The 230,686-nt window shown below is 45.6% G+C and carries 200 protein-coding genes, 2 tRNA genes, 19 pseudogenes, 1 CRISPR repeat array and 2 riboswitches (2 of these 224 running past the window's edge); of the genes and pseudogenes, 126 read left to right on the forward strand and 95 right to left on the reverse strand.

The window, feature by feature from the left end:
• Both ppsA and HFV01_RS07405 read left to right on the forward strand, forming a co-directional pair.
• Positions 1-2,378 carry the 3' portion of a phosphoenolpyruvate synthase gene (ppsA, locus tag HFV01_RS07400; RefSeq protein WP_006624489.1) on the forward strand. The gene continues 46 nt to the left of window position 1, outside the view, so only the last 2,378 of its 2,424 coding nucleotides appear in the window; its start codon lies beyond the left edge, outside the window; its stop codon occupies positions 2,376-2,378.
• A 351-nt stretch (positions 2,379-2,729) separates the two neighbouring features.
• Positions 2,730-3,002, forward strand: a complete 273-nt coding sequence (locus HFV01_RS07405; RefSeq protein ID WP_006623260.1) for a hypothetical protein — start codon at positions 2,730-2,732, stop codon at positions 3,000-3,002.
• A 21-nt stretch (positions 3,003-3,023) separates the two neighbouring features.
• On the opposite strand, the gene HFV01_RS07410 is transcribed toward HFV01_RS07405, so the two are convergent.
• From HFV01_RS07410 to HFV01_RS32285, 5 genes and pseudogenes are all read right to left on the reverse strand, one after another.
• Positions 3,024-3,900, reverse strand: a protein-coding gene (locus HFV01_RS07410; RefSeq protein ID WP_008050487.1) for an IS630-like element ISAtsp1 family transposase whose coding sequence is annotated in 2 segments (ribosomal slippage) — positions 3,024-3,569 and positions 3,571-3,900 — 876 coding nt in all. Because the reading frame shifts where the segments join, the coding sequence is not laid out codon by codon here.
• Between the two features lie 153 nt (positions 3,901-4,053).
• Positions 4,054-4,931, reverse strand: a pseudogene (locus tag HFV01_RS07415) (IS630-like element ISAtsp1 family transposase).
• Between the two features lie 197 nt (positions 4,932-5,128).
• A pseudogene (locus HFV01_RS07420) lies at positions 5,129-6,002 on the reverse strand (IS630 family transposase).
• Between the two features lie 157 nt (positions 6,003-6,159).
• Positions 6,160-6,570, reverse strand: coding sequence for a reverse transcriptase domain-containing protein (locus tag HFV01_RS32280; protein WP_498366157.1), 411 nt, complete (start codon positions 6,568-6,570; stop codon positions 6,160-6,162).
• A 21-nt stretch (positions 6,571-6,591) separates the two neighbouring features.
• Positions 6,592-6,813 carry a reverse transcriptase N-terminal domain-containing protein gene (locus HFV01_RS32285; protein ID WP_006624494.1) on the reverse strand — a complete coding sequence of 74 codons (222 nt, stop codon included), beginning with the start codon at positions 6,811-6,813 and terminating at the stop codon, positions 6,592-6,594.
• 753 nt (positions 6,814-7,566) lie between these two features.
• Here HFV01_RS32285 and petC point away from each other — a divergent pair.
• From petC to HFV01_RS07450, 4 genes are all read left to right on the forward strand, one after another.
• A complete protein-coding gene (gene petC, locus HFV01_RS07435) occupies positions 7,567-8,106 on the forward strand; it encodes a cytochrome b6-f complex iron-sulfur subunit (RefSeq protein WP_006624496.1) in 540 nt (179 codons plus the stop codon).
• 89 nt (positions 8,107-8,195) lie between these two features.
• Complete coding sequence (gene petA, locus HFV01_RS07440) at positions 8,196-9,185, forward strand: cytochrome f (RefSeq protein ID WP_006624497.1); 990 nt, start codon at positions 8,196-8,198, stop codon at positions 9,183-9,185.
• 134 nt (positions 9,186-9,319) lie between these two features.
• Positions 9,320-10,165: an alpha/beta fold hydrolase gene (locus tag HFV01_RS07445; RefSeq protein ID WP_006624498.1), complete on the forward strand. Its 846-nt coding sequence runs from the start codon at positions 9,320-9,322 to the stop codon at positions 10,163-10,165.
• A gap of 82 nt (positions 10,166-10,247) precedes the next feature.
• Positions 10,248-11,339 carry a RuBisCO accumulation factor 1 gene (locus HFV01_RS07450; protein WP_006624499.1) on the forward strand — a complete coding sequence of 364 codons (1,092 nt, stop codon included), beginning with the start codon at positions 10,248-10,250 and terminating at the stop codon, positions 11,337-11,339.
• Positions 11,340-11,412: 73 nt separating this feature from the next.
• Here the strand turns inward: HFV01_RS07450 and HFV01_RS07455 are convergent, their stop codons facing one another.
• The gene (locus tag HFV01_RS07455) at positions 11,413-12,165 is read right to left on the reverse strand and encodes a DUF3450 domain-containing protein (protein WP_223064838.1); all 753 of its coding nucleotides are present in this window, start codon (positions 12,163-12,165) and stop codon (positions 11,413-11,415) included.
• A 257-nt stretch (positions 12,166-12,422) separates the two neighbouring features.
• On the opposite strand from HFV01_RS07455, the pseudogene HFV01_RS07460 reads away from it, so the two are divergent.
• Positions 12,423-12,977, forward strand: a pseudogene (locus HFV01_RS07460) (IS630 transposase-related protein); the annotation flags it as partial.
• 17 nt (positions 12,978-12,994) lie between these two features.
• Here the strand turns inward: HFV01_RS07460 and HFV01_RS07465 are convergent.
• The 4 genes and pseudogenes from HFV01_RS07465 to HFV01_RS07475 all read right to left on the reverse strand — a co-directional run bounded on the left by HFV01_RS07465 (position 12,995) and on the right by HFV01_RS07475 (position 16,155).
• Positions 12,995-13,870 (reverse strand): IS630 family transposase, encoded by an 876-nt coding sequence (locus HFV01_RS07465; protein ID WP_006669732.1) that lies wholly within the window; start codon positions 13,868-13,870, stop codon positions 12,995-12,997.
• A 120-nt stretch (positions 13,871-13,990) separates the two neighbouring features.
• Positions 13,991-15,638, reverse strand: a pseudogene (locus HFV01_RS07470) (IS1634-like element ISAtsp2 family transposase).
• Between the two features lie 290 nt (positions 15,639-15,928).
• On the reverse strand, positions 15,929-16,123 hold the full coding sequence (locus HFV01_RS31980; protein ID WP_008052216.1) for a hypothetical protein: 195 nt from the start codon (positions 16,121-16,123) through the stop codon (positions 15,929-15,931).
• Positions 16,082-16,155 (reverse strand) — tRNA-Val (locus HFV01_RS07475). The genes HFV01_RS31980 and HFV01_RS07475 overlap by 42 nt, the downstream gene beginning before the upstream one ends.
• A gap of 36 nt (positions 16,156-16,191) precedes the next feature.
• Between HFV01_RS07475 and HFV01_RS07480 the strand changes: the two genes are divergently transcribed.
• Together HFV01_RS07480 and HFV01_RS30270 are read left to right on the forward strand one after the other, a co-directional pair.
• On the forward strand, positions 16,192-16,920 hold the full coding sequence (locus HFV01_RS07480) for a hypothetical protein (RefSeq protein WP_006624503.1): 729 nt from the start codon (positions 16,192-16,194) through the stop codon (positions 16,918-16,920).
• Between the two features lie 368 nt (positions 16,921-17,288).
• On the forward strand, positions 17,289-17,417 hold the full coding sequence (locus HFV01_RS30270) for a lysine N(6)-hydroxylase/L-ornithine N(5)-oxygenase family protein (protein ID WP_162097047.1): 129 nt from the start codon (positions 17,289-17,291) through the stop codon (positions 17,415-17,417).
• 535 nt (positions 17,418-17,952) lie between these two features.
• Here HFV01_RS30270 and HFV01_RS30275 read toward each other — a convergent pair.
• Positions 17,953-19,023, reverse strand: coding sequence for an IS1634 family transposase (locus HFV01_RS30275; protein WP_318286209.1), 1,071 nt, complete (start codon positions 19,021-19,023; stop codon positions 17,953-17,955).
• Positions 19,024-19,072: 49 nt separating this feature from the next.
• Positions 19,073-19,600, reverse strand: coding sequence for an IS1634 family transposase (locus tag HFV01_RS30280; protein ID WP_318286211.1), 528 nt, complete (start codon positions 19,598-19,600; stop codon positions 19,073-19,075).
• A gap of 266 nt (positions 19,601-19,866) precedes the next feature.
• On the opposite strand from HFV01_RS30280, the gene HFV01_RS07490 reads away from it, so the two are divergent.
• Positions 19,867-20,046 (forward strand): hypothetical protein, encoded by a 180-nt coding sequence (locus HFV01_RS07490; RefSeq protein ID WP_006625930.1) that lies wholly within the window; start codon positions 19,867-19,869, stop codon positions 20,044-20,046.
• Positions 20,047-20,502: 456 nt separating this feature from the next.
• Here HFV01_RS07490 and HFV01_RS07495 read toward each other — a convergent pair whose 3' ends face one another.
• Entirely contained in the window at positions 20,503-21,378 is an 876-nt protein-coding gene (locus tag HFV01_RS07495) for an IS630 family transposase (RefSeq protein WP_193520968.1), read from the reverse strand.
• A 728-nt stretch (positions 21,379-22,106) separates the two neighbouring features.
• Between HFV01_RS07495 and HFV01_RS07500 the strand changes: the two genes are divergently transcribed.
• Both HFV01_RS07500 and HFV01_RS07505 read left to right on the forward strand, forming a co-directional pair.
• Positions 22,107-22,253: a hypothetical protein gene (locus tag HFV01_RS07500; RefSeq protein WP_193521359.1), complete on the forward strand. Its 147-nt coding sequence runs from the start codon at positions 22,107-22,109 to the stop codon at positions 22,251-22,253.
• Positions 22,237-23,114, forward strand: a pseudogene (locus HFV01_RS07505) (IS630-like element ISAtsp1 family transposase). The gene HFV01_RS07500 and the pseudogene HFV01_RS07505 overlap by 17 nt, the downstream one beginning before the upstream one ends.
• Positions 23,115-23,279: 165 nt before the next feature.
• Here the strand turns inward: HFV01_RS07505 and HFV01_RS07510 are convergent.
• From HFV01_RS07510 to HFV01_RS07530, 5 genes and pseudogenes are all read right to left on the reverse strand, one after another.
• Positions 23,280-23,483 carry a hypothetical protein gene (locus HFV01_RS07510; protein ID WP_233497953.1) on the reverse strand — a complete coding sequence of 68 codons (204 nt, stop codon included), beginning with the start codon at positions 23,481-23,483 and terminating at the stop codon, positions 23,280-23,282.
• Between the two features lie 5 nt (positions 23,484-23,488).
• Positions 23,489-24,364: pseudogene (locus HFV01_RS07515) on the reverse strand (IS630 family transposase).
• A gap of 63 nt (positions 24,365-24,427) precedes the next feature.
• Positions 24,428-24,955, reverse strand: a pseudogene (gene lipB / locus HFV01_RS07520) (lipoyl(octanoyl) transferase LipB); the annotation flags it as partial.
• Positions 24,956-25,342: 387 nt separating this feature from the next.
• Positions 25,343-26,218: an IS630-like element ISAtsp1 family transposase gene (locus tag HFV01_RS07525; RefSeq protein WP_006670343.1), complete on the reverse strand. Its 876-nt coding sequence runs from the start codon at positions 26,216-26,218 to the stop codon at positions 25,343-25,345.
• 41 nt (positions 26,219-26,259) lie between these two features.
• Positions 26,260-26,443 (reverse strand): annotated as a pseudogene (locus tag HFV01_RS07530) (efflux RND transporter permease subunit); the annotation flags it as partial.
• Between the two features lie 72 nt (positions 26,444-26,515).
• Here HFV01_RS07530 and HFV01_RS07535 point away from each other — a divergent pair.
• Together HFV01_RS07535 and HFV01_RS07540 are read left to right on the forward strand one after the other, a co-directional pair.
• Positions 26,516-27,458: pseudogene (locus HFV01_RS07535) on the forward strand (IS630 family transposase).
• A gap of 150 nt (positions 27,459-27,608) precedes the next feature.
• Positions 27,609-28,484, forward strand: a complete 876-nt coding sequence (locus HFV01_RS07540) for an IS630 family transposase (RefSeq protein WP_193520969.1) — start codon at positions 27,609-27,611, stop codon at positions 28,482-28,484.
• Positions 28,485-28,498: 14 nt separating this feature from the next.
• On the opposite strand, the pseudogene HFV01_RS07545 reads toward HFV01_RS07540, so the two are convergent.
• A pseudogene (locus HFV01_RS07545) lies at positions 28,499-31,175 on the reverse strand (efflux RND transporter permease subunit); the annotation flags it as partial.
• A 71-nt stretch (positions 31,176-31,246) separates the two neighbouring features.
• On the opposite strand from HFV01_RS07545, the pseudogene HFV01_RS07550 reads away from it, so the two are divergent.
• Positions 31,247-32,189, forward strand: a pseudogene (locus HFV01_RS07550) (IS630-like element ISAtsp7 family transposase).
• Positions 32,190-32,217: 28 nt separating this feature from the next.
• On the opposite strand, the pseudogene HFV01_RS07555 reads toward HFV01_RS07550, so the two are convergent.
• Positions 32,218-32,861, reverse strand: a pseudogene (locus tag HFV01_RS07555) (IS630 family transposase); the annotation flags it as partial.
• A gap of 328 nt (positions 32,862-33,189) precedes the next feature.
• Between HFV01_RS07555 and HFV01_RS07560 the strand changes: the two are divergent.
• Together HFV01_RS07560 and HFV01_RS07565 are read left to right on the forward strand one after the other, a co-directional pair.
• Positions 33,190-33,594 carry a hypothetical protein gene (locus tag HFV01_RS07560; protein WP_006624507.1) on the forward strand — a complete coding sequence of 135 codons (405 nt, stop codon included), beginning with the start codon at positions 33,190-33,192 and terminating at the stop codon, positions 33,592-33,594.
• 4 nt (positions 33,595-33,598) lie between these two features.
• Positions 33,599-34,864, forward strand: a complete 1,266-nt coding sequence (locus HFV01_RS07565) for a glutamate-5-semialdehyde dehydrogenase (RefSeq protein WP_006624508.1) — start codon at positions 33,599-33,601, stop codon at positions 34,862-34,864.
• Positions 34,865-34,931: 67 nt separating this feature from the next.
• On the opposite strand, the gene HFV01_RS07570 is transcribed toward HFV01_RS07565, so the two are convergent.
• Complete coding sequence (locus HFV01_RS07570) at positions 34,932-35,744, reverse strand: acyl-CoA desaturase (protein ID WP_006624509.1); 813 nt, start codon at positions 35,742-35,744, stop codon at positions 34,932-34,934.
• 77 nt (positions 35,745-35,821) lie between these two features.
• On the opposite strand from HFV01_RS07570, the gene HFV01_RS07575 reads away from it, so the two are divergent.
• Entirely contained in the window at positions 35,822-37,063 is a 1,242-nt protein-coding gene (locus HFV01_RS07575; protein WP_006624510.1) for a methionine gamma-lyase family protein, read from the forward strand.
• A gap of 9 nt (positions 37,064-37,072) precedes the next feature.
• Here HFV01_RS07575 and HFV01_RS32290 read toward each other — a convergent pair whose 3' ends face one another.
• The 3 genes from HFV01_RS32290 to HFV01_RS07580 are packed head-to-tail and all read right to left on the reverse strand — an operon-like array spanning position 37,073 to position 38,225.
• Complete coding sequence (locus HFV01_RS32290; protein ID WP_006670349.1) at positions 37,073-37,396, reverse strand: hypothetical protein; 324 nt, start codon at positions 37,394-37,396, stop codon at positions 37,073-37,075.
• 25 nt (positions 37,397-37,421) lie between these two features.
• Positions 37,422-37,757 carry a transposase gene (locus tag HFV01_RS31655; protein WP_338085930.1) on the reverse strand — a complete coding sequence of 112 codons (336 nt, stop codon included), beginning with the start codon at positions 37,755-37,757 and terminating at the stop codon, positions 37,422-37,424.
• Positions 37,758-37,760: 3 nt separating this feature from the next.
• A complete protein-coding gene (locus tag HFV01_RS07580; protein ID WP_006670350.1) occupies positions 37,761-38,225 on the reverse strand; it encodes a transposase in 465 nt (154 codons plus the stop codon).
• A gap of 324 nt (positions 38,226-38,549) precedes the next feature.
• On the opposite strand from HFV01_RS07580, the gene HFV01_RS07585 reads away from it, so the two are divergent.
• Positions 38,550-38,858, forward strand: coding sequence for a DUF3067 family protein (locus HFV01_RS07585; RefSeq protein ID WP_006670351.1), 309 nt, complete (start codon positions 38,550-38,552; stop codon positions 38,856-38,858).
• Here HFV01_RS07585 and HFV01_RS07590 read toward each other — a convergent pair.
• Positions 38,855-40,186 (reverse strand): hybrid sensor histidine kinase/response regulator, encoded by a 1,332-nt coding sequence (locus HFV01_RS07590; protein WP_006624514.1) that lies wholly within the window; start codon positions 40,184-40,186, stop codon positions 38,855-38,857. The two genes, HFV01_RS07585 and HFV01_RS07590, sit on opposite strands and share 4 nt — an antisense overlap.
• A 337-nt stretch (positions 40,187-40,523) precedes the next feature.
• Between HFV01_RS07590 and HFV01_RS07595 the strand changes: the two genes are divergently transcribed.
• Positions 40,524-40,838: an ArsR/SmtB family transcription factor gene (locus tag HFV01_RS07595; protein ID WP_006617011.1), complete on the forward strand. Its 315-nt coding sequence runs from the start codon at positions 40,524-40,526 to the stop codon at positions 40,836-40,838.
• Between the two features lie 77 nt (positions 40,839-40,915).
• On the opposite strand, the gene HFV01_RS07600 is transcribed toward HFV01_RS07595, so the two are convergent.
• Positions 40,916-42,193, reverse strand: coding sequence for an NAD(P)/FAD-dependent oxidoreductase (locus tag HFV01_RS07600; protein WP_006624518.1), 1,278 nt, complete (start codon positions 42,191-42,193; stop codon positions 40,916-40,918).
• Between the two features lie 372 nt (positions 42,194-42,565).
• Here HFV01_RS07600 and HFV01_RS07605 point away from each other — a divergent pair, with 372 nt between their 5' ends.
• Together HFV01_RS07605 and HFV01_RS07610 are read left to right on the forward strand one after the other, a co-directional pair.
• Positions 42,566-42,970: a C6orf136 family protein gene (locus HFV01_RS07605; protein WP_006624519.1), complete on the forward strand. Its 405-nt coding sequence runs from the start codon at positions 42,566-42,568 to the stop codon at positions 42,968-42,970.
• 38 nt (positions 42,971-43,008) lie between these two features.
• Complete coding sequence (locus HFV01_RS07610; RefSeq protein ID WP_006617008.1) at positions 43,009-44,199, forward strand: TRC40/GET3/ArsA family transport-energizing ATPase; 1,191 nt, start codon at positions 43,009-43,011, stop codon at positions 44,197-44,199.
• 123 nt (positions 44,200-44,322) lie between these two features.
• Here HFV01_RS07610 and HFV01_RS07615 read toward each other — a convergent pair whose 3' ends face one another.
• Entirely contained in the window at positions 44,323-44,907 is a 585-nt protein-coding gene (locus HFV01_RS07615) for an IS630 family transposase (RefSeq protein WP_230428070.1), read from the reverse strand.
• The gene (locus tag HFV01_RS30285; RefSeq protein WP_006624522.1) at positions 44,871-45,104 is read right to left on the reverse strand and encodes a COG3415 family protein; all 234 of its coding nucleotides are present in this window, start codon (positions 45,102-45,104) and stop codon (positions 44,871-44,873) included. Before HFV01_RS30285 ends, HFV01_RS07615 begins: the two co-directional genes overlap by 37 nt.
• An 812-nt stretch (positions 45,105-45,916) precedes the next feature.
• Here HFV01_RS30285 and HFV01_RS31985 point away from each other — a divergent pair.
• On the forward strand, positions 45,917-46,282 hold the full coding sequence (locus tag HFV01_RS31985) for a transposase (RefSeq protein WP_071533577.1): 366 nt from the start codon (positions 45,917-45,919) through the stop codon (positions 46,280-46,282).
• Positions 46,283-46,526: 244 nt separating this feature from the next.
• A pseudogene (locus tag HFV01_RS07625) lies at positions 46,527-46,891 on the forward strand (IS630 transposase-related protein); the annotation flags it as partial.
• A 1,649-nt stretch (positions 46,892-48,540) separates the two neighbouring features.
• On the opposite strand, the gene HFV01_RS07630 reads toward HFV01_RS07625, so the two are convergent.
• The 6 genes from HFV01_RS07630 to HFV01_RS07655 form a co-directional block, all read right to left on the reverse strand.
• Positions 48,541-50,040 carry a hypothetical protein gene (locus HFV01_RS07630; RefSeq protein ID WP_193520970.1) on the reverse strand — a complete coding sequence of 500 codons (1,500 nt, stop codon included), beginning with the start codon at positions 50,038-50,040 and terminating at the stop codon, positions 48,541-48,543.
• Between the two features lie 9 nt (positions 50,041-50,049).
• Positions 50,050-50,445, reverse strand: a complete 396-nt coding sequence (locus tag HFV01_RS07635) for a hypothetical protein (RefSeq protein ID WP_193520971.1) — start codon at positions 50,443-50,445, stop codon at positions 50,050-50,052.
• Between the two features lie 189 nt (positions 50,446-50,634).
• Positions 50,635-50,922 (reverse strand): CHAT domain-containing protein, encoded by a 288-nt coding sequence (locus tag HFV01_RS07640; RefSeq protein WP_111893123.1) that lies wholly within the window; start codon positions 50,920-50,922, stop codon positions 50,635-50,637.
• Positions 50,919-51,071 (reverse strand): hypothetical protein, encoded by a 153-nt coding sequence (locus HFV01_RS07645; RefSeq protein ID WP_187758458.1) that lies wholly within the window; start codon positions 51,069-51,071, stop codon positions 50,919-50,921. The genes HFV01_RS07640 and HFV01_RS07645 overlap by 4 nt, the downstream gene beginning before the upstream one ends.
• 13 nt (positions 51,072-51,084) lie before the next feature.
• Positions 51,085-53,541, reverse strand: coding sequence for a tetratricopeptide repeat protein (locus tag HFV01_RS07650; RefSeq protein WP_193520972.1), 2,457 nt, complete (start codon positions 53,539-53,541; stop codon positions 51,085-51,087).
• Between the two features lie 275 nt (positions 53,542-53,816).
• Positions 53,817-54,098: a hypothetical protein gene (locus tag HFV01_RS07655; RefSeq protein WP_318286216.1), complete on the reverse strand. Its 282-nt coding sequence runs from the start codon at positions 54,096-54,098 to the stop codon at positions 53,817-53,819.
• A gap of 187 nt (positions 54,099-54,285) precedes the next feature.
• On the opposite strand from HFV01_RS07655, the gene HFV01_RS30290 reads away from it, so the two are divergent.
• Together HFV01_RS30290 and HFV01_RS30295 are read left to right on the forward strand one after the other, a co-directional pair.
• On the forward strand, positions 54,286-54,420 hold the full coding sequence (locus HFV01_RS30290) for a hypothetical protein (protein ID WP_280949148.1): 135 nt from the start codon (positions 54,286-54,288) through the stop codon (positions 54,418-54,420).
• 284 nt (positions 54,421-54,704) lie between these two features.
• Entirely contained in the window at positions 54,705-54,839 is a 135-nt protein-coding gene (locus tag HFV01_RS30295) for a hypothetical protein (protein WP_280949148.1), read from the forward strand.
• A 442-nt stretch (positions 54,840-55,281) separates the two neighbouring features.
• On the opposite strand, the gene HFV01_RS07660 is transcribed toward HFV01_RS30295, so the two are convergent.
• Both HFV01_RS07660 and HFV01_RS07665 read right to left on the reverse strand, forming a co-directional pair.
• The gene (locus HFV01_RS07660) at positions 55,282-55,563 is read right to left on the reverse strand and encodes a hypothetical protein (RefSeq protein ID WP_193520973.1); all 282 of its coding nucleotides are present in this window, start codon (positions 55,561-55,563) and stop codon (positions 55,282-55,284) included.
• 6 nt (positions 55,564-55,569) lie between these two features.
• Entirely contained in the window at positions 55,570-55,710 is a 141-nt protein-coding gene (locus tag HFV01_RS07665; protein WP_160162576.1) for a hypothetical protein, read from the reverse strand.
• A 650-nt stretch (positions 55,711-56,360) separates the two neighbouring features.
• On the opposite strand from HFV01_RS07665, the gene HFV01_RS07670 reads away from it, so the two are divergent.
• The 6 genes and pseudogenes from HFV01_RS07670 to gmk all read left to right on the forward strand — a co-directional run bounded on the left by HFV01_RS07670 (position 56,361) and on the right by gmk (position 60,923).
• A tRNA-Leu gene (locus tag HFV01_RS07670) sits at positions 56,361-56,443 on the forward strand.
• A 212-nt stretch (positions 56,444-56,655) separates the two neighbouring features.
• Complete coding sequence (gene cruG, locus HFV01_RS07675) at positions 56,656-57,882, forward strand: 2'-O-glycosyltransferase CruG (RefSeq protein ID WP_006670362.1); 1,227 nt, start codon at positions 56,656-56,658, stop codon at positions 57,880-57,882.
• Between the two features lie 508 nt (positions 57,883-58,390).
• Positions 58,391-58,796: pseudogene (locus HFV01_RS07680) on the forward strand (IS630 transposase-related protein); the annotation flags it as partial.
• A gap of 314 nt (positions 58,797-59,110) precedes the next feature.
• On the forward strand, positions 59,111-59,704 hold the full coding sequence (locus HFV01_RS07685) for a DUF4126 domain-containing protein (protein WP_006624536.1): 594 nt from the start codon (positions 59,111-59,113) through the stop codon (positions 59,702-59,704).
• A gap of 365 nt (positions 59,705-60,069) precedes the next feature.
• Entirely contained in the window at positions 60,070-60,336 is a 267-nt protein-coding gene (remA, locus tag HFV01_RS07690; RefSeq protein WP_006624537.1) for an extracellular matrix/biofilm regulator RemA, read from the forward strand.
• A gap of 32 nt (positions 60,337-60,368) precedes the next feature.
• Complete coding sequence (gene gmk / locus HFV01_RS07695; protein WP_006624538.1) at positions 60,369-60,923, forward strand: guanylate kinase; 555 nt, start codon at positions 60,369-60,371, stop codon at positions 60,921-60,923.
• Between the two features lie 314 nt (positions 60,924-61,237).
• On the opposite strand, the gene HFV01_RS07700 is transcribed toward gmk, so the two are convergent.
• The gene (locus tag HFV01_RS07700; RefSeq protein WP_006624539.1) at positions 61,238-62,482 is read right to left on the reverse strand and encodes a vWA domain-containing protein; all 1,245 of its coding nucleotides are present in this window, start codon (positions 62,480-62,482) and stop codon (positions 61,238-61,240) included.
• A gap of 134 nt (positions 62,483-62,616) precedes the next feature.
• On the opposite strand from HFV01_RS07700, the gene HFV01_RS07705 reads away from it, so the two are divergent.
• From HFV01_RS07705 to HFV01_RS07720, 4 genes are all read left to right on the forward strand, one after another.
• Positions 62,617-63,309 carry an ATP-dependent Clp protease proteolytic subunit gene (locus HFV01_RS07705; protein ID WP_006624540.1) on the forward strand — a complete coding sequence of 231 codons (693 nt, stop codon included), beginning with the start codon at positions 62,617-62,619 and terminating at the stop codon, positions 63,307-63,309.
• A 24-nt stretch (positions 63,310-63,333) separates the two neighbouring features.
• Complete coding sequence (locus HFV01_RS07710) at positions 63,334-63,978, forward strand: ATP-dependent Clp protease proteolytic subunit (protein WP_006624541.1); 645 nt, start codon at positions 63,334-63,336, stop codon at positions 63,976-63,978.
• Between the two features lie 186 nt (positions 63,979-64,164).
• On the forward strand, positions 64,165-64,761 hold the full coding sequence (clpP, locus tag HFV01_RS07715; RefSeq protein ID WP_006624542.1) for an ATP-dependent Clp endopeptidase proteolytic subunit ClpP: 597 nt from the start codon (positions 64,165-64,167) through the stop codon (positions 64,759-64,761).
• Between the two features lie 90 nt (positions 64,762-64,851).
• Positions 64,852-65,472 (forward strand): J domain-containing protein, encoded by a 621-nt coding sequence (locus HFV01_RS07720; RefSeq protein ID WP_006624543.1) that lies wholly within the window; start codon positions 64,852-64,854, stop codon positions 65,470-65,472.
• A gap of 355 nt (positions 65,473-65,827) precedes the next feature.
• Here the strand turns inward: HFV01_RS07720 and HFV01_RS07725 are convergent, their stop codons facing one another.
• Both HFV01_RS07725 and HFV01_RS07730 read right to left on the reverse strand, forming a co-directional pair.
• Positions 65,828-66,703 (reverse strand): IS630 family transposase, encoded by an 876-nt coding sequence (locus HFV01_RS07725; protein WP_193520974.1) that lies wholly within the window; start codon positions 66,701-66,703, stop codon positions 65,828-65,830.
• 63 nt (positions 66,704-66,766) lie between these two features.
• Positions 66,767-67,642: pseudogene (locus HFV01_RS07730) on the reverse strand (recombinase); the annotation flags it as partial.
• Positions 67,643-69,242: 1,600 nt separating this feature from the next.
• On the opposite strand from HFV01_RS07730, the gene HFV01_RS07735 reads away from it, so the two are divergent.
• The 3 genes from HFV01_RS07735 to HFV01_RS07745 all read left to right on the forward strand — a co-directional run bounded on the left by HFV01_RS07735 (position 69,243) and on the right by HFV01_RS07745 (position 71,245).
• Positions 69,243-69,407, forward strand: a complete 165-nt coding sequence (locus HFV01_RS07735; protein WP_193520975.1) for a hypothetical protein — start codon at positions 69,243-69,245, stop codon at positions 69,405-69,407.
• A 440-nt stretch (positions 69,408-69,847) separates the two neighbouring features.
• On the forward strand, positions 69,848-70,672 hold the full coding sequence (locus HFV01_RS07740) for an SDR family NAD(P)-dependent oxidoreductase (protein WP_006624548.1): 825 nt from the start codon (positions 69,848-69,850) through the stop codon (positions 70,670-70,672).
• A gap of 180 nt (positions 70,673-70,852) precedes the next feature.
• Entirely contained in the window at positions 70,853-71,245 is a 393-nt protein-coding gene (locus HFV01_RS07745; protein WP_006624549.1) for a DUF1622 domain-containing protein, read from the forward strand.
• 115 nt (positions 71,246-71,360) lie between these two features.
• Here the strand turns inward: HFV01_RS07745 and HFV01_RS07750 are convergent, their stop codons facing one another.
• The gene (locus tag HFV01_RS07750) at positions 71,361-71,501 is read right to left on the reverse strand and encodes a hypothetical protein (RefSeq protein WP_006624550.1); all 141 of its coding nucleotides are present in this window, start codon (positions 71,499-71,501) and stop codon (positions 71,361-71,363) included.
• Positions 71,502-71,794: 293 nt separating this feature from the next.
• Here HFV01_RS07750 and HFV01_RS07755 point away from each other — a divergent pair, with 293 nt between their 5' ends.
• Positions 71,795-73,606, forward strand: a complete 1,812-nt coding sequence (locus tag HFV01_RS07755) for an ABC transporter ATP-binding protein (protein WP_048895434.1) — start codon at positions 71,795-71,797, stop codon at positions 73,604-73,606.
• Positions 73,607-73,657: 51 nt separating this feature from the next.
• Here the strand turns inward: HFV01_RS07755 and HFV01_RS07760 are convergent, their stop codons facing one another.
• Entirely contained in the window at positions 73,658-74,140 is a 483-nt protein-coding gene (locus HFV01_RS07760) for a pentapeptide repeat-containing protein (RefSeq protein WP_006624552.1), read from the reverse strand.
• Between the two features lie 94 nt (positions 74,141-74,234).
• Complete coding sequence (locus HFV01_RS07765) at positions 74,235-74,519, reverse strand: hypothetical protein (RefSeq protein ID WP_006670730.1); 285 nt, start codon at positions 74,517-74,519, stop codon at positions 74,235-74,237.
• A gap of 103 nt (positions 74,520-74,622) precedes the next feature.
• Positions 74,623-74,784, reverse strand: a riboswitch (cyclic di-AMP (ydaO/yuaA leader).
• Positions 74,785-75,075: 291 nt separating this feature from the next.
• On the opposite strand from HFV01_RS07765, the gene bchD reads away from it, so the two are divergent.
• The 6 genes from bchD (at position 75,076) to HFV01_RS07795 (ending at position 83,957) form a co-directional block, all read left to right on the forward strand.
• The gene (gene bchD / locus HFV01_RS07770; protein ID WP_006624555.1) at positions 75,076-77,064 is read left to right on the forward strand and encodes a magnesium chelatase ATPase subunit D; all 1,989 of its coding nucleotides are present in this window, start codon (positions 75,076-75,078) and stop codon (positions 77,062-77,064) included.
• A gap of 255 nt (positions 77,065-77,319) precedes the next feature.
• Complete coding sequence (locus HFV01_RS07775) at positions 77,320-78,282, forward strand: Npun_R2479 family HD domain-containing metalloprotein (protein ID WP_174447142.1); 963 nt, start codon at positions 77,320-77,322, stop codon at positions 78,280-78,282.
• Positions 78,279-80,321 carry an NAD-dependent DNA ligase LigA gene (gene ligA / locus HFV01_RS07780; protein WP_006670732.1) on the forward strand — a complete coding sequence of 681 codons (2,043 nt, stop codon included), beginning with the start codon at positions 78,279-78,281 and terminating at the stop codon, positions 80,319-80,321. The genes HFV01_RS07775 and ligA overlap by 4 nt, the downstream gene beginning before the upstream one ends.
• Before the next feature lie 169 nt (positions 80,322-80,490).
• The gene (gene cax / locus HFV01_RS07785; protein ID WP_006670733.1) at positions 80,491-81,597 is read left to right on the forward strand and encodes a calcium/proton exchanger; all 1,107 of its coding nucleotides are present in this window, start codon (positions 80,491-80,493) and stop codon (positions 81,595-81,597) included.
• A 56-nt stretch (positions 81,598-81,653) separates the two neighbouring features.
• On the forward strand, positions 81,654-81,839 hold the full coding sequence (locus HFV01_RS07790) for a hypothetical protein (protein WP_006670734.1): 186 nt from the start codon (positions 81,654-81,656) through the stop codon (positions 81,837-81,839).
• Positions 81,840-81,917: 78 nt separating this feature from the next.
• Positions 81,918-83,957 (forward strand): serine/threonine-protein kinase, encoded by a 2,040-nt coding sequence (locus HFV01_RS07795; protein ID WP_006624561.1) that lies wholly within the window; start codon positions 81,918-81,920, stop codon positions 83,955-83,957.
• Between the two features lie 139 nt (positions 83,958-84,096).
• Here the strand turns inward: HFV01_RS07795 and HFV01_RS07800 are convergent, their stop codons facing one another.
• The 4 genes from HFV01_RS07800 to HFV01_RS07815 all read right to left on the reverse strand — a co-directional run bounded on the left by HFV01_RS07800 (position 84,097) and on the right by HFV01_RS07815 (position 89,681).
• Positions 84,097-85,950 (reverse strand): iron uptake porin, encoded by a 1,854-nt coding sequence (locus tag HFV01_RS07800; protein WP_193521269.1) that lies wholly within the window; start codon positions 85,948-85,950, stop codon positions 84,097-84,099.
• A 502-nt stretch (positions 85,951-86,452) separates the two neighbouring features.
• Positions 86,453-88,666, reverse strand: coding sequence for a PhoX family protein (locus HFV01_RS07805; protein WP_193520976.1), 2,214 nt, complete (start codon positions 88,664-88,666; stop codon positions 86,453-86,455).
• 32 nt (positions 88,667-88,698) lie between these two features.
• Positions 88,699-89,439, reverse strand: a complete 741-nt coding sequence (locus HFV01_RS07810) for a winged helix-turn-helix domain-containing protein (protein ID WP_006670364.1) — start codon at positions 89,437-89,439, stop codon at positions 88,699-88,701.
• A gap of 80 nt (positions 89,440-89,519) precedes the next feature.
• Entirely contained in the window at positions 89,520-89,681 is a 162-nt protein-coding gene (locus HFV01_RS07815; protein WP_006670365.1) for a hypothetical protein, read from the reverse strand.
• Between the two features lie 184 nt (positions 89,682-89,865).
• On the opposite strand from HFV01_RS07815, the gene HFV01_RS07820 reads away from it, so the two are divergent.
• Entirely contained in the window at positions 89,866-90,618 is a 753-nt protein-coding gene (locus tag HFV01_RS07820; protein ID WP_006624567.1) for a creatininase family protein, read from the forward strand.
• Between the two features lie 177 nt (positions 90,619-90,795).
• On the forward strand, positions 90,796-93,951 hold the full coding sequence (locus HFV01_RS07825) for a response regulator (RefSeq protein WP_193520977.1): 3,156 nt from the start codon (positions 90,796-90,798) through the stop codon (positions 93,949-93,951).
• On the opposite strand, the gene HFV01_RS07830 is transcribed toward HFV01_RS07825, so the two are convergent.
• The 3 genes from HFV01_RS07830 to psbN form a co-directional block, all read right to left on the reverse strand.
• On the reverse strand, positions 93,948-94,856 hold the full coding sequence (locus HFV01_RS07830) for an MBL fold metallo-hydrolase (RefSeq protein WP_006670367.1): 909 nt from the start codon (positions 94,854-94,856) through the stop codon (positions 93,948-93,950). The two genes, HFV01_RS07825 and HFV01_RS07830, sit on opposite strands and share 4 nt — an antisense overlap.
• A gap of 3 nt (positions 94,857-94,859) precedes the next feature.
• Positions 94,860-95,960, reverse strand: a complete 1,101-nt coding sequence (gene aroC / locus HFV01_RS07835; protein ID WP_193520978.1) for a chorismate synthase — start codon at positions 95,958-95,960, stop codon at positions 94,860-94,862.
• Positions 95,961-96,062: 102 nt separating this feature from the next.
• On the reverse strand, positions 96,063-96,194 hold the full coding sequence (gene psbN / locus HFV01_RS07840; RefSeq protein ID WP_006618392.1) for a photosystem II reaction center protein PsbN: 132 nt from the start codon (positions 96,192-96,194) through the stop codon (positions 96,063-96,065).
• A gap of 86 nt (positions 96,195-96,280) precedes the next feature.
• On the opposite strand from psbN, the gene psbH reads away from it, so the two are divergent.
• The 6 genes and pseudogenes from psbH (at position 96,281) to HFV01_RS07865 (ending at position 98,402) form a co-directional block, all read left to right on the forward strand.
• Positions 96,281-96,484: a photosystem II reaction center phosphoprotein PsbH gene (gene psbH, locus HFV01_RS07845; RefSeq protein ID WP_006618393.1), complete on the forward strand. Its 204-nt coding sequence runs from the start codon at positions 96,281-96,283 to the stop codon at positions 96,482-96,484.
• Between the two features lie 185 nt (positions 96,485-96,669).
• Positions 96,670-97,062 (forward strand): annotated as a pseudogene (locus HFV01_RS07850) (zinc ribbon domain-containing protein); the annotation flags it as partial.
• On the forward strand, positions 97,063-97,191 hold the full coding sequence (locus HFV01_RS30300) for a hypothetical protein (protein WP_006624571.1): 129 nt from the start codon (positions 97,063-97,065) through the stop codon (positions 97,189-97,191).
• A gap of 41 nt (positions 97,192-97,232) precedes the next feature.
• On the forward strand, positions 97,233-97,460 hold the full coding sequence (locus HFV01_RS07855; RefSeq protein WP_006618394.1) for a TatA/E family twin arginine-targeting protein translocase: 228 nt from the start codon (positions 97,233-97,235) through the stop codon (positions 97,458-97,460).
• A 20-nt stretch (positions 97,461-97,480) separates the two neighbouring features.
• On the forward strand, positions 97,481-98,086 hold the full coding sequence (gene pth, locus HFV01_RS07860) for an aminoacyl-tRNA hydrolase (protein ID WP_006624572.1): 606 nt from the start codon (positions 97,481-97,483) through the stop codon (positions 98,084-98,086).
• A 43-nt stretch (positions 98,087-98,129) separates the two neighbouring features.
• The gene (locus tag HFV01_RS07865) at positions 98,130-98,402 is read left to right on the forward strand and encodes a DUF3146 family protein (protein WP_006670369.1); all 273 of its coding nucleotides are present in this window, start codon (positions 98,130-98,132) and stop codon (positions 98,400-98,402) included.
• Between the two features lie 28 nt (positions 98,403-98,430).
• Here HFV01_RS07865 and HFV01_RS07870 read toward each other — a convergent pair whose 3' ends face one another.
• The gene (locus HFV01_RS07870) at positions 98,431-99,651 is read right to left on the reverse strand and encodes a CapA family protein (protein WP_006624574.1); all 1,221 of its coding nucleotides are present in this window, start codon (positions 99,649-99,651) and stop codon (positions 98,431-98,433) included.
• Positions 99,652-99,931: 280 nt separating this feature from the next.
• Here HFV01_RS07870 and HFV01_RS07875 point away from each other — a divergent pair, with 280 nt between their 5' ends.
• From HFV01_RS07875 to recQ, 4 genes are all read left to right on the forward strand, one after another.
• Positions 99,932-100,591, forward strand: coding sequence for a lysozyme inhibitor LprI family protein (locus HFV01_RS07875; protein WP_193520979.1), 660 nt, complete (start codon positions 99,932-99,934; stop codon positions 100,589-100,591).
• A 119-nt stretch (positions 100,592-100,710) separates the two neighbouring features.
• The gene (gene ccmP, locus HFV01_RS07880; protein WP_008051135.1) at positions 100,711-101,352 is read left to right on the forward strand and encodes a beta-carboxysome protein CcmP; all 642 of its coding nucleotides are present in this window, start codon (positions 100,711-100,713) and stop codon (positions 101,350-101,352) included.
• A 17-nt stretch (positions 101,353-101,369) separates the two neighbouring features.
• Positions 101,370-102,164: a pentapeptide repeat-containing protein gene (locus HFV01_RS07885; RefSeq protein ID WP_193520980.1), complete on the forward strand. Its 795-nt coding sequence runs from the start codon at positions 101,370-101,372 to the stop codon at positions 102,162-102,164.
• A gap of 156 nt (positions 102,165-102,320) precedes the next feature.
• Positions 102,321-104,540, forward strand: a complete 2,220-nt coding sequence (gene recQ / locus HFV01_RS07890) for a DNA helicase RecQ (RefSeq protein ID WP_193520981.1) — start codon at positions 102,321-102,323, stop codon at positions 104,538-104,540.
• A 1,480-nt stretch (positions 104,541-106,020) separates the two neighbouring features.
• Here the strand turns inward: recQ and HFV01_RS07895 are convergent.
• Genes HFV01_RS07895 through panB form a run of 4 tightly spaced genes read right to left on the reverse strand, consistent with a single transcriptional unit; the run spans position 106,021 to position 108,976 of the window.
• Positions 106,021-106,605: a shikimate kinase gene (locus HFV01_RS07895; RefSeq protein WP_006624579.1), complete on the reverse strand. Its 585-nt coding sequence runs from the start codon at positions 106,603-106,605 to the stop codon at positions 106,021-106,023.
• Between the two features lie 16 nt (positions 106,606-106,621).
• Positions 106,622-107,521: a LapA family protein gene (locus tag HFV01_RS07900; RefSeq protein WP_006624580.1), complete on the reverse strand. Its 900-nt coding sequence runs from the start codon at positions 107,519-107,521 to the stop codon at positions 106,622-106,624.
• A 55-nt stretch (positions 107,522-107,576) separates the two neighbouring features.
• Positions 107,577-108,200 carry a flavin prenyltransferase UbiX gene (locus HFV01_RS07905; protein WP_006624582.1) on the reverse strand — a complete coding sequence of 208 codons (624 nt, stop codon included), beginning with the start codon at positions 108,198-108,200 and terminating at the stop codon, positions 107,577-107,579.
• Positions 108,200-108,976, reverse strand: coding sequence for a 3-methyl-2-oxobutanoate hydroxymethyltransferase (gene panB, locus HFV01_RS07910; RefSeq protein ID WP_006624583.1), 777 nt, complete (start codon positions 108,974-108,976; stop codon positions 108,200-108,202). The genes HFV01_RS07905 and panB overlap by 1 nt, the downstream gene beginning before the upstream one ends.
• Positions 108,977-109,072: 96 nt before the next feature.
• Here panB and HFV01_RS07915 point away from each other — a divergent pair, with 96 nt between their 5' ends.
• Together HFV01_RS07915 and HFV01_RS07920 are read left to right on the forward strand one after the other, a co-directional pair.
• The gene (locus HFV01_RS07915) at positions 109,073-110,698 is read left to right on the forward strand and encodes an alpha/beta hydrolase (RefSeq protein ID WP_006670377.1); all 1,626 of its coding nucleotides are present in this window, start codon (positions 109,073-109,075) and stop codon (positions 110,696-110,698) included.
• 44 nt (positions 110,699-110,742) lie between these two features.
• A complete protein-coding gene (locus HFV01_RS07920; protein WP_193520982.1) occupies positions 110,743-110,898 on the forward strand; it encodes a hypothetical protein in 156 nt (51 codons plus the stop codon).
• Between the two features lie 381 nt (positions 110,899-111,279).
• Here the strand turns inward: HFV01_RS07920 and gyrA are convergent, their stop codons facing one another.
• A complete protein-coding gene (gene gyrA, locus HFV01_RS07925; protein ID WP_006670378.1) occupies positions 111,280-113,928 on the reverse strand; it encodes a DNA topoisomerase (ATP-hydrolyzing) subunit A in 2,649 nt (882 codons plus the stop codon).
• A 201-nt stretch (positions 113,929-114,129) separates the two neighbouring features.
• Here gyrA and HFV01_RS07930 point away from each other — a divergent pair, with 201 nt between their 5' ends.
• Both HFV01_RS07930 and uvrB read left to right on the forward strand, forming a co-directional pair.
• The gene (locus HFV01_RS07930; RefSeq protein ID WP_006624587.1) at positions 114,130-115,056 is read left to right on the forward strand and encodes a histone deacetylase family protein; all 927 of its coding nucleotides are present in this window, start codon (positions 114,130-114,132) and stop codon (positions 115,054-115,056) included.
• Positions 115,057-115,134: 78 nt separating this feature from the next.
• Entirely contained in the window at positions 115,135-117,132 is a 1,998-nt protein-coding gene (gene uvrB / locus HFV01_RS07935; RefSeq protein WP_046320906.1) for an excinuclease ABC subunit UvrB, read from the forward strand.
• Between the two features lie 245 nt (positions 117,133-117,377).
• On the opposite strand, the gene HFV01_RS07940 is transcribed toward uvrB, so the two are convergent.
• Complete coding sequence (locus HFV01_RS07940; protein ID WP_187757704.1) at positions 117,378-118,751, reverse strand: MATE family efflux transporter; 1,374 nt, start codon at positions 118,749-118,751, stop codon at positions 117,378-117,380.
• A 255-nt stretch (positions 118,752-119,006) separates the two neighbouring features.
• Here HFV01_RS07940 and HFV01_RS07945 point away from each other — a divergent pair, with 255 nt between their 5' ends.
• Both HFV01_RS07945 and HFV01_RS07950 read left to right on the forward strand, forming a co-directional pair.
• Positions 119,007-119,771 carry a phycobilisome rod-core linker polypeptide gene (locus tag HFV01_RS07945; RefSeq protein ID WP_006624590.1) on the forward strand — a complete coding sequence of 255 codons (765 nt, stop codon included), beginning with the start codon at positions 119,007-119,009 and terminating at the stop codon, positions 119,769-119,771.
• 165 nt (positions 119,772-119,936) lie between these two features.
• Positions 119,937-120,731 (forward strand): Uma2 family endonuclease, encoded by a 795-nt coding sequence (locus HFV01_RS07950; protein WP_006624591.1) that lies wholly within the window; start codon positions 119,937-119,939, stop codon positions 120,729-120,731.
• A gap of 50 nt (positions 120,732-120,781) precedes the next feature.
• On the opposite strand, the gene cutA is transcribed toward HFV01_RS07950, so the two are convergent.
• The gene (gene cutA, locus HFV01_RS07955) at positions 120,782-121,105 is read right to left on the reverse strand and encodes a divalent-cation tolerance protein CutA (protein ID WP_006624592.1); all 324 of its coding nucleotides are present in this window, start codon (positions 121,103-121,105) and stop codon (positions 120,782-120,784) included.
• 20 nt (positions 121,106-121,125) lie between these two features.
• Entirely contained in the window at positions 121,126-122,013 is an 888-nt protein-coding gene (locus tag HFV01_RS07960) for a pentapeptide repeat-containing protein (protein WP_006624593.1), read from the reverse strand.
• A gap of 242 nt (positions 122,014-122,255) precedes the next feature.
• On the opposite strand from HFV01_RS07960, the gene HFV01_RS07965 reads away from it, so the two are divergent.
• Positions 122,256-128,414 (forward strand): translocation/assembly module TamB domain-containing protein, encoded by a 6,159-nt coding sequence (locus tag HFV01_RS07965; protein WP_193520983.1) that lies wholly within the window; start codon positions 122,256-122,258, stop codon positions 128,412-128,414.
• Positions 128,415-128,496: 82 nt separating this feature from the next.
• Positions 128,497-128,985, forward strand: a complete 489-nt coding sequence (locus HFV01_RS07970; protein ID WP_035759361.1) for a hypothetical protein — start codon at positions 128,497-128,499, stop codon at positions 128,983-128,985.
• 301 nt (positions 128,986-129,286) lie between these two features.
• Here HFV01_RS07970 and HFV01_RS07975 read toward each other — a convergent pair whose 3' ends face one another.
• On the reverse strand, positions 129,287-129,475 hold the full coding sequence (locus HFV01_RS07975; protein ID WP_006624598.1) for a hypothetical protein: 189 nt from the start codon (positions 129,473-129,475) through the stop codon (positions 129,287-129,289).
• 14 nt (positions 129,476-129,489) lie between these two features.
• Between HFV01_RS07975 and HFV01_RS07980 the strand changes: the two genes are divergently transcribed.
• From HFV01_RS07980 to csx2, 12 genes are all read left to right on the forward strand, one after another.
• Positions 129,490-129,840 (forward strand): hypothetical protein, encoded by a 351-nt coding sequence (locus HFV01_RS07980; protein WP_006624599.1) that lies wholly within the window; start codon positions 129,490-129,492, stop codon positions 129,838-129,840.
• A 464-nt stretch (positions 129,841-130,304) separates the two neighbouring features.
• Complete coding sequence (locus tag HFV01_RS07985) at positions 130,305-130,850, forward strand: hypothetical protein (protein WP_035759363.1); 546 nt, start codon at positions 130,305-130,307, stop codon at positions 130,848-130,850.
• 30 nt (positions 130,851-130,880) lie between these two features.
• Positions 130,881-131,261: a hypothetical protein gene (locus HFV01_RS07990; RefSeq protein WP_006624601.1), complete on the forward strand. Its 381-nt coding sequence runs from the start codon at positions 130,881-130,883 to the stop codon at positions 131,259-131,261.
• Positions 131,262-131,306: 45 nt separating this feature from the next.
• A complete protein-coding gene (locus tag HFV01_RS07995; protein ID WP_006624602.1) occupies positions 131,307-131,786 on the forward strand; it encodes an HNH endonuclease in 480 nt (159 codons plus the stop codon).
• An 86-nt stretch (positions 131,787-131,872) separates the two neighbouring features.
• On the forward strand, positions 131,873-132,046 hold the full coding sequence (locus HFV01_RS08000; protein WP_006624604.1) for a hypothetical protein: 174 nt from the start codon (positions 131,873-131,875) through the stop codon (positions 132,044-132,046).
• A gap of 544 nt (positions 132,047-132,590) precedes the next feature.
• The gene (gene cas10 / locus HFV01_RS08005) at positions 132,591-134,903 is read left to right on the forward strand and encodes a type III-A CRISPR-associated protein Cas10/Csm1 (RefSeq protein WP_006624606.1); all 2,313 of its coding nucleotides are present in this window, start codon (positions 132,591-132,593) and stop codon (positions 134,901-134,903) included.
• 54 nt (positions 134,904-134,957) lie between these two features.
• A complete protein-coding gene (gene csm2 / locus HFV01_RS08010) occupies positions 134,958-135,434 on the forward strand; it encodes a type III-A CRISPR-associated protein Csm2 (RefSeq protein WP_228116368.1) in 477 nt (158 codons plus the stop codon).
• Complete coding sequence (gene csm3 / locus HFV01_RS08015; protein ID WP_046320904.1) at positions 135,434-136,378, forward strand: type III-A CRISPR-associated RAMP protein Csm3; 945 nt, start codon at positions 135,434-135,436, stop codon at positions 136,376-136,378. Before csm2 ends, csm3 begins: the two co-directional genes overlap by 1 nt.
• A 9-nt stretch (positions 136,379-136,387) precedes the next feature.
• Positions 136,388-137,428 carry a type III-A CRISPR-associated RAMP protein Csm4 gene (gene csm4 / locus HFV01_RS08020; RefSeq protein ID WP_006624609.1) on the forward strand — a complete coding sequence of 347 codons (1,041 nt, stop codon included), beginning with the start codon at positions 136,388-136,390 and terminating at the stop codon, positions 137,426-137,428.
• 11 nt (positions 137,429-137,439) lie between these two features.
• Positions 137,440-138,711, forward strand: coding sequence for a type III-A CRISPR-associated RAMP protein Csm5 (gene csm5 / locus HFV01_RS08025; RefSeq protein WP_006624610.1), 1,272 nt, complete (start codon positions 137,440-137,442; stop codon positions 138,709-138,711).
• A gap of 3 nt (positions 138,712-138,714) precedes the next feature.
• A complete protein-coding gene (gene cas6, locus HFV01_RS08030; protein WP_006670428.1) occupies positions 138,715-139,485 on the forward strand; it encodes a CRISPR system precrRNA processing endoribonuclease RAMP protein Cas6 in 771 nt (256 codons plus the stop codon).
• 2 nt (positions 139,486-139,487) lie between these two features.
• Positions 139,488-140,756, forward strand: coding sequence for a TIGR02221 family CRISPR-associated protein (gene csx2 / locus HFV01_RS08035; RefSeq protein ID WP_006624612.1), 1,269 nt, complete (start codon positions 139,488-139,490; stop codon positions 140,754-140,756).
• Positions 140,757-141,192: 436 nt separating this feature from the next.
• Here csx2 and HFV01_RS08040 read toward each other — a convergent pair whose 3' ends face one another.
• Entirely contained in the window at positions 141,193-141,357 is a 165-nt protein-coding gene (locus HFV01_RS08040; protein WP_162198542.1) for a hypothetical protein, read from the reverse strand.
• Between HFV01_RS08040 and HFV01_RS08045 the strand changes: the two genes are divergently transcribed.
• From HFV01_RS08045 to HFV01_RS08115, 15 genes are all read left to right on the forward strand, one after another.
• On the forward strand, positions 141,307-142,182 hold the full coding sequence (locus HFV01_RS08045) for a GTPase domain-containing protein (protein ID WP_081593260.1): 876 nt from the start codon (positions 141,307-141,309) through the stop codon (positions 142,180-142,182). The two genes, HFV01_RS08040 and HFV01_RS08045, sit on opposite strands and share 51 nt — an antisense overlap.
• An 11-nt stretch (positions 142,183-142,193) precedes the next feature.
• The gene (locus tag HFV01_RS08050; protein WP_006624615.1) at positions 142,194-143,009 is read left to right on the forward strand and encodes a hypothetical protein; all 816 of its coding nucleotides are present in this window, start codon (positions 142,194-142,196) and stop codon (positions 143,007-143,009) included.
• A 20-nt stretch (positions 143,010-143,029) separates the two neighbouring features.
• Positions 143,030-143,929, forward strand: a complete 900-nt coding sequence (locus tag HFV01_RS08055; RefSeq protein ID WP_006624616.1) for a hypothetical protein — start codon at positions 143,030-143,032, stop codon at positions 143,927-143,929.
• Positions 143,930-143,971: 42 nt separating this feature from the next.
• On the forward strand, positions 143,972-146,164 hold the full coding sequence (locus HFV01_RS08060; protein ID WP_193520984.1) for a hypothetical protein: 2,193 nt from the start codon (positions 143,972-143,974) through the stop codon (positions 146,162-146,164).
• Positions 146,165-146,235: 71 nt separating this feature from the next.
• Positions 146,236-147,789, forward strand: coding sequence for a hypothetical protein (locus HFV01_RS08065; protein ID WP_193520985.1), 1,554 nt, complete (start codon positions 146,236-146,238; stop codon positions 147,787-147,789).
• Between the two features lie 71 nt (positions 147,790-147,860).
• Positions 147,861-148,973: a hypothetical protein gene (locus HFV01_RS08070; protein WP_046320898.1), complete on the forward strand. Its 1,113-nt coding sequence runs from the start codon at positions 147,861-147,863 to the stop codon at positions 148,971-148,973.
• A 19-nt stretch (positions 148,974-148,992) separates the two neighbouring features.
• On the forward strand, positions 148,993-150,183 hold the full coding sequence (locus tag HFV01_RS08075) for a vWA domain-containing protein (RefSeq protein WP_046320897.1): 1,191 nt from the start codon (positions 148,993-148,995) through the stop codon (positions 150,181-150,183).
• Between the two features lie 48 nt (positions 150,184-150,231).
• On the forward strand, positions 150,232-151,185 hold the full coding sequence (locus tag HFV01_RS08080; protein WP_187757697.1) for a hypothetical protein: 954 nt from the start codon (positions 150,232-150,234) through the stop codon (positions 151,183-151,185).
• Positions 151,186-151,254: 69 nt separating this feature from the next.
• Entirely contained in the window at positions 151,255-152,382 is a 1,128-nt protein-coding gene (locus tag HFV01_RS08085) for an ARC6/PARC6 family protein (protein WP_318286218.1), read from the forward strand.
• Positions 152,383-152,461: 79 nt separating this feature from the next.
• Positions 152,462-153,928 (forward strand): vWA domain-containing protein, encoded by a 1,467-nt coding sequence (locus HFV01_RS08090; protein ID WP_006670437.1) that lies wholly within the window; start codon positions 152,462-152,464, stop codon positions 153,926-153,928.
• 30 nt (positions 153,929-153,958) lie between these two features.
• Entirely contained in the window at positions 153,959-154,348 is a 390-nt protein-coding gene (locus HFV01_RS08095) for a hypothetical protein (protein ID WP_006624626.1), read from the forward strand.
• 12 nt (positions 154,349-154,360) lie between these two features.
• Entirely contained in the window at positions 154,361-155,752 is a 1,392-nt protein-coding gene (locus HFV01_RS08100) for a vWA domain-containing protein (RefSeq protein ID WP_006624627.1), read from the forward strand.
• A gap of 50 nt (positions 155,753-155,802) precedes the next feature.
• Positions 155,803-156,354 carry a double zinc ribbon and FHA domain-containing protein gene (locus HFV01_RS08105; RefSeq protein ID WP_006624628.1) on the forward strand — a complete coding sequence of 184 codons (552 nt, stop codon included), beginning with the start codon at positions 155,803-155,805 and terminating at the stop codon, positions 156,352-156,354.
• A 78-nt stretch (positions 156,355-156,432) separates the two neighbouring features.
• Positions 156,433-158,358, forward strand: coding sequence for a protein phosphatase 2C domain-containing protein (locus HFV01_RS08110; RefSeq protein ID WP_231296351.1), 1,926 nt, complete (start codon positions 156,433-156,435; stop codon positions 158,356-158,358).
• A gap of 16 nt (positions 158,359-158,374) precedes the next feature.
• Positions 158,375-160,495, forward strand: a complete 2,121-nt coding sequence (locus tag HFV01_RS08115) for a protein kinase domain-containing protein (RefSeq protein ID WP_006624630.1) — start codon at positions 158,375-158,377, stop codon at positions 160,493-160,495.
• Positions 160,496-160,700: 205 nt separating this feature from the next.
• Here the strand turns inward: HFV01_RS08115 and HFV01_RS08120 are convergent, their stop codons facing one another.
• Positions 160,701-160,844: a hypothetical protein gene (locus HFV01_RS08120; protein WP_008051070.1), complete on the reverse strand. Its 144-nt coding sequence runs from the start codon at positions 160,842-160,844 to the stop codon at positions 160,701-160,703.
• 1,027 nt (positions 160,845-161,871) lie between these two features.
• On the opposite strand from HFV01_RS08120, the gene HFV01_RS08125 reads away from it, so the two are divergent.
• The 9 genes from HFV01_RS08125 to cas2 all read left to right on the forward strand — a co-directional run bounded on the left by HFV01_RS08125 (position 161,872) and on the right by cas2 (position 174,552).
• Entirely contained in the window at positions 161,872-163,599 is a 1,728-nt protein-coding gene (locus tag HFV01_RS08125; RefSeq protein WP_111890938.1) for a Cas10/Cmr2 second palm domain-containing protein, read from the forward strand.
• Between the two features lie 15 nt (positions 163,600-163,614).
• Complete coding sequence (locus HFV01_RS08130) at positions 163,615-166,050, forward strand: RAMP superfamily CRISPR-associated protein (RefSeq protein WP_193520987.1); 2,436 nt, start codon at positions 163,615-163,617, stop codon at positions 166,048-166,050.
• 3 nt (positions 166,051-166,053) lie between these two features.
• Complete coding sequence (locus tag HFV01_RS08135) at positions 166,054-167,601, forward strand: RAMP superfamily CRISPR-associated protein (RefSeq protein ID WP_193520988.1); 1,548 nt, start codon at positions 166,054-166,056, stop codon at positions 167,599-167,601.
• On the forward strand, positions 167,598-168,176 hold the full coding sequence (gene csx19, locus HFV01_RS08140; protein WP_187757910.1) for a type III-D CRISPR-associated protein Csx19: 579 nt from the start codon (positions 167,598-167,600) through the stop codon (positions 168,174-168,176). The genes HFV01_RS08135 and csx19 overlap by 4 nt, the downstream gene beginning before the upstream one ends.
• A complete protein-coding gene (locus tag HFV01_RS08145; RefSeq protein WP_193520989.1) occupies positions 168,173-170,626 on the forward strand; it encodes a TIGR03986 family type III CRISPR-associated RAMP protein in 2,454 nt (817 codons plus the stop codon). The genes csx19 and HFV01_RS08145 overlap by 4 nt, the downstream gene beginning before the upstream one ends.
• A 14-nt stretch (positions 170,627-170,640) precedes the next feature.
• Positions 170,641-171,765 (forward strand): putative CRISPR-associated protein, encoded by a 1,125-nt coding sequence (locus HFV01_RS08150; RefSeq protein ID WP_187757912.1) that lies wholly within the window; start codon positions 170,641-170,643, stop codon positions 171,763-171,765.
• Positions 171,766-171,786: 21 nt separating this feature from the next.
• Positions 171,787-172,887, forward strand: a complete 1,101-nt coding sequence (locus HFV01_RS08155; protein WP_006670767.1) for a putative CRISPR-associated protein — start codon at positions 171,787-171,789, stop codon at positions 172,885-172,887.
• A gap of 355 nt (positions 172,888-173,242) precedes the next feature.
• A complete protein-coding gene (gene cas1, locus HFV01_RS08160) occupies positions 173,243-174,217 on the forward strand; it encodes a CRISPR-associated endonuclease Cas1 (protein ID WP_006624640.1) in 975 nt (324 codons plus the stop codon).
• 50 nt (positions 174,218-174,267) lie between these two features.
• Complete coding sequence (cas2, locus tag HFV01_RS08165) at positions 174,268-174,552, forward strand: CRISPR-associated endonuclease Cas2 (RefSeq protein WP_006624641.1); 285 nt, start codon at positions 174,268-174,270, stop codon at positions 174,550-174,552.
• 331 nt (positions 174,553-174,883) lie between these two features.
• A CRISPR array of direct repeats spans positions 174,884-176,056; the repeat unit is 37 nt; unit sequence GTCCAACCCTACCAATTCCCCGTCAGGGGACGGAAAC.
• 109 nt (positions 176,057-176,165) lie between these two features.
• Here cas2 and HFV01_RS08170 read toward each other — a convergent pair.
• The 6 genes from HFV01_RS08170 to recN all read right to left on the reverse strand — a co-directional run bounded on the left by HFV01_RS08170 (position 176,166) and on the right by recN (position 185,221).
• Complete coding sequence (locus HFV01_RS08170; RefSeq protein WP_193520990.1) at positions 176,166-177,776, reverse strand: outer membrane protein assembly factor BamB family protein; 1,611 nt, start codon at positions 177,774-177,776, stop codon at positions 176,166-176,168.
• A gap of 37 nt (positions 177,777-177,813) precedes the next feature.
• On the reverse strand, positions 177,814-179,427 hold the full coding sequence (locus HFV01_RS08175) for an outer membrane protein assembly factor BamB family protein (RefSeq protein WP_318286219.1): 1,614 nt from the start codon (positions 179,425-179,427) through the stop codon (positions 177,814-177,816).
• A gap of 34 nt (positions 179,428-179,461) precedes the next feature.
• The gene (locus HFV01_RS08180; RefSeq protein ID WP_193520991.1) at positions 179,462-181,072 is read right to left on the reverse strand and encodes an outer membrane protein assembly factor BamB; all 1,611 of its coding nucleotides are present in this window, start codon (positions 181,070-181,072) and stop codon (positions 179,462-179,464) included.
• A gap of 30 nt (positions 181,073-181,102) precedes the next feature.
• A complete protein-coding gene (locus HFV01_RS08185) occupies positions 181,103-181,762 on the reverse strand; it encodes an FHA domain-containing protein (protein WP_193520992.1) in 660 nt (219 codons plus the stop codon).
• A gap of 752 nt (positions 181,763-182,514) precedes the next feature.
• Complete coding sequence (locus tag HFV01_RS08190; RefSeq protein ID WP_006670771.1) at positions 182,515-183,411, reverse strand: hypothetical protein; 897 nt, start codon at positions 183,409-183,411, stop codon at positions 182,515-182,517.
• A gap of 46 nt (positions 183,412-183,457) precedes the next feature.
• On the reverse strand, positions 183,458-185,221 hold the full coding sequence (gene recN, locus HFV01_RS08195) for a DNA repair protein RecN (protein WP_193520993.1): 1,764 nt from the start codon (positions 185,219-185,221) through the stop codon (positions 183,458-183,460).
• A gap of 1,019 nt (positions 185,222-186,240) precedes the next feature.
• Here recN and HFV01_RS08200 point away from each other — a divergent pair.
• The 3 genes from HFV01_RS08200 to HFV01_RS08210 all read left to right on the forward strand — a co-directional run bounded on the left by HFV01_RS08200 (position 186,241) and on the right by HFV01_RS08210 (position 189,702).
• Positions 186,241-187,407, forward strand: a complete 1,167-nt coding sequence (locus HFV01_RS08200; protein ID WP_193520994.1) for a quinone-dependent dihydroorotate dehydrogenase — start codon at positions 186,241-186,243, stop codon at positions 187,405-187,407.
• A 1,718-nt stretch (positions 187,408-189,125) separates the two neighbouring features.
• Positions 189,126-189,464 (forward strand): BrnT family toxin, encoded by a 339-nt coding sequence (locus HFV01_RS08205; protein WP_228116365.1) that lies wholly within the window; start codon positions 189,126-189,128, stop codon positions 189,462-189,464.
• A 19-nt stretch (positions 189,465-189,483) separates the two neighbouring features.
• Positions 189,484-189,702, forward strand: coding sequence for a BrnA antitoxin family protein (locus HFV01_RS08210; RefSeq protein ID WP_006624651.1), 219 nt, complete (start codon positions 189,484-189,486; stop codon positions 189,700-189,702).
• 218 nt (positions 189,703-189,920) lie between these two features.
• Here the strand turns inward: HFV01_RS08210 and aroB are convergent, their stop codons facing one another.
• Positions 189,921-191,018 (reverse strand): 3-dehydroquinate synthase, encoded by a 1,098-nt coding sequence (gene aroB, locus HFV01_RS08215; RefSeq protein ID WP_008050342.1) that lies wholly within the window; start codon positions 191,016-191,018, stop codon positions 189,921-189,923.
• A 107-nt stretch (positions 191,019-191,125) separates the two neighbouring features.
• Here aroB and petL point away from each other — a divergent pair, with 107 nt between their 5' ends.
• The gene (gene petL / locus HFV01_RS31990) at positions 191,126-191,227 is read left to right on the forward strand and encodes a cytochrome b6-f complex subunit PetL (RefSeq protein ID WP_431620630.1); all 102 of its coding nucleotides are present in this window, start codon (positions 191,126-191,128) and stop codon (positions 191,225-191,227) included.
• An 80-nt stretch (positions 191,228-191,307) separates the two neighbouring features.
• Here the strand turns inward: petL and HFV01_RS08220 are convergent, their stop codons facing one another.
• The 3 genes from HFV01_RS08220 to HFV01_RS30305 form a co-directional block, all read right to left on the reverse strand.
• A complete protein-coding gene (locus HFV01_RS08220) occupies positions 191,308-192,525 on the reverse strand; it encodes an amino acid ABC transporter permease (protein WP_006624655.1) in 1,218 nt (405 codons plus the stop codon).
• Positions 192,526-192,618: 93 nt separating this feature from the next.
• On the reverse strand, positions 192,619-193,791 hold the full coding sequence (locus HFV01_RS08225; protein WP_193520995.1) for an amino acid ABC transporter permease: 1,173 nt from the start codon (positions 193,789-193,791) through the stop codon (positions 192,619-192,621).
• Entirely contained in the window at positions 193,788-193,913 is a 126-nt protein-coding gene (locus HFV01_RS30305; RefSeq protein WP_006624657.1) for a hypothetical protein, read from the reverse strand. The genes HFV01_RS08225 and HFV01_RS30305 overlap by 4 nt, the downstream gene beginning before the upstream one ends.
• Before the next feature lie 387 nt (positions 193,914-194,300).
• Between HFV01_RS30305 and HFV01_RS08230 the strand changes: the two genes are divergently transcribed.
• Positions 194,301-195,425 (forward strand): ABC transporter ATP-binding protein, encoded by a 1,125-nt coding sequence (locus HFV01_RS08230; protein ID WP_006670584.1) that lies wholly within the window; start codon positions 194,301-194,303, stop codon positions 195,423-195,425.
• A 143-nt stretch (positions 195,426-195,568) separates the two neighbouring features.
• On the forward strand, positions 195,569-196,990 hold the full coding sequence (locus HFV01_RS08235) for a coiled-coil domain-containing protein (RefSeq protein ID WP_193520996.1): 1,422 nt from the start codon (positions 195,569-195,571) through the stop codon (positions 196,988-196,990).
• 114 nt (positions 196,991-197,104) lie between these two features.
• Here HFV01_RS08235 and HFV01_RS08240 read toward each other — a convergent pair whose 3' ends face one another.
• On the reverse strand, positions 197,105-198,211 hold the full coding sequence (locus tag HFV01_RS08240) for a fatty acid desaturase family protein (protein WP_006624662.1): 1,107 nt from the start codon (positions 198,209-198,211) through the stop codon (positions 197,105-197,107).
• A gap of 312 nt (positions 198,212-198,523) precedes the next feature.
• Between HFV01_RS08240 and HFV01_RS08245 the strand changes: the two genes are divergently transcribed.
• Positions 198,524-198,850: a DUF5132 domain-containing protein gene (locus HFV01_RS08245; protein WP_006624664.1), complete on the forward strand. Its 327-nt coding sequence runs from the start codon at positions 198,524-198,526 to the stop codon at positions 198,848-198,850.
• A 72-nt stretch (positions 198,851-198,922) separates the two neighbouring features.
• On the opposite strand, the gene HFV01_RS08250 is transcribed toward HFV01_RS08245, so the two are convergent.
• Positions 198,923-199,261, reverse strand: coding sequence for a hypothetical protein (locus tag HFV01_RS08250; RefSeq protein ID WP_006624665.1), 339 nt, complete (start codon positions 199,259-199,261; stop codon positions 198,923-198,925).
• A gap of 82 nt (positions 199,262-199,343) precedes the next feature.
• Between HFV01_RS08250 and HFV01_RS08255 the strand changes: the two genes are divergently transcribed.
• A complete protein-coding gene (locus HFV01_RS08255) occupies positions 199,344-199,847 on the forward strand; it encodes a hypothetical protein (RefSeq protein ID WP_193520997.1) in 504 nt (167 codons plus the stop codon).
• A 477-nt stretch (positions 199,848-200,324) separates the two neighbouring features.
• Here the strand turns inward: HFV01_RS08255 and HFV01_RS08260 are convergent, their stop codons facing one another.
• The 6 genes from HFV01_RS08260 to HFV01_RS08285 all read right to left on the reverse strand — a co-directional run bounded on the left by HFV01_RS08260 (position 200,325) and on the right by HFV01_RS08285 (position 207,119).
• On the reverse strand, positions 200,325-202,505 hold the full coding sequence (locus tag HFV01_RS08260) for a heavy metal translocating P-type ATPase (RefSeq protein ID WP_193520998.1): 2,181 nt from the start codon (positions 202,503-202,505) through the stop codon (positions 200,325-200,327).
• Entirely contained in the window at positions 202,502-203,113 is a 612-nt protein-coding gene (locus tag HFV01_RS08265; RefSeq protein WP_006624668.1) for an HMA2 domain-containing protein, read from the reverse strand. Before HFV01_RS08265 ends, HFV01_RS08260 begins: the two co-directional genes overlap by 4 nt.
• Before the next feature lie 57 nt (positions 203,114-203,170).
• Positions 203,171-203,668 carry a ferritin-like domain-containing protein gene (locus HFV01_RS08270; protein ID WP_006624669.1) on the reverse strand — a complete coding sequence of 166 codons (498 nt, stop codon included), beginning with the start codon at positions 203,666-203,668 and terminating at the stop codon, positions 203,171-203,173.
• Positions 203,669-203,697: 29 nt separating this feature from the next.
• Positions 203,698-203,916, reverse strand: a complete 219-nt coding sequence (locus tag HFV01_RS08275) for a FeoC-like transcriptional regulator (RefSeq protein ID WP_006624670.1) — start codon at positions 203,914-203,916, stop codon at positions 203,698-203,700.
• A 149-nt stretch (positions 203,917-204,065) separates the two neighbouring features.
• Positions 204,066-206,423, reverse strand: a complete 2,358-nt coding sequence (feoB, locus tag HFV01_RS08280; protein WP_006624671.1) for a Fe(2+) transporter permease subunit FeoB — start codon at positions 206,421-206,423, stop codon at positions 204,066-204,068.
• A 27-nt stretch (positions 206,424-206,450) separates the two neighbouring features.
• Complete coding sequence (locus HFV01_RS08285; protein WP_006670587.1) at positions 206,451-207,119, reverse strand: ferrous iron transport protein A; 669 nt, start codon at positions 207,117-207,119, stop codon at positions 206,451-206,453.
• A gap of 214 nt (positions 207,120-207,333) precedes the next feature.
• On the opposite strand from HFV01_RS08285, the gene HFV01_RS08290 reads away from it, so the two are divergent.
• The 5 genes from HFV01_RS08290 (at position 207,334) to dcm (ending at position 211,875) form a co-directional block, all read left to right on the forward strand.
• Positions 207,334-207,543, forward strand: coding sequence for a CAB/ELIP/HLIP family chlorophyll-binding protein (locus HFV01_RS08290; RefSeq protein WP_006624673.1), 210 nt, complete (start codon positions 207,334-207,336; stop codon positions 207,541-207,543).
• 48 nt (positions 207,544-207,591) lie between these two features.
• A complete protein-coding gene (locus tag HFV01_RS08295) occupies positions 207,592-207,834 on the forward strand; it encodes a hypothetical protein (RefSeq protein WP_006624674.1) in 243 nt (80 codons plus the stop codon).
• 106 nt (positions 207,835-207,940) lie between these two features.
• Positions 207,941-208,086: riboswitch (cobalamin riboswitch) on the forward strand.
• A gap of 142 nt (positions 208,087-208,228) precedes the next feature.
• Positions 208,229-209,281 (forward strand): cobalamin biosynthesis protein CobW, encoded by a 1,053-nt coding sequence (cobW, locus tag HFV01_RS08300; RefSeq protein WP_006624675.1) that lies wholly within the window; start codon positions 208,229-208,231, stop codon positions 209,279-209,281.
• Between the two features lie 334 nt (positions 209,282-209,615).
• Positions 209,616-210,599 (forward strand): DpnII family type II restriction endonuclease, encoded by a 984-nt coding sequence (locus tag HFV01_RS08305; RefSeq protein WP_006670590.1) that lies wholly within the window; start codon positions 209,616-209,618, stop codon positions 210,597-210,599.
• Positions 210,586-211,875, forward strand: a complete 1,290-nt coding sequence (gene dcm, locus HFV01_RS08310; RefSeq protein WP_006624677.1) for a DNA (cytosine-5-)-methyltransferase — start codon at positions 210,586-210,588, stop codon at positions 211,873-211,875. Before HFV01_RS08305 ends, dcm begins: the two co-directional genes overlap by 14 nt.
• A 70-nt stretch (positions 211,876-211,945) precedes the next feature.
• Here dcm and HFV01_RS08315 read toward each other — a convergent pair whose 3' ends face one another.
• The 4 genes from HFV01_RS08315 to HFV01_RS08330 form a co-directional block, all read right to left on the reverse strand.
• A complete protein-coding gene (locus HFV01_RS08315) occupies positions 211,946-212,818 on the reverse strand; it encodes a hypothetical protein (protein ID WP_006670591.1) in 873 nt (290 codons plus the stop codon).
• Positions 212,819-213,057: 239 nt separating this feature from the next.
• Positions 213,058-213,891 (reverse strand): Uma2 family endonuclease, encoded by an 834-nt coding sequence (locus tag HFV01_RS08320; RefSeq protein WP_006624679.1) that lies wholly within the window; start codon positions 213,889-213,891, stop codon positions 213,058-213,060.
• An 83-nt stretch (positions 213,892-213,974) separates the two neighbouring features.
• Positions 213,975-214,202, reverse strand: a complete 228-nt coding sequence (locus HFV01_RS08325) for a hypothetical protein (protein WP_006624680.1) — start codon at positions 214,200-214,202, stop codon at positions 213,975-213,977.
• On the reverse strand, positions 214,199-214,402 hold the full coding sequence (locus tag HFV01_RS08330) for a RelB antitoxin-like protein (RefSeq protein ID WP_006624681.1): 204 nt from the start codon (positions 214,400-214,402) through the stop codon (positions 214,199-214,201). Before HFV01_RS08330 ends, HFV01_RS08325 begins: the two co-directional genes overlap by 4 nt.
• Before the next feature lie 337 nt (positions 214,403-214,739).
• Between HFV01_RS08330 and HFV01_RS08335 the strand changes: the two genes are divergently transcribed.
• Positions 214,740-215,051 carry a hypothetical protein gene (locus HFV01_RS08335; protein ID WP_046320866.1) on the forward strand — a complete coding sequence of 104 codons (312 nt, stop codon included), beginning with the start codon at positions 214,740-214,742 and terminating at the stop codon, positions 215,049-215,051.
• A 209-nt stretch (positions 215,052-215,260) separates the two neighbouring features.
• Here the strand turns inward: HFV01_RS08335 and HFV01_RS08340 are convergent, their stop codons facing one another.
• Positions 215,261-215,713 carry an SH3 domain-containing protein gene (locus tag HFV01_RS08340; protein ID WP_006624683.1) on the reverse strand — a complete coding sequence of 151 codons (453 nt, stop codon included), beginning with the start codon at positions 215,711-215,713 and terminating at the stop codon, positions 215,261-215,263.
• Positions 215,714-215,824: 111 nt separating this feature from the next.
• On the opposite strand from HFV01_RS08340, the pseudogene HFV01_RS08345 reads away from it, so the two are divergent.
• A pseudogene (locus HFV01_RS08345) lies at positions 215,825-216,733 on the forward strand (amino acid--tRNA ligase-related protein); the annotation flags it as partial.
• 268 nt (positions 216,734-217,001) lie between these two features.
• Here the strand turns inward: HFV01_RS08345 and HFV01_RS08350 are convergent.
• The 5 genes and pseudogenes from HFV01_RS08350 to HFV01_RS31995 form a co-directional block, all read right to left on the reverse strand.
• Positions 217,002-217,202, reverse strand: coding sequence for a hypothetical protein (locus HFV01_RS08350; protein WP_006624686.1), 201 nt, complete (start codon positions 217,200-217,202; stop codon positions 217,002-217,004).
• Between the two features lie 100 nt (positions 217,203-217,302).
• A pseudogene (locus HFV01_RS08355) lies at positions 217,303-217,407 on the reverse strand (NACHT C-terminal alpha/beta 1 domain-containing protein); the annotation flags it as partial.
• A 22-nt stretch (positions 217,408-217,429) separates the two neighbouring features.
• The gene (locus HFV01_RS08360) at positions 217,430-217,846 is read right to left on the reverse strand and encodes a type II toxin-antitoxin system VapC family toxin (RefSeq protein WP_008050006.1); all 417 of its coding nucleotides are present in this window, start codon (positions 217,844-217,846) and stop codon (positions 217,430-217,432) included.
• Positions 217,843-218,094 (reverse strand): hypothetical protein, encoded by a 252-nt coding sequence (locus HFV01_RS08365; protein ID WP_006624689.1) that lies wholly within the window; start codon positions 218,092-218,094, stop codon positions 217,843-217,845. The genes HFV01_RS08360 and HFV01_RS08365 overlap by 4 nt, the downstream gene beginning before the upstream one ends.
• Positions 218,095-218,152: 58 nt before the next feature.
• Positions 218,153-218,329 carry an NACHT C-terminal alpha/beta 1 domain-containing protein gene (locus HFV01_RS31995; RefSeq protein ID WP_396442652.1) on the reverse strand — a complete coding sequence of 59 codons (177 nt, stop codon included), beginning with the start codon at positions 218,327-218,329 and terminating at the stop codon, positions 218,153-218,155.
• On the opposite strand from HFV01_RS31995, the gene HFV01_RS08370 reads away from it, so the two are divergent.
• The 3 genes from HFV01_RS08370 (at position 218,244) to HFV01_RS08380 (ending at position 219,133) form a co-directional block, all read left to right on the forward strand.
• Positions 218,244-218,504, forward strand: a complete 261-nt coding sequence (locus HFV01_RS08370; protein ID WP_160162569.1) for a hypothetical protein — start codon at positions 218,244-218,246, stop codon at positions 218,502-218,504. The genes HFV01_RS31995 and HFV01_RS08370 overlap by 86 nt on opposite strands.
• A 150-nt stretch (positions 218,505-218,654) precedes the next feature.
• Positions 218,655-218,864, forward strand: a complete 210-nt coding sequence (locus HFV01_RS08375) for a hypothetical protein (RefSeq protein WP_006624691.1) — start codon at positions 218,655-218,657, stop codon at positions 218,862-218,864.
• A 2-nt stretch (positions 218,865-218,866) separates the two neighbouring features.
• On the forward strand, positions 218,867-219,133 hold the full coding sequence (locus HFV01_RS08380) for a type II toxin-antitoxin system RelE/ParE family toxin (protein ID WP_006624692.1): 267 nt from the start codon (positions 218,867-218,869) through the stop codon (positions 219,131-219,133).
• A gap of 69 nt (positions 219,134-219,202) precedes the next feature.
• Here HFV01_RS08380 and HFV01_RS32000 read toward each other — a convergent pair whose 3' ends face one another.
• The 4 genes from HFV01_RS32000 to HFV01_RS32005 all read right to left on the reverse strand — a co-directional run bounded on the left by HFV01_RS32000 (position 219,203) and on the right by HFV01_RS32005 (position 220,421).
• Positions 219,203-219,301, reverse strand: a complete 99-nt coding sequence (locus HFV01_RS32000; RefSeq protein WP_006669964.1) for an NACHT C-terminal alpha/beta 1 domain-containing protein — start codon at positions 219,299-219,301, stop codon at positions 219,203-219,205.
• A gap of 104 nt (positions 219,302-219,405) precedes the next feature.
• Complete coding sequence (locus HFV01_RS08385) at positions 219,406-219,828, reverse strand: type II toxin-antitoxin system VapC family toxin (protein WP_006624694.1); 423 nt, start codon at positions 219,826-219,828, stop codon at positions 219,406-219,408.
• The gene (locus HFV01_RS08390; RefSeq protein ID WP_008050001.1) at positions 219,825-220,070 is read right to left on the reverse strand and encodes a DUF2281 domain-containing protein; all 246 of its coding nucleotides are present in this window, start codon (positions 220,068-220,070) and stop codon (positions 219,825-219,827) included. Before HFV01_RS08390 ends, HFV01_RS08385 begins: the two co-directional genes overlap by 4 nt.
• Positions 220,071-220,259: 189 nt before the next feature.
• Entirely contained in the window at positions 220,260-220,421 is a 162-nt protein-coding gene (locus HFV01_RS32005) for an NACHT C-terminal alpha/beta 1 domain-containing protein (protein WP_438861265.1), read from the reverse strand.
• Here HFV01_RS32005 and HFV01_RS08395 point away from each other — a divergent pair.
• Positions 220,351-220,527: a hypothetical protein gene (locus tag HFV01_RS08395; protein ID WP_318286220.1), complete on the forward strand. Its 177-nt coding sequence runs from the start codon at positions 220,351-220,353 to the stop codon at positions 220,525-220,527. The genes HFV01_RS32005 and HFV01_RS08395 overlap by 71 nt on opposite strands.
• A 50-nt stretch (positions 220,528-220,577) precedes the next feature.
• Here HFV01_RS08395 and HFV01_RS08400 read toward each other — a convergent pair whose 3' ends face one another.
• A complete protein-coding gene (locus HFV01_RS08400; protein ID WP_006624696.1) occupies positions 220,578-220,769 on the reverse strand; it encodes a hypothetical protein in 192 nt (63 codons plus the stop codon).
• 66 nt (positions 220,770-220,835) lie between these two features.
• Positions 220,836-225,254: a HEAT repeat domain-containing protein gene (locus tag HFV01_RS08405; RefSeq protein ID WP_193520999.1), complete on the reverse strand. Its 4,419-nt coding sequence runs from the start codon at positions 225,252-225,254 to the stop codon at positions 220,836-220,838.
• A 170-nt stretch (positions 225,255-225,424) separates the two neighbouring features.
• Between HFV01_RS08405 and HFV01_RS08410 the strand changes: the two genes are divergently transcribed.
• The 5 genes and pseudogenes from HFV01_RS08410 to HFV01_RS08425 all read left to right on the forward strand — a co-directional run.
• Positions 225,425-225,640: a hypothetical protein gene (locus HFV01_RS08410; RefSeq protein ID WP_006624704.1), complete on the forward strand. Its 216-nt coding sequence runs from the start codon at positions 225,425-225,427 to the stop codon at positions 225,638-225,640.
• A 477-nt stretch (positions 225,641-226,117) separates the two neighbouring features.
• On the forward strand, positions 226,118-227,416 hold the full coding sequence (locus HFV01_RS08415; protein WP_006616041.1) for a CmpA/NrtA family ABC transporter substrate-binding protein: 1,299 nt from the start codon (positions 226,118-226,120) through the stop codon (positions 227,414-227,416).
• A gap of 216 nt (positions 227,417-227,632) precedes the next feature.
• Positions 227,633-228,025: pseudogene (locus tag HFV01_RS30310) on the forward strand (zinc ribbon domain-containing protein); the annotation flags it as partial.
• Positions 228,026-228,067: 42 nt separating this feature from the next.
• Entirely contained in the window at positions 228,068-228,904 is an 837-nt protein-coding gene (gene ntrB, locus HFV01_RS08420) for a nitrate ABC transporter permease (protein ID WP_035760137.1), read from the forward strand.
• Between the two features lie 64 nt (positions 228,905-228,968).
• Positions 228,969-230,686 carry the 5' portion of an ABC transporter ATP-binding/substrate-binding protein gene (locus tag HFV01_RS08425; RefSeq protein ID WP_006624708.1) on the forward strand. It continues 295 nt past the right edge of the window, so only the first 1,718 of its 2,013 coding nucleotides appear in the window; the start codon lies at positions 228,969-228,971; its stop codon lies beyond the right edge, outside the window.

Here is a 230,686-nt window from a genome sequence, read left to right on the forward strand (position 1 = left end):
AAACTCTGATTTTATGGTTTGAAGATGTGCGACTTGCTGACCTTCCCCTAGTGGGTGGTAAAAATGCTTCCCTAGGGGAGATGATTCAACAACTGGAATTGCGGGGAATTAATGTTCCCCAGGGTTTTGCGATCACCGCCGAAGCCTATCGCTATTTTATTGAATATGGCGGTTTGGAAAGTGAGTTGCGATGGTTATTGGCTGGTCTGGATATTGAAGATATTAAAAACCTGCGCCAGCGGGGGAAAGAAGCCCGATCGCTAATTGTTAATACCTTGTTACCCCCCGATCTTGAACAGGCGATCGCCATAGCCTATAAACAACTGTGCGACCTATATGGTAATGAAACAGATGTAGCAGTGCGATCGTCAGCCACCGCTGAAGATCTCCCATCAGCCAGCTTTGCGGGACAACAGGAAACCTATTTAAATATTCACGGTATCAAGGGAATTTTAGAAGCGACCCGCAAATGTTTCGCCTCCCTATTCACCGATCGCGCTATTTCTTACCGTAGCCTCCAAGGTTTCGATCATTTTGATGTAGCCCTATCTATTGGCGTACAAAAAATGGTGCGATCGGACCTAGCCACTTCCGGGGTAATGTTCTCAATTGATACAGAAACCGGATTCAAAAATGCCGTCATCATTACCGCCGCCTATGGCTTAGGGGAAACCATAGTCCAAGGGACTGTCAACCCTGATGAATTCATGGTATTTAAACCCATGTTGCGGGAGGGTTTTCGACCCATTATCGCCAAGCGTCTGGGTAGTAAAGCCGTGAAAATGGTTTACGATCGCCAGGAAGCTACCCGCCTTATTCCCGTCCCAGAAACCGAAAAACAAAAATTTGCCCTAAGTGATGAGGAAATTCTCAAGCTGGCTAAATGGGCGCAAATTATCGAAGATCACTATAACCAAATTCGGGGCTGTTATTCCCCCATGGACATTGAATGGGCGAAAGACGGCCAAACTGGGGAATTATTTATTGTCCAGGCGCGTCCCGAAACAGTCCAATCTCAAAAGTCCGATCGCATTTGGCAACAATATCACCTCCAAGGTACAGCAGAAGTCTTAGTCGAGGGTCGCGCTGTAGGCGATCGTATTGGTCAAGGTAAAACCCGCGTTTTGCTTAATGTCCAGCGCATTCATGAATTTAAACCCGGCGAAATTTTAGTTACCCAAAAAACAGACCCCGACTGGGAACCAATTATGAAAAAAGCCTCCGCCATTATTACCAACTCCGGCGGTCGCACCTGTCATGCGGCGATTATTGCGCGAGAAATGGGCATTCCCGCCATTGTCGGCTGTGGTAATGCTACCGATATCTTACGCACCGGTCAAGCCGTAACCGTTTCCTGCGCCGAAGGCGAAGTCGGTAAAGTCTATCAGGGTTTAGTACCTTTTGCGATCGCCAAAACCGTATTAGACGATTTACCCAAAACCCGCACCCAAATTTTACTCAATATTGGCAACCCAGCCGAAGCCTTTAGCCTTGCTTCTCAACCCTGTGACGGCGTAGGACTAGCGCGACTAGAATTTATCATTGCTAATCAGATCCGAGTCCATCCCCTCGCCTTAATTAACTTTTACCAACTCCAAGATGAAACCGCGCGCCAGGAAATTGACAGACTCACCGCCGGATTTAATAGCAAACCCGACTATTTTGTTAGTCAACTCGCCCAAGGAATTGGCACTATTGCTGCTGCTTTTTATCCCAAACCCGTCATTGTACGCATGAGTGATTTAAAAAGTAACGAATACGCCAATTTGCTGGGAGGGCGACAATTTGAACCCCTCGAAGAAAACCCCATGATTGGTTGGCGGGGTGCGTCTCGGTATACTGACCCCAAATATCGCCCAGCCTTCGCCTTGGAATGTCAAGCGATCAAGCGGGTTCGCGATGAAATGGGATTAGCTAATGTCATTCCCATGATTCCTTTCTGTCGCACCCCCGAAGAGGGTCAGCAGGTCTTAGCAGAAATGGCAAAACATGGCTTAAAACGCGGCGAAAATAGTCTGCAAGTTTATGTCATGTGTGAGTTACCCAGCAATGTTTTATTGGCTGATAAATTTTGCCAGGTGTTTGATGGTTTTTCTATCGGTTCCAATGATTTAACTCAGTTAACTCTCGGTTTAGATCGTGATTACGGACTGGTAGCCCACATTTTTGATGAACGCGACGAAGCCGTTAAACGCATGATTAAAATGGTCATTCAAACGGCGAAACGTTACGATCGCAAGATTGGTATTTGTGGTCAAGCCCCCAGTGATTATCCTGAATTTATCCGATTTTTGGTAAACTTAGGGATTGATTCAATTAGCCTCAACCCTGATTCTCTACTCAAGACCCTACTAGAGGTCGCCAAAATCGAGAAATAGGAGATCTGATTTCAGTTCAATATAGCAGTTTATCCTTTATCCTAACCCTCTCCTCCTTCTATGGCTCCCTATACCACAGGGACAGAGGGGGGTGAGGGAGTTTTTATGAGCGATTATTTATACCCCCCTGGGGGGGATATCCCCCCCAAAATCTCCGTATTTTCACTAAAAAATTTGCATAATCTTTATAAAACAAATAAATTATTTAAAGATTTAGTAAAGATTGCCAATTTGGCTGGACAAAGAACTGATAACTTTTCCATAATAGAGTCATCAGCTAAAAAGTTATGAATCTTCCAGGACTCGCATCTTACTGAACTGCTATCTTAAAACTTACGGAGACCAACCCCCATGAAATCCACAATCCTTGCAGCATTTACAGCCGTCACAACTACCCTAGCCGTTGCTGGTTCCGCTGCTGCATTCACTATTCAACGAGCCGATGAACACTTTCAAGGGCTGATTAACTCCGGTGTTTTTAATGACTATATCCACACCGAATATCAAGCCCTAGACCCCTCATTTGTTTCTAGTCGTCAGCTAGATTTGAGTAAACTAACATTAGATTTCAACCATGAAGTGAAAGTGCATTTCCTCAGTGAGGGTGCATGGTATCGCAACTAGTTATAGCATTAGTCAAGGTGGTTAGGACGCAGCTTTGAGAACGGAATCCATGGCATCATGGAGAGAATCAAACTGCTCAATGCAGTGGCGAATACGGGCTTTCAGCCACGACCAACATTTCTCTATCTTGTTGAGGTCTGGCGAATAAGGTGGTAGATAGAGTAAACGGCATTGAGCTGCCTCCACCAGTTCAGCAATCCGTCCCCCTTTATGAAACGTTGCATTGTCCAATACTAGAGTCTGACCTGGCTTCAATGTTGGAATTAAGATGAACTCCAACCACAACTCAAACACTGTCCGATGACAACAACCCTCAAAGCTAAAGGGAGCTAAGAGTTGTTGATGACACCATGCGGCTATCATACTTACCCTGCCCTGCCTCTTCCCTGATTTGAGTGCATGGAAGCGTTTTCCTTCCTCGCAGTAACCATAAGGGTAATCCGAGTCCTGACTATTCATGCCGGCTTCATCGAGGTAGACCACTTCTTCCGGCTCCATCTGTTCAATCTGAGCCATAAACTCCTCTCGCTGTTGCTCATCACGTTCTTGGTAGCCGTAAGTTTTTTTTTCTGGTGAAGCCAATTTTCTTCAAGGCTCTGGATATGGTGCGAGGAGAGATGTCGTCATCCCAAAGTTCAGCCATTTGAGCTGCTGTTTTGTCGCCATGCTCTTGGGCAAAAGCCTTGAATTTTTGCCAGTCGGTAATTTTGTGGTTATTGCCAGGTCGGTGATGAGGTTTAGGGAGGAAGTCTCCGGTCTGTGCTTTTCTTTGCAGCCAGAGATTAATGGTGTTCCTGCTGACATGGAAAACTTGACTGGCTTCTGTTTTGGGCATACCGTCTAGTTCAATGGCATCAATAACTTTTTGTCTGAGGTCGTAACTATAGGGGGCTGGCATTTTTGGTCTTCTTAGTCATCTCGTCCTCTCCATTATACGTCCTAAGTGTTCTGTCTTGTGCTATAGGTGTTTCTGCTACAGGCGCTACCACCATATCAGACACTATTCTATTTGATGATATTGTCTGCCTAACTATAGCATTAGTCAAGGTGGTTAGGACGCAGCTTTGAGAACGGAATCCATGGCATCATGGAGAGAATCAAACTGCTCACGTGCAGTGGCGAATACGGGCTTTCAGCCACGACCAACATTTCTCTATCTTGTTGAGGTCTGGCGAATAAGGCGGAAGATAGAGTAAACGGCATTGAGCTGCCTCCACCAGTTCAGCAATCCGTCCCCCTTTATGAAACGTTGCATTGTCCAATACTAGAGTCTGACCTGGCTTCAATGTTGGAATTAAGATGAACTCCAACCACAACTCAAACACTGTCCGATTACAACAACCCTCAAAGCTAAAGGGAGCTAAGAGTTGTTGATGACACCATGCGGCTATCATACTTACCCTGCCCTGCCTCTTCCCTGATTTGAGTGCATGGAAGCGTTTTCCTTCCTCGCAGTAACCATAAGGGTAATCCGAGTCCTGACTATTCATGCCGGCTTCATCGAGGTAGACCACTTCTTCCGGCTCCATCTGTTCAATCTGAGCCATAAACTCCTCTCGCTGTTGCTCATCACGTTCTTGGTAGCCGTAAGTTTTTTTTTCTGGTGAAGCCAATTTTCTTCAAGGCTCTGGATATGGTGCGAGGAGAGATGTCGTCATCCCAAAGTTCAGCCATTTGAGCTGCTGTTTTGTGGCCATGCTCTTGGGCAAAAGCCTTGAATTTTTCCCAGTCGGTAATTTTGTGGTTATTGCCAGGTCGGTGATGAGGTTTAGGGAGGAAGTCTCCGGTCTGTGCTTTTCTTTGCAGCCAGAGATTAATGGTGTTCCGGCTGACATGGAAAACTTGACTGGCTTCTGTTTTGGGCATACCGTCTAGTTCAATGGCATCAATAACTTTTTGTCTGAGGTCGTAACTATAGGGGGCTGGCATTTTTGGTCTTCTTAGTCATCTCGTCCTCTCCATTATACGTCCTAAGTATTCTGTCTTGTGCTATACCTGTGGAGTAGTGAAAAGTGTAAGCGTAAGCCTTTAAGGGGAAGGGATGTGACTGAAAGCTAAGGCTTAATTGTAATGGTTAGGATATGCCCACTAGTCACGGTGTGGATATATAGCATTAGTCAAGGTGGTTAGGACGCAGCTTTGAGAACGGAATCCATGGCATCATGGAGAGAATCAAACTGCTCAATGCAGTGGCGAATACGGGCTTTCAGCCACGACCAACATTTCTCTATCTTGTTGAGGTCTGGCGAATAAGGTGGTAGATAGAGTAAACGGCATTGAGCTGCCTCCACCAGTTCAGCAATCCGCCCCCCTTTATGAAACGTTGCATTGTCCAATACTAGAGTCTGACCTGGCTTCAATGTTGGAATTAAGATGAACTCCAACCACAACTCAAACACTGTCCGATTACAACAACCCTCAAAGCTAAAGGGAGCTAAGAGTTGTTGATGACACCATGCCGCAATCATGCTCATGCCCTGCCTCTTCCCGGATTTGAGGGCATGGAAGCGTTGTCCTTCCTCGCAGTAACCATAAGGATAATCCGAGTCTTGACTATTGATGCCAGCTTCATCGAGGTAAACCAACCCTTCCGGCTCCATCTGTTCAATCTGAGCAATAAACTCCTCTCGCTGTTGCTCATCACGTTCTTGGTAGCCGTAAGTTTTTTTTTCTGGTGAAGCCAATTTTCTTCAAGGCTCTGGATATGGTGCGAGGATAGATGTCGTCATCCCAAAGTTGAGCCATTTGAGCGGAGGTTTTGTGGCCATGCTCTTAGGCAAAAGCCTTGAATTTGTGCCAGTCGGTAATTTGGTGGCTATGACCAGGTGGGCGATTAAGTTTAGGGAGGAAGTCGCCGGTGTGTTCTTTTCTTTGCAGCCAGAGATTGATGGTGTTCCTGCTGACATGGAAAACTTGACTGGCTTCGGTTTTGGGTATACCGTCTAGTTCAATTGCATTAATAACTTTTTGTCTAAGGTCGTAACTGTAGGGGGCTGGCATTTTGGGTCTTCTGTAGATATCCTTGCCATTATACGTCCTAACTTCTCTGTCTTGTGCTATATCATCGAAAACGCCGTTATCTAGCACGCCTGCTTTGAGCCATTGTTTCAGGTCTCTCTTTAGACTGCTTGGACAATGAATTTTGGAAAGTAGGTATTCATGGTTCACGGTAAGAGCATTTTGCTATATCTGCATCCAGTATGTAATAACCTCCTTTGTTTATACTTTGAAAGATTCTGGATATTGCATCATGGGCTGACCGTCCGGGTCGGAACCCATAGCTGTTGCTTTCAAATCTCGATTCCCATTCAGGTTCGAGTGCCGATTTAACCAAGGCTTGCCTTGCTCTATCCTGGATTGTGGGTATTCCTAGAGGGCGTTTTTCATCCATTCCGGGTTTTGGAATCCACACCCGTCGCAGTGGTTTTGCTTTGAGGTTTCCCTTAATGTTCTTAACAAGCTCAAACCTTTGTCTTGGAGAGATTACTCTTACTCCATCGACTCCAGCCGTTTTCTTGCGTTGATTATCTTGGGGGGCGGGTTTATTAAGCTGACTGTTGGGAAGCATGGCTGACCGTGGAACCCGCCCCTACAGCCGCACTGCTAAGAGTCGGGCATAATATGACTTCACCAATAGACGTTGCCACCTTCTTGCCTTTGCGTCCTGTCCCGATTTAGCTGCTTGAAATATCCTCTTTTGGAGCTTAAAGACGTATCGCTGAACCTTAGCCCAGTTGATACTTCTCCATCCATTCGTAGTCTTAGTAGGTCTCCGTTTATCGAAGCCTTTACCTTCTCTCGATTTCGTCATTTTGACTCCTACTCGACTCTATCCTTGCAATCAAACCGTGACCCGTTAGCATATCCCGTCCATTACAGCCGGGCGTTGGCTTCTGGTCACATCTCACCCCCTAATAGGCATACGCTTACACTTTTTCACTACTGACTCTCTCGACCAGATTATCAGAGCCTAAAAGGGTTTATAACGTTCCGTTTATATGGGCATTCCATCTTTAGACTTGTCCTATCCACCGAGGTACTTTTAAAGGTCTGTGTAGGTAGCTTACAAATACTCCTACTTTTCCCTTTGCTCTTTTGAGCGCAGCGTATCAACCTATTTCGCTGCTTATTATTTACGATGGTTCAAGTCGGAACATTCAGATTTCCTTAGTCATGGATGGTTGGCAGTGGTCGGATTATTGGGAATAGGTTACCCTCACGCCTTCCGTTCCCCGCTTCAATCTGACGGGTTGTGTATCCTGAAACTGGGGGTGGCTATCGCCGTTACTCTTTCCCACAATCGCCCAAGTGGTTTTAATCCTCCATGTTGTATAATTGAGTATTGCGATTTTCTTTGTGGGATTGACCTTGAGTTCCCTGCCTTGCTTTCGCTTTGGGACATATAAACAGTTATGAGGATGGTCAGGAGTGCGCTCCTTATATTCAACCAAGGGGTTGAAATCCTCACCAGGCGGTTATTTCGGGTATTGCAACCCTATTTCATGCCTGAACGTCTCGCACTTGTAAAGATCAAGTAACATAACACAGACAAACTGCGTCGATCATGACTCAAATTTCTGCTAACTCTGATGTTCCGAGTATGGGACGTCGCCAATTTATGAATCTGCTGACCTTTGGTTCAGCAACCGGGGTGGCCCTAGGTGCGCTGTATCCCTTCGTCAAATATTTTATTCCTCCTTCAACTGGGGGAGCAGGTGGCGGTGTGATCGCCAAAGATGCTTTGGGTAATGATGTAGTAGTCAGCCAATTTGTGGCTACTCATAATGTAGGCGATCGCGTCTTGGCTCAAGGTCTCAAAGGTGATCCTACCTACCTAGTGATTGAAAATGATGGCAACCTGGCTGAATATGGCCTGAATGCGGTATGTACTCACCTGGGTTGTGTGGTTCCCTGGAACAGCAGCGAGAATAAATTTATCTGTCCCTGCCACGGTTCCCAGTATGATGCTACTGGTAAGGTAGTGCGTGGTCCGGCTCCCCTGTCCTTGGCGCTGGTTCACACCGAAGTTGTGGACGACAAAGTAAGTTTCATTCCCTGGACTGAAACCGATTTCCGCACCAATGAAGCTCCCTGGTGGGCTTAATTGAGACTCAGAGGGGGGATGGTAATAAGATCTATCCCCAATCTGTGATCTAATGATAATTTACATTTTGAGAGAGATAGAACATTCCGATGTCAAACACTGACCGATTCGCAATTCTGCGTCGTGGTATTGGGGCAACTTTGCGGGTGTTATTAGTTGCAGTGGCAACCGCAGGGCTGTTCCTAGCCGGGGATTTGGTATTACCCCAGAGTGCTGCGGCTTATCCTTTCTGGGCTCAGGAAACTGCCCCAGAAACTCCCAGAGAAGCTACAGGCCGTATTGTTTGTGCTAACTGCCACTTGGCTGCTAAACCTACAGAAGTAGAGGTTCCCCAGTCTGTCTTACCTGATACGGTGTTTAAGGCTGTGGTGAAAATCCCCTATGATACTAATGTACAGCAGGTGTTGGGTGATGGTAGCAAAGGCGCTCTGAATGTGGGAGCGGTGTTGATGCTTCCAGAAGGCTTTAAAATTGCTCCTGCCGATCGCATTCCTGAAGAGATCGCCGAGGAAGTCGGTGGTCTTTACTTCCAACCCTACAGTGCTGATCAAGAAAATGTGGTGATCGTTGGTCCAATTCCTGGCGATCAATACCAAGAAATTGTCTTCCCGGTTCTGTCTCCAGATCCAGCTACTGATAAGTCTATCCACTTTGGTAAATATGCCGTCTACGCTGGCGGAAACCGGGGTCGTGGTCAACTTTACCCGGCGGGTAATGCCAGCAATAACACGGTTTATAAAGCCTCTGTGGGTGGAACTATCACCAAAATTACTCAGGAAGAATATGTTGGCTACCAGGTAACTATCACTACTGCTGAGGGTGATTCTGTGGTGGAAACTGTGCCTCCTGGTCCTGAGTTGATTGTTTCTGAGGGTCAACCTGTGGCGGCTGGTGATTCATTAACCAATAATCCTAATGTGGGTGGCTTTGGTCAAGATGATACTGAAATCGTACTCCAAAGTTCGACTCGGATTCAAGGTCTGCTGGCATTTTTTGCCCTGGTGATGCTAACTCAGATTCTGTTAGTTCTCAAGAAAAAACAAGTGGAAAAAGTCCAAGCGGCTGAGATGAATTTCTAATTCTGGCTGTCCATTGGCTTCAACGTTGAAAGTCCGGGGGTAGGGTAAATAATTGATAATTAATAGTTGTTAATTGTGGATTCTGCCTCCGGCTTTCTCACTGCAAATTAATCAAATTTATCAATTTTTTAAAAGTGGCGATCGCAACGGAAACAATTAAAGCGGGAAAATTCGACTGGTTTTATCGGGAAATTAACCGGGAAGTGACAGATAAACCGCCTATCTTATTTTTACATGGGTTAATTTCTCAAAGTTACAGTTGGAGTGTAATTATGGAGGAAGTAGGCGAGAAGGGATACCGAGCGATCGCACCCGACTGGCTGGGTTCTGGATTTTCCGAGAAACCCGAAAAACGAGATTTCCCCTATACTCCAGATGCGTATATTCAAGGATTAGAAGAGTTTTTAACTACCCTAAAATTAACTAAGTTTTATTTGGTTGTTCAAGGTTTCTTAGGTTCCGTGGGGTTACAGTATGCCCTGCGACACCCAGAACAAATTGAACGGCTGTTAGTATTAAATACCCCTGTCTCTACCGAGGCAAAATTACCCTGGAAAATCAAACAGATGTCATTGCCTTTTGTCGGGGATATGATGACTCAAGACCCGTTATTAGTCGATCGCACTCTGGAGGGAGGAAGCGGTTATGTGATTGAAGATAAAGATCTCGATGTCTATCGCCGTCCGTTTCTCAAGTCTTCCTCTACCGGGCGGGCGCTCATGGCAACCATTAAGAATCTACAATTAAAGGAGGCTATGGAAGAAATTGTCTCCGGCTTCCCCAAATGGGATCATCCCACCGAGATTGTCTGGGGGACTGCTGACCCTTGGCTAGATCTGTCTATGGCTGAAAGTTTGGTCGAGAAGATTCCTGGGGCAGTATTGGTTAAACTAGATAAGGCTGGACATTATCCCCAAGACCATTGGCCCCAAGAAATCGCGGAATCCCTACTGCTATTCCTGCGAAAAAAAGCACTTTGAACCCCAAGGGCTACCCTTGACCATGGTGGGGAGCTAGTCGTGGGGATTAAGTCCCTGATTGTCTATCATACTAATTGCGAATATGACTGAAACATCCCCGAATCCGAAATTTACACCCCCAGTGGTCGAAAGTAATGTAGACCAACAAGCCTTGATTAAGCAACTTAGACGCAAAGAAGGGAGTTGGGTTGAGTGGGGTCAGGCCTGTGCTACTCTGCAAAAGTGCGGTAAAAATTCCCAGGAGATTTTTGAGGATACTGGTTTTGAACCTGTGCAACAAAATCAGGTAATTGTCGCTTCTCAGGTTTACCACTCCATGGTTAAGGGGGAAGCCTCCGAGAAGGTGCGATCGCATTTTTGGCAAAAAGGCAGCGATATCCTTTATGAACTTCGTATCCTCACCCAACCCCTGCGGGTGGCGGCGGCGGGGTTGATTCTCGAGTACAATTTAGATGCCGATGAAGCCCGAAATATCGCTAGGGCGCTGAAAGATTTTTCCCTGAGCGGGGGTATGCCGGAAGGATTTTCTACCGATGCCGGGGATATGGTAGCCTATTATTTCGCCAAATTGGCTCGCCAACAAAAGGATATCCAGGAGCGATCGCGCCTGATTGCTAAGGGTCTAAAATTTGTCAAATCTACGGCGGCTAGAAGCCAGCTAGAACAGCTTTTAACTGATTTTACGGTTTCATATCCCAAAACTGCCCCTCGCCTGCCAGTGTATCGTTTAGAGGAGTCTGAGGAACTTCCTTGTATTGTACCTGTGGCGGGGAGGTTTCCCCTCAACAAGGAGGATTGGCAAGCTGTTCCCCTGTGTGAGGCGATCGAACCTTTTGGAATCATCAAATTTAATGGAGGAGGTGCTTGGCTGGCTTTACCAGGTTGGCAGGTAGTCCGAAATTCTGAAGACCCAGTGGTGATTTTATGTCAAAGCGACCAGCTTCCTACTCCTCTCCCTGGTCAGGTTGAGGAAGTAGTTGCAGTTATTGATCGCGCAGGTAGAACATGGCAAGCAGACAGTTATTTTCTAGTGGAGATTGAGGGTCAACTAGAATTGCAATGGTTTGAGGACCAACCCGAAACGCCTCTGCTAGGCAGGGTGATTCTGATTTTGCGCCCAAAACGGATTGTCGATGAAAATCAGATGACCGATATTTGGCAAATTGAGGAATAGGGCAAAAGCACCTAGAGAGAAGATACTCGCTATTCGCGATCCAGTTATCCTACCCCGCCAGCTAGGGGCAGATTTAACGGGAACGACGCGATCGCATATTCGGGGGCAAAAAGTCAGCAGGTTCTTCCTCAATCCGATAAGGCCAGATATCAATAGGTTGAATTGAATAACGTTTCAACTCAGACCGACGATTAGATTGACCCGCCATCACCACTAAAGCGATCGCAAAAATACTACCACCCAAGACCACAGCCAGAATCACCCCCACCAGAAACCATAGCATAGCAGTTTGCAAGCCATGTCCGCCAGAATTGCCTTGAGATAAACGGTTTTGATCCAGAGTCAAATTACTAACCCGACGCTCCTGTTCTTGCAGTTGCATAGTCAGGCGTTCATTTTGCATTCGCTGCTGTTCAAGCTGAGTTGTAAGAGTTTCAATTTGAACCCGATGTCGCTCCAGTTGACTCGTTAGTTGGTCAATCTGAACCCGATGTCGTTCCAGTTGAGTAGTGATTTGTTGATTAGTCGTTTGTTGTCTTTCCCATTCTCGAAGTACATGAGACCCAGAACTTGAGGAATCAGAGGAACTAGGTGGGGGAGGTAAAGGAAAGGTGGGGATCGGAATCTGCCCATTGGGAAACGTCCCTAATGTTGACTCCGACACATTAGGCGGTGGCGGGAGAATTCCAGATGGGAAACTTGGGGGTGATGGTTCATCCTTTCCTAAAGACGATTGGTTACTAAAAAATAACCATGCGAATAGGAGTAGCATGGCTACCATTAAGGTAAACACACATCCCCATAAAAACCCCGTAGTCGGACTCATGCGTTTGGATTTCACACTTAGGCAGCTATAAGAGAATTCCAGGTTAAATCCTTTTCAACAGCCTAATGGCCTATCTAGGGTGATCAGTAGAAGAGAGACTTGCCATTGGACATCATGTACATCTCTGAATCTAACTGCTTACGAATCTAACCGAGTTGCATATTAACACGAAGCGTTTACCGTTGTCTTGGAATTGTATAGCACAAGACAGAAAAGTTAGGACGTATAATGGCCAGGATATCTACAGAAGACCAAAAATGCCAGCCCCCTACAGTTACGACCTTAGACAAAAAGTTATTAATGCCATTGAACTAGACGGTATACCCAAAACCGAAGCCAGTCAAGTTTTCCATGTCAGCAGGAACACTATCAATCTCTGGCTGCAAAGAAAAGAACACACCGGCGACTTCCTCCCTAAACCTAATCGCCCACCTGGTCATAGCCACCAAATTACCGACTGGCACAAATTCAAGGCTTTTGCCCAAGAGCATGGCGACAAAACCTCCGTTCAAATGGCTCAACTTTGGGATGACGACATCTCTCCTCGCACCATATCCAGAGCCTTGAAGAAAATTGGCTTCACCAGAAAAAAAACTTACGGCTACCAAGAACGTGATGAGCAACAGCGAGAGGAGTTTATTGCTCATATTGAAAAGATGGAGCCGGAAGAGTTGGTTTACCTCGATGAAGCTGGCATGAATAGTCAAGACTCGGATTATCCTTATGGTTACTGCCAGGAAGGACAACGCTTCCATGCCCTCAAATCCGGGAAGAGGCAGGGCAGGGTGAGCATGATTGCGGCATGGTGTTATAGCACTAGTCAATAAGGTTAGGACGCAGCCTTGAGAACAGAATCCATGGCATCATGGAGAGAATCAAACTGCTCAATACAATGGCGAATGCGGGCTTTCAACCACGAACAACATTTCTCTATCTTGTTGAGGTCTGGCGAATAAGGCGGAAGATAGAGTAAACGGCATGGAGCTGCCTCCACCAGTTCAGCAATCCGCCCCCCTTTATGAAACGTTGCATTGTCCAATACTAGAGTCTGACCTGGCTTCAATGTTGGAATTAAGATCAACTCCAACCACAACTCAAACACTGTCCGATTACAACAACCCTCAAAGGTAAAGGGAGCTAAGAGTTGTTGATAACACCATGCGGCTATATAGCTCACCCTGCCCTGCCTCTTCCCTGATTTGAGGGCATGGAAGCGTTTTCCTTCCTCGCAGTAACCATAAGGGTAATCCGAGTCCTGACTATTCATGCCGGCTTCATCGAGGTAGACCACTTCTTGTGGCTCCATCTGTTCAATCTGAGCCATAAACTCCTCTCGCTGTTGCTTCCAACGTTCTTGGTAGCCGTAAGTTTTTTTTCTGGTGAAGCCAATTTTCTTCAAGGCTCTGGATATGGTGCGAGGAGAGATGTCGTCATCCCAAAGTTCAGCCATTTGAGCGGAGGTTTTGTGGCCATGCTCTTGGGCAAAAGCCTTGAATTTGTGCCAGTCGGTAATTTGGTGGCTATGACCAGGTGGGCGATTAGGTTTAGGGAGGAAGTCGCCGGTGTGTTCTTTTCTTTGCAGCCAGAGATTGATGGTGTTCCGGCTGACATGGAAAACTTGACTGGCTTTGGTTTTGGACATACCGTCTAGTTCAATTGCATTGATAACTTTTTGTCTAAGGTCGTAACTGTAGGGGGCTGGCATTTTTGGTCTTCTTAGTCATCTCGTCCTCTCCATTATACGTCCTAACTTTCCTGTCTGGTGCTATACATTGATTACTTAGCGGGTTCCCCCCTACCCTACATTCCGCAGGTTGATAGGTAATTAACCGGATGCGTAGTAATAGCGCTCAACGGGTGGACCGAAGAGGTGAATAATCAATCGCCGTTCATCATTGAGATTGCTAATCTGCCTTTGCCCATCGAGATTAACCCAGTGGATTCCTTGAAACTTCTGCATAATCCAGCGAAAGGTCGGTTTAGCGGTGGGTTGTTGGCGTTGGTCGCGCACCGTTTGCTTCTGAGCATCTAGCGCCTGTCGCAGTTGGCGTTCGGCGAGGGTATACACCATAAGGGTTAGGGCCATGATGAGAGCTAAGGCCTCGACCCGCTGCGGCTTTTTGACAAAGACGCTACTGGCAAAGAAGAGGGGGTCTTTGAGGAAGCGAAAGCCTCTCTCGACGGTCTGTTGCCCTTTATATTCGCTCAAGCAGGTCTGAGCCGGCCAGAGGGATTGCTCCAGTTGATTGGTGGCTAGAATAAAGCGACTACGCTGACGGCTAAAGCGGTCTTCCGCCGTGGCGGTCTGCTGTAACGTGGCCTGGAGCCGATAGCCCTGAACTGGGGTGGGTTCGGCGGATTTGGCGGGACGACCGGGGGGTCGCTTGGCCCGCACCGTCTCCAGGGAGACCTGAGTGAGCTGATGCACCTCGAGTCCATCTTGAAACTGCATCAAGGCCTCGAGGGCATCGGGTTTGCAAGCAAAGACCCGCTGGGTCAGCTTTTTCAATTGGCGGTTGAGGCGGTGTTCGAGCTTCTCTAATTCGGGTTGCCAGAGGTCGGCATTGGCTTTGCGGGTTTGGCTTTCGACGAGACGCCAGCGCTGGCGCACTCCGGCATAGGTCTGCTCAATCTCCCACATCCGGTAATCCTTGGAGTTGCAGGGGACTTCAGTCAGTCGGGTGACATCGCTGTGCACCAGCTCTTGAGCCGCTTTTAGGGTCAGCACACCCGTGATAGCCACCCCGTGGTCTCCATCTGCTGCAGATTGGCTGCTGTGTAAAAGGCGGCATCCATCACAACGATACCGTCGCTAGTCCATTGGTCACCAAACGCCTTGAGCACCTCTGCAAACTGCTGAGTGTCCTGTTCATTGCCACTGGCTAACTGCAACCATAGCGGCACGCCACCGTCGGCGGCACAGACTAGAGTCATCAAAAACTGTTTCAAATCTGGACGATGGTCTCGGGAATAGCCTCGACACAGCCGAATTGGGCTGGGTTCTGCTGATGTCTCACCGGGGGAGCTGACTCAAGTCCTACCTCGGATTTCCCCTTCGAGCACCGCTGATACTTCCCTTCTACTGAGATCGAGGTGGCATCGAGATGACGCTGTTGAATATCAATTCCAAATCGTTCCACAGCCTGGAGCGCCACCTGGAGAAAAAATGATGTCGTCCCTTCTGCGTAGAGTTCATCCAACACTCGACCTAAGCGGTCGTCATTCAAGTGACGAGCCTCTACCCCTTCCCCGAGCAGATGAGACACCGCTTTACTCTCAAAAAACTCGCTGAATAAATACAACGGTGCACTGAGAAAGCCTAGGGCGTTCAAAATCATGGCTTTAACCACTTGTCCGGCACTCACATGCTCCAAGCTATGAGGTTCAATCCGCTTATCCGTCAACTCGACCAGGCCAAGTTCGTCAATCACTCCAGCCACTAAACCCAGATGGTCTAAATTTTTAATCTGCATCGCCAGAGCCTACCGCTCGAAGGAACCCTTTCTAGCCTAGACTAGCACCATATCTTTTATTCCCTGTCAACCTGCGGAATGTAGGCCCTACGGCTACCTACGGCTATCGTGTTGGCTTTGAAACATACCCTCCCCCCATAACCGGAATAAGCACTATTGGGGAAGTGACCGATGTGATAGCGGTCAAGGGTGAGGTACGAACCGATAGGCTTGCCATTGACGGGTATCACAAGGGAACTACCCTATCACTTGTCGGGTTTAGGGGGTGATATGGGTATTTGACAGATTGATTAAGTGGTGCTTGTTGACTGAGTAATCATCCTATTGACAGAATTATTTTCCTGTGCTAGGACTAGATTGTGAGTAATATCTGAGTAATTAGGTAGGACTATCGGGTTAAGTGAATCACGGTTATTGCAGTTATGATAACGGTCAGTTAATAGTGGACACAACTGGACTCGAACCAGCGACCCCCACGATGTCAACGTGGTACTCTAACCAACTGAGCTATGCGTCCGAACAGTTTATTACATTAACATAACTCACCCGAAAATTGCAACCCCCCAAACGGATCTATTTTTCCCCTCGCGATCGCTGTATGCTTAATGAAGTTGTATCAGCCGCCCATCAGGCGACGGGACACACAGTTCCAAGGGAGGAGATGATGGTTAAGAAAAGTCTAGCCGATATGGTCAAACAGGAAGCAGAAAAGGCGGGTAGTCCCCCCCCAGAATCTGCTGATACTGATCATCAAATTAATACAAGCACATCCCCAAGGGACAATACCTCCTCTAGCCGTCCAACCCCCACCCAAGCCGAATTAGAGGCGCAGATGGAGTTAGAAGCTCAAGTAGCCTGGCTTGAATCCCACTTACAGCAGTCCCAGGAAACTGAGCAGACTTTAAAAAAAGAGATTTCTGCCCTTCAATTAACTGTTAAAAACGCTCAAGCCAGCCATAGGCAATTAGCCACTACAATCAATAAACTACAACAAGAATTAGAGGAAAAAAATAAATTAATAGCCCAACTTAAACAGGAGACTGAAGCGGCGGCGGCCTTAAAGGAAAAGCTAGAACAGGCAGAATTAATAGCACTACATCTGTCGGAAACGAATACTAAACTTTTACAACATATCGAACAGTTAAAACTAGAATCATCTACGTCTAAACTAGCACAGAAACCCACGAAGCGATCCCCACCTCATTTAGTGCCTCGTCCCGAACATTCCCTCAGTCAACCGATGAACAATGAAGATTTTTCTCAAAGTACCTGGCTGTTATAATTTATCCATTAGTGCGAGACGTTCAGGTAGGAAATAAGGCTGAGATGCCTGAAATAACTACCTGGTGAAAACTTCAGCCCCCTGACTGAATACAAGAAGCTCGCTTCTGACCATCCCTATAACTGTTTATATGTCCCGACGTTTGGTATAGAAATATACATAACGTGCGAAACGTTTAGGAGTCAAATAGGGCTGCAATGGCTGAAATAACCTCCTAGTGGGACTTCCACCCCTTGGTGGAATATAAGGGATTCGCACCCCTGACCATCCCATAACTATCTATGTGTCTCAACATCTGGCTTCGACAACCAGATAAGGCAGAGAGACTCAAGGTCAAGACTGAGCGAAAAAAAGAGGGGAGTTGTGTTATGGTCGAAAGAGAAGTCACCTTCCCCAACTCCAATTCCAAACCGTGCTTGCGAGTTTCCCAGCACACGGCTCCTGATGTAGATACCCTATTGTCAGTAGGAACAGGGCTACAACCCCCCGCTTTGTAACCTCAACTTTGGGAGCTAAATACAACACGTAGTCTTTAAACTCGCTTTCGTCATCAAACTCTTACTTGTCGCGGTCTCTATATCCACACCGTGACTAGTGGGCATATCCTAGCCATTACAGTTAGGCATTGGCTTTCAGTCACATCCTTTCCCCTTAAAGGGTTAGGGGTCGAGAGTGAAGTCACCTTCACCCTCTCCCATTCAGAACCGTGCTTGATAGTTTCCCATCACACGGCTCCTGGTATGGATACCCTATTTGTCAAAGGAGCAGAATCAAGAGACCTGCTTTCTACTTCGATGTTCAGAGCTATATGCACCACGTAGTCTTTAAACTCGTCCTCGCCATTATACTCTTACTGACCGCAGTATCTATATCCCCACCGTGACCTGTGGGCATATCCCAACCATGACAATTGGGCTTTAGCTTCTGGTCACATCCTTCACCCTCTAAGCATGCGCTTACATTTTTCACTACTGCCTTGTGAATAGCATTACTCACTTGTTTATAGCCTACATTCCGCAGGTTGATAGGTAATTAACCGGATGCGTAGTAATAGCGCTCAACGGGTGGACCGAAGAGGTGAATAATCAATCGCCGTTCATCATTGAGATTGCTAATCTGCCTTTGCCCATCGAGATTAACCCAGTGGATTCCTTGAAACTTCTGCATAATCCAGCGAAAGGTCGGTTTAGCGGTGGGTTGTTGGCGTTGGTCGCGCACCGTTTGCTTCTGAGCATCTAGCGCCTGTCGCAGTTGGCGTTCGGCGAGGGTATACACCATAAGGGTTAGGGCCATGATGAGAGCTAAGGCCTCGACCCGCTGCGGCTTTTTGACAAAGACGCTACTGGCAAAGAAGAGGGGGTCTTTGAGGAAGCGAAAGCCTCTCTCGACGGTCTGTTGCCCTTTATATTCGCTCAAGCAGGTCTGAGCCGGCCAGAGGGATTGCTCCAGTTGATTGGTGGCTAGAATAAAGCGACTACGCTGACGGCTAAAGCGGTCTTCCGCCGTGGCGGTCTGCTGTAACGTGGCCTGGAGCCGATAGCCCTGAACTGGGGTGGGTTCGGCGGATTTGGCGGGACGACCGGGGGGTCGCTTGGCCCGCACCGTCTCCAGGGAGACCTGAGTGAGCTGATGCACCTCGAGTCCATCTTGAAACTGCATCAAGGCCTCGAGGGCATCGGGTTTGCAAGCAAAGACCCGCTGGGTCAGCTTTTTCAATTGGCGGTTGAGGCGGTGTTCGAGCTTCTCTAATTCGGGTTGCCAGAGGTCGGCATTGGCTTTGCGGGTTTGGCTTTCGACGAGGCGCCAGCGCTGGCGCACTCCGGCATAGGTCTGCTCAATCTCCCACATCCGGTAATCCTTGGAGTTGCAGGGGACTTCAGTCAGTCGGGTGACATCGCTGTGCACCAGCTCTTGAGTAGCTTTTAGGGTCAGCGACGCCGTGATAGCCACCCCGTGGTCTCCATCTGCTGCGAGATTGGCTGCTGTGTAAAAGGCGGCATCCATCACAACGATACCGTCGCTAGTCCATTGGTCACCAAACGCCTTGAGCACCTCTGCAAACTGCTGAGTGTCCTGTTCATTGCCACTGGCAACTGCAACCATAGCGGCACGCCACCGTCGGCGGCACAGACTAGAGTCATCAAAAACTGTTTCAAATCTGGACGATGGTCTCGGGAATAGCCTCGACACAGCCGAATTGGGCTGGGTTCTGCTGATGTCTCACCGGGGGAGCTGACTCAAGTCCTACCTCGGATTTCCCCTTCGAGCACCGCTGATACTTCCCTTCTACTGAGATCGAGGTGGCATCGAGATGACGCTGTTGAATATCAATTCCAAATCGTTCCACAGCCTGGAGCGCCACCTGGAGAAAAAATGATGTCGTCCCTTCTGCGTAGAGTTCATCCAACACTCGACCTAAGCGGTCGTCATTCAAGTGACGAGCCTCTACCCCTTCCCCGAGCAGATGAGACACCGCTTTACTCTCAAAAAACTCGCTGAATAAATACAACGGTGCACTGAGAAAGCCTAGGGCGTTCAAAATCATGGCTTTAACCACTTGTCCGGCACTCACATGCTCCAAGCTATGAGGTTCAATCCGCTTATCCGTCAACTCGACCAGGCCAAGTTCGTCAATCACTCCAGCCACTAAACCCAGATGGTCTAAATTTTTAATCTGCATCGCCAGAGCCTACCGCTCGAAGGAACCCTTTCTAGCCTAGACTAGCACCATATCTTTTATTCCCTGTCAACCTGCGGAATGTAGGTTATAGGCAGAGCATTAGAGGGGTTACAACGTTCCGATTATATGGGCATTCCATCGTTAGATTTGTCCTCTCCGCCGGGGTACTTTTAAAGGTCTGTGTAGGTAGTCGCACGAACCCCCTACTTTTCCCCTTGCCCTTTTGAGCGCAGCGTGTCAACCTATTTCGCTGCTAGTGTATTACGATGGTTCAAGTCGGACATTCGGTCTTGCTAATCATAGATGGTTGGCAGTGGTCGCGTCTTGGTAGTAGGTTCTACCTCACGCCTTCCGTTCCCCGCTTCAATCCTGGAGTTATGATTTCCAAAACTGGGGGTGGCTATCGCCGTTACTCTCTACTCCCTGATTTCTCAGTTCGTTTATGACCTTGAGTTCCCTGCCTTGCTTAGTTCCCTAAGCGTCGGGACATATAACCAGTTATGAGGATGGTCAGGAGAGGTCTCCTTATATCCAGATTCGGAGCTGGAATCCTCACCGGGTAGTTATTTCGGGCATTTCAGCCCTATTTCATACCCGAACGTCTCGCACTATACGCTTACACTTTTCACTACTCCGCAGGTACATCCTGCCACTTGAGAGCCTAAAAGGGGTTTAAACGTTCCGTTTATACGGGCATTCCATCTTTAGACTTGTCCTATCCACCGGGGTACAGTTATGGTCGAAAGGGAAGTCACCTTCCCCAACTCCAATTCAAAACCGTGCATGCGAGTTTCCCAGCACACGGCTCCTGATGTGAACACCCTATTGTCAATAGGAACAGGCTACAACCCCTGCTTTGTGACTTCAACTTTGGGAGCTATATATAGCATTAGTCAAGGTAGTTAGGATGCAAATTCGAGAACGGAATCCATGGCATCATGGAGAGAATCAAACTGCTCAATACCGTGGCGAATACGGGCTTTCAGCCACGACCAACATTTCTCTATCTTGTTGAGGTCTGGCGAATAAGGCGGAAGATAGAGTAAACGGCATTGAGCTGCCTCCACCAGTTCAGCAATCCGCCCCCCTTTATGAAACGTTGCATTGTCTAGCACTAGAGTCTGACCTGGCTTCAGTGCTGGAATTAAGATGAACTCCAACCACAACTCAAACACTGTCCGATTACAACAACCCTCAAAGCTAAAGGGGGCTAAGAGTTGTTGATCACACCATGGGGCAATATAGCTCACCCTGCCCTGCCTCTTCCCTGATTTGAGGGCATGGAAGCGTTTTCCTTCCTCGCAGTAACCATAAGGATAATCCGAGTCTTGACTATTCATGCCAGCTTCATCGAGGTAGACCACTTCTTCCGGCTCCATCTGTTCAATCTGAGCCATAAACTCCTCTCGCTGTTGCTTCCAACGTTCTTGGTAGCCGTAAGTTTTTTTTCTGGTGAAGCCAATTTTCTTCAAGGCTCTGGATATGGTGCGAGGAGAGATGTCGTCATCCCAAAGTTCAGCCATTTGAGCGGAGGTTTTGTGGCCATGCTCTTGGGCAAAAGCCTTGAATTTCTGCCAGTCGGTAATTTTGTGGTTATTGCCAGGTCGGTGATGAGGTTTAGGGAGGAAGTCTCCGGTCTGTGCTTTTCTTTGCAGCCAGAGATTAATGGTGTTCCTGCTGACATGGAAAACTTGACTGGCTTCTGTTTTGGGCATACCGTCTAGTTCAATGGCATCAATAACTTTTTGTCTGAGGTCGTAACTATAGGGGGCTGGCATTTTTGGTCTTCTTAGTCATCTCGTCCTCTCCATTATACGTCCTAAGTATTCTGTCTTGTGCTATACAACACGTAGTCTTTAAACTCGCTCAAGTCATAAGCACTCTTACTTATCGCAGTCTCTATATCCACACCGTGACTAGTGGGCATATCCCAACCATTACCATTGGGTATTGGCTTTCAGTCACATCCTTTCCCCTTATAGGGTTAGGGGTCGAGAGTGAAGTCACCTTCACCCTCTCCCATTCAGAACCGTGCTTGATAGTTTCCCATCACACGGCTCCTGGTGTGGATACCCTATTTGTCAAAGGAGCAGAATCAAGAGACCTGCTTTCTACTTCGATGTTCAGAGCTATATGCACCACGTAGTCTTTAAACTCGTCCTCGCCATTATACTCTTACTGACCGCAGTATCTATATCCCCACCGTGACTTGTGGGCATATCCCAACCATGACAATTGGGCTTTAGCTTCTGGTCACATCCTTCACCCTCTAAGCATGCGCTTACATTTTTCACTACTGCCTTGTGAATAGCATTACTCACTTGTTTATAGGCAGAGCATTAGAGGGGTTACAACGTTCCGATTATATGGGCATTCCATCGTTAGATTTGTCCTCAGAACCGGGGTACTTTTAAAGGTCTGTGTAGGTAGTCGGACGAACCCCCTACTTTTCCCCTTGCCCTTTTGAGCGCAGCGTGTCAACCTATTTCGCTGCTAGTGTATTACGATGGTTCAAGTCGGACATTCGGTCTTCCTAATCATAGATGGTTGGCAGTGGTCGCGTCTTGGTAGTATAGCACAAGACAGAATACTTAGGACGTATAATGGAGAGGACGAGATGACTAAGAAGACCAAAAATGCCAGCCCCCTATAGTTACGACCTCAGACAAAAAGTTATTGATGCCATTGAACTAGACGGTATGCCCAAAACAGAAGCCAGTCAAGTTTTCCATGTCAGCCGGAACACCATTAATCTCTGGCTGCAAAGAAAAGCACAGACCGGAGACTTCCTCCCTAAACCTCATCACCGACCTGGTAATAACCACAAAATTACCGACTGGCAAAAATTCAAGGCTTTTGCCCAAGAGCATGGCGACAAAACAGCAGCTCAAATGGCTGAACTTTGGGATGACGACATCTCTCCTCGCACCATATCCAGAGCCTTGAAGAAAATTGGCTTCACCAGAAAAAAAAACTTACGGCTACCAAGAACGTGATGAGCAACAGCGAGAGGAGTTTATGGCTCAGATTGAACAGATGGAGCCACAAGAAGTGGTCTACCTCGATGAAGCCGGCATGAATAGTCAGGACTCGGATTACCCTTATGGTTACTGCGAGGAAGGAAAACGCTTCCATGCACTCAAATCAGGGAAGAGGCAGGGCAGGGTAAGTATGATAGCCGCATGGTGTCATCAACAACTCTTAGCTCCCTTTAGCTTTGAGGGTTGTTGTAATCGGACAGTGTTTGAGTTGTGGTTGGAGTTCATCTTAATTCCAACATTGAAGCCAGGTCAGACTCTAGTATTGGACAATGCAACGTTTCATAAAGGGGGGCGGATTGCTGAACTGGTGGAGGCAGCTCAATGCCGTTTACTCTATCTTCCGCCTTATTCGCCAGACCTCAACAAGATAGAGAAATGTTGGTCGTGGCTGAAAGCCCGTATTCGCCACTGCACGTGAGCAGTTTGATTCTCTCCATGATGCCATGGATTCCGTTCTCAAAGCTGCGTCCTAACCACCTTGACTAATGCTATATACCCAGTTTGGCAAGTGGTTAATCCCCCGACTATCTCCTAATCAATGGGAGGAAACTTTCCGCAAGCATGAGCCATCTACCCCAGCAATTCAGTCAAAATCTTAGTTTTGATGGGTGAATAGACCCTTGTGGGGCTCCTTTGGCTCAAGTTATGGCGATCGTTCCGGGCGTCTTTTCCTCTCGAGTAAGTTTGAGGGTGACTCCAAAAACTTCAGCAAAACAGGCCGCGAGGACATCCCGGACTTGCTCGATGGAAATATCCGGGACTAATTCAGCCAGACTCCCTACGGGGAAATCAGAAATACCACAGGGAACGATCGCTTTAAATCCAGTTATAGCATTAGTCAAGGTGGTTAGGACGCAGCTTTGAGAACGGAATCCATGGCATCATGGAGAGAATCAAACTGCTCAATGCAGTGGCGAATACGGGCTTTCAGCCACGACCAACATTTCTCTATCTTGTTGAGGTCTGGCGAATAAGGTGGTAGATAGAGTAAACGGCATTGAGCTGCCTCCACCAGTTCAGCAATCCGCCCCCCTTTATGAAACGTTGCATTGTCCAATACTAGAGTCTGACCTGGCTTCAATGTTGGAATTAAGATGAACTCCAACCACAACTCAAACACTGTCCGATTACAACAACCCTCAAAGCTAAAGGGAGCTAAGAGTTATTGATGACACCATGCGGCTATCATACTTACCCTGCCCTGCCTCTTCCCTGATTTGAGTGCATGGAAGCGTTTTCCTTCCTCGCAGTAACCATAAGGGTAATCCGAGTCCTGACTATTCATGCCGGCTTCATCGAGGTAGACCACTTCTTCCGGCTCCATCTGTTCAATCTGAGCCATAAACTCCTCTCGCTGTTGCTTCCAACGTTCTTGGTAGCCGTAAGTTTTTTTTCTGGTGAAGCCAATTTTCTTCAAGGCTCTGGATATGGTGCGAGGAGAGATGTCGTCATCCCAAAGTTCAGCCATTTGAGCGGAGGTTTTGTGGCCATGCTCTTGGGCAAAAGCCTTGAATTTCTGCCAGTCGGTAATTTTGTGGTTATTGCCAGGTCGGTGATGAGGTTTAGGGAGGAAGTCTCCGGTCTGTGCTTTTCTTTGCAGCCAGAGATTAATGGTGTTCCGGCTGACATGGAAAACTTGACTGGCTTCTGTTTTGGGCATACCGTCTAGTTCAATGGCATCAATAACTTTTTGTCTGAGGTCGTAACTATAGGGGGCTGGCATTTTTGGTCTTCTTAGTCATCTCGTCCTCTCCATTATACGTCCTAAGTGTTCTGTCTTGTGCTATAAGTCAGGACAAACATTCAAGGCGAACCCGTGCATAGTAATCCAGCGACTCACCTTAATGCCAATGGCTGCTACTTTAGTTTCCCCCACCCAAACCCCTGTCAAACCCTCAACGCGCTGGGCCTCAATTCCCCAAACCCTAATTGTCCGAATCAATACTTCTTCTAGTTGCCGCAAATACCAATGTAAGTCCATTTGATATCGTCGCAGGTTCAAAATCGGATATCCCACCAACTGACCGGGACAGTGATAGGTCACTTCCCCACCCCGTTCTACTCTGTACAGTTCATATTCAGACTCATGGGGGTCAAACTTGAGAAATTCAGAACTAGCCCCCTGTCCCAGGGTATAAACGGGCGGGTGTTCTAATAAAATCAAAATATCCTCTAAATTTGGACAATTAATGCGATCGGCCACTAAGTCTTGCTGCCATCTCCAAGCCTGTTGATAAGAAATTAGTCCCAAATTATAAAATTGGCAATAAACCTCATTAGTATCGACAATAGCAACAGGAGTGTCGTCGGGCATGGTAAAATATTCTTATATGAGCGAAACGTTCAGGAGAAGAAATAAGGCTGCAATGCCTGAAATCAACTCCTGGTGGGGTTCCAGCCCCGAGTCTGGATAAATGAAGGTGACATGAACACCCCATAACTGTTTGTATGTCCCGACGCTTGGACTCACCTCCAGGCAAGGAAGGGAATCTCAAGGTCAATATACGGACTGCTGCTGTTAAACGTAGAAGTAGTTATGGTCGAAAGGGAAGTCGCCTTCCCCAACTCCAATTCCAAACCGTGCTTGATACTTTCACATCACACGGCTCCTAATGTAGATACCCTATTGTCAGTAGGAACAGGGCTACAACCCCCTGCTTTATGACCTCAACTTTCGGAGCTATAGCATTAGTCAAGGTGGTTAGGACGCAGCTTTGAGAACGGAATCCATGGCATCATGGAGAGAATCAAACTGCTCAATGCAGTGGCGAATACGGGCTTTCAGCCACGACCAACATTTCTCTATCTTGTTGAGGTCTGGCGAATAAGGTGGTAGATAGAGTAAACGGCATTGAGCTGCCTCCACCAGTTCAGCAATCCGCCCCCCTTTATGAAACGTTGCATTGTCCAATACTAGAGTCTGACCTGGCTTCAATGTTGGAATTAAGATGAACTCCAACCACAACTCAAACACTGTCCGATTACAACAACCCTCAAAGCTAAAGGGAGCTAAGAGTTGTTGATGACACCATGCGGCTATCATACTTACCCTGCCCTGCCTCTTCCCTGATTTGAGTGCATGGAAGCGTTTTCCTTCCTCGCAGTAACCATAAGGGTAATCCGAGTCCTGACTATTCATGCCGGCTTCATCGAGGTAGACCACTTCTTCCGGCTCCATCTGTTCAATCTGAGCCATAAACTCCTCTCGCTGTTGCTTCCAACGTTCTTGGTAGCCGTAAGTTTTTTTTCTGGTGAAGCCAATTTTCTTCAAGGCTCTGGATATGGTGCGAGGAGAGATGTCGTCATCCCAAAGTTCAGCCATTTGAGCGGAGGTTTTGTGGCCATGCTCTTGGGCAAAAGCCTTGAATTTCTGCCAGTCGGTAATTTTGTGGTTATTGCCAGGTCGGTGATGAGGTTTAGGGAGGAAGTCTCCGGTCTGTGCTTTTCTTTGCAGCCAGAGATTAATGGTGTTCCTGCTGACATGGAAAACTTGACTGGCTTCTGTTTTGGGCATACCGTCTAGTTCAATGGCATCAATAACTTTTTGTCTGAGGTCGTAACTATAGGGGGCTGGCATTTTTGGTCTTCTTAGTCATCTCGTCCTCTCCATTATACGTCCTAAGTTTTCTGTCTTGTGCTATATAAGGCTGGAATGACTAACACTCTTTAAAGCCGTAGAGGTGAATAATCCTCCTAATACCACGATGGCGAGGGGTTGTAGAACTTCATTTCCGGCCCCCTGTGCGATCGCCAAGGGTAGCATTCCCAGAGCAGAAGTTAAAGCTGTCATCAGGATAGGATTTACAGCCTTTACACAAAACACAAAGTACAGTATAATGTATGGCTATTGTATAAGTTATCACAACCAACTACCATGAGCCGTTACTCTTTAGATTTTCGGAAAAAGATAGTAGAAGCCTATGAAAAAGGAGACACTTCTATCCGAAAAGTAGCGAAACGCTTTTTGGTGAGTCCAGACACGGTAAGGCGACTGGTCAAACAGTATCGATTAACGGGAGACTTATCTCCTCGTAAGTGTGGCACTAAAAAGAAAAGCATTTGATCTAAGCATGAGGAAGCCGTGATAGATATTGTAGAAGCCCACCCCGACCTGACCTTATGGCAATATAGTGAGAAGCTCAGAGACAAGCTGGGCATAAATGTCAGTACGACCATGATAGATAGATTTTTAAAGCAGCACGATATAAGTCTCAAAAAAAACATACAGGAGCGAAAAAGTAGTAACAGAAGAAGTACAGAAAGCGCGAGTAGATTATTGGTAAAGAATTAAGGATGTGGCTCCTGAAAAGCTTGTGTTTATTGATGAAAGTGGGTTATGGGTAGGGATGAGCAGACCGTTAGCCAGAGCGACGAAAGGGAAAAAAGTCTATGAACTGCGGAAATCCTATCGAGGTCAAAAAATGACAATAATTGGTGCAATTAAGCTCTCCGGAGTGGTGGCGACTCAAACATTATAAGGGTCAATGAAAAAAGAGGATTTTCTCCAATTCATCAAGTTAGATTTATTGCCAAAATTAAAAAAAGGAGATGTAGTGGTAATGGATAACTGAAATTCTCATCATCGAGAAGAAGTCAAAGAAATGATAGAGTCAGTAGGAGCCAGGGTAGAATATCTGCCGGTGTATTCCCCTGAGTTTAACCCGATAGAGATGATGTGGTCACAGCTCAAAAGTTTAGTGTGCAAGTTCAGGACGGAGACCATGGAATTATTAGTGAGATTGGTAGAAGTGGCGGTAAGCCTTGTGGATTTACAGTGTTTGAATAACTGGTTTACCAAGTGTTGTTACTGTGCTTAATGATTGAGATAAAGGCTGTAACCGCTCTAGGGACCCTTGAGTAATAACCTCTTTTAACAGCATCCCTTGAGCAAACTTATGGTTGTATAGCACCAGACAGGAAAGTTAGGACGTATAATGGAGAGGACGAGATGACTAAGAAGACCAAAAATGCCAGCCCCCTATAGTTACGACCTCAGACAAAAAGTTATTGATACAATTGAACTAGACGGTATGCCCAAAACAGAAGCCAGTCAAGTTTTCCATGTCAGCCGGAACACCATTAATCTCTGGCTGCAAAGAAAAGCACAGACCGGAGACTTCCTCCCTAAACCTAATCACCCACCTGGCAATAACCACAAAATTACCGACTGGCAGAAATTCCAGGCTTTTGCCCAAGAGCATGGCGATCAAACCTCCGCTCCAATGGCTGAACTTTGGGATGACGACATCTCTCCTCGCACCATATCCAGAGCCTTGAAGAAAATTGGCTTCACCAGAAAAAAAACTTACGGCTACCAAGAACGTTGGAAGCAACAGCGAGAGGAGTTTATTGCTCAGATTGAACAGATGGAGCCGGAAGGGTTGGTTTACCTCGATGAAGCTGGCATGAATAGTCAAGACTCGGATTATCCTTATGGTTACTGCGAGGAAGGAAAACGCTTCCATGCCCTCAAATCAGGGAAGAGGCAGGGCAGGGTGAGCTATATGGCCCCATGGTGTCATCAACAACTCTTAGCCCCCTTTAGCTTTGAGGGTTGTTGTAATCGGACAGTGTTTGAGTTGTGGTTGGAGTTCATCTTAATTCCAACACTGAAGCCAGGTCAGACTCTAGTGCTAGACAATGCAACGTTTCATAAAGGGGGGCGGATTGCTGAACTGGTGGAGGCAGCTCAATGCCGTTTACTCTATCTTCCGCCTTATTCGCCAGACCTCAACAAGATAGAGAAATGTTGGTCGTGGCTGAAAGCCCGTATTCGCCACGGTATTGAGCAGTTTGATTCTCTCCATGATGCCATGGATTCCGTTCTCCAATCTACGTCCTAACCACCTTGACTAATGCTATAGTTATCCACCAACAGCAAACCATTGCGGACAGCCACCTCAAACAGGGTAATAAACCCGATCAGAGAAGCAATGGAGATTACCCCCCGTTAAGAGAATCGAGACAATACCACCCACCAAGGCCAGGGGAAGATTGAGCATAATCGCCACAGTCGCCGGGAGAGACTTAACCGAGAAGAACATCAAAATGGCAATCATAATCGCGGCCAGGATGCTATACCAGACCAGATTATTAGTGGCCTTTTGCTCCGCTTCAAACTGTCCACCATATTGGATAAAGTAGCCACCGGGTACTTGAACATTTTGGTCAATGGCGGCTTGAATATCCCCCACAACGCTGCCTAAGTCTCGTTGGGAAACATTGGCAGACACCACAATTAAACGAGATACATTTTCCCGATTGACCACATTAGCGCCCATACCATACTCCACCCTAGCCACAGCACTGAGGGGAATAATTTGTCCGGTGGGGGTAGAGAGGGGAATCGCCCCAATGGCATCTAAATTATTGCGTGAGGCGATCGGCAAACCGACGATAATATTAATCAGTTGTTGATTTTCCGGGACTTGGGACACCACTTGACCATTAAGCGCCGTTTCCACCACCTCAGAAATCGCCGCCATGGTTAAACCATAATCCGCCGCCGCCTCCCGGTCATAATGGATTTGAACTTGGCGGATGGGTAATTGGGGTTCTAATTGTAAATCTACCACTCCCACAATGGGTTTTATGGCATCTCGCACCTGTTCCCCCACTTGGCGCAACTGGACTAAATCAGGGCCAAAAATTTTCACAGCGATCGCACTTCTGACCCCCGATAAAACTTCATCCATGCGGTGAGAAATAAAACCGCCAATATTGGGAGCAACCCCCGGCAATTGCAGAAACTTCTCCCGCAGTTGCTGAACAGCAGCCTCTCGGTCTTCCAGGGCAACATCACTCAACTCTACATCCACATGAGCCATGTTCACCCCCGCCCCATCAGCATCCCCCGGAGCGCGTCCAGCGCGGACTTGTACCCATTCATAAAGGGGATTATCTTGTAGGGATTGAGCCAGAGCCATTCCCGCCCGATTGGTCATCTCCAAAGAGACACCCGGAAATAAAACCATAGAGTTCACCATAGATTTGTCCTGAAATTCCGGGAGGAAAACCCGTCCCAAGGAAGGCACAACGGCTAGAGTAGCCACTAAGGAGGCTAAGGCTAATCCTAAAATCAGTTGGGGAGTCCTCAGAGACAAATTGAGCAGAGGGCGATACCAACTTTCGGCCAAGCGTGAAATAAAAGTGCCTTCCTGGGGGAGTCTATGATGAGCCAATAAAATGGCACAGAGGGCGGGAGAAAGGGTCATGGCGACCAAAGTAGAGGCCGCAATGGAGAGCAAATAAGCCCAACCCATGGGGGCGAAAATTCGCCCTTCTACCCCCGTTAAACTAAAAATGGGGGCAAAGACGACTATGATAATAACCGTGGAAAAAATGACGGCTAAACGGACCTGAACCGAAGTGTCATAAACCACTTGAAAGGGGGGTTTTGGGTTTTCTTGGGTTGGATTCCGCCGTAAACCACGATAGCAGTTTTCCATATCCACAATGGCATCATCGACCACGGAGCCGATCGCCACCACTAAACCCCCCAGGGTCATAGTATTGATGCCTAACCCCACGGCTTTCAAGAACATTAAGCCAATCAGCAACGAGAGGGGAATGGCACTCAAGGTAATGATAGCCGTGCGCCAGTTCATTAAAAAGAGCAACATAATCACCGAAACGATGATGATCCCTTGAATGAGGGAGCCGCTAACGTTGCGAATGGCAGAATCAATAAAGTTTGATTGGCGGAAAGTGCGTTGAACTTCCACATCAGGGGGAAAGGTAGACTGTAGGGAGTTCATCACCGCTTCCACGGCTTGGGTGACGGTGGGGGTGTCTATATCGGGTTGTTTATTAATCATCAACACAACGGCCGGCTGTCCGTTAAAGCTGGCATCTCCCCGTTTAAGTGCCGCTCCCGTTTTGACTTCAGCCACATCTTGCAGCAAAATCGGTTCACCGTATTGAACTTTCACCACCGACTGCTGCAAGTCTTCTAGGGTGTTAACCTGTCCGATGCCTCGGATGAGTAACTCTTGACCTCCACCTACGAGAAAACCTCCGGGAGCGTTGGAATTGGCTCCCCTGGCTGCTGCCGCGACTTCATTGAGGGAGACTTGGCGCGATCGCAACAGTTGCGGATCGACCAAAATCTGTTCTTCCCGTTCATCCCCCCCATAAATAGTCACCTGAGACACACCAGGAACCGAGAGAATCTGATTTCTGAGGGTAACATCCACCAAACGGCGTAAATCCATCAGAGACGTTTCTCCCTGACCATTCACCGTAAAGGCATATTGCAGAATCGTTCCCAAAGGAGAGACTAAGGGGGAAATTTCCGGCGGATGAATCCCTTGGGGAAGTTGACTCATCACCTGTTGCAGTCGTTCCGTTACAGCCTGCCGCGCTTGGTAAATATCAGCCTCCTGGTCAAAGACAACATGAACCATAGAGAGTCCCACCTTGGAGGAAGAACGCACCAGGGTAACACTGGGTAAGCCATTAACCGCACTTTCAATAGGAACCGTAATCTGAGCCTCTACTTCCTCGGGAGCCAAACCAACCGCCTCAGTTTGGATACAGCCTTTACACAAAACACAAAGTACAGTATAATGTATGGCTATTGTATAAGTTATCACAACCAACTACCATGAGCCGTTACTCTTTAGATTTTCGGAAAAAGATAGTAGAAGCCTATGAAAAAGGAGACACTTCTATCCGAAAAGTAGCGAAACGCTTTTTGGTGAGTCCAGACACGGTAAGGCGACTGGTCAAACAGTATCGATTAACGGGAGACTTATCTCCTCGTAAGTGTGGCACTAAAAAGAAAAGCATTTGATCTAAGCATGAGGAAGCCGTGATAGATATTGTAGAAGCCCACCCCGACCTGACCTTATGGCAATATAGTGATAAGCTCAGAGACAAGCTGGGCATAAATGTCAGTACGACCATGATAGATAGATTTTTAAAGCAGCACGATATAAGTCTCAAAAAAAACATACAGGAGCGAAAAAGTAGTAACAGAAGAAGTACAGAAAGCGCGAGTAGATTATTGGTAAAGAATTAGAGATGTGGCTCCTGAAAAGCTTGTGTTTATTGATGAAAGTGGGTTATGGGTAGGGATGAGCAGACCGTTAGCCAGAGCGACGAAAGGGAAAAAAGTCTATGAACTGCGGAAATCCTATCGAGGTAAAAAAATGACAATAATTGGTGCAATTAAGCTCTCCGGAGTGGTGGCGACTCAAACATTATAAGGGTCAATGAAAAAAGAGGATTTTCTCCAATTCATCAAGTTAGATTTATTGCCAAAATTAAAAAAAGGAGATGTAGTGGTAATGGATAACTGAAATTCTCATCATCGAGAAGAAGTCAAAGAAATGATAGAGTCAGTAGGAGCCAGGGTAGAATATCTGCCGGTGTATTCCCCTGAGTTTAACCCGATAGAGATGATGTGGTCACAGCTCAAAAGTTTAGTGTGCAAGTTCAGGACGGAGACCATGGAATTATTAGTGAGATTGGTAGAAGTGGCGGTAAGCCTTGTGGATTTACAGTGTTTGAATAACTGGTTTACCAAGTGTTGTTACTGTGCTTAATGATTGAGATAAAGGCTGTATGCAACACCAATGTTGGAATTAAGATGAACTCCAACCACAACTCAAACACTGTCCGATTACAACAACCCTCAAAGGTAAAGGGGGCTAAGAGTTGTTGATGACACCATGCCGCCATATAGCTCACCCTGCCCGGCCTCTTCCCGGATTTGAGGGCATGGAAGCGTTGTCCTTCCTGGCAGTAACCATAAGGATAATCCGAGTCTTGACTATTGATGCCAGCTTCATCGAGGTAAACCAACCCTTCCGGCTCCATATGTTGAATCTGAGCAATAAACGCCTCTCGCTGTTGCTGATCACGTTCTTGGTAGCCGTAAGTTTTTTTCTGGTGAAGCCAATTTTCTTCAAGGTTCTGGATATGGTGCGAGGAGAGATGTCGTCATCCCAAAGTTGAGCCATTTGAGCGGAGGTTTGGTGGCTATGCTCTTGGGCAAAAGCCTTGAATTTGTGCCAGTCGGTAATTTGGTGGTTATGACCAGGTGGGCGATTAGGTTTAGGGAGGAAGTCTCCGGTGTGTTCTTTTCTTTGGAGCCAGAGATTGATAGTGTTCCGGCTGAGATGGAAAAATTGACTGGCTTTGGTTTTGGACATACCGTATAGTTCAATTGCATTGATAACTTTTTGTCTAAGGTCGTAACTGTAGGGGGCTGGCATGTTGGGTCTTCTGTAGATATCCTTGCCATTATACGTCCTAACTTTTCTGTCTTATGCTATATCAGATAGATTAATCTACCCGTTACAACCCTATAAGCCAATACCCCTAGATTAAACCCCTAGGGGTTATTTTATGGCTACAGATTGATGGATCCTACTACGGTTTTGAGTAACACCTAAGTAACGGTAGAATAGGGGTTATAGGCTATGTATCAGGTTCGAGCCCGCTTAGCTCCATTTCAGTTGTTAGATCTCTTGTTCCTGAACTATCATGGGAGCTACTATTTGCTTTTGTTTCTAACTCCATTAAATAAGACCACGCGAGCTTGTGTCATCTCCCAAACCTGAGAAAATCGACTTACATAGTGATTATCCCTGTCCCTGTCGTCGAAAGGGTAATCTGGTTCCGATTACCTTGACCGAGGCTTTCGGTTGCGATCGCTGTCAGCAGATTTTTGTAGTTGATGAGAGCGGTTATTCCCTAGAACAACTAGCCACCCACTACCCCTACAAACAGGCTTGGTGGTGGACTGGACAACAATGGTATCGCGCCACCCCAGGAATGCGATCGCACTATCTACCCTTAGCTTTGGGGATGCTTCTAGTCCCCCTGGTGATTTGGCTACCCCTAGCCATGTACTCTCCCGGGGGCAACATCTTGCTTTGGGCAATAGTTGCTGTTATGCTGGCGATGTTGCCAGCAATCATGGTTTGGCTTGCTTACAGGCGTTAGCTCGATGATCACTGATGATTTTTCTTCTACCCCAGATCCATTAAACCCTTCTCGTCGGGCATATTTTGCCAGTCTTGAATTGACACAGATATCAGGAGAAGATCGGGGTCAAGCAATAAACAGAATGGCTGATGGTCTCAAACAACGAAAAAATGACATTCTGGAAGCGAACACCCTTGACTTGGAAGCCAGCAGAGAAATGGGGGTTTCCGAAGTGATTGGAGATTGGTTAAAACTGACTCCAGTTCGCCTAGAAAACGCGATTAAGGTATTGGAAAGGTTAAGCACCATCTCCGATCCTATCGGTCGGGTGGTTAGCGCTCCTTACCAAATCAAACAGTATAAGGGCTATTATCAGTATATACCCCTGGGAGTCATTGCCCTCATTTACGAGGCTTTTCCTGAATTAGGGGCGATCGCCGCCGGTTTTGCTCTCAAAACTGCTAATAGTTTAATTCTCCAGGGAAGTAGTGAGGCTAACTCTTCCAATCAAATTATCGCCGAAACCCTACAATCAGCCCTAGAAGATGCGCGAATGCCGCCGGGATGTTTAGAATTTGTTCCCGCTGACCCTGATCATCCTATCCCCGATTTAGTCACCGAAGACAGATATATCAACCTGATTATACCATACGGGCGACCCCAATTAATCCAAGAAGTGATTAATAAAGCCACAGTTCCTATTCTGAAAACAGCCATGGGGAATTGTTATCTTTACTGGTCTGCTACCGCTAGTATGGATTTAGTCCGGTGGATGATTACGGATAGCCATAAAAGTGAACCCGACCCAGTAAATGCGATCGAAAAGGTCTTAATTGACCCTCATCAAAAAAACTCTTCCCTAGTGCGACTCTTAAATAGTTTGCAGGAAGAAGGTTTCCAATTACGAGGCGATCGCGATTTCATCCAAAACTTTCCCGAATTAACGGAAGCCGAACCCTCAGAATGGTATCATCCCTATTTGTCAAAAACCATAGCCTTCCGATTTGTGGAAAACCTCGAAAATGCGATCGGCATGATGAATCAGTGTAGCAGCAACCACGCCAATTGTATAGCGACCGAATCCTATAGCGAAAGTCGTATATTTGCCCAAAATTCCAATAGTGCGCTCACCTTCATGAACACATCCCCCCAATTTTCACGTCATCAAAACCGAGGGGATGCGTTGTTTTTAGGAGTGTCGAATCAGAAAGGATATCGACGGGGTTTAATTAGCCTAGAAAGCCTAATGACCCTGAAACATATTGTACAGGGTAATGGCAGAGTGTGAACTTAACCCGGCTGTCAGAGTCTAAGTTAGCTTCTGACCTACTCAGGAACAACTTTTGTCGCCGGGGCTAGTTTTCCACCAATTTAACTTTTTTAGCCAAACCCAAAAATTGTAGAAGTTGAATAGTCATCCAGGTTAAATCAATTTCCCACCATTTCAGGCCATGACGGGCGGAATATTGGAAAGCATGGTGATTATTGTGCCAGCCTTCCCCATAGGTGACAAGAGCAACCCACCAACAATTTTTCGAGTTATCATTAGATTGATATGTTTGATAGCCAAACTTGTGAGTAGCGCTATTGACAAACCAGGTACAATGAAAAACCACAACGATGCGGAAAAAGATGCCCCAGACGACCAACGGCCATCCTCCGAGAAGATATAAAACCACACCCAAGGCGACTTGGATGGGAATGAAATAATTTTGCAGGAACAGATAAACTGGGTCTTCGTTGATATCTTTGGTAAAGCGGGGAACATCAGCATCAGCAGGAATTTCCCGCAACATCCAACCCATGTGACTCCACCAAAAACCCTTGTTAGAGTCGTGGGGGTCAAGGGTTTGATCAGAGTACAGATGGTGCATACGGTGTAAACCGACCCACTGGATAGGTCCTCCTTGACAGGCTAAAGTGCCGCAAAAAGCCAAGAAATATTCTAGCCATTTGGGAGTTTCAAAACTGCGGTGGGTGATTAAGCGGTGAAACCCTAGGGTAATTCCTAAGCCACCAGTTACCCAGTGCAAAAATAAAGCCAGACCAACTGCAGCCCAGCTAAAATTACTTGGGACTAGCACAAAAAGTGCGCCAATGTGGAGGAATGCCATAAATACTATGGTCATCCAGTCGAGTTTGAGTTTGGTTTCAGTTGCAATCGTCATGAATATCAAATTTTTGAACAGACCGGACCTGTTGGCGGCATAATATGCAGCACCCCTAATTCAGCTTTAGTCAGGTAATGAGACACAGCATAGAGTCGCTACATGAAGCGCCACAGGCATTATCCCCAATTTTTTCGGGAATTGACGCTAAGGTCAAGCATCACCTCCGACGAGTGTTAGATGCTTTCCGTACTCACCGGGTAGGAACCCATCATTTTGCCGGAGTTTCCGGCTACGGACACGATGATCTCGGTCGTCAAACTTTCGATCGCGTGTTTGCGGATGTTATGGGCGCAGAGGCGGCGGCGGTAAGAGTCCAGTTTGTTTCTGGAACTCATGCGATCGCCTGTGCCCTTTTTGGGTGTCTGCGTCCAGGGGATGAGATGCTGGCCGTAGTTGGTTCTCCCTACGATACCCTCGAAGAGGTTATCGGTTTACGCGGAAAAGGTCAAGGTTCCTTAATAGAGTTTGGCATACTTTACCGACAATTAGATCTTTGTGCTGATGGAAGTTTGGATTGGTCGGCTTTATCAACAGCGATCGCACCCCATACTCGTTTGGTTTTGATTCAGCGGTCCTGTGGCTATTCCTGGCGCAATTCCCTTTCCATTGCTGATATTGAGAGGGTTGTGCAGATGGTGAAGGCACAAAATCCTGATACCATCTGTTTTGTGGACAACTGCTATGGCGAGTTTGTGGAAGACCTGGAACCGACGGCGGTGGGGGCTGATTTGATGGCAGGTTCCCTGATTAAAAATCCGGGGGGTACTATTGCCGCGGCGGGGGGTTATGTGGCTGGGCGTTCAGAATTGGTAGAAGCGGCCGCCTGTCGCCTCACCGCGCCCGGTATTGGTAGCAGTGGGGGGGCAACCTTTGAACAATACCGATTGCTGTTTCAGGGGCTATTTCTTGCGCCTCAGATGGTGGCGGAAGCGGTTAAGGGAGGACATTTGATTGCTTATGTGTTTGACCAGTTTGGTTATCGGGTTAATCCTGCGCCTCTGATACCTCGGCGCGATATTATTCAGGCGATCGAGTTGGGTTCACCCGATAAGTTGGTGGCTTTTTGTCGCATTTGGCAGAAGTTTTCCCCTATTGGGTCCTATCTTGACCCGGTTCCTGGGGAAATGCCTGGATATGAGAGTGAGTTGGTTATGGCGGGGGGGACTTTTATTGATGGTAGTACCTCTGAGTTTTCCGCTGATGGTCCTTTGCGAGAACCCTATATTGTTTTCTGTCAGGGGGGGACTCATTGGACTCATCTGGCGATCGCTTTGGAGGCTGCTATAGAGGCGATCGCTTCCCTAAATGATGCTTAATCCGTCAATTTAGCTACTGACTTGGCCGGCGGCCAAGACAATCGCTGCCCTCCGGTAATAGCTGGGGAACTTGTAAAAGGTCTGGTCAAATTGCCGGTATTTGGGGTTGGGGTTCTTGGCGGTTTGGTGAATCAGTTTCTCAACGACTAGAACCCGTTTTTGACTCGATAACCCTCCGAGAGACGGCCAATGAGTTAAGATAATTCCTATCAAATGCCGACAGACACGACGGGAGACCTCAACCGTTTGGCTCAACAGCACTCGCGCTGCTGCTGTCGGGTTAAGATTCCATCGGTCTGTACGGACGATTGATGTGGATTTGTTGGTTGCCATAACGCGCTTGTTACCCCAAGGCTTGTCAGATCGGCAGCTCCTTGACCCCCACCTGCCGTTCGGCGAGGTGGGGGAATGCGTCGCTATTTTTGTTCAAATCTTCATAGGCGACCAAATCGTTAGATTGGATAACGGAATACGCCAATCTCTTGCAATATTCTTTTCGCTGCCTACTTACTCTTAAATGCTTACGAGCATATCTATTTCTAGCTTGGTGATAGTTGTTTGATTGCTTTTTTTGGGCTGTTTTTTTAGCTGGACTGTACTTTTTAGACTTCTTTCGATTGGCTCTCTTTAACTGCTTTTCAGCTTGGCGGTAGAACTTGGGAGATGGTTCAACATTGCCTTTATTGTCAGCAATAAATTATCTAATTCCTAAGTCTAAACTTACTATTTTATGAGTGGGTTCAGTCTCTATCCTGACATTGACAGCGATCGCAAATTGAGCATAGTATCCGTCAGCCCGGCGGACTAATCGGACTCGTTTAATTTGCTTGATATCGTAGTAGTTGAGGTCCCAGGTTCCCTTGAATTTCAGAGTTCCGATACCTTTTTTGTCAGAAAAGGTAATAGCTTTTCTGGTTTCCGAAAGTTTCCATCCGCTAGTTTTATATTCAACTGAGCGAGCATTTTTCTTGAACTTAGGAAATCCCTTTTTCCCCTTAACTTTTTTCTGACAGTTATCGTAGAAGCGAGAAATAGCCAACCAAGCGCGTTCAGCCGCTGATTGTGTAGCCATCGAGTTCAATTCATTAGCCCAAGGAAACTCAGCCGCTAAGACAGCACAATATTTATTAAGGTCATATTTTCCCACCCTCTTATTGTCCATCCAATAGCGCAAACATTTGTTTTGGATGAACTGAGATGTGCGAATAGCCTCATCTATAGCTTGGTACTGAGATGGTTTGGCTTTTATTTTGAACTTGTATACAATTATTGCCCAACTTAACAAGGTTATGCTATTATGGCATATCAATGAAAAGATAGCAATAGTAGGTAAGCGAATTTATTCGCCTTTGCCGCTACATCCGCCCTTTAAATAGAGTCGGCCAAAGCGGCTATCGAGTATTTCCAGATCATGCAACTTTTCACATTCCCACGACAAACGGCGCGAGGATTCTCAGTTCTTTCTCAGTCCATGCAAGAGGTGCTTATGACGGGCCAGGACTTACGACAACTTCTGTTAAACAAGTGGGGAGTCTCCTATGATATCCAACTGCGGCGGACGCGGGGCAAAATTTTTGTCCAAGTTATGTGGAAGTACCTAGAACAGGCTTCTTTTCATTTGGGTGAGGCTGAGTATCTCGATCACCTCAATGCGATCGCTGATTATCTCACCAGTTTGGGAGGAGCAGAACAGGTTACCAATTATATCCTGAACACTCGCGATCGCCCCCGGCTAGGAAAAGCCGTCAGTATTCCCATTGACTTGGGGGGTAGGGCTTCCGAATGGATGGTCTAATCCGAGTCCTCCGTTACCAGTGGAATAGTAATCGTGAACCTAGCCCCTGAGTCGATTTGGGAGGTACAGGTTAACTTACCTCGGTGTTTTTCTTCGATAATATGGCGAGAGATAGCTAACCCAATACCTGTACCCTTACCAATAGATTTAGTCGTAAATAGATAATCAAAAATTTTCTCTTGCACTTGTGCAGTCATACCAATTCCATTATCTTCAATCCTAATCACTGCTGATGTGCCATCTTCTCCCAGCTCAGTGGTAATTTTGATCCAGTGGGGGTCTTTCTCTAAGTCCTCATAGCTGGAACCCTCACTAGCATACTCGATCGCATCAATACCATTAGTGATCAAATTCATGAATACCTGATTCATCTGGCTGGGGTAGCATCTAATCGGCGGAAGGTACCCATATTCTTTAATCACCATGATCGCAGGTCGATCGGGATTCGCTTTTAATCGATGCTGTAAAATTAGCAAAGTGCTTTCAATACCTTGATGCAAGTCGAACAATACCACATTATTCTCATCGGAGCGTGAGAAAGTCCTCAGACTTTGGCTAATATTGCGGATGCGTTCTGTCCCCACTCGCATGGAAGCAATCAGTTGAGGTAGATCCTCCATCAGATATTCAAGATCGATATCCTCCGCGTGATGTTCAAGATCCGGCGGTGGGTCCGGGAACATCTGCTGGTACATTTGCAGGTGTTTCAGCAAGTCGAACACATAAATACTCGCATGACTCAAATTCGCTTCGATAAAACCAATCGGATTATTGATTTCATGGGCTACCCCAGCCACCAGTTGACCCAAGGTAGACATTTTTTCACTCTGAACCAGTTGTAGTTGAAATTTTCGCAGGTTATCTAGGGCCTGGGTTAGTTCGTGGGTGCGTTCCGCTACTCTCTGTTCTAGTTGGAAGTTGCGATCGGCTAGTTGTTGGGTTAGGTAACGGATCTTTAAATGTACATTAACACGGGCCAGCACTTCTTCTGGCTGAAACGGTTTCGTAATATAGTCTACTGCTCCTAGGGATAAGCCTTTCACCTTATCGGCCGTATCGTCTAGGGCTGTCATCAGAATTACTGGGATATTACAGGTTGAAGGGTTCTGTTTCAGACGGCGACAGGTTTCAAAGCCGTCCATCTTAGGCATGACGATATCCAGCAGAATCAGATCCGGTTGGATCGCTTCCGCTTGGGCGATCGCTTCAATGCCATTGGTGGCGATCGCTATTTTACAACCCACATTGGCGATCGTATCCGCAATCAAACTCAGATTTGAGCGGTTATCCTCGACAATTAAAATTGTGTCATCGGTCGAATCAGTCATGGGATGGGGGGGTGAGGGTAGTTGGCCAGATTGCTTAATTACCTGATGGCGATACCTAATACAATGTCATACACTTCCTCAATTGTAGCTTAAAGCCGGGGTTTCCTTTCGGGTTCCTTGAGGCGATCGCTACTCTACCCATCATAAATCAGCCTCAAATAAATGAGACAACAACCTCTACTGTGTGGTAATATAGTAAGCACACCTTTCCTATAACTTATTCAACTCACCTAACTTAATCATGACAAAATCTTCCGTCAAAGCATCACAATTCCAGCTTGAATCCAATTCTGGGGAGTGCGGAGTCTCCAAACTTCCACCCGAGGCATTGACTCTTATGGCTGACTTTTTTAAGGTTCTTTCCGAAGTCAGTCGCCTCCAGATTGTTTGCTGCTTAAAAACTGGTGCCAAAAATGTTACTCAAATTATTGAAGCCACTGGTTTAGGACAAGCTAACGTTTCCAAACACTTAAAAATGCTTGCTCAAGCTGGGATTGTCACTCGCCGGCAACAGGGGGTTAATGTTTATTATGAAATTGCTAATCCTTTCCTATTTGAGTTGTGTGAGTTAGTCTGTGATTCCCTATCGGTTCAGATAAATCAGCAAAACAAACAGTTTGAAAAGCTCCGAGTTCTTCAAGAAGCATTCTAGCTTCCTAATTAATCACCCGCCACTGTCCCTAATTGCCTAGGTCAGTGTCGGGATTTACTCAGTATTGACAAGTTAGCCTAAGATTTGATTCCCGCTAACATATCCGCCTCAAACGGTTTCCCTTTTAACATCCGATTCCAATACAGCCAAGGCAAAACATAGCGCTTCACTAACCACATACTATAACGTTCTTCCGTCGGGTCGAATGGAAAACTAGATTTCGGAACACCATCATAATCAAACTCTGCCATAATTGTCCGCCCATAACCTGTTACCAACGGACAGCAAGCATACCCGCCATATTTTCCCCCTAGTTGTTTAGCAGCCATCACCGCTAACAAATTCTCCACTAATGCGGGTGCTTGTCGCCGAATAGCAGCCGCCGTTTTAGAATTGGGAAGAGACGAAGCATCCCCTAAGCTAAAAACATTCGGATAAACATTATGTTGCAGCGTGTATTTGTCTACATCTACCCAACCTTTCGTGGGTCCCTCTTTCACCGCTAAAGGACTGTTTTTAATAAAATCAGGGGCACTCATTGGCGGCGTGACATGAATCATATCATATTTAATCCTGATTTCCTCTACTCCCGCCTCCGTGGTTTTTTCAAAAACTGCTTCCTGGCTTGAGGGAATAATCGCTTTCAGATTATGCTTATATTTGACATCAATATTTCGGCGCGCGGCAATCTTTTCTAAAGATTCACAGTAGCCTGTTATCCCAAAAATTTTGGCTCCCGGAGTGGCATAAATCACATTCGACTTATTCTTAACTCCATTTTTGATGAAAGTATCATCCGCCAAATACATGATTTTTTGAGGCGCTCCCGCACACTTAATAGGAGTCGCCGGAAAAGTGAAAATAGCATTCCCACCTGGAAAATTCTTGATCACTTCCCAGGTATACGGTGCATACTCTTTAGAATAGTTGCTAGTTACGCCATTTTTCCCGATCGCATCTGTTAACCCTTCTACTTTATCCCAGTCTATTTGAATCCCTGGACAAACTATCAGATAATCATAGTGGACGGCTCGTCCATCTTCGAGAATCACTAGATTTTGCTCTGGTTCAAAGGTTTTTGCTGCTGCTTTCAACCAGGTAGCACCCGCCGGAATACAGTCTTTTTCCTCCCGGATAGTATCTTCAAGACGATAAGCACCACCACCTACTAAAGTCCAAGCTGGTTGATAGTAGTGTTTATCTGAGGGTTCAATAATAGCTATATCTAGGCTACTATCTTGTTGTAAAATTTGGGCTGCCACAGTTATACCAGCCGCTCCCCCACCCACGACCACAATGGTATGATGGAGAGAATCTCTGATAGGTTTCGATGTGGGAATTTCCGAATTGGTCATAAGGTATTTTTACTCCTGTGAATTGAACTTTCCGAATTTTCGGCTGATTGATCAACACTAATCATCAACCGGGATTTTGATATATGCTAGTCCCATAATAACCAGGATTTAATCATTATTGAACTATCCATAACCAAAATGGTTGCCTAGAGTATTTATACATATCATTAAACCCAGTTGCGCCACCATTATCATTATTAGTTGTAACGGGAAAACTGATATATACATAGCCATTGACATATTTTACCATAAATGTTATAATCCCGTCAACCTGTGCCATAAATTGACGGCGATATTTAGGGATATTTCATATCTTTAGTAATCCGAGAAATATCGGCTACAATCCCATCAAAAAAAACTCAAATTAATCCTATGGTTGCTCACCATCTCATTGAAACCATCAAACAAGATTATCAAAACTTTCCCGATAATCAAACCTATAGTATTTATGCAGACAACGTTTATTTTAAAGACCCTGTTAATGAATTTTCGGGATGCGATCGCTATCAAAAAATGATCAACTTCATGGCCACCTGGTTTCAGGATATCCAATTAGACTTACATGATATTTCGGAATCTGGGGACACCATCGAGACCCAATGGACTCTCAGTTGGACCGTATCTGTACTGCCCTGGGCTCCGCGACTATCCATCCCCGGTTACAGCCACCTACACATCAACCCAGAAGGCTTAATTGACCGCCACATAGACTACTGGAACTGTTCCCGCCTCGCCGTAGTCAAACAGCTTTTTCAACAAAACAGCCCTAAACGTTAGAATAATGTAAACATATTTTAAGCGGGACTCAAAACTATATGCGCGTGATTTTAATGACCGGAAAAGGAGGCGTTGGTAAAACCTCCGTTGCCGCGGCTACAGGCTTACGGTGTGCCGAACTAGGCTATAAAACCCTGGTATTAAGTACAGACCCAGCCCACTCCCTAGCAGATAGTTTTGATGAACCCCTCGGCCATGAACCTCGCCAGGTGAAACCCAACCTATGGGGCGCAGAACTAGACGCACTGATGGAATTAGAGGGAAACTGGGGGGCTGTCAAACGCTATATCACTCAAGTTCTGCAAGCGCGGGGACTTGATGGCGTTCAAGCCGAGGAATTGGCTATCCTTCCCGGAATGGACGAAATTTTCGGCTTGGTGCGAATGAAGCGGCACTATGACGAGGGGGAATTTGAGGTTCTCATCATTGACTCAGCGCCCACAGGGACTGCTCTGCGCCTATTAAGTTTGCCGGAGGTAGGTGGGTGGTATATGAGAAAATTTTATAAACCGTTACAAGGGATGTCGGCCGCTCTGCGTCCTTTAGTGGAACCCATCTTTAAACCTATTGCTGGTTTTTCCCTCCCGGACAAAGAAGTAATGGATGCACCCTATGAATTTTACGAGCAAATCGAAGCCTTAGAAAAGGTATTAACTGATAATCAGAAAACCTCAGTGCGTCTGGTAACTAACCCAGAAAAAATGGTAATTAAAGAATCCTTGCGCGCCCATGCTTATCTGAGTTTGTACAATGTAGCCACGGATTTAGTGATTGCGAATCGGATTATCCCCGACTCAGTAACCGATCCATTTTTCCAACGCTGGAAGGAGAACCAACAGCAATATCGCCAGGAAATACATGATAATTTCCGCCCTCTTCCTGTCAAAGAAGTAGAACTATTTACTAAGGAAATGTGCGGTTTTGAAGCCTTAGAGCAACTCAAGGATATTTTGTATAAAGATGAAGACCCGACTCTGGTTTATTATCAGGAAAATACTATGCGGGTTATCCAAGATAAAGAATACTATAGTTTGGAGTTATATTTACCGGGAATTCCCAAGGAACAGATACAGTTAAACAAGACGGGTGATGAGTTAAATATCCGTATTGGGAACCACCGCCGCAATTTAGTTTTACCCCAAGCGTTAGCGGCTTTGCAGCCTTCCGGGGCGAAAATGGAGGAAGATTATTTGAAAATTCGATTTGCTGACGTGGCGAAGATTTCCTAAAACTTCTCAATTCCGGGTTCAGTGATTAAGGTAGCTGAATCCGGTTTGTGAGTGTAGTTGAGTATTGAACTTTATTTCGTCCGGCAGCTTTAGCACGATATAGGGCTTGGTCAGCCTTTTTCATCAAATATAGCAATACGCAAATACATTAGTACAGCTTTTGAACGCTGCATCTACACATTCTCTCACCGCTTCAAAGTCTTTAAGTTTTGGTCTCATCCATGTCTTTAAGGGAGACCACCAATTTTCAATTTTATTCAAATCTGGTGAATAAGCTGGCAAGTACCAGATTTCGCATCCCACTTCTTCTACCATTTCTTTTATGCTTTCACCGTGATGAAAACTCCCATTGTCAAGAATAATAATATCTCCCTCTTCTAGCTGAGGGAGCAAACATCGGTCAAGCCACGCTTCAAATAAGTTTCGGTTACATGACCCTTCAAAAGTCAAAGGGGTGAACAACTTGGGCCATCCTAAAGCACCGATCCAACTGACTCTTTCTGTCCTTTTTCCCGACTTGAGTGCATGACACCTTTCTCCTTTTGGACTATAGCCTAATGGATAATCATCTCGATTGTCAAATCCCGATTCATCCACATAAATCAACCTTTTTTTATCCGTTTTTGATAACTTTTCCTCAAATTTTCTCCTTTTCTCTTCATCCCCTTTCTTCATATCAGTAAGTTTTTTTTGCGAGTTATCCCCCACTTTTGACAAGCATTGCCGACATTCTGTTGGGTCACACCTTCTCCCCAAAGTTCGGCGATTTGCTTTTGTGTCTTGTCTTTATGTTTCCAAATCAACTCTCTGAATCGATTTTCATCTGGGATTTTGGGTTTCGGCCCTTTTTGATGAGGCTGAATTGCTTGATAGCTTCCCGTTTCCTCTTCTCTTTTGAGCCACAAGTCCAAAGTATTTCGACTGATTTAAAACTGACGGGCGACTCGACTTTTCTTCTGTCCGCTTTTGACCGCCGCGATCGCCCGTTTCCGCCAATCATTACTTAATGGTGCTGTCATACTCCCTTTCCCTGCTTCATTTCTATCAATTACAGCTTGTTCATTAAATATGTGTAACAATGAATACCTATAACAACTTGGTGATAAACTAGGGCTAAACTCAATTCCAACTGGATTCACCCATGAGCCGTTATTCTGTTGCTCTTAGGAAAAAAGTGGTCACCGCCTATCAATTAGGCTAAGGCTCAATTAGGCAACTTGCAGAGCAATTTATGATGAGTCCTGCTACTGTTCATAGTTATATCAAAAAATCTCGAGAAACTCAAGATATAACTCCTCAAAAGCCCGGGCTAAATCGTCCTAGCCAGCTATAATCTTATCGAGACTTTATTATTCAGATGGTACAAGATTACCCAGATGGGACAGTTCGACAGTATCGAGAACATCTCCTAAATGAGCTGGATGTTTATGTCAGCGTCGGAGGAATGTGTGAATTCCTCAAAAAAGAAGAACTAACTCTTAAAAAAAACTTACCGGTCAGAAAAGGTAGCAACGGAAGAAGGTCAACAACAGCGATTTGATTACCGAGAGCGGGTGAGAGATGTACCTCAAAAATGATATTCATTGATGAGACAGCTTTCTGTGTAGGGATGAGTCCCTCTATGGCTAGGAGTAAAAAAGGCAAAAAAGCATGATGTTTAAGACCCTTTTATTAAGGCAGAAAAATTACCTGAATTGGAGCCATAAGTATCGAAAGAGTGGTAGCTAAAAAAGTCATAGAAGGCTCTATGAAAGGTAAAGATTTTCAGGATTTTATTGAACAGGACTTGGTTCCGAGACTGAATCCAGGGGATGTCGTAGTTATGGATAACCTTAATATCCATAAAATGGAGGGCATTGAAGAAATGATCACTGCTACGGGAGCCAGAGTAGAATATTTACCACCCTACTCACCAGATTTCAATCCTATTGAAATGTTGTGGTCAACGGTTAAGTCAGTGGTCAGAATGTTTCCAACACGAGCAATGGAAGCACTAGAACAGTTAATTAAACTGGCTCTAATGCTGATGGGAACAAATACGTTTAAGAACTGGTTTACTAAATGCAGTTACTGTACTAATTAAATATCGAACAAGCTGTATACTTCATAACCTACTCTCGTAGTGCTATAATGATTGGGATAGTGCAAGACGTTCGGGTATGAAATAAGGCTGGAATGGCTGAAATAACCACCGGGTGAGGATTCCAGCCCCGATTCGCTGGATATAAGAGGTTAAGCTCTGACCATCCCTATAACTGTTTATATAGCACAAGACAGGAAAGTTAGGACGTATAATGGAGAGGACGAGATGACTAAGAAGACCAAAAATGCCAGCCCCCTATAGTTACGACCTCAGACAAAAAGTTATTGATGCAATTGAACTAGACGGTATGCCCAAAACAGAAGCCAGTCAAGTTTTCCATGTCAGCCGGAACACCATTAATCTCTGGCTGCAAAGAAAAGCACAGACCGGAGACTTCCTCCCTAAACCTAATCACCCACCTGGCAATAACCACAAAATTACCGACTGGCATAAATTCAAGGCTTTTGCCCAAGAGCATGGCGATCAAACCTCCGCTCAAATGGCTGAACTTTGGGATGACGACATCTCTCCTCGCACCATATCCAGAGCCTTGAAGAAAATTGGCTTCACCAGAAAAAAACTTACGGCTACCAAGAACGTGATGAGCAATAAACTCCTCTCGCTGTTGCTATTTAGTAGGTTGGGTGGAGTATGGGAACCCAACAACAACATCTCTCAGTGATGTTGGGTTTCACCCAACCTACCCAGCTCGAATTCCTCGAAAGTGAGTAGGGCGATCGCATTTCCGGCGCCGAGCCTATTTAGTAGGTTGGGTGGAGTATGGGAACCCAACAACAACATCTCTCAGTGATGTTGGGTTTCACCCAACCTACCCAGCTCGAATTCCTCGAAAGTGAGTAGGGCGATCGCATTTCCGGCGCCGAGCCTATTTAGTAGGTTGGGTGGAGTATGGGAACCCAACAACAACATCTCTCAGTGATGTTGGGTTTCACCCAACCTACCCAGCTCGAATTCCTCGAAAGTGAGTAGGGCGATCGCATTTCCGGCGCCGAGCCTATTTAGTAGGTTGGGTGGAGTATGGGAACCCAACAACAACATCTCTCAGTGATGTTGGGTTTCACCCAACCTACCCAGCTCGAATTCCTCGAAAGTCCTCCAAAGTAGTAGGGCGATCGCATTTCCGGCGCCGAGCCTATTTAGTAGGTTGGGTGGAGTATGGGAACCCAACAACAACATCTCTCAGTGATGTTGGGTTTCACCCAACCTACCCAGCTCGAATTCCTCGAAAGTGAGTAGGGCGATCGCATTTCCGGCGCCGAGCCTATTTAGTAGGTTGGGTGGAGTATGGGAACCCAACAACAACATCTCTCAGTGATGTTGGGTTTCACCCAACCTACCCAGCTCGAATTCCTCGAAAGTGAGTAGGGCGATCGCATTTCCGGCGCCGAGCCTATTTAGTAGGTTGGGTGGAGTATGGGAACCCAACAACAACATCTCTCAGTGATGTTGGGTTTCACCCAACCTACCCAGCTCGAATTCCTCGAAAGTGAGTAGGGCGATCGCATTTCGGGCGCCGAGCCTATTTAGTAGGTTGGGTGGAGTATGGGAACCCAACAACAACATCTCTCAGTGATGTTGGGTTTCACCCAACCTACCCAGCTCGAATTTCTTCGAAAGTGAGTAGGGCGATCGCATTTCCGGCGCCGAGCCTATTTAGTAGGTTGGGTGGAGTATGGGAACCCAACAACAACATCTCTCAGTGATGTTGGGTTTCACCCAACCTACCCAGCTCGAATTCCTCGAAAGTGAGTAGGGCGATCGCATTTCCGGCGCCGAGCCTATTTAGTAGGTTGGGTGGAGTATGGGAACCCAACAACAACATCTCTCAGTGATGTTGGGTTTCACCCAACCTACCCAGCTCGAATTCCTCGAAAGTGAGTAGGGCGATCGCATTTCCGGCGCCGAGCCTATTTAGTAGGTTGGGTGGAGTATGGGAACCCAACAACAACATCTCTCAGTGATGTTGGGTTTCACCCAACCTACCCAGCTCGAATTTATCGAAAGTGAGTAGGGCGATCGCATTTCCGGCGCCGAGCCTATTTAGTAGGTTGGGTGGAGTATGGGAACCCAACAACAACATCTCTCAGTGATGTTGGGTTTCACCCAACCTACCCAGCTCGAATTCCTCGAAAGTGAGTAGGGCGATCGCATTTCCGGCGCCGAGCCTATTTAGTAGGTTGGGTGGAGTATGGGAACCCAACAACAACATCTCTCAGTGATGTTGGGTTTCACCCAACCTACCCAGGTCTTGAATTTAACCGCCACCAGGTTAACCACCCCAAAATTAACCCAATTACACAACTAATAATAAACGTCAAACTTGCCGTTGATGCCGGATGAATCGTTGGCGCTTCTTCCTTATTCTGTGAGGGTAAAAACGGGTTTATTTCCGTTAATATACCCTCCGAATAATTCGCGATTGATGAAGCCGCCGCCGATCCTGTACCCACTCCTATACTAGCAGCAGCGATCGCCCTTTCTAGCCGATCTTCTCTTTTCGCTTGATTAATTTCCACAATTCCCTCAATCGTCTTAATCAGATTTTCTAATAAAATCATCCCCGGACTTAAACTCTCATAGTCCGTTTTTACCTGTCTTTCATACTTTTGTGCTGCCAATTTACTAAACTCAGCAAACGTAGTTAACTCACAATTTGGGTCTACCTTCGCAAATTCTTTTAACCTTTGTCGATAGTTGGTTAAATTAATCGTAATTGTCCTTAACTGGGAATGCAGTTGACTTAAATCGATCGCATAATTCCCTAATATTTGTAGCGTCTTTTCTAAAGCCTCTTGTAAATCTTCCGGGTTTTTCCGCTGTTGGCGAATTGTTAAGACCGATTTTTGAATCGTTTGATAATTGTCTTTTAATCGGCGTTTCAAAATCCGACTTTGGCTATAAGCCCAAATAATCTTATGGCGATAGGATAACAGGCGATGAAAATGGGTCTGTATTTCCTGAATTTTATCTTTCATTGCCGTTAAGTCGCACTCTGCTGGTAATAGCCAAATTAAATAATGGCATTCTCCTAAACTGTTTTGAATGTCCTTTATCAGCAGTGACTTATGTTCATCATTTAACCGGGGATAATTTCGCAGGTCTTCCGGTTTTTCATTATCAATCAGTATCAGTAAATTTTCCCAATCTTTCACCGAAACTAACTGGGTTATTTCAAATAAATCGCCCCCTAACAGTTTATTCCCTGGGAAACTCAATTGATTATCTTTTTTCCAGGGTAGGGGTTTATTGGCGATTTCTGTATAACTCTTTTCGGCAATTTCATTAACTTTCTCTGGGGAATATTTCCCGTCAAGTTGACCCCACAATAACCAAGTTTGACCTAGGCTTGAGGGAGTGTTATTAATCCTTTCCTCAATGTATTTTTTCAGTTGACTTAAACTGGTTTTCTGATATTCGCTATCATAGGCATCAATGATTAAACTATAGCTATCCCCCAATTGCGATGCCACTAACACATATTCTATCCCCATTAGAGGTTGTTCCCCCTCCTGATAGTCTAACCGCACAATATCGCTTTCGGGGTTTTCGCTGTTAGCATATTTTTTCAGTTTTTGCTTATTTTCTGGCGTTAAGTCACTATATGGTTTTTGCAGGTCATGATGAAACCGCCGCCAAAAATAATAGCGATTAAACTTTATGCTTTTTGAGGTTTGTCCTAACCCTTCCCGTAAGTCATACAGAAACAGTTGCAGTGTGATTTCTTTTAGGGGATACATTCAGTTAACTTAGATAGATGGAGATGACTTAAATAGTTGGCTAAAAAACTCTTTTAGTTTGCCACCTCCCGAAGGATTTAGCGCATCTTTTGAGGCTTTTACCGGGTCGGGAGAATGACAAATTACCTCCACCGTATTGCTTAATTCTGTGCTATAATCATCACTCTCGAATATCGGTAGATAGCCTTTTTGGCGATCGCTTCCCTGCATTAGGCGATCGCACTCCTCCTCATATAATAGGGCTAAGTCTGTATCATTCATGGCGATCGCCTCTAATTGTTTGGTATGATTAGCCACATCGGAAATCGCCGCCAATTGATTATACACACTAATTGGCAACTTTTTGTTAAAACGGGCTAAAGCGTGAATAAATGCCGTTATGGTTATTTTCTGGTTGGGAGTCATAGCTAATTAATTTATGAGGGTGGAAGATGCCGTCAAAGATTCAGGCGACTTCGACGATTTCGAGCGATCGCCTACTCCTAAATTCTACCACAGTCTCGGTCATCTGTATACACCCATTTGATAATTAATTTATCCTGTCCGTGACCCCCCGTCACTCCTACCCAGGAGACTCAGTGACTCCCCCTTAGCTTAATAACCCGAAATCACCAAACTCCCCCAATGATAAACATCAGAAAACGGCATAACTTCCGGGTTTTCCTGTCTTTCAATCCGTCCTAAAGCCTTGGCTAAAATTCCCTGATTACTCTCACTCAAAGGATCTGATAAACAGGATTCATAAACCTTGGCAATTTCTGCCCAGGTCGCCTCACAGCGTAACCAATTTTTCGCTTTATGTAAAGCCACCGCCGCCGTTTCACCCCCTAGATATTCCTGATAAAACTTAATCGCCAATACCGCCGACGATTCATCATTCACCAGCCATAAATCTGATAATCATGATGCCAATCCGTGATGAAAGTTTCCAGTTGTTTCTGTTGCCAAGCCGATAAGGGTATAGCCGTCATGTCGTCTACCGTCAGGATAAAGGTTATCAAATAATCGTTGCCATAATACCAATAAATCATGGCGGTTTCCGGGTTAAGCAATGCGTGAATTTTTGCTTCTGTTAACCCTAGCTTTATGGTAATCCGGTTTATATTTTAGGGCTTGATCGTAGGAGGATATCGCTTGTTTATACTCTCCTAAATTATACAGCGCCACCCCTCGGTTATTCCAAGCTTTATGGTAATCTGGTTTATATTTTAGGGCTTGGTCGTAGGAGGATATCGCTTGTTTATACTCTCCTAAATTATACAGCGCCACCCCTCGGTTAAACCAAGCTTCATGTAAATCCGGTTTATATTTTAGGGCTTGGTCGTAGGAGGATATCGCTTGTTGATACTCTCCTAAATTATACATCGCCACCCCTCGGTTATTCCAAGCTTTATGGTAATCCGGTTTATATTTTAGGGCTTGGTCGTAGGAGGATATCGCTTGTTTATACTCTCCTAAATCCTTCAGCGTCACCCCTCGGTTATACCAAGCTTCATGTAAATCCGGTTTATATTTTAGGGCTTGGTCATAGGAGGATATCGCTTGTTTATATTCTCCTAAATAAGACAGCGCATTCCCTCGGTTATACCAAGCTACATGGTCATCCGGTTTATATTTTAGGGCTTGGTCATAGGAGGATATCGCTTGTTTATACTCTCCTAAATGATACAGCGCATTCCCTCGGTTATACCAAGCTTCATGGAAATCCGGTTTATATTTTAGGGCTTGGTCGTAGGAGGATATCGCTTGTTTATACTCTCCTAAATGATACAGCGCATTCCCTCGGTTATACCAAGCTTCATGGAAATCCGGTTTATATTTTAGGGCTTGGTCGTAGGAGGATATCGCTTGTTTATACTCTCCTAAATCCTTCAGCGTCACCCCTCGGTTAAACCAAGCTACATGGAAATCCGGTTTATATTTTAGGGCTTGGTCGTAGGAGGATATCGCTTGTTTATACTCTCCTAAATAAGACAGCGCATTCCCTCGGTTATACCAAGCTACATGGTCATCCGGTTTATATTTTAGGGCTTGGTCATAGGAGGATATCGCTTGTTTATACTCTCCTAAATGATACAGCGCATTCCCTCGGTTATACCAAGCTACATGGTCATCCGGTTTATATTTTAGGGCTTGGTCGTAGGAGGATATCGCTTGTTTATACTCTCCTAAATAAGACAGCGCATTCCCTCGGTTATACCAAGCTACATGGTCATCCGGTTTATATTTTAGGGCTTGGTCATAGGAGGATATCGCTTGTTTATACTCTCCTAAATGATACAGCGCATTCCCTCGGTTATACCAAGCTACATGGTCATCCGGTTTATATTTTAGGGCTTGGTCGTAGGAGGATATCGCTTGTTTATACTCTCCTAAATAAGACAGCGCATTCCCTCGGTTATACCAAGCTACATGGAAATCCGGTTTATATTTTAGGGCTTCGTCGTAGGAGGATATCGCTTGTTTATATTCTCCTAAATAAGACAGCGCATTCCCTCGGTTATACCAAGCTACATGGTCATCCGGTTTATATTTTAGGGCTTGGTCATAGGAGGATATCGCTTGTTTATACTCTCCTAAATAATACAGCGCATTCCCTCGGTTATACCAAGCTACATGGTCATCCGGTTTATATTTTAGGGCTTCGTCGTAGGAGGATATCGCTTGTTTATACTCTCCTAAATAAGACAGCGCCTTCCCTCGGTTAAACCAAGCTTTATGTAAATCCGGTTTATATTTTAGGGCTTGGTCATAGGAGGATATCGCTTGTTTATACTCTCCTAAATAAGACAGCGCATTTCCTCGGCTAAACCAAGCTTTATGTAAATCCGGTTTATATTTTAGGGCTTGGTCGTAGGAGTATATGGCTTGTTTATACTCTCCTGAATAAGACAGCGCCACCCCTCGGTTATACCAAGCTTTATGGTCATCCGGTTGAAATTCGATCGCTTTTTCCCAGGAGGATATAGCCCCACGCACATCACCATTATCATATCGTTGTAATCCATCGTTAAACCATTTCTTAGCATCAGTCGGGAGAGAATCAGTCGAGGTTGGGGCGGGGTTGGGGGGTGCTGCTTCGGGGGGAGTTTCTGGCGGTAATAAATAAGCCGCTATCTCGGAAATTGCGCCACAATTTAACTTCTTTAATAATGATAGCTGCCGGGAGATTTCTGGGTCTTTAGCGCTATGCTGAAACCGGGGACACCATTCCCGCCATTGGCTTTCCGTCACCCGGTGTTCATTCCGACGCAGCCAACCCATCACCTGGTCGCGGTTCCAACCTTGACCTACCTTAGTCAGCAATTGTCGAAATAACCATTCATATTCATGGTCGGGGAGTCGGGGAGGGTTTGACCTCTGCGGTGGGGGAGGGTTCAGCAAGTTGAGTAACTTATTCCCCACCTGGGTCAACCATTGAAGAAATCGGCGCACCAGGTGCATCAGTTGCTTAAACCATTGACGAAATCGGCGCACCAGGCGCATCAGTTGGTTAAACATAAGTAGTTATCGGGAGTATGAAACCATAAAAAACCCCTGTCGGCTACTGGGGGGTGATAAATATTGTAATCCTTTCCCACAGTCGCGGGTTTCACCTCCTCCACCTACCCCAGCCACCTGTCAAAAATTAATTTCCCCTTCTGGGTTTTCCCGGTGCGGATTTTCTGGCGTTAAGTCACCATATCCATGGTTTCTCAGGTCTGTCCTAACCCTTCCCGTAGAAACAGTTGCAGCGTCATTTCTTTTGGGGGGTACATTCAGTTAATAGATGGATATCACTTCAATAGTTGCCTGAAAAACTGTTTTAGTTTGCCACCTCGCGAAGGATTTAGCGTTTCTTTGGAGGCATTTACCGGGTCGGGAGAATGAAAAATTACCTCCGCTACCTCCGCCAGATTGCTTAATTCTTTGCTATAATCATCACGCTCGAATTTCGGTAGATAGCCTTTTTTTCGATCGCTTCCCTCAGCCATTAGTCGATCGCACCACAAAAAACGGCGGCGGGAAAGGGCGGGTGTATATAACTGGCTGGTGTGTTCGATAGCTGACTGCTGCACCCGCCCCTACATTACATTGGGCGCGTTATTCGAGGTCGAAATTTGGTGAAATTGGCTGAAAATGCGATCGCACCACCCAAAACGGCGGCGGGGAAAGGGCGGGTGTATATAATTGGCTGGTGTGTTCCATGGCTGACTGCTGCACCCGCCCCTACATTACATTGGGCGCGTTATTCGAGGTCGAAATTTGGTGAAATTGGCTGAAAATGCGATCGCACCACAAAAAACGGCGGCGGGAAAAAGGCCGGTGCTAGTAGGGGCGGGTGCTAGATCCGCCATCGAGAAAACCAGCCAACTACCTGCACCCGCCCTTCTTCTTTAACACCATCGGAAAAACCAGCCAACTACCTGCACCCGCCCTTCTTCTTTAACACCATCGGAAAAACCAGCCAACTACCTGCACCCGCCCTTCTTCTTTAACACCCCTACATTACATTGGGCGCGTTATTCGAGGTCGAAATTTGGTGAAATTGGCTGAAAATGCGATCGCACCACACAAAACGGCGGCGGGGAAAGGGCGGGTGTATATAATTGGCTGGTGTGTTCCATGGCTGACTGCTGCACCCGCCCCTACATTACATTGGGCGCGTTATTCGAGGTCGAAATTTGGTGAAATTGGCTGAAAATGCGATCGCACCACAAAAAACGGCGGCGGGAAAAAGGCCGGTGCTAGTAGGGGCGGGTGCTAGATCCGCCATCGAGAAAACCAGCCAACTACCTGCACCCGCCCTTCTTCTTTAACACCATCGGAAAAACCAGCCAACTACCTGCACCCGCCCTTCTTCTTTAACACCATCGGAAAAACCAGCCAACTACCTGCACCCGCCCTTCTTCTTTAACACCATCGGAAAAACCAGCCAACTACCTGCACCCGCCCTTCTTCTTTAACACCCCTACATTACATTGGGCGCGTTATTCGAGGTCGAAATTTGGTGAAATTGGCTGAAAATGCGATCGCACCACACAAAACGGCGGCGGGGAAAGGGCGGGTGTATATAATTGGCTGGTGTGTTCCATGGCTGACTGCTGCACCCGCCCCTACATTACATTGGGCGCGTTATTCGAGGTCGAAATTTGGTGAAATTGGCTGAAAATGCGATCGCACCACCCAAAACCGCCGTGGGGAAAGGGCGGGTGTATATAATTGGCTGGTGTGTTCCATGGCTGACTGCTGCACCCGCCCCTACATTACATTGGGCGCGTTATTCGAGGTCGAAATTTGGTGAAATTGGCTGAAAATGCGATCGCACCACACAAAACGGCGGCGGGGAAAGAAAGGGCGGGTGTATATAATTGGCTGGTGTGTTCCATGGCTGACTGCTGCACCCGCCCCTACATTGGGCGCGTTATTCGAGGTCGAAATTTGGTGAAATTGGGTGAAATGCGATCGCACCACAAAAACCGGCGGCGGGGAAAGGGCGGGTGTATATAATTGGCTGGTGTGTTCGATGGCTGACTGCTGCACCCGCCCCTACATTACATTGGGCGCGTTATTCGAGGTCGAAATTTGGTGAAATTGGCTGAAATGCGATCGCACCACCTGTTCAAAACGACGGCGGGAAAGGGCGGGTGTATATAATTGGCTGGTGTGTTCGATGGCTGACTGCTGCACCCGCCCCTACATTACATTGGGCGCGTTATTCGAGGTCGAAATTTGGTGAAATTGGCTGAAAATGCGATCGCACCACCAAAAACGGCGGGAATGCGATCGCACCACCAAAAACCGCTGACTAACGGCTAATATTCCCCGGTATTGAATTTAAACGCCACCAGGTTAAACTCCCCAAAATTAATCCAATTAGACAACTCGCAACCAACTTATAGCTTTGTAGTTTGCCTCGCGCCCTTTGCTTTTTGGGCGGGACTGGAAACCCGGCGGGCATAGGGGATAATTCCCCCTTGTGTTCCCTGGTATCATCTTCCGGGGCTTGACGGGATCTCATATCGTTTTTGCCAGTCTTCTGGGGGCTTCAATCTTGCCGTTTTTTACCATATTTTTAAGCTATTTGACATCCTCCCCCCGCCTAACACGGGGATTCCCAGTAGGGGGAGGGTTTGGCAATCATCCCCTTTGCATCTTTGGCGTGGCGGGAGGTTCGCCCATTCCCCTGTCCGCTACTGGGGGGTGATAACTATTGTAATCCTTTCCCACAGTCGCGGGTTTCACCTCCTCCACCTACCCCAGCCACCTGTCACAAATTAATTTCCCCTAACCCCTTTTTTTTATCGCTCATCTGTGTTACTATGAATTCTGGCAAATAAGCGGACGTGGCGGAATTGGTAGACGCGCTAGATTTAGGTTCTAGTGTCCTCGCGACGTGAAGGTTCAAGTCCTTTCGTCCGCATTTGATTAACCCTGGATGTAGTGGCGGTTGTGGCTACTGCCTAACCTTCCTATGGACTGGCGAGGCTGGTTGATTTAATCTCCTCCAAACCCCATAGTTGCTCTCACTTGACCATTGATAGGGAAAACTGGTCTAATAGCGATCGCATTTCCGATTAACTTCCGTCAGTTAATCACAAACCGCCCACATATATTCCTGTGCGTTTCCCCTTTATGTTCATCCCCAGCCCTGGTCTACTAGCCCTGTTTAACTTATCCACTTACGAGAGTATCAGTGCCTTAGCCCTGTTAATACTTTCCCTACAACTCCCCGCCACCGCGATTTTACTCTCCCGCCTATTTCGAGGGTTACAGCGTCGCCCACAATTACACATAGCCCCCCCCACCCCAGACCTATTGGGTAAAGTTAGCGTCATTGTCCCCACCCTCAACGAAGCCACCCGCCTCGGTCCTTGTTTATCAGGTTTGACCCTCCAAGGCTATGAAGTACGCGAAATCATCATTGTTGATAGTAACTCAGTCGATGCCACCCAAGATATGGTCATCGCCCAAAGCCAGCGCGACCCTCGTTTCCGCTTAACTACCGATGACCCCTTACCTCCCGGCTGGGTAGGTCGTCCTTGGGCTTTACATACTGGCTTTTTACACACTTCCCCCGCCTCGGAATGGGTTTTGGGTATTGATGCAGACACACAACCTCAACCCGGACTGGTCGCGGCCTTGGTTAGGGCGGCAGAAAATTCTCAATATGACCTGATTTCTCTATCCTCTCAGTTTATCCTTAAATACCCAGGGGAATTGTGGTTACAACCTGCCCTCTTAATTACCCTCGTCTATCGATTTGGCCCCCCCGATACGGCTCCTAAGACCCCGGAACGGGTTATGGCTAATGGCCAATGCTTTTTGTGTCGCCGTGCGGTTTTGGAAGCGTTGAATGGTTACACCACGGCATCAAATTCCTTTTGTGATGATGTGACTTTGGCGAGAAATGCTGCTAAAAAAGGCTTTCGCGTCGGGTTTTGGGATGGGGCGGCGCTGCTGAAGGTGCGGATGTATGATGGGTTTATGGATACTTGGTCTGGCTGGGGGCGATCGCTTGATTTAAAGGATGCTTCTTCTAGGGCGGGACTATGGGCGGATCTCGGTTTCCTATTATGCTGTCAGGGTCTACCCCTGTTTGTGTTAACTATCGGCTTGGCTTTGGGGTTACTCTCTCCCCACCATAACCCTATATTTACCTGTCTATGGCGCTTAAATGCTTTCCTCTTTATTATCCGTGTCGCTTTGTCGGGTGCGATCGCTTCTTCATATAATTTCAGCCAAGCACAAGCTAAATGGGTCTTCTGGCTATCTCCCCTCGCTGACCCCCTCGCTGTTTTCCGCCTCTTTCTCTCGGCTACCCAAAGACCTACCCAGTGGCGAGGACGCTACTATGAATAATTCCGGTCAAAGTCCCTCTCCCCTCTGGGATCCAGATTTAGGGTGAGGGCAATGTATCGGTGAGGGCAATGTATCTAGGAGAAAGCCCTAGGGTGAGGGCAATTTATTAAGGGACTAATTACCTCTCAAAGTCCCTCTCCCCTCTGGGATCCAGATTTAGGGTGAGGGCAATGTATCTAGGAGAGAGACCTAGGGTGAGGGCAATGTATCTAGGAGAAGGACCTAGGGTGAGGGCAATTTATTAAGGGACTGATAACCTCTCAAAGTCCCTCTCCCCTCTGGGATCCAGATTTAGGGTGAGGGCAATGTATCTAGGAGAGAGACCTAGGGTGAGGGCAATTTATTAAGGGACTAATTACCTCTCAAAGTCCCTCTCCCCTCTGGGATCCAGATTTAGGGTGAGGGCAATGTATCTGGGATCCAGATTTAGGGTGAGGGCAATGTATAGCACCAGACAGGAAAGTTAGGACGTATAATGGAGAGGACGAGATGATTAAGAAGACCCAAAATGCCAGCCCCCTATAGTTACGACCTCAGACAAAAAGTTATTGATGCCATTGAACTAGACGGTATGCCCAAAACAGAAGCCAGTCAAGTTTTCCATGTCAGCCGGAACACCATTAATCTCTGGCTGCAAAGAAAAGCACAGACCGGAGACTTCCTCCCTAAACCTAATCACCCACCTGGCAATAACCACAAAATTACCGACTGGCAAAAATTCAAGGCTTTTGCCCAAGAGCATGGCGACAAAACCGCAGCTCAGATGGCTGAACTTTGGGATGACGACATCTCTCCTCGCACCATATCCAGAGCCTTGAAGAAAATTGGCTTCACCAGAAAAAAAAACTTACGGCCACCAAGAACTTGATCAGCAACAGCGAGAGGAGTTTATTGCTCAGATTGAACAGATTAAGTAGACGCGCCACGGTGTGGATGTAGGTCCGGCGACCGGTGGGGGTGTTATGGCGAAGACGAGTTTAAAGACTACGTGTGCATATAGTTCTGAAAGAAGAAGGACTAAGCGGTGAAGTCAACACTGTACCACTGACCAATTGGGCATCCACATCGGGAGCCCTATGATGCGAAAGTCTCAAGTACGGTTTTGAATGGGAGGGGATGGGGGCGACCCCATTCTCTACCCTTCCCCCCTGAACATGACTGGACTGATTTTGATGGGGTGCTAGGATAAAACCATCCTTCTCGAGTTACTGGAGCATAATGGCTTTCTATGATTGAAATTTTAGCAGTTCTTTCCGCATCAGCAGCAGGAGGTATGAGAATTGCGCTTCCACTCCTACTAATTGGATTACTGCGAAATAATTTATGGTCTGATGTACCACTTCTTTCGGCTCTGTCTCCCAAGGTGGTAATTGGTGTTTTGGTGAGCTGGTCCCTCTTTGAACTTTTCGCCTCGAAACAATTATTAGGACAGCGCATTCTCCAGGTATTTCAACTGGTGTTTAGTCCCGTAGTCGGAGCGATTATGGGTTTGGCGATCGCTGAAGCCAGTTCTTTCCCCTCCTGGTTGTTGTGGTTGCTGGGAATTGTTGGGGGACTTTTGGCTTTAGTCTTACAATTGGTACAAGCGGGATGGTTTTACCGTCTGCGAGGCTTACCTCTATGGGCAATTTTTGTCCAGGATGGTTTGTGTATTGCTCTGGTTATGTTTGCTTTTGATGCTCCTGAACAGGGGGGGTTAATTGCTTTATTCTTGCTCTGGCTCGCTATTCGTAGCTCTACAGAATGGTATAAATGGTATACTCAGCAGGCTAGTAATCGCCATCGTAGCCAGCCTCGACTGGGGAAGCAAGACCCTGATTAAACTAAACTTTAAATACTCACAAGCAAATACTCATACAAAAATCTTAATTAGTGGGTTCACATATTTTTGACACCAGCACTGACACAGATCACAAAATTAAGTGATCTAGTTCATCAACCCTCCTATCTAGTTTTTTAAGCAGCAACAGGACTCAGTTTTCATCATCTCCCCGGTTTCCTTTGTCTCCAGGGAAAAGAGACCCCATCAGCCCCTAGATAGAGTTTTTCAGATTAAATATTGATTATGGGAGCCGATCCGACTACAATTTTTGTGGGCGATACTTTCGAGTTGGTAAGAATATACAATTTATGGGCTCATGCCATCAAAGCCATCGCACCTACCTTTATTCTACCTGTAGAAATTTTATGGATATTCAACTCATTAATATCGGCTTTGGCAATATTATCTGTGGTAATCGTGTCATCGCTATTGTCGGCCCCGAATCAGCCCCCATTAAGCGTATCATTACAGACGCACGAGACCGAGGACAGCTTATTGATGCTACCTATGGACGGCGCACCAGAGCCGTGATTATTACCGACTCCAATCATGTGGTTCTCTCAGCTATTCAGCCAGAAACCGTCGCTAACCGATTTGTGGTTGAGAAAAACGGTGCTAATCGCCTTTCATAAACCTATCTGGGTTCACCTAAAACTATATTAAGATGATTGACAGCAAAACTGGCCAGCTCATTGTCATTACCGGACCTAGTGGCGTGGGAAAAGGAACGATTATTCGATCGCTTCTCCAAAAATATCCACAACTCCATCTTTCCGTCTCCGTTACTACCCGTTCTCCCCGTCCCGGAGAAGTCCATGGAAAAGACTATTTTTTCGTCACTCGCGATCGCTTTCAACAAATGGTTCAACAACAAGAGCTACTAGAATGGGCTGAGTTTGCCGGAAATTTCTACGGGACACCCCGCTTGGCTGTCCAAGATAAAATTCAGCAGGGAGAGAATGTTCTACTCGAAATTGAACTAGAAGGCGCTAGACAGATCTCACAGACCTTTCCACAGGCTCTGCGAATTTTTATCCTTCCACCTTCTCTACAAGAACTCGAGAACCGTCTACGAAATCGCGCCACTGACTCCCAAGAGGCGATCGCTCGTCGTATTCAACGCGCTAAAACTGAAATCGCCGCCGCCGGGGAATTTCACCACACCTTAATCAACGACAACCTCGATCGCGCCCTCGCAGAACTCGAAACCCTCTTTTAATTCATCCCCCATATATTAACTTTTGTAACAAAAAATTAAGAAATGTTGCGAAAAATTTTTTTGGCGGGGGGTGCTTGCTTTTTGGGGTGACTTCTGCTACACTTTTACATAATGGGAATATTCGCAATTTTATTATTTTGACTAATATTTCCATTATTTAACTGTATGTCAATATCCTACCATTAGTTCCCCGTGCTTGTCAACCCTTAGCGCCGGGGCTGATAAATTTATTGACAATTTATATCAACAAGATTGGGGGAGAAGATAGAAGAGGGAAGCGGCATAACATTGATTTGCCGCCTCATTTCCCCATTCTACTTGAGAGTAGTTTTCGATGCTATGCGAGTTTTCTTGCGTTCGGAGTCCGATAGTTCTTCGCCGGACTGGAGGCGAGTTGCACTACCTTGGAGGACAGTAGCAGCACTGTTGTCGCCCATTTGTAAAGCGGTTTTAGCCGCTGTTTGTAACATAGTAGCAGCACCGGCGCGATCGCCTTGTTGTAGTTTAGTTTCAGCGATTTGAGTTTGTCGGTACTTAGCCAAAGCCAAAATATGTTTTTGAACCTTGGGATCGGAAGTAGGGCGATAATCTCCGAGGACATTAGCTTCCACCAAAACCGGCTGAGAATAGAGCTTTTCAATACCCAAAGCCGGGTCATCATAGCGGACTTGAACTTGAGCGATCGCCTGTTTACTGATCGGCAAATTGCCAACATCAACATAAAGGTTAGCCAAGATAATCCGTTCGGTATCTTTCATTAAATCCCCCAAGCGAACCGCGAGTTGTTCTCCTTTTGGCAGTATAGGAAGTTCAATAGTATCAGGATAAACCTGTGCGACTGGCTTGAGTTGAGCCAAGCGGACATAAGGAAATAGGGAGAATAATAGGTAAGCGTTAGTGAGTCCCACCGATTGCATACGGGTAAACAGACGGCCAAACTCAGCGATCGCCTGTTCGGGGTATTCAATATATCCCAAAGCACCGCCACCCGCATCGGCAATTTTCTCTAAAATATCCTGATTCCAGTCGTCTCCAAATCCCAAAGAATTAATAGTTAACTTATATTCCGTGGCCAGTTTGGCGAGTTTGAGACAACGTTTATTATCCCCGTGTTCATTTTCCCCGTCAGTGAGAAGAAACCCTTGAGAAATCCGATCCTGTTTACCCTTTCCTAACTCCTCAATTCCCAGCTTGATACCTTCATCAATAGCCGTTCCCCCGGAACAGCGCAAACCATCAATCTTTTTTTTGATACCATCAGGATCGGTGAGGTCTTGATTAGGAACCAATACCTTAGCTCGGTGATCAAAAGCAACTACCGAAATCCGATCGCCTACATTTAAGCGATCGATAAGTTCTTTCGCCGCCTGTTTCACCGTTTCCAATGGTTGACCATTCATAGAACCACTGTGGTCTAAAATCAAACATAGATTCATGGGAACTTGACCCTCAAACGGATCAGGAACCGCTGAAACCGAAATTGACAGTTGACGCTGATTCGATTCTTGATTTGGGTCTAGGTTCGGATCGTTGAGGGAAGGCTGCAAACTGACTTTCATAGAAGACCTCCGGGATGTGAAAATCCTATTTGAGTATAGGACGCAACTCAAAATTCAGATGGTCGGTAATTTCCCATCCGGTTATTCACAGGACTGAGCCACGAGTTGCGTTAGTATATAGTTTAACCTCTTTGATGAGTTCATCGGTTTATACTGTGCAATCACCATACTACTACAGCGACAGTGCCATTAGGACACCACCCCCAGACCTACCCTCCTTGCTACTCAAGGAAAGGATTATCTATCTAGGGTCGCCTCTAGTTTCCTCGGACGACTATAAGCGACAACTAGGGGTTGATGTCACCAAACTAATTATCGCCCAGTTGCTTTATCTGCAATTTTCCGATCCAGAAAAGCCTATTTACTTCTATATCAACTCTACCGGAACCTCTTGGTATACGGGAGATGCGATCGGACAAGATACCGAAGCCTTCGCGATTTGCGATACCATGAGCTATGTCAAACCCCCTGTGCATACTATCTGCATTGGTCAGGCTATGGGTACAGCCGCGATGATTCTTTCCGCCGGGACAAAAGGCTGTCGTACCAGTCTCCCCCATGCCACCATTGTTTTAAACCAACCTCGTATGGGGATGGGACGCTCTCAGGCTACTGATATCCAAATTAGGGCTAAAGAAGTCCTCGCCAACAAAGCATCGATCTTGGATATTTTGTCCCAAAATACCGGACAACCTGTGGAAAAAATTGCCAAAGATACCGATCGGATGTTCTATTTAACACCAGAGGCGGCTAAAGAATATGGGTTGATTGATCGGGTTCTCGAAAGCACTAAGGAATTGCCCAAACAATTACCCGTTGGTGTGTAGTAAACTTGCTTGTGCTTACAAATTATGGCTGTCGATGAAGTTCTTCGCGTTCCTTATCAGATTCCTGGTAGTCAATACTGGCAGTGGGTTAACATCTATACTCGTTTGAGTCAAGAACGAATTATTTTTCTGAATCAGCCTCTGACAACCGGTGTCGCTAATTCCCTGGTGTCGGCTATGTTGTATCTTGACTCCGACGATCAGAATAAACCCATCTATATGTACATCAACTCCATTGGTGATCCAGTCCTAGCAGGTATGGCTAATGAGTCCATGGGAATGATGTCAGTCATGGCGGCTTTGGCTGTATATGACACTATGCAACACATCAAATCGGAGATTGTGACTATCTGTTTGGGTCAAGCAGTGGGGATGGCAGCTTTGTTATTGTCCTGCGGTTCCAAAGGTAAACGGGCTAGTCTTCCTAATTCCATGATTACTCTTTATAACCCCCAAACCGGAACCCAAGGACAAGCTACCGATATTCAAGTAACCGCTGACGAGATCCTCTCGAAACGGGCTTTAATGATGGATATCTTTCACCAAAATACTGGTCAAACCATTGAGAAATTGACTAAGGACATGAACCGCACTTTTTACATGACTCCAGAAGAGGCGAAAGAGTATGGTATCATCGACCGTGTTTTAACAACTCTAAAGTTGACTTGATTTCCTCCGTCGGGTATCGGTAAACTACCAGAAAAGAGGAGACAATTGATAATTAATTGTTGATGATTAATTGTTGATCTGCTCTCCTCACCAACCCCCCGACGGTAGACTGGCGATCGCCACCGGGGAAAATCTCCCGTTAAATTCAACCAATCTTATACAGACACAACAAAAGGATTAGTAATTATGCCTATTGGTGTTCCTAGTGTTCCTTATCGCCTTCCTGGTAGTACCTATGAACAGTGGATCAGTATCTATGAAAGACTTTTCCGCGAACGAATTATCTTTTTGTCGGAAGAGGTTGACGACGGTATTGCTAATGCGATCGTCGCTTATATGCTGTATTTGGACTCCGAAGACCCCTCCAAACCCATTTACCTCTATATCAATTCCCCTGGCGGTTCGGTAACTGCCGGGATGGCGATTTACGATACCATGCAATATATCAGGTCTGATGTGGTGACTATCTGCGTGGGTATGGCTGCTTCTATGGGTGCATTTCTCCTGGCTGCGGGAACTAAAGGTAAACGCCTAGCCCTCCCCCATGCTAGGATTATGATTCACCAACCTTTGGGGGGGACTCGCGGACAAGCCACTGATATTGAAATTGAGGCTAAAGAAATTCTCCGAATTCGTAAGGTCCTCAATGAGATGTTAGCAGAAAGATCCGGTCAAACTCTCGAAAAAATTGAGAAAGACACCGATCGCGATTACTTTATGTCCGCCGCCGAAGCCCACGAATATGGTTTAATTGATCAGGTCATTGAAGAACGCCCAGTTTAGCCATAGCCAGATTTCTGCTAAACTAATCACGCCCGCGTTTCTTGTGGTGCGGGTTCGGTTCTTGCTTAAACTGGGGTAGATTAAACCTAGATGGACACAACGGATTACTATCGCACATTGGGTTTAAGATCAGGGGCGAGTTTGGAAGCGGTCAAGGCTTCCTATCGGAAACTCGCCCGACAATATCATCCTGATGTTAATCAAAATAATCCCCAAGCAAAGGAAAGATTTATCGCCTTAACGGAGGCTTATAAGTTTCTGTTAGATGTCGCTAAACCTGATTCCCAAATGGCTTGGGCTACGGCCTCTTATACCCACTTCCCCAAGGGTACAACCTCCCATTATCCCACGGGGAAAAATAAGGTCTATCACCCGGAAAACCGGATTCAATTTAACCCGGAACTCTCGGAAACTGAGCAAAAATTGAAGGACAATTGCTATAAACAATTGCAGCAATTACTCAGATATCAGCGATTCCCTAGGGCGATCGCTTTAGTGGAAGGACTAGCCCACAGAATCCCCCAAGACCAGGAAATCCGACAGTGGCAGGCTATTACTTATCAACGTTGGGCTCGTCAACTTATCAAAGAACGCCAAACCGATAAAGCCCGCAATTACCTCAAAAAAGCCCTCCGTACTGACCCTCACAATCGCACGCTGTGGGCGGAAGTTGAACGAGATTTTCAATCCCTAGAAAGTGTCTATTCCTAAAGGTTAATTAACCATGATTTCCCGGCTTTTCTTACTGGAAAAAGATGCCTTTTTTAACATTAAAAAAATTTTTTGGCTCGGAACCCGCGCCAACCCTTGACAACCACCGGGAACTCATGGTAGTATTTGGATATGATAGTAAAACAATGGGAATCTGTTCACTAAAAATAAAATTGTCACTATTCGCATTATTTAAAAAGTATAGCGCAAGTCGCCGGGAAAAGCAACCCCCCCCAGAAAAAAAATTTTCCCGGCCCCAACTTAACATTTCTTTACATACAGCTTGTTCACCAGTCCCTTAAGACATTGCCCTCACCCTAGGTCTCTCTCCCAGATATAGCATTAGTCAAGGTGGTTAGGACGCAGTTTTGAGAACGGAATCCATGGCATCATGGAGAGAATCAAACTGCTCAATACAATGGCGAATGCGGGCTTTCAACCACGACCAACATTTCTCTATCTTGTTGAGGTCTGGCGAATAAGGTGGTAGATAGAGCAAACGGCATTGAGCCGCCTCCACTAGCTCAGGAATCCGTCCCCCTTTATGAAACGTTGCATTGTCTAGCACTAGAGTCTGACCTGGCTTCAGTGTTGGAATTAAGATGAACTCCAACCACAACTCAAACACTGTCCGATTACAACAACCCTCAAAGCTAAAGGGAGCTAAGAGTTGTTGATGACACCATGCGGCTATCATACTTACCCTGCCCTGCCTCTTCCCTGATTTGAGTGCATGGAAGCGTTTTCCTTCCTCGCAGTAACCATAAGGGTAATCCGAGTCCTGACTATTCATGCCGGCTTCATCGAGGTAGACCACTTCTTGTGGCTCCATCTGTTCAATCTGAGCCATAAACTCCTCTCGCTGTTGCTTCCAACGTTCTTGGTAGCCGTAAGTTTTTTTTCTGGTGAAGCCAATTTTCTTCAAGGCTCTGGATATGGTGCGAGGAGAGATGTCGTCATCCCAAAGTTCAGCCATTTGAGCGGAGGTTTTGTGGCCATGCTCTTGGGCAAAAGCCTTGAATTTCTGCCAGTCGGTAATTTTGTGGTTATTGCCAGGTGGGTGATTAGGTTTAGGGAGGAAGTCTCCGGTCTGTGCTTTTCTTTGCAGCCAGAGATTAATGGTGTTCCGGCTGACATGGAAAACTTGACTGGCTTCTGTTTTGGGCATACCGTCTAGTTCAATGGCATCAATAACTTTTTGTCTGAGGTCGTAACTATAGGGGGCTGGCATTTTTGGTCTTCTTAGTCATCTCGTCCTCTCCATTATACGTCCTAACTTTCCTGTCTGGTGCTATAAGTTAACAGCAGCGGCTATTTCGGTAAGCCTTAACCCATACATTACTGTCATACCAGTAACCCACAGCCAGGCGTGACGAGCTTTACTGAATGTATGGTTTTTGATAGTGTAGACTGCTTGTTTAGCGCTGTACCACCAATTTTTAAAGGCATCGATGCCTATACGCTGCTTAACGGTGAATCGTGTTTGTCTGGGATTAATAAGTTCTAACTGTTTTAGTAGGTGGTCTTTATTGGGTGATTTTTTGGCAATGGCTTTCAGGATGTAGTAACGTTCTTTGAATGTTTTGGACCCTATCAGCTCCTCTCCATTCTGTAAGGGAGTGTACAGCATAACCTTGAAACTCTCCCAAGTAGGATAATCATCCCAATTGGGGAATTGCTCAAAGTATATTTTTTGGCTTTGATGATAGGAAGATAGGTCGCTGACAATATCGCGGGAGCGTGGTCGTCCTGTGTTGCGGTTGTACCCGGCAAAATACTCATCTTCCAGTTGTTGGAATATTTCCCGGTAGGTTATCAGATTATCCTCAATCTGATTCTTTCCTAGAATAGTCGTATCATACCAATCCCAGAACTCACTAGTGCTAGTGATAGTCCCTAAGGCTTCTGATACCAGTTTAGCTTTCTTAACCCCGTCTATCACCCCTTGGGGTGTACACTCAAGATTAGCTGTCTTGGGTAGCCGTTTCCCGGTAGGTGGTTGCTTAAACTGCAATAGCAGATTGTACCTAGCCCCGGACTTTTGTAACTTGAGTGTCACTCCTTTGGGACATTCCCCTTTAAAGTCTTGATAGGCTTTCAGGAATCTGCTATAGCTCTCGTCATAGTTACCCTTTCCCCCCACTGTAGGGAGTTTAGTAGCATTACTCATTTTTTACTCACTTGTTACTCTACTACGGTTTTGAGTAACACCTAAGTAACGGTAGAATAGGGGTTGTAGGCTGTAATTCCGGTTCGAGTCCGACTCTGCCCACTATTAACTGTTTCTGATTAGAGAGGGATTAACAAGTAATTTCCTGAAATATCCGGAAATATTTTTCCGATCCCCAAAACCCCAACCTACATGGTTGGGTCAAACGTAGTGAAACCCAACATAACTGAGAGATGGTGGCGTTGGGTTTCGTGACCTCCACCCAACCTATAATAATTAACAATTAATAATTAATAATTAATAATTTTAGCCATGTAGGTTGGGTGAAACGTAGTGAAACCCAACATAACTGAGAGATGGTGGCGTTGGGTTTCGTGACCTCCACCCAACCTATAATAATTAACAATTAATAATTAATAATTAATAATTTTAGCCATGTAGGTTGGGTGAAACGTAGTGAAACCCAACATAACTGAGAGATGGTGGCGTTGGGTTTCGTGACCTCCACCCAACCTATAATAATTAACAATTAATAATTAATAATTAATAATTTTAGCCATGTAGGTTGGGTGAAACGTAGTGAAACCCAACATAACTGAGAGATGGTGGCGTTGGGTTTCGTGACCTCCACCCAACCTATAATAATTAACAATTAATAATTAATAATTAATAATTTTAGCCATGTAGGTTGGGTGAAACGTAGTGAAACCCAACATAACTGAGAGATGGTGGCGTTGGGTTTCGTGACCTCCACCCAACCTATAATAATTAACAATTAATAATTAATAATTAATAATTTTAGCCATGTAGGTTGGGTGAAACGTAGTGAAACCCAACATAACTGAGAGATGGTGGCGTTGGGTTTCGTGACCTCCACCCAACCTATAATAATTAACAATTAATAATTAATAATTAATAATTTTAGCCATGTAGGTTGGGTGAAACGTAGTGAAACCCAACATAACTGAGAGATGGTGGCGTTGGGTTTCGTGACCTCCACCCAACCTACTCAAATGGGGGAAAAAGGCGATACTGAGAGATGGTGGCTCGATGTTTGGTGACTTTCATGAGTCCTGGTCTTGGGGTTTTAGTTTTTTACATTTTGACCCATTCTGATATTAACGAGTTGAGAATGCCAATAAAATGTTGCAATGTTTCCTTGATGTTTCCTATGTTTCCATTTTTTAACAATTGACGTGGAGTGATGCAGCTCTGAAAGCAACATCTACAATAGTGAAATCATGGGTAGATTAAGGATTTTCCGTGGCGATCGCATATACCGGGGGTACTTACCATTGGAGGAGGTGAATGGGATAGCACAGGAAATTAGGGCGCGTTCATTTGGTCACTCAGTAACGATTACAGCCCTTTCAGTAATCATGCAATACGCTCTCGCTCGTCCCGGTCCCCCCTGGGATGCAGATTTAGGGTGAGGGTAATGTTTAGTGCGATTTCCCGGCTGTATTTTTCGCACTAACAGCATACTCTTTAGCTTTCATCGCCAAGGGGAAGGGAAAATTGGCGAAATAAGGCCAGCGATTTCTTAAATTGTGAACAGGCATTAGCCAGGTTATCCTGAAACCTGCAACCTGTAACGGTTGTGGTTTTTTTTGTTGTGGCGCGCCACTTTTTTCTCATAATACCTCGCGCCTTACTCTCTCGAGTATTGCCCCGAATGGTATTACTACATCAGTGTTTGGAGGCGATCGCTACTTTTTACTCCCATTACTCAGATCCTCTGTTACCATCGGCGATCGCCTGCTGACAATTACTCTAAAACTCCCTACAGTAAAGGTTTTGCCAGATTGTAAAGAAATGTTAAAGCGTTTTTTATTAAAAAATGTTGCACAAACTTGATTTGGTTGCTAAAGTGTGCATAGCGAACAATAGTAAGTAAAAAAGAGAAAGTAAAAAGGAGAACTGTGAGCTATGTTGTACGCTACCGTGACCTGTGATGTATCCTCAGTCAGCAACTGAGTTGAAGCCTCGATTCGTTCATATCATCATCAGCAAACTGAGTATGAGCTATCAATCAGCAAACTTTCCGCTCCAGAAACGAGAGCTAACCCAGAGGGATTTTGTTGTTCTTCACAATTTTAGCGTCCGCCTGGGTTGAACAGAATTTAGTCCAATCAATTGATTTAGCCGCCACTGTAGTGGAGTCCTAGTGTCCTGGCGGTATTTCACCACAGACAGGAGATTTTTATGAATATCCAAGGTATTACAGCCCTAATTACAGGGGCTTCCCGTGGTATCGGACGAGCGATCGCCCTAGAGTTAGCCCGCAATGGCGTGGGTCGTCTGTTATTAGTCGCCCGCGATCGCCAAAAATTAGCAGAATTGGCAGCAGAACTCAGCGACATGGAAGTAGAAGTGATCACCCTCGCCCTAGATCTCACACAACCCACAGAAGTCAATATCGCCTTAGCCCAAGCATGGCGAACTCACGGCCCCATTGATTTATTAGTGAACTGCGCCGGGGTCGCCCATCAAACCCCCTTCTTGAAATCTAAATTACCCCAAGTCCAAGAAGAACTATCCCTAAACCTGATGGGACTTTACACAGTCACCCGTGCGATCGCCCGACGTATGGCCACCCGAAACCAAGGAACCATCGTCAATGTATCCAGTCTCATGGGCAAAATCGCCGCCCCCACCATGTCCACATACTCAGCCACTAAATTCGCCATCCTAGGCTTTACCGAGGCACTAAGGTCTGAATTAGCCCAACACAATATCAAAGTTATGGCTTTACTTCCCACCCTCACCGATACAGACATGACCCGCCACCTGCAACTATTTCGCTGGGTCACTCCCATGACCCCCCAACAGGTTGCCCAAGTGTTAATTATCGGACTGCGGAAAGACTCCCCAGAAATTCTGGTAGGGTGGCAAAGTCACCTAGCCGTTTGGTGTCGTCGCATTGCCCCCTGGGTAATGAACAAAGTCTTAAAAATGGCATCTCCCCTTTCTCGGAATTATCCCGAGTCTCCCACAGCTTGGCGGCGAGTAGGTGCTGCTTCCCGCTAACCTCTCATTGCACAATGGATAATTAATCATCTGGTAGGGGCGGGTTCCGCAGTTAATTCGATTTCTGAAAAATCATATTACTAAACCCCCCCTATCCCATACTGATCATAATTCTGACAGTCACAGCATCTTCTTTGCTAGAATTATTGACTGTTCATTCTCATTTGAGCAATCATCAACATGATGTTAAACGGTCTAGCCACTGAACTTTCAGGCATTGTAGTTTCCTTGAATGGAATTTTAACAGGATTTTGTCAACTGTTGGCACTGTTTGTAATTGCCATTGGCGTGACCCGTGCTTTAGTGATTTTTATTAAAGATGCCTTATTTAAAGGTCAGGCTACCGAAGCCTTTCAACGAGGCCGTTTAGTCATGGGTTATTCATTTTCCCTAGCCCTCAGTTTTTTAATTGGAGCCACTATTTTAAAAACCATGATTTCTAGCCGTTGGGATGATATCGCCCGGTTAGCTGCTATTATTGCCGTGCGAACTGTCCTAAATTATCTACTACTTCAGGCAATTAGCAAGGCAACTCCAGAAGTTGAACAAATTAGCACTCCCGCCGAAACTTAATCAAAAACTACAGATAATCTCACCAGAAAAAACCTGTCAATTGCTGAGTAATCCGCCATTATGCCCGCCCTAGAGGGGACAAGCATATAGCTGACCCCCCTTGAGTCTGTCAGTCTTAAAAAGAGTAGGCTGTCTGTAATGCCCACCAAATTAGAAGGCCGATACTACCCAAAATCAGTAGTGAAGAAACAATCACAACCGTAGGGCTATCTGCTCCCTTAAACTTCATAATTCCTCTATCTAGGTCTGATGGCATATACACTTCCTCCTACTTTAAGTTTTGTTTGAGTCCAACTAAGCAGGTTGGAGATCGTCGCTCTTCACCTACCTAGATTTTACCCAAACAATAATTATACAATATCTAATGCTTGCTAGGTATAGTTTTCCCTTGACAATGCCCCCAGCCGATCGCCTACCTAGGGGAGACTGGTTAAGTTAGCTAGTCCTCCCCCCTTGACCTCTGCCAAGACCTCTGCCAAATTGTCAGAAATCTATTATAATGGTGACTTTGATATTTTCACTGACATTAAAAACACCATTTTCGCAGTCATGGCTACTTTTCGAGAAATTTGTCAATACTATCGAGATTATCGTTTATTAGCAATTCTTAGTATCAGTGCATCGAGTTTTTTTGAACTAATTGATTTGCTAGTACCATATACGATCGGACAGATTTTAAATGTCCTGTCTGGTCAAGGTGCAGATGGCTTCATACAGTTAACAGTCACAGCGATCGCCTCCGCCACTGGGCTACCAGACCAACAGACCACAGCTTTAATCATATTACTAGGTATCATTTTTTTAGTCACCGTTATCAAAGCACCTATTCAGCCTTGGTTAGGCTCATGGTTTCACTGGTTAATCCCCCTAGCTGCGCGGCGAGACCAGCATCAGAATGCTCTCCAAAAAATCTTGACTTTACCCCTAGAATTTTACGAAGAAAATAACCCCGGTCGCATTGCTAACCGCATCACCAAAGGCATAACTAACCATACCTGGACTTACCCAGAAATAGCAGGTCAATTAATCCCGAAACTCGTGCGAGTCATCGGTATTTTCATAGTGATTTTTTTCATTAAGTGGCAAATAGCCATATTTTTCTTAGTGTCTTTTGTCTTTATTCTGTCCTTTACCCTCGTCAAACTTCGACATCTCATTAGATTAGAAACCCGACTAGACAGCCATCAAGAAAACACCGAAAGTCGCAACTCGGAAATCATCACTAACATCAAAACTGTCAAAGCCTTTGCTACCGAAAATCAGGAACTTGAACGACAAAGCACTCGCCTAAACCGAGAGTTAACCGTAGTTATCCATCGCATTCACCGAGACTATGTAAAACTCGCTACCTACCAAAATACAACGGTGCAATTTTGTTTATTTATGGTATTGGGTTTTACTTTGTTTGCTACCTTTGGAGGGCAAATGTCTCTGGGGTATTTTGTGGTTACTTATACCCTCTCTAGCATGGCTTATTCTGAACTAACTCCCATTAGTTTATTGGCGGAAGTTTTTGCGCGACGCTATTCTTCTATGGTGCGTTTTTATGAGTTTATGCAGTTGAAAGAGGGACAAGATGCCATCAAATTAAACTCGGAAAATCATCAGGTATCCTATCACTTTAAGGGTAAAGTTGAATTGCAAAACTTAACCTTTGGCTATATCCCAGAAAAACCAGTTTTGCAGGATATTAACCTGTTTATAGAACCCTGTCAAACTGTCGCGCTGGTGGGTCATTCCGGTTCCGGTAAGTCTACCTTGGTCAAGCTATTATTTCGCTACTTTGAACCATTACAGGGTCGCATTTTAATCGATGGTGAAAATATCCAAGATTTGGATGTGACCGCCTATAGGCGACGTTTAGCTATCGTTCATCAAGATGTTGATATCTTCAATGGAACCTTGTTAAATAACCTCACCTATGGCAACCCTAACGCTACCCTAGATGAAGTTAACGAAGCCTGTAAAATTGCCCGAGCCGATGAGTTTATTAATCAACTTGATAAGGGTTATTATACTACTGTGGGAGAACGAGGAATGCGCCTGTCTGGGGGGCAAAAACAGCGGTTAGGTATTGCTAGGGCATTGTTAGTCAATCCTGATATCTTGATTTTTGATGAAGCTACTTCTAGCTTGGATTATGAATCAGAACGTTCCATTCAAATAGCCATGCAAAATATTCTGGGAACTCGGACTACAATTATTGTGGCTCACCGTCTCAGTACCATTCGGGAAGCTGATAAAATTGTGGTATTAGATCATGGTAAAATTGTCGAGATCGGTAGTCATGATGAGTTACTTAATCACCGGGGAATTTATCGGAGATTACACGCACTCCAAGAAACTGGGGACGTGATTTGAGTAGAAGGGGGCGAAAATTAGCCCCCCCTTTAACAAGAGCTTTAATCACTATTAACAGGGACCCTCTGAACCGTCTGGCATAATCGCGCCACAAAAGGTCGCCCCCTCTAATCTAGCATTATTTAAGTTGGCATTATTCAAATTAGCCTGATCTAAATTAGCACCTTCCAGAAAGGCGCGATACATATCTGACCAGGATAAGTCACTATTAGAAAGGTTAGCTTGTCTAAGGGTGGTGCTGTGTAACCTGGCATCCCGCAGGTCTGCACCTGCTAAATTTGCGCCAATTAGGTTGGCTGAACTTAGATCCGCACCTCTTAATTTTGCCCCCCGCAGGTCACTATTTTGCAAATTAGCACCTATGAGAGCCGCGCCGTCTAGTTCGGCTTCCTGTAGGTTGGCTCCACTGAGATCGCACTGCTGACACTGTTTGGTATTTAGCAATTGTTGGATGTCTCGGGGTCGGGCGGCGATCGCCTCAATTCCTAACCCTATTACAGCCAGAAGACCGGGAACAATAACTATTAATTTCATCGAAAACCTGACCAATACTAGCCCGACTTTGACATCATACTATATTATATAGGGGGCTAACTCATGTTAAATCTATTAGCCCCTTTTATTGATTTCAATAGGCTACAGTCATGTTAACATATTTACTAACTACGGTAATCACCTCCTGATAGTTTTTGAATAAACGGTAGGTTGATAGGCTACCATTTACAAACATTGGTAGGGCGGGAGTTGGCATTAATGTGGTGATAAATGTATTCACAATGCACCACAAAATTACCAGGGTAATGCAGCCGATCGCTCCAATTATCACTAGGTCACTGCTTTTTAGTCGCAGGAAACCTATGTACGTCGCCTGTCCAGGCAGCGTCATTAAAGACAGGGGTATTTTAGGTGTCATCACTAACCGCTCAGAATCTAGGGTGGGTATAACAAACCAGGTCTATACCAACCTAAGGAAACTGAATTGCCAAGCTATCTAATTGTCTTAGAAAGTGTGCGCCTCAGCCTCCTCTCAATGCCTACGGAGTTAGCTGACGGGCTAGGGCTGAGAGTTGCCCTTCTCTTTATCTCTGTCGGTTGTTGACAGAAACACTTTGCGAGATTAGCCCCAAAAATTTGGTTCCTCCGCTCCGACCACATCACCGCGTCTGCACCTGCTCGAAAAGTACATAACGGCAATATTTTACTTTCGCCGGATTAGGCTGACTGTTTGTTTTCTATATAATCCTATTCTAAATTACCAAATATCAAATTGTCAATAAATTGTGCAAATTGTTTTTGACAGGGAAACAACGGATGATATTCTCAGGGGGAAGGGTGGCTAGATCTCGGAAGCGATCGCCGATCGCCCTGCATTGAGAAAAACTCAACAGGGGGGTTGTGGGGAAGGATGTCAATTGGAAAATTTCCCCTTTAGTGCTAGAGTTAGCAATTGACCACTACTGACAAGAACCATGTCTGCGCCCCCTAGCGCCCCAACTGTAACAACATTTCCCCTCGCCGCCGTGGTGGGACAAGAAGCGATCAAATTTGCCCTGCTGCTGGCCGCAGTTGATCCCGGCTTAGGAGGTGTGGTAATTGCTGGACGGCGGGGAACCGCTAAATCAGTGATGGCCAGAGCCCTTCATGCCTTATTACCGCCCCTAGAAGTAGTAAAAGATGCGATCGCCAACATTCCCCCCAACTGGGAAGCGGGAGAACCCACCCCAGAAACCGAAATCATCCCCGCGCCCTTTGTACAAGTTCCCCTAGGGGTAACAGAAGATAGGCTGATAGGTTCAGTAGACGTAGAAAAATCCGTTAAACAGGGCGACACCGTATTTCAACCCGGCCTATTAGCCACAGCCAACCGAGGAGTCCTTTACATTGACGAAATCAACCTCCTCGATGACAATATAGCCAACCTGCTGCTAACAGTTTTAACGGAAGGGCGCAACGTCATTGAAAGGGAAGGGATCAGCTTTGAACATCCCTGCCAACCCCTATTTATCGCGACCTATAACCCGGAAGAAGGTCCCCTGCGAACCCATTTACTCGATCGCATTGCCATAGCCCTATCTGCTGATGGAGTCCTGAGCTTAGATCAACGGGTGCAAGCAGTAGACCAAGCCCTCGATTATTCCCAGTCTCCCGAGGCATTTCTCCAGCAATATACAGAAGACTTAGATAACCTGAAAACTCAAATTCTCCTAGCCAGAGAATGGCTAAAAGATGTCACCATCACCTCAGAGCAAATTCTGTACCTGGTAGAAGAAGCCATCAGAGGGGTAGTTCCCGGACACCGGGCGGAACTGTTTGCGGTGCGAGTAGCTAAGGCTTCGGCGGCTTTAGATGGTAGAAATAGCGTTAATGCTGATGACTTGCGGCGGGCGGTAGAATTAGTTATTGTACCGAGAGCCACAGTAATTCAGACCCCCCCCGAAGAACAACAACAGCCACCACCCCCACCCCCACCACCCCCCCAAGGTGAGGACGAACCGGAACCAGAGGACGAAGACGAAGACGAAGAACCGGAAACCGAACCCCCAGAAGAAGAAGAAAATAGCATCCCAGAAGAGTTTGTGTTTGACCCGGAAGGGGTGGTGCTAGATCCAACGGTGTTGTATTTCTCGCAAATGGCAAACCGACAGGGTAAAACTGGCAGCCGCAGTATGATTTTTTCAGAGGATCGCGGTCGGTATGTTAAACCCATGCTACCCAAGGGTAAAGTACAACGCATTGCGGTAGATGCTACCCTACGGGCGGCAGCACCCTATCAGCGATCGCGACGGTTACGATATCCTGAACGTCGGGTAGTGGTAGAACAGGGGGATATTAGATCTAAGCGCCTAGCCAGAAAGTCCGGGGCTTTGGTGGTGTTTGTGGTGGATGCTTCCGGGTCTATGGCCCTAAACCGGATGCAGTCAGCCAAAGGCGCGGTAATGCAGCTATTAACTGAGGCTTACCAGAGCCGCGACATGGTGTCGTTAATTCCCTTCCGAGGGGAACAGGCGGAAGTTTTGTTACCGCCTACTCGGTCAATTGCGGCCGCCAAACGACGCTTGGAAAGGATGCCCTGTGGGGGTGGGTCTCCCCTGGCTCACGGACTAACTCAAGCGGTGCGGGTGGGGATGAATGCTAAACAGTCTGGAGATATCGGACAGGTGGTAATTGTAGCAATTACGGACGGCCGAGGTAACATTCCCTTAGCCCGATCGCTCGGTGAACCTATCTTAGAAGGTGAAAAACCGGATATTAAAGGGGAATTGCTGGAAATTGCTGCCAAAATTCGTGGTTTGGGTATTCAATTGTTAGTAATTGATACCGAAAATAAATTTGTCTCGACAGGTTTTGCCAAGGAATTGGCGAAAACCGCAGGAGGTAAGTATTATCATTTACCCAAAGCCACGGATCAGGCGATCGCAGCTATGACTCAAAATGCCATTCGTGATGCGATCGGTTAAAGTATAGATAACCAATAGGTTTTTTCCATGGAACCTGTTATTTCCCATTCTGGGGAAAAGCCATCCCCAGGCAGGTTTTACCCATGGTTGCTAGAGGTTTTCCAGGGTCTCAGAAATTCCGTCAATTGGTCATCTGTCCGCCTGGTAAAAATTTGCCTATAATACCGGAAAACAGTTAGTCCCAACCCTAGACTAATATTGTGCTTCCTAATGCTCAGGATTAACCAATAGTGTTTTGAGTGGAAATTTATGAGTATGTTTAATGCTACTGCCATTCTCATTGATGCCTTCGTCCAACGCCTACAGGCTGGTTACCGCCGTACCTATGGGGGATTTAAACCAGACTACCCCGAAATAATTGCTTGGGCTGGCACAATGGCTCTGGAAAATATCGCCAACTGTGACGCTTTATACCACAATGTCGAACATACTATGCTTGTCACCCTAGTAGGACAAGAAATTCTGCGCGGGAAGCATATTCGAGAGGGGGGAGTCACGCCAGAAGACTGGTTACACTTTACCATTTCACTCCTATGTCATGATATCGGCTATGTGAAAGGAGTATGTCGGCGAGACCAAGACGCTAATGGTTTATATGCGACAGGAATTGATGATGGTATGGTTTCCATAAGTTCAGGCGCAACCTCGGCTAGTCTGACTCCCTACCATGTCGATCGCGGTAAATTAGTCATAGATGAACGCTTTGGTGGTCATAAACTAATTGATGCGGAACAAATTAAACGCAACATTGAACTAACCCGGTTTCCCGTCCCGGCTGATGAAACTCACCAAGACCGCCAGAATTACTCAGGACTCGCGCGCGCGGCTGATTTAATCGGTCAACTCAGTGACCCTCGCTACCTCAAAAAGATTAGTTCCCTATTCTACGAATTTGAAGAAGTCGGGACTAATAAAGTCCTAGGTTACAAAACCCCCGGCGACCTCCGTAATAATTACGCCAAATTCTACTGGAATGGTGTATTTCCCTACATTCCCGCCGCCTTGCGATATTTACAACTGACCCAGGAAGGGAAACAAGTTGTGGCTAACCTATACGCTAACGTTTTCCAGGTGGAAAATGAACGGCGTATCCTCAGCGAAAGCGAGAAATATCTGCCAGATAATTCATCCATTGGTGAAGAAAATGGCTACAATGGCGACAAAAACGGTAGTTCAGACCTACCCAAATTTAGCGAAATGTCTAATTTGAATTTGTGAACGACCAAACACCAAAAACCCCAACCCCGGAAATTTCCCAAAAACTTGAACAGTTGAGGCTAACTGTCCAACGGGCTAGTTATGCCTATTATGTTCTGGATGCTCCGACTATGGAGGATGGGGTTTACGATCGCCTATATCGGGAACTGCAAGAACTCGAAACCCAATACCCAGAACTAATCTCTCCTGATAGTCCTACCCAGAGAGTCGGAGAAAAACCCGCTACTCAGTTTGAGTCTGTACGCCATAATATCAGTCTTTATAGCCTGGAAAATGCCTTTAATATGGCAGAACTCCAGGCTTGGGATGAAAAATGGCGACGTTTTCTTGGTAACTGGGCAGCGGAAGATAATAACTATATCTGTGAACTCAAAATAGATGGTTCGGCGATCGCTCTCACCTATCACGATGGCATATTAGTTAGGGGTGCGACTCGTGGGGATGGAGTCACTGGGGAAGACATTACCCAAAATATTAAAACTATCCGCTCTATTCCCCTAAAATTACATCTGGATAACCCGCCGCCTGTGGTGGAAGTTCGGGGGGAGGCTTTCCTCTACAACCGTATTTTTGCGGAAATTAACCAGGAAAGACAAAAAAACGGAGAGCCACTATTTGCTAACCCGCGTAATGCAGCCGCCGGAACTCTGCGACAACTTGACTCCCGCATTGTGGCTGCTCGACACTTGGATTTTTTCGCCTATACTCTACACCTAGACTCCCCCAATTTACATGATCACTGGGATTGTCTGGAGTTGCTCCCAAAAATGGGCTTTAAAGTCAATCCTAATCGCCAACTGTGTCAATCTTTGCTGGAAGTTCAGCAGTATTTTAATACTTGGGAAACTCAGCGCCGAGAATTACCCTATATGACTGATGGGGTGGTGGTTAAGCTAAATTCCCTCAGTCTCCAAAAACAGTTGGGAGAAACGAGAAAATTTCCCCGCTGGGCGATCGCCCTTAAATATCCGGCGGAAGAATTGCCCACTAAGATTATATCAGTTACTTTCCAGGTCGGACGTACTGGAGCCTTGACTCCGGTGGCTGAACTTGAACCCATACAGTTAGCTGGAACAACTGTTAAACGCGCTACACTTCATAATCAAGACCGCCTGACTGAATTAGACCTACATATTGGCGATACGGTAATTGTCCGTAAGGCTGGGGAAATTATCCCGGAAGTGGTGCGAGTATTGCCGGATTTGCGACCAACTGGCGCTAAACTGGTGACTATGCCGACTCATTGTCCTGAGTGTGGGGAAACTGTGGTAAAAACTCCACCGGAGGCGGTCACCCGCTGTATTAATTCCTCTTGTCCGGCTATTGTGCGCGGTTCTATTATTCACTGGTGCGGAAGAAGGGCTTTAGATATTAATGGTATTGGGGAAAAGCTGGTTCAGCAATTGGTTGAGACTCAATTGGTGCGATCGGTCGCTGACCTTTATCATCTTAATATGGATCAGTTGGTTGCCTTAGAACGCCAGGGCCAAAAATCAGCCCAGAAAATTCTGGAGGCGATCGCCGCTTCTAAAAAACAACCCTGGCATCGAGTATTATATGGTCTAGGTATTCGCTATGTCGGAGAGGTTAATGCTGAGTTACTCGCTCAAAATTTCCCGAGTTGTCAGAGTTTGGCGGCGGCTTCTTCCGCACAAATAGAAGGCGTTTATGGTATCGGCGCGGAAATTGCTACTTCTGTTTATCAGTGGTTCCAAAATCCTGCTAATATCAGTTTATGCGATCGACTTGAACAATCTGGTTTACAGCTTGCCAGTGTGCCGTCAACTGCACTAAAATCTACTCCCCAAGCGCAACCTTTCGCCGGAAAAACCTTTGTGCTTACCGGAACATTACCTACTCTCACCCGAGAGGAAGCTAAATCTATCATTGAGAAAGCTGGGGGAAAAGTAACTAATTCTGTTACCCAAAAAGTCGATTATTTACTATTAGGAGACAAGCCGGGATCGAAATTAGCAAAAGCTCAAAATCTGGGTATCGCAGAGTTATCCGAATTAGAGCTTTTAGAGATGGCAAAATAAGCCATGATTTAGGGTGTAAATTAAAGCCACAAATCATCATCATTGAACTGATGTATTAATTTACCAATCTCAATCCGGGTGACATATTCAGGGCTTGCTCAACTATATTTCTGCTACTTTTAGCCAGTCAATCCGATTAAATATACCTCTAAAAGCGCCATAGAAATATATGCTCAAAACCAATCAAATCATCTCCCTGCTGCTCATTTTTATTCCCATTTCCATTGTCGCCGAATATGGACACTGGGGAGCCACTATAATCTTTATAACCGCCGCCCTAGCCATTATTCCCCTGGCGGCTTGGATGGGTACAGCTACCGAAGAAATAGCAGTAGTTCTCGGCCCTAATTTAGGAGGGTTAATGAATGCCACATTTGGCAATGCTACCGAATTAATTATCGGTTTTGTCGCTCTCAAAGCCGGATTGGTAGAGGTAGTCAAAGCCAGCATTACCGGGTCAATTATTGGCAACTTATTACTGGTAATGGGTTTAGCCATGTTTCTGGGAGGATTAAGGTTCAAAGAACAAGAATTTCCCCCAGTAGTGGCTCGTCTGAATGCCTCAGCCATGACCTTAGCAGTAATTGCTATATTAGTTCCCACCGCCGTAGATGTCACGTCCAGCGGCATAGAGGAAAGCACCATGCAAACTCTGTCCGGTGCGGTGGCGCTAGTGTTGATTATAGTTTATATCCTCACCCTACTATTTTCCATGAAAACCCACTCCTATTTATATGATGTGGGATTAGCAGAAAACGAAGTAGAACCCGGAACGGGAGAAGAAATATCAGGGGAACCTCATCATCAAATCAATCTAAAATTATGGATTGTGGTGCTTTTAGTGGCTACAATTATGGTGGCGGTTGAGTCGGAGCTGTTGGTAGGTACTCTGGAAGAGGCTACCGAGAGTCTGGGTTTGACAGCACTATTTACCGGGGTGATCCTAGTTCCGATTATTGGGAATGCAGCCGAACACGCCACGGCTGTGACGGTTGCTATGAAAAATAAAATGGATCTGTCGGTGTCGGTGGCTGTAGGTTCGAGTTTACAGATTGCCCTCTTTGTAGCACCAGTGTTAGTTCTGGCGGGGTTGGTGCTAAATCAGCCAATGGATTTAGACTTTAATCCCTTTGAGTTAATAGCTGTGGCTGTATCGGTGGCGATCGCTAATTCGGTAAGTTCTGACGGCCGGTCGGACTGGTTGGAAGGGGTGTTGCTGCTGGCTGCATATATGGTTTTAGGAATAGCCTTTTTCTTTCATCCCGTCATGTTGTAACCCACCCCCAACCAACAAGCCACGTTTTGGTCGCTAATTAGTATCGAGGAGCCAAAATGTTATACTGGGTTGCAACGGTATCGGCTAGAATTATCATATATAGTAGCAGTCTTTATATGGCCGCCTTCCTGAAAGTCGCGATCGAGGCTTATGCTTTCCAGTTTGCTACTGTTTCCTTTCAATGTCTAAGCACCTATTCCCAAGCGATTGCCAAAAAGGATAGATATGTCTATGGATTTTGACGGTAGGTGGCTAAAGCCGATCTTGGCTTTTCCTCCCTGCTTTGAACAGGCAGGGCTTGCAAGTGTTAAGGTGTTTCCGTGAGTTATTGCCTCAATCCCAAATGCCCTAAACCCGATGATGAGTCGAATGCCAAACGACGCATTTGCGCTCAGTGTGGCTCTGATCTGTTTATACAGAGTCGTTATCGTGTTATCAAAAAGATGGGTGGGGGAGGATTTGGTCAAACTTTTGAGATTCTCGACCAAAAAGATAAGACTCGCAAAGTTTTAAAAGTTCTCCTCAAAGAACATCCCAAGGCGATCGCTCTGTTTAAACAAGAGGCGAAAGTTTTGAGTGAACTTAGTCATCCCGGCATCCCTAAAGTAGATAAAGATGGCTACTTTACCTTTATGCCGAAAGATGAGTCGCCGCTGCATTGTTTAGTCATGGAGAAAATCGAAGGGTTAGACCTTCAGGAGTGGATGAAGGAGCGCAAAAAAGAACCCATTAGCCCAGAATTAGCCATGGATTGGCTAAAACAACTGGTGGAAATTCTCGATCGCGTCCACAGTTTACAGTATTTTCACCGAGATATTAAACCTCAAAACATCATGCGAAAGCCTGATGGTCAACTGGTGTTAATTGATTTTGGCACAGCGCGGGAAGTGACCGAGACCATTATGGGGTTTAGTTCAAATGGCTCCGGCGAACAGGATAATGATAAGAAACGCGCCACAGGAATTGTCTCCCCTGGTTATACGCCGCCAGAACAAACGAACGGGAAAGCAGTACCTCAGTCGGACTTTTTTGCCCTGGGTCGGACTTTTGTTTATCTGTTGACGGGAAAACCCCCCACGGCTTACCCAGAAAATCCTCGCACTGGGAAACTTTTGTGGCGTAAGGGTGCGCCAAATATCCCGAAACAATTGGCGGATGTTCTTGATTATCTGATGGCACCATTTCCGGGAAATCGCCCCCAGAACCCTGGGGTAGTTCTCCAGTGTTTAGCTGAAGTGGAACTTAATCCGCCACCCCGCGATAGTGATGAAAGAGAAGATCCCAAATCAGATACCAAAGGTAAAAAGAAAGAACAGCTGAAGACGAAAATCCACCTCAGTGAACTGAAAATTAAGATTCCCTTCAAGGCTATTGGTATTCTGAGTGTGATTGTGACCATGGGGGGGTTGATTTATACCCAGGTAGACGGTTATCGGCGCTATGGCTTAATTCCGGCTAACCCTATGTTGGTGATTAGAGGGTGGCCTAATCGTATGTGGCTACTGGGGCATAAGGAGGCTTTAGGGCAGGTTTATGCTTTGGCGATCGCCCCAGACGGTGAAACTCTGGTTGCGGGAACTTTTGGCACAATTCGACGCTGGGGTATCCATTCTGGAGAGGTTTTTAATCCCGAAAGCGTCCATTCGAGTTGGGTAAGGGCCCTAGCATTCTCCCCCAATGGAGAGATTATGGTCAGTGGTAGTAATGATAAAACTATCCGTATGTGGTGGGGATCGCGTCAACGTACTATTGAAGGACATACAGGAAGTGTCCATGCTTTGGTTTTTAGTCCCAACGGTCAAATTTTAGCTAGTGGTAGCGAAGACAGGACTATTATTCTGTGGGATACCAATGGTCGGCGATTATCAACTATTCTCGCCCATGACCTCCCGGTTAATGCTTTGGCTTTCAATCCCCAGGGTAATGTTCTCGCTAGTGCTAGTGCAGATGCCAGTATCAGATTATGGAATGTCAATGTCGGTGATAGTAGTCGCCGACTGACAATTACTGGCCATGGAGATAGTATTAATGCGATCGCCTATAGCCCCGACGGTGAAACCATCGCCAGCGCTAGTGATGATGGAACCGTGCGCTTGTGGAATGCTAACACAGGGGAACAACTGCGGGTTTTTGAGGGACACAGAGGCCCGGTGAAATCCCTAGTGATTACCCCAGATGGCCAAACTTTAATTGCTGGAGGCGATCACATTGTTTTATGGAATCTCAACACCGGGGAAATAATCACTACCCTTTGGGGTCACGGAGACCTGATCACAGCCCTAGCCCTCACCCCAGACGGCAAAATCCTCACCAGTGGTAGTGAGGATAAAACCATTAAAATCTGGCAGCTAAAGCTGTAGCCCCAGAGGGGAGTTATATGGGGGGGTGTAGGTTGGCTCCGCGCGGTGGTCATTTGGGAATTAACCAGGCGATCGCTATATTGCCTAAACCCGCCCCTACTCCTCCCTCCGGGAAACTCTTAGCTTTCAGGCCCCTATTTTAGAAGCGGAAAGTAGTCCGCAGGGTTCCTACCAAAATATTAGCATTGCGGGCATTGTGATCAGGATTGGTCAAAACATAGAAGCCAGGAGTGATGGAAATGTAGTCGTTGAAAGCATAGCGATAGAAGGCTTCAATATGGAAGGAAGTATCGCGATCTTCCAAAGCGCCGATGTCATGGGAGGTAACTTTCGGAGGCATTCCGATAATAATACCACCCAAATCTCCTTCACTGAAAGCATCTGGGAAGCCCATAGTCACAGCCCAGTTAAGAATTGTAGCACTATCACTGCCACTTCTTTGTTGATGAGCCCAGGTAGCTCCAAACCAGCCACCCAACTCGAACTTCTCAACTATCCGCCAGTTAAACTGGAAGCCTAGGTTATCACTGGTGGTGGCGTTATCACCAAAGGGGCGATCGGCGATCCAGCTTCCGGTAGCACCCGCCATATTGACATCGTCGCTGGTGAAATATTTACGCGCGTACTCTACCCCAAAAGCCAGCCTGTCTGTGGGTTCATAGATCAACTGAGCCGACTTAGTATTGCTACCGTTGAATAAGCCATTACCAGCAGTAGCATCGGAGGCGTTACCAGCTAAATAACCCAGATTGAGTCTGAACTGACGATCATTACCAAAGGCAAACTTAGCCGCCGCCCCTGCACCTTCTGGACCCCGGAAAATGGCAGGGTTACGCTGACCAAACCGAGAAATTGAGGCATTAGAACCGCTGTTAAATGGGGTGATCACATCCATGATGTCATCTAAATCAAGGCTGTTAGCACCGATAAAGATGTGCGCCCGACGATTGAAGGCGGGGAAACGGTAGTACAAATCATCTAGCTCTATCCCATTGGAATTGCCATCAATAGCAGTCCGAGACATTAAGGTATTGGTCAGGTTAAATCTGCTGAGGTTAGGGAGATCTCTCGCTTGCAGACGGGTTCTCAATAGGTCTTCGCCGGTAAAGCTGGTATCAAAGTTCAGACGAACCCGGTAGCCCAAATAAGTTTGAGTGGGGTCTTCATTGCGATTGCCTTGGGGACCTCCAGCCACGTTATGTCTGGCGCGATCGCCAAAGCTATCTCCTGGCCAGAACACTACTTCCCCGCGCAGTTTGGTAGTGGTGGAGAACTGATTAGCCTCCAATTCAGCCGTCCGCGCTTCCAAAGCGTACACACGGCCGCGCAAAGTTGCCAATTCCGCCGCAAACTCTTCCTGGAGCCGTTGCAGAACCGCCAAATCTTCGCGAGTTACCAAATTAGCCACAGAAGCCGCAATCAATTCGTTAACCCGTTCCAAACAGGCATTTAAACCAGCCGCAAACTCAAAACGAGTCATGGCGCGGTTTCCTCTAAAGGTTCCGTCTGGATAACCTGCAATACAGCCATAACGTTCTACCAAAGACTGAAGCGCTTGGAATGCCCAATCTGTAGGTTGAACGTCAGACAATTGAGATACAGAGGTCACCTGCTCCATAGAGTCGGCAACTTCACTGTATAGATTGATTTGTTCTAGGTCGGCAATTCTGAGTTCCTGTTCCATCTCAGGTTGTACCTGAGCTACCTCTTGGGTTTCGGCAGAGGACTCAAAACCTAAATCCATTACATTCTGAGACAGAGGAGCCGTGTTATCGACCTCTGGCGCAACTGCCATTAGCGAGGTAGTATCCGCATCCAGGCTAAATTGACTAACTCCTTCCGCTGCATCTGAAGCTAGGGATGCCACTTGGGAAGTAGTAACCAGCTTGTCTGAAGGGCTGTCTGTGGCTAATGCAGCAGTTGTGCTTAACAGAAGAGCAGCACCCAGAAAGCCTGGACTCTGCTTGAGAGTGTTCCATAGAATTTTGTTCATCATCTCAAATCTCACACCGACTTAAAAAGACCTAAGCGAGGATGTCCCCAGCTCGAATGAACCAATAGTATCACGATTTCACGTAAAACTCCTGGGAGGGTTGGAAGCTCCGTGATTGCTCACGGAGAGGAAAACTGACTCAAGCGGATGACCGCCGCCAGCACCCCCTTGCGGGGTGGAGGGGTATGGTTGCCCCTCCATGGAGCTATGGTTGGCTCCGACTCCCTTGCGGGGTAATGTTTGCGCTTGCGCTAACGCGCACGCTGCGCGAACGCCAATGTTCAGAGTCGGTACTATCCAAATCGCACGTCCTTAACCCCTTAGAGATGTTTAACGATTCGGTTCTAGAGCCTGGAACTAGCACGCATTCCAGGGTAGGAACTTTAACTCTTGCTCTGAACGGAGCCAGTTAAGGCTATAGCTGGTCAGCTACCTGAAAGGGGGGCACGAAGCCCCCGTGCTTCAGCCGGGGGTGCTGACATCCTAACAGTAGGTGATTACATTAAACGATCGCACCCAAATTTTGTCTACGGATTGCCACAATAGAGGGCTTGGGGGGGTCTGTGGGGTTTTTACCTGGCCAGTTAGAGCCGATGGGAACCTCACGGGTTTGCATAAACTCCTGACCATCCAGACCAGTCATGGCAAACTCACGAAATTGGGATGCCATATTTCGGCGCTTACCATTATACTCTCCCGGATGTTGTACTGCCACAAATAGAGTTTGCTGATCGGGGCTAAAAAATGGTCCGCACAATTCACATTCCATGGGTCCGATCGCAAACAGATAGGCTTGACCCGCATCTGGTGGGGTGGTTGGTAAACACCACAGGGAGTTATTGCCATATATACCCATTAAATCTCTCGATGCTAAGGGTTCTCCGGCTTGATTTACCCGACCTGGGGGGACGGATTTGTTTTGAGAGCCAGTGCTAATATCTGTGACCATCCACAGATTACCTTGGCTATCAAACTCCAAATTATCTGGATTGCAAAATCCTAACCCACCTTGGAAAATTTCGCCACCCGCTGCCCACATTTCCCACCGAAATCTCAGCGCGTCCGGATCTCCATTATCCTCAATCAGACGAACTATCCATCCTGGGTCATGGGGAATAACTCCCCCTGGACCTTGAAAAATCCGCCCATCTGGTCCCTCACCATTGCGATCGCCACCTCCAGAGGTGAATGCTATATATAAGGAACCATCACCAGCAATCATAGTATCTTCTGGACGGGCGCAACAAGTAGCCCCGGCGGCACTAGCTGCTAAATGGGCATCAACCAGGATAGCACCCTGTTGGGTTTGCGAGTCGCCTAAATACAAATCTCCCAAGGTTTTGTACTGTTTCTTAAAGGCTTCGACTTCTTCATCTGTGGTAGCCACAAAACTGCCCCCTTCTGGGCGCAATGGTAAGGCTATGGCTCCCCCTATATGAACACTGGCTGGATCGGGGTTAACGGCTGTTTTAGCAGCCATAGGAATCCATTTTCCGGTTCCGTCTGGGTACAATTTGGCGGCGTATAGCATTCCGCTGGTCAATAGCCGAGAATTTTGGCGATCGCTTGGATCAATTACCCGGTCACTACTGACAAATTTATATAAATGTCCACTACGGCGATCGCATCCCGAATAGAAGGCTAGAGGTTTTCCGGCTGTTACCCTGACACCAACGGCTTCATGGCGATACCGACCCAGCCAAGTATGTTTGGTCCCATAATCTTCGGGGTCCGCTGGATTCACTTCTACAATCCAACCATATTTGTTCCCAGCTAGTCCTAAGACGTTACCCAGACCCCTGGTGGTAGAAAAGGGAGTCTCTGAAGGGGAAAAAGATGTACCATCGGGATGTACTGATTCCGTGACATAACTCTGGAAGTTTTCCTCCGCACTTAATACTGTTCCCCAAGGGGTTGTTCCCCCGGCACAGTTAGCGAAAGTGCCAATAATTTTATCTCCGAGGCGATCGTGATAACCCCGTCCCCTCTGGCGAAAAACTGCCACCGCTGGACCTGTAGCCTTGAGATAGCGTCCATCAGTCCAACCAGAAATTCCGGTAATGCGGCGATCGACAGATGAGTAAGTCCGTACCCATTTCCCCTCACTATCTCGACCGAGGGAAATTACCCCCATTCCCATATCGATTAACCCTTCTTTAGAAATCTCCAGAATTGCTTGTCTGAGAGGGTCTTTTCCCGGCAAAGAAAAAGCATCAATACTCTGGCTTTGGGCAGCCTCTAAAGCCTGTTTAACCACCGCAATAGGTAAGGATATCCCTATCACTTCCTCGTAAGTTTGTTCCCAGGGCTTACCGCTAATATACTCAAAGTTAACAGTCAAAAAACCTTGATTTTCACCAGTTTGTACAAAGGACAGATAATCATTGTTATACCCACACCGAGAATCACCCACCGGGTCTCCCCAACTGGCGATTACATCATAGGTAAACCCTTCGGGAAGTACCAAATCATCAATTACCTCGTACTTACCATATTTTCGGGATATAGCTTGATGGTCTGCACCGCTGATTTGCTCATAGGTCGGTAAAGGCATAGGACCTTTGACCGATTTAAAACTAGGGGCAAACGAGGGTGTTTCTGTAGTTGATGAACCCAGAAAATTGCTCCGATATGGTTGCTCACAGCCTTTCAAAGCCGCCGCCCCCATACCCGCAGTAATAAACAGCAAAAAATCCCGACGATTACAAGAAGCCATAAATCTGCCTATTTCTCAAACCTTGGATAATTTTAACCAAACCGATAACCAAACCCTCTAACTGTAATGATATATTCTGGTTTACTGGGTTCAACTTCTAACTTTTCTCGCAACCAGCGAATATGAACATCCACAGTTTTACTATCCCCCACAAAATCTGTACCCCAAATTACATCTAAAAGTTGTTCACGAGACCAAACTCGACGGGGATAACTCAAAAATAACTCTAGCAAACGAAACTGTTTAGGTGAGAGTTGAACTTCCTCACCCCGAACTATCACCCGACATTCTTCTTGATATAGGATGATATCTTTATATTGAAGCATCACAGGTCCTGGAAATTTCCCTATTCTTTGGCGACGGATTAACGCACGACACCGAGCGATAAATTCACGGATACTGAAGGGTTTGGTCAGGTAATCATCCGCCCCTGCTTCTAAATAAAATGCACAATTGTTGGCGTTTTCTTTGTTGCCAATAATCAAAATTGGCACAGATTGACCATGATGCCGTAACATACGACACAGATCTAAACCATTGGTTGCATCTAGAATGAGAAGGCTAAAGGGAAACTCTCCGGTAACTGCTCCTGTATTGGAAATAGAAGGCAGGGCATCTCGGCTGTCTTGGGCAATCATGATTTTATAGCCTTGTTCTTCCAAAGCAATGGATAATATATCCCGCCACGGCTCCTCATTTTCCAGCAACAAGATATGTCCATTATCTATGACATCTGAGCGGTAAGACTTCTTACTCAAATCTGGGGAAAACATAAGTATTTATTCCTGGGTGAATGATGATGTTTGTCAAAACTTAGAAGATTAACCCCCAAGTTGGCTAGTTTTGAGGAAAATTAATCTATCACCATCCATCCGACAAAGGTATGTTCTCCATTATTTATGAGTTTGAGGAGTTGTGAGTGTCTGACAATGACAACCTTATGGTCGGGGTTGACCCGACCCGCAAGCACCTCACTTGTCTCTGACTCTGGCTTAATGGCCAGGTTGTTAAACATTAGTTTCCACCCCCAATCTGCCCGGTGTTGTTGAATGTTCGTGGATCATTAGTGGAGCTATGTTCCATCGTATTTGAGATGGGTTAACTTTAGGTAAAGGAAAAGTAATGTTTTGGTTAAGCTATGGGATTTGGTTAAAATGGTGTTGCTAGTGTCTAATAAATTTATAAAAATACACAAATAAATGCTGTTACACCTAAGCACATGGCCGGAAGTGGAGGCTTACCTCCAGCAGTCTACAGGGATTATCCTACCGATTGGATCAACTGAACAACACGGACCGACGGGGTTAATTGGCACTGATGCCATTTGTGCTGAAGCGATCGCTAAAGGGGTCGGGGAGGCTACCCAAGCCTTAGTCGGTCCTACGTTAAATGTGGGTATGGCACTCCACCATACTGCTTTTCCAGGAACCATCAGTTTACAACCTAGTACCTTGATTAGGGTAATCAAGGATTATATCACATTTTTGGCAAAAAGTGGGTTTACGACATTTTTCTTTATTAACGGTCATGGGGGGAATATTGCCACCCTCAAAGCTGCCTTTTCGGAAACCTATGCCCACTTAGCTGATCTTAACTTAGCAAATAGCGATCGCATTCGTTGCCGGGTTGGTAACTGGTTTATGTGTCCATCAGTGTATAAACTAGCTAAAGAACTTTATGGGCAGAGTGAAGGTTCCCACGCTACCCCCAGCGAGGTCGCAGTTACCCAGTACCTATATCCAGAGTCCATTAAAAAAGCATCCCTCAACCCTAATGTTGCTAAAGGTCATCCCATCTATGGTGCCGCTAACTTTCGCCATAACTATCCCGACGGTCGCATGGGTTCAGACCCCAGTCTAGCTACCCCTGACCATGGCAAAAAACTCTATGAGTTAGCGGTAAAGGAACTTAGCCAGTCTTATCTGGAATTTCTCAATCAAAGTGTTTTTTGATATTGGCGGCTGGGAAAATTAGTAGTTTAAAGATGATCTATCAAGGCTGGTCGTTCATCAACGCTACAATATTATAGGTACATATTAAGTACATATTAGGTACATATTAAAGGTAGCATTGGCATACTATAAAGTTTTGCCGTCTAATTTGAGCAGCTTGTTTCGGAGAAGAGAACAGTGCCAGAGTTATTGGAGTATTTTTGGAAACCCAATTTTTATATAGCTCACGGTCATTGTTACCTGTGGCAACCTTCCTTGGTGGCACTTCATGTCATCAGTGACGGGTTAATTGTCATTGCCTATTTCTCAATTCCGGCGATGCTAATTTACTTCGTCAATAAACGCAATGATCTGCCATTTTTAAATATTTTTAAGCTATTTAGTGCGTTTATTATTCTCTGCGGTATTGGTCATGGTTTCGACATTTGGACTCTGTGGTTTCCTAATTATTGGTGGTCGGGATTTGAACGAGCCATAACTGCTTTAGTCTCGGTATATACAGCCCTAGTGTTACTGAAAATATTACCCTATTTTTTGTCATTAAAAACTCCTGAAAAATTAGAAGCGGTTAATAATGAGCTGAAAAAGCAGATTCAAGAGAGAGAAAAAACCGAGGAAATTTTGCGGGCAATTGTGATGGGTACGGCATCAGTAACTGGGGCGGATTTTTTCCCGGCTTTAGCGCAGAACCTGGCTAGATGTTTAGATATACCCTATGTATTGGTGACGGAAATTGTCAGCGATCAGGAACCGATAAAATTACGAAATCTGGCTTTTTGGTCTCAGGATAATTTTGCCGATCATGATGAATATGAATTACAAAATAGTCCTTGTCGGATAGTTTTGGATACTCAAGAAGTTTGCTTTTATCCAGACAATTTACAACAAACTTTTCCCGACAATAAATATTTTCAACACTTGAATGCTCACAGTTATTTAGGCATTCCATTAATGGCTCAAAATCAGAAAGCGATCGGGATTTTATCTATCTTAGACGTGAAACCTTTAGTCCAAGATGAATTAGCACACGCTGTCCTGAGTATTTTCGCATCGAGGGCAGCTACAGAACTACAAAGAAAATGGGCAGAAGAAGCGAAAAATAAAGCCTATGAAGATCTAGAAGTGAGGGTTGAGGAACGGACATCAGCTCTCAAAAATATTAATATTGCCCTAGAAAATCAAATTCAGGAGCGTATGGCTACAGAAATAGCTATGCAACTTATGGCAGACCAAGAGAGAGCTATTAATCGCGTGATTTCACAAATGCGACAAAGTTTAAATTTGGAGGTGATTTTTCAGGCGACTGTTAATGAATTGCGTCAGGTAATTGAAGTAGATCGCGCCCTAATTTATCGGTTCAATTCTGACTGGAGTGGGGTAATCATCAAAGAGTCTGTGAGTCCGGGATGGCGGAAAATTCTGACCGCAAATAAGGGAGAAGAAGTGACTACACAGAATACGGTAGATGAAGAAAATTGTATTGTTAAAAAGCTAGGTTCTTCCCACGAATTAATTGAGGATACTTACTTACAAGAAACCCAGGGAGGTTTTTACTCACGGTCAAAGAGTTGTTGTTGTATTGAAGACATTTACAAGGCTGATTTTTCGGATTGCTACCTGCGATTTTTAGAACAATTTCAAATCCGGTCATATATTATTAGTCCGATTTTTCAAGGATATCAACTTTGGGGATTATTGTGTGTGTATCAAAATGATGGTCCTCGAGAATGGAAAGCGGCAGAATCTAAGGTGGTTAGTCAAATTGCTAATCAGTTGGGGGTGGCTGTGAAACAGGCGGAATTGTTCGCACAAACTCAGCAACAGGCGGCGGAGTTGAAGCGGGTTGCGGATGCTGCTAATGTGGCTAACCGCGCTAAAAGTGAGTTTTTGGCTAATATGAGTCATGAACTTCGCACTCCCCTTAATGCAATTTTAGGCTTTACTCAATTGCTACAACGCGATCGCACTTTAGCAGCTAAACATCAAGAATATATTAAAATTGTCAATCAAAGTGGTCAACATTTACTAGAGTTAATTAATGATGTCTTAGAGATGTCAAAAATTGAGGCGGGACGGATTACTTGTAACCCGACTGAGTTTGACATTAAACGCTGTTTGCCAGCCATTCAAGTGATGTTACAACTCAAGGCTGAGTCGAAGGGATTAACTCTCAATTTTCAGGTGGAAGAGTCGGTGCCGAAATTCGTGAGGACTGATGAAAGTAAATTGCGCCAAGTTTTGGTTAATTTAATTAGTAATGCTATTAAGTTTACCCAGGACGGGGAAGTTAGTTTAAGGGTGTCAGTTGGTGGAGTTGATGAAGACCTAGGTTTATCTGATGAGGATTGGGTGAGTAATACCTACTTGCTGTTTGAGATTATAGATACTGGATGCGGTATTGCATCAGAGGAAATTAATGACCTATTCCAGGCATTTAAGCAAACCAAAGCGGGTCGAGAATCGCAACAGGGAACGGGTCTAGGATTAGTGATATCTCAGAGATTTGTTAACTTAATGGGGGGTGAAATTAAGGTAAGTAGTAAACCGGGTGAGGGTAGTTGTTTTAGTTTCCAAATTCCTGTGGGTGTGGCCGACCAGATGGTTGATGAATCCGAAAGTAAATTAAATCAGGCTTGTCGGTTAGCACGGGGACAAGAAGACTATCGAATTTTGGTGGTGGAAGATAACCCAGTTAATCGGTTATTACTAACTACACTATTGCAGGATGTGGGTTTTGAGGTTCAGGAAGCGGAAAATGGACAGGAAGCGATCGCAGTTTGGCAACAGTGGCATCCGCACTTAATTTTTATGGATATGCATATGCCAGTGATAGATGGGTTTGAGGCCACCCAATATATCAAACAGGCTGAAGTTGATAGTCTTCCGGTGATTATTGCCATTACAGCCAGTGCCTTTACGGAACAAAGACAAAACTGCATTAATGCCGGGTGTGATGACTTTATTAGTAAGCCATTTCGGCGGGAACAAGTGTTAGAAACCCTGACCAAATATTTGGGGGTCAAATACCAAATTGATGAACCGAATGCGATCGCCTCTACAGCGGTAGCTACTTCCGCACCTAAAAACCATGACCATTTAGCCATAAATCCAGAAACCTTCGCCATGATGCCAGCAGAATGGTTAGAGCAAATCCACTATGCTGCTCAATTAGGAAATGATCTGATGATCTTATCTTTGATCAAACAAATGCCCCCAGAGCATTCAGATTTAGCTGAAGCCTTAACCAGCATTGTGGAAAACTTCCAATTTGAGCGATTGTTGGAAATGTTTAACTCCGAGACTAACTCCGAGACTATGGAAAGCGATCGCTAACTAGCCACAGGCAAAATCAACCTTTCACGAGCCATAATTGCCTTGGGAAAAACCGCCTGAACTTCATGTTCAATTTGGTCAAGGAAATCATCTGAGTGGCTAGGGTCATGATGAAAAATCACCACCCGTGCCACATCCGCCGCCTCAGCGATTTTGACTGCTTCTTGCCAGGTTGAATGTCCCCAACCCACCTTGGGAGATTTAGGATTATGATATTCCTCATCAGTATACATAGCATCATAAATAAGGATATCAGCCCCCTGAGCCAATTCCAGCACATTCTCATCCAACCCATCAGGCAAATGTTCTGTATCGGAACAGTAGACCACAGTTCGTCCTTGCCAAGTAACACGATACCCCATAGCCGTATTAGGGTGATTAAGTTGTCCGGTTTCAATCTTGATATCATCAAGCATCATAGTATCCCCCGGTTTCAATTCATAAAACCTCAGATCTGCCTGTAACCCACTCAGGGGAATGGGGGAGTTGGGATGAAGTACGCGATCGATGAAATGCTTTTTCATCGATTCTCCATCTGGGGGGATAGTGCCATAGATATGAAAGCAGTTCCCTGGGGTAAAAGCCGGAGTAAACAGGGGGAAACCCTGGATATGATCCCAGTGGTAATGGGTAAAAAACATATAGGCTTCCATAGGCATTTGTGCGACTAGGGAATCACCCAAGGACCGCAACCCAGTACCACCGTCAAAAATCAGCCTTTTTCCGGCAATACGCATTTCCAAACAAGAGGTATTCCCGCCATAGCGGATAGTTTCTTTTCCTGGGGTGGGGATACTGCCGCGAACTCCCCAAAACTCCACCACAAAATCATCGGGATTTTGATCACAGGAGTCTGGGTTATCTCGACCAGTTGCCAACACAGAAGATGGGGTGATGGTTTCCATGTTTTAATCTTCAGGATGTAAAGTTCTACACTGACCGTGATGGCGCAATAGATGGTCACAGAGTACCAAGGCAACCATTGCTTCTACCATAGGAACCGCTCTGGGCAAAACACAAGGATCATGTCGTCCTTTTGCTGCCAGAGTGGTTTCGGAGCCCTCACGGGTGACAGTTTTCTGTTCTTTACGAATTGTAGCAGTTGGTTTGAAGGCAACTCGCAAAATTATCAGTTCTCCGTTAGAAATTCCCCCCTGGACACCGCCGGAACGATTGCTCAGGGTGCGGACGGCTCCAGTGTCATCAATATAAAATTCATCATTATGTTGACTACCTGTGAGCAGAGTACCAGCAAAACCAGAGCCGATTTCAAAACCCTTACTAGCGGGTAGGGACATGACAGCTTTGGCTAGGTCTGCTTCTAGTTTATCGAATACTGGCGAACCTAGTCCAGTAGGAGCGTTACGAACTACGCATTCGACTACCCCACCAATGGAGTCCCCCTGGTCTCTGATGTCTTCAATTAGTTGAATCATCTGTTGCGCCCTGTCGGGGTGAGGACAGCGGACTATATTGCTTTCGACTTGCTCAAGGGTAACCGTTGCCGGATCGATCGCTGCTTCTAGGTCTTTGATGCGTGTGACATAACCGATGATTTCAACATTGGCGACCTGTTTAAGGATTTTTTTAGCTATAGCACCTGCTGCTACTCTACCAATAGTTTCACGAGCGGAAGACCTACCGCCGCCTTGCCAATTGCGAATCCCATATTTAGCATCATAGGTGGCATCGGCATGGGAGGGGCGATATTTTTTCGCCATCTCATCATAATCCTGGGGACGGGTGTCTTTATTTTTGACCATGATCATGATCGGGGTTCCTAGGGTTTGCCCTTCAAATACCCCACTGAGGATTTCGCAGGTGTCGCTTTCTTTGCGAGGGGTGGTAATTTTGCTTTGTCCGGGTCGGCGACGATCTAATTCCTGTTGGATTTCTGAGATGTCCAGGGAGAGGCGGGGAGGACAGCCATCGATGATGACTCCAACCCCCCCACCGTGGGATTCACCGAAGGTGGTGATCCTAAATAAATGCCCAAATGTGTTGCCCATACTGGTCTTGTCTAAAAGGTTGTAGAGTCTCGATCCTATCAGATCTTGCACTATCAACGGACCGGGCTACAGTGGTTTATACTCGGAATGCTGCTGCCTCAATTAGTCTTCGTGATCCTCAAAGGGGTCACTGAGTTCTTCTGAAGGAGGACCGAAGGCGGTATAAATGGCATAGGCAGCGATCGCTACTACGGTAGCAGCTAGGGAAATGTTAAGAGCTATTGCAGGTTCCATGAGATTTGATTCAATTATGAGCCTTGTTCTTATATAATATTACGAAACATTAAAATTTGCTGTTCAACCCATTGATAAGGTGACTTATGGCACAAAGAACTTGGTTAGGCGATCGACTCAGACCCCTTAACTCAGAATATGGTAAGGTTGCCCCCGGTTGGGGTACTACTCCCCTGATGGGGGTTTTTATGGGGTTATTCTTCGTGTTTCTGTTGATTATCCTACAGATCTATAACTCCTCACTGATTCTCGAAAATGTTAGCGTGGACTGGGCCAACCTAACTCGCTAAGTTGAGAGTCCGGGAGAGCTTAATTTAATCGCAGATTAGTTGAACCAATTAGGGCGATGCGCTACCATACCAAGTATGGGTGCGAGACCTTCGGGTATGAAATAGAGCTGAAATGGGCGAAATAACTACCCGGTGAGGACTTCAACCCCTTGGTTGATTGGGTCGCATCCCTGACCATCCCATAACACAGCCTGATTTTTTGGCCCACCTTCGAGACTTCCAATATAGCCAGTCAGGTGAAGCGGAAAATCAGGTCTAAGACTGCCCGCGCCATGCTAACATGGGCGCATTATCGATTCAAACTAACCCTGAGACATAAGCGCGGAAATAACTGAACAGTTGTAGATGTGACCGAAGAATACACCAGCAAAACCTGTACTCACTGTGGTCATGTTCATTCCCAGCTAAGTGGCTCAAAAGTGTTCCGATGTCCGGAGTGCGGGTTCACTCTACCCAGGGACTGGAACGGTGCTTTTGGAATCTTTCTAAAAGCTTTGCGGGATACCGCCTCTGTTACTTTAACGGGTAATAGTGCTATCGTCGCATTGTCCGGGAACAACCGGATAAATGTCGCGTAAATGTATCAGGCGCCAATCTATGAACTGGATCAATTGGCGATCGCTATGGATTTCGGGTCTGGTTGGTCTCATGGCTTAGGGCGACTCTCCCTGGGAATCATATTTCACTGGCGATCGCCATATTTTTAGCCCTATACCCTAGGCGACTTCCCAACTACTGGAGACATTAAATGAATATTTTTGGCATGGGTTTACCAGAGATGGCAGTCATCCTGGTATTAGCACTTTTGATTTTTGGTCCGAAAAAATTACCCGAAATGGGTCGCAGTTTAGGAGAGGCGATCCGCAAGTTTCAAGAAGCCTCCCAGGAATTTAAGACCGAGTTTAATCGAGAAGCAGAACAGATCCAAGCTGCTACTCGCCCCCAAAATACTAACTCCGAAAGTGATAATTCTTAGCAGCAATTTTGTCCTCTGCAATGGCTTTAATACCACAATTAATTGTAGGTTTAGGTAATCCGGGGTCAAAATATGACCGTACCCGCCACAATATTGGCTTTGAAGCCGTCGATTTTTTGGCTGACAAGTGGGGGGCTACCCTGTCGGAAAACCGTCGGTTTCAGGGGGTATTTGGTGAGGCTAAGATGCGATCGCATGACAAGCTGTATCTCCTGAAACCCTTAACCTACATGAATCGGTCAGGTCAAGCTATTCGGTCTGTGGTGGACTGGTACAAACTCCCCCCGGAATCCGTGTTAGTGATTTATGATGACATGGATTTACCAGTAGGACGGCTGCGCCTGCGGCTGTCCGGTTCCGCTGGGGGACATAATGGCATGAAATCGGCGATCGCTCATTTAGGGACTCAAAATTTCCCTCGCCTGCGCCTGGGAATTGATAAACCCCAAGCCGCAGTCCTTAACCACGACCGAGAAACCATCTCCCACGTCCTGGGTAAATTTCCCCCTAATGAGCGCCAGACTATGGATAAACTGTTACAACAGGTATTAGAAGCCATAGAATTAGCCCTAGAAGATGGAGTAGAAAAAGCTATGAGCCTTTACAATAGTCGCAGTGTTGACTAATGTCCAGAATCTGAATTTCCTGCATTATCCCAGGAGGTTGCCAGTGACTCATGCTAGAGGTCCTTTACCCGAAACCAATGCCCATATCCGCATTACCCGTCAGTCCTGGCAGTCTGGTATTCTCGAAGGAGATGTCAGCGCCGGGGACTATGTATGGCAATTTCAATGGCGATTTAGACAACGTAAAAGTTTAGTGATTCGACCCTCCCAGGGTCGCGCTTTAATCCAAGAACCCCTAGGGCGATTTCTGGAAAAGTGGGACTATAAACTTGAACCAGGCGGCGATTATTCTTTTACCATTCGCGCTAAGTTTTGATAGTCAGTTATCCCGTGATTATCGTGATTTACCGGTTCTGACCCACCAGAGAAGATGTCGGCAGTAAGGAGGTAAGATGGCGATTCATTTCCTCTAAATATCTGGCTAGTTGAGAATAATCACGGCTAGTTAGTAGGGGGTTATCCTGACTATTTAACAATGATTCTAAAGGCAAAACACGATAATTGAGTTTGCCATGAAGTGAGTATCGATGTACCCAAGTGGGTAAAGCTATCACCTCAGCAATTTCTATAGTTTCATCAGGAAAATTCTTGTTAATTCTCACCTTAAAAATAACTCCCACATCCCGATAATTCCCCCGCTGATTAGAAATGAAATTCCCCATTGAGTAAATAGCCACAGCTTGGCGGATAGTACCATCTTCCTCGGTGATATCAAAAATTTGATAGGGTTGAACCACATGGGGATGACTACCTAAAATAATATCCGCACCCGCATTAACCAAACTGGCGACCAGTCGTTTTTGTTCAGCATTCGGCTGGCGTTGATATTCCGTGCCAAAATGCAAAGCCACAGTAACTATATCAACTCCTAATTCTCGCGCTTTCTGAATATCTTGGATGATTTTCGCTTCATCAATTAAGTTAACTAAATAATCCTTTCCCCTAGGGATAGGAATGCCATTAGTGCCGTAGGTATAGGCAAAAAACGCCATTGATATATCATTCTTTTCAATCACAGTAATGGTGTCTGCTTCCTCCTGGGAGGCGGCTGTACCGACGGGAACCAAACCTCTACTTCTGACATTTTCCAGAGTTGTTAATAAACCAGCTTCGCGACGGTCTAGGGAGTGATTGTTAGCTGTGGTTAAAATATTAAATCCGGCATTTTTCAGGGCATCTGCGAGGGTATCCGGTGCATTAAATAAGGGATAACCTGTATATCCGGTTGCTGAACCTGCTAGGGTAGTTTCTAAGTTCCCAATTACCCAATCTCCGGTTTGGAGAATGTCGCTAACTTCTGTAAAAAAAGGGTCATAATTATAAGTGTTTGTGCTGGGATTATAACCGGACCTAATTTGTGGTCCGTGCATCATAATATCGCCAACGGCAATTAATAAAGCTGACTGGGTATAGGGTTTGGGGGGTTTGGTTAAAGCGGTGAGTTTCTCTGGGTCTATGGGTTCAACCCTAGCACTGGGTACAATATCGCAGCCGATAACCAAGAGAAACAAACTACCAGAAATCAGGGTGAGCAATTTTTGAGGCAAAACTTTACATATATTCATATCGTGGAGATCGATGGAGCAAGTAGAAAGCACGTTGACAGCTAAGATAGCATATCAGGTATGATCGGGTGAGGGGCATTGATTATAGATAATTCCTACCACCGATGTGGCAGTTTCAGAAGTTGTTATGACTACAGAGAGAATTTCAGCGCCAAGAAGCGGGAAAGGTCAGGAAAAACGCCACCAGTTAAGAAGGTGGCACTTTTGAAGCTGAGATCTGTAGTCAGAAAGGATAGTTTACATACATACAAGTTCACCAATTCACTAGCACCTACCCACTATGCTTGACAAAATTGCTACGGCTATCTTTGCTGCTTTCCTGGCTTTCCCTGGCGCTACTAACTCAGAAGTGGCGGAAACTCATGTAGCCCAAGGGATACAGTGTAACCCTAATGGTTCAATGATGGAAATGAAAAAATGTGCTGATGATGATTATCGAGTAGCCGATCGCAAACTGAATGAAGTTTACCAACAACTGACCCCGAAAGTGCAAGGGGAGGAAAGACAGCGCCTGATTGCAGCACAACGCGCTTGGATTCAATTCCGCGACACGAATTGTAGATTTGAATCGGCGGAAGCGTTGGGGGGGACTTTAGAGGGTCTGCTGTTCACCAACTGTCTCACTAAGATGACCACCAATCGCACGGCTGAATTACAGGCATATATAGCACGACAGGCCAGCAATGAGCAACCGCAAATGGGACAAGTTACTAATATCGTTCAGGGGGACATTATGTGCTATGTGACCCTTAAAGATCAGATGAACCGGGAACACCAGTTAGGCGCAACTTTCGATATTTGTGCTAAGGCTAATCAATTCATCAATCGTCGGGTTTCCCTAAAATATTCACTGCAAAATGTTAATGATTGCGAAAGCATTGAACCCTGTGGAAAAACCCGCCAGGAATTGCTGATTAGCAGTATGGATGTTGTCAGGTAGGTAGTTGAGAGCCTAACTTTTGTGTGACGCTAAGGGGTACAATGGTTAGGCTTGGCATCTTCACATCAGGGGGTTTTCCTGTTCTTGATGTGGGGAGGAACTCGGAAAGAGGTTTGACTTTGGGTGTAGAACTGCGAAGTTATGTTTATCTGGACAATTTACAGCCCCAACACGCTGCCTATATTGGGACGGTATCGTTGGGGTTTTTGCCGTTACCTGGGGATGCGTCCCTGTGGATTGAAATTTCACCGGGAATTGAGATTAACCGCATTACTGATGTGGCTTTAAAGTCTACGGCTGTCCGTCCTGGTGTTCAGTTTGTGGAAAGGTTGTATGGTTTGTTGGAAATTCACTCTAGCCGCCAGGGAGATACGTTAACGGCGGGTAGGGCGATTTTGGATGCTTTGGGGGTACAAGAAAGCGATCGCCTCAAGCCGCGTGTGGTCTCTAGTCAAATTATTCGCAATATTGACCCTCACCAGGCACAATTGATTAATCGGACTCGCCGGGGACAGTTGTTGCTGGCTAAACAAACTTTATATGTTTTAGAGGTGCAACCAGCGGCTTATGCTGCTTTGGCTGCGAATGAGGCGGAAAAGGCGGCTTTGATTAATATTCTACAGGTGCAAGCGGTGGGGAGTTTTGGACGTTTGTATCTGGGTGGAAATGAACAGGATATTTTGGCGGGGTCGGCGGCGGCTTTAAATGCGATCGCTAATGTTTATGGTCGCGATACCTTATTTGCGGAAAGTAAGGAGTGAGGAATAGGGGGGTTATTATGGCTAATATTGAACAATTGGCAATCTTGAGGCGGGGTGTGGTGAAATGGGAGTTTTGGCGACGGCAAAATGCGGCGATCGCACCGGATTTACAAGAGGCTAATTTCTCTGGTTTTCACCTGGAAGGGGTGAATTTAGAGGGGGCTAATCTTCATGGCGCTAATTTAAGGGGTGCTAAATTGAGGTTGGCTAATTTAATGGGGGCTGATTTAGCAGGTGCCAACCTGGAAGGTGGTGATTTGCAAGGGGCTAATTTAATGGGGGCGGTTTTACTGGGGGCTAATTTATCTGATGGGAATTTGACTGATGCGGATTTGGGAAATGCTAATTTAATTGGGGTGGAATTTCGAGAGGCGATCGCCCGTCGGATTAATTTGAATGGCGCAAACCTAAGACGGGGGAATTTTACCCAGGCGAATTTAGCGGCGGTTAATTTGAATCAGGCTAATTTGAGTCACGCTAATTTCCATGAGGCGGTTTTGATAAATGCGATCGGCTATCAAGCCTATTTTTATGGTACTAACTTAGTTAATAGCCATTTAAATGGGTCTTATTTCTGGGGGGTTAAGTTCACTAATTCCCAATTAATGGGGGCTGATTTTCGATTCGCTAATCTCAGAAAATCTGTTTGGGAAAACATCGACGCAAGAGGTGCGAATTTGCGAGGCGCTAACCTGAACGGCGCTATTTTACACTCAGTTGATTTACGCGGTGCGAATTTGCGAGGCGCTAACCTGAACGGCGCTATTTTAAAACGGGTTAATTTGGATGATGCTATTCTACCTTATAATTAATCATACATCATAAGAAACCGGGTTTCTCAATAGGGGGCTGGAATTAAGCGCCAGCCTATGATCAACTGGAACTGATCATAAAATGAGATAAACTAAGGGATTATCCGTAACCCACCGCATAAGTCCACCTTAGCAGTCAATGGAATCAGTGAAGTTATGTCAAGTTTTCCGCCACCTCTAGCGCAACCTCAATCCCTCCAACAATGCCTTAAACAGTATTTTGGCTATGACAGCTTTAGACCAGGACAACAGGAGATTATAGAACAAGTGCTGCAAAAGCGGGATGTACTCGCGATTATGCCTACAGGGGGTGGAAAATCCCTGTGCTTTCAACTTCCCGCTCTCTTGAAACCCGGTCTGACATTGGTGGTTTCGCCTTTAATCGCTTTAATGCAAGACCAGGTAGAAGCGCTAAAAGATAATGGTATTGGGGCGACATTTCTGAATAGTACGGTAGATATTCACGAAGCGCGTCAGCGAGAGTCAGCTATTCTACAAGGTCAAATTAAGCTGCTTTATGTAGCACCGGAAAGGTTACTATCTCCTCAGTTTTTAGATTTTTTAGACCGCCTTGAGGCGGCATTTGGCATATCAACTCTGGTAATTGATGAAGCTCATTGTGTCTCAGATTGGGGTCACGATTTTCGACCAGAATATCGACAAATTCAACAGGTGCGATCGCGTTATCCCCACGTCCCAGCGATCGCTCTCACGGCTACGGCTACGGAACGGGTCAGATTTGATATAATTAAACAAATTGTCCTCAAACAACCTTATGTTCACGTCGCCAGTTTCTACCGTTCTAATCTCTACTATCAGGTAATCCCTAAACAACCGAAAAAACGGTTCCCTCAACTATTAAAAGTAATTGAATCGATGTCAGGTTCAGGAATTATTTACTGTTCCAGTCGGAAAAGGGTGGAAGAAGTCGCATTAAAATTACAACATAATAATATCCCAGCCCTCCCCTATCATGCGGGAATGGCGGATAGCGATCGCCTAGAAAGTCATACCCGTTTTATCCGAGATGATGTCCGAATTATCGTGGCTACTATCGCCTTCGGTATGGGTATAGATAAGCCAGATGTCCGGTTCGTTATACACTACGATTTACCGAAAAGTTTGGAAAACTATTACCAAGAGTCAGGACGTGCTGGACGGGATGGACAACCGGCTCAATGTCTGCTATTGTTTAGTTATGGGGATATGAAAACCATTGAATATTTGATTGAGCAAAAGCCTGATGTTGATGAACAAAGAATTGCGCGCCAACAGTTGCGACAGGTAATTGATTATGCTGAGTCTACCGAGTGTCGGCACCGCATTCAACTGCGCTATTTTGGAGAGGAATTTCCCGGTAATTGTGGCACCTGTGATAATTGTTGCCATCAACGACCTATGGAAGATTGGACAGTGGAAGCAATGAAGTTTCTATCCTGTGTGGCGCGGTGTCGGGAAAGGTTTGGGATGAGTTATATTATTGATGTGTTGCGGGGTGCTAAAAATCAAAGGGTTTTGAGTAGGGGACATGATAAACTTTCCACCTATAATATAGGACGAGACCGGACTGTTGATGAGTGGAAAATGTTGGCGCGATCGCTTTTGCATCAAGGACTGTTAGACCAGACTAATGATGGCTATTCTATTTTGAAGTTAAATAACCTCAGTTGGGAGGTGATGAAAAGACAGCGGGAAGTCAAAATTGCGGTGGTACGCGATCGCCAACTTCCACAACAAACTTGGTCTATGGCGGCGGATGTTAAAATGTTATTAGAGCATCTCCGTCAAGTTCGTAAACAACTGGCTGACCAAAATGATATTGCTCCCTATAAGATTTTTTCCGATTCGACTTTGGGGTTAATGGCGCGAGAACGTCCCCAAACTAAACAGGATCTGTTGAGACTTTCTGGGGTGACTGCTTATAAGGTTCAACATTATGGTCAGCAGTTCTTAAATGCTATCCATCAATATTGTCTGGAACAAGGTATTCCCCTCAAGCCTACTAAACCGCCATTACCTGCTGTTTCATCATCATCTATCTCTAAGTGGTATCATGTCTCCCCTACTGTTCTGCAAACCTGGGAGTTATTTAAGCAGGGTTTAAATGTGGAAGAGATCGCTTATCAGAGAGGCTTAAAATCTACTACGATTTATGGTCATTTGGCGGATTTAATTGCTAACAATTATGGCGATATCGATATTAATACATTGGTATCTCCTGAACGACAACAGGTGATTTTAGAAGCGATCGCTATTTTGGGAGATGAACACCTAACAACAATTTATGAACATCTAGGAAAAGCCTACAGTTATGGGGAAATTCAATTAGTTAGGGCTTTATGGCGATCGCAAAATTCCCCCGATATTGAGTTTTGATTGGGTAATTGATAATTCTTATCGGCTGAGAAACCTTATCGGCTAAGAAACCCGGTTTCTCAAAGAAACCGGGTTTCTGGAAATCTGGGAGAGAAACCCATCTATAATAATTATCGGCTGAGAAACCTTATCGGCTAAGAAACCCGGTTTCTCAAAGAAACCGGGTTTCTGGAAATCTGGGAGAGAAACCCATCTATAATAATTATCGGCTGAGAAACCTTATCGGCTAAGAAACCCGGTTTCTCAAAGAAACCGGGTTTCTGGAAATCTGGGGGAGAAACCCATCTATAATAATTATCGGCTGAGAAACCTTATCGGCTAAGAAACCCGGTTTCTCAAAGAAACCGGGTTTCTGGAAATCTGGGGGAGAAACCCATCTATAATAATTATCGGCTGAGAAACCTTATCGGCTAAGAAACCCGGTTTCTCAAAGAAACCGGGTTTCTGGAAATCTGGGGGAGAAACCCATCTATAATTAATTATCGGCTGAGAAACCTTATCGGCTAAGAAAACCGTTCAAAGAAACCGGTTTAAACTGGGGGAAACCCGACGGCTACAGATTATCGGCTGAGAAACCTTATCGGCTAAGAAACCCGGTTTCTCAAAGAAACCGGGTTTCTGGAAATCTGGGGGAGAAACCCATCTATAATTATTATCGGCTGAGAAACCTTATCGGCTAAGAAACCCGGTTTCTCAAAGAAACCGGGTTTCTGGAAATCTGGGGGAGAAACCCGGCTATAATTATTATCGGCTGAGAAACCTTATCGGCTAAGAAACCCGGTTTCTCAAAGAAACCGGGTTTCTGGAAATCTGGGGGAGAAACCCGGCTATAATTATTATCGGCTGAGAAACCTTATCGGCTAAGAAACCCGGTTTCTCAAAGAAACCGGGTTTCTGGAAATCTGGGGGAGAAACCCGGCTATAATTATTATCGGCTGAGAAACCTTATCGGCTAAGAAACCCGGTTTCTCAAAGAAGCCGGGTTTCTGGAAATCTGGGAGAGAAACCCATCTATAATAATTATCGGCTGAGAAACCTTATCGGCTAAGAAACCCGGTTTCTCAAAGAAACCGGGTTTCTGGAAATCTGGGAGAGAAACCCATCTATAATAATTATCGGCTGAGAAACCTTATCGGCTAAGAAACCCGGTTTCTCAAAGAAACCGGGTTTCTGGAAATCTGGGAGAGAAACCCATCTATAATAATTATCGGCTGAGAAACCTTATCGGCTAAGAAACCCGGTTTCTCAAAGAAACCGGGTTTCTGGAAATCTGGGGGAGAAACCCGGCTATAATTATTATCGGCTGAGAAACCTTATCGGCTAAGAAACCCGGTTTCTCAAAGAAACCGGGTTTCTGGAAATCTGGGGGAGAAACCCGGCTATAATTATTATCGGCTGAGAAACCTTATCGGCTAAGAAACCCGGTTTCTCAAAGAAACCGGGTTTCTGGAAATCTGGGAGAGAAACCTATCTATAATAATTAATTAAGGTGTGATTCAGTCTGCTTGAGGATATTAGGGATTTTAGTAATAATTTGTTCGGCAATTTCTGAGGGTTTTTCATCCTCATTGATAGCAATAGAAATATCGGCTTGTTGATAAAGATGTCGCCTAGTTTCCAGGATATTATCGAGGCGAGTGAGGGGGTCTGGGTGTTGTAGTAGAGGTCGGGTTGTGTCTCCTTTCAGACGTTCATATAAGCAATGAGTTGGAACATCTAACCAGACAATGATACCATGTCTTAAATAACTCCAATTCATCCGTTTAATCACAACCCCTCCCCCAGTAGCTACCACTAAATGTTGATAAGCACAAAGACTAGATAGGACTTGAGATTCTAAGTTCCTAAATTCTTCCTCCCCCTGGGTGGCAAAAATTTCGGGAATGGCTTGTCCCGCCACTTGACTAATCAAAACATCGGTATCAAAAAACTTATAGCTTAATCGATTAGCCAATATCTGACCTACCGTAGATTTTCCCGCCCCCATCATACCAATTAAATAGATGTTAATTCCTTGTATTTGTTCTAAAACCATGAGATTGTCTAAAAGTCCGAAAGTGATCATAACTAGCTAGATAATTTTAGCCGATTTCATCCTCATCATCAAAACCCCAATCTTCCTCATCAGATTGAATTTTGGTAGGGGGAGAAGGGGGATTAATTAGGCGATAGTCTGCATCATAAACTGATTCGGTACGACCAGCACCGGAATTTTGACCGTCTTTATAATTGAAGGAATAGACGGAACCTGACCAGGATTCTTTTTGAGGTTGTTGCTGTACTTCAAAGGTTTTTCCGGTGTTTTCTGGGGGTGTGGGAGTGGTGGTGGGGGTGTTTTCTGGGGGTGGAGAAGTGGGGGTGGTTGGTGCATTCTGGGGAGGTAAATTATCCCAATCTTCATCAGTATTAGGAGAGTTTAGGGGATTGATATCGCGTTTATTCCAGGATTCTGATTCTGATGGTTTGGGGGTAGTTTGTCTAACGGGTGGGGTTTCTGGTTCATTTTGGCGATCGCTATTATTTTCATCCCAACTATCGCTAACTTGGCGGACTTCGGTTTCCCAATCATCACTATTTTTGTGAGTTTTGGGGGATTGATTTTTGGGGGTAGGGATAGGGGGTTGATTTTCCGGTTCTAATTCTAGTTCAGATTGCAAATTATCCCACTCCGAATCATCGGCTTGTGGTGACGGGGGAATTGCTGGATCAGGTGGGTTAGGTTGGGGGGATGGTTGTATAGGTTTTTTACTGGCTTGAGGACGTGACGGAGAGGGGGTGTAAGAGAGTTGGAATAAACTGGCAATCATCAGAGAGGTGAATATACCGATGAAGAGGGCAATTAGTAGCCACACCGACAAAGGTAAAGTGGGTAATTGCATCCCTAAAAATACTAAAGATATGGCGGGGGAAAGATTTTGTATGGTGAACAATATCAAACCACCGACTATAATCAAAATAGCGATCGCACTTTTTCCAGACATCACATAAATAACCCCATCGAAATCGAAAATATCAATAACTAATTAGGAAATTCCCTCAGAATTCATCAGGTTTCCACCGACGCAAAGGTACACAATCAATCTCAAATTGATCGAGGGTTCGCGCTACCACAAAATCTACCAAATCCTCAATAGTTTGGGGATGATGATACCAAGCGGGGATAGCCGGGACAATCCGCGCGCCTGCTTCTGCTAAAGTAGTCAAATTTCGCAGATGGATAAGACTTAGGGGAGTTTCCCGTGGCACAATTACCAATTTTCTACCTTCTTTTAATTGTACATCTGCCGCCCGTTCAAGTAAATCGGAACTGAGACCTTGGGCAATTTTAGCCACTGTACTCATACTACAGGGAATGACGATCATACCGATAGTGCGAAAGGAACCACTAGCAATATTAGCGCCTACATCCTGCCAAGGATGACAACGCAGTTTTCCCCCGGTTTCCACCCCGGCTTGTTGTCGCCAAAATAACTCCTGGCGCGCGCTATCTCCAGGCATTTGCAAATTATTCTCCGCTTGCCATACCATGTAGGAAGACTTGGAGGCTACCAATTCGATAGCATAATCGGCTTGTAGCAGGTATTTTAAGGCGCGGACTGCATAAATGAGTCCCGAAGCACCGGAAACGCCAATAATCAGGGGTCTGGTCGAGGTGGTCATTAGGGAAACTTCCCTTGTTGAACTTCTGTGCAGAATTGTGTCACGGCGTTGGTAATGGTATCGTGCAGGTTAGCGTATTTTTTGGCAAAGGGTGGTTGCCAGGGGGTTAATCCCAATATATCAGAGGTTACCAGCACTTGTCCGTCGCAGTAAGGACCCGCGCCAATACCGATAGTGGGAATGGTTAGTTGTTGGGTAATTTCCGCCGCCAAGTCCTTGGGGATATGTTCCAGGACTATAGCAAAGGCTCCCGCTTGTTGTAAGGCGATCGCTTCTGATAAAATACGTTCTGCTGCCACTGTGGTTTTACCTTGTTGGCGATACCCTCCCAATTGATGTACAGACTGGGGAGTTAAGCCGACATGACCCATAACGGGAATACCCACTTTGACTAAGGCGCTGACTGTATTAGCCATTTCATCATAGCCCCCTTCTAACTTTACGGCGGATGCTCCTGTTTCTTTCAATACCCGTCCGGCTGAATGAATCGCCTGTTGGGGACTTTCCTGGTAGGTCAAAAATGGTAAATCCACTACCAATAGGGATCTTACCACCGCCCGACGCACTGCTTTGGCGTGGTGCAACATTTCCTCAAGGGTTAGCGGTAGGGTGGTTTCGTAACCTAAACCGACCATGGCTAGGGAATCACCGACTAGAATAATATCAATACCTGCTTGGTCGATAATTTTGGCGATCGCATACTCATAAGCAGTTAGCATGGTAATTTGGTGTCCCTGCTGTTTCCAATCGATTAATTGTTGGGTGGTTACTGCCATAATTGTTTGTAGGTTTAGGGATTACAGGTTGCAGAGTCTTGATTTTATCAAAAACTGAACCACTGTCTCATCCTAAGTTTCACACTGAGAATACTAATGCAGCCCAATTATATAATACTTGGTCTCAAGTTGATCACTCTAGGGGTCTCCACCCTGGTAGCGATCGCTACCCCCACTCAAGCCGCTGATTTTTTGCGTTTTTCCATCGGAAATAGAGATGTTTCTATACCTGTCGATGTTTTAGAAACTTATATCGAAAATCCGCCCGACCATTCCGAAAATCACAAGTTAGATAATGTCGCCAATTTATTGAGTCCCAAAATCCAGACACAACTGCGGGACATATTAGCGAGACGTTATCAGTTTAGTGATGCCGAAATCAGGCATTTATTGAGTTCTCCGATGGTAGCAGATTTTTTAATTCAGATGGGAGATATTATCGAAACCGAACCCGGTGCTAATGGCGCAGATGCCATCCGAAATGCCATGGTATCAGCCAGTAGTCTCCCCGACGGATTTACCCTCATTGATATGATGCGAGAGTTTCCTAGTCCTAGTATTTATATGAACCTAAATGAGGCTTTACAAGCATTAACTAATGTAGCGATTTTAATTGAGTCAACTAATGATATAATTGCCGACATCAAAAGACTGGCATCTTCCCAAGGACAAACTGCTGGAAATATTGATTTTAGTCAATGGCGCGACTTACGAAAACCCGGAAATTTTCCAAGTTCTAAATACACCTATAGAGTTAGTGATTCAATTCGCGATCGCCAATTTAATTTTGATTTATACCTCCCGGAAACTACTGATAGTAATATCCCCACTTTAATCATATCTCATGGTTTAGCATCAGACCGCAGTCGCTTTGAATACCTCGCGCGCCATTTAGCCTCCTATGGTTTCGCCGTAGCTGTTCCTCAGCACACTGGTAGCGATTTTCAGCAATTCCAAGACTTGTTAATTGGGAAAGTATCAGATATGTTTAACCCGCGAGAATTTATAGACAGACCCCTTGACATTTCCCAAGTATTAGATTATCTGGAATCATTAAATCGTGGAGATTTAAGCGATCGCCTTAACTTGGATAATGTCGGAGTTCTCGGACATTCTCTCGGAGGCTATACAGCTTTAGTCTTAGGGGGTGCGCCGCTGAATTTTGCACAACTGAAAATCGACTGCAATCAAGATAACTTTTCCGTTAATCCTTCCTTGTTTCTCCAGTGTCGCGCCCTAGAATTACCGCAAACCGACACCAACTTGAGAGATGAAAGAGTTAATGCTATCTTACTTATAAACCCTTTAAATAGTAGTATCTTAGGAGAAGCAAGCATCAATCAAATCCAAATCCCGGTGATGATGGTAGCCAGTGGCTTGGATATATTAGCACCAGCAGTATTAGAACAAATCCCAGCTTTTAATTGGTTAACCAATTCCCACCGATATTTAGTTTTTAAAGAAAAAGATAGTCACTTTTTTGATATGAATCAATACACGGCTGAAGCCATACCCAACTTAGGAGGTTTAACTCGTCCAGCCACAGAAATTTCTCGGGGATATATGAAAAGTCTAAGTGTAGCATTTTTCCAAACCCACATAACTAATAATCCTGAATATGAGCAATATTTACAAGCCGCTTACGCTATCCATATCAGTGATGCTGCTTATCCTATCCATTTGATATTACCGACTCCTGACCAGAAGCTAGGAGTTAAATAAAATGACATAAATAAATATTGACCCTTGACAAAAATGTAGGTTGGGTGAAACCCAACAAAGAGAGTAGTAGGTTGGGTGAAACGGAAAATGTAGGTTGGGTGAAACCCAACAAAGAGAGTAGTAGAGTAGTAGGTTGGGTGAAACCCAACAGAGGTCAATTGACCCAACGTAGGTTGGGTGAAACCCAACAAAGAGAGTAGTAGGTTGGGTGAAACCCAACAAAGAGAGTAGTAGGTTGGGTGAAACCCAACAGAGGTCAATTGACCCAACGTAGGTTGGGTGAAACCCAACAGAGGTCAATTGACCCAACGTAGTCAATATAGCAAAAGTCAGGCAGGAAAACCCGCCATGACTTTTGTTATATCGATTGGAAAGCACACTACTTAGGTTTCTAATCTGATTATAACCGATATTGTCAGATTTTTATATCCGATTTGTGCAACTTTTTTGTATTGATGGACTTGCTCAAATTGTTAATTGATATATTGAATTGATATATTGAATTGATATATGAAAAACTCCCCCCTAACCAGACCTATTAGGAGGAAATGGGGGGAGTAGGGTTTCTAGGTTGTCAGAGTTCAGTTATTGACTTCTTGAAGTTCAACGTCAGTATTAGGGTCAACATCAACTTCGGTATCGTCCCCTTCACCGGATAAAGGGACTAAAGCCACAGCAGCGATCGCATCTTCCTTATCTAAGCGTTGTACCCGCACCCCTGTAGCATTGCGGGACTGTCGAGAAATAGCGCTAATCACCTGACGAATAATAATCCCCCGGCTAGTAATTAACATCAATTCATCAGTATTATGTACCACCTGAAGCGCCACCACACAATCACCAGATAAATGGGGTTTAAACTTAGTAGCAATAATGCCTTTTCCGGCGCGATTTTGTAAGCGGAATTGAGACACAGGAACTCGTTTTCCATAACCCCTAGTAGTAATGACCAAAATAGAAACCCCATCAGGTTCAACTTCAGTAGTAGCTATCTCTTCAGATTCCGTATCATCCACCTCTTCAACGGTAGTATTTTCCTCCTCTTCTATTTCCGTTTCTTCACCCCCCAATTTAGGAATACTAGCCACAATGAAACTAGGGAGAATATCCATCCCAATGAGTTCATCATCTGGTTTTAGTTTCATAGCTTTAACCCCACGGGTAGCGCGACCGAGGGGTCGTAATTGTTTATCATCAGTGTGGAAATGAATAGCCATACCCAGGCGAGAACCGATAATAACGCTATCATCCACCTTAGCACTGCGTACCCAACGCAACTCATCTCCTTCATTTAAGGAAATCGCAATTATGCCATTAGAACGGATATTGTTAAAAGCGGAAAGGGCAGTTTTTTTGATGTAACCCCCCTTAGTTAGCATCACCAAATATTCATCGTTACTAAATTCCCCAACCGCCACCAAAGAGGTGATTTTCTCATCCCGAGGAATTGGTAACATTTGCACAATCGGAACCCCCCGAGCGATGCGGGAGCCGATAGGTATTTGATAGGCTTTTAAACAGTAAGCAACCCCCCGTTCAGTAAAGAACATAATACTGTCATGGTCGCAACAACTCAAGAAATGTTTAACCCCATCATCCTCCTTCATTTTAGTTCCAGATTTACCGCGAGTGGCGCGATTTTGAGCCTCAAAAGTATTAACGGGCATCCGTTTAATGTACCCTTGTTCAGTGAGAAGAATAATTGCTTTTTCATTAGCAATCAAATCGGTATCTTCTAGCTCACTTTCTTCGAGTTCAATTTCGGTCCGTCGGGGTGTGCCGTGACGTTGTTTAATTTCTTGAGCTTCCTGTTCAACAATTTCTAAAATCCGTTCTCGGCGATTTAAAATATCGTTTAGGTCAGCAATTTTCGCCAAAAGTTCTTGATGTTCTTGTTCAATTTTCTGAGCTTCCAAGGCGGTTAAACGTCGCAGTTGCATTTGTAAAATAGCATCAGCTTGTGGTTCAGAAAGTCCGAACCTTTCGATTAACTCCTGTTTAGCTGTAGGGCTATCAGCAGCATGGCGAATTAGGGCAATAATTGCATCAAGATTATCGAGAGCAATTAATAGTCCTTGCAGGAGGTGATCACGTTCTTCAGCTTTGCGTTTTTCATATTCAGTACGCCGCCGGATAGTGTCGATGCGGAAGTCTAGGAAAACATGGAGATATCGCTTGAGGGTAAGCAATTCTGGTTTTCCGTTAACTAGGGCTAACATATTAGCGCCGAAGTTGGTCTGAAGGGGAGTTTGTTTATAAAGGTTGTTGAGAACCACCCTAGGATAGGCATCTCGTCGGAGTTCCACGACGATCCGCATCCCTTCACGATCGCTTTCATCTCGGATATCTGATATCCCCTCCAGGCGCTTCTCATTCACCATTTCGGCGATTTTTTCGATTAAAGCGGCTTTATTGGTTTGGTAGGGTAACTCAGTGATGATAATAGCTTCCCGGTCTGGTCGTCCTCGGTGTTCAATGGTTTCAATTTGGGCAACTCCCCGCATGGTGATAGAACCCCGTCCGGTGGTGTAGGCTTCCCGAATACCAGACCTTCCGAGAATTTTCGCCCCGGTCGGGAAGTCAGGACCGGGAATATAGCGCATTAGTTCAGTATCAGTAATTTCGGGGTTATGAATTAGCGCGACTAAGCCATCGACTAACTCATTGAGGTTATGGGGGGGGATGTTAGTTGCCATTCCGACGGCGATACCGGAGGAACCGTTGAGCAACAGTTGAGGAATGCGGGCCGGAAGCACTAGGGGTTCTTGTTGGGAACCGTCAAAGTTATCGCCAAAATCTACGGTATCGGAGTCGATATCCCGCAACATGGCTTCGGAGGTCAGGTAGTGCAGGCGACATTCTGTGTATCGCATGGCGGCGGGGGGGTCATTATCGACAGACCCAAAGTTCCCGTGACCTTGAATTAGGGGCGATCGCATCGAAAATTCCTGGGCCATCCGCACTAGGGCATCGTAGACGGCTGTATCACCGTGGGGGTGATATTTCCCCAGAACCTCCCCTACCACCCGGGCGCACTTCCGAAAGGGGCGATCGGGCATTAGGCCTAGTTCATTCATGGCATACAGGATGCGACGATGGACTGGTTTAAACCCATCCCTGGCATCTGGCAGCGCCCGACCTACAATGACGCTCATGGCGTATTCGAGATAGGATTGCTGCATCTCGTTCCGCAAATCCGTTGGGATAATTCGGGATTCGGAAGCGCTCATAGAATTTAAAACTCCATTAATATTGCAAAAACCGTCGCTTTTTTGTGAAATAATTCAGATCAAATAAATTGATTTTCGATTATTATTTGAAAAGGCGCGACTAGGCTATAAAATTATAGCATACTTTGCACATATTTTCGATGGGAATCCCTCTCGGCCCTATTGCCTTTTTGTCCCCTGTTGTTAGCCCCGGCACGGTCAATGTTAACTGTTATCTACTCTGACGAATTTCTGGAACACAAAACGGGTTTATTTCATCCAGAACGACCCGAACGCCTCAAAGCGATCGTCCAAGGTTTGCGGGCCACCCCCTGGCGTGACCAACTGACTTGGTTATCACCCACTCCGCTAAAAGAACGCCACAGTCTGATTATGCAAGTCCTCAAGGCTGTTCACACCGACTCCCATATTGACAGGATTAAAAATATTGCCAGTGCTGGCGGCGGCCATCTTGACGGCGATACTCCCATTTCTGAGGAGAGTTACCAGGTGGCGCTATTGGCGATCAGTGCTTGGTTAGATGGTGTCGATCGCACTTTGACTACCGCCAGACCTAGTTTTATTTTAGCCCGTCCCCCCGGACATCATGCCGAAGCGGGTCGGGGGATGGGTTTCTGTTTGTTTTCTAATGCGGCGATCGCTGCTCATTATGCCATTCAACAGCCAGGAGTCAATCGAGTTGCTATTCTTGATTGGGACGTTCACCACGGTAACGGAACCCAAAGCCTGGTCGAAAATCACCCCCAAATGGCTTACTGTTCCCTTCATCAGTCCCCCTGTTATCCCGGAACTGGCTACCCCCAAGAAAAAGGTCAATATAATAATGTTTTAAATATCCCCATGTCTCCAGGTAGTACCATGGCATTATACCAGCCAGCTTTTGAAAATCAAGTGATCCCTTTTTTACAAAGTTTTCAGCCAGATTTATTAATTATCAGTGCTGGATATGATGCCAATCAAGCTGACCCCTTAGCCAGTATTTCCTTACAACCGCAAGATTTTGGGATATTTACAGATTATTGCTGCCAAATAACTACAAAAATTGTGTTAGGATTAGAAGGGGGATATGATTTGAAAAGTTTGGCGGATTCGGTAGTGGCAACTATAGAGTCCTGTTTAAATCATTAATCCCTCCCAGTCTGGTCAGCCATTAACTCCCACAACAACCAACTATCAGATATGATCGGAATCATATCAAATTGAACTATGGTCAAATTTGAGTTAAAAGCACCCTTTCAACCTACAGGAGATCAACCATTAGCGATCGCCCAATTAATTCAAAGCATCAAATCCGGTCATCCTAAAACCACCCTCTTAGGCGCAACTGGAACCGGAAAAACCTTTACCATTGCCGCCACCATCGCCGAATTAGGTCGCCCCACCCTAGTCCTCGCCCACAACAAAACCCTCGCCGCCCAACTCTGCAATGAACTGCGGGAATTTTTCCCTAACAATGCCGTTGAATACTTTATCAGCTATTACGACTATTATCAACCGGAAGCCTATATTCCTGTCTCCGATACTTATATAGAAAAAACCGCCTCAATTAACGATGAAATTGATATGCTGAGACACTCAGCTACTCGGTCTTTATTTGAAAGGCGAGATGTAATTGTTGTAGCTTCCATTAGCTGTATTTACGGGTTAGGAATACCCACCGAATACCTGAACGCAGCCATTCCCCTACGGGTGGGAGAAGACCTAGACCAACGCCAACTTTTGCGAGACCTAGCCTCTATTCAATATACCCGCAATGACACGGAAATCACTCGCGGACGCTTCCGAGTTCGCGGAGATGTCTTAGAAATTGGACCCGCCTATGAAGACCGTATAATTAGGGTAGAATTTTTCGGGGATGAAATTGATGCAATTCGTTATATTGACCCCGTAACCGGAGAAGTCTTACAGAGTTTAGACACATTAAATATATACCCCGCCCGCCACTTTGTGACACCGGGAGATAGGTTAGATGCTGCTTGTGATGCTATTGCTGCTGAACTTAAACAACAGTTAGCCGAATTAGAAAAAGCTGGTAAACTTTTAGAAGCCCAACGCCTAGATCAACGCGCTCGCTATGACTTGGAAATGCTGCGAGAAGTCGGATATTGTAATGGTGTGGAAAACTACTCTCGTCACCTCGCTGGAAGGCTTCCCGGTTCTCCTCCTGAGTGTTTGGTGGACTATTTCCCGGATGATTGGTTATTGGTGGTCGATGAGTCTCATGTGACGGTTCCTCAAATTCGGGCTATGTACAATGGCGACCAAGCCAGAAAAAAGGTGCTAATTGAACATGGTTTTCGTCTTCCTAGTGCGGCGGATAATCGACCCTTGAAATCTGAGGAATTTTGGCAAAAAGTTAAACAGTGTATTTTGGTCTCGGCGACACCAGGAGATTGGGAAATTGCACAATCTCAAGGTCAGGTGGTTGAACAAGTTATTCGACCAACGGGGGTAGTTGACCCGGAAATATTTGTCCGCCCAACCACAGGACAGGTTGATGATTTAATCGCTGAAATTCAAGAGAGAATCCCCAGGAATGAACGGGTTTTGGTTACGACTTTAACTAAGCGTATGGCGGAGGATTTAACTGAGTATTTGCAAGAGAGGGGTATTCGGGTCAGATATCTACATTCGGAAATACAGTCGATTCAGCGCATTGAGATTCTTCAGTCTTTACAAGAAGGCGAATTTGATGTGTTAATTGGGGTGAATTTATTGCGGGAAGGTTTGGATTTACCACAGGTGTCTCTGGTGGCTATTTTTGATGCGGATAAGGAAGGTTTTTTGCGGACGGAAAGGTCCCTTATTCAAACTATTGGGAGGGCGGCGCGCCACGTTCGCGGTCAGGCTATCTTGTATGCTGATAATATGACTGACAGCATGAGGGCGGCGATCGCCGAAACTAACCGACGGCGAACAATTCAGTTGGAGTATAATCAAAAATATGGCATTACCCCTAAATCTATTCACAAAACTTCCAGTAATGCCATTTTGGCGTTTTTGGATGTCTCCAGACGCTTAAATTATCAACAAATTGATCTGCCTTGTCCACAGGTGGATGATTTACCCTTGGAAGAAATACCAACTTTAATTCAACAGTTGGAGGTTCGCATGAAGCAGGCGGCGCAACAGTTGGAGTTTGAGGAGGCGGCTCAATTTCGCGATCGCATTCGCATTTTACGCGATAAATTAGTTGGTCGTTAATTGATTTTTAGGACTCAGCGGCTGGGCCAAAAAAAAAATTTTCTGGGCGGCCCCCGCGCTTTTTTTTTCAGAAAACCCTATCTTTTTGGGGGAGTCCGTGCTATACTATAGGATAATGGGAATAGTTGCGAAAATATTATTTTTGCTTACATCCCATTATGTAACATACTCCTATCATAGCCGACTAGCGCCGCCCTGTCAACCCCTTTTCACTTGGGCGGCCGGGCCATTTTTTTAAAAAAAAGCTATTCTAGGACAACTGGATCAGCCGATCGCAATTGCCAAGTTTTGCAAGTCCAAAAATAAGCGCCAATACCGACAAGTAAATTAGCAATACAAGCGGCGACAAAAATGCCTTTAACTCCCCACCAGAGACTACCCAAATAAGCCAAAGGAACATAAAGTAATAACATCCGGGTAATAGTCATCATCAAAGATGGTAAAGGCTTACCCAAAGCATTAAAAGTAGAACTAGCGATGAACATGAGACCCATAGTTCCATAACTAACGGGAACGAGGGTGAGGTAACTAGCAGCGATCGCGACTACATTGGGATTTTGATCAAAAGCGGTAGCGATTTGTTCAGAACTAGCAGCCAAAATAAGAGTTAATAGGACTCCCCAAAATATACAAAACAGGAAAGACTGTCGGATAGCAGTGTGTACGCGATGATAAAGTTGAGCGCCCCAATTTTGACCAACAAAAGGACCAATACTAGCAGAGAGTGCCATAATCACAATTAAAGCGAAAGCCTCGACTCGGGTAGCAATACCAAAACCAGCGACGGCTTCGGCACCCTCTGTAGCGACCAAACCTGTAACGACGGCGGTAGAAATAGGGGTAATCATATTGGTTCCGGTAGCGGGAATACCAACATGGAGAATTTGTCGCCAGTCGGACAATAGGTCTTTGGGGGTGGGAAGTTTCCAGAGGAGCATTTTTTCGCGGAAATGCAGGAATAAGACGGAAGCGATTAAAGTGGTAGCACGACCGATAACAGTAGCGATCGCGGCTCCCCGCAGTCCCATGGCTGGTATAGTAGCAAAGCCAAAGATAAATATCGGGTCAAGGATAATATTAACGACAGCAGCGACAGTCATAATCACACTAGGAACGAAGGTATTACCCGCCGCGCGAATGGCGCTAGTCCCGACCATAGGAACCACCAGAAAAATGACACCCCCATACCAAATGGTCATATACTCGCGGATAAATGGCAAGATATCAGGACTGGCTCCCAAGGCTTGAAACACGGGATTAATGGTGCTGATACCGAGGACGACTAAGACACTAACCATAAGCAGAGACAGACTGAGAGAGTTAGTGGTGAGGCGGCGGACGCGATCGCGTTCTCCCTCCCCAATAGCCCTAGCAATGACAGAAGCAGCGCCTATCCCCAGTCCCATAGATACGCTTCCTAATAGGGTGACTACTGGAAAGGTAAAACTCATCGCGGCTAGTTGTCGGGTTCCCAACTTAGCGACGAAGTAGGTATCTGCTAGGCTAAAGGCAATAATGGCAAACACTCCCCAAATCATTGGTAGAGTGAGGTTAATCAGGGTAGATGTAACAGATCCTTGGGTTAATGTTCCTTTCATAGGGCCAGCGGCTTTGAGCATATTTACAAAAGTTTACCAAAAAAAAAGGGTTGAAGCTAGGCGGTAGGTGGTAGTGGCTCTATTAGTGTTTGGGGGAAGATTGCTAAAATGTTACATATTATTGCAGAGCTTCATAAAAGTTAGACTGCGATCGCCTCAATCCCCTAATCTGTAAGCATGGTATATTAATGCCAGTGTGCTAAATCCCAATCATCCTGGGATAGATCATTGGCGACAACTGATAAACAATGCTGACGTTTGAGAATAAGGAGATTAATGGTGCCCCTTCCATTATTAAGCTACACTACAACGAGTTTCAATACTCGTGTTGCTGGATATGAAGTTCCAGGTGATGAGCAGCCCCAAATTTATACGGCTGAAAATATGCCTTCGGGTTCTGAGTGGGACGCTCTGATCTGGGCGGCTTATCGGCAAATCTTTAGTGAGCATCAAATGCTGAAAAGCAATCGCCAAACCTTCCTTGAGTCCCAACTCAAGTTTGGTCAGATCACCGTCCGTGACTTCATTGGTGGGTTAGCGACTTCGGCTCCTTTCTTGGAGAGAAACTACCAAACCAACAGCAACTACCGCTTTGCGGAAATGTGCGTTCAGCGAATTCTCGGCCGGGATGTTTACAACGAACGGGAAAAAATCGCTTGGTCAATTGTGATTGCTAACAAAGGACCCAAGGGCTTCATTGAGGAATTACTCAATAGCGACGAGTACCTGGATAACTTCGGATATGATACAGTTCCTTATCAACGTCGTCGGATTCTGCCTCAGCGCAATATGGGCGAAACACCCTTTAACCTGAAGACTCCCCGGTACAATGAATACCACCGGACCCAGTTGGGATTCCCCCAAGTTATCTGGCAAACTTCTGTACGTCGCTTTGTACCCCAAGAGAAGCAACCCAAAGCTGGCGATCCCGCCAACTTCCTGGCTATGGCAAAACAGGTTTCTCGTCCTGCCAACACAGTAACTCGCGTTGCCCTTGGTAGCATCAATTTTGACACCATGGTTCCTTACCGTCAGCGCTAATAGGATCTAATCCTTACTTAATTGGGATTGACAGTCGCTGCCAGCGGTTAGATATTCGGAGTTTTTGACCCAATGGTTAACTCTTGATGTCTAACATTTGGCGGCGAATTTTTCGTGGGGGCGATCGCTATAATAACAATAATTGTTAATCATCCCTAATGTATTATGGCTCTCCGGATTGTTGACTTGGAGATTACTTGGGAAAAACTTCCCGATGATTTTATTCTACCGGACGATCCTGTGGACAATATTAATCAACCGGCTTTAGCTGTAGCCCTGACTGATAGTCTAGCTGTGGCTGGTAAACTGAGCCCATTGAGTATCACGCCCACCAATTATGGGATCTGTGCCACCCTCAACGGTAAAATTGTGGTGAAAGCCCCAGACTGGGCGTTTATTCCAGAAATTCGGGTTGAGCGATCGCAGGTTGAACGCAGCTATACTCCTGAGTTGCAGGGTGCGCGTCCGATTATAGTTATGGAATTTCTCTCTGATACTGACGGAGGGGAATATTCGATTAAGCCTACCTATCCCCCAGGAAAATGGTTCTTTTATGAACGGGTGTTAGAGGTCCCTTACTATGCTATTTTTGACCCCAAAACTGGTAAGTTAGAACTTTATCGCCTTGATGAACAGGGATTCTATCAAATACAAGAACCACTAGATGATGGACGATATGCGATCGCTCCCATGGAACTGTTTTTAGGGGTTTGGGAAGGAACCCGCGAAAACCGTAACGGTTACTGGTTGCGCTGGTGGAATGAAGCCGGAGAGTTGCTGCTTTGGGGTATTGAATTGGTCGCCCAAGAACGCCAACGGGTGGAAGCTGAAAGCCAACGGGCTGAAGTTGAAAGCCAACGGGTGGAAGCTGAACGACAACGGGCTGATGCTGAACGACAACGGGCTGAACGTTTCATGGAACAACTGCGCCAGGCTGGTATTGAGCCTTTAGACAATTAGTTTAAAGTAATTTTCAACCACTAGGTAGGGGCGTAAATATTTCGCCCCTGTCATGTGGGGTCTAGTTGTTGTGAAATCCATTGTAAATAAGAGGGGGAACCTGCGACAATTGGTAAGGCAATAATTTCCGGCACTTCATAGGAATGAACCTCGGCGACCTTAGCAGCCAAAGCGTCAAACTGATTCAGGTCAGTTTTAATAATTAATTGCCACTCATCGGATGAGCAGATCTCACCTTTCCAGGTGTAAACTGAATGGATGGGCATTAAACCCACACAGGCGGCTAGTTTTCCCTCGACTAAAGTATGGGCGATCGCCTCTGCTTCCGTCCGGGAACTTGCCGTTACTAATACTATACCATATTGAGCCACCATATCAATTATACCACAAACATCTAAACTTGAGATTGAGAAAGTGTTAAACAGCAGAAATTTTCTAAATCCAGATATAAGCGAAAAGACAACGGTAAAATTGCCTCACAGAAATTAGCCTCTTTTACCTCGACTCCCAGTAATTTAGCCTCGCGCAAATCAGCATTTCGGAAATTAGCCCCCGACAATTTAGAACCATTCAGATCAGCATAACTCAAGCAAGCATTTTCTAAATTAGCGCCTCTTAAATCGGCATTTTCTAACTGGGAACCTAGGAGTTTAGCAGAACTGAGATTAGCCCTAATCAAGTTAGTTCCGGTCAAATTAGAACCACAAAGCCTAGCGTTACTCAAGTTAACACCATTCAAATCTAGGCGACTCAAATTAACACCATTCATATAAGCATTTTGCAAGTTAACATCAGTGAGCCTGGTTCCAAATAACTTAGCGCCACTGAGTCGCACACCATTGAGATTAGTATATCTCAAATCACTGCCAGTCAAATTAGCCCCCCGCAGATTAGCAAATTGCAGGTTAGCACCACATAAGTTAGAATTGGGGAGACTAGCGCCACGCAAATTAGCACCCGCCAAACTTGCGCCACTGAGTTGGACACCAGGTAATTTAGCTTTGACTAAAAAAGTACCGTTGAGATTGGCTTTGGTTAACTCAGCCTCCACCAGCTTGGCTTCGTTCATTTTAGCAAAACTCAGGTTGGCACGGTGTAAATTTGCACCATTGAACTTAACACGACTTAAAAATGAGCGAGTCAGGTTAGCACCCGTCAGGTTACTTCTCGATAGATTAACACCTATGAGAATGACCCCTGTCAAGTCTACGCCACTGAGATCGACTCCTGTAAAGTCGGTTTCGCCTTGTTCGTAAAGTCTTAAAAGATGGCTGACGTTCATGAAAAAGTAACTCCGGCTACCTCTGATTATTTATCTAAGCACGGAAATTTCACAAAGTTTTTATATTTTTGTGTTGTTTTAATCTGTCGAAATGTTGCAATTATGGGGGTAGGACGAGAAATTATGGCCGAGAGTGGGGTTAACGAGGGTCTAACCCCGGAAAATTTATACACTCCAGTTAGGCTGTGATAAGCTACCCTTTCTGGATAAGGACTTCCGTTAAATCACGCAGATTGAGAAACATGATCCATACCCCATTACCAGACCCAGAAGACAACCCAAGGTCGGTCAAACGTTGGCGGCGTTGGCTTATTTGGGGAAGTGTTGGCTTAGGTCTTACTTCTGTGACGATCGCTGGTGGTGTAAGCTGGTTTATACATTACCGTTTAGCCTCTACCATCGCTACAGCCTTAGAGGGGACTCTCGATAGACCTGTAGAAGTCGGACCTGTTGAACGCTTTGGGATTATTAGTGTTCGTTTTGGACGGTCTGTGATTCCTCCCACAGATACTGATCCCAATACCGCCTCACTTGAAGCGATCGAAGCCAGCATTTCCATTATATCACTATTAACGCCAACTGTCGGCTTAAATTTACGGGTGATCAATCCCCAAGTTTATCTTGAACAAGACGAACTCGGAAATTGGATTAGGACTGAGATAGCGCCGGGGGATGAAAGTCCTGTGGATGTGGAAATTGGCTCTATTACCATTGAGAATGCTAATGTTAAACTCATGCCTCAAACTCTGCTGACGGCTGAGGTGAGAGAAGACCCGATCGCCCTCAATGTCGATCGCCTGATTTTAGATATCAGTGACCAGAACGATCGCATCAGAACCCACCTCACAGGTGAGTTTCACCGAGGCGGGAACATACAGGTTAGAGCGGATGGTATTTTATCTGCTGGAGATTTCGATACCACTATCACAGCTAATAGTCTTAATTTACCACAATTAGGATTATTAGTCAATACCCCCGGTATAATTTTAGGCGAGGGAGAAGCGGATGCCCAATTAAGGGTAAAATTGGCGAATTTTCAGCCGACTGGTATTTGGGGAAATCTGCAACTTAGGGAAGTACAAGCCATTTTAGCAACCCTTTCGGAACCGGTGACGATCACCAATGCTAATTTGGGGTTTGAGGAGACAGAGGCGACTGTGGAGACCCTAGAAATAGCTTGGGGTGATTTAGGAGTAACGAGCGGAGGGACAATCAGAACTAATGCAGAATTTGACTTGTTACAAACGGAATTCGATTTACAGGCAAATTTGCTCCCTGTTACTTTGGCGACGTTATTAGAAACGGCGGATCGAGAATTAGGGGAAACTCTGGTTTTACCAGTTCAGGTCGCGGGGGAAGTTACGGCTGATATTAACTTGACGGGAAACCTACAACAGCCTCAGCTAGAAATAGCGATCGCCACCACAGAAGCAACCCAAATAGATCGGGTAATTTTTAGCGAAATTTCCACGGAAATAGCCATCACACCAGAACTAGATCAGCAGTTTAATTTAGTAGCCGACCCAAGTATCAGCATTAACAATTTAAGGATTAAACCCATAAGCGGGGGAGAAATTAGCGGCGCTGGTAGTATGCAATTAACGGGACTGACGGAGTTACTTCGCGCCGCCACATTGACGACAGAATCACCAGAGGAATTTGTTTTACAGCCAACGGTAGAATTTACCCTAGATATTGACAGTCTATATTTAGATGCGATCGCCAGTCTATATGAACTTCCGAATAATACTAGATTAGGGGATATGTTCGCGACGGCTAAAGTTTCAGGTTCCCTAGATAACCTCCAAGGGGATATTAACTTTAATCTCCCAAATGGAACCTTGCCGATTTTGGGTTCTAGTCAAATCACCAAAAATCAGTTAACCGCGAATATAGCGATAGCCGAGGGTATAGTAAATGCGAATGTGCAACTGGCGGATAATAATAATTGGATAGCCACCCTGAACGCCAATGAATTAGGCTTAGATCCCCTAGTCAAATTAGGATTACCCCTCGCCAATTTACCCCCAGAGGTGCAGTTAATTATCGGACAAATTGACCTGAGACAAGATAAATTAAACCTAGACACGACCATCACAGGTCAACTAGATAAACTGAACCTAAACGACATCATCGCCAATGGCAATTTTAACCTAACGATCGCTAATGGAGAAATCAACAGTGATTTCAAATTAATAGGTGGAAAATTGGGGGCAGATTTTCTGGCAAATCGCCTAAATTTACAGCAAATAATAGGTATCGGACTACCCCTAATAAATTTACCGCCAGAAACTCTTATCCAACTGCAAACTCTAGATTTCAGCAATGGAACCGTGCAAAGTAGAGGAGTTGTGTCGGCGGACTTAAATAATTTTGACCCCAATAACATCACGGCTAATGCTATCGGCGACATCAATTTAGGCAATATGGGAGGGGTGATATCTTTCCGAGAAACTCGCCTAGCGAATGGGGTATTTAACTTGGAGTTGGAGGCGAATAGTATCCATGTTAATCCCTGGTTAAATGTAGCCAGCAATTTGGGTAATTTACCACCAGAAACTAGGGAAAAATTGAGGCGATCGCCAGAGTTAAGAAACAGTCGCCTAAATGGAGTCATGATAGCCGGAGGAAATCTGAATAATCTTAATCAGATTAAAGGTAGTGTGAATGGATTAGTTAACCTTCCCCAATTAGGGGGAGAAATCACCGCCAGAGGCGAAATTGAGGCGGGAGACTTTGAGGGAACTATCATCAGTAATAATCTGCCTTTAAATCCCCTAATCAACTTAGGGCTACCTTTAGCGAATTTACCCGCGAATGTAGTAGCAGAAATTCGGAACTTAGACCTAGACAACCCACAACTACAAGGGGAAACCCGGTTTAGTGGAAACCTAGCCAGCATGACTCCAGAAGCGCTAACCATTAGTTTAGACGGACAGTTAAACTTAGGGAGAGATGGCATAATTAAAGCCACAGGTAGGACTCAAGCTGGTGACTGGAATGCTAATATAATAGGCGATCGCATTGCCTTAAATCGCTTTTCACCATTAGTCGAAAATCTCACCGGAATCGAAACCGCCCTCAGACCGACGGGATTACTTAACCAAGCCCAAAATATGCCCTTATTGCGAGGGTTGTTAGATACCGAATTAAATGCTAGAGGTTCAGTCACCGAATTCAACCCCGCCACCCTGGAAGCCACCAGCCAACTAAGACTAACAGAATTACCAATAATTCGTCAACCCTTGGAAGCCATAGCGAGACTGAAAAACGGACAAGTAAACATTGACCAAGCCGAAACTCCCCAATTTGGTGCTAACGGTTTATTAGCGCTAGAATTTAGTGGAAGTGGGGTTCCCAGTTTAGCCAATGTCGATCTAAATTTACGGGTATCTAACTTTGATTTAAACTCGCCTTTAGTAGAACCCCTATTAGCCAACCTTCCCTCAGAAATACTACGGGGAGAAGTGCCACCTGTGGCGGGTAATGTGAGTTTTGCTGGTCAGTTAAAAGGTGCTATTTCCGCATTAAATTTACAGGGTGATGTCAGGTTAGAAAATTTTGCCCTGCGGTCTCTCATATTTGACCCAGTAATGACCGGAACTTTAACAGCAGGACTAGGTGGCGGCGGTGTCACCTTAGCCTTATCAGGTCAACAGGACAAAATCGAGTTAGTATTAGACGATCGCTTTTTACCGACTGCATTTTTAGTACAGCGAGGAAATGCGATCGCCAAAGGAACCACCCCCAGCCTAAACCAGCTACAAATAACCCTAGAATATTTCCCCATAGACCAATTAGGAATATACCCCATAGTAGCCGAAGGTTATGGTAATTTAGGAGGCGACTTAGCCGTAATATTAAACATTACTAATCTCGCCAGTTTAGACATCAATCAAATAGGCGCAACTGGTGAAATTAGCGTCCAAAACCCCAGTTTAGGTCATATAGAAGCCGATAGCTTCACCATTACTCAACTCAACCTTAGCCGTGGTCAATTTAGCTTTAATGACGGGGAACTTCGCCTAGGAGAAACCCAAGTTTTCATAGCAGGACAAGCCAACCTAGGCGCTATTATAGCCCAGGTTCCCGACTCCCCGGAAGAACCCCAATTTCAAGCTGATATCAGGGTTCCCCAAGGTAGACTACAAGATATATTTACCGCCTTAGAATGGTTCCAGTTAAGTGATATCGCCAACGGTCTCCAGCAACCCCAACGCGGCACTGCAGCCGACCTAGAAACCGTGGCCGTAGGATTATCTGAGACAGCGACCCTCCACCAACAGCTACAACGTTGGGCAGAAATTAACGCCCTATTGGAACAATGGGAAATCAAACAGAAGGAGAATGCTTCGCCATTTCCGCCCCTAGAGCAAGTCAATGCCAAATTTGATGCCGAAATCAAAATAAGCGGTTCCCCAGCCAATTTAACCGCCACTGCGGACATAAATGGTGCTGACTGGACATGGGGCGAGTACCGAATTGATGAGTTAGGATTAGAGGCAAGTTTCGAGGATAATATAGTCCGGGTGTTACCGTTGAGAGTGCGTTACGGTGAGACATTGGTGGGGTTTCAGGGACAACTAGATTTAGATGAGCAAATACCTTCGGGTCAGTTGCGGGTTAAGAATTTCCGCTTAGAAACCATAGAAGAATTTTATGACATCCCCAATATTGCTTTGAGTGGACAATTAAACCTGCGCGCTTTGTTAGCGGGGAGTTTAGATAATCCCCAAGCCTCCGGGGAATTTACGGTACTTGAAGGCTTATTTAATGATGAACCCCTGAAAGAGGCGCGGGGTAGTTTTAACTATAATAACGCCCGGTTTAACCTAGGTGGAACGGTGTTAGTGACGGAACAAGATCCTATAGAATATCGTGCATCAGTACCCTTTAGATTACCCTTTGCTAAGGTGAGACCAGAAAGTAATCTGGTCAGCGCTGAGGTGCAAATGCTGAATGAGGGATTCAAGATTATTAATTTACTCAATCCAGAAGTGAGTTGGGTTGAGGGACAGGGTCTTGTACAAATGCGGGCGCGAGGAGTCCTAGAACAGGCTGATGATGGCTCAATTAAGAATATTCTCATAGAACCTGATGGGGTGTTGAAGCTGGAAGATGTGGTGTTGAGGCTGGCTAGTAATAACAGTTCGATTACGGGTTTATCGGGAACAGCAACTTTCCTGAGAAATCGCCTGCGGGTTAAGGGTATGGAAGGGGAATTATTGGGAGACGCTGGGACGGGAAAGGTTGTTATCGATGGGGTATTGCCAATTTTTGAACCAATGAGACCGGAAGATCCAGATATTGACTCGCCCCTGAAAATGGTTCTGGAAAATTTAAAGTTAAATTTAGCCCTATTGTATCAGGGAAAAGCGGCGGGAGAAATTGTGATTGGTGGGACGGCTTTGCAACCGGGAATTGGTGGTCAGGTGGTGTTGTTTGATGGGGCTGTAACTTTACCGGAAGCAGACCAACCCCCGGCTACGGATAACGGAGATAGTCCAGAACTGCTAAATACTGGACCGGTAGAGGTGAGCTTGAATAATTTTATGTTGACTTTGGGAGAGCATATTCAAGTGCGATCGGCTTCTATTACGCCTATTTTTGATGCCCCTGTGCTGAATTTTAACGCCAATGGCACAATTATAGTTAATGGAGATTTAGATAGTTTGGAGAGTCTTCGCCCCCAGGGAACTATTGAATTGACGGGAGGCGCGGTGAATTTGTACACGAGTCGATTTCAGTTAGACCGGGGTTATCCTCAACGCGCTACTTTTGTTCCTGAGCATGGACTTAACCCGATTTTAGATGTGCGACTGGTGACTAGGGTATCGGAAACGACTCCGGCTGTGGCTTCAACTTCTGCTTTTGAAACGGAACTTATGGAAGTACCTAGGGCTGCTCAATTTGGTACGGTACGCACTATTAGGGTAACTGCTTTGGCTCAGGGTCTGGCTTCTGAGATTAACGATATTCTGGAGTTACGCAGTTCACCACCGCGATCGGAAATTCAACTGTTAGCTTTGTTAGGAGGTAGTGCGATCGAGGGAGTAACGGGGGATACGACTTTAGTGTTGGCAAATATTGCTAGTGCGGGACTGTTTAATGAGATTCAACAGAGTGTTCTTGATGCTACTGGGTTGACTGAATTTCGCATTTATCCGGCGCGGGTGTCTCAGTCCCAGGAACGTTCGGGTTCGACGGCTTTGGGTTTGGGGCTAGAGGTGGGTTTGGATGTTGCTAATGATGTGTCGGTTTCGGTGAGTCGGGTTCTGGCGGCGAACCAGCCTACTCAATTGAATCTCAACTATCGGGTTAATGACCGCTTGCTTTTGCGGGGGGCTACGAATTTTGGCAATGAAAGTGAGGTGAGGTTTGAGTATGAAACACGATTTTAGTCGGGGTTTGAACAGGGCTGAATTTGGCTAATGGCAATAATTCATCAACAGCAACACGACAGTTTTTCAGGAGGAGTCAACTATGTATAACATGAATCAATCCCTGCAAGTGGCTAAACAAGCCACCAGAGATATCGAAGGCTGGTTATCTGGTCTGCCGGAAACTGTGGCTATTGAAAATGTGGAAGATAACCCGCAATATCAAAGGGTTGATGTTGATTTGATTTGGATAACTCAAACCGGATCCTATCAAGTGGAAATTAAGGGCGATCGCTACCACAAAACTGGTAATTTCTTTTTGGAAACTCACAGTAATAAGGAACGCAATACACCCGGCTGTTTTCTCTACACAGAGGCAGATTGGGTGTTTTACTACTTCGTGACTCCCCGTCTGCTTTACCAATTGCCTATGCCAGCCACCCGCCACTGGTTTCTTGAGAATATTAACCGTTTCCGCGAAAGGTCAACTACCACCAATGTGGGTAATAGCTATTATACCACGGTGGGGCGATTGGTTCCGATTAATGTGGTAATTGCTGAAGTTGCTAACATTGCCAGACATCAACTATAATCAGCATTAATTTAATTATTTAAATAATCGTTGATAATCCACATAAAATCGATTTTTATAGGTTTACAGTAGTATTAATCCGGTAAATCTCTATAATTCGCTATAGCCTCCCCCTGAGCATATTTAAATTCTGGTGGGGAAACTGACGCAGCATGATAATTATGGAAGGGGGTACTTCCAGCGATGGTTATACTGAAAGGGTTGAGTATTTCTGAACATCTCCAATCGGACAAGCCCCCCCAAGTGGCGGCGATCGCCCCTGTAAATGGCTTCTACACTGACATTAGAGGCAATTGCTCAATTAAATTTTTCTAAATTTGCGTAAATTTAGTGGTTGTCGCTGATAGGTAGATAGCACCCTAAATCGAGGTGGAACTGTCAGCGGTTTGATTTCGATAGGGAGTGCGATCGCACTTTTTGGAGGCGGTTTCGGTTGCTTACACCGGGAGGTAAGGCGATCGATGTATTCCACCAACTCGACCCAACTCATACCCAGCCAACAACATGAGCAGTAAAAAAACATTCGTCATAGTTGCCATTTCCTCAATAGCCGGAGGAATTATTGGCACATTTTTCGCTTCCCCGGTTTCCTACACGCTGTATGAACCCTCTCGAGGTCGAGGCTTTTATCGAAATTGTCAGCCATTTGGCGACCTAATTTGTAATGAAATGAGAAATCGAGAAATGTATTCGGGTCAAAGCTTCCGCACCCGTTCAGTTTTGGACTCGAGAGCCACATTAGAGCGACAATTAATGTACGGAGGAATAGGCGTTTTTGCGGGATTAACTTCTGGTTCTGTACTCGCGGGTGTCCTGTCCCAAATAATGAAAGATAAAACTGAAACCAAATCCTAAGATGCCAAGACTGGACAGGAACGTTGAAAGTTTAGACCAGAAGATGTAGTGCGATCTTCTGTTTAGACGATCGCATCATTTCCCGTTTGAGAGATTTTCGAGGTGTAAAAACTAACTGATTTCAATTCCGGCACTGGCGACATTCACCCAGGGACGAGTCCTAAATCGCGATGGCGCGATCGCCATTCATACCTTGTACTGAGAACCCATAGAAAAACGCGATCGGAATTGGGCTAAAATTGGGCATTTCGGCTGACTGTCAGTGGTTTGATTTCGATAGGGAGTGCGATCGCTCTCCGATGCCTTGATTTAGAAAAGTTTACAGTCAAAGACCCTGCCTGGTGTGATAATATTATATAAACCCATAATTCCCTGCCAAATATCATTTGGTAACAAATCCCCGCCAGGGGACGGATATCTAAAATTATCCGCTATATTTCCGCTATCTTTTGAAAGCAGAGACAGTGACTAAGAAAGAAGCAATCGCTCTCCTAAAGGAACAGGGATGGACAAAAGCTGATGCTGAACGCGCTTTAACTGCGCTTGACTTCAGTACCAACCCTGATCGCCTCGTGATCCTCGAAGCCGCCATCCAGTTCTCCGGAGCGGAACTACTGAACCGCCAGCGACTCCAAGCTGCCCAAAAAGGACAGGTCGATCGCAAGCGAAAAGAACTCGCTGAGAAAGAAGAAAAAATTCACGATCTCATCAAACAAATTGTCAACCTGAAAGAAAATGCCTTCTCTGCAGAATTAGTCGAACTCCAAGCGGAATTACAGGCTTTAGAAAGCGATCGCGATGCCATCCTAGCCGGTAAAGATGAGCTAGAGAAAAAAACCGAAAAGCTGAAAGAAGTTAACGATATGCTAATGAAAGATAACCGCAGACTCAGAAATGTGTTGGATCAGATCAAACTCAAAATTGCCCAGGACATGAAATCCCTGCTGCGATCTAAAGACAGCGAAATCCGTCGAGCGGCTATCCGTCTGTTCCAAAAAACCATCGAGTGAGAACCCTTGTAATCTTTGGAGTCATGCTTTATGGCACGTCAAAAACGAACCTTTCTGGGGATGAGTTATCGGGAAGTTCAGAAATGGAACTCTGAGAACCGAACAAAACTCGACCGTCAGCAGCAACAAAAACTGAAAGAAGAAGGCTTTCGTAACGTGGGCTGGGAATCCGTCATCGGCCTTTATCTCGCCCTGGACGCATTAATCAACTCCGAACCCGAACCCGAGTTAGAATCGAGTCTGGAAGAACTGTTTTTAGAAGCGGCACGCATTGGCGATAAATATCAAACAGAGGAAGATAGGGCGACTTTCCAAAGAGAGTTTGACCGAGAAATTGCTGAAATTAATGCCCTAATTGAAGAACAGTTCCCCCAACCTCAAACCATCGAATTTATCGACTACAGCCGATAAGTTAACTACTGATAATTTATGGCAATTTATTGACAGCAAAAATCCATGATTCCCCCAAAACCCGATCCCGAAAATCTCGAAAACCTTGACCTAAAAGACCTTTTTAAACTCGCCCAAAAAATTGGGGGGCGACGCTACCATAAATTGACTGCCGACCACTTTGCCGACTATCGCCAATTTGACTACTGGCGTTATATTAACGGTGATTCAGAATGTGGCTCGACTCCGGAAAGTAAAGAATGGGTACGGGACAACTCCGATCAAGCCTGCCCGATTTGCGATCGCCCTTATACCTATGAAAATGGTCGAACTATCGACCACAAACTCCCCCGTTCCCAATATCCATGGCTCTCCCTAGACTTCCAAAATCTCTGGGTGATTTGCCGCGCCTGCAACCAAGAAAAAGGCGAAATGCACTGGTTTGAATACGAGCATTATATTTTCGTTAACTACCCCCATTTCTACGAAGCTGTCCGAATTTATAGACCGAAAAAACTCCTCAAAACCCTAGATAAATCTACTTAAAAATATCACCCCATTTCTACCCCATCCCCATGGTAAATAGACTACTATAGTCAACCACCCACAGGCGATCGCCACCTAAAATATAAATGGGCCTATCAAATTTGGCATTTCTTCTGGAAACTGTCAGCAGACCCAAGGAAGACCGGGAGAGGGAGTCAATTGCTCTCAGCGTGGAAATTAAGGGCGATCGCTGCTACCACAAAACTGGTCATTTCTTGGGTCTCCCCCTGAGTATATTTAAATTCTGGTGGGGAAACTGACGCAGCATGATAATTATGGAAGGGGGTACTTCCAGCAAGGGTTATACTGAAAGGGTTGGGTATTTCTGAACATCTCCAATCAAACGGGCCCCCCCAAGTGGCGGCGATCGCCCCTGTAAATGGCTTCTACACTGACATTAGAGGCAATTGCTCAATTCAATTTTTCTAAATTTGCGTAAATTTAGTGGTTGTCGCTGATAGGTAGATAGATGATCAGCCCACCGGATGGCCATCTCTAACTGAGGATCACTGAAATGGGAGGATAACGTTTAGAAAAGTTTACAGTCAAAAAGTAAATTTGTGTTTAATAATAAGGAGATAACATTAGGCGTTTAAGCATTAAGTTCAAAATCGTAAAAGTGCCTCACTGTAAGGGTTATAGATTCTATTGACCCACATTTTGTAGCACCCTTTTTTAGAACTTTCGCCGCAGGAGGGGCGATTTTAGATTTTAGTAGTCAAAGGAGATGCGATCGCGCTTCCTTTCATGCTTTGTATTTTCAGCAATATACAGTTAAGTTTTACTAAGTTTCACGATTGAGATATGGTTAATTCTACAGCCCCAAATATAATAGCTCTACAGGTAATTAGAGAGGCAGTTTGGCATTTAGCAAATTGGGCACAAGCCAAATGGCCCCCCAATTTTAATGTCCCAGAAGAGAATCCGGCGATCGCTAGAGCAAAACAATTGTTATCTTGGACAGAGACTAGCCAGATTCAACCCTTACACCTTTTGTTTGATGCGGTGAATCTATCACAGCCACAATCTCATCAGCATTATGTACCCGCTATCGCCATTGAGGATAGCAACCCTACAATTCCTTATCCTACAAATGAACCAGTTCAAGCCGAACAAATTAATTTTTTGCAACAAAAAATTAGAGAAACTATCGCTAATTTAAGGCTAGAAGATTGGGAAAACTTGTCACTATTAACCTTGCTTTTAGAAAAGTTTGGCTCCTGTTTATCATTAGGATTTGAAAATGTAGCTTTTTATGATTTGGTCAAATCAACTGCGGCGATCGCCGCGATTTTATCAAATGATTATCAAGCATCAAAGATTAGCTTAATAGCGGGTGATTTGTCTGGAATTCAAGACTTTATCTATACCATTTCATCTGACGGAGCCTTGAAATCACTAAGAGCTAGAAGTTTTTATCTGGAATTAGTGACGGAAGAAGTAGCCCAACAACTGCTAAATAAATTAAATATACCTCGGACTAATATTATTTATGTTGGCGGCGGCAATTTATATTTATTAGCTCCAGAACAGAATAATAATGAAAATTTAGTTGAACCCATACGAGATGCTTTCAATGAATGGCTGATTGATGAATTTCAAGGCAAAGTATTTTTAAGTCTGGGAACTCAAAATTTTGATATCGAGGAAATTGGAACGGCTAAATTTGCCCAACAATGGGCAACCATTACTCAAAACTTAGCTCTCCAAAAAGCTCGCAAATTCGATCATCATTTGGATAATTTCTTAGCGATTCAGGAAACCTATGAACCTTGTCGGGTTTGCCATCGAGATGATGAGGAAAACTTAAAACCGCTTAACCATCAAGAAGCCGATTCAGTTTTAGCTTGTCCGACTTGTCGGCAGATGTTTCGCCTAGGAAGTGAACTTTTTAGGGTAGATGCGATCGTGCGATCGCCGGTTCGCGATAGTATTGCCAAAGCCTTAGATAGCTTGCAGATTAAGTTACCAGGACAGAGTATATATTATCACTTATTTCGGGGAAAGCAGCAAGTTAAAAATTTAGAAGAATCGGAAACTGTTTTTTTGGTAAATAATTGGAAAGTTGCCGACTATCAAAATGGCAACTCAGTTTCTTTATTACTCGGCAACTATGCTCAAAATAGTCAGGAAGAATATGGAACAATGACAGCCAATGAAATGGCAGATCTGGCTAAAAAAGACGGTTGTATTCCCAGAGTTGGTTATTTGCGAATGGATGTAGACAAATTAGGGCAGATTTTTGCCAAAGGTTTAGGAAATGATCAAACCTTACCTCGGTTAGCTGGATTATCGCGCCAAATGAGTTATTTTTTTAAAGTTTATTTGAATAGTCTGGCTCAATTTCGTCAGGAAAATTTACATAATACAGTGTTTCATAGACTAACTGGAGAACGCCAAAATTTAGTATTTATTTATGCGGGAGGAGATGATTTATTTGTGAGTGGCGCATGGCATGAAGTTGTGGAATTTGCTTTTGATGTTTATCAATGTTTTCGCGCTTATACTGGGCATCACCCAGACATCAGCCTTTCTGGCGGTATTAGCTTGTCAGTTGCTAAATTTCCTCTCTACCAAGCAGCAGAGGAATCTGGACAAGCAGAAGATCAAGCTAAAGCAAATGGTCGGGACAGCTTGGGATTATTTGGGAGTGTATTTAAATGGGATGAGTGGTTGGGAACTGAATTAAAAAATTTGCCAAATATGCCACGGAGTCCGCATAATTTCCTCAAACCGAAGGAATTGCAAACTTATCTTGCTAACGAAATATCACCGAGTCTTTGGGGAGTGTTGCCATTTGTTAAACAATTGCATCCATCCCTAGAAATAAACTATTCTCGAAGTTTTATAAGGAATCTATTGGCAACAGCAGAACTTCAGGATAAAATGATAAAAGAAGCTGCCAGCAAACCCCAGGAGTATCAGTGGGATGTCCGTTACTTCCTGCACCTGCCCAAAATTGCTTATACTTTAGCCAGGCTACCAGATCATGTTCGTAATCATCCTAATTTTGAACCAATTCGTACTTCTCTGAAAAACCCCTATAATGCTCCCTACTTTCGAGCGATCGCCACCTGGCTAGAGATGCTTAACCGTTCTTCAATTAACAGTGAATAAAACCCCGCCCGCATTCTCAGTCAGACCCTGCTCATATAAAAACCGGAAATTCTTATGACTTCCAATCAACCGAGACGCAATTCAACACCTCAATCAGCATCGTCCCCAACTCCGGACAGAGAGATGATTAAAGCTATTCACAAGCTGAACCAGGACAAGAAAAATGGGACTCTCAAAGATTACCCAATTCGAGATCTGGTTAAACACGCTGAGATGTTCGGGCCTTATCTCAAAAACCGGAGGTTAGAGACCAATCAGATCCGCAAGTTTTTGGATGCTATTAATCGTTTGAAAGCCAAACTGGCTCAAACTGAAGAAAATCAGAATCAGCTTTTTGCCGAAATTGAACCGGAAATTGTACTTCTCAAACCAAAATTAGCTTATGCAGCAGCCAGACAAGAGGCAGCCAAACCTTTGAGTGATGTTATGTCTGCTGCTATCGATCATGTACATTCTTTAGAAGATTTTGAACGCTTAGTTCAATTGATCGAGTCCATTATTGCTTATCATAAAGCCGAAGGAGGAAAATAATGACAGTTATTGAAAGACCTCAAACCCCCCTAGTTGGAAAGTTAAAAATTACCGGAACTTTGATTGTTGAAACCGGACTGCATATCGGTGGTGGCGGAGAAACATTGGAAATTGGAGGACTGGATAAACCTGTAATTCGCGATCCGGTGAGTCAATATCCATATTTGCCTGGTTCTTCGATTAAAGGTAAACTTCGATCAATTTTAGAAAGATGGCTTAATAAACCTTTAAATCGAGGGGGAGGAAGCGGAACATACCGTTATGAAAGTGATGATATAGAGAGTGGCTATACAGAGATTCAAGCGGATCAGTATGTTGAATATGAAGGTGCAAAAACCTGTCAAGTTAGCCGTCTCTTTGGCTCCACTGGTGGTTCTAAGTGTTGGATTCCTACTGATATTGCTCAGTCACAGGAATTAGGTGGTCAGGGAAATAAAACCATTAATGGTGTATCTCATACGAAGATTAAAGGCAGAAATTGTCCGGCTCGCTTGATTGTTCGGGATTGCCATTTAACTCCTGAATCAGCCGAGCAACTTCGTAACATTGACACTGGGTTGTATATGACCGAGTGGAAGTTTGAGAATGGATTAGATCGGGTGACAGCAGCGGCTAACCCCAGACAATTAGAGCGAGTGCCAGCCGGAGCAAAATTTACTTTTGAAATGGTCTATACTGTTGAGGATGAAAATCAGGCGATTGAAGATGTAAAAAACTTGGCGATCGCTCTGTCAATTTTAGAAGATGATGCCTTGGGAGGACATGGTTCTAGGGGTTACGGAAAAGTGAGATTTGAGAACTTTAATTTTGATTACCGTGATGCCAAACAATACGAAAATATTGCCAGTGGTGGCGGTACTTCTATTAACTTCCCATCCCTCAAAAATACGGCTGAATTTTTAAGCAGATTTAGCGAAATTCAATCTCAGTTACCAGGCAGTTAAACCTAAATTATGAGCAACTACAAGCTAGTTAGCCTCAATTTCGGACAACACTCTACCCATTTTGGTGAAGTCGGAATTGGAGTTGAAGAAACGAGCGAACGAGTGCGTTCTGATACATTATTTAGCGCGCTAATTATTGCCTATGCTCGGTTATTTGGAAAAGATGCTGTTGAAGATTTACTAAAATCTTTTGACTCATCGCCTCCTTTTCGGGTCAGCTCAACATTTATTTACTCTGAGAATGGTCAAAAAAGGATTGACTACCTACCAAAACCGCTCAAATTTCCGCGCGGGTATCCGGTGGGGAATGACTTGGAATTTACCAAGACTTACAAAAAAATTCACTACTTACCTCTGGATATTTGGCAACGCTGGTATCAAGGTAGTGGTTTTACGGTAACCGATCGCACCGAATTGATTGATTATACTAACCAGGCTAACAGTTCTGGTAATCTTAAAAATTCGGGAATTTTCGACTATAGCCAAGCCTATCAAATCCATAAAACTCCCAAAGTGGCGATCGACCGAACAACTCGGGCGACCAATTTCTACCATACTGGTTTTGTGCAATTTAATAAGTCCTGTGGATTGTACTTTTTAATAGATTTGGTTAAAGTAGATAAAGACCTAGAAAATAGACTTTTTGCCGCCTTAAATTTATTGGGGGATGAAGGCTTAGGCGGTGAGCGTTCCAGTGGCGCAGGACAGTTTAAACCCACTTGGTCAGATCTATCTGATACATGGCAAAACTTGCTTAACTGTCCTCAATCAACCGACTACAGTTTAATCAGTTTGCTTTGGGAAAATCCGATTTCGGATACACTCCATAATGATAGAGCTAGTTATGGAATACTGGAACGAGGGGGATGGATTTCCTCTCCCTTTTCTGGGCGACAACTGCGACGCAAAAAAGTGCGGATGTTTGTGGAAGGCTCGGTATTTCCGGTGCGTACTGACGGACAATTAGCGGATGTAACTCCCTACGAATTTCAAAAATTGCATAAAGTGTATCGGAGTGGAATTGGTTTTAGCTTGCCTATTATCCTATAACAACAAGAGTCATGGTTTCAGCTTTCAATATTTCCAAGCCTCAAGTTTATGAAACTAGAACAATTCAGTTATCGAGTCCGCTTTTACACATTGGCTCTGCGGTGTCTCGGCTCAACCCATTTGAATATGTTCAAACCAGTCAAAGAGTCTATCTTCCAGAGCAAGAAGCTCTGGCTAGAGAATTGTCAAATCGAGGCAAATTGCAGGATTATATCAGTGCGATAGAGCATCGACAAGAAATTCTCAGTATTCTGAGATCAACTTTTGGTGAAAATTGGCAAGATGCTAAAGATGTTTTGGGAAATCCTATTTTTCCACCAGGAGCAATTGATAGGAAATGGACTGATGAAAAAGTAACTGATTTACGGCCCATGATTCGTAATGGATTCGGACAGCTTTACATTCCCGGCAGCTCAATTAAAGGTGCCATTAGAACAGCGATCGCTTATTACTTACTCAAAAATGCTGAGAAGTACGGAGTTCCTAATTCTAACCGAGTGAGTGCGATCGAGGAACGACTGAGGCAGCAGTTAGATAATAACCACTTGCAAAAACAACAAAAGTGGGCAGACGATCAGCTATTCATGGATAGTTTATTTGCGGATTTCTCATTAAATTATCAGGGAAAATCAATGGCAGCGGCTACCGGGCCGAATACTGATATTATGCGAGCTGTTCAAGTTACTGATTCTCAACCTCTAATGGAAAGGAAAGTGACGATGAAAAATAACAAAATAGTTACTTTTAACATTCCCGTTGTAGCTGAAATTCTGGTTTCTAGTCACTTTGATAATGATAATGCTAAATACAGAGCTTCTATTTATGCAGAAGTTGTCAGAAATGTTAAAACCCAGTTTACTTTGTCCTTAGATACGGAAATGTTATCCTGGTTTCAACACAAAAGAGGCATGAAAATTCCTTTTAAATCCGTTGATGAATTGCTGAATATTTGCCAAAGTTTTGCTAAAGAACAGTGGGATGGAGAACATGATTACTGGATGATGGTCAAAAACAAACAGCATCAAGGTAAAAATCTTGATTTTGCAGCAATTAGAGATTTTTATGAACCAGAACAATGCCCTTATCATTTGCGAATAGGTTGGGCTAGTGGGATGACCGGAACCACGGTAGGATGGCTATTTGCAGATGATTTGAGATCCCAAATTAGAGATACTTGTGGGATAAGAGCTCCCCAATTTGAAGCTCCCAAATCTCGTCGTACTGTGGTCGATCCTAATGGCAATATTAAATATGTCCCGGGGTGGGTAAAGTTTCGAGGATAATTAATGCTGATTCGTTCAACTTGGACATTGACTGTTTGTGAACCGATGACACTTCCTAGGTCTTACGGCTTGGAGTTGGTCAAACAACTTCATCATCAATTGGGGTTAGGAATTGGTCTCAATATGATCCCCGACACCAGCTTTTCTAGCATCATGGGACGGTGCTTGGGGGCTGGAGATTTCATTACATTTCAACCTGAAGAGTTGTATCAGCTAACCTTTTCTGGTTTGCAAGAAAAAAGTTCTAAAGCGATCGCATCTCTTGATTTATCAGGTGGTTTAGAATTTTTAGGAGTTCAATTTAAAGTTACCGATCGCCAAGATAATATCACAAGTTACGAACAACTTTACACTACCTTAGTAGCTAATGAACCGGAGCCAATTTTTGAGTCTCAACTCAAGTTTACAACTCCCACTTCTTTCGCCCAAAAAGCCATAAAGCTCCCCCTTCCAGTTCCCGGACTGATGTTTCGGAGTTGGCTGCAATCTTGGAATAATTTTGCTCCGATTTATTTGGGTAGTGGAGAATTGATTACTTATTTAGCAAATGCGATCGCTCTTAAACGTCATCGAATTTCTACTCAGCTATGTAGAATTGGGAAAGACTCAGTTAATGGATTTGTTGGTGAAATCACCTTAAAGGCATTGTACAAAACCGACCCCCTACTGGTGAATGTCGCGAATTTGTTGGTTCAATATTCTGAGTTTTCAGGAACTGGAATTAAGACAAGATTGGGAATGGGTCATACAGAAACTTATTCAAGGATTAATTAATTATGAGAACCGCTATCACGAAAATCATTTCTTTTCTGGGATTCAACTCTTACCAAGTTACCAAATATCAACATCCTACCCAGTCAATCTCTTTAACAACCAAATATTACCAAGAGGCTTTGGCTGAATTTTATCAGCCCCAGAAAATATATATTTTCTTGACTCCAACAGTTGAAACAAAATGTCCTGGTAGGGGAGACCAGAAAGAAGACCGCTCAAATTGGCATCAACTTGAAGAAATATTGGCACACAAGTTTCCTGAACTTGAGATTGTCCCAGTCAAAAACATTCCTGAGCGGAATAGTCCAGAAGATATCTGGACAATTTTCAATAAAGTTAATGAATGTTTGGAAGATGGCGATCGCGTCATTTTTGATATTACTCATTCATTTCGCTCTGTGCCAATTGTTGCGCTTTTGGCAGTTAGTTATTTTCGAGTGGTGCGAAATATTACCATTGAAGGTTTGCTTTATGGTGCATTTGAAGCTAAGGAGAATGGCATTACCCCCACCTTTGACCTTTTACCAGTAGTCCGCTTGTTTGACTGGCTTACAGCAACCGATCAGTTTCTGAAAACTGGGAATGGTGAAGACTTGGCGAAATTGTTGCAAGAGGCACAGGGTCATACTCAAGCATTGGGCGATCGCATTTTAGAAATTTCTCAAGGTTTGCAGTTATTGCGTCCCATGGATGTCATGACCGCCGCCGCAGCTTTACCGGAAAGTATTGAACAAGGTAAACCAGACTTAGCACGAGTTGTTCCACCTTTTGAACTATTATTAAATCGTGTGGTGAGTGAGTATGGTCAATTTGCTTTAGCTGAACCGAAAAACTATCAAGTCAATGGCAAAGCTGCATTACAGAAACAGCTTTTTGAGATTGAGTGGTATGCCAAGAAGGGTCTATATGTCCAAGCTATATCACTAGGACGGGAATGGCTACCTTCTCTCCTCTGTTATCATTTTGAACTCGATCCAATGGAGAAACAAGCACGGGAGGAAATGGAAATCCTTTGTTGTGGTGGTAAAGTGGGAGAGCGTGAGTCAATTTACCGCAGTCAATATAAAGAGATTGAACCATCTAAGCGTAAGATGATCAATCAGTTATGGAATAATCCCCCTTGTAAGTTGGCTAATTTACGCAATGATGTTCTTCATTCTGGTTTCCGTAAAGATCCGAAAAGTGTTGAAGAGATCAAACAAACATTACAAAAAATTGTCGAAGACCTGAAAACAATTGCTCAGGTCTGGGGTGTATTTGATGAAGAATAGAAAAGCCCAATTTTAATAGTTAGCGTGTCATTCATTCCTCCCAACCCAGAGGGAGTCAAATATGCTTCACAAGTAAAAGTTGAGCCAGATCGCCTGTGAAAATCACTAATTGAGAACAATCAACATGAGACTTGCCATTTCGGAAACTTGGCTAACTATCAGTTAGTCACATCGGACAAGCCCCCCAAGGGGGAGCGATCGCCCCTGTAAATGGCTTCTACACTGACATTAGAGGCAATTGCTCAATTAAATTTTTAGATATTTGCGTAAATTTAGTGGTTGTCCCTGATAGGTAGATAGATGATCAGCCCACCGGATGGCCATCTCTAACTGCAATCGGAGGATAACCTTTAGAAAAGTTTACAGTCCCAAGGTAGATTCAAGTAGATTTGTGTTTGATAATAAGGGGATACCATTAAGCCTTTAAGCATTAGGTTTAATAGAGTGAAAGTGCCTCACTGTAAGGGTTATAGATTCTATTGACCCACATTTTGTAGCACCCTTTTTTAGAACTTTTGCCGGGGTGAGGGACGATCGCCTCTGGGTTAAGGTGGCGGCGCGGTGGTGGTGGGATGCGATCGCCAACTGGAAGTCTGGCCATAGACTCACCCAGAACCGATTGACCCGACCACCATGTTTAGACCTTTTTATTGGAACTTTTCCTATGGGCGTTATCTATATCGGCGATCGCAATACTGGCAAAACTTCCCTAGTCCTGGAACTGGCTCATCCCAGCAGCCAGTTCGTCAAAGTCACCGATCCCCTTTACGATCAACTTAAAGCCCTTCTGTGTGACAAGGGAAAAACCAAGGCTACCGATGCCAGCCAGGCTACCCACGATCGCCAACTGGAGATCGAAGTGACCCTGCCCAGCCGACCCAAAAACATCTATACCGAATGGATAGATACACCGGGGGAAATATGGCGCGCGACTTGGAAAAACGACAACCCCGACGAGTGGAGAAAATTTTTGAAAACCGCTCACAGCAGTCAAGGGGTGTGCCTAGTCCTGTCCCCCTACCGGGAAATTATCCGCCAGGGGGATGGCATCATTCAGGAAGACTTTATCACCCGCAAACAATGGATTAAACGATTTGAGCGCTGGGTAAAATTTTTCCGCCAAGACTGTCGCCAAGCCAAACATCTGGTTCTGTGTCTGAACAAAGCCGACCTGATCCGAGGCATCGACCTGAAAGAAGAAGCCCAAAAACTAGCCTACCATCCCGTCAATGCGGAGATGAACTGGATGCAACGCAACAACTACGTTTTCAAAAGGTTTTTCAGTCCCCTACAATCCCACATCGCCGAACTGAACCAATATACCTCCGGTTTATCCGTGAAATGTTTCATCACTAGCATTTACAGCCGGGAACTGGTGGAACTTCCTTGGATTTATCTGGGCACTTATCTTAGTAGTAACCAATAAAGGAGTCAGCTATGGGCAACATTTGCGTAATCGGCCCCAGGGCATCTGGAAAAACCACCTATCTCGCCGGACTCAGCTACTTTTCTGAGTACCGGGGTTCCCGCAGTGAATACAGCATCGAACCCCTGAACGACGAGACTCACAAGCTGGCGGAAGATGCCGACCAGACAATTTGCAACGGGTTAGCGGTTGAACCGACTGTGCTAGGCGATCGCATCAGAAGTGTGGATGACCTTCCCGACTACTCCTTTAAAATCGAAGTCAAACAGAGATTCCTCAGACCCCGAATCGATATCCAACTGACCGTTCGCGACTACCCCGGCGAAGTGTTCGATAAAATTCTCCACTCTTCCCCAGACCCGATTATGGAAGAATTTATCGACGAATGTTTTAGGGCTGACGTGGATGGTTGTTTGCTGTTGTTTACGGAGTGGGAAAGCAGCCGAGATCGTTTTTATAGCCAATTGATCAAGCAATTTTTAAAAATTATGGACGAACACGATCGCCTAAATAACTATCGCCTAGCCGTAGCCATGAGTAAATGCGAACGGGGGGAAATTTGGCCGGGAAGATTGGACCCGGAAACCGACCTATTTGGCATTTACTTGAAAAAAACCCTCAAAACCCTCAAAAAATCCGTTCCCCCCAAAAACTTGCAGTTTTACGCCATGTCAACCTTCGGCGTGTCGGGACGGTATGACCCTCGCCCCAACCGGGCGGATGCTCGGGGAACTAACGGACGAGTCTCGATTTTACGAGAACCGAACCGGTGGCAACCTTACAATTTAGTTGAACCGTTGTGTTGGTTAAGTACCGGCCAAATCTGAACTTTAAGAGTGAGTCGATCATGCTATTTGACAACCAAACCAACTCGACATCATTATCCGTCAAAACCTTGGGCGGAGATTCCGTGGTGCGAATTATCGGCGATCGCAGTTCCGGGAAAACCACTTATTTGGCATCCCTGGCTTACTGGCCCAACGCCAGCCCCGATAATCCCGTGCAAACCGTCTCCCCCGTCGGCGAAGACAGCGAGGAACTGGTAAACAAAGCCAGAGACATCCTAGAACAGGGATTATTACTGGAACCCACCAACCTCCACGATATCGACGCGGTGAAGGATTACACCCTCAGCATCACCCTCAAAGATCGCTTTTCCTGGTTGCGGGGGTCGGGAAAGATGGTGCAAATCAACGTCAGTTGTAAGGATTACAGCGGCGAGTTTTTCCGGGATTTGGTGCATAAAAGTGGCGATCCGATGCTGGATGATTACCTCGACGATTGCTGTTTGGCGACCGGGTTAATGGTACTCGTCGATGGAACCGCTCACCGCAAGGATAAGGACTATTGCGCGGGGATCGAAAAACTGTTGGTGGAACTCGATCGCGCTGAGTTGAAGAACCAACATCGACGGATTGCCTTTGTGTTGACTAAGTGCGAACAGTCGGAGTTGTGGGTGAACCGCCACGAACCGAAAAAGTTGGCAAACATGAGATTTCCCAAACTCTCCGCCCAACTGCAAAGCTATTCCAAACTAAACCGCGTGGGGGTGGAGTATTTCACTACTTCCGCCTTTGGGATTTTGGGGAAACAGTACCCCGAACCCAACTCGAAACGGTTGAAGCGATCGCGTGATGGGACAACTTCCGTGATTAAAAAACCGAGAGTCTGGCGGCCCTTTGGTTTAGTCGCCCCCATTTACTGGCTTTGTACCGGAAAACGCCACCCGGAACTCGATCGCGACTAATGCGATATTCCCGATGTCCTCATTTGCAATCTTTTCACAGCCATGACGATGATCTACATTCACGAATTTAGTACCGGAATTGAAGTGAAACGAACTTCCGATGGAGGGTGGGAATCGGGGGGATTTACCGGAAAGTACATGAATTGTACCCGTGAAATTCCCCCGGAGATATTAAATGCCATTTCTAGTGGCGAATTTTCCTTGTCAGAAGGGGGCCTCCAAGATCATCCGGCGATAGTGGGGCGACAAGTCGGGGGATATTCCGTGGTAGCCGTCGTCAGCCGGGGACGGGACGATCGCGGGCGGGGCCTATCGCTATACCGCTATTTTTGGTGTGAGGGAAAGGACTATATCGAAGCAATTTTGCGATCGATGATTTCGCGATCGTCGAATAAAGTTGATCCTCTCGTCTTCGATCCCGATTACCAACCCCCGTCAACCGGATACCCTTTCAACCCGGATTCACAGCCTGTTTCATTAGATAAATTGGCAGAATATTTAGACTCATCGCCACCCATCGTTATTCCCCATAAACAACGCTGTACGCATTTGATATTAAACGAGATAGCGAAACGACAAGGCCAGGACTATTCTTGGGCTTATAATGTAGCGGCCTTAGAAAATCCCTGGTATTTCCAAGTAATTTATCCCGCCAGTTCCGAAGCGGAAAACAATTTCAAGGAAGTTTTAGCCCGTCGTCCCCGTGATTCCGTATTTATCTCTGGGGAAGCGGGGATTAAAACCGCGATCAAAGCCATCATAAAAGGTCGCGTCAAACCCGAACACATAAACAGCTTGGAAATCGCTTTAGCCCATCCCCAAATCGATGCTCAATTTTGGAACAAACTCTTAGATGGTCTAGGAGCATCCAAAGCCTACAAAGACAAAATATACTCCGAACCGATGGTTAGGCTGTTGACCTTAAAAGCCCTACTGATACCGAAATTCTTGCCCGACTTTTTGATTTGGATACAAACCGCCCCCAAGCCGGATGACTGTTGGGAATCTTGCCGGAAATTGCAGGCATCGATTGTCACAGAGTACCAAAAGAATATCCACGGCTTGCCATGTCTGACTCGAAATGTTAAGGACGGAATTTATAGTCTTCTCTCGCGCTTAATCACCAAACCAAAATCCTCCAAATCCGACAGCAAAATTCAACATAAACTCCGTGGTTTAGTGCATTCCAAATTTGATATACCACAACTTGTTAAAGCGACTAAATTATTACTCACCCAAAAGGATGGGTTTTGGTCGCAGGTTTACCGCGTGTCTTTCACCAAAGATTTGGCAGATGCTCTCACCCAAATACCAGATTTATCGGAACCAGGAGTCATCAAAGATTACCCAGAAGAACAGCAGAAATTCTTAACAAATTTACAGCCTTTTTGGAGATATCCCGGCAAAACTGACAAGAACTATTTATCCTTAGCTCAATTCTTTGAAGAAGTGGAGGAGCCACATTTCGCCGCCATTTTTTATCAAATATCAACGGGTAACGTTCCTGCAAATATATTTTACAGCCTATCTCGAAAGGGCAATGTTAAAAAAGGAACATTGTTCGAGATGAAGCTAATTCGCCAAAAGGGATTGCTCGACCATATCCATTCTGCTTTAGATGCAGGGATTTATTTTGTCACAGAAAATTTAATATTGATTATAAGAAGGATGGTAATAGGTTTATTATTAGGTACAATAGGATTAATAACAATATTGTTAATAAGTAGTTTGTTGATATCTCTGTATGAGAAGGATTTGCAGGCAAGTATGGACGAGAAAATAGCCGCTCTAGAGGAGGAATTAAAATCTGCACAGGCATCAACAACAGACACGAAGAACCAAGAGACTTGGACGGAAATTAGTCCTGAAAATCAAGAACGTTTTAACAGAACACATAAGGCAATCAAGGCAATGATTACTAATTTAACTGATTACATAAATCAACTACCACCAAACACTCTAAATAGCATAGGTATTCCCGAGAATGTACAGGATAATAACGAGTATATAGTTTTATTTTGTGTCAGAAAAATATTAGGAATCGACCAAAACTTACAATATGGAGAAATCCGTCAATATAACGAAAGATGGCAAAAATTTAGTGACGCAATTTGGAAGTATCAGGAAAAAAAAGGAGCAAATACTCCTGATGGCGTGATTGATAAAGATGGTCGAACACAAAGATGGTTGGAGGAAGATATCAGAAATCAATGCTTAAACCAAGATGGAGGCTAAAATATGTTAATGATTTTACAGACAGGATGCCTGTGCTATGGGGTTCGATTGGTTAACGGAAACAGTACATTATGACACTCTCTGTTTATATGCTTGATTCTCCATTTAATTTGGATAAAAATGAGATTAAAAAGGCGGTCAAAGCTATCATGAATTTCCGCACACAACCGGAATACATAAACAGCTTGGAAATCGCTTTATTTCATCCCCAAATGGATGCTCAATCTTGGAACAAACTCTTAGATAGTCGAGGAGCATCCAAAGCCTACCAAGACAAAATATACTCCGAACCGATGGTTAGGCTGTTGACCTTAAAAGCCCTACTGATACCGAAATTCTTGCCGGAATTTTTGATTTGGATGCAAACCGCCCCCAAGCCGGATGACTGTTGGGAATTTTGCCGGAAATTGCAGGCATCGATTGTCACAGAGTACGAAAAGAATATCCACGGCTTGCAATGTCTGACTCGAAATGTTAAGGACGGAATTTATAGTCTTCTCTCGCGCTTAATCACCAAACCAAAATTCTCCCCATCCGACAGCAAAATTCAACATAAACTCCGTGGTTTAGTGCATTACAAATTTGATATCCCAAAACTTGTTAAAGCGACTAAATTATTACTCACCCAAAAGGATGGGTTTTGGTCGCAGGTTTACCGCGTGTATTTCACCAAAGATTTGGTATATGCTCTCACCCAAATACCAGATTTATCGGAACCAGGAGTCATCAAAGATTACCCAGAAGAAAAGCATAACTTCTTAACAAATTTACAGCCTTTTTGGAGATATCCCGGCAAAACTGACAAGAACTATTTATCCTTAGCTCAATTCTTTGAAGAAGTGGGGCAGCCAGATTTCGCCGCCATTTTTTATCAAATCTCAACCGGTGAGGTTCCTGCAAATATATTTAGCCAAGTATTTCCCAGAAGACATATTAAACAAGGCAACCTGTTTGAGATGATGCTAATTCGCAAAAAGGGATTGCTCGACCATATCCATTCTGCTTTATATGGGGATACTTATTTGGTCACAGACAATTTAAGATTGATTATAAGAGGGATGGTAATAGGTTTATTATTAGGTGCAATAGTATTAACAACAATATTGTTAATAAATAGTTTGTTGATATCTCTGTATGAGAAGGATTTGCAGGCAAGTATGGACGAGAAAATAGCCGATCTAGAGGAAAAATTAAAATCTGCACAGGCATCAACAACAGACACGAAGAACCAAGAGACTTGGACGGAAATTAGTCCTGAAAATCAAGAACGTTTTAACAGAACACATGAGGCAATCAAGGCAATGATTACTAATTTAACTGATTACATAAATCAACTACCACCAAACACTCTAAATAGCATAGGTATTCCCGAGAATGTACAGGATAATAACGAGTATATAGTTTTATTTTGTGTAAGACAAATATTAGGAATCGACCACAACTTTCAATATGGAGAAATCGGTAAATATAACGAAAGATGGCAAGAATTTAGTGACGCAATTAAGGAATATCAGAAATCCAAAGGAGCAAATACTCCTGATGGCGTGATTGAGAAAGATGGTCGAACACAAAGATGGTTGGAGGAAGATATCAGAAATCAATGCTTAAACCCAGATGGAGGCTAAAATATGTTAATGATGTTACAGACAGGATGCCTGTGCTATGGGGTTCGATTGGTTAACGGAAAGGGTGCATTATGAGACTCTATTTCTATATACTGGCTGGTCTAATATCTGCTTTGCTGGGGTGGAATATCGCCCAGGTGTTCCTTAGCGATTTCGGCTGGCTGCAAGGGTTTCCGGAAATTGTCTTGTTTCCCTGCATGGCGATTTCCCTGGCAATTGGCAGCGTCACCAACGAGATTTTTATCAGTAACCCCACCCGTCCTAAACTGAGTGTACGGATGCTGCGAGTTCCGCTGATGTTGGCGTTTATGGTGGGACTGATAGCGGGGGGAATAGCGGGGGGTATTTCCCAAATTCTGTTCGACCCTAGCCTGGCAATTCCGCCGGTGATAATTCGGGTGTTTGGTTGGTTGGTGGTGGGAGGTTCGGTGGGTTTGGCTGAGGGGTTGAGTTGGCGGTTTCATAGCCTGGAGGCGGGAAACCCCAAACGCTTTTACCTGCGCCTATTTATCAGTATTTTGGCGGCGAGTATTGCCAGTCTCATCGCGGCGGGTATTTTTGAGCTGATGCGTTTGCTAAGGCTGATGCCAGCGGCTTTTAAACCCTACGAAGACCCGTTGGGGTTTGCAGTGTTGGGGTTGTGTTTGGGTGTGGCATTTGCCATCACGAATGCTTCCCCCACTTACCTGCCGGCTTTGAGGGCGGGAAGCGGATTTGAGTACCAGGAAGAAGATCACCAAGATATTTCTGTTTTGGATGAGGACAGCGAAGATGATGATCCGAAAATCAATTCCTCGATGCTGCGATTTATTACTTATCGATCGCACGACGAATTTGATGATGATGAAAAAATCGAAGAAGGGATGTCAATCGAACTACCCAGGCGGGGCATGATTCGGATCGGTTCTTCTGTAAAATCAGAAAACAAAGCGGATATTTATCTGCCCCATCTGCTCCCGTACCTGGCAAATATTAAAATCGAAGGAAACCGGGCTTTTTTAACGCCCCATAAGAGACAATTCCTGAAAATTGCGATTAACGGAACCAAGCTGAGATCTCGACGTAAAGTTTCACTAAAACACAACTATGTTATTACATTCTATACCGAACCATCCGAAAGTTTTAAAGTCCCGAAATTCTACCGGTTTGTATTTTATAATCGCTTTTTCGATCCGATGGCTTAGTGGTAGTGCGATCGCATTGATGATCGCGTCCCCAGTTTTCGGACAAACGGCGGAAATTGTGGGTCGTCCGAGGATAAACAATGACAATGTTACCCTGCGCCTGCAAGTCAGGGATGAGAGAGGTCGTCCGGTCATGCAATTGCAGGAGTCGGATTTTCAAGTGATTACAGATGATGAACCCGTCGGGATCAAATCTTGGCAAAGTCCCCAAGAAAGCACCCCTCCTCCGGCTTGGATTGTGGTTTTAGTTGACTTGACTGGGAGTATGAACGAACTCGATACAAGTGGAAAGCGAAGAATAGATGGTGCCCTGGAGGCGACGCGACGATTTTTAGAACAAATGAGCGATCGCGGTGGTGATACGAAGGTGGCGATCGTTCCGTTTGGGAAAGGTGGCGCAAACTGTCCGGGTTTCGAGGTGACACAGCGGGGGATTGACTCCAGATTTTTCCCGGCGAATGATATCAAACAAACCAACTTTCTGGATTATCTGGCGGCGCAAACACTTTGTGCAGCTACGGATATTTACGGTCCGTTGTCAGAAGCGATCCGAGTCCTGGGAAATCGGCAAGATCCACGGTTTTACGTTCCGGAAGATTCGGGTAGACCGGAACCTCGGCTATCGGTGATTCTCCTCTCGGACGGCTTCCACAATCAACCGAACGAACAACAAGATTTCGATAATTTAATTACCTTACTGGAGAGAAATAATAACATCATTGTTCACACTCTCGGCTATGGCTTAACCCCCCAACAGGTGGGGCAAAAATATAACTTGGGACGAGCGGCAACTCGAGCTGATGCTGATAAAAATCCCCAATTGGCAAGGGACTTTGTTGATCCTGAACGCCTGCAGACCATTGCGGCAATAACAGGAGGAATTGCGGAATTTTCGGGAAACGCCAATGACATTGCCAGGAACTTGCAACTTTTCCTAGATTCCCTGTTGGGAGAATACGAGATTGTTTTCCAGCAACCGAACGCGGAACGGGGAACGCAACACGAAGTTTTGGTACAAGTGACGGTTAATAATCAGCAAATCAAGACGCCACCGAAAACTTACACGATGATGGTTTTTGGGCGATCGCTTCCCCAGAAAACACGCTTAATTATGACTGGTATCCTCTTATTGGTGCTGATTTTGGGAGGGGTTATCCCTTTCTTGAGCTGGAGCAATTATATGAAAAGAGAGGCGGAGCATGATTTTTGATGATGGTTTCTATATTGTTACTTGACAATCTCAGGATAACTGTATAAAATGGGTATCATAACAAAAACAAATCAGACCGTGAAATGCTTTAAATATCGCTTAGGTTTTTTCCTGTTGAGCGGTGGGTTATTGGTGGGCTGCGAGGCTGTCTCGGAGGTGTTGCCAAGGGAGGTATTAAACCATCTCCCTAAGAGTCTGACTAACTCGTTAGAATGTCCGGAGATGCCCCGTGGTTCTTTGTCGAATCCAGAGGCGATCGCCATAGATAGCCAAAACTTTCAAGGAACGGGAATTGTGCGATCGGGTGAGGATACTGGTTTTGTGTTTTCGGGTGAAAAAGGCAAACTATTAAGTTATCGCTATAATGAGGGAGTGTGTGTTTGGATTTACGCCCCAGATAACAGTTTAGTATTGGGTAATGAATTACCTCTTAATGGGAGGTATACGGTTCATGTCGCCTCACTCGGAGGAACCAGAAATTTCGAGATAGAAATGAGTTTGTCGGCTCCAGTGGCAGCAGTACCACCACCGGCACCGGCACCGGCACGGACAGCGACACCGACAGCGACACCGACAGCGACACCGGCACCGACACCGACAGCGACCCAGACACGCACATCAACGGCAAGACAAAGACCGGAAAGAACTGCCAATGATACTGGTCGCGCGCCTAGACCTCAGAGGCAAGAAACAGCGATCGCACCCTTTAGGCGATCGGATTTTCCGAAATCAAGTTGTGGCGATCGACTGCCAACTAATCGGGCAGACTATCCAATTAGATTTTATCCGGTAAACGTTCCTGATAGTGAAAGTAACTTACAAAGAACAAAAGCGATTTTTTGTAGAGATGCCTATCGAAGATATCGTCATGCCAATGATGATTATCTGATTCAAGTTGCCTCATTTAACAGTCGTTCAAGGGCGGAGGCTTTTGCCAGAATGGTTAACGAACAAGTCTCAGGAGCAAGTGTTGGAGTAGCGAGTGTAATCAATGCACCTTGATTGAGACTGAATGAGTCGATAGCCCAGATCAACCCTATAAAATATATGGAAATCCGGGGATTAAATGCCATGATAATTAAGTTAAAGCTACTAATGCGGTTGTTCTCGATCCTATTTGTAGGAGGATTATGGGGCTGCGAGGCTGTCTCGGAGGTGTTGCCAAGGGAGGTATTAAACCATCTCCCTAAGAGTCTGACTAACTCGTTAGAATGTCCGGAGATGCCCCGTGGTTCTTTGTCGAATCCAGAGGCGATCGCCATAGATAGCCAAAACTTTCAAGGAACGGGAATTGTGCGATCGGGTGAGGATACTGGTTTTGTGTTTTCGGGTGAAAAAGGCAAACTATTAAGTTATCGCTATAATGAGGGAGTGTGTGTTTGGATTTACGCCCCAGATAACAGTTTAGTATTGGGTAATGAATTACCTCTTAATGGGAGGTATACGGTTCATGTCGCCTCACTCGGAGGAACCAGAAATTTCGAGATAGAAATGAGTTTGTCGGCTCCAGTGGCAGCAGTACCACCACCGGCACCGGCACCGGCACGGACAGCGACACCGACAGCGACACCGACAGCGACACCGACAGCGACACCGACAGCGACACCGACACGGACAGCGACACCGACACCGGCACCGACACCGACAGCGACACGGACAGCGACACCGACACCGACACCGACACCGGCACCGACACCGACACCGACACCGACAGCGACCCAGACACGGACAGCGACACCGACAGCGACCCAGACACGGACAGCGACACCGACTCAAACTCAAACTTCTAGGAATTCTCCCCAGATAGACTTGACCCAGGAGCAAGCGGTAACGTTAGTGAATAGATGGTTGAGTTCTAAAGGGCGTATTTTTGCGGCTCCTTTCGATCTTCAGTTAGTTCGCCAATATACTTCCGGTCCTTTATATAAAAATATTACACAACCTAATGGTTCGATAGATTGGCTTCGCAAAAATAACTCGTATTACACCTATCGGGAATCAAAAGTGATCAATGTTGTTTCTTTTTCGGTTTCCGGCTCTCGTCCAGAATTAATCGTTACTGTCTACGAAGATCGAACATTCCATACACCAAGGGGAATTGATTCGCGTCTATCTGGTGCGAGTAAAGGGAACTATCGATATTGGTTTGTCAAGGATAACGGACGGTGGAAAATTTACGAAAGACAAGCAGTAAATTGATATGGCAATTGCTCCGGGGAATACGATGGCTGAGACTTGAAAATCAAATTAATTTCATTTTTTAAACTTGGAAACAACCATGATAAATATAACAATGATTACCAAAAAAATATATAAACCGCTGCTATTCGGAGTCTGTGGGGGAGCCGGATGTTTGCTGGGGGCGCTAATTTTCGGTGAAATATGGCTGTATCTAACTCGACAACCTCCGGGGTTTCTCACCAAGCCTAAAGCGGTGGTCCTGCTGATAGACACATCTGGAAGTATGAGCGGCCAAAAACTGCGGGAGGTGCAAACGGCGGCATCGGAATTTGTGAGCCGACAAAACCTGAAACGCCATGATTTAGCTGTGGTAGAATTTTCCAGCCGGGCGAGTGTGGTGGCAGATTTTACCCGCAATGAAACGGAACTACAACAGGCGATCGCTCGCCTTTCCGCCAGGGGAGGAACTAACCTCAGCGAAGGCTTCAACCTGGCAACTTCTGTCCTCCAAAATAGCGATCGCACTCCCAATATCTTACTCTTTACCGACGGCGTACCCAACAATCCGCCGATGGCCGCATCCATCGCCCAACAAATCCGAGCCTCCGGAATTAATTTGGTAGCGGTGGGAACGGGAGACGCACAAATCAACTACTTAACCGCTCTAACTGGCGATCCAGATTTGGTGTTTTATGCCAACTTCGGCGACCTTGATCGTGCCTTCCGGGGGGCAGAAAAAGCGATATATGGACAACAATTGGTCGAGTCGGATGAAAGCGGTAATTATGGCTTCTTTTTCGGTGTTTTTCGTATAGGCGTATGGACGGGATTTTTGGCGATCGGAACTTCCCTCGCCTTGATTATCGGACAAAATTACACCCTGCGTCGTCGCCTCCTCTCTTTTCAAGAAGGGAGTTGGGGAGGTGGGGGTGGTTTGGTGGCTGGATTCGTCGGGGGAGCCGTCGGTCAAGTGGTGTTTCTTCCCAGTGGTTACCTTCCGGTTTTGTCGGTGGTGGCTCGGCTGACGGGGTGGACGGTACTGGGAACCCTCGTCGGCGGTGGAATGTCTCTATTTGTGCCTAATCTACCTCGGAAAAATGCGCTGATAGCGGGGTCGGTGGGAGGTGTTTTTGGTTCTTTAAGTTTTCTGGTTTTTGAATCTGTGACGGGGGTGATTTTAGCGCGTTTGGCAGGGGCGACGATTTTGGGATTTTGTATCGGTTTGGCGATCGCCTTGAGCGAACAATTTTACAGTTCCTTGTCCGGTTCTGTAGTGCTGTTGGTTCACTGGAATAACCAAGAATGTACGATGGTTGCTTTGGGAGAAAAGCCCATCGAAATCGGCAGTTCCCGAAATGCCCATGTTTACTTATCAAAAGATGCCGGATTTCCGGCAGAATTTGCCAAAATTTTCCTAGAAAATGGTAAAATTATCTTAGAATTTGACTCGGCTCTGTCACAGCATCCGAAATTTGGGAAAATGAAGCGATTTAGACAAGAACTAAATGATGGCGATCGCCGCCAGTTTGGAGATATTATATTGGAAGTTCAAGAAAGGCTTTAAATCAGGTATTATTTGATTAATTTTATGTAAATGGTTCAATATACACTTTACCTGTTAAGCACCAGTCAACCCGACCCGCATCCAGTATCCTATAATCTGAATATCAGTGAAAAGGAGGAAAACAACCCGGAGAGTATTTTTAATTCAAAATTGCGTGAAAAAATGCGATCGCAATTGCAACAACAAACCGCCTGTGCCCTGAACAATGCTAACCTCGAACAAATCATACAGACATGGCTAGAAGATATCCGAGAAGGCTATCGAACCACATCTCTCACGTTGGATTTACCTGCCCTGGAATTCGAGGAGATCCACCAAATACAAGATTCGGGCGATCGTCGAATTCCCGATTTATTCCCTCCCGATTTTTCGCAAATTGAACCCCAAGGCGGTGCTTTACCTCCCTTGGATTTTACCTAAATTTCACCAACCATGCTGAACGTTACTATCACCCCCCACTTAGAATTTCTCAATGCTGATAAAGCTGGACAAAAGCTATTTGTGATGCTGAAACTGCGACCTAATGCGGAGGTGTCCGCCAGTCGTCCCTCGACCACATTTAGCTTTGTGATCGATACCAGTGGCTCCATGTATGAAGTTTTGGAAGGGGAGGAGACTATACCCACAGGTAATAGTTATTTCCTGGATGGAAAGCAATATACACAAGTCACCGGGGGAAAAACTAAAATTGACCAGGTGATCGAATCCCTCGAAGGTCTGGTCAGTTCCGGCCAAGCTGACTCCCGCGATCGGATTGCATTAGTCCGGTTTGATGACTCCGCGTCGGTCCTGCTTCCCCTGACTGCATCGACAGATACGGCATCTTTGAAAAATGCGATCGGTCAACTCCGAAATTTCAGCGGCGGCACTCGCATGGCTTTGGGAATGGAAGAGGCTTTAAACATCCTGAAAAACTGCGATCTCAGCAGTCGCCGGACTCTCATTTTCACCGACGGACAGACTTTTGATGAAAGCGATTGTCGAGACCTGGCGACACAATTCGCTGAGGCGGGAATCCCCATTACAGCTTTGGGAGTTGGCGAGTATAACGAGGATTTGTTACTGTATTTGAGCGATCGTACTGGGGGCCGAGTTTTTAATGTTGTGGAAACACAAACCCACACCGGAACCACGGATATTCCTATTTCCGAACTTCCTAATACAATTTTTGAGGAAGTTCAACAAGCTCAATCGGAAGTGATCAATAACCTCAAGTTAAATATCAGCACAGTCAAGGGTGTCAAATTAGCACGAATTAGTCGCGTATATCCCGATAGTGCTGAAATTGCCCTGGATAAAAAGCCTTATTTAATTGGAAGTGCGATCGCCAATGATGACACGGTTTTTCTATTAGAATTTGACCTGGAAAGTCATAGCCAAGCCAAGGTTCGTATTGCCCAACTTGGTCTGACTTACGACATTCCGGGAAAGCAACGGCGGGGTGAACTTCCCCCCCAAAACCTAGTCGTTCAGTTTGTGGCAGGACAGGGAGGAAGCGCCCAAACCAACCCGGAAGTCATGGGATATGTGCAGCAGCGAAATATCAGTGGAATTGTCGATCGCGCCGCCAACCTCGCTGATCAAAATCCCGAACAAGCGGCAGAATTGCTGGAAACTGCCCGACGATTAACCGTTAAAATTGGCAACGACGCAATGGTTGAATCTCTCAACGTCGGCATTGAAGAAGTCCGCAAAACTCGCAAACTTTCTTCTGGAACCCGCAAAACCGTCAAAATGGGAGCCAAAGGTAAAACTGTGAAAATGAGCAACGATTCCGAACTGGGTCTTTCCGAAGACCAAATTCGCAATTTAACCGGATCATAAATGATTCCAACTCTCACTAAAATATTAGCCCTTTATTAGGAGATAAAATCATGTCTATTACTTGTCCAAGCTGTAGCTATGATAACCTGGATGATGCCGAATTCTGCGAGGTCTGTGGTACAGAATTGAACACTGCCACATCTGTGCCCGCACCCCCTGAACCTGTCAGTAATTCCAGCCCCGAACTTTTTCCCTTCACCCCTCCCTTTGAGGAAGTCGATCTTTTCCCCAAAAACGAACCCCTCACTTTCCCTACGGCTACCACTGCGCGTCTGGTCGCCAAACAAGCTAACGCACCTCAACCTGAATTTCGTTTAGATGGTGTGGCACTGGTGGGAGTTTTTGACCCGGATATGGGGCCGGTGGATATCGATTTAGAAAACTTTGCCGGGGGAGAAACGGTATCGCGCCATCACGGAGAAATTTACCCGGAAGCGGGTAATTGGATGATTAAAGACTTGGGTTCAACTAATGGAATTTTCATTAAACCAAAGGGTCAAAGTCGCTTCGGAGCGAGGATTACTAGCCCAACTTGTCTTAATCCCGGTGATGAGGTTGCTTTTGGAAAAGTTCAGTTTGTGTGGGCAAACTCTGAGTTTTAATTGACTCAATTAGGAGATAAAAAACTGGGATTATCTCCTGTCTTATGGTTCAACTTATACGGATTATTAAATGGGCTCGTGATTTCAGAAAATACCTGTTTACAAATCGGAGATTTTGTGGTAAGAGTTGCCGCCAACCTGGGTCAAAGCAACGATCGCATTCACTATTTTAAAGTAAGTCTGGAAAATGCAGGTAGTGAACATCCTCAACTGGGACTTTTGCGAGTGGGTTCGGCAACGGGTTTGTTGCAACAAGAATTACAATTGCGGGAAACCTTGGCGGATTATAGTTTGGTTGCACCCATACTCGCTCAAATCCAGGTTCCTGATCTGTCTAAAATTGTGCAAGAACCCTTGACAGAAGAAACCATCGAAGCTGACCATATCACCCCGGAATTAACTGCCCATCAAGACCACGAATTATCGACTTTATCGAGTCCTGATGGGTCCGAGGAAATCCCCGAAAATTCGGAGGATATAGAGCAGTTAACAAATGAAACAGAAACCGCCGCAGATACGGCAGAAAGCATAACCGAAAATCAAGAAAATCAGACCCTAGAAAATACGGCGGAAAATATCACGGATAATCAAGATTTATATGAAGGGTCTGAGCCGGAGACAGATGAGGGAGAAAATTACCTGGAACCTGAATATTATCCTGAAGAAAATCTAGCGGGTGATGAAGGCGATCGCCTATTGGTATTGACCGAATTTCCCCATCCTGAGCGGGTATTAAGTCAGTGGTTAAAAAATAGTCCGAACCCCCTGGAAGTTTTAAAAGCGATCACGCCAATTTGTCAATTATTCTGGTATTTCCATCAACGTCACTGGTGTGCGATCGACATCAACCCAGATTGGTTAGAAATAGGTCAACCCATTCGCTGTTTTGACCTGACTGGCGTTTACCCAGAAGACACCCCAATGAGTTCGGGAGTCATGGGAAATTACTGTGCCCCCGAACTATCATCCCATCCTATTCCTAGTGAAAAAAGCAGCGTTTATACCATTGGTGCTTTACTGTATCATGGGTTGTATGGAAGAGAGCCAGACAGTGATTTTCTGGGTGTAAAAAAATGCGATATGCCCCATTTGTCACAACTGCTAACTATCTCCTTGTCCGCCATTCCTGATGAGCGTTTTTCCTTGTCACAACTGCGAGGTTTGGTCATCGAAACTCGTAAACTATTGGGGGGCGATCGCGTCAATTGGGAAATCGCCAGTGAATCTACCCTGGGACTGTCTCCCCGACGACTCCAAAATGAAGATAGCTACGGAATTGCTCAAATTAATCAAGGAGCATCTGAGCAGGTTATTTTAGCAGCTTTGGCGGATGGTATGGGAGGAATGGCCGCGGGTGAGGTAGCCAGTCGTTTGGCGGTGAAAACGGTTATTGATGGATTTCGCCAGGAAGAAGAAAATATTTCAAAAAACAGCAGCCAGTGGTTAATTTCTATTGTCGATCGCGCTAACTCGGCGGTATCTGAGGCGGTACATAATGGCGGAACTACGTTAAGTTTAGCCTTGATAGAGTCCCGAAAATTGGCGATCGCTCATGTGGGTGATAGTCGCATTTATCGGGTGAGTGACGGCAAAATTGAGCAGTTGAGTGAGGATCATTCTTTGGTGGCGCTGCTGGTCGCCAGCGGTCAAATTTCCGCCGAAGAAAGCCTCGAACATCCCGATCGCAATGTTTTGACTAAATCCTTGGGCTCGAAACCCAATCTTTCCCCGGGTTACGTGCAAACGAAAAGCGATATTCAATTGCAAGATGGCGATCTAATTTTGTTATGTTCCGATGGAGTCTGGGATTTAATTAGTAATGAGGAATTTATCGAAATTTTTAGCCAATCTCAACCCTTGCAAACTGCGGTTAATGAAGCAATTAATTTGGTGCTAAAACGAGACGCACCCGATAACGCGACTTTGTTGGCATTACGATGCAGTATTACTCCCATTGCTGTTAAATTTAACAGAGTTGAACAATCCTTAAAAACTTTAATTTAATTGACGGTAACTAATTATGAGTAACATCTGTCCATCATGTGCCTATGACAACAGCCCAGGCGATCGCTTCTGCATGGCCTGCGGAGCTACTTTAACTCCCACTAGCACCACTACTACTCCCACTAACTCAGGACTGTATTTACCCACAGGTACATGGCTAAAACAGGGCAAATACCAAATCCAAAAATTTATAAGTCAAGGCGGTTTTGGGATTACATACAAAGGGATTTACTGCGCTAATTCTGCTACTGTAGCCATCAAAGAGTTGTGGCCAGAAAATGGATGCAGACAAGGCACATCTGTACTCTGGCCCTTATCAATTACCCCGGTTGATCGAAAGAAACAACTTCATGAGTTCCAATTAGAAGCTATTTATTTAAGTCGTTGTAAATCTCCTCATATTGCTAAAGTTTATGATTGCTTTGAAGAAAATTCAACTATTTATATGGTGATGGAGTTTATAGAGGGTTCAACTCTATCCAATCTGTTATTGAATAATCACCAACCCCTAGATGAGCCTCTAGTGATTAAGTATACCAAAACCGTCGCTGAAGCACTCACAATTGTTCACCAGCACAATTTATTGCATAGAGATATTAAGCCCGACAATATTATGATTGGCAGTGGCGATCGTGTCGTTTTAATTGATTTTGGAACTACCCGAGAATTTATCGCTGGAAAAACCGGAGATATGACCGTAATTTTAAGCAGAGGATACGCCCCATTTGAGCAGTATTCTAGCCAAGCCAAACGCTATCCCTCCACTGATATTTATGCCCTGTGTGCTTCTATGTACGAATTATTAACAGGAAAATTACCCGCCGACTCAGCCGATCGCGCCCAAGCTATTTCTAATAACTTACCCGATCCTCTAGTTCCCCCCCGACAACTCAACCCTAATATTAGCCCCTACATTCAAAAGGTAATATTAACCGGGTTAAAATTTCGGGTAAATGAACGCATACAAACCGCCCAAGATTTTATCGATGCCCTGGATGGTAAACTGATTTCTCCGCTTCATAAAACCGCCAAAACTTGTGTTAAAAAAGGCAAGTTAACCGATGCTGTCACCGCCTATCAAAATTGTTTAACTCAAGAACCAGACAACGCCGAAGCCCTCATAGAATTGGCGATTATATTATTATATCATCATAGCGATCGCGCTGATAGTATTGCCAGAAAAGCCCAGCAAATTAAACCCCAAGACGGTCGAATTTATGGCATTTTGGGGTTAGTTAGCTGTCGTAGCCAGCAGTGGAAACAAGCGATTCAACAATTACAGCATGGCATTAAACTTAGTCCAAAACAAGCCTGGATGCACGCTAACCTAGGTTGGGCATGGGGAAAAGAGGGAAACTGGCAAAAAGCGGATCAGACAATTCAACAAGCATTAAACCTAGATCCTAATTCTAGTTTTGCTCTGGGGGTTAAGGCTTGGATATCTTTCCATCTTCGCCAGTGGAAAATCGTAGTTCAGGCGGGAACCCAGGGAATTTTTAAATCTCAGCAGCAGCCCTCCTCGGTGGCGATCGCCCTAAAATCCTGGCTTTATCCTCTCACAATTGCCGCTTTAGAACGAGTGACAACCAACAAGTCTGGTGACATAACACGGCGACTGCAAGCCTTCACTCAACAAGTCCCCAATAATGCCTTGGCTTTAGGATTTAAAGCGTGGTATGAGTACCGTAAAAGTGATCATGTATCTTGTCGTCAAAGTCTCAATTTAGCAAGTCAGTGTCCGGAAATACCCGATTGGGTGATGAGAAATGGAGGTTTAATTTATGAACATCTGGGAGATTTTCAAAAAGCGGCTGATTGGTATAATAAAATATATCAAAAACAACCCAAAGATGCTTGGATTTGTTATCGTTTAGGGACAGTTTTAGCCGCCAGCGGTGAGTGGCATCAGGCGAAAAATTATTTGGAGAATGCAGTTAAATGCGATCGCAATTTGGCGGCAGCTTATCGAAATCTGGGCTGGGTTTTGTTGAATTTGCGAACTGCAGACGGTCAAGTTAAATCGCCCCGGGAGGTCTTAGTAGCCTATCGTCAGGCTGTGACACTGTACGACCGCCAAGACCCCCAGCAAGCCCAACATTTGCGCTCAAAGTTTCAGGCTATCAATTTGCCATTATAATAAATGGAAGGGGGCTCTTCCAGTGATGGTTATACTGAAAGGGTTGGTGCGAGACGTTGAGGAGTGAAATAGGGCTGCAATGCCTGAAATAACCTCCCAGTGGGACTTCCACTCCTTGGTGGAATATAAGGGATTCGCCACCCTGACCATCCCATAACTGTTTATATGTCCCGACGTTTGGAAAAATCCAAACAAGGCAGGGAACTCAAGGTCCTAGACAAACTGAGAAATCAGGGAGTAGAGAGTAACGGCGGTAGCCACCCCCAGTTTTGGGAATCACAACCCCAGGATTGAAGCGGGGAACGGAAGGCGTGAAGTAGAACCCACTACCAGATGCGACCACTGCCAACCACCCATGACTAAGGAAATCTGAATGTTCCGACTTGAACCATCGTCATCAGTAAGTAGCGAAATAGGTTGACACGCTGCGCTCAAAAGAGTATGGGGAAAAGTAGGAGTTTCAACTCACTACCTACACAGACCTTTAAAATTACCCCGGTGGATAGGACGAATCTAAAGATGGAATGCCCCCATAGATGGAACGTTTAAACCCCTCATTGGCTCTGCCTCACGGCAGAGCGTGAAAAGTGTAAGCGTATACCTTTAAGGGGAAAGGATGTGACTGAAAGCTAATGCCTAACTGTAATGGTTAGGATATGCCCACTAGTCACGGTGTGGATATAGAGACTGCAATAAGTAAGAGTTTAATGGCGAAAGCGAGTTGAAAGACTAACGCAGACATATAGCTTTGAAAGTTGAAGTCATCAAGCGGGGGGTTGTAGCCCTGTTCCTACTGACAATAGGGTATCCACATCAGGAGCCGTGTGCTGGGAAACTCGCAAGCACGGTTTGGAATTGGAGTTGGGGAAGGCAACTTCCCTTTCGACCATAACGGTATTTCTGAACATCTCCAATCGGACAAGCCCCCCAAGGGGGAGCGATCGCCCCTGTAAATGGCTTCTACACTGACATTAGAGGCAATTGCTCAATTAAATTTTTCTAAATTTGCGTAAATTTAGTGGTTGTCGCTGATAGGTAGATAGATGATCAGCCCACCGGATGGCCATCTCTAACTGAGGATCACTGAAATGGGAGGATCACGTTTAGAAAAGTTTACAGTAAAAAAGTAGATTTGTGTTTAATAATAAGGGGATACCATTAGGCGTTTAAGCATTAGGTTCAAAAGCGTAAAAGTGCCTCACCGAAATGGTTATAGATTCTATTGACCCACATTTTGTAGCACCCTTTTTTAGAACTTTCGCTGGAGGAGGGGCGATCAGGTTGCAATACTGGGTCACTTGGCTGCGATAATCAGCATTTTAGATGGTTTTAAGTGACATTAATACAGCGATATAAAATGATGGGGATTGACAATAATGGCTAAACTAGACTCTACCTATTATCTGGTTTTAATCGAAACATCTGGCAATCAGGGTTTCATATTTTCGACTAACAAACTCAAAGAAAATATTGGCGCGTCTGAGGTGACATATCGAGCGGGAACTCAATGGATTCTCGAAGCCGTTGCCAAAGTCAATCAGATGCAACTGTTGTCTGTTTGGACAAATTCTCAACGCTTACGGGAGATGCTCTGCGATGAGAAGAAAAATCCACCCATTAAAAAAAATGAGTGCCAAGCTGAAATTATCATTGCCACGTCAGGAAAAGCTCTAATATTAACCAAAACCGAAGAGAAGGCACGGGAAATCATCAGCAAGGTGACAAAAAAAGCACTGGTAGAAGCACCCGGTTTAGATATTGCGGGTGTGTTTGTTACGATTGATAATTGGCAAAAAGAAAACAGTCTCGCCGAAGCAATTCGCGAAGTCCACAAATGTTTTGAAAAGACGCGATCGCGCCGTCCGTCTCCAGAATCTCGCTTTCTTCGCCTTCCCATTATAGCGGACTGTGCGGTGAGTGGTTTACCCGCTTTCAAACTTGATAAAAACCCCGAAAACCAGCTCATTCCTATTTCTAAGGTGAGTGATGTCAAACGTGAAGCCTCTACCAAAGCAATCGAGCGTTTGCAAAACCTGGATTCACGGATCATGCGAGACATCAACAAACTAGAAAAGCTGTTCGAGCGGGAAGAAACATCTTGGTTGGCGATCGTTCATGCCGATGGTAATGGACTGGGGCAGATTTTCCTAAATTTTGAAGACTATATTGGCAAGGACAAAAGCAATCGCACCTATATTCACAAGTATCGAAAATTCTCCCTCGAACTTGATGAATGTACCGAAGCAGCTTTTAAACAGGCAATCGAGGTGCTGCCCTCCAAAAAGGAAAACTTGCCTCTCGTGCCATTAATTGTGGGTGGCGACGATTTGACGGTGGTGTGTGATGGCTATCACGCCCTCGAATTTACGCGAGTTTTCTTACAAGAATTTGAAAAGCAAACTCAAGAAAAATTACAGATTGCTGAAGTGGCTCAAGCAGCCTTCGGGGTGAATCGTCTTTCCGCCTGCGCGGGAATTTCCATTGTCAAGCGACATTTCCCCTTCTCGGTTGCTTATGAACTGGCGGAGAGCCTTATTAAATCCGCAAAAGATGTGAAACGCAAAGTCACCAAACCGAACTCGAATGGTAAAACGCCATTTCCATGTTCGGCGATTGATTTCCACATTCTTTATGACACCAGTGGTATCGAGTTCGACAGCATTCGCGAGAAACTCGAACGGGATTCAAATACCCGGCTTTACAACCGTCCCTATATTGTCAGCGATATGGACGATATCAGTTCAGCCGAGGGTAAAGAGTGGGCGAAAAAACATGAGTGGGAACGGCTGAGTCAGCGCGTCGATTTACTCAATCGCAAAGATTCAGAAAACAGCGATCGCCCCCCGATTTCCAGCAGTCAAAGCCATGCCATCCGTACCGCTTTGTTTATTGGTAAAGATGAAGCAGACGCTCAATATGCGCTAATCCGACAGCGATATAACCTCGATCAATTTGCTGAGAGTGAGGACAATAAATCGCTTTTCTACGAAACCACTCGGGAAAAAGACAATCGCACAGAAACCATTTATATCACGTCGTTTCTCGATGCACTCGACGCTCAAGAATTTTTGAAGAATGAGCAAACCCATCCCTCAGAACAGTAAAATGGAGAATTTCTAATGAGTAACACGACCCTAACCGTACCTAACAACTTCACTTTAACCATCACGATGAAAAGTGATTGGCACGTTGGCTCCGGCTCCGGCCGAGGTGAAATTGATAGCATCGTGCAACGGGATGCCGATGGTTTACCCTACATTCCCGCGAAAAGTTTGACGGGAATTTTACGCGATGGCTGCGAACAAGTCGCCCAAGCGTTAGATGGAGGCTCGTCTGGAAAATGGAATAACTGGGTTAACTTTCTATTTGGCGATCAACCGGCTCTGGCGAAAGGTGCGATCGAAACCGAACCCCGTCCCGCCTCTCTCTCAATTCAATCGGCACATCTTGATACAAAATTACGAGATGCTTTGTCGGAAAAACCCAAACTGCAACAGGCGATCGCATTTATTAAACCCGGCGTTTCTATTGATGGCGAAACGGGTTCGGCGAAACCGGACTTTCTCCGCTTTGAAGAAGTGGTTCGCATGGATGCCGTGTTGAGTGCAGATTTTGAACTCAATTTTTCTGAAACGACATCCATCAAAGATCCAGCAGAACTGCAAACGGTTCAACAAGTTTGCTATGCTCTGCTTATAGCGGGGGCGAAAATGGTCGATCGCTTGGGAGGAAAGCGTCGCCGAGGGGTCGGAACCTGTGAAATTAAAGTTGATGATAAAGAGCAAAATTGGCTGAAATGGCTGGAGACAAATCATGCCGGTATAAAGGAGCGTCCGGATTGTAAACCTGACAAATTGCCGAGTTATACACAAACACCCAACTTAGTGCCAAATGGGATTTGGTATAAAGTTCCGCTCAAAATCGAAACGCGATCGCCCCTAGTTTTACCCTCTCGAACGGTTGGAAACGTGGTCGAATGTCTCGATTATATTCCCGGTCGCTATCTGTTACGCCACCTGCACAAAAAACTCGGGGATAAACTCAATGTCAGTCAGGCGATCGCTCAAAATCATCTCGTTATTACCAATGCCACCATTGAAATTAATGGCGTGGCGGGCCGTCCGACACCATTTTGCCTGTTTGGAGAAAAGCTCGATGGTGGCTTGGGTAAAGGCAAAAATGTCTACAACCGTTTTCAAGAACCCGAACCCAATGACACTCAATTCAAAGGAGAACGAGGCGGTTATATCGGTCAATTTAACAATTCCGAATTGCCGGAATATCAAAAAATTGATTTCGAGTTGTACACCCACAATACTATTATGGATGAAGTTCAACGTCCGACTCGCGAGGTGGGTGGTATTTACAGTTACGAAGCGATTCCCGCCGGACTCACATTTCGAGCCGAGTTGAGGATTCCCGCTAGTGTCGAAAAACATCTCGCTGAAAAAGATAATAACTGGTTCCAGAAATTAGCCGGAAACACTCGGATTGGACAATCCAAAAAAGACCAATACGGCGCGATCGCTATTGAAGTAGAGTCTCCAACACCCATTCAAGCAACTACAGGAAGTCAGCAGAATCTTCTTTATGTGTGGTTTGTTTCTGATGTTTTGATGCGGGGCGATCGCCTCAATCCGACCGTCGATCCTGATGATTTCAAAAAAGCGTTGGAACGGGAGTTGAATGTCAAACTCAAAGAACGTGAAATTGACGATTTATTATCGATGATGCTGCGTCAGCGCCGGACGGAATCCTGGCAGGTTCGCTGGGGTTTGCCTCGTCCGTCGATGGTGGGTTGGCAAGCTGGAAGTTGTATCGTTTATCATGTAACAGAAGGCTCGATCGCTCCCGAAAAAATCGCCGAATTAGAAGCGAAAGGAATAGGCGATCGCCGATCAGAAGGGTACGGACAAATTCTGTTTAACGACCCTCTATTATTGACTCAAAAACTATCAGGTTTTACGCGCAATAATCAATTATCCCAAAATACCAAATCCAAGTCAGTCATTTTGTCTAAATCCTCCAATTCTGGTAACAACGTGAAAGTCTCAAATTCAGTTTTTGACTATGCTCGATTGATTGAAACAGCGGCATGGCGAGAAGCGATTCAAAATCAGGCTGTTGCCGTTGCTGCCAATCCTCAAAAACGAAAAGAAGTTCTCGGAATTGGCATTTCTGGCGGAGAAAGTCAGCCCCCGATGAGTCAACTGGGAGGATTGCGATCCGTGATGGGGAAATTGACCGAGCAAAACAAGTCAAATTCCGTTACTGGGTGGATTGAGGCAATTAAAAAAGTTGAAAATCGGAAAGAAAAATGGACGGGTACGAGTCTTAATGATATCAAAGAACTTGTGACAGACTTCGATAAAATTTGGCAAATATTGGAGGTTGATAAATTATCGAAAGACTTAACTATCACTGACAATGGCAAAACCAAACTGAAAGCCGATTTATGGGCTGAAGCCGTTCGGACTTTGGTTGATGCCATGATTCGCGGCCACAAACGTGACCTAGAAAAAGAACAAAAAGAACAATCTGAGGAGGTGGCATAAACCATGGCACGAGAAATTAAAACACGCTGGAAAATTAGTGGCACATTAATAGCAAAAACCCCCATCCATGTGGGTGGTGTAGGGGGTGATGCGGATACTGATTTAGCCTTAGCGGTTAACGGTCGCGGCAACTATTACATTCCGGGGACGAGTTTGGCGGGAGCCTTTCGGGGATGGATGGATAGCTTACTCGGCGACGAGAATAAAGGACAAATCAAAGACATTTGGGGCGACCATGAAAGCGACCAACACGGCGCGAGTTTCATAATCATTGATGATGCCGAAATTACCGGGAACAAGACCATCGAAATCCGCGAAGGGGTGGGAATAAATCGCCAAACCGGAACGGCAGCCGATCGCTTTAAATACAGTCGTGCGATTTTGCCCAAAGGGGTCAAAGTTCCGCTCAATATTACATTCGATTCTCAGAATGGTGAACCTCCTGCCGAACTCTGGCAACTATTGCAAGCGATCGAACGGGGCGATATCCGCATCGGTGCAGCAAAAACCCGGGGACTCGGACGAGTTCAACTGCACAACCCGAAGATTGAAAAACAATCTCTCAACAATGCAGAGGGTTTATTTAATACCTTGATTAATGGGGGAGAAGTTCAAAATTGGCAAGACATAAAAGCTCAACATGAATATCAATCTCCCTGTAACTTGAGCGTTGAAATTGCCTGGAAACCTCGCGATCCGGTGATGGTGAAAGCGGAGGGGGATGGAATTGCGATCGATATGCTGCCCCTGGTGAGTCAGGTGGATTCCGGCGTGCGATTCGTGATTCCCGGCAGTTCCATTAAGGGCGTGCTTCGCGCTCACGCCGAACGCATTGTCCGCACAGTTCGTCAAATTGACATTTCCGATGTGCAGTTTGACAAACAGTTACAAGTTTCACTGGTCGATGTTTTGTTCGGCTCGGCTGAAAAGAATTTGGGTAAATCAAACAACGGAAAGTCGAAATCTAACGGACAGATCGGGATGCTTTCGATTGACGATTGTTATGCCACAATTCCCATGTCTGAGGCTGCTTGGTCAAATGTTGAAAATGCGACCGAGATGAGCCAGAATTTAAAGAACAAATTGCAAAAGGTAGTTGGAGGTAATGGCAATCCTTACGAAAAGCTCCAACCGGCGATGCACGTTGCGGTCGATCGCTGGACGGGAGGCGCAGCGGACGGGATGCTTTACAGTGTTTTGGAACCCATTGGCGTGGAGTGGGAGGCGATCGGTTTGCAGGTGGATTTGGCGCGATTAAATAAGTATCACGAAGATTTGCTTCAACCGGCGATCGCACTGTTGCTTTTTGTGTTGCGAGACTTCGCCAACCGCAAGATTCCCATCGGTTACGGCACGAATCGCGGTATGGGAACTGTGGCGGTGACGGACATGAAATTCAACGCCAATGGTGACATCAATAATTTACCAGGTTTAAAAGGGGAAATTTCCGTGGCATTCAATTTGTCAAATCTGGATCAAAAATTGTTGGAAAAATTGACCCAATCATGGCAGAATTGGATTGATAAACAAACTCAGAAGGAGGTAGTATGACCAATCCAAAAGACACGATATTATATACTTACAGAAGTAACCAGGATGTGACACTGGCTGAAGCAATTCAATCTTGCAGTCAATTTCTCGAAGGTGCGATCGCGCTTTTGTACTCACCGAGTAGCTGTCAGATTGCCCAACTCAGCGAGACTCAGTTTAAAGCCTCGGATGGTAAGTTGATCGCTCCCAACTCTTTAGAAGATGTTTTTGAGGCGCGAGTGTTTAATCAAAACTGCGAGTTGCGATGGTTAAACTGCGACGATGGCCAGGTAAATGCTGTCTTGTTATCAGAATCCGAAGTTAAGATTGACGCATTCTCGTTGATCGAATCGAAATCGTGTGAACCACTCAAACAACAATACTTACTCTGGGGAGAAGCAACTCATACTGTCACAACTCAAGGCTGGCAACGGCTGGCAGAAGCCCGGATTGGTAAATTGGATATTCCTTTAGATGGGAAGCTGAAGGAAAAGCAGCGAGTTTACCTTTGTTCTCTGGAGTATTTCGCTGAGATTGACGATTTTGGAAATTTTGCAGTTGTTGACGAACGTTTAGTTAAATTGGAGGCAAAATGATGAGTCTTGGCAACGTCAAAGTCAAAGTTAAAATCAATAAAAAAGGAAATTCAAATAGAAGTTTTGAGTTTTCTTATACAAACTCAAAAGGACAATTTGTGCAGAAACCTTTCACCAGCATTCCTGAAGAACAAATTTCCATAGCACTCCTTCAAAAAGTCAAAACAACGATGCAGACATTGACTGTCAAAGTCTTGTTTGAAGAAGAGGGCGATCGCATCTTAAAAATGCGTGAGGAAGGTCAACCTTGGGATCGGGATACTCTCCCAGAAGCATCGTCTGAAGCCTCAGAAGCTCCCAAGAATGTGAATCCGAAGAACTTCCACAATCCCTACAATTTTGTTCCGGCACCACCTCGCAAAACTGACGATCCAGAATTAGGCGATCGCAAACCAGTCGGACACGGATGCTATCATTCCGATCGCTGGACGGGACGCATTTCAGTCAAACTCAAAACGATCACACCACTGTTAATTCCCGATGCCTCGGAAATGACGGAAAACAACGATCATAAAACCTATCCGGTGCGATTGGGTGCAGATGGTAAACCTTACTTGCCACCCACTTCGATTAAAGGAATGCTGCGATCGGCTTATGAGGCTGTCACAAATTCTCGGCTTTCAGTCTTTTTTAAACATGATAAGCGGTTGGCTTATCGGATGTCCGCGACAGAAGGAACGACTGCAAAACCTGCTCGTGTCGAGAAACGTGGACATGATTTATACTTGCGAATTTTAGAAGAGTCTAGCTGTATCGGTGGTGCAGCGAAATTACCACGTTATGATAAATATGGAGAATCTCCTGATAAAGGAGAAAAGCATCAAGCCTTGAAGTATAATTCAACGAAAGGCTTACCTCAACATGGTGATCGCGTTCGCGTTCAACTCAGCAAAGGTAAAGTCACCCAAATTGAACGGTGGGATGACAATATTCCGGGTGGTGATTGGAAACTTGGCTGGGTTTGCGTGACGGGTGCGAATATTGGCGGAAAGCAGAATGAGCGAGTCTTTATTCAAAATGGCTCTGATGTCTCGGTAAAAGTCAACGACAACATTGTTGAACTTTGGGAAGATCTCATTGCTGACTACCAGAAAACTCACGAAAAAGACCTGGCAGAGCGTGACAAAAAAGGAATATCTCCCAGTGCTTATGTAGGAAATAAACCGGGACAAACGGCTTGGTCGCGTCATGTTTACGAGAAGAGCGAAGCGAAGTTACAAGAGGGGACTCTCTGTTATGTCGAACTTCAAAAAGGTTACGATCCTGATTATTTACACCATACTGATATTATTGCGCTTCAACCGGTGACAATTTCTCGACGGCTGTACGATGTTAAGCCGGAAGACCTGTTGCCGAAAAGTTTGCACCCCGCAGAAAACAAACAAGAACTTTCACCCGCCGATCGCGTGTTTGGCTGGGTCAAACAAAATGGCCAAGGCTCGTATAAAGGTCATCTTCGAGTTCATAGCGTTCAGTGTCAAACCTCGAAAGAGAAAGCGATCGCTCATTTTGGCAAGTCAGGAGTTCCACTGGCTATTCTCGGACAGCCTAAACCGGCACAAACGCGATTCTACTGTGCGGAGGATAAAAACGGTAAGGCGATCGAGAAAAGACAAAACAAAGAGCATGGTTACGAAAGTCGCGATCGCGGTTTGCGGGGTCGCAAGGTTTATCCCCATCACAATCACTTACCAGAAGGCTACTGGGACAATCCTGTTAAATATCGAACAGATGATATTAACGGCTACTATCAAGAATACCGTCGTCCCAGTGGAGAGAATGAACGAGATTCCCAGAACCGTTCAATCACAGGTTGGGTTAATCCCGGAACTGAGTTTACGTTTGATATCGATGTTAGCAATTTATCGAATGTGGAACTGGGTGGCTTATTGTGGCTCCTCAGCTTACCCAACAACTCTCATCATCGACTGGGAGGCGGTAAGCCATTAGGGTTTGGAAGTGTACGGCTCGATATCGATCTAGAAAATAGCGATTGGCGAACAGGTCAGGGTTGGCGAGAGTTTTATCGATCGCTCACTCCTATCACTCCGACATCTCTAGATCCATCTGCTTGTATTCGTGACTATCAAAATGCAGTACAGCAAACATACGGTAGCGGTAAATCTTTTGAACAGGTATCTTTCATTGCTGCCTTTTTGCAAAGTGCTACAGGTTTTAATGATGGTTCTCCCATTCACTATCCCCGCACGAGTGCAAAAGTCGATCCGGAAGGGAAAAACTATGAATGGTTCACAGATAATGAAGGTGGAGATCTTTGGAGTTTGCCGAGTTTAGAGAGCGGCAAGAGCTTACCTCTGAAATCTCGCACAAATCAAAAAGCGGCACAAGGTCGGGGAAATGCCCCCACATCTGCTGCAACTGAACGAGCAAAACCTTCACAACCTAAATCCTCCCAACCAAAAAGTAATCAACCGAAAAGAAAACGTTAATTAGGAGAAAAAAAATGCGTCGTTTTGTTTTGTCAACCGTTGGAACCAGTCTGTTAACTAATCAAATTGCTCGGAGTAATAATGCCGAAAAAAATTGGTACAACTTATTGCGTGATTCTGCGAATGTAAAACGAGAAGATTTGAATCCTGAAATTATACAAATTATTGAGACACTCAGCGATCGCGCGACGGCAATTTTGCAAAGCAGTCAAGTTCCAGGTATCCGAAGATCCAGTGCCGAAATCAATGGAATTTATGGCATTTATGATGGCAACTTGTCCGATGCACGAATGGATTCACATTGGCTGATTTCTACGGATACTGCCCAGGGAATTCAAACCGCTGAAGTTGTCAAAAGTTTTTTAGAGAGTCAAGGAATTTTTGCCCAAATTTATACGCCCAAGAAACTTTCGACTGCCAGCACAGAAGAATTTGGCGAAGGCATTGACGATATTCTTGAATGGCTCGAAAATACGATTCCCGGTCACAAGGAAGCTCAAGATCGGATTTGTTTTAATCTGGTGGGAGGATTTAAGAGCTTACAAGCATACTTGAACACCATTGGAATGTTTTACGCTGATGAAATTGTCTATATTTTTGAAAGTCCCCAATCAGAGCTGATCAAAATTCCTCGCCTTCCACTTCAGTTTGATACGTCAGGAATTGACCCAATGCAGTTTGCGTTAATGTCAGCCGGGGCTTGGATAAAATTGTCTGAAATTAATGATCCTCGGGAAGCATTACTTTATCAGGTTGAAGATGAAGTCACATTGTCTAATTGGGGGCGTTTGATTTGGAATCAGTCTAAATCAGAATTGCTTTCACAGGATTTACTCTCATTCCCAAAATTGATTTACCAAGATTCTTTCGGCAGCGATTATCAAACTATTCGCAATTCTAAAGAGAAAGTCAAGCTGCAAGAAACCTTGGCTAAGGTTTCTTATTTATTGGGTAAGCATCAAGGTAACACTGCTCCGTTGAAACAAGATGGAGGAGTTTTATATGAAGTTTACACAAACAAGGGAGGAATTGCTCACTTTCGGGTAACACAAGGTATTCGCATAAGCTGTACATCGTCAGATGGTCAGTTAACTTTGCGTCGCTATGGAAAAGAGACAGATGTCAATAATAATCCATAATTGAACATTTTGGAGATAATCATGAGAAATACACTCATTTGCACCGTGGGAACTAGCCTGCTGAATAACCTAAAACGCTCTGATGATGCGGCTATTCAAGGGGCTTTTAATGCCCAAAACTGGAAACAGTTATCCCTTCTGCTGCTGGAACGTAGGAATACCGATCGCCTTTGTGGGGCGGAAATTAACTCGATCGCCAGTATTTGTGATAAGGGCTTTTTGGCAGACCGCAACCGTCTGATATTTTTGGTATCAGATACTGATGATGGCAGAGCCATGGGAAATCTGCTGAAACTCTATTTTGATTATACCAGAAATCCCCTCAATTTTCAACAGGTTGAATATCGAGTTTTGAGCGGACTGCGTGATGATAGCGTCCAGGATTTTCGACAAAAAGGCTTGAAAAATTTGGTTAAGCAAATTAGCACCGAGGTTCGCACGTTTTCCCCGGAAGCGATCGCCATTAATGCTACCGGTGGATATAAAGCCCAAATTTCCTTCGCCGGAATGATTGGACAAGCCCTAGGAATTCCGGTCTATTACCTATTCGAGAAATTTTCCGAAGTCATCGAACTTCCCCCCCAACCAGTCGCCCTAGATTTAGCTTTTTGGCTGAACAACTATTTACTGTTTGAATATCTGGAAACTGAACAAACCGCTGAAGTCTCCCTAGTAGAATCTGACATCGACGACCCCTATTTATCATCTTTGATAGACCGGGAAGATGATTTGATTAGTTTGTCGGCTATGGGGGTGCTATTTAATGAGCGATCGCGCCTACAATTCGCGAAACAGGAAACGGCAATTTTAGCGCTAATTCCCCAAGATGACACTAAACCGGAGGCGAAAAATATCAGTTTTCGAGATGACCATGGCAAAGATGTATTGATGGCTTTTTCTCAAAAAGTTTGCCGTTCACCCTATGTCAAAAAGATTGTCAATTCTCTGCCTTTTAACTCTCAGCAAAAAACACCGATTCGCCGCACCTACCCCAATGGGATTGTGGAGTTTGTGCTAACTTGGACAGATAAGGGTTATGGTATTTGCATCCAGACCACGGGACGAAATCTCGCGGAAACCAATACCATTGCTATTCATCTCCAACAGGAATTTAGCCAGTAAATTCACGTTGTAAATCCCATCGATTTAAGCGGGGGTGACTCAGCGGCAACCCCAGGGATTTTGATTTGATGATTTCTGGGAGAGAGGGGGGGTGGCGTTGGCGGTTGCACTTGGGGTATACAATTCTGGAGCATCGGACATCAGCATTTCCCAACCATTGCGCGGCGACAGAGATAACATGGGGCGATCGCTCACCATTCCTCGGGCTAGAGAAATCTCGAAAATTAAGACTGTATAGGTGATGACAGTAAATCATCCCAAAGGTGCGATAATTACAGCAGGGAAATAGCCGGAAAGATTACCCTCACCCTAAATCGGAATCCCAGGGGGGAGGGGGACTGGGAAACCATATTGCATGATTACCAAAAGAACTGTCATAATTGAGCAATCCAAAGGTTCCACAACTTGCCGCCTAGCGGAAATTGATTTAGTGGTGATACTTCCCGGCGTTCAGTTAACCGATAGGGCGATCGCCCAACTTCTTGATCGTGGTATCGAAACCATTTTCCTACGCCAAGACGGACGGTTTCGCGGCCGTCTCCAGGGACACTTTCACACCAACCCGACGGTAAGACTCGCCCAATATCGCGCCCTGGACACCACCTTCGGCATGGCTCTGGCCCAAAAGCTAATTTTGGGGAAAGTCCGTAACCAGCGATACCTTCTCCAGCGACGCAACCGAGAAACTCACGGTAAAATCACCCAATTAACTGAAGCGATCGACACGATCGCCTCCTACCTTCCCCGCTTGAAACAGACAGAAACTCCCCTCGCGCGCGATGAATTGATGGGAGTTGAGGGGCTCTGTGCCCGCATTTATTTCCAAGCCCTAACCCACTGGTTTCCCCCGGAGTGGAAGTTCACCGGACGCAACCGCCGCCCACCTAAAGATCCCGTTAATGCCCTATTGAGTTGGGGTTATGGGGTTTTGTTGGCGCGGGTATTTGCGGCGACTGTTCAGGCGGGGTTCGACCCTTATTTGGGGTTTTTTCATGCGATCGCCCCATTTCGGCCCAATTTGGTACTAGATCTGATGGAGGAATTTCGCCCGGTGGTGGTCGATCGAGTGGCGATCGCTATAGTTAACAGTCGGTTGATTGATCCTAACGATTTTGAACCCGCACCGGGGGAGGAGGAGGGGATCTGGTTGGGACAAACGGCGAAAAAGCTGTACTTGGGACACTTGGAACGCCAACTCCAGGATTCTATTTTATATCCCCCCCAACATCGGAAGCTGAAACTAAGTCAGATCCTTTTAGAGCAGGCGCGATCGCTGGGTCGTTGTCTGGTAGAAACTCGCCTGGACTATGAGGCTTTTATTTTTCGGTGAACTAATCGGTGCATCAGATCCTACTCTCAAGTCTTTAGAAGGATATCATTATGGCGAATTTTTGGTTGGTTTGCTACGACGTGAGGGACGACAAGCGTCGCCAACTTTTGGCGAAGTTGTTGGAACAGCGGTGTCAGCGGGTTCAGTATTCGGTGTTTGAGTGTCCCCTGGAGGAAAAAATTCTGGAGGACTTATTGAATAAGCGGTGGCTAAAGGTTTTGAATTTAGAAAAGGATAGTCTGCGGGCTTATCCCCTCAATCCCTCCACCAAAGCTCAGGTTAAGGTCTACGGGGGACCGCTTCCCTACGAACCACCAGACTTTCTCATTTTGTAAGGGTTGCGATCGTCTCATTTTTCATCACTTTGGGGCTGAAATGCCTTTGAGCCAATGATTTTCAGCAATGTAAAGTTATATTGCATTTTTTAATAATATGGCGCGACGAGGATACAACAGAAACCTGATATAAACTTGAGCTAAAAAAAGAGAAATTTGTTTTTTGGGGGGTTGACAGTCTCGCACAACTCCTGATAATATAAAAACATCGCAAAACAAACGAATTTACTCGCGCCAAACAGGCCTGTAAAGTTTTGTTAAGCACCTTCTACGTGCTCTCGCGCAAACGCACCTTGAAAACCGCATACTGTAAGGTTTCCAAAGGTATAGGGTCCAACCCTACCAATTCCCCGTCAGGGGACGGAAACGGAAGCGGAAGCGGAGGAAGCGGAAGCGGCGGAAACGATCTTAGTCCAACCCTACCAATTCCCCGTCAGGGGACGGAAACCTCAGAGCCTCCGCTTTCCCCACTTGAGGAGCGACAGGTTCCTGGGTCCAACCCTACCAATTCCCCGTCAGGGGACGGAAACATTATTAAACCTATCATCGATTTTTACATCGAATCCTTGTCCAACCCTACCAATTCCCCGTCAGGGGACGGAAACTTTTCCTTTTTCACTAGAACGAAGTATTTTTTATATTTCCCCTTGTCCAACCCTACCAATTCCCCGTCAGGGGACGGAAACTCGAAAGGATGACCAGCCCACCAACCCGGAAGGGTTCGAGGAGGTCCAACCCTACCAATTCCCCGTCAGGGGACGGAAACCCTCCTTCAGGTCTCGTTCCCAGGTAGTGACATCCACGATCGTCCAACCCTACCAATTCCCCGTCAGGGGACGGAAACTTTGCCATCTTCGGCATAAGCTTGGCAGCCGAAGATAACTCCGGGGGTCCAACCCTACCAATTCCCCGTCAGGGGACGGAAACCATAATGCCGACTCCGATAAGAAGATACCTTCCTCAGTGAGGCTCAGTAGTGGTCCAACCCTACCAATTCCCCGTCAGGGGACGGAAACCCCTGTCCAAAATCTATCAAGGCAACTTTAAATTGCTCGTTTGTCCAACCCTACCAATTCCCCGTCAGGGGACGGAAACCTATCTCTATCCATCGATTTTGTGCAAAGTTGTTCTCAACAACAGTCCAACCCTACCAATTCCCCGTCAGGGGACGGAAACGCTCTTAAAGCCTCAAAGGCTTCACTGGCTGGGCGTCGCATTCGTCCAACCCTACCAATTCCCCGTCAGGGGACGGAAACTGAGAGACCTTGCGATCTTCTCTTGGAGAGATTCTTGTTGAGCAGTCCAACCCTACCAATTCCCCGTCAGGGGACGGAAACAATGTTCTCATTTTTATAAACTTTTAAATAAACACCATCCCTACCTCCAGAGGTCCAACCCTACCAATTCCCCGTCAGGGGACGGAAACTCCTCCTGTTAAGGAGCAGAACCCTCCGTTGTGTTTTTCAAGTCCAACCCTACCAATTCCCCGTCAGCGGAAATTGATTTAGTGGTGATACTTCCCGGCGTTCAGTTAACCGATAGGGCGATCGCTTAACAATTCATAGTAGGATAGCATCAGTCATATCTCCCAATACAATCAAAGATAGGTCAAGTCACTTCACAGCGTAGAGGTGATTATCCCTACTCCCAAAATAGACCACCCCTCCTGACACCGCAGGGGAAGAGTAAATCCCATTTTCTGTTTTAAACTTCCAGCGTTCCTGTCCAGTGTTAGCATCTACGGCGTAGAGGTAATTATCCTCACTCCCAAAATAGACCACCCCTCCTGACACCGCTGGGGAAGAGCCAATCTCACCTTCTGTTTTAAACCGCCAGCGTTGCTGTCCAGTGTTAGCATCTACGGCGTAGAGGTAATTATCCTCACTCCCAAAATAGACCACCCCTCCTGACACCGCAGGGGAAGAGAAAATCCCACTTTCTGTTTTAAACTTCCAGCGTTCCTGTCCAGTGTTAGCATCTACGGCGTAGAGGTGATTATCCCTACTCCCAAAATAGACCACCCCTCCTGACACCGCAGGGGAAGAGGAAATCCCACTTTCTGTTTTAAACTTCCAGCGTTCCTGTCCAGTGTTAGCATCTACGGCGTAGAGGTGATTATCCCCACTCCCAAAATAGACCACCCCTCCTGACACCGCAGGGGAAGAGGAAATCCCACTTTCTGTTTTAAACTTCCAGCGTTCCTGTCCAGTGTTAGCATCTACGGCGTAGAGGTGATTATCCCCACTCCCAAAATAGACCACCCCTCCTGACACCGCAGGGGAAGAGTCAATCCAACCTTCTGTTTTAAACTTCCAGCGTTCCTGTCCAGTGTTAGCATCTACCGCGTAGAGGTGATTATCGAAACTCCCAAAATAGACCACCCCTCCTGACACCGCAGGGGAAGAGTCAATCCAACCTTCTGTTTTAAACTTCCAGCGTTCCTGTCCAGTGTTAGCATCTACCGCGTAGAGGTGATTATCGAAACTCCCAAAATAGACCACCCCTCCTGACACCGCAGGGGAAGAGAAAATCTCATGTTCTGTTTTAAACTTCCACACCAGTTGTGTTAATTCTGTCGGCCCCCCTGGAGGATAAACTCCTGTTCGTTCCAGATTACCCCGAAACATGGCAGCACTCTCCCGTCCTATCTGCCAACTCCAGATAGCACTGGGCAGCAAGGGCCGGAGGGCGGGAATAAACAGACTACCAATTCCCAAACCACCGACGACCACGACTAATGTTGTCCCCGCTCCCACCAGTCCCAATTGCCACCCTTTTAGGGAGTAGCGAGTTGCGGGAACGGCTACTCCCATTGCGGATAAGACTTGACTGGCATTTTGCCAACGCTGGGAGGCGTTAGGAGTCACCATCCGTTCCAAAATGGCGTTGAGTTGGTCACTAATTAAACAGTGCTTATCCCAGTCCCAGTTGGGGTGGCGGCGGCGGGGACTGGGGACTTGTCCGGTGAGCAATTCCAGGGTTACTAAACCTAAGTCGTAAATATCTTGAGTCGGAGAACCGCTGACATTGGGGTTGTGTTTGAGCAAGAGAATTGTCTGTTCCCCTTCTTGTTGCAAGGTCTGCAAGGAAATCTTTTGATGGGCTTTTCCCTGACGGTGCAGGGGAACTAACTGGATTAAGACAGTTTCCAGGATGGCTTGAACTTCGGGTTCAGAGAAGCCGGAAAACTGGCGATCGCTTAACAATTCATAGTAGGATAGCATCAGTCATATCTCCCAATACAATCAAAGATAGGTCAAGTCACTTCACAGCGTAGAGGTGATTATCGTAACTCCCAAAATAGACCACCCCTCCTGACACCGCAGGGGAAGAGTAAATCCCATTTTCTGTTTTAAACTTCCAGCGTTGCTGTCCAGTGTTAGCATCTACCGCGTAGAGGTGATTATCCTCACTCCCAAAATAGACCACCCCTCCTGACACCGCAGGGGGAGAGTAAATCCCACCTTCTGTTTTAAACTTCCAGTGTTCCTGTGCAGTGTTAGCATCTACCGCGTAGAGGTGATTATCGTAACTCCCAAAATAGACCACCCCTCCTGACACCGCAGGGGAAGAGTAAATCCCACCTTCTGTTTTAAACTTCCAGCGTTCCTGTGCAGTGTTAGCATCTACCGCGTAGAGGTGATTATCCAAACTCCCAAAATAGACCACCCCTCCTGACACCGCAGGGGAAGAGTAAATCTCACCTTCTGTTTTAAACCGCCAGCGTTCCTGTCCAGTGTTAGCATCTACGGCGTAGAGGTGATTATCCCAACTCCCAAAATAGACCACCCCTCCTGACACGGCAGGGGAAGAGAAAATCTCACCTTCTGTTTTAAACCGCCAGCGTTCCTGTCCAGTGTTAGCATCTACGGCGTAGAGGTGATTATCGTAACTCCCAAAATAGACCACCCCTCCTGACACCGCAGGGGAAGATAAAATCACATCTTCTGTTCTAAACTTCCAGCGTTCCTGTCCAGTGTTAGCATCTACCGCGTAGAGGTGATTATCCCTACTCCCAAAATAGACCACCCCTCCTGACACCGCAGGGGAAGAGCCAATCCCACCTTCTGTTTTAAACCGCCAGCGTTGCTGTCCAGTGTTAGCATCTACGGCGTAGAGGTGATTATCCCTACTCCCAAAATAGACCACCCCTCCTGACACCGCAGGGGAAGAGGTAATCCCATCTTCTGTTTTAAACTTCCACACCAGTTGTGTTAATTCTGTCGGCCCGCCTGGAGGATAAACTCCTGTTCGTTCCAGATTACCCCGAAACATGGCAGCACTCTCCCGTCCTATCTGCCAACTCCAGATAGCACTGGGCAGCAAGGGCCGGAGGGCGGGAATAAACAGACTACCAATTCCCAAACCACCGACGACCACGACTAATGTTGTCCCCGCCCCCACCAGTCCCAATTGCCACCCTTTTAGGGAGTAGCGAGTTGCGGGAACGGCTACTCCCATTGCGGATAAGACTTGACTGGCATTTTGCCAACGCTGGGAGGCGTTAGGAGTCACCATCCGTTCCAAAATGGCGTTGAGTTGGTCACTAATTAAACAGTGGTCATTCCAGTCCCAGGTTGGGTTGGTGCGGCGGGGACTGGGGACTTGTCCGGTCAGCAACTCCAGGACAACTAAACCCAAGTCGTAAATATCTTGACTCGGAGAACCGCTGACATTGGGGTTGTCTTTGGGCAACAGAACCGTTTGTTCCCCTTCTTGTTGCAAGGTCTGCAAGGAAATCTTTTGATGGGCTTTTCCCTGACGGTGCAGGGGAACTAACTGGATTAAGACAGTTTCCAGGATTGCTTGAACTTCGGGTTCAGAGAAGCCGGAAAAATGGCGATCGCTTAACAATTCATAGTAGGATAGCATCATTCATATCTCCCAATACAATCAAAGATAGGTCAAGTCACTTCACAGCGTAGAGGTGATTATCCCTACTCCCAAAATAGACCACCCCTCCTGACACCGCAGGGGAAGAGGTAATCGTATCTTCTGTTTTAAACTTCCAGCGTTCCTGTCCAGTGTTAGCATCTACGGCGTAGAGGTGATTATCGTAACTCCCAAAATAGACCACCCCTCCTGACACCGCAGGGGAAGAGCCAATCCCACCTTCTGTTTTAAACTTCCAGCGTTGCTGTCCAGTGTTAGCATCTACGGCGTAGAGGTGATTATCGTCACTCCCAAAATAGACCACCCCTCCTGACACCGCAGGGGAAGAGAAAATCACACTTTCTGTTTTAAACTTCCAGCGTTGCTGTCCAGTGTTAGCATCTACCGCGTAGAGGTGATTATCCCAACTCCCAAAATAGACCACCCCTCCTGACACCGCAGGGGAAGAGAAAATCACACTTTCTGTTTTAAACTTCCAGCGTTCCTGTCCAGTGTTAGTATCTACCGCGTAGAGGTGATTATCGTAACTCCCAAAATAGACCACCCCTCCTGACACCGCAGGGGAAGAGCGAATCGCACGTTCTGTTTTAAACTTCCAGCGTTCCTGTCCAGTGTTAGCATCTACGGCGTAGAGGTGATTATCCCTACTCCCAAAATAGACCACCCCTCCTGACACCGCAGGGGAAGAGTAAATCCCATTTTCTGTTTTAAACCGCCAGCGTTCCTGTCCAGTGTTAGCATCTACGGCGTAGAGGTGATTATCCAAACTCCCAAAATAGACCACCCCTCCTGACACCGCAGGGGAAGAGAAAATCCCACTTTCTGTTTTAAACTTCCAGCGTTGCTGTCCAGTGTTAGTATCTACGGCGTAGAGGTGATTATCCTCACTGCCAACATAGACCACCCCTCCTGACACCGCAGGGGAAGAGAAAATCCCATCTTCTGTTTTAAACTTCCACACCAGTTGTGTTAATTCTGTCGGCCCGCCTGGAGGATAAACTCCTGTTCGTTCCAGATTACCCCGAAACATGGCAGCACTCTCCCGTCCTATCTGCCAACTCCAGATAGCACTGGGCAGCAAGGGCCGGAGGGCGGGAATAAACAGACTACCAATTCCCAAACCACCGACGACCACGACTAATGTTGTCCCCGCCCCCACCAGTCCCAATTGCCACCCTTTTAGGGAGTAGCGAGTTGCCGGAACGGCTACCCCCATTGCGGATAAGACTTGACTGGCATTTTGCCAACGCTGGGAGGCGTTAGGAGTCACCATCCGTTCCAAAATGGCGTTGAGTTGGTCACTAATTAAACAGTGCTTATCCCAGTCCCAGTTGGGGTGGCGGCGGCGGGGACTGGGGACTTGTCCGGTGAGCAATTCCAGGGTTACTAAACCTAAGTCGTAAATATCTTGAGTCGGAGAACCGCTGACATTGGGGTTGTGTTTGAGCAAGAGAATTGTCTGTTCCCCGTTTTGTTGCAAGGTCTGCAAGGAAATCTTTTGATGGGCTTTTCCCTGACGGTGCAGGGGAACTAACTGGATTAAGACAGTTTCCAGGATTGCTTGAACTTTGGGTTCAGAGAAGCCGGAAAAATGGCGATCGCTTAATAATTCATAGTAGGATAGCATGACTCACAATACCTTGTAATTAAGTCAAGTTTAGCGAAACATTTTATTGAATTCGCGCTCAATTTGATTGACCATTGGCTCGAGACGATTGGCAAAACCTTCCAGTTTCGATATCACTGAGGAAGCGCTCATGATTAAAGGCAAGGTACTTAAAATAACTAGAGTGTTCAGGGTCGAAAGCAGTAAGATTCCGGACAACAGCCTATCAGTTGTACTCATAGCTTTCCACAGGGAGTTAACTTTCGAGGTGACTTGAGTAACAGGCCGCAAATTGAGCTTAATCGATATCGAATCATCCTCTAAATATTTCGTCATGGGAGTGGCATCAGATAAAGTGCGCCCTTCCCTCATCTTGTGATTTGTCTGACTAAAAGATGGCTCAGAAACATCAGCAACATTTGACTCGCTCTGAGGAGTAGCTACCAAAACTTCATTCCCAACGCTTATCCTTGTCGCCTGAGTGATGCCTTGTTCTGTTGCTGGGACTCCATTAATTATAATCGAGGCATCTTCGCTTAATTTTTCCAGCCGCCACTCATTGCTAACTGAGTTGAATTTTAGTTGTAGATGCTGTGAAGAAACTCCGGGTTCTGGGATAACAATATCACAGCCTGAACTAGAACCAATGATATAGCAACGATTGGGCTTTAAAGTCCAGCTTTTGCCAGTTGCTTCAGACAATAAACTCATCAGCATGGTTACGCATCTCCCAAAATTGAGTGATTCCTTCTAGTTTCCCCCCACCAGGTCTAAACCGTACTCACTCTTTCCCTGGTACAAGTTATAAACAAGAATTCAACAATTGGTTGGCTTGAAAACGAGACCAAAATATCCAAGCCTTTGACCACTAAGGTCTTCACCAAATTTAAGACTTGATTTATTTTCGCTAACAACGATCACTCTTTCCAAATCTATATATAGCATGATTATCTAGTAAAGGTCAACTTTGAACTATAAAGTTTTCTAAATCACGATTGGGGAGGACAAGTTCACGCAGTGAATCGCTCATTCCTAGGGGGTCGCTGTGGTTTTGCCCTTCCGGAGGGGAACACACGAGGTTCTCAGTTCAATCTCTGCGCTAATTTACTGAGGGCTAGTTCCCAATCGATGTCAATGCTACAGCCGTTACTGGGTAAGCATTTGAATCTCTAAGTCAATAAACTACATAAAAGTTTCCTTTTTTGACTTTTATAATTTCCTCTACATATCGGTCACCTCTTTCATTAGCTTTTGACCGACATTTCGCAGGTCTATTTCTATGCTCGATTCTCCATATATATGCTAAACTTAAGTTATTCAAGTCTAACCCGACCAATTCCCCACCAGGGGACGGAAACCGGCGATAAAACCGAGTGGTCAAAAAAGCGCCAATGGTGAAGTCTTGTTAATCAAAGTGTGGGGGGGGTTGGGAAACCGTGTGAGGAGAAGATATTTCCCATCAATTAACCTTCCACTTCCTGATTAGTTGGTTGGGGGGAATTTCCTAACCTCACCTGCTTACCAATGAGACTTAAAAAAGTCGAACCAAAATGCTGAATTTCCAGAAAGTTAGCATAAGCAGGCGCCGGTTTATAAATCCTAAAACTCTTCATAATTCCCAGCGTCGCCGCGCTTTCCAGGGGACCCACAAAACTACTATCGCGGTCTAAAAAATAAGGCTGTTTTACCCAATGTTCCATCTGGTTATTATTCAGGAAATAACAGCCAGCGTGGGGGTTTAAGCTGCGATTAAATTGAATGGGTTGTTCCATCACTTTACCCACCAATTGGGGGCGATCGCGTATATTTTGAAACTTCGCGGTTACATGGGGTAATAAATCCCCATCCACATAGGCTTTATTAATCGGTCCGTAGGGGGATACCTCATAACGATTAGGTTGCAAAAGGCAATCATCCCCCCCATAAGCATTAAACCAAGCCAACTTGACAAAAAACCAGGGGTCATGGAGAATTAAATCATCCTCCATATAACAATAATAATCATACTTTCCCAGAGCATCTCGCAGCAAGGCTTGACACTCAAACCCCAATTTCATCGGTTCCGCTTCGGTGGGACAATGGCGGTAAAACCGAGGGGGAAGTTGCAGTTGATTAAGCAGGTGACAGTCCTGGGTCGTACAAAGGAGAATATCAAGTATATTATCCTGGGCGTTATTAACCCCAAAAGCCTCACATTTCCCAATATCAATAATACATTGGCGTTGGTCATAGAGGGCGCGCAATGCGGTTAAACTCATGGTTAGTCCAATTAACCTTGGTCGCGGATCCTTACTCAGAGACCCGTGGGTAGCGTCTCCCTGGGAGTTAAAAAAGTGGGGAATAGTAACTAAAATTCGCATGGCGCGGGTTGACAATAAGTTAAACTGCTAGAATCTAGGGAGTCTCTCAAACGGCTTGAGTCTGTGTCAAAGGCGGTGTCCTGGCTTGACGGAGGGTAGCGGCTTGGGTTAGTAATGACTCCGCAAAGGCGATCGCCTCTTGAACCGATCGCCCACTAGCCAACTGAGCCAATTCTTCCCGCCGCCCGGGAGTATCCAGGACCGTTACCCGCACCACCGTCCGCTGTTTAACCGCCTCCTCCGTATCCTGGGGAGAGTTACCAATAACCACCTTCGCCACCCGAAAATGATGATCCGCCATAGCCGCCACCAGAGGTTGATGAGTGACACACAGAACCTGATGACAATGACTAAGCTGGTATAATTTTTGAGCGATCGCCGTAGCCACCCGTCCCGACACCCCCACATCAATTTCATCAAAAACCAAAGTTCCCGACCCCTCAATTTGGGAAAAGCAGGCTTTCAGGGCTAACAGAAACCGACTCATTTCCCCCCCAGAAGCCGTCTCACTCAAAGGTTTAATCGGTTCACCGGGATTAGGACTCAAACAGAATTGTATCTGGTCAGCGCCCATTGGTGACGGGGAAGTGGGGGTAATTTGCACCTGAAACCGGACACTATCCATAGCCAAAGGCTGCAACTCGGCGATCAGATGAGTTTCCAGACCACGGGCGATTTTTTCACGTTCCCCGCTGAGAAGGTCGCAGACTTGTTTAAGTTTCCCCTGCGCCTCAAAATAAGCCTTCTCCAGAGTTTCCAGGGAATTTTCCCCATCCTCCAGTTGCGCCAACTCCTGCTCAATGGCATTATAATAATCCATCACCTCACGGAGAGTCTGACCATATTTCCGACAAATCTGTTTGAGGTCAGCAATGCGGTCTTCCACCTCCTGGAGTCTTTCCGGGTCCGACTCCAACTGTTCACCATAGCGCCCTATTTGCTGTCCGGCTTCCGTCACTTGTGCTAAAGCATCTTCCACCATAGCCAAAATAGGTTGCAGTTGGGAGTCATATTCCACCAAGTCCCGCAAAACCATTTCCGCCTGACTCAACAGATCCGCCGCGGCCAATTCTCCCTTATCATTCTGATAGAGGGCTTGACAAATGCCATAACTTTGGTGCTGCAACTCCACCACATGACTGAGGCGCTGTTGTTCCTGTTGTAGAGCCTCCAACTCCCCGGCATCGGTCAGATTAGCATTTTGCAGTTCCCTAATTTGATATTGCAATAAATCTATACGCTGTAGCCGTTGCTGGGAGTCTTGGCGGCGTTTTTGTAGGGCGTTTTGCACCTCCCTAGCGCGCATATAAGCCTCCCCAACCCTTTCCCGCAACCGGAGAGTATTACTTCCCCCATACAAGTCTAACCATTCCCGTTGTAGCGCCGGTTTCCCCAACTGTACCGTCTGACCTTGGGCGGTAATTTCCACAAAGCGATCGCGCAGACGGTCTATAATTCCACGACCGACCAGAATGCCATTTAATCGGGATCTACTGCGAAACTTATCCTGATTTACCACCAATTCCCGACAACAGACTACCAGGGAACCATCTACCAGGTCAATTTCCTGTTGTCGAAACCAGTCAATCAAACCAGGGTCTACCTCAAAGCAAGCCTCCAAAATAGAGCGATCGCAACCTGTACGAATACTACGGCGATCGACCTTTCCCCCCAAGACGGCATCAACTGCATCCAAAATAATCGACTTACCCGCCCCAGTTTCCCCGGTAAACACATTCAACCCCGGTCCGAATTCCAGGTCCAGGTGGTCAATTAAGGCAAAATTTTCGATCCGCAGTGATATCAACATATACAGCCTGTTCAGAAATCATCTGATCACATCTCAAAGTCCCTTCTCAAAGTCCCTCTCCAGCCTGTTCAGAAATCATCTGATCACGTCTCAAGGTCCCTCTCCAGCCTGTTCAGAAATCATCTGATCACGTCTCAAAGTCCCTTCTCAAAGTCCCTCTCCAGCCTGTTCAGAAATCATCTGATCACGTCTCAAAGTCCCTTCTCAAGGTCCCTCTCCAGCCTGTTCAGAAATCATCTGATCACGTCTCAAAGTCCCTTCTCAAGGTCCCTCTCCAGCCTGTTCAGAAATCATCTGATCACGTCTCAAAGTCCCTTCTCAAGGTCCCTCTCCAGCCTGTTCAGAAATCATCTGATCACGTCTCAAAGTCCCTTCTCAAAGTCCCTCTCCAGCCTGTTCAGAAATCATCTGATCACGTCTCAAAGTCCCTTCTCAAAGTCCCTCTCCAGCCTGTTCAGAAATCATCTGATCACGTCTCAAAGTCCCTTCTCAAAGTCCCTCTCCAGCCTGTTCAGAAATCATCTGATCACGTCTCAAAGTCCCTTCTCAAAGTCCCTCTCCAGCCTGTTCAGAAATCATCTGATCACGTCTCAAAGTCCCTTCTCAAAGTCCCTCTCCAGCCTGTTCAGAAATCATCTGATCACGTCTCAAAGTCCCTTCTCAAAGTCCCTCTCCAGCCTGTTCAGAAATCATCTGATCACGTCTCAAAGTCCCTTCTCAAAGTCCCTCTCCAGCCTGTTCAGAAATCATCTGATCACGTCTCAAAGTCCCTTCTCAAAGTCCCTCTCCCTCTTTGGGAGAGGGATTTAGGGTGAGGGCAATGTATTAAGCGATTGGTGAACAAGCTGTAGTCGATAGTAGCAAATTGTGCATCATCAACCCGTACCAGTTCCCTCAACCCGATTAGTTCCCGACTCCGTTTAAAATCATATACCAACAGAGGTTGAATTTCTGTCGCCGATGCACTAAATTTTAGCCATGTGGGTGATTGTCGTCAATGAGGGGGGGGTAGTAGTAGCTTGGATCTGTATCAATCTCTGCTGAAACCGATTTTATTTAAAGGCCTGAAAGTCGATCCAGAGTGGGCGCATCATCAAACCTTGGAACTTCTCCATTGGATAGACACCCACAAATCAAATCTCCCCCTATCCTGGCTAGAATCGCAACTACAGCCTCGATTCAGCCTAGTTGACCCCCGACTCCAGCAAACCATGTGGGGGCTAAATTTCATCAATCCCGTGGGGTTAGCCGCTGGTTTTGATAAAGACGGCGTGGCGGCGGGGTTATGGGGAAGTTTTGGCTTTGGGTTCACCGAATTAGGCACAGTGACCTTACACCCGCAACCCGGAAACCCGCGCCCGCGTCTGTTTCGGCTACTAGAAGATGAAGCAGTTTTAAATCGTATGGGGTTTAATAACCAAGGCGCTGCCACCCTAGCCGACCGTTTACAGAATTATACTCCTTCTAGCCTCGGTCCGACAATACCCCTAGGCATCAACCTAGGAAAATCGAAAATCACCCCCCTAGAGGAAGCAGCCAGCGACTATCTTGGGAGTTTTCAGCTATTGCGAGACCTAGGTGATTACTTTGTAGTGAATGTGTCGTCACCGAATACACCAGGTTTGCGATCGCTACAAGGAAGCACAGAACTCAATGAAATCCTAACAGTTTTACAACAGGAAAACATAGCAGCATCGAAGCCCCTATTCATCAAAATCGCCCCCGATCTAGAATGGAAAGCGATCGATGATATAATAGAACTAGCCCGAACCCATAACCTAGCGGGTATAATTGCCACCAACACCACCATTAGTCGGGACAACCTAAAAACCCAATGGTTACCCCAAACCGGAAACCCGATAACTTCCGAAGCCGGAGGAATTAGTGGCGCACCCCTAAGGGAAAGGTCTACCGCCGTCATTCGCCATATATGGGAACAAACCAACGGTGAAATTCCCATCATTGGCGTTGGTGGCATTTTCACCGCCGAGGACGCTTGGGAAAAAATCACGGCTGGGGCTTGTCTCCTCCAAGTATACACCGGATGGGTTTACGAAGGTCCTCTCATGGTACATCGTCTTCTAACGGGACTCCTACAAAAACTAGAACACCACGGACTCAACCACATTTCCCAAGCCATAGGCGTGGCGGGTTCCACAGTCAACCACATTTCCGATATTCCGTAGGGGCGCGCCTCCGCAGTCAACCAAATTTCCGATATTGTGTAGGGGCGCGCCTCCACAGTCAACCACATTTCCCAGCAGTAAGATTAATAAACCCGCCCCCCTCCACAGTCAACCACATTTCCCAGCAGTAAGATTAATAAACCCGCCCCCCTCCAGAGTCAACCACATTTCCGATATTCCGTAGGGGCGCGCCTCCGCAGTCAACCAAATTTCCCAGCAGTAAGATTAATAAACCCGCCCCCCTCCACAGTCAACCACATTTCCGATATTCCGTAGGGGCGCGCCTCCGCAGTCAACCAAATTTCCGATATTGTGTAGGGGCGGGTTCCACAGTCAACCACATTTCCCAGCAGTAAGATTAATAAACCCGCCCCCCTCCACAGTCAACCACATTTCCCAGCAGTAAGATTAATAAACCCGCCCCCCTCCACAGTCAACCACATTTCCCAGCAGTAAGATTAATAAACCCGCCCCCCTCCAGAGTCAACCACATTTCCGATATTCCGTAGGGGCGCGCCTCCACAGTCAACCACATTTCCCAGCAGTAAGATTAATAAACCCGCCCCCCTCCAGAGTCAACCACATTTCCGATATTCCGTAGGGGCGCGCCTCCACAGTCAACCAAATTTCCGATATTGTGTAGGGGCGGGTTCCACAGTCAACCACATTTCCCAGCAGTAAGATTAATAAACCCGCCCCCCTCCACAGTCAACCACATTTCCCAGCAGTAAGATTAATAAACCCGCCCCCCTCCAGAGTCAACCACATTTCCGATATTCCGTAGGGGCGCGCCTCCACAGTCAACCACATTTCCCAGCAGTAAGATTAATAAACCCGCCCCCCTCCACAGTCAACCACATTTCCGATATTCCGTAGGGGCGCGCCTCCGCAGTCAACCACATTTCCGATATTGTGTAGGGGCGGGTTCCACAGTCAACCACATTTCCCAGCAGTAAGATTAATAAACCCGCCCCCCTCCAGAGTCAACCAAATTTCCCAGCAGTAAGATTAATAAACCCGCCCCCCTCCAGAGTCAACCACATTTCCGATATTCCGTAGGGGCGCGCCTCCACAGTCAACCACATTTCCCAGCAGTAAGATTAATAAACCCGCCCCCCTCCAGAGTCAACCACATTTCCGATATTCCGTAGGGGCGCGCCTCCACAGTCAACCAAATTTCCGATATTGTGTAGGGGCGGGTTCCACAGTCAACCACATTTCCCAGCAGTAAGATTAATAAACCCGCCCCCCTCCAGAGTCAACCACATTTCCCAGCAGTAAGATTAATAAACCCGCCCCCCTCCAGAGTCAACCACATTTCCCAGCAGTAAGATTAATAAACCCGCCCCCCTCCAGAGTCAACCACATTTCCGATATTCCGTAGGGGCGCGCCTCCACAGTCAACCAAATTTCCCAGCAGTAAGATTAATAAACCCGCCCCCCTCCAGAGTCAACCACATTTCCGATATTCCGTAGGGGCGCGCCTCCGCAGTCAACCACATTTCCGATATTGTGTAGGGGCGCGCCTCCACAGTCAACCACATTTCCCAGCAGTAAGATTAATAAACCCGCCCCCCTCCGCAGTCAACCAAATTTCCCAGCAGTAAGATTAATAAACCCGCCCCCCTCCACGGTCAACCCAACGCCACCATCTCTCCATCATGTTGGGTTTCACCCAACCTACATGGGTTTTGGGAAGTAAGAGAAAATTACCACCGTTGATTCTGTTAATATTAATTTTTTGGGAAAATTTAGTTACAATATGTAGTAACAGTCAAGGCATGGAATTTGAATGGGATGAAACTAAACGTCTGACGAACCTCCGCAAACATGGCATTAATTTTATTGATGTTCCCCTTGTTTTTGATGGAGATATCGTAACCTTTGAAGATGACCGATTCAATTATGGAGAGCAGAGGTTTGTGACTTTGGGTTTGTTGCAAGGGCGAGTGGTCGCTATTGTCCATACAGAACAAGAAAAATGTATTCGGATTATTTCTGCGAGAAAAGCTACTAAATATGAACAACAAATTTACTTCGAGCAACTCTCAAACTGACTGGAACCGCCTAGACCGGATGACTGATGAAGAAATTGATTTTTCTGATTGTCCTGAAATTACGCCAGAAATGGTTACTAAAGCAGTAGTTAGGCGAGGTTCACCTAATTATCAGACCAAAACACAAGTGACTTTAAGTATTGATAGTGATGTTTTAGACTGGTTTAAATCGCAAGGTCAGAGTTATCAGACTGAGATTAATCGTTTACTGCGATCGCATATGGAAGCCCAGCAATAGCCTTTTTTCCCAATTTGAGTAGGTTGGGTGGAGGTACGAAACCCAACTCCACCGTCTCTCCATCATGTTGGGTTTGACCCAACCTACATGGCTGGGGTTTTGGCAAGTAGTCAACCACATTTCCCAGCAGTAAGATTAATAAACCCGCCCCCCTCCACAGTCAACCCAACGCCACCATCTCTCCATCATGTTGGGTTTCACCCAACCTACTAAAATTATTAATTGTTAATTGTCGCTAATACATCAGCAATAGTCTGGGAAGGGACTCGATCGCTAATAGTTACTGTGCCAATTTCCCTGGGGAGAATAAAGCGGACTTGACCATCTTTCACCTTCTTATCAGTTTGTAGGATGTCGATGATTTCATCAATCTTTAATCCTTGGGGAAGATGAATAGGTAAACCTGCCTTTTTAATCAGTAATTCCTGGCGGCGATCGCCATCATTTCCCCATAATTGCATCTTCACCGCAATTTGACTAGCAGCAACCATCCCAATAGCCACCGCTTCCCCGTGTACCAATTCCAAGTATCCGGTCAGACTCTCTACCGCATGACCGATAGTATGACCATAATTCAAAATCGCCCTCAGTCCCGATTCCTTTTCATCCTTGCTAACCACATCAGCCTTACTTTGACAGGAACGGACTATAATTTCGGTCAGTAGTTCCCCCGTCAAATCATCAATGCTATGGAGGTTATCTGCCTCTTCTAGGCGTTCAAATAACTGTTTATCCCAAATCACCCCATATTTAATCACCTCCGCCATTCCCGCCCGAAATTCTCGTGCTGGTAGAGTCGTCAAAACCTGCGGATCTATCACCACTAAACGGGGTTGATGAAAAGCGCCAATCAAGTTTTTACCCTGGGGATGATTTACCCCTGTTTTCCCACCAATAGAAGCATCCACCATAGCCAGTAGAGAGGTGGGAACCTGTACAACATTAATTCCCCGCAGCCAGGTAGCAGCAGCAAACCCGGTCATATCTCCAATTACTCCCCCCCCTAAAGCGATCATAGTGGAACTACGTTCTAGGCGGTGTTCTAGGGCGCTATTATAGATAGATTGGACCGTGGAGAGTGTTTTATACTGTTCTCCAGCGGGAAGGACTACTGAGGAAACCTGAAAGCCAGCATTCTCCATTGAGGCGATCGCCCTTTGTCCGTAGTGTGCAAAAATTTCTGGGTTAGATACCAATAGGGCTTTTTTTCCTAACTTGAGGGAAGACACCAAAGACCCCAAGCGGTCTAAATTCCCCGCCGCCACAGAAATATCATAGGACATTGGCCCCAAATTCACCCGAATGACAGACGACATGATGGCTTCCTCGTAAATTCCGCTAATTTCCCATAGAAGGCTATATTCTAGCGCAGGTCGTGTTTCAATGGAAGATGCAAAAGTTGACTTATCGGGAGATATTGACGATGACCATTGATGGTGCGATCGCTTATGCTTTACTCTATGTAGTAGCTATCGGCGCTGCGGCTGGCATTATGTTCACCCTGCGACTGGTAAAACTGATCTAAATAGTCTCATAGGCTAATTATGCTGTATCTGCGAACTTAATCTGATTCGCCGATGCAGCATTAATCTATAATTGGGGAAATTAGCGATTTTCGGTATTGAGTTGTTTCTCCAATTTCCGACTGGCTAAAGACATTAAATAGCAGAATAGCCAGTAGAGAACACCCAGGAATAGATAAACCTCCGCATAGCGTCCCAAAAATTGAGGGTTAGCTAAAATTGAACGGCTGATCCCTAGCAATTCTACGAGTCCGACTATGGCTAATAGGGTGGTGTCTTGAAACAGGCTAATAAACTGACCGACAATGGAGGGGATGGAGATTTTTAGGGCTTGCGGTAAGATAATTAAAACCATAGTTAAGGCTGGATTTAGACCTAGGGCTTTAGCGGCTTCATATTGACCCCTGGGGATAGCTTGTAGTCCGCCTCGGACGTTTTCTGCTAGGTAGGCTGAACTAAACATGGTTAAACCTACGATCGCCCTCAAAATGCGATCGGGTCGCATTCCTTCTGGTAAAAATAGGGGGAGAAGAATTTGACCCATAAACAGAATGGTAATTAGGGGTAAGCCTCTGATAATTTCAATATAGGCGATGGATAATCCTCTAATTACTGGTAAATCGCTTTGTCTACCTAAAGCTAATAAAACACCGATGGGAAAACATAGTAAAATGCTAATTACTGACATCAGCAAGGTTAGCATTAATCCTCCCCATAGGTCGGTGGAAACTCCCCTTAATCCTAAGCCGCCACCTATTAACCACAGGCTGATAATTAATAGCACAAACCAAGAAAAAGGCAGCCATTTTCCCAGTAGAGGTTTCCGGCTGCCAATTTGTCGCCCTCCCCAACTGCTAAATACAAAGACAAATAATAGGGCGATCGCTATGATACGATAAGATATGGCAGTTGGTAATAAAGCCATTAACATGGCGACGACACTCAGGAAAATGACAATATTTTGGCTGAAGAGGATGGTTTGGCGGCGGGCTAAAAATCCCCAGGTCAGACCTGATAAAATGCTAACTATTCCCAACAATAACCACAAGCGCCAATATTGATCACTGGGAAACCGACCGACCATAAATAGGTGCAAATTGGCGGGGATTACTTCCCATTGGGCGACTAATCTCGCCCAGGATACAAACCCTACTAACATCCACAGTAGGAAACTGGCGATCGCTATGGTAACTAACCCATTGTACCAGGTATTAAACAGGTTATCACGCAGCCATTGGGGAAAGTCTGTTGACTGGGAAGGGGCTTGACGGTTTAAGGTGGGTTCAGGATTTGCTGTCATTTTTAGAATAGGTAATTCTTAACTGTGATGGTAGGGAAGGTTGGGGATTTTGATATTTGCTAAAAACTCCCTGTTAGTCACGGTTGACTGTAGTTATCTTTCCTGAAGTTGAACCCGGCGATTAAGGAAGTTCATAAATAGGGAAATAATCAGGTTAATGGTGAGATAGGCTGCCATAATAATTAGCATGACCTCTACCGCCCTCCCACTCTGGTTAAAGGTGGTGTTAGCAACATTATAAAGGTCAGCGTAGGCTACAGCGATCGCTAAACTGGAATTTTTCGCCAAGTTCAAATATTGACTATTGAGAGGAGGAATAATCACCCGCAAAGCCTGGGGAAACACGACCAGACGCATGACTAAACCTGATTTTAACCCTAGGGACCCGGCGGCTTCCCATTGTCCTTTGGCTACAGATTGAATCCCGGCGCGGACAATTTCGGCAATATAAGCAGCAGTATAAAATACTAACCCCACTAACAAAGCACTAAATTCAATAGTTAGCCTGAGACCACCTCGTAAAATGGGATTGTTTTCGCTTCCGATAATGGCGGGAACTTCCCAACCAAAGCCAAACAGGATGATTAACAACGACACTAGGGCGATGATACCTAGGGCGATTAATTGGGGTTGACCAGAAACCCCCTTTTCTACCATAATTTTAGTGCGTTGTTTCCAAATTACAAAAGAGGCGATCGCTGCTATTACCAAAAACCCTAACCACACCCAGATTAGAGAACTAGATGGCCAAGGAATAAAAATCCCCCGCTGAGTTAGGAAAATGGCATTAAAAACCCCCAGGCGATCTCTCACTGGGGGTAGTTGCAGAAATATCCCATACCAGAATAGCAGTTGTAGCAGTAGGGGGGTATTCCTGACTATTTCTACATATACTAACCCAATTTGACGCACTAGCCAGTTACCGGAAAAATAGGAAATTCCCGCAACAATTCCTACAATGGTCGTCAGGATAATCCCAAAAAACATCACTCGCAGCGTGTTCACTAAACCCGCTAGGAGAACCTGTCTATAGGGATCTGTCGGTTGGTAGGGGATGATACTTTCACCGATCGCAAATCCGGCGGTACTATTTAAAAATCCGAACCCGAACCTAATTCCGCTTCTTTGTAGGTTCTGATTCAGGTTAATGGTAAATATGCTAATAATCGCGATCACAATTACTAGGATGATTACCTGGAAGGCGATTTTCCAGAAGCGATCGTCTCGCCAAAGGGGGATTTTCGGTTGATTTGGATTCGTTGTCATTTTCCCTGATTTGTGATTTTGGGTGCGGTATTTTCAGCATAATTAACTACTGCTAAAATAGCCGTACAAATTGCTACTAATTGACCACTGATTTTCCCAATTTTATTGAGAGTCTTTATCATTAGTTAATATTCTTGCCCACAATAACTGGGATGATCATAGTACAAAATTAGCCCATGTAGTCAACTGGCAATCAACCAGGAAAACCCGATAAATAGCCGCGCCACCACCGCCAGAGGGGTTGAAAGTCCCATATATACCCGCAACCGCGCCTAACCAGGAGTGGGAAGCGGGCTGATATTGTCTCATCTTACTACCGCGCCATGTTCAACCGCAATCACTTTTGGCGGCTGACTCGGGAAAATCCCCATCTGGGAAAATTCCATAAAACTTAACACCAACTTAGTGAGAATCTATACGAATAATGTCCTATGATGGTAGGGGGTATTGATTGGAAAGTTTATCAATAAACCCGGCACACAGTTAAAGGAAGGTTAACAAAACTAACGATGTCTGAGTCTGCTATCTTGGATATGGTAGGGATCTCAAAGCAGTATCCCAACACTTACACCCCCGCCGTCGAGGATATAAGCATAACCTTGAACCAGGGAGATATTCTGAGTCTACTGGGTCCGTCTGGATGTGGTAAAACTACTCTGTTGCGGATAATTGCAGGGTTTGAACAGCCAGATAGGGGAGTGGTAGAGATTGCGGGACAGGTGGTTTCTGGGTTAAAACAGTGGGTTCCCCCAGAACGTCGGGGGGTGGGTATGGTGTTCCAGAATTATGCCTTGTTTCCTCACCTGACAGTAGCCAAAAATATTGCTTTTGGTTTGGAAACTCTCCGCCAAAAATCCCCCAAACAACTACAGTTGCGAGTGGCGGAAGTGTTAGAATTGGTGGGGTTGTCGGGATATGCCGATCGCTATCCCCATGAAATCTCTGGGGGACAACAGCAACGGGTGGCTTTAGCACGAGCCTTGGCCCCTAATCCGGCGTTGGTATTATTGGATGAACCCCTGAGTAATTTAGATGTACAAGTGCGGCTGAAATTGCGCCAGGAATTGCGGGAAATTCTGAAAGCAGCACGAGCATCAGCGGTGTTTGTTACCCATGACCAAGAAGAGGCTTTATCAATTTCTGACTGGGTGGCGGTAATGCGCCATGGACATTTGGAACAGTGGGGGACTCCAGAGGAAATTTACCTAGAACCGGCTTCTCGGTTTGTGGCGGAGTTTGTTACCCAGGCTAATTTTATCCCAGCACAGCGCCGGGGGAATTTGTGGGAAACTGAGGTGGGCTGTTTTGCGATCGCCTCTAACTTGGATTTAGATGATGATTCCGATATCACTGAAAAAGCAGATTTGATGGTGCGCCAAGAAGATTTTATCCTCAAACCTGACGAAACGGCTTCGGTGGTGATTCGCGATCGCCAGTTTTTGGGTCGCGAACTTCATTATTGTTTACAGGTTCCTTCTGGAGGTGAACTGATTGCTCGTACTCCCTTCGGAGGGGGATCGCTTCCTGTCGGTATGCGAGTACAGGTGATGTTTCCTCAAGACTCCGTGCGCGTGTTTCCCTCTGTTTCTGGCTCTGGAACTCCCAGATCAGCTTATGTATCGGCTCCCCATTAAGGTAGTCCCCCCGAATTTTGCTTTACAAAACTTTAAATTTTTCCGGTTCTGATCACAAAGATTAACCAAATGTTGAATTGTGATCAGTTTTTGGTAAGATCTGGTTAGAGCAGCTAAGTTGTAGAACGGCTGAGGAGGGGGTAATGCCAAGAAAGAAAAAACGGGGAGTCACGACTTTGTATTCAGAAACTAAGGTAAAAATAGGGGTGTCGCTAACACCCACAGGAGCGAAATTATTAAGCACAACTGCTAAAGAGTTGGGTCTGTCGCGTTCGGAATTTGTCGAACGTATTGCTAGGGGTGACTTTAAGATCTCTATGGATGAAGAAGGCACAACTATTAGCCTGGCTAACACTAATACACAAACAGAAGTTGATGATCAATCCGATGATAGCCCGGCTATTACCGCCGAATTAGAAAAGCGATCGGCTGAATATGATCAACTTCAGCAGGAATACGAAACCCTGCAAAAACAAGTTATAGAACAGGCGAATACTATCGCTGAACTAGAACAAAAACTAGGTCATTTCCCAGAATTACAAGCGCAACTTGAAAATAGTGTTCCGGCTAAGGAATATCATCACGTTCAGCAAGAACTCCAACAACATAAAGACTCAATTACTGACCTGAAAAAACAGCTTAAACGGATTGGAGAACTTGAGAGTAAACTGGCGAACACGGTTTCTCTGGAAGACCACGAAGCGCTGAAACAGCAAAATCAGGAAACTCTTAATCAACTCCAAAGCCAACTGGGTGACTCTCAGAAGCTACAACAGCAATTAGAACAGCAGAAATCTACTGTGGCTGATTTGCAATCACAGTTAAAACAAACGGTGACGGCTGAGGTTCACCAAAAGCTACAACAGCAATTGGAACAGCATAAATCTACTGTGGCTGATTTGCAATCACAGTTAAAACAAACGGTGGCGGCTGAGGTTCACCAAAAGCTACAACAGCAATTGGAACAGCATAAATCTACTGTGGCTGATTTGCAATCACAGTTAAAACAAACGGTGGCGGCTGAGGTTCACCAAAAGCTACAACAGCAATTGGAACAGCATAAATCTACTGTGGCTGATTTGCAATCACAGTTATCTGCAAGTGTTTCCATGGACACCTACCAGAAACTCGAACAGGAAGCAGAACAACACAAAAACCTGATTAATCAGTTACAAGAACAGTTAGAAAATCGACAAACAGAAATAGCCGAGGTTCGGCAAAAACTTACTCGGATTGCGGAACTGGAAGCTATGATATCACAAACTGTTCCGGCGGATAAGTATAGCGCTTTACAAATACAATCAGAACATCAGCGCTATATGGTTGAAACCATGAAAAAACAGTTGTGGGATTTGGTAAGTTCAGACCATAACCTAGAGTTTGGAGAACTGGAAACTGTTGATGGTCTGGTTAAATGCTGTGGGCTGGTTAGGCAAAAATTAGAGTCACAGACGCGGGCGATTTCGGCTTTACAACAAAGAACTCAGGAGTTGCAGAGTTTGGCAATGTTGGCTGAGTCTCATTTGAATAAGTGGAGTAACCGCATTTTTTCTAAGACTTATTAATTGCTGCTGTCAGTTTCTCTATGGGTTAATTTCAAGGCTAAAAAAAGGGCGCATCAGTCAGGTAAAATGCGCCCCCAGGGTCTTGAAAAGGTTAGTGATGATTAAACAGTTAGATTAAACAGTTAACTGCTCGATCGCTTTTGTTTCCGGGTTGATGGACATTTTTTTCAGCCAGCTATAGTTAGCAGCTAAAGCACCAAAAAAGGTTTGATGTACGGCATAATTAACCCCAAATTCTTCACAAACTTCTGCTAAAATCGGAGCAATTTTAGGATAATGGATGTGGCAGATATGAGGAAATAGATGGTGGACGGTTTGATAGTTTAATCCCCCTACATACCAGTTAATAATTGGGTTGTTGGGGGCAAAATCAACGGTGGTTTTTACTTGTGCGATCGCCCATTCATCATCAATGTGTAAATTGTCGGGGTCTAAAAATTCCGCCGGTTCAATGACATGGGCTAACATAAATACGACACAGGCGACCAGTCCATGGGTCATATAAACAATAGAAGCGCCGATAACTGCTTCTAAGGGAGAATAACCAACGGCGATCGGTATAATTAAAAACACAGCCACACCGAAGGCTTTAAAGGCGAGTAAGGTTGCTATATCTACCCATGTCGGGGAGGGGATTTCGTGGTCATGATATTGGCGCTTAAATAGCATAGTTTGCACATCTGCTATAGACCAATAGTAGGGGATAAACGGATAGACAAACCAAATGAACCAATGTTGATAGCGATGATACCAGCGATATTCCATGCTAGGAGACATCCGCACCAATTCATCCCCATGAATTTCCACATCATGACCTAAAATGTTGGTGTAGGTATGATGAAGTACATTGTGGCGAAACTTCCATAAATAACTAGAAACTCCGATCGCATCATGGGTTAATCCAGATAGATAATTCACCCATTGATATTTAGAATAACCTCCATGATTTCCGTCATGGCTAATGTTAAAACCGACGGCGGAAACTCCAAAACCTAAAACAATGCAACCCAGTAGTTTCATCCATAGCACATCAGGACCAAAAACCACGAAGGTCCAAGCTGATACTACCCAAGCCAAAATAATTGCTGTTTTCAGGTACATGGCGGGGTTATCACGAGGGGAAATATTCTCCGCTTCCAAATAAGCGTTTACTCGACGATTTAGCTCTTTGCGGAACCCAATACTTTTCCCAAAAGTTACTTTTGACGTTGTTGATGTCATTAAACCCAATTTTTATTGATCACAAGCATGAGATTATAACACTGGTGGCAAAAAAAACTTCACTGTCAACCCATATCCCTAAAAATTAAGGTTTTTTTAAGACTTTTGTGGAGATAGCCCACACCATGGCCAGCCATTAGGGAATCATGGAACTTGATTATATTTCGCAAATATCAACAGTGGAGAACATAGGCAAATGTCAATAATTGCTGGCAAAATTAGTCCCCCAAAATTGGTATTTTGGCAAATTTATTGTATAATTCAATTGGGGATATTAACCTTAAATATCCTCACCTGAAATAGGAGAAAGTTATGCAAGAAATGTCTCAGGGGGCAACGGGACTACGACAACGTATCGCCCAACTATCAGCCAATCCTAATGCTCAAGCCATTGCCATTGGAGTGACAGCAGTAGCGCTGACCCCGGTGGTTTTGCCCCTGGTTAAGCCAGTTCTGAAGGCTACGATTAAAACGAGCGTTACTTTGTTTGAAAAAGCTAAAGTCGCTATGGCTGAAACTGGGGAAATGGTGGCAGACATAGCAGCAGAAGCCAAAGCGGAAGCCTTGACCGAAGCCCAAAAAAGGGCTAGTTTAAAGTCGGCTATTTCTACCCCGCAACTCTCGCCCAACCAGGAATAAGCTAAAGGGGGATTGAGACTATAATTATAGGTGGCTTGAATATTCTATCAGCCACCTGTGGATGTATTACGATTAATTCAAAACTGATAATTCGTGAGCATTCCCATGGTTGAAAGCCTCAGAACTTGGGGTAATCATGGGCTTATAGATAGAATTGGATAACTCCCGTTCCTTAGCTTCTGCTATCCACTGAGAGAGTGGAATTTCTCGACGACGTGATGAAGATAACCGGGGTTTACTAACTGTCTTGGTGTTTGTTTGAGAAATTTTAGTAATAGCTGGCAGGAGTTTCGGCCCTAAAACCAACACCCCCAGGCCTACCCAAGTTAAGGGATGATTGCCATGTCCATCCTCGATCATCTCTTTAAAATGAAAGGTGAGTACCGATTTTTCCAAATGAATCAGAGACATAACCCGTTCGACTCAAATATAATAACATCAAAATTCTGCTATTTATCAGGTTAGCAGGATTTGGCGCATAACTGACAACTATTTGCAACAATTTGTATCAGGCGAGGAACTAGCCCGGACAATTATCAATTATTGCAGAAGAAGTCAAGAAACCCGGTTTCTCAGCCACCAATGGACAGCGGAACCGGTCCCGACAATTATCAATTATTGCAGAGATCAAGAAACCCGGTTTCTCAAAGAAACCGGGTTTCTCAGCCACCAATGGACAGCGGAACCGGTCCCGACAATTATCAATTATTGCAGAGATCAAGAAACCCGGTTTCTCAAAGAAACCGGGTTTCTCAGCCACCAATGGACAGCGGAACCGGTCCCGACAATTATCAATTATTGCAGAGATCAAGAAACCCGGTTTCTCAAAGAAACCGGGTTTCTCAGCCACCAATGGACAGCGGAACCGGTCCCGACAATTATCAATTATTGCAGAGATCAAGAAACCCGGTTTCTCAAAGAAACCGGGTTTCTCAGCCAGGAATTGAGAATTGACTGGGGAGGCGCGCCCCGACCATTATTAATTATTAATTATTAATTATTAATTATTAATTATTAATTGTTCGAGGTCAAGAAACCCGGTTTCTCAAAGAAACCGGGTTTCTCAGCCACCAATGGACAGCGGAACCGGTCCCGACCATTATTAATGATTGCAGAGATCAAGAAACCCGGTTTCTCAAAGAAACCGGGTTTCTCAGCCAGGAATTGAGAATTGACTGGGGAGGCGCGCCCCGACCATTATTAATTATTAATTATTAATTATTAATTATTAATTATAAGAAACCCGGTTTCTCAAAGAAACCGGGTTTCTCAGCCAGGAATTGAGAATTGACTGGGGAGGCGCGCCCCGACCATTATTAATTATTAATTATTAATTATTAATTATTAATTATTAATTATTAATTGTTCGAGGTCAAGAAACCCGGTTTCTCAAAGAAACCGGGTTTCTCAGCCACCAATGGACAGCGGAACCGGTCCCGACCATTATTAATTATTAATTATTAATTATTAATTATTAATTGTTCATCTGGTGTTCAACTAGGGGTCGGAGACTATTCATTCCGGCGGCGATCGCTGAACCATTGTGGATAGCAGTAGCCACTAAGGGATTAAGTCCTACGGTGGAAGCCAACCCCAAAGCTGCTAAATTCGGGGCGACGACGAGAGCGATATTTTGGTCAATTAAATTGCGAGTTTGACGGGCGATATCAATGGCTTCTAAAACGTCTAAGAGGTTATTATTCATCAACACTACGTCGGCGGTTTCACGAGCAATATCAGAACCATGTTGAAAGGAAATGGAAACATCCGCATAAGCCAAAGCGACGGAATCATTTAATCCATCTCCGATAAAGGCGACAGTCCGACCGGCGCGATGTAAATCACGAACAATACGAGCTTTTTCATCGGGGAAGGCTTCTGCATAAACCCGCGATTTGGGAATCCCTAATTGTTCAGCAACTAAGGCGGCGCGTTGGGGGTTATCTCCGGTGAGTAAATGGACTTCGATCGCATAATTTTTTTGCAGGGCTTGTATGAGGCGATCGCTTTCTGGTTTCAGGGGGTCAGTATATTCAATCACCCCTTGAAAATCGCCATCACAAGCGACATAAATTTGGGTCATTTGGCTAGTAGAAATCAGGGAATTATCACCCCAATTAACCCGCTGTTGTTCGAGAAAACGTTGACTTCCCACCAATACCTGATGACCTTCAATTTCGGCTCGTACTCCCAAGCCTAAATCATAGAACCATTCTCCTCGTGGGGGAATAGTAATGTCAAGTTGAGCAGCATAATTAACGATCGCCTCGGCGACAGGGTGATTAAGTCTCATTTCCGCGGCCGCCGCCAGTTTTAGCAGTTCGGTTTCGGACATTCCTCCGGGAAGCGTCCGCACGGCAGCGATCGCAATTTCACCCTCGGTTAGAGTTCCGGTTTTATCAAAAACCACGGTATCAACTTCGGCGAGTTGTTCCAAAGTCCGACCACTGCGAACCAAGATACCATGGCGGGTTGTATGATTTAATGCACCCCAAAAGGCTGTCGGAATTGACACTCTAATTCCGGTGACAAAATCGAGGGTAAGAATAGCGGCAGCCCTAGCAGCATCTCGGCTAGTAACTAATACAATACCCGCCAAAAGTAGAGAAGGCAAGATTAACCTATCTGCGACTTTTTCGGCATAATTAGCCATGCGGGTATCATAAACGGGAGCCTTTTGTAATAATTCTATACTCAAAGCAGCTCTAGTTTGAGAACCGACGCGATCGGCTTTTAAGTAAAGCTGTCCTGAACGCACCAAAGTCGAAGCTAAAACCGACTCTCCCACCCGTTTAACTAATGGCATTGCTTCCCCAGTTAAACCCTGTTCATCAATAACGGCTTCCCCTTTTAATATCGTACCATCTACGGGGATTTGTTCCCCCGGATAAACGACGACTTTATCCCCCACCTGAAGGCGATCGCTTGGGATTTTTTGCGGGGGTAAATCATCATCCACCACCACCCATGCAAACCTACCAATAGCATCCATCAAACTCGCCGTGCGTACCTCCGTCGCCCGCGCCGTTTGTTCCCGAATTACATCCCCCAATTCATGCAGTAAAATCACCATAGCCGGGGTAACTAACTTACCCTGAGTCGCACTTAAACTCAAGGCGAGAAAATCCAGACAATCAATATTTAACCGTCGCTGATTAATCAGGCTATTAAAAGCCCGTTGAGCCACAGGAAAAGCCGCTAGAATAAACGCTATTCTCGCCACAGGGCGCAATGGTGTTAATTGCGGAAACCGACTTAAAACCGCCAACGCAGTGGCTATAATTGGCAGCCGCAGACTCGACTCGTTTTCCTCTACAGTCCCTGATTTTTCAGGGGTTTTCGGCTCATTATTAACACCATAAATTGGCTTATCATAAAATTGATGATTTGTCAAGTCTTTGACTACATTAATCACCAAATTTGATAAATCAACCGCCGCCAATTTATTCGGGACATATTGCACCACCATACAGGCGGCTATGGGGTTAATCCGCACATAGGTAATACCGGAGTTTTTTGCTAAAATCGGCTGAATTTCAGTAGCTAATTGGGGATATTTAGCTAATAGGGGAATACGAAAGCGAGTCCGTCCAGCTACCTGATGAATAACCTGGCATTCTTGATTAGATAATGATGTTGATATCGCGGTAGTCATGATGTGGGTTCAGAATCATCGGAGACGGAATTTGTATCAGGTTCAGCAGTAGTTTCAGCCTTTTCTAGGATAGTAACTAAATACATACCTAACTCCAATTCCGAAACCCCAGCCGGGTCATATTGAATAATCAAAGATGCAGCGGTGCGGTTAATGCGTACCGACTTAACTCGCTGTTCCTCAGACAACAGTTTTTCTAAGCGTTTCGCATAGAGAACATCAGTCATTAAACGGGGAATACGCAACCGAAGCCGTCCGGGTATAGAATGAACAATAGTATAATCTTCGGTTTCAGTTGTGGTAGCTGTGGGACTATTATCTTGATGGTTATTAGGACTTGTGGCTTGAGTGGAATTAGTAGCGGGAGAGTTAGCCTTAGCCTCCTGCTTCAATTGGCGAACTAATTGGCGAATAATTGCAGCCATTAACAGGTTAACTATCAAGGCTTGCGCCCCCCGTAGCCGCAGGCGACTGGTAACTAATAAACCTGCTACCACAGGTAAAATCGTCACCACTTCCTCATAGTCTTCTAACCACCGACCTATTTGGGGAAGAATGTCGGGGTTTTCTGCGGTTTGAATTTCGGTAGATAATGCTGAATCCGTCATGGTCAATTTACCTTATTTTCAGGACAGTATACCATAGATAATTCACGAACCCAATAACTAGGAGAATTGACAACCTCTCCGGCGCTGATGTCGGTGTCCACCATAACAGTTGTTTTGATTAGATATGGCTATGGTTTGAGTACGTCTGGTGACACAACGTTTAAAGGCGGGTAAATGGTTTTCTTGGGATGCACGTTGCAAATTTAAGAACACATTTTGTACATCCCAGTAATTTGATGTGGCTTTCAATAACCTTTGATACATTTCCCCATTTTCAATTTCGGCTTTAACTCCTTGTTCGCAGGCTTCTTGTACTGAGTTAGGGGGAATTATACGAGTTTCCCAATCATCCTCTGGTATGGGAATATTATACCTAATAAACAGTGGAATTAATGCCTGTATATGCCTTTTTTCGGCTTCGATAATATTCACAAAGGGTCTAATCGGTCCGAATTTTTGGATAATTAACCGATAGGTAGCACAGGCTTTATATTCATCCTGTATGGCTTCACATAAAGCCTGTTTAAGACTATCCAGGGCTGGATTATCTGACATTTTGATTAACTCCTGATTAACTCATTAAATTAGGGAGATATCCATTCGTAAAACTCGATCGCTTCTGGGGAGCAACTATGACAGCCCCCGCAGGCTTTACCCTCCACTTTACAAACTCGCCCCTTTCTAATTAATTTGCCCAGCATGAATCGCAGGGTATCAGCATCAATTTTCATCTGATGTTCTAATTCTGTCAAAGAAACGCGACCATGATTTCTGAGATGATTTTGCAGTTGTTGAAGTAGCATAGTTGACGACGGGATAAATGGTGCGATCGCTAGTCTCTATGGTATCATGAATATACCTGTTAACACCGATAACCATAAATTCACAAATCCTTGAGACTAGCTACAGCCAAAAGGCTAATAACCTGCTTTTTTGGCAAGTCTAACCCTGGCTACAAACGGGGAGAATGGCGACGGTTGCTAACAGCTTTGAGACTAACTAAAGTAGCACCCATGACGATACATAGTCCCATCAATAAACCCAAAGCCTCTCCGGTATTTTGTGATAAAGTCATCGCCTGATAGTAGAAACTAGCAACCCAGTAGGCTAGTCCAGTAGTCCAAAGCGCCACAAACACCGTCCAACCGAGATTAGTTTCCCGGTAAACAGCAGCAATGGCAGACACACAGGGGAAATAAAGCAACACAAATAACAGGAAAGCAAAAGCGGCGGTAGAACTACCAAACCTTTGAGACATTTGACCAAAGGTGCTATAACTAACCTCCTGTGCTGTGGCGGCTTCTTCCTGATTATCAGTGCTTTCCATAATACTTAAACCAATGGGATCAAGTATTTGATTACCTAAATCAGCTAAGTTAGCGGGAATACTAGCAAAGGCTTCGGCGATACCTCCCCAAAAACTAAATTCTTCTTCGGGTTCTTCCACTGAGTCGGCAGCGGATGCTTCATCAGCCCCTAATTGCTTATAAAGGGCATCCATACTGCCAACCATGACCTCTTTAGCAAATACTCCGGTAAATAAGCCGACAGTAGCCGGCCAATTATCTTGAGTGATTCCCATGGGGCTAAAAACTGGGGTAATTGTGCGACTAACGGCACTTAAAAGAGAATCCTGGCTATCCTGTTTCCCGAAAGAACCATCAGTGCCGACAGAATTTAATAAACCCAGAATTAACACGACAATAACAATCATTTTCCCGGCGCGGGTGATAAAGGCTTTTAACCTTTCCCAAGCGCGGATTAATACACCTTTGGCGGTGGGAATATGATAGGGGGGTAATTCCATGACAAAGGGTGCAGATTGACCGCGTAAGAGGGTATGCTTCATGACTAACCCGGTGAACACGGCTGCTAAAATCCCGATGATGTAAAGCAAGAAAACGATATTTTGTCCGTTTCTGGGGAAAAATGCGGCTACAAACAGGGCATAAACTGGCAGGCGCGCCCCACAGGACATAAAGGGATTCATTAAGACGGTCATTAGGCGATCGCGAGGATTTTCTAAAGTCCGGGTTGCCATAATACCGGGAATATTGCAGCCAAAACCGACCATCATTGGCACAAAAGACTTACCCGGAAGCCCCATAAACCGCATAAACCGATCCATAACAAAGGCGGCGCGGGCGAGATAGCCAGAGTCTTCTAAGATGGCTAGACAGATAAACATTAAGCCAATTTGGGGGATAAATGTAGCAGTGGTTTGGATACCGCCGCCAACTCCTTCGGCTAGAGTACCGATTAACCAACCGGGGGCGTTAATTTGCTCAAGGCCATGAGCCATGCCATCTACAAATACGGTACCAAAGGCGATCTCAAAAAAGTCGATAAATGCGCCGCCAAAGTTAATGGAAATCAGGAACATCAGGTACATGACTACCAAAAAAATGGGTATACCCCAGGCGCGACTGAGGACTACCTGATCAATGTGATCGGAAACGTGCTGTTGTACTAGGTCCGATCGCTGTGTGATACCCTGTAACATCTGATGAATCCAGCTATAGCGCGCATCAGCAATCAATAAGTCGATATCTTCTCCCAGGGTTTGGTGTATGCGGTGGCGGTGGGTGGCAATTTGCTTAACGACATCTTGATTAACCAAACTTTGGCGATCGTCATATTGCAATAAACTGAGACTTTGCCAACGATAGTCTGGGGGTAAGTAGTTATATTGTTGGGCTATAGATTCGGTAATTTCATTGAGGGCGGCTTCGATAAGGGCTGGATAGGCGACTTTAGCTTGGGGGCGGTCTGCCATAAGTATGGCATCTCGGACAATTTCCCGCAGTTGTTCTACCCCTCGCCCAGAACTAGCACTCATGGGAATTACCGGACAGCCTAAGCGATCGCCTAATTGTTGGGCATCAATGGTAATTTGCCGCTGCTGGGCTATATCTATCATATTCAGGGCGATCGCGATCGGCAAACCCATTTCCAGCAGTTGGGTGGTTAGATACAGATTTCGCTCTAGGTTGGACGCATCTACGATATTGATAATTAAGGTGGCTTCACCCGATAGTAAATAGTCTCGCGCTACCTGTTCATCTAATCCAGTGCTGGCATCTTCCACGTCCAGAGAGTAAACCCCTGGCAGGTCAATCACCTTGATGGCCTGGTTTTGATAACGATAGCTTCCCTCTTTCCTTTCTACGGTAACTCCGGGCCAGTTACCTACCCGCTGATTACTACCAGTTAAAGCATTAAATAGGGTCGTTTTCCCACAGTTAGGGTTTCCCACCAAAGCAATACAGGACATCGCAGCCTTATTATCGGTTTGGCGGTTCAGTTCCATAGACTGACTCACAATTTTGTTCCTCCTTTAGGATGGGTTGATCAATGCCACCTGGAGGGCATCTGCTTCGTCTTTGCGTAAACTCAGGTTAAATCCCCTGACCTCAATTTGGGTTGGGTCTCCTAAAGGTGCGTGGCGTTTGACTGTAAATTCCACCCCTGGAGTTAATCCCATGGCTAATAATTTCCGTTTGTAGCTACGGGCGGCGGGGTCATAACCAACCACCCGCAACCGAGAACCGATCGCCGCATGGCGCAACTGCACAACATTAGTCTTATTCATTGATGAGAGTTTCCTTTTCGACTGGGTGAGGTTTTCTGTGGCGACCTGAATATTCTCAGCCATATCTGCCCCCAGTCCTAAGCGATGGTCGCCTAGGGCGATAATCACTGATCCACTGGTTGTGGAACTAATGACATTTAATTCTACACCTGGCATTAACCCCATCCCCATTAGACGGGTATTGCCTCCGGCACAATTGAGAGCAACTATATATAAGCGATCGCCTACCTTCGCCTCGGACAAAGCAAAGGTTCCCGGAATTGATGATTCGCCCACTACAACCAATGATTCTGGTGATTCACTTATGGTGCGAGCATGACCAGTGTTGTCTTTGAGGTAAGTAAATCCTGACCAGCTTGAGCCACCATCAAAGCCGTTCACGGATACATCGGCACAGTAGTTATCATTGTCCATAATCTATTGGCTCTCTGTTGAGCTAATTGAGAATTAATTTTAATTAATACCATGTAACTAAGTAAAAATCCCATTGTTAATAAATTTTTAACAAACCCCCTTGTTTGGAAAAAGCAAAAGATTATACTACAAAAATTAATTTTGTCAACCCCTTGCAATATTTGTTTGCAGTGTGTTACATTTGTTTACAAGAAGTCAGAGAGGCAAAAATACTATGGTTCGTGGACAAATTATGGAAGAAGGTGGACGCGCAAATGTTTACGCGATCGAACCCCAAGTATATGTAGAGGAATCGCAACAATTCGGTTTCAACAAATACGCAGAGAAACTCAACGGACGACTAGCTATGATCGGGTTTATATCCGCCCTAGCCTTAGAAGCATTAACCGGACATGGTGTAATTGGCTGGTTAACTAGCCTGTAAAACCCAGATTTTGTCAACCTATAATTCAGTAGCATTTCGGAGACTTGTATGAAAACAGATTTTAACTTTCCTAACAAATACTTAATCGGACCTGTAATCTTTCGACCGGACTTTAACAGTACCTCAGAAGTAATTACAGCTAACCAAGCCTGGTCTTTATTCTTCACAGGTGGTCAGGAAGACAAAGCCCTTGGTTATAATGCAGAATACGGCAGGTTTTTTACAAATTTACTGATGGCGATCGCCGTTAGTGGCGCTATTGGGGCTTTGATTTTCACTAACTTAGTCTAAGTCATCAAATTTACCTATCTCTCCCTATTCACTAATAACAAACCGTCCCTGTTTAGAAATAAGCAGGGACTTTTTTGGTTTTTCCCCGAATTCGCCCAACCTGTGATAAGATATTCCCGATATCGGTTCTAAGGGAAATCAGCCTTTAGAGGAAAGGGGGAAAGTCCGGTGTAAGTCCGGCGCTGTCCCGCGACTGTGATGGGACTCTGTTAGTCTCTCAGTCAGAATGCCCGCCGATAAGTAACCTATTGTTGATTCATCTGCGAGGTATGGATGATGGTTGATTTAGTATTTTCACAATCTAAATATCATAGCGATCGCCCATCTAAACTCTAGGAAAATCTCAACATTTATAGATAGCAAATCGCTATAATTTCGGAGGAGTCAAAAAACCGTGCATAAAATTCCTGTAACCATTATCACCGGATTTTTAGGGGCTGGAAAAACCACCCTGATCCGCCATTTACTGCAAAATAACCAAGGTCGTCGGATCGCGGTATTAGTCAATGAATTTGGCGAAGTAGGTATTGATGGCGAAATCCTCAAATCTTGCCAAGTTTGTGACGAAGAAGAAACGGAAACTAATATCATCGAATTAGCGAATGGTTGTCTGTGTTGCACCGTCCAGGAAGAGTTTTTGCCGACTATGCAAGAACTACTTAAACGCCAAGATGCGATTGATTCGATATTAATAGAAACCTCTGGTTTGGCTTTACCAAAGCCACTGGTTCAAGCCTTCCGATGGCCGGAAATTCGCACGAAAGCGACGGTAGATGGTGTGATTACGGTAGTTGATAGTGAAGCCCTAGCCAATGGTCAACTGGTGGGAGATTTAGAGGCTTTAGAAAAGCAGCGTCAAGCGGATGAAACTTTGGAACATGAAACACCAATCGAGGAGTTATTTGAAGACCAGTTAGCTTGTGCTGATTTGGTACTTTTGACGAAAGGCGATCGCATTGATGAAGAGTCTCAGCAGCGGGTTCAACAATGGCTAAAACAGGAGTTAACCCCAGGAGTGCAGACGGTTTCCTGTCAGCAAGGTAAAATTTCGGCTGACATATTATTAGGCTTTAATGCAGCGGTAGAAGACCATCTGGACAGTCGCCCTAGTCACCATGACCAGGAAGAAGAACACGAACACGATGATGATATCAATGCTGTGCATTTAGTCTTAGATCCAGTTAAGGACTCCGCCAGTTTAGTTAATCAATTAAAAGCGATCGCCCAGCAGTGGGAAATCTACCGCATCAAAGGTTTTATAGCCGTAGCAAATAAACCCATGCGGATGGTAGTTCAAGGAGTCGGAAACCGATTTGATACCTTCTTCGATCGCCCCTGGAAAGCCGACGAACCTCGCCAAACTCAACTGGTGTTTATTGGTCGTAGTCTTAATCAAGAACAAATAGCCACTTCTTTGCAGTCAGAAACCATGGCGTTAAACAGGTAGAAATCTTATCAATTTTGGTGATTTTAATAATGCGATCGTCCTTATTTAAACAGTAGTAAAATTCACAGCGTCGCCAAAATAGCCCCAATACAACCACACTTTACGCTACTTTCCGTCTCGTCTCCATCCCACCTTCTCCTCCTAATACCATATTGCGTCCCCCAGGTATTCCCCATCTAGTTCACTCTCTAAGTCATGATAGGTTTACCTTTGGATACCCACATTTGATCAATGGTTCGCAAATTCTGACAGAAAAACTGTTTAATCATCTATGGTTCAAAAACGAACAATTGAGGAATTGCATCAGTCAGCATCTTTATTCTAGCCAAAGTTTTTGGTTCAACAACAACTCGAACAGAGTATTATCCCGGTGCTGATTGAAACCCAACAGCAGTTTCTCTCAATTCTAGCCTTGGAATTAGAAAATCCCCTAGATATATTTACCACTTTAGAAATATCAAAGCTCTCTGCTAATTTATTCCTCAAACACCTTCTGATCTTAGCAGATTTTGGAGGTGAAAAACTACAACGTTTAAATCAAGAGTTTGATTTATTGTTCCCCGATGGAGAATTAGAGTATATTTGGAACAACACTCAATTTTGTTATCGTTTTCAGGTGTTACCCATATCAGGAATATTATCAAACCAAAAACTCAACGTTTCCAGCCAGAAATTACTGTTAAGGAAACAAACTCTGTCTGAAGTTTATAAAGATATTATTGTCGTCCTCCTGTTTGCTGGAGATTCAACAAATCCTAAAATTTCTGGCATTTTTAAGACTTGGGGATGTCAGATTGGACAATTAATGGGTAAGTATGATGAACTTTCCGAGTTTATACGCCAGCGTTATATTTATCTAAGCCGTATTACCGCAGGAGCTAAAAGTAATGATTTAGGTCAGCTTTTGCAACGTCATATATATCAATATTTAGGTAAAAATTTAAATCAAAATGATATTAATATCAACCTCAATTCTACCATCCCTGGAGTCAGTCATAAGCAAACAGGAAAAAGAGACACTAACTTTGATATTGTCGTAAGTAAAGGTGAAAAATATATAGCAATTGAAATTAGCTTTCAGGAAACCACAAATAGCACAATTGAGCGGAAAGCGGGTCAAGCAAAATCAAGATTTGAGCAGATTGATGGCTTGGGTTACAAGATTATTTATATTATTGATGGAGTCGGTAACTTCCAACGCCAATCTGCTCTGAATACCATTGATGAGTATAGCCACTTGCTTCTGGCATTTTCTGAGTCAGAACTGAATTACTTACACTACTTTATTCTCGACTTTATAGAAAATGAAAACCGTTAAATTTATAGATTTATTCGCCGGAATTGGGGGATTGCGCCTCGGCTTTGAACAGGCGCTTGAGTCTTTAGGTTGCATTCCTGATTGTCTCCTCAGTAGTGAAATTGATGGGGATGCTAGACAGGTTTATCAAGCTAACTTTTCCGAAACTCCCCAAGGCGATATTCAGACCATTCCCTCCCTTCCCCCCCATCATGTTTTGCTGGCTGGATTTCCCTGTCAAAGTTTTTCATACGCCGGGAAAAAAGCTGGTTTTGGAGATACACGGGGAACCTTGTTTTTTGAGATTTTACGTCTCATGGATAGCCAACAACCCCAGGCTTTTATTTTTGAGAATGTTCGCGGTTTAGTCACCCATGACCAAGGGAAAACTATCAACACAATTCGCCAAAAAATGCAAGAGCGTGGTTATAGTTTTGACCTATTTTTACTGAATAGCTCCAACTATGGTGTTCCCCAAAATCGCGTCCGAGCCTATATGATGGGTGTTCTGAACCAAACCCCTCACTTCAACCTAGTGTCAGATTTGGGTGCTAAGGATTCTCACTCTTATGAGTCCGGTCAACTGTCTCTATTTTCTGCGCCTAAACCTTCCTGTAAAGTCAGAGATATTTTAGAGGATAATCCCCCCCACCATTATGATTGTTCTGCGGAATTTACAACGGCGTTACGCACCTTTCTTCGCGGAAACTTAGAGAAATTACATGGCGTGAGACTGATTGACTATCGTGGGGGAAACTCAATTCACTCTTGGGAGTTGGGGTTACGGGGAGACTGTACCCCCCAGGAAATTGACCTGATGAATCGCTTGATTACTAAACGCCGCCATAAGGTTTTTGGTCAACATCAAGATGGGAAGTTACTTACCAAGGCTCAAATTGCTAGTTTTTATACCCATCCTAATTTAGCGCAATTATTAGCCTCTTTAGTTGACAAAAACTATCTGCAACTTATTGATGATAAATATAAGCCAGTGGCGGGTAATTTTTCCTTTGAAGTATATAAGTTTCTCGACCCCGATAAAATATCGGTGACTTTGGTGGCTAGTGATGGGAACCGATTGGGGGTATATTATGGGGGAAGAGTCCGTCGAATTACTCCCCGTGAGGCGGCGCGTTTACAGGGGTTTCCAGATTCTTTTCAACTTCACCCCAATCAGAATAAGGCTTATCGTCAGTTGGGAAATTCGGTTACCATTCCGGTGGTTAAAGCGATCGCTCAAGAGTTGTTACTAAACTTAATACCAACAGCTAAGACCCCATTTCTTGGGAAACCATAAATTTCCCTAAGCATTGGTAAAATCCCCTAATTAATAGTAGATAATATCGACAGAAAATTGTGGGATTCATTTACATTATACCAGATTGCTGGATGGCTTGATTCAGTGATGCGGAAATGTTAAGATATTCTGACCATTGCCAAAGATAGTCTAAGTCGAGGCGTTCTCGTTGTATTTTCAGCACACCTAATATATCTCGCCATTGTTTCTGGGATTCGTTTTGGGCAATTCTCATCCAGACCAGCTTTTGTAATATGGTATCTTCTGGAGTGCAAAGATAAAAGGCTTGTTCTGGGTTTTCTTCCGGGACATAGAGTTGACGGCGGTTCATTTGGGAACGAGAAAAATCATCGCTTCGGGAGATGAAAATATCGGCTTTTTCGAGAGATTCAAAATTGATTAAGTTCAAGTAACTGCTGACACCTAATATGGCATCTTTTACCGCGACATCACTGACATAAAAATCCGAGCTGAATGTTTCGATGAAAACTTCGACTTGAGATAATTCGAGATAAATAACCAAGTCAATATCTTGGGTGAATCTGGCTTCACCTTGTAGGGAACTGGCGACGGAACCGCCGATATAGTAGGGGATATTTAAGAGATTGAGTTTGTCGATAATTTTATAGGCGATCGCGATGGGATCTTCTATCATCAATGGCTCCCTTTCATCAAACAGGTTATTATCACTATAAGTAGCAAACAGTTCCCCCCAGCGTCTGCGGACGTACAGTTGTTTGAATGTCAAATTGTCGCCATTGGGGGATTGTTGGTGAATTCCCCAGCAGACCAATTTTAGACCCCGTTGGATGATCCGTTTGAGAAATGCCAGTTTTTGACTGGCGCTGAGTTGACACGACCGCCCAAATTGCATCAATTCCGCATCGATGCTGGTATCTTCTGATTGGGTTTTGTAATGGGTTAAATTTAGGTGCGATCGCATTAATGATACCCGATAATCTTATCTCTACTGTCTCTGGATTGCTCATCCGATTCTCTCTTATATCCCCCACTTCTCGACCCATTCATATTGGTGAGTTAAGCTGAGTGGGATGCTTCCCTCTGCTTCTATGGCTGGTTTATCCGCCTCTAAATTGATGCACTTTTGGCAACGTTATCGGCTTGGGAATTATCGCCACAGTCTTGAATAGCGATCGCAGTTATCCGCGATCGCCGTTGATTTTAATCTTTAACCGAGCCGAGTTTTTCCACATCTTCCACGGACAAGGACAAAGCCTCAGCTACTTGCTGTATACTTAAACCCCTTGACAGCAGTTTAGGAACGGCTTCTCGTTGGCTTTGTTCGGCGCGATCGGCTCGTTGGCGTTCGAGTTTAGCGAGTTCGCTACCAGTGAGCAATAAATTACCCTGGTTATCCCACCACCGTAACCATTGCTGGGTCTGATTTTGATAGCTACCTTCCCACACGCCTAACTCGACTCCCATAGTGGCGATCGGGTAACGTCCGCGATCGTTGGCTTCCCAGCGATCATAGCGACCACCCACCCAGCGATAAACCTCTAACTCATGGGTTTGAATCAGATAAATGACATAATAGGGAATGCGAATAATCTGCTCATAAGCCCAAAATTTTCCAGGTCTTTGGTTAACGCCTTCTGGCGATCGAGAGAGGGGGGTTTTGTCTCGTTGTTCCGAACCATCACCGCTGGTTAATTCAATGGCAATAAAGGGAGCGGCATACTCCCGCCATAATACATAAGAACGGCGATATTGACCATCTAATTGCGGTGGCACATTGGGAACATAGAACCAATCTGGGGCTTCGGCACCCCGTTCCGGCGGGTCAGTTTCCCGCCAATAAATGCCGGAATTTTGACCGATCGCATATTGTCCATTGGGGTGGAGGGTTTGCAATGTACTTTCCAGAGAATCGGTCAATAAAATACTCTGGGGATGTTTGAAAAAGTTTTGTGTAAAGGTACCGTCGGATTCAGGTAATTGGGTATGATCGGGAAAAGCCGGCGGTACTATTGTCGGGTCTGGGCTTTGAGTCATGTCGATCCGTTGGTGAAAGGAGAGAAACTGAGAAAGTTCATTTCATTATAGCAATTTCAGCTAAGGGTAGCTAAGTCCTCTTTTTATTCGGACTCCGATTGTTGGTTGGATATGTCTCCAGAAATTTGATTTTCCTTTATTAAACTAAGTGCGATCGATGCCTCCGTTTCCCGTGGCTTTATTGCTGACTGGGAATCCTTACCCTTGGGCAGTTTAATCGGATTGGGAATAGTTGCTAAAGTCAGGGCGCGAGGGGTACTTGTCAGAGCCTTCAAGTCTTGTAAAAAACTCCGCTTATACTGCCTTTTCATTCTTTCTCAAGTTCAGCTAGGGCGGCTTCCAAGTCCAAGGAAGTTTCATTTTTGACTTCCATCATGGCTTGATAAAGTCCCTCTTGTTCAATAACTTCTAGCAGTCGCTGATAATCACTGAAATCCAAGATGACTTTACGAATTTGACCAGAAACATCTGTAATCAATTCTTGGACAAATGGATATTGTTCTGCTTGCATATTCTCTTTCTCAATTCACTTTATCCGCAAATTTTACTGATAAAAATAACACAAACTTAGGCAGCAGGTTTTCCCGGGAAGACTCTTCACGGTAATTCCGGCATCCTCAAGCGTTATTCCCGTCCCCGCCAGGGATACTCACCGTGCTGACAGCCTTTTCTCAAATTATAATCAGTTTATCCCAAATACAGAGGGGCGATCTATGCTTCATACCGAGTACGGGCGAATTGCTATTGGCTCCTACAAGAAACCCGGTTTCTGAAAGCAGAGACTTTATCCAGTTATGCTTCGCCCTTTATGAGATTAATCTAAAAACCACTCTAAAGCGGTCTGAAATATGATGAAAGACAAGTGCATTGATGAGTTAATTGATATTCTGGAAACTACTACCGATGAGCGGACCCGCAGACGAGCGGCAGAAAACTTAGGTCAAATCGGTAAAGGTAAGAAAAGCGCAATTTTAACCCCAATTCCTCCCAAATCACCAACCCCAAATTACTATCCTTCCGCAACTACCGCAGCAGAATCGCCTCCCACACCTCATCCCCCGGCGCAAATACTCCCAACTCCAATAACGATTCGTTTCCTGTTCCACCTTCGACACCTCCTTAACAGCAAGCCCCAAACTCATCAGCATAAAGGGCTGTGATTAGCTCAAGAATCGCTGGCTTTTAGGGATGGGAATGTCAAATTGATAAAGATCCCAATCAGCAACCGTCGCTCAGTAGCCTATGGTGGGGGGGACTTCTGACGATTTTTGTAAGTATCTTCTTGGGTTGGGTGGTGAGTCAATTCGTTTACCGATGGTTCACCAACCCAGAAAGAACCCAGAGAAGAGGGGGAGAGGGGACGTAATCTTTAATCGGATATCTGGGTAAGTAAATCGCCGCGAACCCATCCCTGGCGATCGCTTTCGGGAAGCACAACCTTATACCAAATATAACCATCCTCAGAATTATCAATGCGATCGACCACCTCCACCACCGTCCCCTCCGATAACCTAGCAATACTTCCAGTGTTGAGAGTAGCCAGTCGGCGAACATTTACCCGATTACTCCTAATTCTAGCCTTGGCTCGCGGGTAAAAATCAGCACCCCGAAACTCACCATCAGGAAAATTGCGCCTCACCTCTGGCGGCGTTTCCCCCTCAAAGCCAGGATTCCCCACTATCGGCTCAAACAGAGCATCCCCATTAGCCTTCAAATCCTTTTCAGCATCAGGCCTGAACGCTAAACCAATAGCGATCGCACCTACTGCCAGTATAATAGCACCCAGGACAACGAGCCTAATTTTGGGTTTAACCTTCCTCATGGGATCAATAACTGTTAACCACAGTAACTGGTCAATTATCCGGTTCTTCTGATCTTCATGATCGCTATGATATGAGATCCTAGGACTCTAATCTATAATGTAATTTCCGAAATGCCTGAGAATCCAACCCGCAACGAATTAGAAGTTCGTGCCAAAAAAGTCGAAGAATTGCGTAGTCAGGGTATTGAACCCTATCCTAGCGTAGCTTTTGAGCGATCGCACCTCGCCCAAGAAATTCACGATCACTTTTCCCAACCACAACACCAACTCGCCAACGGAGAAGCCGACCCCCAAGCACTTCCCCTGCGAGTCTGTGGTCGCATCACCTTCAAACGTGATAGCGGTAGTATTGGCTTTATTGGCTTAACCGACGCATCAGCAACCATTCAACTCAAAATCGAGAAAAAACTCGTCACAGGCGACCCCGGTTTAACATTCAACCAAATTAAAAAACTTCTCGATATTGGCGACTTTATCGGAGTCGAGGGTATTGGCTGCCGCACCAACCGGGGGGAACTCTCCATTCAAGTGTCCCGCCTTGACGTGATCTCCAAAGCTACCATACCCTTCCCCGACTCCTACTATGGCATCAATGACCCCGAACTCTGTCGCCGCCACCGGGAAATAGACCTAGTTAGTAATCCCACATCCCTACAGCGGTTTAAACTCCGTAGCCGCATTATCCGCAGCATTCGCACCTATCTATGGAATGCCGGATTTGATGAAATTGAAACCCCCGTCCTCCAGACTATTTATGGCGGCGCGGCGGCGCGACCCTTTATCACCCATCACAATGCCCTAGATATTGATTTATACTTGCGTATTGCTACCGAATTGTTCTTAAAACGTGCCGTTTGTGGCGGTATGGAAAAGGTTTTCGAGATTGGTCGTGTCTTTCGTAACGAGGGAATTGATAGCACCCATAACCCAGAATTTACCTCCATTGAAGTCTATCAAGCCTATGCTGACTATTTCCAAATTATGGCCTTAGTTGAAGACTTAATCTGTGCCGTGGCTACAACGGGCGCAGTTACCCCGTTTCAAATCAAAGCATGGTCGGCAGGCTTTGAGTTATCCTGCCAACGTTAAGTTTGCAGGAGACTATCTCAAAGTACCGGGGAAAATTGGATTACTCTAACCGACCAATACCTTTTCCCCAGTTTTTTGAAATGGAGAGACGGATGAGACGGGTCAGATTTGAGTAAGTTGTAGCATTCATCGGCAGTTGTTTGTACAGCTTCCGGTAAAGCATGGTAACATTGCCAAAATCGTCGAGTGGTATAGTGCATCAGAGTTCTCGGCAATGTCCAGATACAAACTCCGCGATCGCCTCTTGAGCGAGGGCTTCTAAACGACCCTCGGCAATATCCTGTTCTATCTGTTCATCCCACCGTTGATAATCCAAATCAAAGAACCATTGTTTTAGTTTTTCAAACTCATGGGATGGCAGGGAGAGAATTGCTTGTTCAATTTCTTTTAGGTTGGACACAGTTTTACCTCTGTCGTTGTTGTAGAAATTATAGCTGGGCTGGCAAGGCATCAGAGTAAACGAGATGCTCTAAAATCGAGAGTTATAGAAACCAATATTCTCAAATCTCCCCTAACCAGGTTTCGATCGCAGATATCAGATTCGGTTGATTGGGGGGAAAGCCTTTTAAGGGCGCTTCTAGGGGTTCGGAGGTGAGGAAGGCGATTTTACCATGTCGTGCTTTGCTATTAAGATCTGAAAAGATTCTCAAAATAATTGTTATTATTCCATTGATAAATACTAAAATCCTTAACATCTAATGATAAAATTCGTCCAGTTTTATATTCTTCTGCCAACAAAACCAGGGATGCGTCAGCTAAATCCATGGGAACATCGCGATATTTATTCATCAAATATTTGAGTCTAGTAATCTGGTTAGGCTTAATTTCAAAAACTTGGAATAATCCCTCAGATATGGCACTAATAAACGTAACCGAAGCTTGGACTCCGCGACGAGTTTGTAGAAAGTAGCAGGTTTCGGTGACAACACACCATGTGGTAATCAGCGGTTCATGATATTGACTAAACGTTTGTTTAGCGGCTTCATGGTAGTTATCATTTTTGTTGGCTAAGGCAACCCAAAACCCGGTATCAACAATAATCATTGTTCAGTATTAATTTCTTGCATTAATATTGATTCGCAGTTTTCGGCTAGGTCAGGTTCGGCTTCAATACAACCAACAAAGCCAATTTTACTAAAGTTCTCTATATGACTGGTAGAAGTCGTCAAGAGTTTTCGATAATAATAATCAAGAGCAGCTCCTAAAACTTCATCGGAATTTTGTTGAGTTTTTTGTTGAATAAAAGCCAATTTTTGTACTTGTTCGTCAGTTAATTGAGTGGCAATTTTCATTATGTCTCCCTTTTCGTTTATCACCTTATGGAAATTTTAACCTAAAAAACGGTAACTTTCAAATCTCCCCTAACCAAGTTTCGATCGCCGATATCAGATTCGGTTGATTGGGGGGAAAGCCTTTTAACGGCGCTTCTAGGGGTTCTGAGGTGAGAAATGCGATTCTCCTACCCAGACGCTTCCGGAACGCAATTACCCCCGTCAGTTTTTGGCAAAAGGCGATTCTCCTGCCCAGACGCTTCGCGATCGCTTCTGGGGTGGGTTGGGTCGGGGTGGAAATTCGCTACCGAAGAGAATGGCACAGTGGGGGAGGAGGTGGGGCGCGTTTGAGGGTTTTGAGGTGGCGATCGCAGTTCTGCGGGGTCTTCGTCGGGACGAGTGATGTCCCAAATCAGTTCGAGCCAGGGTGAGGGCGATTTCCCGTTCGCGGGTTTCGTTGGCGAGGATGTCGGCGTTGAGGCAATTCTAGGAGTTCGTCCGTGAGGAAGGCTGGGGTGTCGGTTGGTTTATGGCAAAATAGAATATCATTCAAAGTAAGTCAGTACCGTGAGGCTTAGTCAATGATGAGATTTAATGATGTAGTTGAAGCAATAAAAGGTCTTTCTATCGATGAAAAACAAGAAATTTCAATGTTGTTACAGCAATATCTTCGTGAAGAATCTCGTGACAATATTTATAAGAATTTCCAAGTAGCCCAGCAGGAAGAAAAACAAGGAAATCTTAAGTTCTCCAACCAGATTGATAAATTGAAGAAGATGATTGAAGAATAATTATGGAAGTTAGTTTTAGCTCTGCTTTTAAACGGGCTTTTAAAAAGAAAATTAAAGGCAATCAGGATTTAGAAACAAGGTTTTGGCAAAAGTTAGACTTGTTTATCCTCGATCCATTTGACCCTACTTTAAAGACGCACAAACTATCGGGTAAGTTGAAAGATTTATGGAGTTTCAGTGTGGGTTATGATGAGAGAGTGTTATTCTATTTTACAGAGGATGAAAAAGCTGTATTTGTTGATATGGGCAGCCATGATGAGGTGTATTAAGTAGCCAGAAACTGGGTTTCTATCCCAATCTCTGATTTGTAGGTGAAACTGTCGCAGAAAACCGGTTTCTCAAATTTCCTCTAACCAGGTTTCGATCGCAGATATCAGATTCGGTTGATTGGGGGGAAAGCCTTTTAACGGCGCTTCTAGGGGTTCGGAGGTGAGCAAGGCAATGTCTCCTTATATCGTTCCAGGTTGTTGGGCAACTACTGAAGGATATTGCTAATCCGATTAGAATCATTTTTCAGGAATTGAGGTCATGAGCGATCGCCTTAATTATCCAGTGGCATAATAATCGGAATCGTTTGGTTTCTGTGTTTTCGATAGATGGTAAAATCACTATCTAGGGTAATAATTTGGCTATCTTCATACATTTCACTCATCCTCACTAAACAGGCATCGGCTAACGACATAGGGACTGAAACATAGCGTTGCATGAGGCTCTCTATCGCTTCTATTTCTTGGATTAAGGTGAAGGGTATAACCAGATGTCCTTGTTTGATTAATTTTAAGATAGTTGCTTGTCCTTGATGAATTCTTCGGGCCAGAAAACAGGCTTCTGTGATGACGGCTTCATTGGTGATGACGGGGGCGGTAATTTTGGATAATTGGTTAACAGCCCAAGAATGAAATTTATCCTTGGGCAACAGAAAAGCAATTAAAACTCCCGTGTCTACAATGATTTTTGGACTCATTCTTCACCTAATCCTTCTAAATATTGAGGATTGTGGGACAAATCCTCTAAATCACTATCGAGACAGCCCATAAATTCTTTCGCTGCTTCTGCGAATGAAACTTCAGGGGTTTCTATGGTTTGGGGCGCTGTTTTCTGGTGGCTAGATTGGTATTCTAAGAATTCGATGAATTCAAGTAACTTTTGCCATTGTTCAGGGGGCAATTTTTGAATTTTTTGGATGGCTATTTCTAGGGTAAGCATGGTTCGTTATGATTTGCAGTTTTCAGCTAGGTCAGGTTCGAGTTCAATAGTGAGTTGAGTGGCAATTTCTCTTGTTTCCTCTTTTTGTCTATGAAAGGATATTTTAACCTAAAATTTCAGAAACCGGGTTTCTAGCAAAATATCGGGTTTGTAGCAGAAACTCTCGCAGAAACCCGGTTTCTTGGGTGATCAAATCTCCCCTAACCAGGTTTCGATCGCAGATATCAGATTCGGTTGATTGGGGGGAAAGCCTTTTAACGGCGCTTCTAGGGGTTCTGAGGTGAGAAATCGTACTCTCCTACGGAGACGCTTCGCGATCGCTTTTAGGGTGGGTTGGGTCGGGGTGGAAATTCGCCGCCAAAGAGGATGGCTCCGTGGGGGAGGAGGTGGGGCGCGTTTGAGGGTTTTGAGGTGGCAGCGCATTTCAAGCGGGGTGGCGGGTCCGGGGGTAGCCTAACCTTGGCGGTGTAACCTCAATCCACAAGCCAGACTTCTCCCCGGTTAGGACTACTCATAATCTGCCTCTTGCTCATCTAAGGCTAAAAACAGTTCTTCTGCATTGAGGACTAAATCCTCATCGGTCAAAGGGGGAACGTCAAAATTGATAACGCGCTTGAGTATTTCTGCTGCTATCGCCTGTTGTTCTGTAGTCGGCAACTCATCAAAGTTTTTGAGAATTTCTTGAGCTAGGGTATTCATAACAGTTCAGTCCGCTTCGTTACCCAAAATCAGGTTTTAAGGTCAATTCCAATTTTATCCTAAGTTTCAGGGAGAACCCCTATGTACACTCTCCCCTAACCAACTTTCAATGGCAGATATCAGATTCGGTTGATTGGGGGGAAAGCCTTTTAACGGCGCTTCTAGGGGTTCCTCCGTGAGGAAGGCTACAGCAATTACCCCGGTCAGTTTTTGGCAAAAGGCCATGAGTTCTGGGGTGGGTTGGGTCGGGGTGGAAACCGTTTCGCTACCGAAGAGGATGGCACCGTGGGGGAGGAGGTTACGGCGTTTTAGGGTTTTGAGGTGGCGGCGCAGTTCTGCGGGGGTGGCGGGTTCCGGGGGGTCTTCGTCGGGACAGGTGATTTCCCAAATCAGTTCGCTGAGGGTGAGGGCGATTTCCCGTTCGCGGGTTTCGTCAGCGAGGAGGTCGGCGTTGAGGCAATACAGGGGCAGGTGTTGCAGGGATTCCCAGGTGAGGGGAGAGGCGAAAGAGGGTTCGCCGCTATGGGGGGTTTGTTCGGTGACTTCGGGATGGGGGGTGGTGGGGGGATTGTGCCATGCTTGGTAAAATTCGGGATAGGGGAGGTTTTCGGCACAATTCCAGATGACTTTGTAGGATGCCTCGAATCGTTTAAAGTTGTTTTGGTAAACTTCATCGCTGAGGTTGTCTTTTAAAGTGAAGACGACTTCTGCATAGTGTTGGCGTGTGGTGAGGATTTTCTTTAAACTTTCTGCCGCCTGCATACGGGTATCTTCATCCTCAGTCGTGCGGATAACTTGGAGCAACCCAGCGATCGCGTCGGGATTTCCTGGGTCGATTTTCCATAAACTCTCTGCCGCCTCTCTACGGGTATATTCATCCTCAGTATTGCGGATAAGTTCGACCAATCCAGCGATCGCCTCGGGATTTCCTTGTCCGATTTCCCCTAAACTATATACCGCCATACGGGTCAATTCATCCTCAGTATTGCGTATAACTTCGACCAACCCAGCGATCGCCTCGGGATTTCCTGGATCGATTTCCTCTAAACTATATGCCGCATTTCTACGGGTCCATTCATCCTTAGTATTGCGTATAACTTCGACCAATACGGCGATCGCCTCCGGATTTCCTTGTCCGATTTCCCCTAAACTATATACCGCCATACGGGTCAATTCATCCTCAGTATTGCGTATAACTTCGAGCAATATGGCGATCGCATCGGGATTTCCTGGGTCGATTTTCTCTAAACTCTCTACCGCCCACCTACGGGTATGTTCATCCTCAGTATTGCGGATAACTTCGACCAATACGGCTATCGCATCGGGATTTCCTGGGTCGATTTCCCCTAAACTCTGTGCCGCCTCCCTACGGGTATCTTCATCCTCAGTACTGCGGATAACTTCGACCAATACAGCGATCGCATCGGGATTTCCTGGGTCGATTTTCCCTAAAATTTCTGCCGCCAGCAAACGGGTATCTTCATCCTCAGTATTGCGGATAACTTCGACCAATCCAGCGATCGCATCGGGATTTCCTGGGTCGATTTCCTCTAAACTCCATGCCGCCAGCAAACGGGTATATTCATCCTCAGTATTGCGGATAATTTCGACCAATACAGCGATCGCCTCCGGATTTCCTTGTCCGATTTCCCCTAAACTCTCTATAGCCTCCCTACGGGTATCTTCATCCTCAGTATTGCGGATAACTTTGAGCAATCCAGCGATCGCATCGGGATTTCCTTTTCCGATTTCCCCTAAACTCCGTGCCGCCTGCCTACGGGTAAATTCATTCTCAGTATTGCGGATAACTTCGAGCAATCCAGCGATCGCTTGAGGATTTCCTGGGTCGATTTTCCCTAAACTCCATACTGCCCTGCATTGGGTAGAGTCAGACTTAGTAGTTTCGATAAGTTTGACCAAAGCAGCGATCGCTTGAGGGCTTCCTTGTCCGATTTCCCCTAAAATCTCTGCCGCCTGCCTCTGAGTATCTTCATCCTCAGTGGTTTCGATCAGTTTAACCAAAGCAGCGATCGCATCGGCATTTCCTGGGTCGATTGCCCCTAAACTCTCAGCCGCCTGCCTCCGGGTATCTTCTCCTGGGCAATTTTCAATGATTACACTCAGTTCTGGAACAGCCAGCCGTCTAATGGTTTCAGGTATCGTCTTTCTTGCCCCTTCTTCTATCGGATTTAAAAAAGTTCGCCATTCCTGTTTTTCAATATTGAAATAACCAAAACCCCACTTGACTACCTGCCGAACAATCTCAGCCGCCCTAGAACAAGCCTTAAACTCATTAATTCCTGCCGCTGCCAGAAAAAAGGCTTGATATTCATAAAAATCTCTGACCCCATCCTCAAACTCAACCAACCCCCGAATAAACGCTTCCTTCTCCTCATCCCCAATATCCTCACGCCCCAACCACAACAAAATTACCTGCTTCCACTGCGGTTCAAAAATTCTATACCGCTTCCCCTCCACCGGACGATCGCAATGATCCTTCGGCAGAAAATAATCCCAATCCTCCACCGCCAACGCCGCAAAATACTCCTGAAACGTCGCATGATAAAACCCATACACCTTCTCACGGGGATTTTCCGCCGCCACCCCCACCTCATTCAACCAGCCTAACTTTAACGCCAAAGGAAACAACGACCCCTTTGCCTTCGGTTTCCCCAAATGCTCACATACCAACCGATGAGTTAACCGAAATCGACTCGTTTCCCCCTCCAGGGATGCCTTCGCCAACTCTCCCAAAGCCGCATTTAACTGTTCCTTTTCCTCCTCCGTCACCGGAAAAGCCGTTTCCTTCCAGCCATAGACCGACTCCACAAACCCCCCATACAATTCCGCCATCGTTTCCGGTAGCGCATCCTCCACCTTCCAAGTCGCACATAACAAGGTTAACCGCAGGGGATTGCGGCATAAATCCTTAATCCGTTCCTTCCCCGACTCTTGCAATTCTGACCACAAGGATTCCGCCAACTGGACATCCTCACCCGCCGCCACCAACCCCCGAAACCAGCGCCGGATAAACTCCTGCATTTGTTCATCCTGAAACGGTTGGGTGAGATAGGTTTGAAACCCCTGTAACTGGCTGGGGTTCCCTTGCCACAAATTCAAGCGACAGGTGACAATCATCCGCGCATCCGTCACCCAACCTCGGAATTTTAACCCCTGTAGGTCCGTCTGGCTCATCTCATCCAAGCCATCCAACAGTAACCAGACTGCACCCCCCTCAAATTTATTCCCCCAGTCGGCTTTAATTTCCTCTCTGGACTGCCTCAATGCCTCGGTGAGCCATTTTTGCTCTAAATACTCTCCCAGGGGTTGACTGCCCAATTCTGCCAAGGATACCCAAACCACTAAATCATCGGTTGCTTGTAATAACCAAAAGGCTAATTTCTGGAGTAACGTGGTTTTTCCCGCCCCCGGTTCCCCAATAATGGCAAGACGTTTCTCCGTGCGTTGACTAATCACTTCTTCGAGAAACTCTCGGTAAGCAAACCGTTTCTCGACTTCCTCCCGATTGTACAAGTCCGAACCTTTTTCCGGGTCAATCTCTTGGGGGTGTTTTGGGTTCTCACTCCGTTTCGGTTTCACTAGGGCTAAATCGACAAATAAATCCTCATCAATTAAATTGCGATTCCCATAAACCTGACCGATAACCGTATTACTGCTTAACGGTTTCCGGTCCAGTAACATCCGACGGCAAATATCTTGCCATTCATCGATCGCATATTCCACCGGGAACCCAGCAATCTCTTGTCCAATCAGGCGTTTAAGTTGCTCATACCCGGTTTGGGAACTCTCCACAATCAGGATAATACTGCCTTCCTCAACCTTGGTAATGGAGAGGGTTTTATCCTTGAGCAGGTTTTGCAGGGTAGTGGTGATTTCCGTGAGTTGCTGTTGCGCCTGTTGATAGTCGCCTTTGAGTCCTAAAATGCAGCGGTTGAGCGTCGCCGTGAGTTGGGGCGGATGGTTAGGTTCAGGCAGTTCCCCAAAGGACTCTTTCCATTTATCTCGAATAACCTGTAGGTTCTCTTCTCTCTTGGTTTGATGTTTGAGACAGAGCGAAAACTTCCAATATCCTTGATTTTTGGCTGATTCATGCTCCTTCAGAATCCCCAAATCTCGAAGGCAAGCCAAGGCATTTTGAATCAGTTCATCCCTCGCCGCTTCCAAAATCGGTTTCTGGCGATAGGTTTCTAATAAAATCCCTAACTCCTTCTTAGTAATCCCCTTTTCTATCCGCTTAATCTGTCCATTGCGCTGTTTTTGCTCAAGGATGCCAGACACCCTCAACTCGTCCTCTTTCACCCACTCCAGTTCAAACTGTGCCTTGAGTGAGTCTGGGGGAATCGTGATCTCCTTATCATCCCAAGCCAGCAACGCCGCCACGAAGTCCAGACGGTCTTGCAAGTCCTCCGCGCTTTCTCCATACTTGCGGCTTTTTTTGAAAGGCTGACCCGATTTTCCCACCATGACGACCCTCGATAGAAAACTGGTGCTGGTTTGGGGAAACTTGCCCAAACGGGAGGGTTGCCCAAACCAGGTAAAGCCATTGTAGCAAGGATTTCAGGATTTTACCTGTGGATTTGCTTGGGCATTAGCCCAAAAAAACACTGATCTCAAACACACAAAGGAGGTCAGTGATGGCTAATCTACAAGACAAATTCAAACAACGCGCCGCCTTAGAAGACGCATATAGTAATTTCGTGGAACCCTATGTTAATGAGGTGATGGAAATTCAGCTTAATTCCTCCTTAGAGACTCCTCCGGCTCCGGTGATGTCGGCTTGTTTGGGCTGTGTATCGGGATGGTTGCTGCTGACGTTCGTTTATTGTCTGTGGATGCGCCGACGGCCATGAATGTAGCGACGACCTTCCCCACCACTTTCGTTAAATCCTGATTGGGCTATCGGTCGCTGGGGAGACGAACGCACCCGCAACTTCCAGCATAGCCACTCTGGCGCAGAATGGCGGGAAGAAGGTCTAACCACCTCTGGGTTAGCACTTCAGCCACAGAGGACACAGAGGAGGAGAGGGGGAAGAGGTGGGGGCGACCCCTTGTGGTTGTCCTGCCGGGTCGCCCTAGCCTTGGGGTCATCATATCAATGGCTACTTTTTTTCTGCTATTTCATGGGTCCTTTTCACTCAGATGCAAGTTACGCATGACCGAAATGCGTAAAATAAAAAACAATCTAAAAATTGTAGTTGCCGATACATAAACCCCTGGTGATTTTTCTTAGATTGTGGACACAACATCAAACCGACCCTATGTTATCTCTAAGCACTCATCCCCTGTGATTAGAACCTAAAAACTCACTGTTGATTCTTAACTAAACAATGCCCCGATTTAACCGTCGCCAATTCCTGATTACAGCTGGTGCAGCAACGGCTGGCAGCTTATTACTCCATAGCTGCGGACCGATTAATGACCAAACCCAATTTGAGGTAGAAATTGACCCAGAAAATGCCCCGGAAACTCCAACAGCACGACTCGGCTTTATTGCCTTAACCGACGCGGCTCCCCTAATTATTGGACGGGAAAAAGGCTTTTTTGCTAAGTATGGCATGACGGATGTCTCCGTTGAAAAACAAGCATCCTGGGGAACCACCCGTGACAATTTAGTTCTGGGTTCTCGGGGCGGTGGTATTGATGGGGCACATATTCTCACACCAATGCCTTATCTGATTTCAGAGGGGATTGTCACCGATGGTCGGCGAGTCCCGATGTACATTTTGGCGCGTCTGAATTTGAATGGTCAGGGGATTTGCCTCTCCAATGACTATCGCGATTTAGAAATTGGAGTCGATAGTACCCCCCTCAAGGAACGGTTCGCTGAACGACGGGCTGCGGGTGAAGACTTACGGGCCGCCATGACCTTTCCCGGAGGAACCCATGACTGCTGGATTCGCTACTGGCTGGCGGCGGGAGGGATTGACCCAGACCAGGAGATTTCGACGATTGTCGTCCCCCCACCCCAGATGGTGGCTAATATGCGGGTTGGCAATATGGATACCTTCTGTGTTGGGGAACCCTGGCCCCTGCAATTGGTGAACCAAGATATTGGCTATAACGCCTTAACCACTGGGGAACTCTGGCAAGACCATCCTGAGAAAGCCCTAGGAATGCGGGCAGATTGGGTTGACGAACATCCCAAAGCCGCCCGGGCGTTGTTGATGGGAACCCTAGAAGCCCAAATCTGGTGTAGTGAACCGGAGAATGTGGAGGAGATGTGTCAGATTCTCTCCCGCCGGGCTTGGTTCAATGTGCCGTTTGATGACATTATCGACCGGTCTCGGGGTATTTATGATTTCGGCATCGGTGAGGTGAGGGAAATGCCAGATTTGATGCAGAAATACTGGCGGGATAATGCGTCCTATCCCTTCAAAAGTCATGAGCTCTGGTTCCTCACTGAAAATATCCGTTGGGGGTATCTGCCCCCGGATGCGGATATTAAAGGCATGGTGGACCGAGTAAATCGGGAAGACCTCTGGCGAGAAGCGGCTGAAGCCATCGGCCAGGGAGACATGATTCCCGAAAGCACCTCTCGAGGTCCCGAAACCTTCTTTGATGGCAAGGTCTTTGACCCAGAAGACCCCCAAGATTATCTCAAGAGTTTAGAGATTACCCGAATTTAAGACTGATGCCGAAACACATCCTACCCCTATTGCCTGTTAAGAGTTAAGAGCATGATTTAATCTCAAATTAGGTTAACATTTTAGGGCAATACGGTATAATACCAAGTATGGTGCGAGACCTTCGGGTATGAAATAGAGCTGAAATGGGCGTGGGGACTACCCGGTGAGGACTTCAACCCCTTGGTTGATTGGGTCGCATCCCTGACCATCCCATAACACAGCCTGATTTTTTGGCCTACCTTCGAGACTTCCGATATGGCCAGTCAGGTGAAGCGTCTAATCAGGTCTAAGACTGCCCGCGCCCTGCTGACATGGGCGCATTATCGATTCAAACTAACCCTGAGACATCAAGGGGAAATAACTGGAACCACAGTTGTAGATGTGACGGAAGAATACACCAGCAAAACCTGTACTCACTGTGGTCATGTGCATTCCCAGCTAGGTGGCTCAAAAGTGTTCCGATGTCCTGAGTGTGGGTTCACTCTACCCAGGGACTGGAACGGTGCTTTGGGAATCTTTCTAAAAGCTTTGCGGGATACCGCCTCTGTTACCTTAACGGGTAATAGTGCTATCGTCGCATTGTCAGGCAATAGCCGGATAAATGTCGCGTCAATGTATCAGTTCCCTGTCCCCTTCTCTCCTCATGAACCTATGACTTCTCCTACTTATCGCCGACGCCATAAATTTCAATTTTCCCCACAACGGTGGCTTAAAGCCGTTCTTAACAAGGGGAAAAAGCTGATTCCATCTGCGGTTGCTATTCTGATTTTCCTGGTTGTTTGGGAGGTGTTCACCGCTGTTTCCGATTCGACGTTGCCCGGTCCTATCCGCACAGTGTCAGAAACTTGGGAATTGATTATCGACCCGTTTTTTGACCACGGCGGCATTGATAAGGGGCTATTCTGGCAAATTTTGACGAGTTTGCAACGGGTGGCCTTGGGGTTCTCCCTCGCTGTGGTGGTGGGAGTCTCGTTAGGAGTTCTGATTGGTACGAACACTCTAATGTACCGTGCCTTAGACCCGATTTTTCAAATCTTGAGAACGATTCCCCCCTTGGCTTGGCTACCGATTTCCTTGGCAGGCTTTGAGCGAGCAAACCCTTCGGCTATTTTTGTGATTTTTATTACAGCAATTTGGCCGATTATTATCAATACAACTGAGGGAGTGCGGCAAATTCCTCAGGATTATAATAATGTGTCACGGGTGCTACGACTTGACCGCAAGACCTATTTCTTTAAAATCCTCTTCCCGGCAACGGTTCCCTATATTTTTACGGGACTCAAGATTGGGATTGGTCTGTCTTGGCTGGCAATTATCGCCGCCGAAATGTTGATTGGTGGTGTGGGTATTGGTTTCTTTATCTGGGATGCCTGGAACAGTTCTCGCATGAGTGACATTATCCTAGCGGTGATTTATGTCGGGGTCGTCGGCCTACTGCTGGATAAGTTTATTACCTTCTTGGCCAGTTTGGTGGTGTCTGAAGACTAAGCTCAATAATTAATTAGCTGTCTTCTGTTCTGATTTCGTTGTCCCCTACTCCTGCTTAAAGCCCATGTCTATTTTTGCTGAAGTTGACCATATTGAACGAGTCTTTAATCTCCCTAATGGAGGCACTTATGTTGCCTTGAGTAACATTGAACTCAAGATTCGTAAAGGTGAATTTATCTCCTTGGTGGGTCATTCGGGCTGTGGTAAATCAACCCTCTTAAACCTAATTGCCGGACTCGATAAACCTACCCGAGGGGGCATCATCCTAGAAGGTCGCCAGGTGACAGAGCCGGGACCCGATCGCATGGTGGTATTCCAAAACTATTCTCTGCTGCCCTGGCTAACGGTGCGAGAAAACATCGCCTTGGCGGTCGAATCCGTTATGGGCGATCGCCCCCGAGGAGAACAACGCGGTATCATTGAACATCACATTGACCTAGTGGGCTTACGTCATGCGGCCCATAAACGCCCCGCCCACCTCTCCGGGGGCATGAAACAGCGGGTTGCCATTGCCCGGTCGCTGGCTATCCGCCCCAAACTCCTCCTCCTGGACGAACCTTTTGGAGCCCTAGATGCCCTGACCCGAGGGGGACTGCAAGAACAACTGATGCGTATCTGCGAGGAAAGCCAAGTCACCTGTATCATGGTCACCCATGACGTGGACGAAGCCCTCCTCCTGAGCGATCGCATCGTCCTCCTCACCAACGGCCCCGCCTCATACATCGGGCAAATTCTCGATGTCCCCATCCCCAGGCCCCGCACCCATGTCTCGGTGGTCAAAGATCCCAACTACTACGGACTCCGCAACGAGATCGTCTATTTCCTCAACCAACAGCGACGGGCTAAGAAACGCCAAAGCCAACCCCAACCCATCGAAGTTCACGAAAACGGCTTAGAAAAAGTCAACCTCAACCTAGGCTTCATCCCCCTCACCGACTGCGCCCCCCTCGTGGTGGCTAAAGAACGGGGATTCTTCGCCAAACATGGCTTGACCCAAGTCACCCTCAGTCGCGAACTCAGTTGGAACGCGATCGAATCGGGCATTCGAGAGCAACGCCTCGACGCAGCCCAAATGGTTGCCGGAATGCCCCTCGGAATGACCATAGGCCGGGATAACCATACCCCCCTGCCCGTCATTACCGCCATGACCCTCTCTCGCAACGGCAACGCCATCACCTTCCATCGTCACTTCTACGAGGAAGGGGTGCGAACTCTCGCCGATCTCAAAGGCTTTATCGCCGCCCACCCCGACCGACGACTCACCCTGGGAGCCGTGCATCCCACCTCCATGCACAACCTCATCCTACGTTACTGGCTCGCCTCCGCTGACATCGACCCCGATCGCGACCTGGATATCGTCATCATTCCCCCCGCACAAATGGTCGCCAACCTCAAAGCCGGCAACATCGACGGCTACTGTGTCGGCGAACCCTGGAACTCCCGCGCCGTCCATGAAGGCATCGGTTTCGTCATGGCCACCGACCCGGAAATCTGGTCTGGCCATTGCGAAAAAGTCCTCGGAGTCCGGGAAGACTGGGCGCAAACTCACCCCAAAACCCATCTAGCCCTTATCCAAGCCCTCTTAGAAGCCTGCGACTACTGCGACGATATGCGTCATCGGGAAGAGGTTTTAGACCTCATCTGTCGTCCCGAATATGTCGGGTCCGACCCCATCTACACCCGTCCCGGCTTCATTGATGCCTACAACAAAGGCATCGGCGACCCCCAACCTATCCCCCGCTACAACCAGTTCTTCTGCGACAAAACCAACTGTCCCGATCG

This window comes from Limnospira fusiformis SAG 85.79 (assembly GCF_012516315.1).
Classification (GTDB): Bacteria; Cyanobacteriota; Cyanobacteriia; order Cyanobacteriales; family Microcoleaceae; genus Limnospira; species Limnospira fusiformis.

Excerpts from the sequence above, each read along its gene's own strand:
- HFV01_RS08085 (WP_318286218.1), top strand. The coding sequence starts at position 151,255 with ATGATAATTAAGTTAAAGCTACTAATGCGGTTGTTCTCGATCCTATTT.
- cutA (WP_006624592.1), bottom strand. The coding sequence starts at position 121,105 with ATGGTGGCTCAATATGGTATAGTATTAGTAACGGCAAGTTCCCGGACG.
- panB (WP_006624583.1), bottom strand. The coding sequence starts at position 108,976 with ATGGCAGTAACCACCCAACAATTAATCGATTGGAAACAGCAGGGACAC.
- HFV01_RS08220 (WP_006624655.1), bottom strand. The coding sequence starts at position 192,525 with ATGACAGCAAATCCTGAACCCACCTTAAACCGTCAAGCCCCTTCCCAG.
- HFV01_RS07575 (WP_006624510.1), top strand. The coding sequence starts at position 35,822 with ATGAGACACAGCATAGAGTCGCTACATGAAGCGCCACAGGCATTATCC.
- HFV01_RS08080 (WP_187757697.1), top strand. The coding sequence starts at position 150,232 with ATGGGTATCATAACAAAAACAAATCAGACCGTGAAATGCTTTAAATAT.
- HFV01_RS07765 (WP_006670730.1), bottom strand. The coding sequence starts at position 74,519 with ATGACACCTAAAATACCCCTGTCTTTAATGACGCTGCCTGGACAGGCG.
- HFV01_RS07940 (WP_187757704.1), bottom strand. The coding sequence starts at position 118,751 with ATGCTCAAAGCCGCTGGCCCTATGAAAGGAACATTAACCCAAGGATCT.
- HFV01_RS08285 (WP_006670587.1), bottom strand. The coding sequence starts at position 207,119 with ATGGACAATGATAACTACTGTGCCGATGTATCCGTGAACGGCTTTGAT.
- HFV01_RS07500 (WP_193521359.1), top strand. The coding sequence starts at position 22,107 with ATGGTTCAAGTCGGACATTCGGTCTTCCTAATCATAGATGGTTGGCAG.
- HFV01_RS07720 (WP_006624543.1), top strand. The coding sequence starts at position 64,852 with ATGGACACAACGGATTACTATCGCACATTGGGTTTAAGATCAGGGGCG.
- csx19 (WP_187757910.1), top strand. The coding sequence starts at position 167,598 with ATGACCAATCCAAAAGACACGATATTATATACTTACAGAAGTAACCAG.
- HFV01_RS07855 (WP_006618394.1), top strand. The coding sequence starts at position 97,233 with ATGAATATTTTTGGCATGGGTTTACCAGAGATGGCAGTCATCCTGGTA.
- HFV01_RS30280 (WP_318286211.1), bottom strand. The coding sequence starts at position 19,600 with ATGCAGATTAAAAATTTAGACCATCTGGGTTTAGTGGCTGGAGTGATT.
- recN (WP_193520993.1), bottom strand. The coding sequence starts at position 185,221 with ATGTTGATATCACTGCGGATCGAAAATTTTGCCTTAATTGACCACCTG.
- HFV01_RS07540 (WP_193520969.1), top strand. The coding sequence starts at position 27,609 with ATGCCAGCCCCCTATAGTTACGACCTCAGACAAAAAGTTATTGATACA.
- HFV01_RS08290 (WP_006624673.1), top strand. The coding sequence starts at position 207,334 with ATGGTTCGTGGACAAATTATGGAAGAAGGTGGACGCGCAAATGTTTAC.
- HFV01_RS08335 (WP_046320866.1), top strand. The coding sequence starts at position 214,740 with ATGATGAAAGACAAGTGCATTGATGAGTTAATTGATATTCTGGAAACT.
- HFV01_RS07595 (WP_006617011.1), top strand. The coding sequence starts at position 40,524 with ATGGCTGACTTTTTTAAGGTTCTTTCCGAAGTCAGTCGCCTCCAGATT.
- HFV01_RS07600 (WP_006624518.1), bottom strand. The coding sequence starts at position 42,193 with ATGACCAATTCGGAAATTCCCACATCGAAACCTATCAGAGATTCTCTC.
- HFV01_RS07995 (WP_006624602.1), top strand. The coding sequence starts at position 131,307 with ATGATTCCCCCAAAACCCGATCCCGAAAATCTCGAAAACCTTGACCTA.
- HFV01_RS07815 (WP_006670365.1), bottom strand. The coding sequence starts at position 89,681 with ATGTTTAACAACCTGGCCATTAAGCCAGAGTCAGAGACAAGTGAGGTG.
- HFV01_RS08340 (WP_006624683.1), bottom strand. The coding sequence starts at position 215,713 with ATGAGGAAGGTTAAACCCAAAATTAGGCTCGTTGTCCTGGGTGCTATT.
- HFV01_RS08105 (WP_006624628.1), top strand. The coding sequence starts at position 155,803 with ATGTCTATTACTTGTCCAAGCTGTAGCTATGATAACCTGGATGATGCC.
- HFV01_RS08245 (WP_006624664.1), top strand. The coding sequence starts at position 198,524 with ATGCAAGAAATGTCTCAGGGGGCAACGGGACTACGACAACGTATCGCC.
- HFV01_RS08365 (WP_006624689.1), bottom strand. The coding sequence starts at position 218,094 with ATGAAAATTGCCACTCAATTAACTGACGAACAAGTACAAAAATTGGCT.
- HFV01_RS08100 (WP_006624627.1), top strand. The coding sequence starts at position 154,361 with ATGCTGAACGTTACTATCACCCCCCACTTAGAATTTCTCAATGCTGAT.
- cruG (WP_006670362.1), top strand. The coding sequence starts at position 56,656 with ATGTTCATCCCCAGCCCTGGTCTACTAGCCCTGTTTAACTTATCCACT.
- dcm (WP_006624677.1), top strand. The coding sequence starts at position 210,586 with ATGAAAACCGTTAAATTTATAGATTTATTCGCCGGAATTGGGGGATTG.
- HFV01_RS07820 (WP_006624567.1), top strand. The coding sequence starts at position 89,866 with ATGCTGTTACACCTAAGCACATGGCCGGAAGTGGAGGCTTACCTCCAG.
- HFV01_RS08145 (WP_193520989.1), top strand. The coding sequence starts at position 168,173 with ATGATGAGTCTTGGCAACGTCAAAGTCAAAGTTAAAATCAATAAAAAA.
- cas10 (WP_006624606.1), top strand. The coding sequence starts at position 132,591 with ATGGTTAATTCTACAGCCCCAAATATAATAGCTCTACAGGTAATTAGA.
- aroB (WP_008050342.1), bottom strand. The coding sequence starts at position 191,018 with ATGTCGTCTGTCATTCGGGTGAATTTGGGGCCAATGTCCTATGATATT.
- HFV01_RS08115 (WP_006624630.1), top strand. The coding sequence starts at position 158,375 with ATGAGTAACATCTGTCCATCATGTGCCTATGACAACAGCCCAGGCGAT.
- HFV01_RS08385 (WP_006624694.1), bottom strand. The coding sequence starts at position 219,828 with ATGAGTCCAAAAATCATTGTAGACACGGGAGTTTTAATTGCTTTTCTG.
- HFV01_RS08390 (WP_008050001.1), bottom strand. The coding sequence starts at position 220,070 with ATGCTTACCCTAGAAATAGCCATCCAAAAAATTCAAAAATTGCCCCCT.
- HFV01_RS08320 (WP_006624679.1), bottom strand. The coding sequence starts at position 213,891 with ATGACTCAAAGCCCAGACCCGACAATAGTACCGCCGGCTTTTCCCGAT.
- HFV01_RS07810 (WP_006670364.1), bottom strand. The coding sequence starts at position 89,439 with ATGTTTTCCCCAGATTTGAGTAAGAAGTCTTACCGCTCAGATGTCATA.
- HFV01_RS07405 (WP_006623260.1), top strand. The coding sequence starts at position 2,730 with ATGAAATCCACAATCCTTGCAGCATTTACAGCCGTCACAACTACCCTA.
- petC (WP_006624496.1), top strand. The coding sequence starts at position 7,567 with ATGACTCAAATTTCTGCTAACTCTGATGTTCCGAGTATGGGACGTCGC.
- HFV01_RS08190 (WP_006670771.1), bottom strand. The coding sequence starts at position 183,411 with ATGCGAATTTTAGTTACTATTCCCCACTTTTTTAACTCCCAGGGAGAC.
- cax (WP_006670733.1), top strand. The coding sequence starts at position 80,491 with ATGCTCAAAACCAATCAAATCATCTCCCTGCTGCTCATTTTTATTCCC.
- cas6 (WP_006670428.1), top strand. The coding sequence starts at position 138,715 with ATGCTGATTCGTTCAACTTGGACATTGACTGTTTGTGAACCGATGACA.
- HFV01_RS08095 (WP_006624626.1), top strand. The coding sequence starts at position 153,959 with ATGGTTCAATATACACTTTACCTGTTAAGCACCAGTCAACCCGACCCG.
- HFV01_RS07945 (WP_006624590.1), top strand. The coding sequence starts at position 119,007 with ATGGTGCCCCTTCCATTATTAAGCTACACTACAACGAGTTTCAATACT.
- HFV01_RS08240 (WP_006624662.1), bottom strand. The coding sequence starts at position 198,211 with ATGACATCAACAACGTCAAAAGTAACTTTTGGGAAAAGTATTGGGTTC.
- HFV01_RS07950 (WP_006624591.1), top strand. The coding sequence starts at position 119,937 with ATGGCTCTCCGGATTGTTGACTTGGAGATTACTTGGGAAAAACTTCCC.
- HFV01_RS08075 (WP_046320897.1), top strand. The coding sequence starts at position 148,993 with ATGATCGCGTCCCCAGTTTTCGGACAAACGGCGGAAATTGTGGGTCGT.
- HFV01_RS07495 (WP_193520968.1), bottom strand. The coding sequence starts at position 21,378 with ATGCCAGCCCCCTATAGTTACGACCTCAGACAAAAAGTTATTGATGCC.
- petL (WP_431620630.1), top strand. The coding sequence starts at position 191,126 with ATGACCATTGATGGTGCGATCGCTTATGCTTTACTCTATGTAGTAGCT.
- HFV01_RS08050 (WP_006624615.1), top strand. The coding sequence starts at position 142,194 with ATGGGCAACATTTGCGTAATCGGCCCCAGGGCATCTGGAAAAACCACC.
- HFV01_RS07610 (WP_006617008.1), top strand. The coding sequence starts at position 43,009 with ATGCGCGTGATTTTAATGACCGGAAAAGGAGGCGTTGGTAAAACCTCC.
- HFV01_RS30300 (WP_006624571.1), top strand. The coding sequence starts at position 97,063 with ATGTATCAGGCGCCAATCTATGAACTGGATCAATTGGCGATCGCTATG.
- csm4 (WP_006624609.1), top strand. The coding sequence starts at position 136,388 with ATGAGCAACTACAAGCTAGTTAGCCTCAATTTCGGACAACACTCTACC.
- uvrB (WP_046320906.1), top strand. The coding sequence starts at position 115,135 with ATGGTCAAATTTGAGTTAAAAGCACCCTTTCAACCTACAGGAGATCAA.
- HFV01_RS07525 (WP_006670343.1), bottom strand. The coding sequence starts at position 26,218 with ATGCCAGCCCCCTATAGTTACGACCTCAGACAAAAAGTTATTGATGCC.
- HFV01_RS07960 (WP_006624593.1), bottom strand. The coding sequence starts at position 122,013 with ATGAACGTCAGCCATCTTTTAAGACTTTACGAACAAGGCGAAACCGAC.
- HFV01_RS07725 (WP_193520974.1), bottom strand. The coding sequence starts at position 66,703 with ATGCCAGCCCCCTATAGTTACGACCTCAGACAAAAAGTTATTGATGCC.
- HFV01_RS08250 (WP_006624665.1), bottom strand. The coding sequence starts at position 199,261 with ATGTCTCTGATTCATTTGGAAAAATCGGTACTCACCTTTCATTTTAAA.
- HFV01_RS08125 (WP_111890938.1), top strand. The coding sequence starts at position 161,872 with ATGGCTAAACTAGACTCTACCTATTATCTGGTTTTAATCGAAACATCT.
- HFV01_RS07630 (WP_193520970.1), bottom strand. The coding sequence starts at position 50,040 with ATGTATCCCCTAAAAGAAATCACACTGCAACTGTTTCTGTATGACTTA.
- HFV01_RS08230 (WP_006670584.1), top strand. The coding sequence starts at position 194,301 with ATGTCTGAGTCTGCTATCTTGGATATGGTAGGGATCTCAAAGCAGTAT.
- HFV01_RS07875 (WP_193520979.1), top strand. The coding sequence starts at position 99,932 with ATGCTTGACAAAATTGCTACGGCTATCTTTGCTGCTTTCCTGGCTTTC.
- HFV01_RS07635 (WP_193520971.1), bottom strand. The coding sequence starts at position 50,445 with ATGACTCCCAACCAGAAAATAACCATAACGGCATTTATTCACGCTTTA.
- HFV01_RS32285 (WP_006624494.1), bottom strand. The coding sequence starts at position 6,813 with ATGACGAAATCGAGAGAAGGTAAAGGCTTCGATAAACGGAGACCTACT.
- HFV01_RS32280 (WP_498366157.1), bottom strand. The coding sequence starts at position 6,570 with ATGCTTCCCAACAGTCAGCTTAATAAACCCGCCCCCCAAGATAATCAA.
- HFV01_RS08260 (WP_193520998.1), bottom strand. The coding sequence starts at position 202,505 with ATGACTACCGCGATATCAACATCATTATCTAATCAAGAATGCCAGGTT.
- HFV01_RS07915 (WP_006670377.1), top strand. The coding sequence starts at position 109,073 with ATGCAGCCCAATTATATAATACTTGGTCTCAAGTTGATCACTCTAGGG.
- HFV01_RS07805 (WP_193520976.1), bottom strand. The coding sequence starts at position 88,666 with ATGGCTTCTTGTAATCGTCGGGATTTTTTGCTGTTTATTACTGCGGGT.
- HFV01_RS30305 (WP_006624657.1), bottom strand. The coding sequence starts at position 193,913 with ATGATAAAGACTCTCAATAAAATTGGGAAAATCAGTGGTCAATTAGTA.
- HFV01_RS07760 (WP_006624552.1), bottom strand. The coding sequence starts at position 74,140 with ATGAAATTAATAGTTATTGTTCCCGGTCTTCTGGCTGTAATAGGGTTA.
- psbN (WP_006618392.1), bottom strand. The coding sequence starts at position 96,194 with ATGGAACCTGCAATAGCTCTTAACATTTCCCTAGCTGCTACCGTAGTA.
- HFV01_RS08295 (WP_006624674.1), top strand. The coding sequence starts at position 207,592 with ATGAAAACAGATTTTAACTTTCCTAACAAATACTTAATCGGACCTGTA.
- HFV01_RS07490 (WP_006625930.1), top strand. The coding sequence starts at position 19,867 with ATGGTTCAAGTCGGACATTCGGTCTTGCTAATCATAGATGGTTGGCAG.
- bchD (WP_006624555.1), top strand. The coding sequence starts at position 75,076 with ATGTCTGCGCCCCCTAGCGCCCCAACTGTAACAACATTTCCCCTCGCC.
- gmk (WP_006624538.1), top strand. The coding sequence starts at position 60,369 with ATGATTGACAGCAAAACTGGCCAGCTCATTGTCATTACCGGACCTAGT.
- HFV01_RS07800 (WP_193521269.1), bottom strand. The coding sequence starts at position 85,950 with ATGAACAAAATTCTATGGAACACTCTCAAGCAGAGTCCAGGCTTTCTG.
- HFV01_RS32290 (WP_006670349.1), bottom strand. The coding sequence starts at position 37,396 with ATGGCAACCAACAAATCCACATCAATCGTCCGTACAGACCGATGGAAT.
- csm2 (WP_228116368.1), top strand. The coding sequence starts at position 134,958 with ATGACTTCCAATCAACCGAGACGCAATTCAACACCTCAATCAGCATCG.
- petA (WP_006624497.1), top strand. The coding sequence starts at position 8,196 with ATGTCAAACACTGACCGATTCGCAATTCTGCGTCGTGGTATTGGGGCA.
- HFV01_RS07870 (WP_006624574.1), bottom strand. The coding sequence starts at position 99,651 with ATGAATATATGTAAAGTTTTGCCTCAAAAATTGCTCACCCTGATTTCT.
- clpP (WP_006624542.1), top strand. The coding sequence starts at position 64,165 with ATGCCTATTGGTGTTCCTAGTGTTCCTTATCGCCTTCCTGGTAGTACC.
- HFV01_RS07775 (WP_174447142.1), top strand. The coding sequence starts at position 77,320 with ATGTTTAATGCTACTGCCATTCTCATTGATGCCTTCGTCCAACGCCTA.
- HFV01_RS07900 (WP_006624580.1), bottom strand. The coding sequence starts at position 107,521 with ATGTCTGGAAAAAGTGCGATCGCTATTTTGATTATAGTCGGTGGTTTG.
- HFV01_RS08375 (WP_006624691.1), top strand. The coding sequence starts at position 218,655 with ATGATGAGATTTAATGATGTAGTTGAAGCAATAAAAGGTCTTTCTATC.
- HFV01_RS07580 (WP_006670350.1), bottom strand. The coding sequence starts at position 38,225 with ATGGACAATAAGAGGGTGGGAAAATATGACCTTAATAAATATTGTGCT.
- HFV01_RS30275 (WP_318286209.1), bottom strand. The coding sequence starts at position 19,023 with ATGGTTGCAGTTGCCAGTGGCAATGAACAGGACACTCAGCAGTTTGCA.
- HFV01_RS07975 (WP_006624598.1), bottom strand. The coding sequence starts at position 129,475 with ATGAGTTGGGTCGAGTTGGTGGAATACATCGATCGCCTTACCTCCCGG.
- HFV01_RS07465 (WP_006669732.1), bottom strand. The coding sequence starts at position 13,870 with ATGCCAGCCCCCTACAGTTACGACCTTAGACAAAAAGTTATCAATGCA.
- HFV01_RS08360 (WP_008050006.1), bottom strand. The coding sequence starts at position 217,846 with ATGATTATTGTTGATACCGGGTTTTGGGTTGCCTTAGCCAACAAAAAT.
- HFV01_RS07650 (WP_193520972.1), bottom strand. The coding sequence starts at position 53,541 with ATGTTTAACCAACTGATGCGCCTGGTGCGCCGATTTCGTCAATGGTTT.
- HFV01_RS08040 (WP_162198542.1), bottom strand. The coding sequence starts at position 141,357 with ATGGCCAGACTTCCAGTTGGCGATCGCATCCCACCACCACCGCGCCGC.
- feoB (WP_006624671.1), bottom strand. The coding sequence starts at position 206,423 with ATGGAACTGAACCGCCAAACCGATAATAAGGCTGCGATGTCCTGTATT.
- csm5 (WP_006624610.1), top strand. The coding sequence starts at position 137,440 with ATGGTTTCAGCTTTCAATATTTCCAAGCCTCAAGTTTATGAAACTAGA.
- HFV01_RS07750 (WP_006624550.1), bottom strand. The coding sequence starts at position 71,501 with ATGCCATCAGACCTAGATAGAGGAATTATGAAGTTTAAGGGAGCAGAT.
- HFV01_RS07745 (WP_006624549.1), top strand. The coding sequence starts at position 70,853 with ATGATGTTAAACGGTCTAGCCACTGAACTTTCAGGCATTGTAGTTTCC.
- HFV01_RS07570 (WP_006624509.1), bottom strand. The coding sequence starts at position 35,744 with ATGACGATTGCAACTGAAACCAAACTCAAACTCGACTGGATGACCATA.
- HFV01_RS07455 (WP_223064838.1), bottom strand. The coding sequence starts at position 12,165 with ATGAGTCCGACTACGGGGTTTTTATGGGGATGTGTGTTTACCTTAATG.
- cas1 (WP_006624640.1), top strand. The coding sequence starts at position 173,243 with ATGATTACCAAAAGAACTGTCATAATTGAGCAATCCAAAGGTTCCACA.
- HFV01_RS08175 (WP_318286219.1), bottom strand. The coding sequence starts at position 179,427 with ATGATGCTATCCTACTATGAATTGTTAAGCGATCGCCATTTTTCCGGC.
- HFV01_RS08270 (WP_006624669.1), bottom strand. The coding sequence starts at position 203,668 with ATGTCAGATAATCCAGCCCTGGATAGTCTTAAACAGGCTTTATGTGAA.
- HFV01_RS07755 (WP_048895434.1), top strand. The coding sequence starts at position 71,795 with ATGGCTACTTTTCGAGAAATTTGTCAATACTATCGAGATTATCGTTTA.
- csx2 (WP_006624612.1), top strand. The coding sequence starts at position 139,488 with ATGAGAACCGCTATCACGAAAATCATTTCTTTTCTGGGATTCAACTCT.
- HFV01_RS07905 (WP_006624582.1), bottom strand. The coding sequence starts at position 108,200 with ATGACCACCTCGACCAGACCCCTGATTATTGGCGTTTCCGGTGCTTCG.
- HFV01_RS08380 (WP_006624692.1), top strand. The coding sequence starts at position 218,867 with ATGGAAGTTAGTTTTAGCTCTGCTTTTAAACGGGCTTTTAAAAAGAAA.
- HFV01_RS08170 (WP_193520990.1), bottom strand. The coding sequence starts at position 177,776 with ATGCTATCCTACTATGAATTGTTAAGCGATCGCCAGTTTTCCGGCTTC.
- HFV01_RS08135 (WP_193520988.1), top strand. The coding sequence starts at position 166,054 with ATGGCACGAGAAATTAAAACACGCTGGAAAATTAGTGGCACATTAATA.
- HFV01_RS07585 (WP_006670351.1), top strand. The coding sequence starts at position 38,550 with ATGACGGGCCAGGACTTACGACAACTTCTGTTAAACAAGTGGGGAGTC.
- HFV01_RS08235 (WP_193520996.1), top strand. The coding sequence starts at position 195,569 with ATGCCAAGAAAGAAAAAACGGGGAGTCACGACTTTGTATTCAGAAACT.
- HFV01_RS08210 (WP_006624651.1), top strand. The coding sequence starts at position 189,484 with ATGACTGATGAAGAAATTGATTTTTCTGATTGTCCTGAAATTACGCCA.
- HFV01_RS07645 (WP_187758458.1), bottom strand. The coding sequence starts at position 51,071 with ATGATTTATTGGTATTATGGCAACGATTATTTGATAACCTTTATCCTG.
- HFV01_RS08000 (WP_006624604.1), top strand. The coding sequence starts at position 131,873 with ATGGGCCTATCAAATTTGGCATTTCTTCTGGAAACTGTCAGCAGACCC.
- HFV01_RS08225 (WP_193520995.1), bottom strand. The coding sequence starts at position 193,791 with ATGACAACGAATCCAAATCAACCGAAAATCCCCCTTTGGCGAGACGAT.
- HFV01_RS07990 (WP_006624601.1), top strand. The coding sequence starts at position 130,881 with ATGGCACGTCAAAAACGAACCTTTCTGGGGATGAGTTATCGGGAAGTT.
- HFV01_RS08330 (WP_006624681.1), bottom strand. The coding sequence starts at position 214,402 with ATGCAAGCAGAACAATATCCATTTGTCCAAGAATTGATTACAGATGTT.
- HFV01_RS07565 (WP_006624508.1), top strand. The coding sequence starts at position 33,599 with ATGATCACTGATGATTTTTCTTCTACCCCAGATCCATTAAACCCTTCT.
- HFV01_RS07590 (WP_006624514.1), bottom strand. The coding sequence starts at position 40,186 with ATGACTGATTCGACCGATGACACAATTTTAATTGTCGAGGATAACCGC.
- HFV01_RS08315 (WP_006670591.1), bottom strand. The coding sequence starts at position 212,818 with ATGCGATCGCACCTAAATTTAACCCATTACAAAACCCAATCAGAAGAT.
- HFV01_RS07705 (WP_006624540.1), top strand. The coding sequence starts at position 62,617 with ATGAGTTCATCGGTTTATACTGTGCAATCACCATACTACTACAGCGAC.
- HFV01_RS08405 (WP_193520999.1), bottom strand. The coding sequence starts at position 225,254 with ATGGTGGGAAAATCGGGTCAGCCTTTCAAAAAAAGCCGCAAGTATGGA.
- HFV01_RS08275 (WP_006624670.1), bottom strand. The coding sequence starts at position 203,916 with ATGCTACTTCAACAACTGCAAAATCATCTCAGAAATCATGGTCGCGTT.
- HFV01_RS07830 (WP_006670367.1), bottom strand. The coding sequence starts at position 94,856 with ATGGAAACCATCACCCCATCTTCTGTGTTGGCAACTGGTCGAGATAAC.
- pth (WP_006624572.1), top strand. The coding sequence starts at position 97,481 with ATGGCTTTAATACCACAATTAATTGTAGGTTTAGGTAATCCGGGGTCA.
- HFV01_RS07710 (WP_006624541.1), top strand. The coding sequence starts at position 63,334 with ATGGCTGTCGATGAAGTTCTTCGCGTTCCTTATCAGATTCCTGGTAGT.
- HFV01_RS07885 (WP_193520980.1), top strand. The coding sequence starts at position 101,370 with ATGGCTAATATTGAACAATTGGCAATCTTGAGGCGGGGTGTGGTGAAA.
- HFV01_RS08070 (WP_046320898.1), top strand. The coding sequence starts at position 147,861 with ATGAGACTCTATTTCTATATACTGGCTGGTCTAATATCTGCTTTGCTG.
- remA (WP_006624537.1), top strand. The coding sequence starts at position 60,070 with ATGGATATTCAACTCATTAATATCGGCTTTGGCAATATTATCTGTGGT.
- HFV01_RS07700 (WP_006624539.1), bottom strand. The coding sequence starts at position 62,482 with ATGAAAGTCAGTTTGCAGCCTTCCCTCAACGATCCGAACCTAGACCCA.
- HFV01_RS08060 (WP_193520984.1), top strand. The coding sequence starts at position 143,972 with ATGACGATGATCTACATTCACGAATTTAGTACCGGAATTGAAGTGAAA.
- ntrB (WP_035760137.1), top strand. The coding sequence starts at position 228,068 with ATGACTTCTCCTACTTATCGCCGACGCCATAAATTTCAATTTTCCCCA.
- aroC (WP_193520978.1), bottom strand. The coding sequence starts at position 95,960 with ATGGGCAACACATTTGGGCATTTATTTAGGATCACCACCTTCGGTGAA.
- gyrA (WP_006670378.1), bottom strand. The coding sequence starts at position 113,928 with ATGAGCGCTTCCGAATCCCGAATTATCCCAACGGATTTGCGGAACGAG.
- HFV01_RS07605 (WP_006624519.1), top strand. The coding sequence starts at position 42,566 with ATGGTTGCTCACCATCTCATTGAAACCATCAAACAAGATTATCAAAAC.
- HFV01_RS08155 (WP_006670767.1), top strand. The coding sequence starts at position 171,787 with ATGAGAAATACACTCATTTGCACCGTGGGAACTAGCCTGCTGAATAAC.
- HFV01_RS07930 (WP_006624587.1), top strand. The coding sequence starts at position 114,130 with ATGTTAACTGTTATCTACTCTGACGAATTTCTGGAACACAAAACGGGT.
- HFV01_RS07450 (WP_006624499.1), top strand. The coding sequence starts at position 10,248 with ATGACTGAAACATCCCCGAATCCGAAATTTACACCCCCAGTGGTCGAA.
- cas2 (WP_006624641.1), top strand. The coding sequence starts at position 174,268 with ATGGCGAATTTTTGGTTGGTTTGCTACGACGTGAGGGACGACAAGCGT.
- HFV01_RS08185 (WP_193520992.1), bottom strand. The coding sequence starts at position 181,762 with ATGAGTTTATTGTCTGAAGCAACTGGCAAAAGCTGGACTTTAAAGCCC.
- HFV01_RS08090 (WP_006670437.1), top strand. The coding sequence starts at position 152,462 with ATGATAAATATAACAATGATTACCAAAAAAATATATAAACCGCTGCTA.
- HFV01_RS08265 (WP_006624668.1), bottom strand. The coding sequence starts at position 203,113 with ATGACGGATTCAGCATTATCTACCGAAATTCAAACCGCAGAAAACCCC.
- recQ (WP_193520981.1), top strand. The coding sequence starts at position 102,321 with ATGTCAAGTTTTCCGCCACCTCTAGCGCAACCTCAATCCCTCCAACAA.
- HFV01_RS07685 (WP_006624536.1), top strand. The coding sequence starts at position 59,111 with ATGATTGAAATTTTAGCAGTTCTTTCCGCATCAGCAGCAGGAGGTATG.
- HFV01_RS08325 (WP_006624680.1), bottom strand. The coding sequence starts at position 214,202 with ATGAAAAGGCAGTATAAGCGGAGTTTTTTACAAGACTTGAAGGCTCTG.
- HFV01_RS08410 (WP_006624704.1), top strand. The coding sequence starts at position 225,425 with ATGGCTAATCTACAAGACAAATTCAAACAACGCGCCGCCTTAGAAGAC.
- HFV01_RS07965 (WP_193520983.1), top strand. The coding sequence starts at position 122,256 with ATGATCCATACCCCATTACCAGACCCAGAAGACAACCCAAGGTCGGTC.
- HFV01_RS08130 (WP_193520987.1), top strand. The coding sequence starts at position 163,615 with ATGAGTAACACGACCCTAACCGTACCTAACAACTTCACTTTAACCATC.
- HFV01_RS08065 (WP_193520985.1), top strand. The coding sequence starts at position 146,236 with ATGACACTCTCTGTTTATATGCTTGATTCTCCATTTAATTTGGATAAA.
- HFV01_RS08150 (WP_187757912.1), top strand. The coding sequence starts at position 170,641 with ATGCGTCGTTTTGTTTTGTCAACCGTTGGAACCAGTCTGTTAACTAAT.
- HFV01_RS07970 (WP_035759361.1), top strand. The coding sequence starts at position 128,497 with ATGTATAACATGAATCAATCCCTGCAAGTGGCTAAACAAGCCACCAGA.
- csm3 (WP_046320904.1), top strand. The coding sequence starts at position 135,434 with ATGACAGTTATTGAAAGACCTCAAACCCCCCTAGTTGGAAAGTTAAAA.
- HFV01_RS07740 (WP_006624548.1), top strand. The coding sequence starts at position 69,848 with ATGAATATCCAAGGTATTACAGCCCTAATTACAGGGGCTTCCCGTGGT.
- HFV01_RS30270 (WP_162097047.1), top strand. The coding sequence starts at position 17,289 with ATGGTCGAAAGAGAAGTCACCTTCCCCAACTCCAATTCCAAACCGTGC.
- HFV01_RS08400 (WP_006624696.1), bottom strand. The coding sequence starts at position 220,769 with ATGAATACCCTAGCTCAAGAAATTCTCAAAAACTTTGATGAGTTGCCG.
- HFV01_RS07980 (WP_006624599.1), top strand. The coding sequence starts at position 129,490 with ATGAGCAGTAAAAAAACATTCGTCATAGTTGCCATTTCCTCAATAGCC.
- psbH (WP_006618393.1), top strand. The coding sequence starts at position 96,281 with ATGGCACAAAGAACTTGGTTAGGCGATCGACTCAGACCCCTTAACTCA.
- HFV01_RS07790 (WP_006670734.1), top strand. The coding sequence starts at position 81,654 with ATGTTATACTGGGTTGCAACGGTATCGGCTAGAATTATCATATATAGT.
- HFV01_RS08055 (WP_006624616.1), top strand. The coding sequence starts at position 143,030 with ATGCTATTTGACAACCAAACCAACTCGACATCATTATCCGTCAAAACC.
- HFV01_RS07895 (WP_006624579.1), bottom strand. The coding sequence starts at position 106,605 with ATGATCACTTTCGGACTTTTAGACAATCTCATGGTTTTAGAACAAATA.
- HFV01_RS08415 (WP_006616041.1), top strand. The coding sequence starts at position 226,118 with ATGCCCCGATTTAACCGTCGCCAATTCCTGATTACAGCTGGTGCAGCA.
- HFV01_RS08180 (WP_193520991.1), bottom strand. The coding sequence starts at position 181,072 with ATGCTATCCTACTATGAATTATTAAGCGATCGCCATTTTTCCGGCTTC.